223 protein-coding genes, 1 pseudogene and 1 riboswitch (2 of these 225 running past the window's edge) are annotated in these 230,686 nt (G+C 57.7%); of the genes and pseudogenes, 105 read left to right on the top strand and 119 right to left on the bottom strand.

Translation table 11 applies throughout. The features are described 5' to 3' along the window. On the top strand, positions 1–162 hold the 3' end of the coding sequence (locus C8N45_RS03140; protein WP_108385134.1) for an RraA family protein. The gene continues 537 nt to the left of window position 1, outside the view; 162 of the gene's 699 nt are visible here — the last part of the coding sequence; its start codon lies off the left edge, out of view; it ends in the stop codon at positions 160–162. Positions 163–394: 232 nt separating this feature from the next. Further along, the gene (locus C8N45_RS03135; RefSeq protein WP_168769385.1) at positions 395–874 is read left to right on the top strand and encodes a GIY-YIG nuclease family protein; all 480 of its coding nucleotides are present in this window, start codon (positions 395–397) and stop codon (positions 872–874) included. A 25-nt stretch (positions 875–899) separates the two neighbouring features. Here C8N45_RS03135 and C8N45_RS03130 read toward each other — a convergent pair whose 3' ends face one another. Further along, positions 900–1,376: a D-galactarate dehydratase gene (locus C8N45_RS03130; RefSeq protein ID WP_168769384.1), complete on the bottom strand. Its 477-nt coding sequence runs from the start codon at positions 1,374–1,376 to the stop codon at positions 900–902. 86 nt (positions 1,377–1,462) lie between these two features. On the opposite strand from C8N45_RS03130, the gene moaA reads away from it, so the two are divergent. Then, the gene (gene moaA / locus C8N45_RS03125) at positions 1,463–2,467 is read left to right on the top strand and encodes a GTP 3',8-cyclase MoaA (protein ID WP_108384726.1); all 1,005 of its coding nucleotides are present in this window, start codon (positions 1,463–1,465) and stop codon (positions 2,465–2,467) included. A 98-nt stretch (positions 2,468–2,565) separates the two neighbouring features. Here moaA and C8N45_RS03120 read toward each other — a convergent pair whose 3' ends face one another. The 4 genes from C8N45_RS03120 to argE all read right to left on the bottom strand — a co-directional run bounded on the left by C8N45_RS03120 (position 2,566) and on the right by argE (position 6,897). Beyond that, positions 2,566–3,159 carry an SAM-dependent methyltransferase gene (locus C8N45_RS03120; protein WP_108384725.1) on the bottom strand — a complete coding sequence of 198 codons (594 nt, stop codon included), beginning with the start codon at positions 3,157–3,159 and terminating at the stop codon, positions 2,566–2,568. Next, entirely contained in the window at positions 3,159–4,322 is a 1,164-nt protein-coding gene (locus C8N45_RS03115) for a M20 aminoacylase family protein (protein ID WP_108384724.1), read from the bottom strand. Before C8N45_RS03115 ends, C8N45_RS03120 begins: the two co-directional genes overlap by 1 nt. Before the next feature lie 77 nt (positions 4,323–4,399). Continuing rightward, positions 4,400–5,737 (bottom strand): NAD(P)/FAD-dependent oxidoreductase, encoded by a 1,338-nt coding sequence (locus C8N45_RS03110; RefSeq protein WP_108384723.1) that lies wholly within the window; start codon positions 5,735–5,737, stop codon positions 4,400–4,402. Then, a complete protein-coding gene (gene argE, locus C8N45_RS03105; protein ID WP_375342457.1) occupies positions 5,737–6,897 on the bottom strand; it encodes an acetylornithine deacetylase in 1,161 nt (386 codons plus the stop codon). The genes C8N45_RS03110 and argE overlap by 1 nt, the downstream gene beginning before the upstream one ends. Before the next feature lie 170 nt (positions 6,898–7,067). On the opposite strand from argE, the gene C8N45_RS03100 reads away from it, so the two are divergent. From C8N45_RS03100 to C8N45_RS03080, 5 genes are all read left to right on the top strand, one after another. Next, complete coding sequence (locus tag C8N45_RS03100) at positions 7,068–8,072, top strand: ABC transporter ATP-binding protein (protein ID WP_108384721.1); 1,005 nt, start codon at positions 7,068–7,070, stop codon at positions 8,070–8,072. Continuing rightward, positions 8,065–9,060, top strand: a complete 996-nt coding sequence (locus C8N45_RS03095) for an ABC transporter ATP-binding protein (protein ID WP_108384720.1) — start codon at positions 8,065–8,067, stop codon at positions 9,058–9,060. The genes C8N45_RS03100 and C8N45_RS03095 overlap by 8 nt, the downstream gene beginning before the upstream one ends. A gap of 46 nt (positions 9,061–9,106) precedes the next feature. After that, positions 9,107–10,825 carry a peptide ABC transporter substrate-binding protein gene (locus C8N45_RS03090; protein ID WP_108384719.1) on the top strand — a complete coding sequence of 573 codons (1,719 nt, stop codon included), beginning with the start codon at positions 9,107–9,109 and terminating at the stop codon, positions 10,823–10,825. A 103-nt stretch (positions 10,826–10,928) separates the two neighbouring features. Beyond that, positions 10,929–11,936, top strand: a complete 1,008-nt coding sequence (locus C8N45_RS03085) for an ABC transporter permease (protein WP_108384718.1) — start codon at positions 10,929–10,931, stop codon at positions 11,934–11,936. After that, a complete protein-coding gene (locus tag C8N45_RS03080) occupies positions 11,929–12,882 on the top strand; it encodes an ABC transporter permease (RefSeq protein ID WP_108384717.1) in 954 nt (317 codons plus the stop codon). The genes C8N45_RS03085 and C8N45_RS03080 overlap by 8 nt, the downstream gene beginning before the upstream one ends. An 18-nt stretch (positions 12,883–12,900) precedes the next feature. Here C8N45_RS03080 and C8N45_RS03075 read toward each other — a convergent pair whose 3' ends face one another. Then, positions 12,901–14,181 (bottom strand): DUF3422 family protein, encoded by a 1,281-nt coding sequence (locus tag C8N45_RS03075; RefSeq protein WP_108384716.1) that lies wholly within the window; start codon positions 14,179–14,181, stop codon positions 12,901–12,903. A gap of 128 nt (positions 14,182–14,309) precedes the next feature. Continuing rightward, the gene (locus C8N45_RS03070) at positions 14,310–15,479 is read right to left on the bottom strand and encodes a type III PLP-dependent enzyme (RefSeq protein ID WP_108384715.1); all 1,170 of its coding nucleotides are present in this window, start codon (positions 15,477–15,479) and stop codon (positions 14,310–14,312) included. A gap of 245 nt (positions 15,480–15,724) precedes the next feature. Here C8N45_RS03070 and C8N45_RS03065 point away from each other — a divergent pair, with 245 nt between their 5' ends. Further along, positions 15,725–16,267: a pseudouridine synthase gene (locus tag C8N45_RS03065; RefSeq protein WP_108384714.1), complete on the top strand. Its 543-nt coding sequence runs from the start codon at positions 15,725–15,727 to the stop codon at positions 16,265–16,267. Between the two features lie 61 nt (positions 16,268–16,328). On the opposite strand, the gene C8N45_RS03060 is transcribed toward C8N45_RS03065, so the two are convergent. The 4 genes from C8N45_RS03060 to C8N45_RS03045 form a co-directional block, all read right to left on the bottom strand. Beyond that, a complete protein-coding gene (locus C8N45_RS03060; RefSeq protein WP_108384713.1) occupies positions 16,329–17,387 on the bottom strand; it encodes a phospholipase D-like domain-containing protein in 1,059 nt (352 codons plus the stop codon). 136 nt (positions 17,388–17,523) lie between these two features. After that, positions 17,524–18,957 (bottom strand): NAD(P)(+) transhydrogenase (Re/Si-specific) subunit beta, encoded by a 1,434-nt coding sequence (locus tag C8N45_RS03055; protein WP_108384712.1) that lies wholly within the window; start codon positions 18,955–18,957, stop codon positions 17,524–17,526. 12 nt (positions 18,958–18,969) lie between these two features. Continuing rightward, complete coding sequence (locus tag C8N45_RS03050) at positions 18,970–20,544, bottom strand: Re/Si-specific NAD(P)(+) transhydrogenase subunit alpha (protein WP_108384711.1); 1,575 nt, start codon at positions 20,542–20,544, stop codon at positions 18,970–18,972. Positions 20,545–20,648: 104 nt separating this feature from the next. After that, complete coding sequence (locus C8N45_RS03045) at positions 20,649–21,098, bottom strand: methyltransferase family protein (RefSeq protein ID WP_108384710.1); 450 nt, start codon at positions 21,096–21,098, stop codon at positions 20,649–20,651. Positions 21,099–21,190: 92 nt separating this feature from the next. Here C8N45_RS03045 and C8N45_RS03040 point away from each other — a divergent pair, with 92 nt between their 5' ends. Next, entirely contained in the window at positions 21,191–21,949 is a 759-nt protein-coding gene (locus C8N45_RS03040; protein ID WP_108384709.1) for an SDR family NAD(P)-dependent oxidoreductase, read from the top strand. 8 nt (positions 21,950–21,957) lie between these two features. On the opposite strand, the gene C8N45_RS03035 is transcribed toward C8N45_RS03040, so the two are convergent. Next, positions 21,958–22,851, bottom strand: a complete 894-nt coding sequence (locus C8N45_RS03035; RefSeq protein WP_245882528.1) for a YihY/virulence factor BrkB family protein — start codon at positions 22,849–22,851, stop codon at positions 21,958–21,960. 194 nt (positions 22,852–23,045) lie between these two features. Here C8N45_RS03035 and C8N45_RS03030 point away from each other — a divergent pair, with 194 nt between their 5' ends. Continuing rightward, entirely contained in the window at positions 23,046–23,699 is a 654-nt protein-coding gene (locus C8N45_RS03030; RefSeq protein ID WP_108384708.1) for a nucleoside/nucleotide kinase family protein, read from the top strand. Between the two features lie 76 nt (positions 23,700–23,775). Here C8N45_RS03030 and C8N45_RS03025 read toward each other — a convergent pair whose 3' ends face one another. Next, positions 23,776–25,086, bottom strand: a complete 1,311-nt coding sequence (locus C8N45_RS03025; protein WP_108385131.1) for a TRAP transporter large permease — start codon at positions 25,084–25,086, stop codon at positions 23,776–23,778. After that, positions 25,086–25,622 (bottom strand): TRAP transporter small permease, encoded by a 537-nt coding sequence (locus C8N45_RS03020; RefSeq protein ID WP_108384707.1) that lies wholly within the window; start codon positions 25,620–25,622, stop codon positions 25,086–25,088. The genes C8N45_RS03025 and C8N45_RS03020 overlap by 1 nt, the downstream gene beginning before the upstream one ends. 224 nt (positions 25,623–25,846) lie before the next feature. Between C8N45_RS03020 and C8N45_RS03015 the strand changes: the two genes are divergently transcribed. Genes C8N45_RS03015 through C8N45_RS02995 form a run of 5 tightly spaced genes read left to right on the top strand, consistent with a single transcriptional unit; the run spans position 25,847 to position 30,757 of the window. Next, on the top strand, positions 25,847–26,479 hold the full coding sequence (locus tag C8N45_RS03015) for a paraquat-inducible protein A (protein WP_108384706.1): 633 nt from the start codon (positions 25,847–25,849) through the stop codon (positions 26,477–26,479). Continuing rightward, on the top strand, positions 26,446–27,084 hold the full coding sequence (locus tag C8N45_RS03010) for a paraquat-inducible protein A (RefSeq protein WP_108384705.1): 639 nt from the start codon (positions 26,446–26,448) through the stop codon (positions 27,082–27,084). The genes C8N45_RS03015 and C8N45_RS03010 overlap by 34 nt, the downstream gene beginning before the upstream one ends. After that, entirely contained in the window at positions 27,074–29,167 is a 2,094-nt protein-coding gene (locus C8N45_RS03005) for a PqiB family protein (RefSeq protein ID WP_108384704.1), read from the top strand. The genes C8N45_RS03010 and C8N45_RS03005 overlap by 11 nt, the downstream gene beginning before the upstream one ends. Positions 29,168–29,170: 3 nt before the next feature. After that, positions 29,171–29,728 carry a PqiC family protein gene (locus C8N45_RS03000; RefSeq protein WP_108384703.1) on the top strand — a complete coding sequence of 186 codons (558 nt, stop codon included), beginning with the start codon at positions 29,171–29,173 and terminating at the stop codon, positions 29,726–29,728. 48 nt (positions 29,729–29,776) lie between these two features. Beyond that, complete coding sequence (locus C8N45_RS02995) at positions 29,777–30,757, top strand: membrane dipeptidase (RefSeq protein WP_108384702.1); 981 nt, start codon at positions 29,777–29,779, stop codon at positions 30,755–30,757. Here C8N45_RS02995 and C8N45_RS02990 read toward each other — a convergent pair. Then, the gene (locus tag C8N45_RS02990) at positions 30,746–31,135 is read right to left on the bottom strand and encodes a response regulator (protein ID WP_108384701.1); all 390 of its coding nucleotides are present in this window, start codon (positions 31,133–31,135) and stop codon (positions 30,746–30,748) included. The two genes, C8N45_RS02995 and C8N45_RS02990, sit on opposite strands and share 12 nt — an antisense overlap. Further along, positions 31,122–31,676 carry a heme oxygenase-like domain-containing protein gene (locus C8N45_RS02985; protein ID WP_133175926.1) on the bottom strand — a complete coding sequence of 185 codons (555 nt, stop codon included), beginning with the start codon at positions 31,674–31,676 and terminating at the stop codon, positions 31,122–31,124. Before C8N45_RS02985 ends, C8N45_RS02990 begins: the two co-directional genes overlap by 14 nt. Before the next feature lie 282 nt (positions 31,677–31,958). Between C8N45_RS02985 and C8N45_RS02980 the strand changes: the two genes are divergently transcribed. From C8N45_RS02980 to C8N45_RS02970, 3 genes are read left to right on the top strand one after another with little or no spacing between them, the layout of a single operon-like run. After that, positions 31,959–32,945, top strand: coding sequence for a Bug family tripartite tricarboxylate transporter substrate binding protein (locus C8N45_RS02980; RefSeq protein WP_108384699.1), 987 nt, complete (start codon positions 31,959–31,961; stop codon positions 32,943–32,945). Positions 32,946–33,002: 57 nt separating this feature from the next. Beyond that, positions 33,003–33,488, top strand: coding sequence for a tripartite tricarboxylate transporter TctB family protein (locus C8N45_RS02975; protein WP_108384698.1), 486 nt, complete (start codon positions 33,003–33,005; stop codon positions 33,486–33,488). A 3-nt stretch (positions 33,489–33,491) separates the two neighbouring features. After that, positions 33,492–35,009: a tripartite tricarboxylate transporter permease gene (locus tag C8N45_RS02970; protein WP_108384697.1), complete on the top strand. Its 1,518-nt coding sequence runs from the start codon at positions 33,492–33,494 to the stop codon at positions 35,007–35,009. A 48-nt stretch (positions 35,010–35,057) separates the two neighbouring features. On the opposite strand, the gene C8N45_RS02965 is transcribed toward C8N45_RS02970, so the two are convergent. Both C8N45_RS02965 and C8N45_RS02960 read right to left on the bottom strand, forming a co-directional pair. After that, positions 35,058–36,887, bottom strand: a complete 1,830-nt coding sequence (locus tag C8N45_RS02965; RefSeq protein ID WP_108384696.1) for an ABC transporter ATP-binding protein — start codon at positions 36,885–36,887, stop codon at positions 35,058–35,060. Positions 36,888–37,057: 170 nt separating this feature from the next. After that, positions 37,058–37,792, bottom strand: a complete 735-nt coding sequence (locus tag C8N45_RS02960) for a sensor histidine kinase (RefSeq protein ID WP_168769382.1) — start codon at positions 37,790–37,792, stop codon at positions 37,058–37,060. A gap of 232 nt (positions 37,793–38,024) precedes the next feature. On the opposite strand from C8N45_RS02960, the gene C8N45_RS02955 reads away from it, so the two are divergent. Beyond that, positions 38,025–38,711: a response regulator gene (locus C8N45_RS02955; protein WP_108384694.1), complete on the top strand. Its 687-nt coding sequence runs from the start codon at positions 38,025–38,027 to the stop codon at positions 38,709–38,711. Positions 38,712–38,814: 103 nt separating this feature from the next. Here the strand turns inward: C8N45_RS02955 and C8N45_RS02950 are convergent, their stop codons facing one another. The 6 genes from C8N45_RS02950 to C8N45_RS02925 form a co-directional block, all read right to left on the bottom strand. Continuing rightward, entirely contained in the window at positions 38,815–41,043 is a 2,229-nt protein-coding gene (locus C8N45_RS02950; RefSeq protein ID WP_108384693.1) for an NADP-dependent isocitrate dehydrogenase, read from the bottom strand. 100 nt (positions 41,044–41,143) lie between these two features. Further along, on the bottom strand, positions 41,144–41,944 hold the full coding sequence (gene hpaH, locus C8N45_RS02945; RefSeq protein WP_108384692.1) for a 2-oxo-hept-4-ene-1,7-dioate hydratase: 801 nt from the start codon (positions 41,942–41,944) through the stop codon (positions 41,144–41,146). Beyond that, positions 41,941–42,795 carry a fumarylacetoacetate hydrolase family protein gene (locus C8N45_RS02940; RefSeq protein ID WP_108385130.1) on the bottom strand — a complete coding sequence of 285 codons (855 nt, stop codon included), beginning with the start codon at positions 42,793–42,795 and terminating at the stop codon, positions 41,941–41,943. The genes hpaH and C8N45_RS02940 overlap by 4 nt, the downstream gene beginning before the upstream one ends. Positions 42,796–42,818: 23 nt before the next feature. Then, the gene (gene hpaD / locus C8N45_RS02935; RefSeq protein ID WP_108384691.1) at positions 42,819–43,802 is read right to left on the bottom strand and encodes a 3,4-dihydroxyphenylacetate 2,3-dioxygenase; all 984 of its coding nucleotides are present in this window, start codon (positions 43,800–43,802) and stop codon (positions 42,819–42,821) included. Further along, positions 43,802–45,313, bottom strand: coding sequence for a 5-carboxymethyl-2-hydroxymuconate semialdehyde dehydrogenase (gene hpaE / locus C8N45_RS02930; protein ID WP_108384690.1), 1,512 nt, complete (start codon positions 45,311–45,313; stop codon positions 43,802–43,804). Before hpaE ends, hpaD begins: the two co-directional genes overlap by 1 nt. Further along, positions 45,310–45,699: a 5-carboxymethyl-2-hydroxymuconate Delta-isomerase gene (locus C8N45_RS02925; RefSeq protein WP_108384689.1), complete on the bottom strand. Its 390-nt coding sequence runs from the start codon at positions 45,697–45,699 to the stop codon at positions 45,310–45,312. Before C8N45_RS02925 ends, hpaE begins: the two co-directional genes overlap by 4 nt. A gap of 110 nt (positions 45,700–45,809) precedes the next feature. Between C8N45_RS02925 and hpaR the strand changes: the two genes are divergently transcribed. The 4 genes from hpaR to C8N45_RS02905 all read left to right on the top strand — a co-directional run bounded on the left by hpaR (position 45,810) and on the right by C8N45_RS02905 (position 50,105). Then, a complete protein-coding gene (hpaR, locus tag C8N45_RS02920; protein ID WP_108384688.1) occupies positions 45,810–46,247 on the top strand; it encodes a homoprotocatechuate degradation operon regulator HpaR in 438 nt (145 codons plus the stop codon). Positions 46,248–46,396: 149 nt separating this feature from the next. After that, positions 46,397–46,825: a hypothetical protein gene (locus C8N45_RS02915; RefSeq protein WP_133175925.1), complete on the top strand. Its 429-nt coding sequence runs from the start codon at positions 46,397–46,399 to the stop codon at positions 46,823–46,825. Positions 46,826–47,039: 214 nt separating this feature from the next. Further along, positions 47,040–49,409 carry a calcium-binding protein gene (locus C8N45_RS02910; RefSeq protein ID WP_108384686.1) on the top strand — a complete coding sequence of 790 codons (2,370 nt, stop codon included), beginning with the start codon at positions 47,040–47,042 and terminating at the stop codon, positions 49,407–49,409. 81 nt (positions 49,410–49,490) lie between these two features. Beyond that, positions 49,491–50,105: a hypothetical protein gene (locus tag C8N45_RS02905; RefSeq protein WP_114427804.1), complete on the top strand. Its 615-nt coding sequence runs from the start codon at positions 49,491–49,493 to the stop codon at positions 50,103–50,105. 58 nt (positions 50,106–50,163) lie between these two features. Here C8N45_RS02905 and C8N45_RS02900 read toward each other — a convergent pair whose 3' ends face one another. Genes C8N45_RS02900 through C8N45_RS24070 form a run of 10 tightly spaced genes read right to left on the bottom strand, consistent with a single transcriptional unit; the run spans position 50,164 to position 59,715 of the window. Beyond that, a complete protein-coding gene (locus tag C8N45_RS02900; protein WP_108384684.1) occupies positions 50,164–51,375 on the bottom strand; it encodes an acyl-CoA dehydrogenase in 1,212 nt (403 codons plus the stop codon). 4 nt (positions 51,376–51,379) lie between these two features. Then, on the bottom strand, positions 51,380–52,900 hold the full coding sequence (locus C8N45_RS02895; protein ID WP_245882527.1) for a class I adenylate-forming enzyme family protein: 1,521 nt from the start codon (positions 52,898–52,900) through the stop codon (positions 51,380–51,382). Next, the gene (locus C8N45_RS23110) at positions 52,897–53,046 is read right to left on the bottom strand and encodes a hypothetical protein (RefSeq protein WP_168769381.1); all 150 of its coding nucleotides are present in this window, start codon (positions 53,044–53,046) and stop codon (positions 52,897–52,899) included. The genes C8N45_RS02895 and C8N45_RS23110 overlap by 4 nt, the downstream gene beginning before the upstream one ends. Further along, positions 53,043–53,366 (bottom strand): Clp protease/crotonase-like domain-containing protein, encoded by a 324-nt coding sequence (locus tag C8N45_RS02890; RefSeq protein WP_108384683.1) that lies wholly within the window; start codon positions 53,364–53,366, stop codon positions 53,043–53,045. The genes C8N45_RS23110 and C8N45_RS02890 overlap by 4 nt, the downstream gene beginning before the upstream one ends. Continuing rightward, positions 53,366–53,788, bottom strand: coding sequence for a PaaI family thioesterase (locus tag C8N45_RS02885; RefSeq protein WP_108384682.1), 423 nt, complete (start codon positions 53,786–53,788; stop codon positions 53,366–53,368). Before C8N45_RS02885 ends, C8N45_RS02890 begins: the two co-directional genes overlap by 1 nt. A 2-nt stretch (positions 53,789–53,790) precedes the next feature. After that, positions 53,791–54,924, bottom strand: a complete 1,134-nt coding sequence (locus C8N45_RS02880; RefSeq protein ID WP_108384681.1) for an acyl-CoA dehydrogenase family protein — start codon at positions 54,922–54,924, stop codon at positions 53,791–53,793. A 9-nt stretch (positions 54,925–54,933) separates the two neighbouring features. Continuing rightward, positions 54,934–56,130 carry an acyl-CoA dehydrogenase family protein gene (locus C8N45_RS02875; RefSeq protein WP_108384680.1) on the bottom strand — a complete coding sequence of 399 codons (1,197 nt, stop codon included), beginning with the start codon at positions 56,128–56,130 and terminating at the stop codon, positions 54,934–54,936. A 12-nt stretch (positions 56,131–56,142) separates the two neighbouring features. Further along, positions 56,143–57,318, bottom strand: coding sequence for an acetyl-CoA C-acyltransferase (locus C8N45_RS02870; RefSeq protein ID WP_108384679.1), 1,176 nt, complete (start codon positions 57,316–57,318; stop codon positions 56,143–56,145). 11 nt (positions 57,319–57,329) lie between these two features. Continuing rightward, positions 57,330–59,420, bottom strand: a complete 2,091-nt coding sequence (locus C8N45_RS02865) for a 3-hydroxyacyl-CoA dehydrogenase NAD-binding domain-containing protein (protein ID WP_108384678.1) — start codon at positions 59,418–59,420, stop codon at positions 57,330–57,332. Beyond that, positions 59,401–59,715, bottom strand: coding sequence for a TRAP transporter large permease subunit (locus tag C8N45_RS24070; RefSeq protein WP_108384677.1), 315 nt, complete (start codon positions 59,713–59,715; stop codon positions 59,401–59,403). Before C8N45_RS24070 ends, C8N45_RS02865 begins: the two co-directional genes overlap by 20 nt. Before the next feature lie 87 nt (positions 59,716–59,802). Between C8N45_RS24070 and C8N45_RS02855 the strand changes: the two genes are divergently transcribed. Both C8N45_RS02855 and C8N45_RS02850 read left to right on the top strand, forming a co-directional pair. Beyond that, positions 59,803–60,906 carry an efflux RND transporter periplasmic adaptor subunit gene (locus tag C8N45_RS02855; protein ID WP_108384676.1) on the top strand — a complete coding sequence of 368 codons (1,104 nt, stop codon included), beginning with the start codon at positions 59,803–59,805 and terminating at the stop codon, positions 60,904–60,906. Continuing rightward, complete coding sequence (locus C8N45_RS02850) at positions 60,906–64,067, top strand: efflux RND transporter permease subunit (protein WP_108384675.1); 3,162 nt, start codon at positions 60,906–60,908, stop codon at positions 64,065–64,067. Before C8N45_RS02855 ends, C8N45_RS02850 begins: the two co-directional genes overlap by 1 nt. Before the next feature lie 5 nt (positions 64,068–64,072). Here C8N45_RS02850 and C8N45_RS02845 read toward each other — a convergent pair whose 3' ends face one another. After that, positions 64,073–64,537: a DUF3237 domain-containing protein gene (locus C8N45_RS02845; RefSeq protein ID WP_108384674.1), complete on the bottom strand. Its 465-nt coding sequence runs from the start codon at positions 64,535–64,537 to the stop codon at positions 64,073–64,075. Positions 64,538–64,618: 81 nt separating this feature from the next. On the opposite strand from C8N45_RS02845, the gene C8N45_RS02840 reads away from it, so the two are divergent. Both C8N45_RS02840 and C8N45_RS02835 read left to right on the top strand, forming a co-directional pair. Continuing rightward, entirely contained in the window at positions 64,619–65,098 is a 480-nt protein-coding gene (locus tag C8N45_RS02840; RefSeq protein ID WP_108384673.1) for a MarR family winged helix-turn-helix transcriptional regulator, read from the top strand. Positions 65,099–65,100: 2 nt separating this feature from the next. Further along, positions 65,101–66,882 (top strand): feruloyl-CoA synthase, encoded by a 1,782-nt coding sequence (locus C8N45_RS02835; protein ID WP_168769380.1) that lies wholly within the window; start codon positions 65,101–65,103, stop codon positions 66,880–66,882. Between the two features lie 5 nt (positions 66,883–66,887). Here C8N45_RS02835 and C8N45_RS02830 read toward each other — a convergent pair whose 3' ends face one another. From C8N45_RS02830 to C8N45_RS02815, 4 genes are all read right to left on the bottom strand, one after another. After that, positions 66,888–68,219, bottom strand: coding sequence for a TRAP transporter large permease (locus tag C8N45_RS02830; protein ID WP_108384671.1), 1,332 nt, complete (start codon positions 68,217–68,219; stop codon positions 66,888–66,890). Continuing rightward, a complete protein-coding gene (locus C8N45_RS02825; RefSeq protein WP_245882526.1) occupies positions 68,216–68,746 on the bottom strand; it encodes a TRAP transporter small permease in 531 nt (176 codons plus the stop codon). Before C8N45_RS02825 ends, C8N45_RS02830 begins: the two co-directional genes overlap by 4 nt. 71 nt (positions 68,747–68,817) lie before the next feature. Continuing rightward, the gene (locus tag C8N45_RS02820) at positions 68,818–69,867 is read right to left on the bottom strand and encodes a TRAP transporter substrate-binding protein (protein ID WP_108384670.1); all 1,050 of its coding nucleotides are present in this window, start codon (positions 69,865–69,867) and stop codon (positions 68,818–68,820) included. A gap of 74 nt (positions 69,868–69,941) precedes the next feature. Continuing rightward, a complete protein-coding gene (locus tag C8N45_RS02815; RefSeq protein WP_245882525.1) occupies positions 69,942–70,724 on the bottom strand; it encodes a crotonase/enoyl-CoA hydratase family protein in 783 nt (260 codons plus the stop codon). A gap of 97 nt (positions 70,725–70,821) precedes the next feature. On the opposite strand from C8N45_RS02815, the gene C8N45_RS02810 reads away from it, so the two are divergent. The 10 genes from C8N45_RS02810 (at position 70,822) to C8N45_RS02765 (ending at position 87,500) form a co-directional block, all read left to right on the top strand. After that, positions 70,822–71,718: an amidohydrolase family protein gene (locus C8N45_RS02810; RefSeq protein WP_108385126.1), complete on the top strand. Its 897-nt coding sequence runs from the start codon at positions 70,822–70,824 to the stop codon at positions 71,716–71,718. A 91-nt stretch (positions 71,719–71,809) separates the two neighbouring features. Further along, a complete protein-coding gene (locus C8N45_RS02805) occupies positions 71,810–72,988 on the top strand; it encodes a cytochrome P450 (protein WP_108384669.1) in 1,179 nt (392 codons plus the stop codon). 6 nt (positions 72,989–72,994) lie between these two features. Continuing rightward, entirely contained in the window at positions 72,995–74,539 is a 1,545-nt protein-coding gene (locus C8N45_RS02800; RefSeq protein WP_108384668.1) for an acyl-CoA dehydrogenase family protein, read from the top strand. Continuing rightward, on the top strand, positions 74,536–75,813 hold the full coding sequence (locus tag C8N45_RS02795; protein ID WP_108384667.1) for a flavin-dependent oxidoreductase: 1,278 nt from the start codon (positions 74,536–74,538) through the stop codon (positions 75,811–75,813). Before C8N45_RS02800 ends, C8N45_RS02795 begins: the two co-directional genes overlap by 4 nt. 553 nt (positions 75,814–76,366) lie before the next feature. Further along, entirely contained in the window at positions 76,367–78,760 is a 2,394-nt protein-coding gene (locus C8N45_RS02790) for a glycogen/starch/alpha-glucan phosphorylase (protein ID WP_108384666.1), read from the top strand. A gap of 31 nt (positions 78,761–78,791) precedes the next feature. Continuing rightward, positions 78,792–80,990: a 1,4-alpha-glucan branching protein GlgB gene (glgB, locus tag C8N45_RS02785; protein WP_108384665.1), complete on the top strand. Its 2,199-nt coding sequence runs from the start codon at positions 78,792–78,794 to the stop codon at positions 80,988–80,990. A gap of 34 nt (positions 80,991–81,024) precedes the next feature. Further along, positions 81,025–82,284: a glucose-1-phosphate adenylyltransferase gene (gene glgC / locus C8N45_RS02780; RefSeq protein ID WP_108384664.1), complete on the top strand. Its 1,260-nt coding sequence runs from the start codon at positions 81,025–81,027 to the stop codon at positions 82,282–82,284. A gap of 1 nt (position 82,285) precedes the next feature. Continuing rightward, a complete protein-coding gene (gene glgA, locus C8N45_RS02775) occupies positions 82,286–83,722 on the top strand; it encodes a glycogen synthase GlgA (RefSeq protein ID WP_108384663.1) in 1,437 nt (478 codons plus the stop codon). 8 nt (positions 83,723–83,730) lie between these two features. Next, on the top strand, positions 83,731–85,833 hold the full coding sequence (glgX, locus tag C8N45_RS02770) for a glycogen debranching protein GlgX (RefSeq protein WP_108384662.1): 2,103 nt from the start codon (positions 83,731–83,733) through the stop codon (positions 85,831–85,833). 35 nt (positions 85,834–85,868) lie between these two features. Then, positions 85,869–87,500, top strand: a complete 1,632-nt coding sequence (locus tag C8N45_RS02765; protein WP_108384661.1) for an alpha-D-glucose phosphate-specific phosphoglucomutase — start codon at positions 85,869–85,871, stop codon at positions 87,498–87,500. On the opposite strand, the gene C8N45_RS02760 is transcribed toward C8N45_RS02765, so the two are convergent. Continuing rightward, the gene (locus tag C8N45_RS02760; RefSeq protein ID WP_108384660.1) at positions 87,493–88,173 is read right to left on the bottom strand and encodes a GntR family transcriptional regulator; all 681 of its coding nucleotides are present in this window, start codon (positions 88,171–88,173) and stop codon (positions 87,493–87,495) included. The genes C8N45_RS02765 and C8N45_RS02760 overlap by 8 nt on opposite strands. Before the next feature lie 159 nt (positions 88,174–88,332). On the opposite strand from C8N45_RS02760, the gene C8N45_RS02755 reads away from it, so the two are divergent. The 7 genes from C8N45_RS02755 to C8N45_RS24000 all read left to right on the top strand — a co-directional run bounded on the left by C8N45_RS02755 (position 88,333) and on the right by C8N45_RS24000 (position 93,672). Then, positions 88,333–88,626 carry a ribbon-helix-helix domain-containing protein gene (locus tag C8N45_RS02755; protein ID WP_108384659.1) on the top strand — a complete coding sequence of 98 codons (294 nt, stop codon included), beginning with the start codon at positions 88,333–88,335 and terminating at the stop codon, positions 88,624–88,626. 110 nt (positions 88,627–88,736) lie between these two features. Next, positions 88,737–89,132, top strand: coding sequence for a VOC family protein (locus C8N45_RS02750; RefSeq protein WP_108384658.1), 396 nt, complete (start codon positions 88,737–88,739; stop codon positions 89,130–89,132). A gap of 20 nt (positions 89,133–89,152) precedes the next feature. Further along, positions 89,153–89,677, top strand: a complete 525-nt coding sequence (locus C8N45_RS02745; RefSeq protein WP_108385125.1) for a twin-arginine translocation signal domain-containing protein — start codon at positions 89,153–89,155, stop codon at positions 89,675–89,677. Positions 89,678–89,692: 15 nt separating this feature from the next. Continuing rightward, complete coding sequence (locus tag C8N45_RS02740; protein ID WP_108384657.1) at positions 89,693–91,264, top strand: GMC family oxidoreductase; 1,572 nt, start codon at positions 89,693–89,695, stop codon at positions 91,262–91,264. 57 nt (positions 91,265–91,321) lie between these two features. Further along, complete coding sequence (locus tag C8N45_RS02735) at positions 91,322–92,578, top strand: PQQ-dependent sugar dehydrogenase (protein ID WP_108384656.1); 1,257 nt, start codon at positions 91,322–91,324, stop codon at positions 92,576–92,578. Continuing rightward, the gene (locus tag C8N45_RS02730; RefSeq protein ID WP_108384655.1) at positions 92,575–93,156 is read left to right on the top strand and encodes a c-type cytochrome; all 582 of its coding nucleotides are present in this window, start codon (positions 92,575–92,577) and stop codon (positions 93,154–93,156) included. The genes C8N45_RS02735 and C8N45_RS02730 overlap by 4 nt, the downstream gene beginning before the upstream one ends. Positions 93,157–93,483: 327 nt before the next feature. Next, positions 93,484–93,672, top strand: a complete 189-nt coding sequence (locus C8N45_RS24000) for a VOC family protein (RefSeq protein ID WP_309498443.1) — start codon at positions 93,484–93,486, stop codon at positions 93,670–93,672. A gap of 81 nt (positions 93,673–93,753) precedes the next feature. Here C8N45_RS24000 and C8N45_RS02720 read toward each other — a convergent pair whose 3' ends face one another. Then, the gene (locus C8N45_RS02720; RefSeq protein WP_258792996.1) at positions 93,754–94,716 is read right to left on the bottom strand and encodes an NAD(P)-dependent oxidoreductase; all 963 of its coding nucleotides are present in this window, start codon (positions 94,714–94,716) and stop codon (positions 93,754–93,756) included. 186 nt (positions 94,717–94,902) lie between these two features. Between C8N45_RS02720 and C8N45_RS02715 the strand changes: the two genes are divergently transcribed. Further along, positions 94,903–95,502, top strand: coding sequence for a LysE family translocator (locus tag C8N45_RS02715; protein WP_108385123.1), 600 nt, complete (start codon positions 94,903–94,905; stop codon positions 95,500–95,502). Between the two features lie 34 nt (positions 95,503–95,536). Continuing rightward, positions 95,537–96,502 carry a D-erythronate dehydrogenase gene (gene denD, locus C8N45_RS02710; protein WP_108384654.1) on the top strand — a complete coding sequence of 322 codons (966 nt, stop codon included), beginning with the start codon at positions 95,537–95,539 and terminating at the stop codon, positions 96,500–96,502. On the opposite strand, the gene C8N45_RS02705 is transcribed toward denD, so the two are convergent. The 7 genes from C8N45_RS02705 to C8N45_RS02675 form a co-directional block, all read right to left on the bottom strand. Next, the gene (locus tag C8N45_RS02705; RefSeq protein ID WP_108384653.1) at positions 96,499–97,758 is read right to left on the bottom strand and encodes a ribulose-bisphosphate carboxylase large subunit family protein; all 1,260 of its coding nucleotides are present in this window, start codon (positions 97,756–97,758) and stop codon (positions 96,499–96,501) included. The two genes, denD and C8N45_RS02705, sit on opposite strands and share 4 nt — an antisense overlap. After that, the gene (locus C8N45_RS02700) at positions 97,755–99,101 is read right to left on the bottom strand and encodes a four-carbon acid sugar kinase family protein (protein ID WP_108384652.1); all 1,347 of its coding nucleotides are present in this window, start codon (positions 99,099–99,101) and stop codon (positions 97,755–97,757) included. Before C8N45_RS02700 ends, C8N45_RS02705 begins: the two co-directional genes overlap by 4 nt. Beyond that, on the bottom strand, positions 99,098–100,018 hold the full coding sequence (locus C8N45_RS02695) for a DMT family transporter (protein WP_108384651.1): 921 nt from the start codon (positions 100,016–100,018) through the stop codon (positions 99,098–99,100). Before C8N45_RS02695 ends, C8N45_RS02700 begins: the two co-directional genes overlap by 4 nt. After that, a complete protein-coding gene (locus tag C8N45_RS02690) occupies positions 100,015–101,055 on the bottom strand; it encodes a Gfo/Idh/MocA family protein (protein WP_108384650.1) in 1,041 nt (346 codons plus the stop codon). The genes C8N45_RS02695 and C8N45_RS02690 overlap by 4 nt, the downstream gene beginning before the upstream one ends. Positions 101,056–101,062: 7 nt before the next feature. Continuing rightward, positions 101,063–102,658: a TRAP transporter large permease gene (locus C8N45_RS02685; protein WP_108384649.1), complete on the bottom strand. Its 1,596-nt coding sequence runs from the start codon at positions 102,656–102,658 to the stop codon at positions 101,063–101,065. Beyond that, complete coding sequence (locus tag C8N45_RS02680) at positions 102,658–103,470, bottom strand: TRAP transporter small permease subunit (RefSeq protein ID WP_108384648.1); 813 nt, start codon at positions 103,468–103,470, stop codon at positions 102,658–102,660. Before C8N45_RS02680 ends, C8N45_RS02685 begins: the two co-directional genes overlap by 1 nt. A 109-nt stretch (positions 103,471–103,579) precedes the next feature. Continuing rightward, on the bottom strand, positions 103,580–104,590 hold the full coding sequence (locus tag C8N45_RS02675; RefSeq protein ID WP_108385122.1) for a TRAP transporter substrate-binding protein: 1,011 nt from the start codon (positions 104,588–104,590) through the stop codon (positions 103,580–103,582). A 221-nt stretch (positions 104,591–104,811) separates the two neighbouring features. Here C8N45_RS02675 and C8N45_RS02670 point away from each other — a divergent pair, with 221 nt between their 5' ends. Continuing rightward, the gene (locus C8N45_RS02670) at positions 104,812–105,495 is read left to right on the top strand and encodes a GntR family transcriptional regulator (RefSeq protein ID WP_108384647.1); all 684 of its coding nucleotides are present in this window, start codon (positions 104,812–104,814) and stop codon (positions 105,493–105,495) included. A 4-nt stretch (positions 105,496–105,499) separates the two neighbouring features. Continuing rightward, on the top strand, positions 105,500–106,465 hold the full coding sequence (locus C8N45_RS02665) for a LysR family transcriptional regulator (RefSeq protein ID WP_108384646.1): 966 nt from the start codon (positions 105,500–105,502) through the stop codon (positions 106,463–106,465). Here C8N45_RS02665 and C8N45_RS02660 read toward each other — a convergent pair. The 3 genes from C8N45_RS02660 to C8N45_RS02650 are packed head-to-tail and all read right to left on the bottom strand — an operon-like array spanning position 106,459 to position 109,087. After that, positions 106,459–107,214 (bottom strand): SDR family NAD(P)-dependent oxidoreductase, encoded by a 756-nt coding sequence (locus C8N45_RS02660; protein ID WP_108385121.1) that lies wholly within the window; start codon positions 107,212–107,214, stop codon positions 106,459–106,461. The two genes, C8N45_RS02665 and C8N45_RS02660, sit on opposite strands and share 7 nt — an antisense overlap. Next, positions 107,214–108,251 (bottom strand): transketolase family protein, encoded by a 1,038-nt coding sequence (locus C8N45_RS02655; protein WP_108384645.1) that lies wholly within the window; start codon positions 108,249–108,251, stop codon positions 107,214–107,216. The genes C8N45_RS02660 and C8N45_RS02655 overlap by 1 nt, the downstream gene beginning before the upstream one ends. Next, on the bottom strand, positions 108,248–109,087 hold the full coding sequence (locus C8N45_RS02650) for a transketolase (RefSeq protein ID WP_108384644.1): 840 nt from the start codon (positions 109,085–109,087) through the stop codon (positions 108,248–108,250). The genes C8N45_RS02655 and C8N45_RS02650 overlap by 4 nt, the downstream gene beginning before the upstream one ends. 137 nt (positions 109,088–109,224) lie before the next feature. On the opposite strand from C8N45_RS02650, the gene C8N45_RS02645 reads away from it, so the two are divergent. Continuing rightward, complete coding sequence (locus tag C8N45_RS02645) at positions 109,225–110,556, top strand: NAD(P)H-dependent oxidoreductase (RefSeq protein ID WP_108384643.1); 1,332 nt, start codon at positions 109,225–109,227, stop codon at positions 110,554–110,556. A 1-nt stretch (position 110,557) separates the two neighbouring features. On the opposite strand, the gene ltnD is transcribed toward C8N45_RS02645, so the two are convergent. Then, positions 110,558–111,457 (bottom strand): L-threonate dehydrogenase, encoded by a 900-nt coding sequence (gene ltnD / locus C8N45_RS02640; protein WP_108384642.1) that lies wholly within the window; start codon positions 111,455–111,457, stop codon positions 110,558–110,560. Positions 111,458–111,650: 193 nt separating this feature from the next. On the opposite strand from ltnD, the gene C8N45_RS02635 reads away from it, so the two are divergent. Further along, complete coding sequence (locus C8N45_RS02635; RefSeq protein ID WP_108384641.1) at positions 111,651–112,595, top strand: phytanoyl-CoA dioxygenase family protein; 945 nt, start codon at positions 111,651–111,653, stop codon at positions 112,593–112,595. On the opposite strand, the gene C8N45_RS02630 is transcribed toward C8N45_RS02635, so the two are convergent. The 11 genes from C8N45_RS02630 to C8N45_RS02580 are packed head-to-tail and all read right to left on the bottom strand — an operon-like array spanning position 112,592 to position 122,229. After that, the gene (locus C8N45_RS02630) at positions 112,592–113,194 is read right to left on the bottom strand and encodes a 2-hydroxychromene-2-carboxylate isomerase (RefSeq protein ID WP_114427803.1); all 603 of its coding nucleotides are present in this window, start codon (positions 113,192–113,194) and stop codon (positions 112,592–112,594) included. The two genes, C8N45_RS02635 and C8N45_RS02630, sit on opposite strands and share 4 nt — an antisense overlap. Beyond that, positions 113,181–114,038 (bottom strand): sulfurtransferase, encoded by an 858-nt coding sequence (locus C8N45_RS02625; protein ID WP_108384639.1) that lies wholly within the window; start codon positions 114,036–114,038, stop codon positions 113,181–113,183. The genes C8N45_RS02630 and C8N45_RS02625 overlap by 14 nt, the downstream gene beginning before the upstream one ends. Positions 114,039–114,055: 17 nt before the next feature. Beyond that, the gene (locus C8N45_RS02620) at positions 114,056–115,156 is read right to left on the bottom strand and encodes an acyl-CoA dehydrogenase family protein (protein ID WP_211095443.1); all 1,101 of its coding nucleotides are present in this window, start codon (positions 115,154–115,156) and stop codon (positions 114,056–114,058) included. A gap of 18 nt (positions 115,157–115,174) precedes the next feature. Further along, a complete protein-coding gene (locus C8N45_RS02615; protein WP_108384637.1) occupies positions 115,175–115,711 on the bottom strand; it encodes an OsmC family protein in 537 nt (178 codons plus the stop codon). Between the two features lie 18 nt (positions 115,712–115,729). Then, positions 115,730–116,545: an ABC transporter permease gene (locus C8N45_RS02610; RefSeq protein ID WP_108384636.1), complete on the bottom strand. Its 816-nt coding sequence runs from the start codon at positions 116,543–116,545 to the stop codon at positions 115,730–115,732. Next, a complete protein-coding gene (locus tag C8N45_RS02605; protein WP_108384635.1) occupies positions 116,542–117,804 on the bottom strand; it encodes an ABC transporter substrate-binding protein in 1,263 nt (420 codons plus the stop codon). The genes C8N45_RS02610 and C8N45_RS02605 overlap by 4 nt, the downstream gene beginning before the upstream one ends. A gap of 39 nt (positions 117,805–117,843) precedes the next feature. Next, the gene (locus C8N45_RS02600; RefSeq protein ID WP_108384634.1) at positions 117,844–118,647 is read right to left on the bottom strand and encodes an ABC transporter ATP-binding protein; all 804 of its coding nucleotides are present in this window, start codon (positions 118,645–118,647) and stop codon (positions 117,844–117,846) included. A 6-nt stretch (positions 118,648–118,653) separates the two neighbouring features. After that, positions 118,654–119,097, bottom strand: a complete 444-nt coding sequence (cynS, locus tag C8N45_RS02595) for a cyanase (RefSeq protein WP_108384633.1) — start codon at positions 119,095–119,097, stop codon at positions 118,654–118,656. 21 nt (positions 119,098–119,118) lie between these two features. Then, positions 119,119–120,015, bottom strand: coding sequence for an ABC transporter ATP-binding protein (locus C8N45_RS02590; RefSeq protein WP_108384632.1), 897 nt, complete (start codon positions 120,013–120,015; stop codon positions 119,119–119,121). A 4-nt stretch (positions 120,016–120,019) separates the two neighbouring features. Then, positions 120,020–120,853 carry a nitrate ABC transporter permease gene (gene ntrB / locus C8N45_RS02585; protein WP_108384631.1) on the bottom strand — a complete coding sequence of 278 codons (834 nt, stop codon included), beginning with the start codon at positions 120,851–120,853 and terminating at the stop codon, positions 120,020–120,022. Further along, complete coding sequence (locus C8N45_RS02580) at positions 120,853–122,229, bottom strand: CmpA/NrtA family ABC transporter substrate-binding protein (protein ID WP_108385120.1); 1,377 nt, start codon at positions 122,227–122,229, stop codon at positions 120,853–120,855. Before C8N45_RS02580 ends, ntrB begins: the two co-directional genes overlap by 1 nt. Positions 122,230–122,422: 193 nt before the next feature. Here C8N45_RS02580 and C8N45_RS02575 point away from each other — a divergent pair, with 193 nt between their 5' ends. The 3 genes from C8N45_RS02575 (at position 122,423) to C8N45_RS02565 (ending at position 126,202) form a co-directional block, all read left to right on the top strand. Next, complete coding sequence (locus C8N45_RS02575) at positions 122,423–124,282, top strand: sigma 54-interacting transcriptional regulator (protein WP_108384630.1); 1,860 nt, start codon at positions 122,423–122,425, stop codon at positions 124,280–124,282. 67 nt (positions 124,283–124,349) lie between these two features. Beyond that, positions 124,350–125,261 (top strand): MBL fold metallo-hydrolase, encoded by a 912-nt coding sequence (locus C8N45_RS02570; protein WP_108384629.1) that lies wholly within the window; start codon positions 124,350–124,352, stop codon positions 125,259–125,261. Further along, positions 125,258–126,202: an MBL fold metallo-hydrolase gene (locus tag C8N45_RS02565; protein ID WP_108384628.1), complete on the top strand. Its 945-nt coding sequence runs from the start codon at positions 125,258–125,260 to the stop codon at positions 126,200–126,202. Before C8N45_RS02570 ends, C8N45_RS02565 begins: the two co-directional genes overlap by 4 nt. Before the next feature lie 2 nt (positions 126,203–126,204). Here the strand turns inward: C8N45_RS02565 and C8N45_RS02560 are convergent, their stop codons facing one another. The 14 genes from C8N45_RS02560 to C8N45_RS02495 all read right to left on the bottom strand — a co-directional run bounded on the left by C8N45_RS02560 (position 126,205) and on the right by C8N45_RS02495 (position 137,992). After that, positions 126,205–127,266 (bottom strand): YeeE/YedE family protein, encoded by a 1,062-nt coding sequence (locus C8N45_RS02560; protein WP_108384627.1) that lies wholly within the window; start codon positions 127,264–127,266, stop codon positions 126,205–126,207. A 42-nt stretch (positions 127,267–127,308) separates the two neighbouring features. Beyond that, positions 127,309–127,737, bottom strand: a complete 429-nt coding sequence (locus tag C8N45_RS02555; protein WP_108384626.1) for a DUF302 domain-containing protein — start codon at positions 127,735–127,737, stop codon at positions 127,309–127,311. A 79-nt stretch (positions 127,738–127,816) separates the two neighbouring features. Next, complete coding sequence (locus C8N45_RS02550; RefSeq protein WP_108385119.1) at positions 127,817–129,076, bottom strand: NAD(P)/FAD-dependent oxidoreductase; 1,260 nt, start codon at positions 129,074–129,076, stop codon at positions 127,817–127,819. A gap of 17 nt (positions 129,077–129,093) precedes the next feature. Next, complete coding sequence (locus C8N45_RS02545) at positions 129,094–129,792, bottom strand: c-type cytochrome (protein WP_108384625.1); 699 nt, start codon at positions 129,790–129,792, stop codon at positions 129,094–129,096. Beyond that, positions 129,789–130,835 (bottom strand): c-type cytochrome, encoded by a 1,047-nt coding sequence (locus C8N45_RS02540; protein ID WP_108384624.1) that lies wholly within the window; start codon positions 130,833–130,835, stop codon positions 129,789–129,791. The genes C8N45_RS02545 and C8N45_RS02540 overlap by 4 nt, the downstream gene beginning before the upstream one ends. Beyond that, positions 130,819–132,090 carry a sulfite dehydrogenase gene (gene soxC, locus C8N45_RS02535; RefSeq protein ID WP_108384623.1) on the bottom strand — a complete coding sequence of 424 codons (1,272 nt, stop codon included), beginning with the start codon at positions 132,088–132,090 and terminating at the stop codon, positions 130,819–130,821. The genes C8N45_RS02540 and soxC overlap by 17 nt, the downstream gene beginning before the upstream one ends. Before the next feature lie 45 nt (positions 132,091–132,135). Next, a complete protein-coding gene (locus tag C8N45_RS02530; RefSeq protein WP_108384622.1) occupies positions 132,136–132,570 on the bottom strand; it encodes a DsrE family protein in 435 nt (144 codons plus the stop codon). Positions 132,571–132,589: 19 nt separating this feature from the next. After that, positions 132,590–134,293: a thiosulfohydrolase SoxB gene (soxB, locus tag C8N45_RS02525; protein ID WP_108384621.1), complete on the bottom strand. Its 1,704-nt coding sequence runs from the start codon at positions 134,291–134,293 to the stop codon at positions 132,590–132,592. A 101-nt stretch (positions 134,294–134,394) separates the two neighbouring features. Further along, positions 134,395–135,240 carry a sulfur oxidation c-type cytochrome SoxA gene (gene soxA, locus C8N45_RS02520; RefSeq protein ID WP_108384620.1) on the bottom strand — a complete coding sequence of 282 codons (846 nt, stop codon included), beginning with the start codon at positions 135,238–135,240 and terminating at the stop codon, positions 134,395–134,397. A gap of 32 nt (positions 135,241–135,272) precedes the next feature. Continuing rightward, positions 135,273–135,602 carry a thiosulfate oxidation carrier complex protein SoxZ gene (gene soxZ / locus C8N45_RS02515; protein ID WP_108384619.1) on the bottom strand — a complete coding sequence of 110 codons (330 nt, stop codon included), beginning with the start codon at positions 135,600–135,602 and terminating at the stop codon, positions 135,273–135,275. An 18-nt stretch (positions 135,603–135,620) separates the two neighbouring features. Next, positions 135,621–136,037: a thiosulfate oxidation carrier protein SoxY gene (soxY, locus tag C8N45_RS02510; RefSeq protein ID WP_108384618.1), complete on the bottom strand. Its 417-nt coding sequence runs from the start codon at positions 136,035–136,037 to the stop codon at positions 135,621–135,623. Positions 136,038–136,065: 28 nt separating this feature from the next. After that, positions 136,066–136,539, bottom strand: coding sequence for a sulfur oxidation c-type cytochrome SoxX (gene soxX, locus C8N45_RS02505; RefSeq protein WP_108384617.1), 474 nt, complete (start codon positions 136,537–136,539; stop codon positions 136,066–136,068). A 140-nt stretch (positions 136,540–136,679) separates the two neighbouring features. Beyond that, complete coding sequence (locus tag C8N45_RS02500; RefSeq protein WP_108384616.1) at positions 136,680–137,243, bottom strand: SoxW family protein; 564 nt, start codon at positions 137,241–137,243, stop codon at positions 136,680–136,682. 11 nt (positions 137,244–137,254) lie between these two features. Beyond that, positions 137,255–137,992 carry a cytochrome c biogenesis CcdA family protein gene (locus tag C8N45_RS02495; protein ID WP_108384615.1) on the bottom strand — a complete coding sequence of 246 codons (738 nt, stop codon included), beginning with the start codon at positions 137,990–137,992 and terminating at the stop codon, positions 137,255–137,257. 45 nt (positions 137,993–138,037) lie between these two features. Here C8N45_RS02495 and C8N45_RS02490 point away from each other — a divergent pair, with 45 nt between their 5' ends. The 3 genes from C8N45_RS02490 (at position 138,038) to C8N45_RS02480 (ending at position 139,990) form a co-directional block, all read left to right on the top strand. Further along, on the top strand, positions 138,038–138,412 hold the full coding sequence (locus tag C8N45_RS02490) for a thioredoxin fold domain-containing protein (RefSeq protein ID WP_108384614.1): 375 nt from the start codon (positions 138,038–138,040) through the stop codon (positions 138,410–138,412). A gap of 131 nt (positions 138,413–138,543) precedes the next feature. Next, positions 138,544–138,879, top strand: a complete 336-nt coding sequence (locus C8N45_RS02485) for an ArsR/SmtB family transcription factor (RefSeq protein WP_108384613.1) — start codon at positions 138,544–138,546, stop codon at positions 138,877–138,879. Positions 138,880–138,934: 55 nt separating this feature from the next. Beyond that, a complete protein-coding gene (locus tag C8N45_RS02480) occupies positions 138,935–139,990 on the top strand; it encodes a YeeE/YedE family protein (protein ID WP_108384612.1) in 1,056 nt (351 codons plus the stop codon). Between the two features lie 516 nt (positions 139,991–140,506). On the opposite strand, the gene C8N45_RS02470 is transcribed toward C8N45_RS02480, so the two are convergent. Both C8N45_RS02470 and C8N45_RS02465 read right to left on the bottom strand, forming a co-directional pair. Continuing rightward, on the bottom strand, positions 140,507–141,598 hold the full coding sequence (locus C8N45_RS02470) for a Gfo/Idh/MocA family protein (RefSeq protein ID WP_108384610.1): 1,092 nt from the start codon (positions 141,596–141,598) through the stop codon (positions 140,507–140,509). A 6-nt stretch (positions 141,599–141,604) separates the two neighbouring features. After that, positions 141,605–142,312 carry a GntR family transcriptional regulator gene (locus C8N45_RS02465; protein ID WP_108384609.1) on the bottom strand — a complete coding sequence of 236 codons (708 nt, stop codon included), beginning with the start codon at positions 142,310–142,312 and terminating at the stop codon, positions 141,605–141,607. A 102-nt stretch (positions 142,313–142,414) separates the two neighbouring features. Here C8N45_RS02465 and C8N45_RS02460 point away from each other — a divergent pair, with 102 nt between their 5' ends. From C8N45_RS02460 to C8N45_RS02450, 3 genes are read left to right on the top strand one after another with little or no spacing between them, the layout of a single operon-like run. After that, the gene (locus tag C8N45_RS02460; RefSeq protein ID WP_108384608.1) at positions 142,415–143,572 is read left to right on the top strand and encodes an LLM class flavin-dependent oxidoreductase; all 1,158 of its coding nucleotides are present in this window, start codon (positions 142,415–142,417) and stop codon (positions 143,570–143,572) included. Then, positions 143,569–144,462: an aldo/keto reductase gene (locus C8N45_RS02455; protein WP_108384607.1), complete on the top strand. Its 894-nt coding sequence runs from the start codon at positions 143,569–143,571 to the stop codon at positions 144,460–144,462. The genes C8N45_RS02460 and C8N45_RS02455 overlap by 4 nt, the downstream gene beginning before the upstream one ends. Further along, on the top strand, positions 144,462–144,965 hold the full coding sequence (locus C8N45_RS02450; protein WP_108384606.1) for a flavin reductase family protein: 504 nt from the start codon (positions 144,462–144,464) through the stop codon (positions 144,963–144,965). The genes C8N45_RS02455 and C8N45_RS02450 overlap by 1 nt, the downstream gene beginning before the upstream one ends. Here the strand turns inward: C8N45_RS02450 and C8N45_RS02445 are convergent. Both C8N45_RS02445 and C8N45_RS02440 read right to left on the bottom strand, forming a co-directional pair. Next, positions 144,962–146,161 carry a glycerate kinase type-2 family protein gene (locus tag C8N45_RS02445; RefSeq protein WP_108384605.1) on the bottom strand — a complete coding sequence of 400 codons (1,200 nt, stop codon included), beginning with the start codon at positions 146,159–146,161 and terminating at the stop codon, positions 144,962–144,964. The two genes, C8N45_RS02450 and C8N45_RS02445, sit on opposite strands and share 4 nt — an antisense overlap. Before the next feature lie 74 nt (positions 146,162–146,235). Continuing rightward, on the bottom strand, positions 146,236–150,000 hold the full coding sequence (locus C8N45_RS02440) for an SdrD B-like domain-containing protein (RefSeq protein ID WP_168769379.1): 3,765 nt from the start codon (positions 149,998–150,000) through the stop codon (positions 146,236–146,238). 727 nt (positions 150,001–150,727) lie between these two features. On the opposite strand from C8N45_RS02440, the gene C8N45_RS22955 reads away from it, so the two are divergent. Both C8N45_RS22955 and C8N45_RS02430 read left to right on the top strand, forming a co-directional pair. Beyond that, positions 150,728–150,979, top strand: a complete 252-nt coding sequence (locus tag C8N45_RS22955) for a hypothetical protein (protein WP_133175924.1) — start codon at positions 150,728–150,730, stop codon at positions 150,977–150,979. Between the two features lie 7 nt (positions 150,980–150,986). Next, positions 150,987–151,334 carry a hypothetical protein gene (locus C8N45_RS02430; RefSeq protein ID WP_133175923.1) on the top strand — a complete coding sequence of 116 codons (348 nt, stop codon included), beginning with the start codon at positions 150,987–150,989 and terminating at the stop codon, positions 151,332–151,334. Positions 151,335–151,358: 24 nt separating this feature from the next. On the opposite strand, the gene C8N45_RS02425 is transcribed toward C8N45_RS02430, so the two are convergent. Beyond that, positions 151,359–153,014, bottom strand: coding sequence for an ABC transporter permease (locus C8N45_RS02425; protein ID WP_108384601.1), 1,656 nt, complete (start codon positions 153,012–153,014; stop codon positions 151,359–151,361). Between the two features lie 87 nt (positions 153,015–153,101). Here C8N45_RS02425 and C8N45_RS02420 point away from each other — a divergent pair, with 87 nt between their 5' ends. Next, positions 153,102–153,983: a hypothetical protein gene (locus tag C8N45_RS02420; protein ID WP_108384600.1), complete on the top strand. Its 882-nt coding sequence runs from the start codon at positions 153,102–153,104 to the stop codon at positions 153,981–153,983. Between the two features lies 1 nt (position 153,984). Here C8N45_RS02420 and C8N45_RS02415 read toward each other — a convergent pair whose 3' ends face one another. Then, positions 153,985–154,242 carry a DUF2312 domain-containing protein gene (locus C8N45_RS02415; RefSeq protein WP_108384599.1) on the bottom strand — a complete coding sequence of 86 codons (258 nt, stop codon included), beginning with the start codon at positions 154,240–154,242 and terminating at the stop codon, positions 153,985–153,987. 99 nt (positions 154,243–154,341) lie between these two features. Between C8N45_RS02415 and C8N45_RS02410 the strand changes: the two genes are divergently transcribed. After that, positions 154,342–154,557 (top strand): hypothetical protein, encoded by a 216-nt coding sequence (locus tag C8N45_RS02410; protein WP_108384598.1) that lies wholly within the window; start codon positions 154,342–154,344, stop codon positions 154,555–154,557. 73 nt (positions 154,558–154,630) lie between these two features. After that, positions 154,631–155,866: an acyl-CoA dehydrogenase family protein gene (locus C8N45_RS02405; protein WP_108384597.1), complete on the top strand. Its 1,236-nt coding sequence runs from the start codon at positions 154,631–154,633 to the stop codon at positions 155,864–155,866. On the opposite strand, the gene C8N45_RS02400 is transcribed toward C8N45_RS02405, so the two are convergent. Next, entirely contained in the window at positions 155,863–156,180 is a 318-nt protein-coding gene (locus C8N45_RS02400) for an ArsR/SmtB family transcription factor (protein ID WP_108385118.1), read from the bottom strand. The genes C8N45_RS02405 and C8N45_RS02400 overlap by 4 nt on opposite strands. An 83-nt stretch (positions 156,181–156,263) precedes the next feature. On the opposite strand from C8N45_RS02400, the gene C8N45_RS02395 reads away from it, so the two are divergent. Genes C8N45_RS02395 through C8N45_RS02380 form a run of 4 tightly spaced genes read left to right on the top strand, consistent with a single transcriptional unit; the run spans position 156,264 to position 158,436 of the window. Then, the gene (locus C8N45_RS02395; RefSeq protein ID WP_108384596.1) at positions 156,264–157,127 is read left to right on the top strand and encodes an MBL fold metallo-hydrolase; all 864 of its coding nucleotides are present in this window, start codon (positions 156,264–156,266) and stop codon (positions 157,125–157,127) included. A 14-nt stretch (positions 157,128–157,141) separates the two neighbouring features. Next, positions 157,142–157,567, top strand: coding sequence for a YeeE/YedE family protein (locus C8N45_RS02390; protein WP_108384595.1), 426 nt, complete (start codon positions 157,142–157,144; stop codon positions 157,565–157,567). Continuing rightward, on the top strand, positions 157,567–157,998 hold the full coding sequence (locus tag C8N45_RS02385) for a DUF6691 family protein (protein WP_108384594.1): 432 nt from the start codon (positions 157,567–157,569) through the stop codon (positions 157,996–157,998). Before C8N45_RS02390 ends, C8N45_RS02385 begins: the two co-directional genes overlap by 1 nt. Before the next feature lie 9 nt (positions 157,999–158,007). Next, on the top strand, positions 158,008–158,436 hold the full coding sequence (locus tag C8N45_RS02380) for a protein tyrosine phosphatase family protein (RefSeq protein WP_108384593.1): 429 nt from the start codon (positions 158,008–158,010) through the stop codon (positions 158,434–158,436). 152 nt (positions 158,437–158,588) lie between these two features. On the opposite strand, the gene C8N45_RS02375 is transcribed toward C8N45_RS02380, so the two are convergent. The 5 genes from C8N45_RS02375 to C8N45_RS02355 all read right to left on the bottom strand — a co-directional run bounded on the left by C8N45_RS02375 (position 158,589) and on the right by C8N45_RS02355 (position 164,519). Then, the gene (locus tag C8N45_RS02375) at positions 158,589–159,740 is read right to left on the bottom strand and encodes a FliM/FliN family flagellar motor switch protein (RefSeq protein WP_245882524.1); all 1,152 of its coding nucleotides are present in this window, start codon (positions 159,738–159,740) and stop codon (positions 158,589–158,591) included. 75 nt (positions 159,741–159,815) lie between these two features. Next, on the bottom strand, positions 159,816–162,485 hold the full coding sequence (locus tag C8N45_RS02370; protein ID WP_108384592.1) for a sensor histidine kinase: 2,670 nt from the start codon (positions 162,483–162,485) through the stop codon (positions 159,816–159,818). Further along, positions 162,485–162,754 (bottom strand): hypothetical protein, encoded by a 270-nt coding sequence (locus C8N45_RS02365; RefSeq protein WP_108384591.1) that lies wholly within the window; start codon positions 162,752–162,754, stop codon positions 162,485–162,487. The genes C8N45_RS02370 and C8N45_RS02365 overlap by 1 nt, the downstream gene beginning before the upstream one ends. After that, a complete protein-coding gene (locus tag C8N45_RS02360) occupies positions 162,751–163,119 on the bottom strand; it encodes a response regulator transcription factor (RefSeq protein ID WP_108385116.1) in 369 nt (122 codons plus the stop codon). Before C8N45_RS02360 ends, C8N45_RS02365 begins: the two co-directional genes overlap by 4 nt. A 77-nt stretch (positions 163,120–163,196) precedes the next feature. Next, on the bottom strand, positions 163,197–164,519 hold the full coding sequence (locus tag C8N45_RS02355) for a helix-turn-helix transcriptional regulator (protein WP_245882523.1): 1,323 nt from the start codon (positions 164,517–164,519) through the stop codon (positions 163,197–163,199). A gap of 199 nt (positions 164,520–164,718) precedes the next feature. On the opposite strand from C8N45_RS02355, the gene C8N45_RS02350 reads away from it, so the two are divergent. The 10 genes and pseudogenes from C8N45_RS02350 (at position 164,719) to aat (ending at position 173,313) form a co-directional block, all read left to right on the top strand. Then, on the top strand, positions 164,719–166,065 hold the full coding sequence (locus C8N45_RS02350) for a substrate-binding protein (RefSeq protein ID WP_108384590.1): 1,347 nt from the start codon (positions 164,719–164,721) through the stop codon (positions 166,063–166,065). A 123-nt stretch (positions 166,066–166,188) separates the two neighbouring features. Next, the gene (locus C8N45_RS02345; protein WP_108384589.1) at positions 166,189–167,220 is read left to right on the top strand and encodes a branched-chain amino acid ABC transporter permease; all 1,032 of its coding nucleotides are present in this window, start codon (positions 166,189–166,191) and stop codon (positions 167,218–167,220) included. 3 nt (positions 167,221–167,223) lie between these two features. Beyond that, complete coding sequence (locus tag C8N45_RS02340) at positions 167,224–168,420, top strand: branched-chain amino acid ABC transporter permease (RefSeq protein ID WP_108384588.1); 1,197 nt, start codon at positions 167,224–167,226, stop codon at positions 168,418–168,420. Positions 168,421–168,534: 114 nt separating this feature from the next. Next, positions 168,535–168,903 (top strand): annotated as a pseudogene (locus tag C8N45_RS24065) (ATP-binding cassette domain-containing protein); the annotation flags it as partial. A gap of 3 nt (positions 168,904–168,906) precedes the next feature. Continuing rightward, positions 168,907–169,191: an ABC transporter ATP-binding protein C-terminal domain-containing protein gene (locus tag C8N45_RS24060; protein WP_375342460.1), complete on the top strand. Its 285-nt coding sequence runs from the start codon at positions 168,907–168,909 to the stop codon at positions 169,189–169,191. A 74-nt stretch (positions 169,192–169,265) separates the two neighbouring features. Then, on the top strand, positions 169,266–170,015 hold the full coding sequence (locus C8N45_RS02330; RefSeq protein WP_108384586.1) for an ABC transporter ATP-binding protein: 750 nt from the start codon (positions 169,266–169,268) through the stop codon (positions 170,013–170,015). A gap of 181 nt (positions 170,016–170,196) precedes the next feature. Then, positions 170,197–170,703 (top strand): hypothetical protein, encoded by a 507-nt coding sequence (locus C8N45_RS02325; RefSeq protein WP_108384585.1) that lies wholly within the window; start codon positions 170,197–170,199, stop codon positions 170,701–170,703. A 108-nt stretch (positions 170,704–170,811) separates the two neighbouring features. Next, the gene (accB, locus tag C8N45_RS02320; protein ID WP_108385114.1) at positions 170,812–171,306 is read left to right on the top strand and encodes an acetyl-CoA carboxylase biotin carboxyl carrier protein; all 495 of its coding nucleotides are present in this window, start codon (positions 170,812–170,814) and stop codon (positions 171,304–171,306) included. Between the two features lie 9 nt (positions 171,307–171,315). Next, the gene (gene accC, locus C8N45_RS02315; RefSeq protein ID WP_108384584.1) at positions 171,316–172,662 is read left to right on the top strand and encodes an acetyl-CoA carboxylase biotin carboxylase subunit; all 1,347 of its coding nucleotides are present in this window, start codon (positions 171,316–171,318) and stop codon (positions 172,660–172,662) included. Positions 172,663–172,665: 3 nt separating this feature from the next. Then, the gene (aat, locus tag C8N45_RS02310) at positions 172,666–173,313 is read left to right on the top strand and encodes a leucyl/phenylalanyl-tRNA--protein transferase (protein WP_108384583.1); all 648 of its coding nucleotides are present in this window, start codon (positions 172,666–172,668) and stop codon (positions 173,311–173,313) included. Here the strand turns inward: aat and C8N45_RS02305 are convergent. The 5 genes from C8N45_RS02305 to C8N45_RS02285 form a co-directional block, all read right to left on the bottom strand. Further along, positions 173,277–173,639: a DUF2155 domain-containing protein gene (locus tag C8N45_RS02305; protein WP_108384582.1), complete on the bottom strand. Its 363-nt coding sequence runs from the start codon at positions 173,637–173,639 to the stop codon at positions 173,277–173,279. The genes aat and C8N45_RS02305 overlap by 37 nt on opposite strands. A gap of 9 nt (positions 173,640–173,648) precedes the next feature. Then, positions 173,649–174,032 carry an NADH:ubiquinone oxidoreductase subunit NDUFA12 gene (locus C8N45_RS02300; protein WP_108384581.1) on the bottom strand — a complete coding sequence of 128 codons (384 nt, stop codon included), beginning with the start codon at positions 174,030–174,032 and terminating at the stop codon, positions 173,649–173,651. Between the two features lie 120 nt (positions 174,033–174,152). After that, positions 174,153–174,530 carry a RidA family protein gene (locus C8N45_RS02295; RefSeq protein WP_220270417.1) on the bottom strand — a complete coding sequence of 126 codons (378 nt, stop codon included), beginning with the start codon at positions 174,528–174,530 and terminating at the stop codon, positions 174,153–174,155. Between the two features lie 9 nt (positions 174,531–174,539). Then, positions 174,540–175,811 carry an ATP-dependent Clp protease ATP-binding subunit ClpX gene (gene clpX, locus C8N45_RS02290; RefSeq protein WP_108384579.1) on the bottom strand — a complete coding sequence of 424 codons (1,272 nt, stop codon included), beginning with the start codon at positions 175,809–175,811 and terminating at the stop codon, positions 174,540–174,542. 125 nt (positions 175,812–175,936) lie between these two features. Next, a complete protein-coding gene (locus C8N45_RS02285; protein WP_108385113.1) occupies positions 175,937–176,557 on the bottom strand; it encodes an ATP-dependent Clp protease proteolytic subunit in 621 nt (206 codons plus the stop codon). A gap of 133 nt (positions 176,558–176,690) precedes the next feature. Between C8N45_RS02285 and C8N45_RS02280 the strand changes: the two genes are divergently transcribed. The 5 genes from C8N45_RS02280 (at position 176,691) to C8N45_RS02260 (ending at position 181,456) form a co-directional block, all read left to right on the top strand. Then, a complete protein-coding gene (locus C8N45_RS02280; RefSeq protein WP_108384578.1) occupies positions 176,691–177,011 on the top strand; it encodes an ArsR/SmtB family transcription factor in 321 nt (106 codons plus the stop codon). Then, positions 177,004–177,453, top strand: a complete 450-nt coding sequence (locus C8N45_RS02275; RefSeq protein ID WP_114427802.1) for an SRPBCC family protein — start codon at positions 177,004–177,006, stop codon at positions 177,451–177,453. Before C8N45_RS02280 ends, C8N45_RS02275 begins: the two co-directional genes overlap by 8 nt. A gap of 73 nt (positions 177,454–177,526) precedes the next feature. Beyond that, a complete protein-coding gene (locus tag C8N45_RS02270) occupies positions 177,527–178,690 on the top strand; it encodes an FAD-binding domain-containing protein (protein WP_108384576.1) in 1,164 nt (387 codons plus the stop codon). Between the two features lie 63 nt (positions 178,691–178,753). Continuing rightward, positions 178,754–179,218, top strand: coding sequence for a (2Fe-2S)-binding protein (locus C8N45_RS02265; RefSeq protein ID WP_108384575.1), 465 nt, complete (start codon positions 178,754–178,756; stop codon positions 179,216–179,218). A 3-nt stretch (positions 179,219–179,221) separates the two neighbouring features. After that, on the top strand, positions 179,222–181,456 hold the full coding sequence (locus C8N45_RS02260) for a xanthine dehydrogenase family protein molybdopterin-binding subunit (protein WP_108384574.1): 2,235 nt from the start codon (positions 179,222–179,224) through the stop codon (positions 181,454–181,456). A gap of 7 nt (positions 181,457–181,463) precedes the next feature. Here C8N45_RS02260 and C8N45_RS02255 read toward each other — a convergent pair whose 3' ends face one another. The 5 genes from C8N45_RS02255 to C8N45_RS02235 all read right to left on the bottom strand — a co-directional run bounded on the left by C8N45_RS02255 (position 181,464) and on the right by C8N45_RS02235 (position 186,220). Continuing rightward, positions 181,464–182,150 (bottom strand): D-lyxose/D-mannose family sugar isomerase, encoded by a 687-nt coding sequence (locus C8N45_RS02255; protein WP_108384573.1) that lies wholly within the window; start codon positions 182,148–182,150, stop codon positions 181,464–181,466. Between the two features lie 148 nt (positions 182,151–182,298). Continuing rightward, complete coding sequence (locus C8N45_RS02250; RefSeq protein ID WP_108384572.1) at positions 182,299–183,066, bottom strand: gamma-glutamyl-gamma-aminobutyrate hydrolase family protein; 768 nt, start codon at positions 183,064–183,066, stop codon at positions 182,299–182,301. A 230-nt stretch (positions 183,067–183,296) separates the two neighbouring features. Then, positions 183,297–183,725: a GlcG/HbpS family heme-binding protein gene (locus C8N45_RS02245; RefSeq protein ID WP_108384571.1), complete on the bottom strand. Its 429-nt coding sequence runs from the start codon at positions 183,723–183,725 to the stop codon at positions 183,297–183,299. Positions 183,726–183,811: 86 nt separating this feature from the next. Further along, positions 183,812–185,959 carry a malate synthase G gene (locus C8N45_RS02240; RefSeq protein WP_108385112.1) on the bottom strand — a complete coding sequence of 716 codons (2,148 nt, stop codon included), beginning with the start codon at positions 185,957–185,959 and terminating at the stop codon, positions 183,812–183,814. Positions 185,960–186,064: 105 nt separating this feature from the next. Next, positions 186,065–186,220 carry a DUF2256 domain-containing protein gene (locus C8N45_RS02235; RefSeq protein ID WP_108384570.1) on the bottom strand — a complete coding sequence of 52 codons (156 nt, stop codon included), beginning with the start codon at positions 186,218–186,220 and terminating at the stop codon, positions 186,065–186,067. 113 nt (positions 186,221–186,333) lie between these two features. Here C8N45_RS02235 and pepN point away from each other — a divergent pair, with 113 nt between their 5' ends. Beyond that, entirely contained in the window at positions 186,334–188,883 is a 2,550-nt protein-coding gene (pepN, locus tag C8N45_RS02230; protein ID WP_108384569.1) for an aminopeptidase N, read from the top strand. Between the two features lie 67 nt (positions 188,884–188,950). Continuing rightward, complete coding sequence (locus C8N45_RS02225) at positions 188,951–189,844, top strand: 1-acyl-sn-glycerol-3-phosphate acyltransferase (RefSeq protein WP_245882522.1); 894 nt, start codon at positions 188,951–188,953, stop codon at positions 189,842–189,844. Here C8N45_RS02225 and C8N45_RS02220 read toward each other — a convergent pair. Continuing rightward, the gene (locus C8N45_RS02220) at positions 189,804–190,610 is read right to left on the bottom strand and encodes a transglycosylase SLT domain-containing protein (protein ID WP_108384567.1); all 807 of its coding nucleotides are present in this window, start codon (positions 190,608–190,610) and stop codon (positions 189,804–189,806) included. The two genes, C8N45_RS02225 and C8N45_RS02220, sit on opposite strands and share 41 nt — an antisense overlap. Positions 190,611–190,724: 114 nt before the next feature. On the opposite strand from C8N45_RS02220, the gene gatB reads away from it, so the two are divergent. Together gatB and C8N45_RS23515 are read left to right on the top strand one after the other, a co-directional pair. After that, positions 190,725–192,236, top strand: a complete 1,512-nt coding sequence (gatB, locus tag C8N45_RS02215; protein WP_108384566.1) for an Asp-tRNA(Asn)/Glu-tRNA(Gln) amidotransferase subunit GatB — start codon at positions 190,725–190,727, stop codon at positions 192,234–192,236. A 78-nt stretch (positions 192,237–192,314) separates the two neighbouring features. After that, entirely contained in the window at positions 192,315–192,761 is a 447-nt protein-coding gene (locus tag C8N45_RS23515; RefSeq protein WP_245882521.1) for a DUF4177 domain-containing protein, read from the top strand. Between the two features lie 3 nt (positions 192,762–192,764). Here the strand turns inward: C8N45_RS23515 and C8N45_RS02205 are convergent, their stop codons facing one another. Beyond that, positions 192,765–193,016 carry a BolA family protein gene (locus C8N45_RS02205; protein WP_108384565.1) on the bottom strand — a complete coding sequence of 84 codons (252 nt, stop codon included), beginning with the start codon at positions 193,014–193,016 and terminating at the stop codon, positions 192,765–192,767. Between the two features lie 78 nt (positions 193,017–193,094). Between C8N45_RS02205 and C8N45_RS02200 the strand changes: the two genes are divergently transcribed. After that, positions 193,095–193,730, top strand: coding sequence for a J domain-containing protein (locus C8N45_RS02200; protein WP_108384564.1), 636 nt, complete (start codon positions 193,095–193,097; stop codon positions 193,728–193,730). A gap of 222 nt (positions 193,731–193,952) precedes the next feature. On the opposite strand, the gene C8N45_RS02195 is transcribed toward C8N45_RS02200, so the two are convergent. Next, the gene (locus C8N45_RS02195) at positions 193,953–194,825 is read right to left on the bottom strand and encodes a MurR/RpiR family transcriptional regulator (RefSeq protein WP_108384563.1); all 873 of its coding nucleotides are present in this window, start codon (positions 194,823–194,825) and stop codon (positions 193,953–193,955) included. A gap of 119 nt (positions 194,826–194,944) precedes the next feature. On the opposite strand from C8N45_RS02195, the gene C8N45_RS02190 reads away from it, so the two are divergent. The 10 genes from C8N45_RS02190 to gcvP all read left to right on the top strand — a co-directional run bounded on the left by C8N45_RS02190 (position 194,945) and on the right by gcvP (position 207,247). Then, a complete protein-coding gene (locus tag C8N45_RS02190) occupies positions 194,945–195,697 on the top strand; it encodes an N-formylglutamate amidohydrolase (protein ID WP_108384562.1) in 753 nt (250 codons plus the stop codon). Further along, entirely contained in the window at positions 195,694–196,263 is a 570-nt protein-coding gene (locus C8N45_RS02185) for a TRAP transporter small permease subunit (protein ID WP_108384561.1), read from the top strand. The genes C8N45_RS02190 and C8N45_RS02185 overlap by 4 nt, the downstream gene beginning before the upstream one ends. Then, positions 196,263–197,588: a TRAP transporter large permease gene (locus C8N45_RS02180; RefSeq protein ID WP_108384560.1), complete on the top strand. Its 1,326-nt coding sequence runs from the start codon at positions 196,263–196,265 to the stop codon at positions 197,586–197,588. The genes C8N45_RS02185 and C8N45_RS02180 overlap by 1 nt, the downstream gene beginning before the upstream one ends. Before the next feature lie 48 nt (positions 197,589–197,636). After that, positions 197,637–198,668 (top strand): TRAP transporter substrate-binding protein, encoded by a 1,032-nt coding sequence (locus tag C8N45_RS02175; RefSeq protein ID WP_108384559.1) that lies wholly within the window; start codon positions 197,637–197,639, stop codon positions 198,666–198,668. A gap of 63 nt (positions 198,669–198,731) precedes the next feature. Next, complete coding sequence (locus C8N45_RS02170) at positions 198,732–200,096, top strand: glutamine synthetase family protein (protein ID WP_108384558.1); 1,365 nt, start codon at positions 198,732–198,734, stop codon at positions 200,094–200,096. Between the two features lie 4 nt (positions 200,097–200,100). Then, complete coding sequence (locus C8N45_RS02165; protein WP_108385111.1) at positions 200,101–201,474, top strand: aldehyde dehydrogenase family protein; 1,374 nt, start codon at positions 200,101–200,103, stop codon at positions 201,472–201,474. A 3-nt stretch (positions 201,475–201,477) separates the two neighbouring features. Then, the gene (locus tag C8N45_RS02160) at positions 201,478–202,623 is read left to right on the top strand and encodes an iron-containing alcohol dehydrogenase (RefSeq protein WP_108384557.1); all 1,146 of its coding nucleotides are present in this window, start codon (positions 201,478–201,480) and stop codon (positions 202,621–202,623) included. 19 nt (positions 202,624–202,642) lie between these two features. Then, positions 202,643–202,728: riboswitch (glycine riboswitch) on the top strand. 161 nt (positions 202,729–202,889) lie between these two features. Beyond that, positions 202,890–204,011: a glycine cleavage system aminomethyltransferase GcvT gene (gene gcvT, locus C8N45_RS02155; RefSeq protein WP_108384556.1), complete on the top strand. Its 1,122-nt coding sequence runs from the start codon at positions 202,890–202,892 to the stop codon at positions 204,009–204,011. Positions 204,012–204,027: 16 nt separating this feature from the next. Continuing rightward, positions 204,028–204,387: a glycine cleavage system protein GcvH gene (gene gcvH / locus C8N45_RS02150; RefSeq protein ID WP_108384555.1), complete on the top strand. Its 360-nt coding sequence runs from the start codon at positions 204,028–204,030 to the stop codon at positions 204,385–204,387. Positions 204,388–204,403: 16 nt separating this feature from the next. After that, positions 204,404–207,247: an aminomethyl-transferring glycine dehydrogenase gene (gene gcvP / locus C8N45_RS02145; RefSeq protein ID WP_108384554.1), complete on the top strand. Its 2,844-nt coding sequence runs from the start codon at positions 204,404–204,406 to the stop codon at positions 207,245–207,247. 253 nt (positions 207,248–207,500) lie between these two features. Here gcvP and C8N45_RS02140 read toward each other — a convergent pair whose 3' ends face one another. Then, entirely contained in the window at positions 207,501–208,052 is a 552-nt protein-coding gene (locus tag C8N45_RS02140; protein ID WP_133175922.1) for a hypothetical protein, read from the bottom strand. A gap of 17 nt (positions 208,053–208,069) precedes the next feature. Then, positions 208,070–208,270: a hypothetical protein gene (locus C8N45_RS02135; protein ID WP_133175921.1), complete on the bottom strand. Its 201-nt coding sequence runs from the start codon at positions 208,268–208,270 to the stop codon at positions 208,070–208,072. A 214-nt stretch (positions 208,271–208,484) separates the two neighbouring features. On the opposite strand from C8N45_RS02135, the gene cobS reads away from it, so the two are divergent. The 6 genes from cobS to C8N45_RS02105 all read left to right on the top strand — a co-directional run bounded on the left by cobS (position 208,485) and on the right by C8N45_RS02105 (position 214,681). Next, positions 208,485–209,471 carry a cobaltochelatase subunit CobS gene (gene cobS, locus C8N45_RS02130; protein WP_108385110.1) on the top strand — a complete coding sequence of 329 codons (987 nt, stop codon included), beginning with the start codon at positions 208,485–208,487 and terminating at the stop codon, positions 209,469–209,471. A 154-nt stretch (positions 209,472–209,625) separates the two neighbouring features. Beyond that, complete coding sequence (locus C8N45_RS02125; protein ID WP_133175920.1) at positions 209,626–210,003, top strand: hypothetical protein; 378 nt, start codon at positions 209,626–209,628, stop codon at positions 210,001–210,003. Between the two features lie 112 nt (positions 210,004–210,115). Then, a complete protein-coding gene (locus tag C8N45_RS02120) occupies positions 210,116–210,481 on the top strand; it encodes a hypothetical protein (RefSeq protein WP_133175919.1) in 366 nt (121 codons plus the stop codon). A gap of 76 nt (positions 210,482–210,557) precedes the next feature. Continuing rightward, entirely contained in the window at positions 210,558–212,438 is a 1,881-nt protein-coding gene (gene cobT / locus C8N45_RS02115; protein WP_108384549.1) for a cobaltochelatase subunit CobT, read from the top strand. 48 nt (positions 212,439–212,486) lie between these two features. Continuing rightward, positions 212,487–214,271: an aminopeptidase P family protein gene (locus C8N45_RS02110; protein ID WP_108384548.1), complete on the top strand. Its 1,785-nt coding sequence runs from the start codon at positions 212,487–212,489 to the stop codon at positions 214,269–214,271. Between the two features lie 68 nt (positions 214,272–214,339). Further along, positions 214,340–214,681 (top strand): DUF427 domain-containing protein, encoded by a 342-nt coding sequence (locus C8N45_RS02105; RefSeq protein ID WP_108384547.1) that lies wholly within the window; start codon positions 214,340–214,342, stop codon positions 214,679–214,681. Between the two features lie 10 nt (positions 214,682–214,691). On the opposite strand, the gene C8N45_RS02100 is transcribed toward C8N45_RS02105, so the two are convergent. From C8N45_RS02100 to ftsW, 15 genes are all read right to left on the bottom strand, one after another. Next, a complete protein-coding gene (locus C8N45_RS02100; RefSeq protein ID WP_108385109.1) occupies positions 214,692–216,380 on the bottom strand; it encodes a chloride channel protein in 1,689 nt (562 codons plus the stop codon). Between the two features lie 873 nt (positions 216,381–217,253). Continuing rightward, positions 217,254–218,903 carry a DNA repair protein RecN gene (recN, locus tag C8N45_RS02095; RefSeq protein WP_108384546.1) on the bottom strand — a complete coding sequence of 550 codons (1,650 nt, stop codon included), beginning with the start codon at positions 218,901–218,903 and terminating at the stop codon, positions 217,254–217,256. Between the two features lie 38 nt (positions 218,904–218,941). Then, a complete protein-coding gene (locus C8N45_RS02090) occupies positions 218,942–219,787 on the bottom strand; it encodes an outer membrane protein assembly factor BamD (RefSeq protein ID WP_108384545.1) in 846 nt (281 codons plus the stop codon). Between the two features lie 131 nt (positions 219,788–219,918). Further along, the gene (gene lpxC, locus C8N45_RS02085; protein WP_108384544.1) at positions 219,919–220,836 is read right to left on the bottom strand and encodes a UDP-3-O-acyl-N-acetylglucosamine deacetylase; all 918 of its coding nucleotides are present in this window, start codon (positions 220,834–220,836) and stop codon (positions 219,919–219,921) included. Positions 220,837–221,037: 201 nt separating this feature from the next. Beyond that, entirely contained in the window at positions 221,038–222,618 is a 1,581-nt protein-coding gene (gene ftsZ, locus C8N45_RS02080; protein ID WP_108384543.1) for a cell division protein FtsZ, read from the bottom strand. A gap of 171 nt (positions 222,619–222,789) precedes the next feature. Next, positions 222,790–224,124, bottom strand: coding sequence for a cell division protein FtsA (ftsA, locus tag C8N45_RS02075; protein ID WP_108384542.1), 1,335 nt, complete (start codon positions 224,122–224,124; stop codon positions 222,790–222,792). After that, positions 224,124–225,020: a cell division protein FtsQ/DivIB gene (locus C8N45_RS02070; protein WP_108384541.1), complete on the bottom strand. Its 897-nt coding sequence runs from the start codon at positions 225,018–225,020 to the stop codon at positions 224,124–224,126. Before C8N45_RS02070 ends, ftsA begins: the two co-directional genes overlap by 1 nt. Beyond that, a complete protein-coding gene (locus tag C8N45_RS02065) occupies positions 225,008–225,928 on the bottom strand; it encodes a D-alanine--D-alanine ligase (RefSeq protein WP_108385108.1) in 921 nt (306 codons plus the stop codon). Before C8N45_RS02065 ends, C8N45_RS02070 begins: the two co-directional genes overlap by 13 nt. A gap of 87 nt (positions 225,929–226,015) precedes the next feature. Further along, on the bottom strand, positions 226,016–226,942 hold the full coding sequence (gene murB / locus C8N45_RS02060; RefSeq protein ID WP_108384540.1) for a UDP-N-acetylmuramate dehydrogenase: 927 nt from the start codon (positions 226,940–226,942) through the stop codon (positions 226,016–226,018). 233 nt (positions 226,943–227,175) lie between these two features. Further along, positions 227,176–227,466 (bottom strand): UDP-N-acetylmuramate--alanine ligase, encoded by a 291-nt coding sequence (locus tag C8N45_RS02055; protein WP_108384539.1) that lies wholly within the window; start codon positions 227,464–227,466, stop codon positions 227,176–227,178. A gap of 1 nt (position 227,467) precedes the next feature. After that, positions 227,468–227,716, bottom strand: coding sequence for a DUF2484 family protein (locus tag C8N45_RS02050; RefSeq protein WP_108384538.1), 249 nt, complete (start codon positions 227,714–227,716; stop codon positions 227,468–227,470). Then, positions 227,713–227,967 carry a DUF2484 family protein gene (locus tag C8N45_RS02045; RefSeq protein ID WP_108384537.1) on the bottom strand — a complete coding sequence of 85 codons (255 nt, stop codon included), beginning with the start codon at positions 227,965–227,967 and terminating at the stop codon, positions 227,713–227,715. The genes C8N45_RS02050 and C8N45_RS02045 overlap by 4 nt, the downstream gene beginning before the upstream one ends. Further along, positions 227,964–229,361, bottom strand: a complete 1,398-nt coding sequence (gene murC, locus C8N45_RS02040) for a UDP-N-acetylmuramate--L-alanine ligase (protein WP_181868899.1) — start codon at positions 229,359–229,361, stop codon at positions 227,964–227,966. Before murC ends, C8N45_RS02045 begins: the two co-directional genes overlap by 4 nt. Before the next feature lie 17 nt (positions 229,362–229,378). Continuing rightward, the gene (locus C8N45_RS02035) at positions 229,379–230,476 is read right to left on the bottom strand and encodes a UDP-N-acetylglucosamine--N-acetylmuramyl-(pentapeptide) pyrophosphoryl-undecaprenol N-acetylglucosamine transferase (RefSeq protein WP_108384535.1); all 1,098 of its coding nucleotides are present in this window, start codon (positions 230,474–230,476) and stop codon (positions 229,379–229,381) included. Next, positions 230,473–230,686, bottom strand: partial view of a putative lipid II flippase FtsW gene (gene ftsW / locus C8N45_RS02030; RefSeq protein WP_108384534.1) — the 3' end only. 956 nt of this gene lie beyond the right edge of the window; 214 of the gene's 1,170 nt are visible here — the last part of the coding sequence; the start codon falls outside the window, past its right edge — the gene reads right to left on this strand; the stop codon is at positions 230,473–230,475. Before ftsW ends, C8N45_RS02035 begins: the two co-directional genes overlap by 4 nt.

Below are 230,686 nucleotides of genomic sequence, written 5' to 3'. Positions count from 1 at the left end.
GTTGTGGTGGTGCCTTTCGCCCAAATCGACGCGGTCATCGCGCAACTCGCCCGCATCAAAGAGGTCGAGGACGCACTGGAAGCGAAGGTAAGGGCGGGTGCTGCGGACACGTCAGCCATCGCGAAGATGCTGGAAGATGGCAGCGCGGTCATTGTGGATTAGCGAGCAGCCGAAAGTGCGCACTTGCATTTGATGGAATTCAACATGCGTGCTAGCCTGAAAAAGATTGAAACGACAGAGATGAAGCGATGACGGGGAAACGACCAAAACCCGCAACGGGCCTTTGTTGATGAGGGTCCATGCGCAACCCCAAAAGGTTTCTGACCAACAGACGCGCGCGCCGTCACAGTTCACCCAGTCAAGCTTGCAGTTGGCAGCTGACCAAAGTGCTGTTGTGCGCAAACTGACCACGCTGTCAAATCTGGCGAATGCCGGCGGCGTAGCACAGCGATATCCCAATTTGGATGGCACGGATCGGAAAGATGCATTGATCTATTCAATCAACGAGCGGGCATCCGGCGAAGTGATCTATGTGGGTCAAACCACCGCAGACAGGGATTGGGAAAGGTGGCGGGAACATATCACGCTGGATACTTGGGCGCCGTGGTATGTGGACTACAACCACTACGACACGCTTCCCAGAGATCAATGGGCATATGATCGCTTTGTTCTGGAAGAACTCAAGGACGTCACAAAATTTGAAACAACTGTGGCGGAACAATATTGGATGGAGCAACACCACGGCAACTTGTGGAATGATTCCACACCATGTTCGGCCGAAAACTTTGCAAAGAGATCGGTCAACCCCGCGCTCTATGACCCAGCCCGGATTGGCCTGACATCTAGCTGGAAACCCTCGTTAAAGGCAAAATAGCCCGCCAATCAGCACTGAAAGACTGCTATTTCGCAAAAACCGCTAATTCCGGCAGACTGGTCAGGGGCGCACCAATCAGGCGCATGGCGGCTAGGCTGATCTGACTGCCTGATCCTGCTGCCCCACCCGAAGGGCGTAGTTCGAGGTTGATGGATTGGCCCTGATATTCCACCCGGCCCTGTTTCAACTCGGTGACCAAGGGGGTTTTCAGCCAGATCCCCGGTTCGGTCGGTGGTCCAAGCGATGCGATTGTCGTGCCGAGGTTCTGTTCCGACGCAGACACCTGCACGACCAGCGCCTCTTGACGGTCTTCGGCCGTTGTCGTGTCGAACTGATCGACGGTGCGCGCGCTGGGTGGTGGTGGTGGTGGCGGTGTCGGGTCAAGGGTGGGTGCGGGAGCGGCCTCTGCCGGTGCGTTGGGCGTGTCAAAAATGCCTTGCATCGACGGCGAGGTGCAGGCGGCAAGGGCCACAAAGGGGAGGATCAGAAAAAGCTTTCTCATGGATGTGATCGTATGTCGCGAAATCTGCGCATGCAAGTTGCCGTTGGGTGGTTGCGCCCGCACCCGCCCGGCCATAGATTAACCGCATGAATGTACCCTTGATTGATCCCTTTGCCCGCGCCATTGAATATCTGCGTGTGTCCGTAACGGACCGCTGCGATTTTCGCTGTGTCTATTGCATGTCGGAAAATATGACTTTCCTGCCCAAAAAAGAGCTTCTGACGCTTGAGGAATTAGACAGGCTTTGTTCTGCCTTTATCCGGCTAGGGGTCAAGAAACTGCGCATCACCGGCGGCGAACCGTTGGTTCGGCGCGATATAATGACCTTTTTCCGGAGCATGTCGCGGCATCTGGACAGCGGGGCACTGCGCGAACTGACGCTGACAACCAATGGCAGCCAGCTTGCCCGGTTCGCCGATGACCTTTATGCCGCCGGTATCAGACGGGTCAACGTGTCGCTGGACACGTTGGACGATGAAAAATTCGCAAAGATTACCCGTTGGGGGCGACTCAACCAAGTGCTCAATGGCATTGATGCGGCGCAGAAAGCGGGCTTGCGGATCAAGATCAACACCGTCGCGTTGAAAGGCTTCAACGAAGATGAGCTTTTCACCCTGACCGACTGGTGTGCCGCCCGTGATATCGATCTCACCTTCATCGAAGTCATGCCCATGGGCGATCTGGGCAACGAAGACCGGCTTGGCCAGTATTGGGCGCTGGATGATTTGCGTGGTCGTTTGGCCGAACGATTTGCCCTGACGGATCTGCCCGACAACACCGGCGGCCCTGCGCGCTATGTCCGCCTTGAAGAGACGGGCCAGAAGATCGGCTTTATCACGCCACTGACCCACAATTTCTGCGAAAGCTGCAACCGCGTCCGGATCACATGCACCGGTGAAATCTACACTTGTCTGGGGCAGGAAGGCCATTCCGACCTGCGCGGCCCATTGCGCGCGTCCGAGGCCGACGCTGATCTTGAACAGGCGATCCACGCCGCGATCGCGCTAAAGCCCAAGGGCCATGATTTCGACTATTCACGCCAGCAGATCGACGGGCAAGTCAGCCGCCACATGAGCCACACTGGCGGCTAGCAGGTCAACGCACTCTCTAGGATCAGAGCTGAAGTTTCGCCCTGCCCTTGCTCTTTGTCGCATGATCGTTGGCGCTGACTGCCCGAAGCTGACCTATTTCACGGCTTGCGCGCGACGAAATCAATCAAGGCGGCCTGGCCCACATGGGCTGTGCCGGACTGTTGGTCGCGCTCATATATGGCACAACGCTCGACCGTCCAGTTGGGAAAACTTTCACGCAATTCCGCTTCGGTATACATATTTTCGGCGTATGGCGGACCACCGGTACCACGCCCGATTTGTTCGGGCCGATAGCCATGCAGCAAAAGGCGCCCACCGGGACGTAGCGCCGTGCTTATGTTGGCGAATTGTCGCAGCCGAAACGCCGGGTCTGCAAACTGGATGAAGATCGCGACAACCATATCGAATTGTCGCGACCAGTCCCAACTATCCCAGTCTGAAACGTGGGTTTCAACGCTGACACCAGCGGTCGTGGCTAGCGCATTTGCCCGCCCGACCGCTGTGGTTGATGTATCAAAACTGGTGACAGACATCCCTTGCTGCGCCAGATGAACGCTGTTGCGCCCTTCGCCGTCTGCCACACAAAGCGCGGTTGCACCGGGGATCGCCAGCCAAGGGTTTTCAGCCAGAACCGCAGCAGGCGCGGTTCCGAACAGGTAGCCATCTTTGCCGCGGTAGCGTTCTTCCCACATCAATGGACAGGCATCCGCTTTTCAACGATTTCCGCCCACCAGCTGCATCCGGCGGGGATCGCATCATCGTTGAAGTTATATTCAGGGTGGTGGACCGACGCCGTGTCGCCGTTACCAACCAGAATATAGGCACCGGGGCGTTCTTCGAGCATATACGCGAAATCTTCGCCACCCATGACCAACGGCGCATCTTCGCAAGCGCCAGCCACCGATCCTGCGACCTCTGCGGCAAACTCGGTCTGTTCTTCATGGTTCACCATGCAGGGATAGCCACGATAGTAGGTCACCTCTGCCTTGGCACCAAAGGCCGAAGCGGTGCCTTCGCAGATTGCCTTCATACGGGTTTCGGCCAGATCGCGCATTTCCGTGGACATGGTCCGCACGGTCCCCTTGAGTTCGACCCGCTGCGCAATCACATTGAACGCCTTGGACGAAGATTCGATCGAGGTCACGGAAACGACGACCTGATCAACGGGGTCCGCATTGCGGCTGGCGATAGATTGCAGGGCGGTGACGACATGTGCCGCAACAAGCGTGGAATCAACCGTTTCCTGTGGCTTGGCCGCATGACCACCTTTGCCTTCGATTGTGATGTCAAACTGATCGGTTGCGGCAAAAAATGCGCCGGGACGAATGGCAAAGCTGCCCACAGGGAGGCCTGGCCAATTGTGCATGCCGTACACTTCCTGAATGCCGAACCGCTTCATCATGCCATCTTCGCACATCTCGCGACCCCCGCCGCCGCCCTCTTCGGCGGGTTGAAAGATGACCACGACCGTTCCATCGAAATTGCGGGTTTCAGACAGGTATTTCGCAGCCCCCAACAGCATGGCCGTGTGCCCGTCGTGCCCGCAGGCATGCATCGCACCGTCGGTCTTGGACGCATACTCCAGCCCGGTCGCCTCATGGATCGGCAGCGCATCCATATCAGCGCGCAGTCCGACGACCTTGCCGGATGTGTCGGTCTTGCCTTTGATCACGCCGACAACGCCGGTGCGGCCGATCCCTGTTACGATCTCGTCGCAACCAAAGGCCTTGAGCTTTTCGGCCACAACAGCAGAGGTGCGGTGCGTTTCGAACAGGATTTCAGGATGCTCATGCAGATCACGTCGCCATTCAGTGATTTCAGGCAGGAGTTCGGCAAATCGGTTCTTGACGGGCATTTTGTTTCCTTGGTTGCTGTCATGTGGTTGCTATCAACATAACCCTCTGCTCGCAAAGTGCCAGAGGCTAGGGGTTGCTATAGGCTTGGACCCGGCACCAGCCTGCTGCCATCGGAAAAACGCGACAGCCGAAACCGCGACAGATCGTGCCCACTGTCCCGCCCCGACGCCAGCCGCGCCGCAATCCGCCCGATGGCAGGACCAATCCCGAACCCGTGACCGCTCAGCCCGGTGGCAATCGTTAGGCCCGGCAACGCATCGCAACGGTCCACAACCGGCACCACGTCGGGCAACACATCAATCATGCCCGCCCACGCCATTTTGATGGGGGTTGGCCCAACGCCCGGAAAAGTCGCGCTGAAATCGCGGGCCAGTTTGGCGACTTTCCTCGCATTTGGCGTGGGGTTCAAAACGCGCATGCGTTCAAAAGGGCTGATCCTGTCTGCATCCCACTGGCGCGGTGTTGACCACGCATCAGGATATCCCTTGGGGGCAGCAGGCAGGAAACGGGTGCCCCCGAAATCCTGGATGAGTTGCGGGGCAAACGGGCGCAGCGCCCGAAATGCATCAGGTCCGATGAACAGCTCGTGAAAGTCGCCTTGCGCAAGCGTATAGCCGCCATCTGCCCGTCTGCGCCAGGCAAGTCGGCTGTCAACGGCACCGCCATCATAGAGGTTGGGCAGAGCATCAGTCCGGGCGACGGTGGCCCTGACGGAAAGCTGCGGTAAGCTGATCCCATGCCGCCGCAAGAACAGCGACGACCATGCACCACCGGACAGCACAACGCTGTCTGTCTTGATCAACCCCTGTTCTGTCATCACCCCGGTGACACGCCCCGCCCCCCGATCAAGCGTGCGCACAGCGCAATCTTCGATGATGGTCGCACCGGCACGCACGGCGGCGCGGGCAAATGCGGGCACGGCCTGCCAAGGCTCTGCGCGCATGTCGGTTGGCGTGTAAAGCGCCCCTGCCCAACGGCGCGCCGCGTCCGGCATCATTTGCGCCACCTGTCCAGACGTCAGAATATGGCTGCTGACCTGAAATGCGGCGGCCTGATCGAGCCATCCCTGATATTTGTCCAGATCGGCCGCGCTGTCGGCAAGATAAAGCGTGCCGGTCTGTTGCAAACCAACGCTGCCCGCCTCTGCCTCGAGCTTTGGCCACATGGTCTGCGCTTCCAGCATAATGGGCAATTCTGCAAAATCGCGCCCCTGCGCGCGCACCCACCCCCAATTGCGCGATGATTGTTCACCTGCGATACGGCCCTTTTCCAAAAGCACCGCATTGATCCCCGCGCGGGCAAGTTCCCAGACGGTCATGACCCCGACGACCCCGCCCCCGATAACCACAACATCGGCTATGGTTGGCAAGGCCGCAGTAAACTGCGCCGGTTGCGCCGCATGAATGGGAAACATCAGTCGGCCAGCGATGTGACCAGCCTGTCGATAAAGGCTTCGCCCTGTTGGAACTGATCCACAGTGATAAATTCATTCGGCTGGTGGGCCTGTGCGATGTCACCGGGCCCGCAGATGATCGCGGAATAGCCGCGTTCCTGAAACTGTCCGGCCTCTGTGCCGTAGCTGACGACATTGGTTGAATTATCGCCGGTCAGACGGCGCACCAGTGCTTCGGCCGTCCCGTTTTCCTCTGGCTTGAGGCCCGGTACTGCGAAATATTGCTCCGCGACGATTCCGGCGTCAGGGTGGATCGCTTTCATTTCCGCCTCTATTTCATGCACTCTTGCCATAAATTTTTGCTGCCATGCATTTATGTCTTCGCCCGGCACAATCCGAAACTCAAATGCGAGGTGGCAGTCTTTTGCTGTAATGTTCTGCGCTGTGCCGCCGCTGATCTTGCCCACGTGCAAGGTGGTGTAGGGCGGATAGAAGTCTGCGGCCACCGGACCGGGGGTCGCCGCAGCATTGATCGCATTCTGTTCGTTTGCCCACATAATCAGTTTGGCGGCCTCCATGATGGCGCTGACACCCTCGGGAAGAAGTGAAGAATGCACCTCGAAGCCTTTGAAATGTATGCGATATCCGATGCCGCCCTTATGCCCGTTGACCAGCTTCATCATTGACGGTTCACCCACAATGACCGTGTCCGCACGTGGCATCCCCATGCTGACCATATGGTCGATCATCGGGGGTGCGCCGACGCAGCCGATCTCCTCGTCATAACTGAGTGCGATTTGCAGCGGTCGCTTGATTCCGCGCTCCAGCGCCAGAGGCACCGCAGACAGGGCAAGCGCGTCAAAGCCCTTCATGTCGCATGTGCCGCGACCGTAAAGCTTTTTGCCTTTCCGGGTCACGACAAATGGGTCGGTATCCCACGCCTGACCGGCCACAGGGACGACATCCGTATGACCGGACAAGACAACCCCGCCTTCAACCTGAGGGCCCACATGGGCATAGAGCGATGCCTTGTTACCATCACTATTATAAACGCGATTCGCCGCAACTCCATGCGCATCAAGATATTCCTCAACGAAATCAATCAACTCCAGATTGCTTTCACTGCTCACCGTGGGGAAGGCCACCAACCGGTCCATGAGTGCGCGCGCGTCCATCCGCATATTTGTTTTCCTACCATTTGCTCCCGATGCCATTACTGTCACCTCTTACTTTGCAAAGCGCAAACGGGAATTGACTTGCGGCTTGCGGATTTGATGCTACCGTTTCCGAAACAGACGCAGATATAGCGGCTGATACAAAAACGACGATTGATCCAGTGGGAGGGTCGCATATGCCCGATGGGGCTTTGCCTGTTCTTGACGTACGGGACCTGAAGACTGTGTTTAAAACGCGGGGTGGTGAAGTCCACGCCGTCAATGATGTCAGCTTTGAACTGCGACCCGGTGAATTGTTGGGGGTCGTTGGCGAAAGCGGGTCTGGAAAATCCGTGACAATGATGTCCTTGCTGGGACTGTTGCCGTCGCCACCCGCCAACGTGCGCGGTGGCCAGGTTACTTTCGACGGGCGCGATCTGCTGAAAGTCAATCCCGACGAACTCCGTTCAGTCCGTGGTGCAAAGATCGGGTTCATCTTTCAAGACCCGATGACCTCTCTCAACCCGGTGTTCACCGTTGGCAACCAGATCATGGAGCCCCTGCGCAAGCATATGGGGCTGAACAAGCGCGAGGCCGCCGTGCGCGCGCAGGAATTGCTGGAGCTTGTGGGCATCCCCGATGCGGCGCGCCGGTTGCTGGACTACCCGCACCAGTTTTCAGGCGGCATGCGCCAGCGTGTCATGATTGCCATTGCGCTGGCCTGTGATCCGCAGGTCCTGATTGCCGATGAACCCACAACCGCACTGGATGTTACGATTCAGGCGCAAATCCTTGAATTGATGAAAGAGCTGCGCAGCAAACTGGGCATGGCCGTGATCTGGATCACCCATGATTTGGGTGTCATCGCAGGTATCGCTGATCGGGTTATGGTGATGTACGCCGGCCAAGTGGTTGAACATGCGCCGGTGGAGGAGTTGTTCCAAAATCCGCAACATCCCTATACCCGCGCCCTGCTCAAGACTATCCCGACCATTTCGGGCGAACGTGCGGCCCGGTTGACGATCATCGAAGGTCAGCCGCCGATCATGATGGCGCCGCCAAATGCCTGCGCCTTCCGTGACCGTTGTGACGTGGCCTTTGAAAGATGTGCCCAAGAAAACCCGCCGCGCTATGATGTGGGCCACGGCCATGACGCCGCCTGTTTCTTTGATGCGCGCACCGGAGTGCCACGCGATGTTTGATGGCCCAAAACCACTGGTCAGTGTCAAAGACCTGAAAATGCATTTCCCGATTTACGCGGGTTTTTTTCGCCGCCGCGTAGGCGAGGTGAAAGCCGTTGATGGTGTCAGCTTTGACATTGTCGAGGGTGAGACGCTGGGTCTTGTGGGCGAATCCGGCTGCGGCAAGTCCACCTGTGGCCGCGCGGTGCTGCGCCTCTATGACATCACGTCAGGGTCGATCAGCATTGATGATCGCGAAATTGGCGCAACCCCGCAATCCGACCTGCGCACCATGCGCCCCACGATGCAAATGGTGTTTCAGGACCCGCAAGCGTCGCTCAACCCGCGCATGACGGTCGAGGCGATCATCAAAGAGCCGCTGGACGAACATACTGCCCTGACCGAGGCCGAAAAGCGCGAAAAAGTCGGTGAGTTGATGGATGCGGTCGGCCTGAACCGCAAGTTTGCCAAGCGCTATCCACATGCCTTTTCCGGCGGCCAGCGGCAACGGATCGGCATTGCCCGCGCGCTGGCCCTGAACCCCAAGTTCATTGTTTGCGACGAACCGATTGCAGCGCTTGACGTATCTATTCAAGCGCAGGTGGTGAACCTGCTGGAAGACCTGCAGGAAAAATTTGGCCTGACCTATCTGTTCATCAGCCACGATCTGTCGATGGTCCGCCATATCGCCACTCGCGTGGCGGTGATGTATCTGGGCAAAGTGGTCGAGCTTGCCCCGCGTGAGGCGCTTTATCGCGATCCGCTGCACCCCTATACCAAGGCGCTTTTGTCGGCCGTACCAGAGCCGGACCCCAGCCTTGCCACCGCCAAGGAGCGGATCATCCTTCAGGGCGACGTGCCCTCCCCGTCCAATCCGCCAAACGGCTGTAATTTCTGCACCCGCTGCCCGTCGGTCATGGATATCTGCACCAAAGTGGAGCCCGACTACCGCGAGGTACAGCCAGGCCGGTACACGGCCTGTCACCTATACAACGACACTGCGGGCTAACCGCAGGTCCCGAGGCAATAGAGCATCCAACAAGGAGAGAAAGAAAATGAAACTCAAAACAGCATTGCTGGGGGCTGCCGCATCGCTTGCACTTGCCCCGATGGCATTGGCAGACGCCCATGAGGGCGAGCGCGGTCGCGACGGCGAAGTCAAGATTATCTATTGGCAGGCGCCGTCGATCCTGAACCCCTATCTGTCCGGTGGCACAAAGGAACTGGAAGCTGCCAGTCTGATCATCGAGCCGCTGGCCCGCTATGACACCGACGGCAACCTTGTTGCATGGTTGGCAGAAGAAGTGCCGACTGTTGCCAACGGCGGCGTGTCAGAGGACCTCAAGACCATCACATGGAAGCTCAAGCCCGGTCTGGTTTGGTCGGACGGGACGCCTTTGACATCCGAGGATGTGAAATTCTCATGGGAATATTGTACCGCTGAAGGCGGTGGTTGTGCGCAGGGTGAAAAATATCTGGATGTTGTCAGCGTTGACACGCCTGACGAACTGACGGCCGTTGTCAATTTCAGCGTCGCCAAGCCGTTTCCATATGGCCCATTCGTCGGTGCGCAAGCCCCGATCATTCAAAAGGCGCAGTTCGCCGATTGCATGGGCCCAAAGGCACCTGAATGCACTGATGAAAACTTCGGTCCGATCGGCACTGGCCCATTTGTTGTGACGGATTTCCGCACCAACGACGTATTCACGGCGGTTGCCAATGAAAACTACCGCGAAGCTGGCAAGCCTGCCTTTGCATCTGTGACCTTCAAAGGTGGCGGTGATGCAGCAGCGGCTGGTCGTGCGGTGCATGAAACCGGCGAGTATGACTACGCCTGGAACCTGCAACTTGCCCCCGATGTTCTGGCCGGTATGGCCGAAGCGGGATTGGGTCAGAACGTTGCAGCCTTTGGTACATCGGTCGAGCGTATCCTGCTGAACCAGACCAACGTTGACCCGGCACTGGGCGACCAGCGCGGCGTGATCGGCAACCCGCATCCGTTCCTGACAGACAAATCCGTGCGTCAGGCCATGTCGATGGCCATCGACCGTGCCCTGCTGACCGAAATCGGCTATGGCGAGTTCGGCCGCCTGACCTGCAACGTGCTGCCAGCACCGGCGATCTTCGCTTCTGACGCCAACGACAGCTGCCTTGTGCAGGACATCGAAGGTGCAAAGGGTGTTTTGGAGGCCGCAGGCTGGACCGACACCGATGGTGACGGATTCCGCGACAAGGATGGTATCAAGCTGTCCGTGCTGTATCAGACATCGACCAACGCCGTGCGTCAGGACTATCAGGCCCTGATCAAGCAGTGGTGGGAAGAAATTGGTGTTGAAACCGAGTTGCGCAATATCGATGCGTCAGTCTTCTTTGGCTCTGATCCCGGCTCGCCCGATACGTTCCAGAAGTTCTTTGCGGATGTGGAAATGTTCACAAACAACTTCGACGGCACTGACCCTGAGGCCTACATGGCCGGCTGGACCTGTGATCAGGCACCGCAGCCATCCAACCAGTGGCAGGGCAACAACATGCCGCGCTTCTGTTCGGAAGAGTATGACGCGCTGCGCGCTGAGATGGCTGTCACCGGCGATATCAACGAACGCGCCCGGCTTGCCAAGGCGATGAATGACATCCTGATGCAGGAATATATCATTCTGCCGCTGACACACCGTGGCCGGAACTCTGCCCATGCAGTGTCACTGGGCGGCGTGGCCCTGAACGTTTGGGACAGTGAGCTTTGGAACATCGCTGACTGGTACCGTATCCCCGGCTAAAGGGGTGATGGGTCAAGACCCATCTTACGACCACATCTGCGCGGGGCCGGATGCCCCTGCCCCGCGCAACATTTCTGTCAAAGTCCTGACCTGAGGCGTTGCAATGCTGACCTACACACTTCGCAGATTGCTGTTGTCGATCCCGACGCTTTTGTTCATTGCTTTTGTGATCTTCATGTTGCTGGAACTGGCCCCCGGTGATCCGATGGCCAGCATGCCCCTGACAATCCCCCCCGAGGTCAAGGAAAAGATGCGCGAGGCCCTGGGCCTTGGCCGTCCATGGTACGTGCGCTTCCCGCTTTGGCTGAACCAGTTCTTCATCGTCGAGCCGCAGTATTGGTTTGACCAGACCTTTGGCACCAACTTCGCCAACGGTGCACAACGCATCATCTCGTTCCAGTCGCGCAGCCCTGTCTTTGACACGATCGCAGAGCGGATGCCCCAAACGCTTTGGGTTGTTGGCATGTCCTATGTCGTCGGCGTTCTGATTGCCCTGCCGATCGGGATCATCAGCGCCTACAAGCAATATTCGGTCTTTGATCAGGCTGGCACATTTGTGTCGATGATCGGCTTTTCGGTCCCGCCGTTCTTTTCGGGCGTGCTGCTGATCGTGGTCTTTTCGGTGCAGTTGAAATGGCTGCCCTCCATCTATGATACAACCCATGTGGTCACGGGCTGGGACAGCTTTGTCTTTCAACTGCGCCAGATGGTGATGCCGGTCATGGTGCTGGCCCTGCAAACGACCGCGCAGGTCAGCCGGTACATGCGCGCCTCGATGCTGGATAATCTGGGGCAGGACTATGTGCGTACCGCCCGCGCCAAAGGCATGTCCGAGAGCGTTGTGGTGATGAAGCATGTGTTGCGCAACTCGATGTTGCCGGTCATCACCGTCATCGCCCTTGGTATTCCCGCAATCTTTGGTGGCGCCATCATCACCGAACAGATCTTCAAGGTAAACGGGTTGGGCCAGTTGCTGATTACCGCCCTGCAGGGCAGTGACATCCCGATGGTCATGACCATTACATTCCTGCTGGCGGTCCTGATCGTCATGATGAACCTGATTGCCGACGTACTTTACGGCATTCTAGATCCGAGGATCCGCTATGACTGATCTGACCAATGTCGAAATGGAAGTCGTTGAAAAGCCACGCAGCCAGTGGCGCGATGTGTGGGACCAGTTCAAGACCCACAAGGGGGCTGTCGCGGGCCTGTCTTTCCTGATTTTCATTACCCTGTTTGCCGCTGTCGGTCCGTTTCTGTGGGATGTGGACCCCGGCAGACTGGACATTCGCAACAAGGACGTGCGCCCCATCTACATGGGGCTCTTTGACAGTTCAGCAAAGGTCAGTTGGGCCAACCCGATGGGCACCGACAATCTGGGCCGAGATATCATGGCCAATATCATGCAGGGCGGTCGCATTTCGCTGGCGGTGGGTTGGACCGCGATGGTTCTGGCCGTCGTACTGGGGACAACCATCGGCGTGCTGGCTGGCTACTTCAAGCGGCTGGACGGTCTGCTGATGCGCTTTACCGATCTGGTGCTGGCACTGCCGCTACTGCCGCTGCTGCTGGTAATGATGCTGTTGTTTCGTGACCCGCTGCGTGCGGCCTTCGGGCCCGAGACAGGGATATTCCTGCTGATTGTTGCGGGTATCGGCATCACGTCATGGATGCAGACGGCACGCATCGTGCGTGGTGATGTCATGGCCCTGAAAGAGCGCGAGTTTGTGCTGGCCGCCCGGTCCATCGGGACCCCGGCGCGACGCATGATTACCCGTCATCTGCTGCCCAATGTGCTGTCTCCTATCATGGTGTCCGCCACATTGGGGCTGGCCACGGCGATCATCACCGAAAGTGCGCTATCCTTCCTTGGGCTGGGGTTCCCGTCCGATTTCCCCACATGGGGCAAAATCCTGTTTGACAGCGTGGACCGTATGACATCATTCCCAGAACGGGTGATCTGGCCGGGGCTTGCAATTTCACTGACGGTTCTGGCCGTGAACTATATCGGCGACGGGTTGCGTGACGCACTCGATCCCCGGATCAGAGGACATTAGCGGGGGGGGGGGGGAACCCTACTCCATATGTTTTCTGATCCGCTGCACCAGCAGCCAGACCGCAACCAGCACAACAGGCGTGGCCCCGGCGGCCATAACCGATTTGGAGATACCATAGGTTTTCTCAAGCGGGCCAAGGATATAGAGGACCAGATTGACAGCGTAATAACTGATCGCAACGACTGACAGACCCTCGACAGTCTTTTGCAGGCGCAGTTGCAGATCGGCGCGTTTGTCCATGCTGGTCAACAAATCCTGATTCTGGGCAGAGCGTTCCACATCCACCCGTGTGCGCAACAGATCACCTGCGCGCAGCGCGCGGGCGGACATTTCATGCAATCTGGTTTCGGTTGATTTCACGGTGCGCATGGCCGGATCAAACCGGCGCATCATGAATTCTGCAAACGTCTGGCGTCCGTTGAACCGCTCTTCACGCAGTACCGCAATCCGCTGATTGACGAGCGTGCCGTATGCCCCTGTCGCCCCAAATCGAAAGTCTGTCTGCGAGATCGTGTTTTCCAATTCTGCCGACACTTCGAGCAGTTCCTGCAACACCAAGGCCGCATCCACGCCGGGCTGGCACATATCACCCAGTAGCTTGCGCAGCTTCTTGTCCACCTGCCCCATCGCGGGCCCCAACTGACGGGCGCGGGACAGGCCCAGCATGGACATCGCTTTGTAGGTTTCAATCTCGCACAGGCGTTGAATCACCCGACCCACCCTGCGCGCTCCGACGTGCGGGCGGGCAAAGACGGCAAAGCGCATGTGACCGGATGTATCAATCCGGAAATCACCGGCGATCACAAGGTCATCTTCAATCACGCGGCTGATGGCAACGCTTTCAGGCACCAGCCAGTCGCGCACGTCTTCGTCGATGCCCTCGTCGCCTTCCCTGACCTCAATGCGGATCAGAGCGGACGTCACGCGGACGCCAGGCGCAGTTTCAAGCCAATCCTCGGGGAAAACGCCGAATGTAGCGGCATCGAACGGGCGGTCCGCTACCCCTTCGCCAAAGATCGTATAGGTCACAAATTCAGTATGGCTTTCCCACTTCAGTTTGTGTCTGCCGATTGTGCCAAAATAATGCGTGGCCCCCGGTGCGGGGTGCTTTGCACCGAACCGATCAAGCAAGGCGATCAGATGCGCCCAATCGGCGTCACGGTCACGACCTGCGGCATTCTTGGCAGGTTTCAACGCCAGATAGGCCGCCCTGCTGGGCGCTGCGACCGCTGGAAACGGGCGCGCGTGCAATTCATTTGCCAATGCATAGCGCAGGGGATGGTCAGTAATCGGGGACATGCGGCAGGCGCCTTTTCGTCAGGTTACAAACTGCAACCTAGCGAGGTTTCCTGCGCTGTAAACAAAAAATCGTTTAATTAATAAACCCTTAGCGGCGCACGATTGTATACCGCGCGCCGCCTTTGACCTTAGATTACAACGACATCCAGCGGAGGAAAGCCGTTAAAGCAAACCGAAGAATAGGTCGATGTATAGGCACCAGTGTTACGGATCAGCACCCGGTCGCCCGCCTTCAGGCTAAGAGGCAGTGACACAGGGCGCTTTTCATAAAGCACATCGGCGCTGTCACAGCTTGGCCCGGCAAGGATACAAGGCCCCATCGGGTCCGCATCGCGGGCGGTTTCAAACTGATAGCGGATCGCTTCGCCCTCGGTTTCGGCCAGCCCCGAAAAGCGCCCGATATCGAGAAAGACCCAACGGTGCATGTCACGGTCGGACTTGCGCGATGTCAGCATCACTTCGGCAACGATCACGCCAGCCTCGGCAACCATACCGCGGCCCGGCTCGGCCATGATGTTGGCGACGTTTGGGAAACGGGCCTCGACCATCTGCATGACCTGTGCGGCATAGGCTGTAGGCGCGTCGATTTCCTCGCCGTAGAATGCAGGGAAACCGCCACCGATGTTCAGCAGGTCCAACATGTGACCTGCGTCCAATGCAGCCTGCCAGATGTGCGCCATCGCATCCAGCGTGGGTGCCCACATCGCCGCCTGACGGGTCTGTGAACCAACATGGAAGGACATGCCCACAGGGCGCAGCCCCAACGCCTTGGCATAGTCCAGCAGACGCAGCGCCATGTCCTTGTCACAGCCGAATTTGCGGGTCAGTGGCCAGTCTGCGTGGGATACTTCAACGATCAGGCGAATGTACACCGAGGCACCCGGCGCATTGGCTGCGATCTTTTCAAGCTCTTCCTCTGCATCGGCGGCAAACAGCGTGATCCCCTGGTCCCAGGCCCATGCAATGTCTGACGCCCGCTTGATGGTGTTGCCAAATGAAACGTCCGCAGGCGAGGCCCCTTCCGCAAGGCACTGCGCGATTTCAGCCTTTGACGCGGCATCGAAATGCGAGCCCAGATCAACAAGACGCGCGATGATCTGACGCGCAGGATTGGCCTTTACTGCATAGTGGATGTCTGCGCGGCCCAAACCTGCCTTGAGCGCCCGGTATTGCGCGCTGACACGATCAAGGTCCATCACTAGTGTTGGCTGGTCAAAGCTACGTGATGCGACATAGGCATCAAGACGAGAAGGGGCGACGGCAAAGGAAGACGCGTCTTGCGCGAAGTGTAAAGTCATGGGTCATCTCCTGTAGACCCGGCCATAACGGATTTTCACCGCCGCAGACCGCTCAGTTCCAAAAGAGACGTTACCGTCGCTACGTAAACACGTGTGCGTTGACTTCACCGGCCAGAGGCGCGTGCGTTGGCGTCTATGGAACGCCATGTGAGGCAAGTCGGGATTCGGATCAAGGGGTAAAATGCCCTCAATTGAATTTTTATAACAGCATGGACCTACAGGGATTTCTGAGGCAATTGTGAGCAATGGCCAACATCGTGCTTTTCAACAAACCATACGGCGTTCTGTCGCAATTTACCGATGCGCGCAGCCCCAGCCCGCGCCCGACCTTGTCCGCCTTTATTGATGTGCCCGGGGTCTATCCTGCGGGGCGGCTGGACCGCGACAGCGAAGGGCTGCTTGTGCTGACTGATGATGGCAAGCTCCAGGCCAAGATCGCAGACCCAAGGCACAAGCTGACCAAAACCTATCTGGTACAGGTGGAAGGCGCCCCCACCGACAGCGATTTGCAGCCGCTGCGCGACGGCGTGACCCTCAAGGATGGGCCAACGCGCCCCGCCAAGGTGGCATTGATCGCCCCGCCTGATCTGTGGGACCGTGATCCACCAGTGCGTTTCCGTAAATCGGTGCCCGACAGTTGGCTGGAGATTACCATCAGCGAAGGACGCAACCGACAGGTCCGCCGCATGACGGCCCATATCGGTTTTCCAACGCTGCGGCTGGTGCGTTGGCGGGTCGGGTCATGGTCGCTGGACGGCATCGCCTCTGGCAGCATGGTGCGGCTTTAGCTGGTTATCCTGCACGGATGATGGATTGAAATCCATCTTACGGTCTGGCGTCGGTCGCGCCTCAGGTCGGGATCGGCTCTGACTGGGTTGTGATGATCCTGTCGATCTCTGCGCGCGCATAGGCCGCAAGCTTGGCCTGATCATCGCGCACCTGTCCGGGTGGCAGGTCAAGATCACCCAGCACAATGATATTTTCATCGTTCACCAGATTGGCAGGCCCCGTGTAGTTGAAGCTGCCGATGATCGTGAGCGCGTCATCAATGACCATCAGCTTGTGATGGATTTTGCGCACGCCGGTTCCTGTCCGGTTCCGGTGCAGGGTCACACCGGCGGCGGTCAGCGTATGTTTTGCCGCCCATTTCTGGTTGGCTTGCCTGCGATCCAGCACACCATTCAGCCTCAGTCCCTTTTCGTGCGCATTCACCAGCGCATCGTCAATACCGGAGGATTGCGCAAAGGTGAAAACGGCGAAATCAATCCGGGACTTTGCCTTGATCATCTGCTTGATGAATTCCATTTCTGGGGCGTGATCGGGGGCAAACAACGGCTTGGTCCGCACGCCGCTGACAAAATGCCCTTCAAGCGGTTTGCGCGGCACTTCAAGGCTGCGTTTACCAAAGATCCCCTTGCGCATCTGCCGGAATTCGCGGGCATACTCGCGCGCCACTTCGATGTCTTCAATGACCGCAATATGGTTGAGGTTCTTTGTGACCCCGGTTGTGGTGAAATTGGTTGATCCGGTCATCAGGGCCGCCCGATCCCGCACAATGAATTTCTGGTGAAAGATGCTGGGGTTGTAATCCGCCTTGGCATCCACACCCACGCGCAGCACTCGGGTCAACAATTCACGATTGATCTCGTGAACGCCCAGCCCGTCAGAAGGGGGCAGGCCCTGTTCGCGCAAATAGTCCTGTTCAAGGATCATCTGGACGCGGACACCGCGTCTGCGAGCCGTAATCAGGGCCTCGGCAATGGGCCGGTGATCCAACTCCTGCACCGACACCAGCAACTCAGACTGTGCCGCACCAATGAAGTCGATGATCGGCGCTTCAAGGCTGTCGGGTCCACCAACGGTATCGGGACCCATATGCAGGATAATTGCGCCAACAGTGACAGGCATAAAAGTCTCCAATACATCAAAATAATGGGAACAGGCTGACAGCGAAAACAGATCAGATCAAGCCAAACGAAAAACGGCCCCACCATCAAGGCGAGGCCGTCCAAGGTCGTAAGATGGATTTTAATCCATCCCCGCTCTAGTCAATTTTGGGCAACAGCGCATCCAGTGATGCCTTCGCATCGCCATAGAACATGCGCGTGTTCTCTTTAAAGAACAGCGGATTCTCAATACCTGAATAGCCCGTGCCCTGCCCGCGTTTCGACACGAACACCTGCTTGGCTTTCCAGCACTCCAGCACCGGCATACCCGCGATCGGCGAGTTCGGATCATCCTGTGCGGCAGGGTTCACGATGTCATTTGACCCGATCACAATGGCGACGTCCGTATCCGGGAAATCATCGTTGATCTCGTCCATCTCCAGCACGATGTCATAAGGCACCTTGGCTTCGGCGAGCAGCACGTTCATGTGGCCGGGCAAACGGCCTGCAACCGGGTGGATCGCGAACCGCACGTTCTTGCCCTTGGCGCGCAGTTTGCGCACCAGTTCAGACACGGCCTGCTGCGCTTGCGCCACGGCCATCCCGTAACCGGGGATGATGATCACGCTGTCGGCTTCGTTCAGGGCCGTCGCAACGCCATCGGCGTCAATTGCGACTTGTTCGCCTTCAACGGCCATCTGTTCGCCCGCAGGGCCACCAAAGCCGCCCAGAATGACGCTGATGAACGACCGGTTCATCGCCTTACACATGATGTAGGACAAGATCGCACCGGACGAGCCGACAAGAGCGCCCACAACGATCAGCAGATCATTGCCAAGGCTGAAACCAATCGCCGCCGCAGCCCAGCCGGAATAGCTGTTCAGCATAGACACAACGACGGGCATATCCGCCCCGCCGATCCCCATGATCAGGTGATACCCGATAAAGAGCGCCAGAATGGTCATCAACAGCAGTGGCAAAATGCCGCCGGTGTTGAAGTACCAGATCAGGCACAAGAGCGAACCAATGGCCGCACTAGCGTTCAGCATGTGGCCACCGGGCAGTTTCTTAGCGGATGTATCAACCTTGCCCGCCAGTTTGCCGTAGGCAATGACCGACCCGGTAAACGTCACCGCACCGATGAACACGCCAAGGAACAGTTCGACCCGCAGGATCGAAATCTCGACCCCGTCTTTCTTGGCCAGCAATGCCGCGAAACCTTCAAGCGCTTTGCGGCCCGAATCGTCCATCGCCAGAACGCGCCCCAATTCGATATGCGCGATCACGCCAACAAACACAGCGGCCAGACCGACCAGCGAGTGCATGGCAGCAACCAATTCAGGCATTTGCGTCATTTGCACGCGGGTCGCCAGCTGATAGCCGATCACGCCGCCAAGACAGACCAGCACGATCGACAGCAGCCAAAGACCGGCACCGGGGCCGATCAGGGTTGCCGCGACGGCCAGCGCCATCCCGGCAATGCCGTACCAGACCGCCCGTTTCGCGCTTTCCTGCCCTGAAAGTCCGCCAAGGCTGAGGATAAAGAGAACAGCTGCGACCACATAAGCCGCTGTTGTAAAACCAAATTCCATGTTCTCTACTCCTTAAGACTTCTGGAACATGGCGAGCATGCGCCGTGTCACGAGGAAGCCACCGAAAATATTGATGCCAGTCATAAAGACTGCCATTGCCGCCAGTATGATGACCAGAAACGATCCAGACCCGATTTGGGTCAACGCCCCCAGAATAATGATCGACGAAATCGCGTTCGTGACCGCCATAAGCGGGGTATGCAACGAATGGGCCACGCCCCAGATCACCTGGAAACCAACAAACACAGCCAGCACGAAGACGATAAAGTGCTGCATAAAGCTGGCCGGTGCCACAAGGCCCACCAATAGCAGCAACGCGCCACCGATTGTCAGCAACGTGACCTGATTGCGGGTCTGTTGCTTGAATGCGGCCACTTCCTGCGCGCGCTTTTCTTCAGCAGTCAGTTCCTTGATCGGCTCTTTCTTGGGGGCCGCTGCAATGGCTGCGACCTTGGGCGGCGGTGGCGGGAAGGTAATCTCGCCTTTATGTGTCGCCGTCGCCCCGCGAATGACGTCATCTTCCATGTTGTGGACCGGCGTGCCGTCTTTTTCGGGCGTCAGGTCTGTCATCATATGGCGGATGTTGGTTGCATAAAGCGTCGATGACTGCTGCGCCATCCGGCTTGGGAAATCGGTGTAGCCGATGATTGTCACACCGTTGTCCGTGACGATTTTCTCGTCCTTGACGGTCAACTTGCAGTTCCCGCCACGCTCGGCCGCAAGGTCAACGATGACCGATCCGGGCTTCATGCTCTCGACCATATCCTTGGTCCAAAGCTCGGGCGCGTCGCGTCCGGGGATCAGGGCCGTTGTAATTACGATGTCGATGTCAGGCGCGATCTCGCGGAATTTGGCCAGCTGAGCTGCGGCAAATTCAGGGCTGGATACGGCGGCGTAGCCACCTGTGGCTGAGCCGTCCTGCTGTTCTTCTTCGAAATCGAGGAACACAAACTCGGCACCCATCGATTCGACCTGTTCGGCGACTTCGGGGCGCACATCAAACGCATAGGTGATCGCGCCCAGCGATGTGGCGGTCCCGATGGCCGCCAGACCGGCAACCCCTGCCCCGACAACCAACACCTTGGCAGGCGGAACTTTACCAGCGGCGGTCACTTGGCCCGTAAAGAAGCGGCCAAAGTTGTTACCTGCTTCAATAACCGCACGATAGCCTGCAATGTTGGCCATGGATGACAGCGCATCCATTTTCTGTGCGCGGCTGATCCGGGGGACCATGTCCATCGCAATGACAGTTGATCCCTGGCTGTTGGCCGCTTCCATCAATTCCTTGTTCTGTGCGGGATAGAAGAACGAAATCAGCGTCTGCCCTTCACGCATCTGCTTGATCTCGGACTCTTCGGGCGGGCGCACTTTCGCGACCACATCAGCCGTTTTCCAGACATCCGCAGCGCTTGGCACAACCTCGACACCTGCCTCCTCGTAGGCGGCGTCTGTGAAACCTGCAGAGAGCCCTGCTCCTGCTTCGATCAGGCAAGAGTAGCCCAGTTTTTGTAAATCTTTGGCCGACGCGGGTGTCATTGCCACCCGATCTTCGCCAGCGAATATCTCGTTCGGTGTACCGATTTTCACGGACTGTCCCCCATTTCTTGCATGTTCTTAACGCTCAATTATAGCGCGCAAGAAAATTTCACAAGCCAATGGCAGTCATGTATTCATATGTTGGGCGCTAACAGTCACAACCAGCGGCGGGTTTTTTGGCAATATCGGGCGAAGTCCGCCCGGAATTTGCGGCGCAGCCGGTTTTCTTCGGGGATAATGAAGCGCTGGGTGATTGTGCCGATGAAAAGCGGCACCAAAACCAGTGCGACAGTCGCATCCCAACGCAGCGCCAGCCCCGCCAATACCAGCACGTCGCCCAGATAGATCGGGTTGCGCGAGCGCCGGAAAATCCCCGTTGTGACCAGATGATCGGCCTCCATATGAGGGATCACGGTTGTGCGCTGCTTGCGCATTTCGACAAATGCCAGCAGCATCAGCACCAGACCACCGCCCACAAGCAGCCCCCCCGCCAGATCAAGGGCCGGATGCCCAAACGCAAGCCACATTGGCTGCAATTGGGCAATCCACCACGTCATAACAAGTGCAAGCGCCAGCCAGACTGGCGGAAGGTCAATCCATTTCATATCCGGCAATCTGACGCCACAGCGCCGGGTTGTCACCCCCACTTGTACGTCGGCGCGATGCCGGTAGCATGACCCCAACAGGAGGACGACATATGGAACACGCAGGCAAACACGCGCTTGTCACCGGCGGCGGGCAAGGGATTGGCAAGGGCATCGCCCTGGCCCTCGCACAGGCAGGAGCACAGGTCACGATCACAGGGCGTACAGGGTCGACACTGGAACAAACGGCTGCCCTTGATCCACGCTTGCACCCGCTTGTCATGGATGTCTCTGACGAGGCATCTGTGCGCGACGGGATCAGCGCGGCCGCCGCCGAACGCGGAAAAATCCAGATTTGTGTGGCCAATGCAGGCATCGCAGAATCAGTGAAATTTGCAGATTGCACCATGGCGGACTGGCGGCGGATGATGGCCACCAATCTTGATGGCGTGTTTGTGACCCTTCAGGCGGCCCTTGCCACGTTAGAAAAGGAAGACTGGGGCCGTATGATCGTCGTCAGCTCCATCGCCGGTGTCAAAGGGTTGCGCAATGCAATCCCCTACACTGTCAGCAAGCACGGGGTCATCGGACTGATCCATGGTTTGTCAGAGGAATACCGCCCGCGCCCGATTACCTTCAATGCGCTCTGCCCCGGTTATGTGGACACAGAAATCGTTGCCAGCCAAATTCCCGGGCTCATGCAACGGTTCGACGTGGATGAGGCGGGCGCGCGCGCCGTCATCGCCAAAGGCAACCGCAGCAAGACGCTGCTTGATGTGGATGAAATCACGGCAGCGGCCATGTATGTCTGTTCGGACGGGGCGCGCAACTTCAACGGCCAGACCGTCGAAATCAGCGGCGGCCAAGTCTGAGGCAGAATCTAGCCTTCGTCCAGAAAAGATGTGTCGCCCAGATCGGGCGGCACATTCTGGCCGTGTACCTCAACATTCAGGGCCGCACCCAGCAAGATCAAATAGGCGCTGATATAAAGCCACAATAGAAGGCCGATCACGGCACCGATCGACCCGTAAACTTCGTTGTAATTGCCAAAGTTTGTCAGATAATAAGACAGGCCAGCGGACGCCGCGACCCACAGAATGACGACCACGAATGCGCCGATGGTCAGCCAGCGCCCCCGGCCCCCGATGCGGGCCGGTCCAAAGCGGTAAAGCAGACTTAGCGCCAGCATGAGCACCCCAAGCGCAATCAGCCACCGCGCCCCTTCCAGCAGCCACGCGGTTGACCCTTGGACCAGCCAATCAGCTGAGGTGAAGTTTGCCACGATGGCCAGCACAATCGGCAAGACAATCACCACCAGAACAGCAACCACGGCCAGCGTAACAAGCGCAATCGTCAAAAGGAATGCGACGAACAACTGCACAAGCCCGTTGCGTTGGCGTTGTCCTGCGATTGCATTCAGTCCCCCCACCAATGCCGCAACACCCGCCCGGCATGACCACAAGGCCAGCGTGATCGAGACAACCGAGGCCCAGCCCAAGGCTTGGCTTGGGGCGTTAACCAATCCGTTGATTTGGCCTGACAAAAGATCGTACGCGCTTGGCGGTATGATCCCTTCCATCAGTGTCATCTGCTCTGCGATAACAACGGGGTCGGCAACAAGGCCGAATATCGCGATCACTGCGGCAATGCCGGGAAAGATGCCGAACATTCCAAAGAATGCGACACCAGCGGCAATCAGACCGATGTGCTTGTCGCTAGCGGTCTTCCAAACGGCGAGCAATGTGCGCCAGAGGGTCAATAAATTTGCGATCAACGGTCTTGCCTTCATGATTGCGTGTTGAAGATAACTTAGGCGCACACCCCGGCCAAAGCCACTTTTCTTCGCAAAATGCCACAGACCTTCGCACAAATGCGGCTGTTGACAAAAAAATTGTCGCGACGGCATGACAATCGCGATAGATTGATTATCAAAGAGGGGTAAAAGCCCCAAACTAGGCAGGCAAAACTTTGAATTCGTTCGTAGATCACGTCAACACATTGGCGGAATCGTTGCAATCGCGCACATCCGCTCGCACACTCGTCGCTATCACCGGAGCACCCGCAAGTGGTAAATCCACCTTTGCGGCCGAATTGGTGCGGCTGCTTAATCTGCGCAAGCGCAAAGCTGTTGTGGTTCCGATGGACGGCTTTCACCTTGATAATCGCATCTTGGAAGAACGCAGCCTGCAACAGCGCAAAGGCGCGCCTGAAACCTTTGATGCACCCGGTTTTGTGCGGCTTGTCGAAGCGTTAAAGACCGGGGATGAAGTGTTTGCCCCGGTTTTTGACCGGACCCGCGACATTTCAATCGGTGGTGCGGTTGCCGTGCCTTCGGATGCGGAATTCGTCGTGGTCGAGGGCAACTATCTGATGTTTGACGAAGCGCCATGGACCGCATTGGCCGATCTGTGGGACGTGACCGCGCGCCTTGACGTGCCCATGCCCGAATTGCGCGCGCGCCTGATCCAAAGATGGCTAAGCCTGAATTATTCCAGAACCGTGGCGACCCGCCGTGCCGAAAGCAACGATATTCCAAACGCACAGCGTGTGACTGACAAGGCGTTGGAATGCCAGTTTACTTTTGACGGCCAACCGCATCCCCGGCCCAGCCTGTCTGTCTGAAGTGTTTCGCGAAAAGCCTGCCCCCAAGCTTTTCGGGACACGCAGTGCATCGGTCATATGCCATGGGTATTTCGCCTTATACAAATAGCAGCGCGATTGCCGGGAACAGCAGCAGGATAAACACCCGAATGATGTCGGACCCGACAAAGAACAGAACCGCCTTGTAGGTCGCTGTCATCGGCGTTTCCTTGTCCATGCTATTGATAATGAACAGGTTCATGCCCACTGGCGGCGTGATCAGGCCGACTTCGACCACGATCAGCACAAGGATGCCAAACCAGATCGCCACCTCTTCGGTGGTCATCCCGAAATCAAGCGTCTGGATCACCGGCCAGAAAATCGGGATCGTCAACAGGATCATCGACAAGCTGTCCATCAGGCAACCAAGGATCAGATAGAACAGCAGGATCATGGCCATCACCATCCACGGGCTGAACCCTTGCGTTGTGACCCAGCCAGATAGTTCCTGTGGCACTTGGGTCAGGGCCAGAAACCCGTTGTAGAACCCCGCCCCCAGCACGATGAAAAAGATCAGACCGGTGCCCGTGGCGGTCTGATAGATGCTGTCGCGAAACACGCTCCAATTCAGTGACCGCGCAAACAGAGCGATCAATCCGGTGCCAAGCGCCCCGACGGCGGCCCCTTCGGTGGGGGTAAACCAACCATTGTAGATACCACCTACAACCAGCGCGAAAACCAACAGCACGGGCCAGACCGCCAGCAGCGCCCTGAAACGGTCGCCAAAGCCGATGCGTGCTTTGGTACCCGCCTGGTCGGGATAAAGCCGCACATAAATCGCAATCGTCACCATATAGCCAAGAGCCGCCAGAACGCCGGGGATAAAGGCTGCGGCAAAAAGCTTGGCAATGTTCTGTTCGGTCAGGATCGCATAGATCACAAGGATCACCGAGGGCGGGATCAGGATGCCCAATGTCCCGCCTGCCGCCAGAGTGGCGGTCGAAAAACCCCCCGAATAGCCGTATTTGCGCAGTTCCGGCAGGGCGACCTTGCTCATGGTGGCGGCGGTGGCAAGTGATGACCCGCAGATCGCCCCAAATCCGGCACAGGCACCCACGGCGGCCATCGCCATGCCGCCTTTGCGGTGGCCCAGCCATGCCTCGGCAGCTTTGAAGAGGGCGCGTGACATGCCCGACAGGGTTGCAAACTGCCCCATCAGCAGAAAAATCGGGATGATCGACAGGTTGTAGCTGGAAAAGGTCGTGTAAACCTCTGACTTCAGCTTGGCCATGAAGACAACGGTCGTGTCGGTCGCCAACCAGATCCCACCAATCCCGCAAATCAGCATCGCCAGACCAATTGGCGCGCGCAGAAAGATCAGCAAAAGCAGGACCGGAAACGACAGATAACCAAGGGCCAGATCACTGATCATGGGCTTTTCCCCGCGATCCGCATCACCGCGCAATAGATGCTGACGATGCAGGCTGTGACGGCGGCACAAAAACTGGCTGCATAGGCCCACCAGATCGGAAACTGGATCAGATAGGTCGTCTCGCCATAACGCATCTTGTCGTGCATTCCCGCAAACAGGCGCCATGTGATCAGGATCATGACCACAGCCATGACCACGGCCCAAAAGCTTTCCAGCACATGCAAGACACTTGGGCCCAACCGGTTTGTAAAGATATCGACGGTCGCATGTGACCCTGTCAGTTGGGTCAACGGCAGAAAGGCAAAAATGGCAAAGGCGATGCCTGCCTCGACCAGTTCGAAATCCCCGTTGATGGGACCAAGCCCCACGCTCAGCAGCCAAGCGCCGAACCCACCGAGTGCCCCACTGTGCGCAACACTGTTGATTTCGCGGCCCGCAATGCTGATGCAAACGATCAGGACCAAGGCACACAACACCAGCCCTCCAAGCGCAGCCATGACGCGTGCCAGCCTGTCGATCACCTTATGCAGCACATCAAACTCCTGACGGTTTCTGGTCCGCGCGCGCTTTGGTCGCGGGTTTAGTAGGCACGGGGATGCTTGGCAATCAGTGATGAACCTATGGACAAGAAGGGATATTTGTCGCCGACAGCGACGTGTCGGCTCTGCTCACTCAATGTTGCGTTGCCCAAAGGCCTTGCGTAGCATAACGAGGTCGGGTGAATCCGGCCACGTCCTGCTGCAACCATAGGAATTGCGTGAACCCTGCACCCCAAAACCTCGACGATCTCGTTGCTTGTCCGCAATGCGATACGCTGCATCAGGCCCATGCGTTGCCGGAAGGCACGCGCGCATACTGCCAGCGATGCGGCTATGTCCTGATGACGTCACAACCAGCAGCGATGGCGCAAGTGCTGAGCCTTGCGCTGACGGCTTTTGTCATGCTGCTTGCAGCGGTCAGCTTTCCGTTCCTCTCGCTGGATGCGGGGGGGCTGCAAAATGCGACCTCAGTCATTGATGCGGTGCTGGCGTTCAACGACGGACTTGCTATTCCATTGGCCGTTGCCGTTGCATTCTTTATCCTTGTTATCCCTCTGATGCGACTGGCCGCGCTGATTTATGCCATTGGGCCATTGGTACGGGATGAGCCGCCGCGCAACGGGGCACGCAAGGCCTTTGCCCTTGCCGAACGTTTGCGCCCATGGAGCATGGCCGAAATTTTCATTGTGGGCGTCACTGTGGCGCTCGTAAAGGTGGCCGGACTGGCGGCTGTGACCATTGGCCCGGCCTTCTGGGCCTTTAGTGGGGTCGTGCTGATCACGGTCCTGAAAGACCAACTCATTTGCAGGTATTCGATTTGGGAAGCGCTGGAACAGCCAACGGAACGATAACGGCACGCGAAGCCGGCCTTGTCGCTTGCCGCCGTTGCGGTCAGGTGCACCAAAGTGATGCGCAATTCTGCAAGCGTTGCGATGGTCGTCTGGAAAGCCGCGACACCCAGAGCCTGCAAAAGGTCTGGGCGTGGCTGATTGCGGGCATCATCGCCTTTATTCCGGCCAATGTTTACCCCATGCTTCGGACCGCAACACTTGTCGAACAAAGCGAAAGCACAATCGTTGGCGGGGTTGTCGACCTGCTTCACTATGGGTCCTACGGCATTGCGATCATTGTTTTCGTGGCTTCGATCATGATTCCGGTAGGGAAATTCATGGCGATTGCCTATCTGGCAATCTCTGTGCAGACGAAATCTGCCACCCACCAGCACGAACGCCACATCGCCTATGAGGCGGTGGAGTTCATCGGGCGCTGGTCGATGATTGACGTCTTTGTCGTTGCAATCCTGTCTGCGCTGGTGCAACTCAATACTATTGCCACCATCAATCCGGGTATTGCAGCAGTCAGCTTTGCCCTTTCAGTCATTTTTACCATGCTTTCCGCACAAAGTTTTGACGCGCGATTGATCTGGGATGCGGACAGGACGACCAATGCAAGATAACGCAACCAAAGGCCCTGCACCGCTTGATGTGCGCCCAGTCAAGCGCCCGCTTTGGCGGCGGCTGTCGCTGGTGTGGCTGGTGCCCATTCTGGCTTTGAGCGTGTCACTTTATGCCGCTTGGCAGAATTATCTGGATCAGGGAACACTCATCACCATCAGTTTTGAAAACGGGTCCGGCATCAAGGCAGGCGAGACCAAAATCAAATACCGCGATGTCACGGTTGGCGATGTTGAAAAGGTCGAATTTGCCGAAGGACTGAGCGTGGTTCTGGTTCACGCACGTGTTGACAAGAGCGTCGCCCCTTATCTGGATGATGACGCAGAATTCTGGGTCGTGCGGCCTGATGTGTCTGTTCGGGGGATCAGCGGGCTCGATACCGTTTTGTCGGGCGTCTATATCGAAGGCAACTGGGACACACAGGCAGATGTGGCCCAGTATGAATTCACAGGGCTTGAAGCACCCTCATTAACCCGCGCCGGGCAACGCGGCACATCCATAATCCTGCGGGCCAGCGACGGGAATGCTGTGTCAGCGGGCGCACCGATATTGCATAAGGGCATCCAGGTCGGCTTTCTGGAAAAACCCGAACTCTCGGCCGATGGCACCGAAGTGCTGGTCAATGCCTTCGTCGAAAGCCCCTACGACCGCCGCATCACCACCAGCACACGGTTTTGGGATACCTCAGGCTTCAGCGTGTCCTTTGGCGCCAGTGGCGTGTCACTCAATGTGAATTCGCTGGCATCAATTATCGAAGGGGGCGTTGCGTTTGATACAATCGTGTCCGGTGGCCGTCCGATCCAGTCAGGGCATCGGTTTGATCTCTTTGATGGGCCGCAAGCCGCACGCGACAGCCTGTTTACGGACCCGAACGCAGAAGCGCTTGAGGTGGCAGTCTTGTTCGAAGAAGCGGTCACAGGACTAAGTCCCGGCGCAGAGGTCCGTTTTCAGGGGATTCAGGTCGGCGAAGTCACCGATATCAACGCAATTGTCGTGGGTGAAGGTGAAACCGCCGAGGTACGTCTGCAAGCTGTGCTGTCGATTGAACCGTCGCGCTTGGGGATGAGCAGTGACGCCACCCCGGCAGCGGCATTGGCGCTCTTGTCAGACTTTGTGAACCGCGGTCTGCGCGCACGCATGATTACGGGCAACATCCTTTCGGGATCAGTGTTGGTTGAACTGGTCCAGATCGACGATGCGCTGCCGGCGATTGTGACGCTGACCACAGGGGAATATCCGGTCATCCCCACCACAGAGTCGGAAATTTCGGATGTTGCGGCCTCTGCCGAAGGGGTACTTGCGCGCATCAATGCCCTGCCGGTCGAGGAATTGATGGATGGTGCCATTGAACTGATGGGCAGTATCGAACGGCTGGCCAATGATGAATATACGCGCGCCGTGCCCGCATCCGTCGTTGCCCTGATGGATGAAGCACGCACGCTGGTCGCGTCAGAGGATTTGCAGGCTATTCCCAACGATATCCGCCAAGCCGTCAGCAATCTGGATGCGATCCTGCTTGACGTCGACGAGACGCAGGTCGTGCCCAACCTGAATGCCGCGATTGCAAACACCAATGTGGCTGTCACAAACATCGCCAGTGCCACGGAACGTCTGCCAGATTTGATCGGCCAGATTGAAACCTTGACAGCCAAGGCAAATGCACTGGAACTGGATGCGCTGGTGGCCTCGGCCACGTCCACGCTGTCGACAATCGACAGTTTTGTCGAAAATGAAGACACCGCCGCATTACCCGCTTCGCTCAACGGTGCCTTGGACGAGATGCGCGGCTTCTTAACCGAAGTCCGCGAAGGGGGCGCGATCGAAAACGTCAATCAAGCGCTCGCTTCTGCCAATCAGGCCGCGCAGGCGATTGAGGAGTCCGTCAGCACTCTGCCTGCCTTGTCAGCCCGCGCCAGCCAGTTGGTCGCCGAAACCCAAACGGTGATCAACAGCTACGGAGAGCGGTCTCGTTTCACTGCCGAGACCCTTTCGACGTTGCGCGATATCCAAGAGGCTGCCGATGCCGTATCGTCGCTGGCACGCACCATCCAACGCAATCCCAATTCACTGCTGACAGGACGCTAAAACATGATCAAGCGCATTTCCCTACTGGCGGCTCTCGCATTTGCCGCATGTACGCCCGAACCCGACCGGCTTGCGCTGGCGCAACTGGATTCTGCGCTTGAACTACGTCCTTTGGTATCAAGTGCAATGGTCCGCACAGTGTCACTGCCAACTTATGCAGCCGCTGAAGAAATTGCCGTCGAAACCGGGGCCGGACTGATCGCCAGCAATACAGAGGTGCTTTGGGCCGATGACCCGCAACGCGCCATGACAATCGCTGTTGCGCGCAATCTGGGCGATATTCTGGGTATTGACGCAGGGCCGGAACCCTGGCCCTTCTTGGGGCTGCCGGACGTCAGCATTGATGTGCGCGTCGAACGCGTGCTGGCCTATGCAGACGGCACCTTCCGGCTAAGCGGTCAGTTCTATGTAGGTGGTGACGGCAGTGATTTCCGCAACCAAAGCCGCGCTTTTGCGATCAGCAAACCCATGCCGGACCTGAGTTTGCCCAGCATTGCGACGGCGCAGGCCGAAGCAGTGCTGACCTTGTCGGAAGAAATAGCAAAGACCATCGGCCGCTAGCCCGCATCACGTTTGACGGCGCTTGGGAATTCTGCGCATCGTGCCACTATGCGTATCGATAACCTGCAATATGCCAACTGGTCACAAAAGATATTTCGCCAAATGCGCGAAGGGCGCGTCGATGCTGTTCATGTGACCATCGCGTACCATGAAACCTTTCGTGAAACGGTTCTGAACATCGAAAAATGGAACCGGTATTTCACAGAGTTCCCTGACCTGATCATGCACGCCAAGACCGCTGCGGATGTGGACCGCGCCAAGGCGACGGGCCGCACGGCAATCATTTTCGGGGCCCAGAACCCCAGCCCGATGGAAGACGACATTGGACTTGTGGAAATCCTGCACAGCCTTGGGCTGCGGTTCATGCAGTTGAGCTACAACAACCAGTCCCTGCTTGCGACGGGCTGCTACGAAGAAAACGATCCCGGCATCACCCGCATGGGCCGTCAGGTCATCGCCGAGATGAACCGCGTCGGTATGGTCATCGACATGAGCCACAGCGCGGACCGCTCGACCATCGAGGCGGCCGAGCTTTCGACCCGGCCGATTGCCATTACCCATGCAAACCCCAAGGTGTGGCACCCGGCCCTGCGCAACAAATCCGATGAAGTGATCAAGGCCGTCACCGACAAGGGCGGGATGCTGGGTTTTTCGCTTTATCCGCACCACCTGAAGGGTGGAACAGACTGCACGCTGACCAGCTTTTGCGAAATGATCGCGCGCGCAGCCGAAAAATTCGGGGCCGCGTCGCTTGGGCTTGGGTCGGATCTTTGTCAGGATCAGCCCGATAGTGTGGTGACATGGATGCGCGTCGGGCGCTGGACAAAACAAACGGATTATGGCGAAGGGTCGGCACAGAGCCCCGGTTTTCCGCCTATGCCAACATGGTTTCAGGACAACCGCGACATTGACAATATCGCCGAAGGACTGAACAGAGTCGGCCTGTCCACAGAAGAAGTCGCGGGCATTATGGGTGGAAACTGGCGGCTCTTTTATCAGAACAGCTTTGCCGGTCAGTCAGACCAGTAGGTCGTGCATCGCTTCTGCAAGGTCTTCAATTACAAATGGCTTGGCCACAATCGGGACATCGGCAAACAGGGGTTCCACCCGCAGCATTTCCCCGTATCCGGTCAAAAAGCCAAACGGCTTTTTTGCTGCCAAAAGCTGGTGGGCCACGACAATCCCGCTGTCGGGGCCAAGCCGCACGTCTAGCCAGACAAAGTCATAATCCACGTCCTGAAGTTGGTCCAACGCGGCGTCAACGCCCGGCACAATCGTTGTCTCGCTAACGCCCAGTCGACGCAACAGCTTTTCAACCTCAACCGCAATGATGAAGTTATCTTCGACAATCAAAACCTTCTCTGGCGTGTTTTTTGCATCGCGTGGTTTTGTTTTAAGCTGCGGCATGTGCGGTTTCCCGATGTTTGACGGTCAACAGACTGTCGTAAAAGATTGAAAAAGTGCGGTCGGCATCTGCCGCTAGAACCGGTAGGTCCCTGGCGGGGTCAGGCAATTCATCCAGATCGCTCAGGAAGCTTTTCCAGCCAAGCGCGAGAACGTCGCTGTCCAGATAGGAACAAGCACCCAATACGGCGGTGTCGGCTGACTTCAGCCATCTGCTGCGCAACACCCGTTTGCCAAAATGTGACCCGCAAATGACATAGGCAACGCCCAGCGGATGCATCGGGGGCACAGCGCCAATCATCGGGCGTGCTGTTCCCGAGACATCAAGCACCCCAAGATCGGCTGTCAGCAACGCCTTCATTTCATCGATCACACCACTGACCCAATGATCGTTCGGCACCAAGAGATGCAGCGCGCGATAGGCAAGATGTTGTGTGCGCAGAAATGTGATGAATGAACTGCGCTGCGCGAGTGACAGTTCGCTTAGTGCGTCATCCAGTCGCGCGTGCGTGCAGGAAGTCCGTGCTTTCAAGGCAAAACGCATAGAAATTTCCCTCAGCTGATTCGGCTGGTTGATGAGGCTGCACAAGGACCCTCGAACAAGACCACATTTGAAACCACCATTCAATCTGTGATTGACCATAGAAACGACCCACAATCCCAGATGGATAAAGAAGGTTAACATTTCGTTTGGCGTCATATAAAAATCGACAGTCTGTGCGCACTTCATTGCAGAGGAAATACCGATCAAGGTTGCGTAATGACTGACGATCGGAAACACTCCCCAACACGCGGCAGAAAATGACGCGACAAACGGGAGGACACCATGAAACATATGAAAATGACCCGCCGGGTCATAATGGCGGCCGCAGCTGCGACGCTTTCATTTGGCGCGATCGCCAAGGCTGACGGACATCAAGTCGTAGATAGCATCCACTTTTTGATCCCCGGCGGTGCCGGCGGCGGCTGGGATGGCACGGCCCGCGGCACGGGCGAGGCGCTGACCAAATCCGGTCTGGTCGGACAGGCATCCTATGAAAACATGTCTGGTGGCGGCGGTGGCAAAGCCATTGGCTATCTGATCGAAAACGCGCAAAGCAACCATGGCACCTTGATGGTCAACTCGACCCCGATCGTGATCCGTTCGCTGACAGGGGTGTTCCCGCAGAACTTCCGCGATCTGACACTTGTCGCAGGCACCATCGGTGATTACGCCGCTGTGGTTGTGGGCAAGGACAGCCCGATCAATTCCATGGGCGACTTCATCGCGGCCTACCAAAGCAACCCCAATGACACCGCCGTTGGTGGCGGATCCGTGCCAGGCGGGCTGGACCATCTGGTGGCTGCCATGGTGATGAAGGCCGCAGGCGAAGACCCCATCGGTGTCAAATACATCCCCTATGACGCAGGCGGCGAAGCAATGGCGGCCCTGTTGTCGGGTGAAATCACGGCACTTAGCACCGGCTTTTCCGAGGCGATCGATCTGGCCAACGCAGGCGAGGTCAAGATCATCGGCATCACAGCACCGGAGCGCGTGGACAGCTACCCCGACGCCCCCACGATGATCGAACAGGGCATTGATACCGAGTTTGTGAACTGGCGTGGCTTCTTTGCCGCCCCTGATCTGCCCGCCGATACGCTGGCCATGTATCAGGACGCAATTGCCAAGATGTACGACACCCCGGAATGGGAAGAGGTCCGCAGCCGCAACGGCTGGGTCAATATCTACAACAACGGCGATGATTTCCTGACATTCCTTGAAGGACAGGAAAAGGAAATTGGCGACCTGATGAAAGAACTCGGGTTCCTGTAAGAACTGTCACTTGTCCGGCGGGGAAACCCCGCCGGATATCGTTCGGGGGGACACATCTTGGCACTGGATCGATGGATCGCGCTGATCCTGCTTTTAATATGCACAGCATATGCTTACACGGCATTCTTTACTATGGATGCCAACCTTGCACCCTTCATGCGGCGCACGCCGATATGGCCATCGACATTCCCCAAGGTGCTGTCTGTCATGGCGATAATCGCCTGCCTGTCCGTGCTGCTTGGGTTCGAAAAAAGCGGCGGCCCCAAGGATGGTGAAATCGATTACACCCGCTTGACGGACTACAAACTGGGACAGGCGCTGTTTCTACTGGGCCTGATGGTGGCTTATGCGCTGTTGTTGCGCCCCTTGGGTTTTTTGTTGGCCACTGGCAGCTTTCTGATTTTTGGCGCGTTGCTGCTGGGCGAGCGGCGTTATGTTACCCTGATCGCCGTTGCGGTCGTGGCGGCAGGCAGTGTCTGGTATCTGGTGCAAGAGGTCTTGGGCATTTTTCTAAGCCCATGGCCTATGATGATGGGGGGCTAGGCGATGCTGGAAGGGCTGATGATCGGGCTGGAAACCGCCTTCTCCATCAAGAACATTCTGATAGTCGTGGGCGGCTGTCTGATCGGAACATTCATCGGGATGTTGCCAGGTCTGGGCCCGATGTCGATCATCGCGATCATGATTCCTGTGGCGATCTCGATCGGCGATGCCTCGACCGCTCTGATCCTGCTGGCGGGCGTCTATTACGGGGCCATCTTTGGCGGCTCGACCTCTTCGATCCTGATCAATGCACCCGGAGTCGCCTCAACGGTGGCGACCAGTTTTGACGGCTATCCCCTGACCCGACAGGGCAAGGCAGGCAAGGCGCTGACCGTCGCTGCGGTTTCTTCATTCGCAGGGGGCACAATCGGCGCGATCCTGTTGCTGTTCTTTGCCCCTGCCCTTGCTTCGGTGGCATTGCTGTTCAACTCGCCGGAATACTTCGGGCTGATGGTTGTGGGGCTGTCGGCCATCGCGGCATTTGCAGGCACTGGCCAAATCAGCAAAGCACTGTTGATGACAGTCATTGGCCTTATGCTGGCCACCATCGGCGAAGGCGCGTTGTTCAACGCGCCACGCTTTACAATGGGGCTGATGGACCTGCAATCAGGCCTTGGGTTCATCACACTGGCGATGGCCATGTTCGCCCTGCCAGAGGCAATTTATCTGGTACTTGACCCCGGTCGATCCAAGACCGAAGGCGGCAGCAACGAGATCAAGGATTTGCGGATAACCCGCACCGAAGCCCGCCAGATTGCCCCCGTCATCGGGCGGCAATCGATCCAAGGGTTCCTGATTGGTGTACTTCCCGGTGCTGGCGCAACAATTGCGTCGTTCCTGGGCTATGCGGTTGAACGCAACATCGCACCAAAGGAAGAACAAGACCAATTCGGCAAAGGCAGCCTCAAAGGGCTCGCAGCACCCGAAAGCGCCAACAACGCAGCCTGCACCGGGTCATTCGTACCGCTGCTGACCCTGGGCATTCCCGGCTCTGGCACCACGGCCATCCTTTTGGGCGCGTTGATCGCCCTGAACGTGTCGCCCGGACCGCGCCTGATGATTGATGAACCCCAGATTTTCTGGGCAGTTATCATTTCAATGTATCTTGGCAATCTCATCCTTTTGATCCTGAACCTGCCCCTGATCCCATACATCGCCAAGGTGCTGGCGGTGCCGCGGACCTTTCTTATTCCCTTCATCCTGTTCTTTACTCTGATGGGGGCCTACATCGGGCAGAACAACGCGACCGAACTCTTGCTGCTCGTCGGTCTTGGCGTCTGTGCAACGATCCTGCGATTTGCCGACTATCCGTTGGCACCCTTGCTGATTGGCTTCATCCTCGGGCCGATGCTTGAAAACAACTTTTCGCGGTCGATGCAGCTTTATGACGGGTTCAGCTTTATTTACGAACGGCCGATGACATTGGGGCTGCTGATCTTTGCACTGTTCCTGATTGTGCTGCCCAGCTATCGCGCCCGGCGCGCACGCCTGCGCGCGGAAGGTGTGGCAGACGGCGATTGATAAAAGCGACGTCCCGCCCAGTTTGGCAAGACGGGACCCGCTCACACACTATTCAGTCGCCAGAAAACCACCCGACTGGCGCGACCACAGTTGGGCATAAAGCCCGTTTTGCGCCAACAGATCATCGTGGCTGCCATCCTCAACGACGCGCCCTTGGTCCAGCACGATAATCCTGTCCATCCGGGCTATCGTGGACAGGCGATGTGCAATGGCAATAACGGTTTTGCCTTCCATCACACCATATAGAGTCTTTTGAATTGCAGCCTCAACTTCGCTATCCAACGCTGATGTGGCTTCGTCCAAAATCAGGATCGGGGCATTTTTCAGGATAACGCGGGCGATCGCGATCCTTTGGCGCTGCCCGCCGGACAATTTCACACCACGCTCACCCACTTGAGCGTTGTAGCCCGTGCGCCCTTCAGGATCGGCAAGGTCCTGAATGAAGTCATGCGCCTCTGCCCGTTTGGCCGCCGTTATCATTTCGGCATCGCTGGCGGATGGATTGCCATAAAGAATGTTGGCCCGCACCGACCGGTGCAACAGGCTGCTGTCTTGCGTGACCATGCCGATCTGCTGGCGTAGGCTGTCCTGCGTGACGTCATATATTGACTGGCCGTCTATCAGAATATGGCCCTGTTCGGCATCACGAAAGCGCAGCAACAGGTTGACCAAACTGGACTTGCCAGCACCCGACCGACCAATCAGGCCAACACGCTGCCCCGCAGGGATCGTGAGGCTGACATTATCAAGACCACCGTGGCCCTTGCCATAGTGATGGCTCAGTCCTTCGATCCTGATTTCAGCGTCACGCACGACCAGCGGTGCCGCATCGGGGGCATCGACCACATCCTGCGGCTTCGCAATGGACCGCAGCCCCTCACGCATGACACCTGCATGTTCGAACAGGCGGATCGTAACCCACATGATCCAGCCACTCATCCCGTTCAGGCGGATCGTCAGGGCAGAGGCCGCCGCCACTTCGCCCAAACTCACACTGCCCTGCGCCCAAAGCCACATCGCCGCGCCGACCACACCCACCATCAAGGCACCATTAAGCGCATTCAGGCCAAAGGACAGCTCGGTCATCAGGCGCAGAAACCGCTGGAACCGCAACCGCAGCCGCCGCATCGCCGACAGCGCATAGGCTTCCTCGCGACTGCCATGCGAGAACAGCTTGACCGTTTCGATATTGGCATAAGCGTCAACAACCCGCCCGGTGACAAGTGACCGGGCATCGGACCATTTTTCCGAGGCTGACGCCACGCGCACCGCAATGCGCCGGACATAAAAGACATAGATCACCAGCCAGATCGCCAGCGGCAGCCCCAGCCTCAGGTCAATCTGGCTCAGGATCAGGATCGCACCGATCACATAGGTCATCGAAAACCAGATGCCCTCAAACGCCATATAGGTGCTGTCCTCAACGGCGGGGCCCATCTGCATGACCCGGTTGCTTAAACGGCCTGCAAAGTCATTCTGGAAGAAACCCGTCGACTGGCCCAGCAGATGCTTGTGCGCCCGCCATCTGGCCTGTTCTTGCATGTTTGACGCCAATGTCTGTTCAAGGAACAGATGGTTGAACGTGATCAGCAAGGGGCGCAGAAACAGAATGAAGAGCGCGGCCAATATCACTTCGGTACTGTGGGCTTGCCAAAACGAAGTGGGGCCAGCCGCCCCCATCAGATCAATCAAGCGGCCCGAATAAAAGATCAGGCCGCTTTCCATCAGCGCCACGACAAAGCCCGCAAGTGCCATCCATGGCAGCCACCGGCGGAAAGGTTGCAGTTGTGTTTTGATGTAGGAACACAGGCCACCGGGCGGGGTATCCTCGGCGAGCACAGGAAATGGATTCACAAGGTCTTCAAATTTTCGGAACATGATGCCCTCCAACGGGGCCGGGAATGTATGTAAATGGATGAAAGCGGCACAGCCGCCACGTCAGGACCGGCCGTTAGGCGCGTCGGTTCGGGGTCCTGGATATCATCATCAACATCGCTCCTTCATGAATTCCCATCTGGGTAGCAAAGCTGCGGCGTCTTGTCACCACGTCAAATAGATGGCGTCGCTGAGATGGGCAGAATGACCGTAATTTGGCAACCCTTTCCGCCCAATCCTTCATCAATCGACAGGCAACCCCCGTTCTGGAGGCAGATTTTTTCCACAATCGCCAAGCCCATGCCGCTGCCCTCAACCATATCGCGCGCTTTAAGTGTTGTGAAAAGCTGGCAGACCTTGTCCTTGTCGCCGGGCGGGATACCCGGCCCGTCGTCAGTGACCGTCATCTGCCAATGTAGGCCATTCACCTGTGTCGCCACGGTGATTGTGCCGCGGTCACGGTCGTGATGCTTCACCGCGTTCGACAGCAAGGCAATGACAAGATGTTGGATATCGGCGCTGCCAACGACAGGATGCCCCGCCAGTTGCAGGTCACAGGTGAAATTGCACAATTCCGGCAGATGATCTGCGGTATGGCGCTGGATAGGGTCCCAATGACCGTTGAAAAACGTCTGCTTGCGCCCAATCCGCGAATAGATCAGCAAATCGGCGATCATTGCCTGCAACCGCACCCCTTGAACCTTTAGCAGATCAAAGCTTTCCTGCACGTCGGTTGGCAGCGTGACCTCATGGCGCTTGAGGTCCTCATCAATCCAGTCGGGAATCGTGGCAATCGCCCGCGCGGGGGCCATCAAGTCATGCGAGATCAGATATATCGTCTGCTCCAGCGCGTCTTGCTCCGTGGCATTGGCAATTGCCTGTGCCTGAGTGGCTGGATTCATCGCCATGCTCTTTCCTTGCCCCCGTTTCAAAATGTAAGACACACACCCGCACGCATGTCTCATCATGAACAAGAATGCTTCACAGGGCGTTAAATTGTGTGATTTTATTAAGATTTATTTATGGGTTGCAGGAAAGTTCCCGGAAATTTTCGTGCGCTTTTCAGGATCGGTTAGGGATGTTGTAAGACATCCATCTTAATTCAGTGCAAAGTTGACGATCAGCATCAAGAGGCTCGGAATGGCACACGCAATCGAAAAATTTGAAAGACCGTCGCTTGGCCGGGCCATTGGCAAGGATCTATCTGCGATCTCGGTCATCGTTTTGGATGACAACGAATTCGATCAACGACAGTTGGGTCGTGCTCTCAAATCAGCGGGCATCAGTGGTGAAGTCCAATGTGTAGCTGACCTGGACAGTTTCGCGCGGTTGATCAAGGGCCAGCAATTCGACTTTGCGTTTATCGATTTCAACCTCGCAGACGGCACCGGACTGGACGCGATACAAATCCTGCGCGAACAACCCGCCGACCTGCGCGTTTTGCCGATCATGGTCGCTGGCGAGGCGCGAATGGAATTGGCTGTGCAGGCCATGAAAGACGGTTGCAAGGACTTCCTTTCCAAGCAAGACCTGTCGGCAGAGCGGTTGCGCGGTGCAATCTTTGGGGCCATGCGGCAGAAATCACGGGGAGCCGATTTTGACCTGCGCCCCGGTTCAGTAGACAATGCCATGGACAATACCGCGATCGCCGGGCTGCGCCCGCGGATCGCGCGGATGCAGCGTATTGTCAAGCAGGTCGTGAAAACAACCGAAGACGAAGATCGCCAGATTCTGCTTCAAATGCTGGACGACAATTGCAGCGAATTCACTGATTATTGCAACGAAATCGCAAAGCCCGCAGTCCCAGCGAATACCAAACTCAATTGAACCCAGCGCCATCGCCTCGCGCTTGTCCGATTTGTCAGGGACAAGGCGCGACGCGATATCTGTTTGGTGCACGGGCGACGGCACCTTGAAATGAGGCCGCAGTCTACGCCGTCCCAAGAATCTGGTTGAGTGTCGCTGACGGGGCCATCACCGCTGCCGTTTTGATCGGGTCGGAATGATAATAGCCTCCGATGTCGACAGCCGTACCACGACCAGCGGCAAGCTCGTCCGTGATTTTCGCCTCATTCGCGGCAAGTGCTTCTGCAATCGGCGCGAAATGGGCGGCCAAGGCAGCATCCTCGGTTTGTTCAGCAAGGGCCTGCGCCCAGTAAAGCGCGAAAAAGAAATGGCTGTCACGGTTGTCGGGCTGCCCGACTTTGCGGCCGGGTGACTTGTTATTGTCCAGAATGCCTTGCGTCGCGGCATCGACGGCCACCCCGAGAAGCCTGGCTTTGGCGCTGTCATTCACGCTGCCAAAATACTTCAGGCTTTCACCCAATGCACAGAATTCGCCAAGCGAATCCCAGCGCAAATGGTTTTGCTCGACCAACTGCTGCACGTGCTTGGGGGCCGATCCGCCTGCCCCGGTCTCGAAAAGACCACCGCCGTTCATCAGTTTGACGATGGACAGCATTTTGGCAGAGGTTCCCAGTTCCAGAATAGGGAACAGATCGGTCAGATAGTCGCGCAGGACGTTGCCGGTCACTGCAATCGTATTCTTGCCCGCACGAATGGTCTCAAAGGACACACTTGTCGCCGCACGTGGCGCCATGATCCGGAACTTGTCGCTGACGCCAGCCGCCGCCAGCAAAGGCACAACCAGCTTAATCAGTTGCGCATCGTGAGCGCGAGTCTCGTCCAGCCAGAAAATCGCGTCACAGCCTTCGGCCGCCTGCCTCTCGATCGCCAACTCAACCCAGTTTTCAATTGGTGCCCTGCGCGTATTAGCAGACCGCCAGATATCGCCCGCCTCAACGGTATGTTCATGAAGGATATCGCCATTGGCCGCGATCATGCGCACAATACCATCAGCAGGCACTTCAAACGTCGTCGGGTGCGAGCCGTATTCTTCGGCCTTCTGGGCCATCAGCCCCACATTCTGCACCGTCCCTGCGGTCGTCGGGTCCAGCGCGCCGTTTTCTTTGCAGTCCGCAATCGCCGCGTCATAGACAGGCGCATACGAGCTGTCGGGGATCACGCAATTGGCGTCGGCTTCCGCGCCGTCCGGCCCCCAGCCCTTGCCGCCCGCACGGATCAAGGCAGGCATTGATGCGTCAATGATCACATCGGAAGGCACATGCAGGTTGGTAATCCCCTTGTCAGAGTTGACCATGTAAAGCGGCGGACGTTCCGCCATCAGCGCGTCGATCTCAGCCCGGATCGCAGCACCCTCGGGCATCGTCTCAAGTGCTGCAAACATCGTGCCAAGCCCTGAATTCGGATCAACACCCGCAGCATCCAGCACCGCCGCATGTTTTTCGAATACCGGCTTGAGGTAGGCGGTGACCGCATGGCCAAACAGGATCGGGTCAGAGACCTTCATCATGGTCGCCTTAAGATGTAGCGAGAACAGGATGCCGTCCTGCTTTGTCGCTGCGATCTGTTCGGCCAGGAAGTCATCCAGCGCTTTGGCCGACATGAATGTGGCATCAACCACAGTCCCCGCAGGGAACACGACGCCATCTTTCAAAACAGTCACGGTGCCGTCGGCCTTTACATGTTCGATCCGGGCCGCACCGGCCTGCGCGTCAGTCAGCGTCACGGAGGTTTCATTCGCGCGGAAATCGCCGCCGGACATGGTAGACACATGCGTTTTGCTGTCAGCCGACCAAGCCCCCATGGAATGCGGATTTGCCATCGCGTATTTCTTGACGGCGGCAGCTGCGCGGCGGTCAGAGTTGCCTTCGCGCAGGACCGGATTCACGGCAGAGCCTTTGATGGCGTCATAGCGGGCACGAACGGACTTTTCGGCCTCTGTGGTGGGGTCTTCGGGATAGTCAGGCAGATCATAGCCCTGTGATTGCAATTCAGCGATAGCCGCCAGAAGCTGCGGTCCCGATGCAGAGATATTCGGCAGCTTGATGACGTTTGCATCTGGCTGCTTGACCAGCTCGCCCAATTCGGCAAGGTCGTCGGGTTGGCGCTGCGCGTCGGTCAGGTTTTCGGGAAAGGCCGCAATGATCCGGCCAGCCAGCGAAATATCTTTTGTGCCAACCGAGATACCAGCGGCGGCGGCAAAAGTCCGGATGATCGGCAACAGCGATGCAGAGGCAAGTTGCGGCGCCTCATCGACCTTGGTGTAGATGATATCGGGGGAGTTATTGCCAGCCATTTGAATGTACCTTTCCGTGTTTGCCAGACCCGTAACCAATCACGTTGTCAGAGTCCACTTTGCAATCACAAATTCAGAGGCACCTCTTCAAACGGTTCTGCTATGCGAATGTGATTTCAACGCGTCCGAAGTCAGCGAAATCAGCGACGATCTCTGTCCGGGATGAACACTCGACAGGCCGAATGAAGCTGCCCGACAGGATGATATGCCCAGGTGCAATGCTTTGGCCATATTGCGCCATGCGCCGCGCAAGCCAAACCACGCTTTCCACCGGGTCGTTAAGTACACCCGCCCCAAGGCCGGTTTCTTCAACCTCATCATTGCGTGAGGTGATTGCCCCGACCCAGCGGAGATCAAACGCATCAACGGCGTGTTTTTGTGGTCCAAGAACGATACCTGCGTTTGCGGCGTTATCGCTAATGGTATCAAAGACCGTCCGCGGCGCCTTGGTCCCGGGATCAACGCGCAGGATGCGCGTATCAAGGATTTCAAGCGATGGGGCCACATAGTCAGTTGCGACCAGCACATCGTCGCGCGTCACATCCGCACCACCCAGTGGTGCCTTCATCACAAAGGCGATTTCCGCTTCGACCCTTGGCTGGATAAAGCGCCCTGCAGGCACCGTCGCGCCACTCTCGAACAGCATATCGTCAAACAGGATACCGCTGTCGGGCACGTCGATATTCAGGGCATATTGCATCGCCTTTGACGTCAGCCCGATTTTCCAGCCGATAACATGGCGGCCCGCCTCCAGCTTGGTACGGTAAATCGCATTCTGGATGGCATAGGCATCATCCATCCCCATGTCGGGATACCGCAGACTGAGAAGCCCGATTTGATCGCCGTTCTGTTCGGCATACAGAAGGTCGGCAGCGGCTTTTTCATGATCGTCAGGGGTCATGCCGTTTCGTCCGCGACGGGGTTGCGCAGGGTGCCGATGCCGTTCACCTCGACCTCGACCACGTCACCGGGTTTGAGATATTGCGGCGGATCGAGGCGCGCACCTGCCCCTGTCGGTGTGCCTGTTACAATGATGTCGCCCGGTTGCAGCGTCATGAAAGTCGAAATATATTCGATTTCCCGCCGGATCGGATGCATCATCCGCGACAGCACATCATCTTGCCTGACTTCACCGTTCACGCGGGTAATGATGCGCGCATCATCAAGCTGTGCAGCATCGGTAAAGGGCACCAGCCAAGGACCCATCGCAGCAGAGTTATCCCAGTTCTTTCCTTGAGTTACATTGAATTTCGCATGACGGACCCAGTCGCGGATGGTGCCTTCGTTGCAGATCGTCAGGGCTGCGATGTGATCATAGGCATTCGCCTGTGCAATGCGCCTGCCCCTTTTGCCAATCACGATCGCCACTTCGCCTTCATAATCTAGCGTATGGTTTTCCGGCGGGCGGATCAGTGGCCGGTTGTGTCCGGTAAAACCGCTGGCAAAGCGCGGAAACAGCGACATATATTTCGGTGCCTCGCTACCATCCTTGTACTCGGCATTCCGGTCGGGGAAATTGACGCCGACACACAGGATGCGCTGCGCATTCGGCAGGACCATATCGAATTCAAAATCAGTGTGGGTAACGGGTTGGCCCTCTGCCTTTTGTGCCAAAACCCCAAGCCCATTTTCCTGCACGGCATCAAACAAGGTCGGCCACTGCGGGCAGGACGCATTCAGGGCGATCATGCCGCTGTCGGTCACGGCCCCGTAAAACGGCTGCCCTTGGGCTGTGTAGCTTGCGAAACGCATTTTTCCTGCTCCTTGGTCGGGGTTCATGGGGCGATGATCGGACTTGCACCCAGCCCGGAGTTCTTTGTCTCAACCCCGACGAATTTTGTGCCGTGCTCGAACCAGCTTTTCGGCGCAGGCGCCCCCCAAAGCGTTTGGCGCTGCGGGTCCTTGAGATCCCATTTGATCGGTTCAAGATCAGGGTCCACGGTTTGATAGTCTGAGCAGTAAATTTCGATCCGATGGCCATCAGGATCAAGGATATAGAGGAAGAACGCGTTCGATATCCCGTGCCGCCCCGGCCCGCGTTCGATGTTGCTGACATGGCCAGTCGTCGCCATCAGATCAAGCAGGTCGATGATGTTGAGCGGCGTTGGCACCCAGAATGCTACATGGTGCATGCGCGGGCCGATGCCGTTGGTAAAGGCCATGTCATGCACACCGCCCTTGCGATGCATCCACGCCGCCCAGAGCTTTTTGCTGTCTTCATCTTCGGTATATTCGGTGACCCTGAACCCAAAGTCGGAATAGAATGCAACCGACGCATCCACGTCATGGCTAAAGCAGTTGAAATGATCAATCCGCAGCGGTTTGACGCCACGGTAAAGCGCATATTGCTGGTGGATCGGCGGCAGACGGTCCATCTGGTGATAGAATTCGAGCGGAATGCCCATGTTGTCCGACGTCAGCAAGGTCCGGCCCTGATAGGCGCGTTGCACCCATGCGGTCGGGCGGCCCTTTTGCTGGAAATAAGCCTCTGCCCGGTCAAGATCGTCATCATCAAAGGTTTTGAATCCCATCACCTCGACCGTGCCGGGCTTGTCCGACTGCTGCAAGATCACGCAATGATGGCCGCGTTCCTCCATTGCGCGCAGATAGATGCAGCTGTCATCTTCGTCCGTGATTTGCAGGCCGAGGATCTCGGTATAGAAGGCTTTGCTTGCGGCAAGGTCTTTGACGTTCAGGCACACGTGGGACAGGCGGATCGTATTGAAATCGGGGTAAAGGTTCGGTGCGGGGACAGGCATCAGAGGGCTCCCAGTTTTGCGATCTTGTGCTGACCTGTGGCAAATCCAATGTGTTTTTGTTCCATGTAGAACTCAAACGACCAGTCCCCGCCGTCACGACCGATACCGCTGGCTTTGACGCCACCAAACGGGGTCGGCAGGTGGCGGACGTTCTCGGAATTCACCCATATCATCCCGGCCTCCAGCTTGTCGGTGAACCGCAGCGCGCGGGTCAGATCATTGGTCCAGACGTAGCCGGTCAAGCCGTAGGGGATGTCATTGGCAATCTGCAACGCCTCTTCTTCCGTTGAAAACGGGATAGAGGTCAGAACCGGGCCAAAGATTTCCTCCTGCGCGATGCGCATCCGGTTATTGGCACCGGTGAACAGCGTCGGTCGCACGAAATAACCTGCGTCGCCCACTGTCACGCCGCCTGCTGCGACGGTCGCGCCGTCTTCTTTAGCGATGTCGAAATAGCTGGTGACCTTATTGAAGTGTTCTTCGGTCACAAGCGGGCCGATTTCGGTCTTGGGATCGAGCGGGTGGCCAACTTTGATGTTGTTGACCCGTTCAACCAGCTTGGCCTCGAATTCCTCGCGTATCGTATCCTGCACCAGCAGCCGCGAGGACGAGGTGCAGCGTTCACCGTTGATCGAATAGATCATGAAGATCACCGCATCGAGCGCGCGCTCAAGGTCCGCATCATCAAAAACAATGACAGGGTTCTTGCCGCCAAGTTCAAGATGATTGCGTTTGAGCGTATCGGCCCCCTGTTTAATGATCAGGCTGCCGGTACGGGATTCGCCGACGAAGGCGACCGCCTTGATCTTGGGGTGTGCGCACAGCGCCTTACCGGCCTCTTCGCCAAAGCCGTTTACAGTGTTCAACACCCCGGGCGGCAGCCCTGCCTCTTCGGCGATCTCGACAAGCAATCGCGCGGTCAGGGGCGATGCCTCGGCAGGCTTATGGACGACAGTACAACCGGCAGCCAGAGCCGGGGCGATTTTCCAGGTCGACAGCATGAATGGTGTGTTCCACGGCGTGATGACCCCCACTGGGCCAATCGGAACCCGTGTGGTGACATTCATCAATGTCGGCGATTTCAGATGTTGGCCATCACGGGCCTGCACGACCTGATCAGCAAAATAGCGGAAATTTTCGGCCCCGCGCAGGGCGGCCTTGGACATGAACCTGTTGGCCTGGCCGGTGTCCCAACATTCACACAGCGCGATTTCCTCGGCGCGCGCCTCGATCCCTTCGGCAATGCGGATCAGGATGTTGCGGCGCTGCGTGGCTGGCAAATCGCGCCACGCGGCAAATGCATCTGATGCAGCGCCTGCCGCGGCATCAATGTCAGCAGCGCCACCCTGTGCCACCTGAGAGATCAGGCTCTTGTCAACGGGGGACCGCGTTTCAAACAGCCCGGCTTCGCCTGCCTTATCCTGTCCGGCAATCCGGTTCAAAATTCCCCTTTCGCGAAAGCGCGCCAGATAGCTGTCAAGTTTTTGGATGTTTTCGGCCAAAACCGTCATTCTGTATTCTCCAGATGGGCGCGGATCGTACCGCATTTGGGCGAAAGTGCCGCGTTGATGTCGCGCATTTCAGCCGAGAGCGCGATAGAATGGGTTGCCATCGCCGGTGCGAGGAAACGCTTCGCCCTGTCAAAGACACGCTGTATCGCATCCTTTTTCACGTCGTCCGGCCGCCCCTCTCGCAGACGCACGGACACATCCAGAAACCCATGCTTGGGGTTTCCATCCGCAATGGCGTAATGGTCGACACGTACTGCGCGCACCCGGATACCGGGCATCGGGAAGGTCGCGATTGAAGCCGCCTCTGCGCGGATGGCTTCGCATAGCGCACCAATATCAACGACCTCTTCGAGGTTGCCCGAATACTGGATTTCGAAGTGCGGCATGTATTTACCTAACAAATTAATTATTGCGATGTTAATTATTCGCCACTTCTATTGTCAACACCGTCTTGGCAGCACAGACTATAGCGGACAGAACCAAGTCAGGCCATCGCATGACCAAGCAGCTTCCATCTACCAAGCGATCACTGCCGATAGCGCTGTTGCGGGCGCGCGAAGGTGTCATGGCGCCGATCCGCGAAATGCTGGGCGAGACCGGCATCACTGAACAGCAGTGGCGCGTATTGCGTGTTTTGGCCGAGCACGGATCAATGGATTCAACGACGCTGGCGGATCGCGCCAGTCTGCTGTTTCCCAGCCTGACCCGGATCGCGACTGCGATGCGTGACAAGGGGCTGATCACCCAAACCCGGGACAATGTTGACAGGCGCCGCCAGATGATCGCAATCACGCAGGCGGGTCAGAACATCATTGATGATCATACCGAGCACGCCGCGGGGATTGTCGCGGGCTTCCAAAGCCGCCTCGGTCATGAAAACTACGAACAGTTGCTTGATCTGCTGGCCATGCTGGACCCTGACGCACAGGACTAGCTCCTGTATCGGCAGTTGTCCTGAACAGTTTCCATCTTTCGGATTTTGACAAATATCAAGCTAAGCCCATCCCACCCATGCATTTTCAAGGTGCAACCGCAGGCCCAATGCCCGTGATCGCAAGTTTGGAATGAATGGAGGGGATGAAAATGAAAAGGACACGATTGAGCATTGTTCTCGGTATTGTCGCACTCACGATAGCAAGCGGTTGCGCACCAGAACCGGTACCGCGCCCGATTTATGCAGAGCCGGTGTTCGATAAATATGGCAACCCGGATTGTCGGCCGATCGATACCCCCATTGGCGGTGCCTATACGGTCGACCTGCCCATTTGTCCGCAAATTGGCACCGAGCCACAAACTGGCAATGTGCTACAAAGCGCCATTTTTGGACCGATCGACTATGATAATGGGCCGGACAGCGTCTCGGAAAGTGGCTCGGACACAGATGACGAACCCGATACCCCTGATGACGGGGGCGATGACGACGTCACCCCGCCAGATGATGAGGAACCCGGAAACCAGAACCGGAACCGCAATCAGAACCAAAACCAGAACCGGCAGTCTTCGGGTTCTTGAGTTTGTCTTTGACGCAGCAAAAGGGGTTGGCGGTTTGATCATGGTTACATGACGAGATCGTCGCGAAAACATCTTTGTATTTCTGGCGATGGTCCCGCCCACAATTGACCAAAATCAATCGCTCCCCCCCCCGCGTCACATTATGATTTCGGAATGTAAGCCACATCCGGCGGCTGCATCGCCAAAAAACGAGTGATCGGAAGGAGAAAACAATATGGCAACGCCAATCAACCCGGGGAACGTTCAGGACTTTGACCAACCGTTGAATACGTCGCCCGACTATACTGCGATACATGTCTTTAGCACCGCGGACATCACGGCAACATTTGATGGTCAGACGCAGGGTGATGATGGTGCAAACTTCATTGACTTCAGTGGCGCAAACGGCACCAAAGTTACCAAGGACGGGGTGACACTTTATCCGATCGATAGCGAGTTCGGCTTCAACGTGACCGATTTTTCGGGGGCGGAACAGAAGACAATTGACCTCTCCTACACCGAAGGCTGGGCCGGTGATCTTATCATCGGTGATGTGCAGACCGGCCTTGTCATTTCCGATGCACCGACAGATGTTTTCAAAACCCCTGCCGTTCTGGGCACGTGGTTGACCGGTCTTGGTGACAACACGGTCAAAGCCTCGACCGAACATTATTCGGTCATGCAGAATGTCCTTTCTGACCAGAAATATCCCGGTGATCCCGATGCGGTCTATCCGCTGGACGACAACCTGATCCTGCTCAGCCAGAACCCTGATTATGACGGGCAATATGTGGCCGATCTGTTGTCGGGCGCTGTCGAAGGGGTGACGGTTGATGATGTCAATCTTGATGGCGTGGTGGATATCAAGGACCTGCTCAATCCCAATGAATCCACGATTGAATACGACATCGCCTATAGCACCGATTATTCCGTCACAATGAAAGACGACGGCAAACTGCTGTATCGCTGGGGTAACGCGGTCAAGCGTCCCAATGATGTAAGGATCGAAGCACAGCTGCCTCTGCCTGAAGAATGGAAAGAGACTGACCCCCTCAGCGAGTTGAAATCGCTGTTCCGGGTCACGGCAGCCGAACTTGTCGTTCACCACACCATCACCAACAACCCCAACGATCAGATCCGCCCCGAAGATTTCGAAAATGAATCCGCAATCGGGACCCTGCCCACCTACGAGGTGATCACCGATTATGACGGCGACATTGGCCGCACAGTCTGGGCCACAACCGACGATTACTATGCTGGTGATGGCACGCTTTATCCTGCGGGCACGATCCTGCGCGACACAATGCTGGCCGATGCCGTTACAGGCACGTTGCTGGACCAGATTGGCGCAATGTCGTCGGACCTTGAACTGGGCTTTACCAACGCATGGTACACCACCATGGACCGCGAGCCGTTCGAGCCGGAGCTTGACGGTGACACTTATGTAACTGGCCCCCGCTGGCGCCTAAAACCGGACAAATATGGGCAGGATCTGCCCGGTGTTGTTATTCCGATTGACCCCAGTGATCCTTTGCCCATCACAAGTGCCGAAGTGAAATACGAGGTCGGGGCCGAAACGCAGACTGTTATTAATTTGCTGGACTGGGCCACCCCCATTTCCCCACTCGAAATCAGCGCAGGGTGGCAAAACAATGCGGGCACAGTGTCCGCGAACGGTCTGAACCTGACCGACGATTTCGACATCGCCTTTTATATCAAGGGTGATGTCAAACCGGCCACGATTTACAGCACCGAACTTGTGATGGACTACGAAGAAGTCACCCTGCACGAGGTTGGCGCAGAAATCACCGGCACCGAAGGATCGGACTTTCTGGTTGGCATCGGATCAAACAGCTTTACCGGCGGCGCCGGAGAAGATCTGTTTGTCCTGTCCTACGGCACTTCGGTCACGGATGTCATCACCGCCAGCGTGGTTGCCGATTTTGAAGTCGGCGTGGATAAGCTGGGCCTGATCGGCTTCGACGCGCTTGCAGGGTTCAATATCGATAGCGTCGAGGACCGCGCGCTGATTTCGCAGGGCGTGTCCGGCGATGACCTGACAGTGTCCGTTGACGGTGAACTGGTGGCAACGCTGACGGGCGTGGCTGCAGCGCTTGGCGTCGGTGCAGAGGTTGATCCCGGCGAGGGGCTGAGCATTTCGGACAGTTTCCTGATCACGAACCCCGGACCAGGTGAACCAGGCGATGATGACACCATCGTCGGAACTGCAGGGCCGGATGTGCTGACCGGGACAGACGACAGCGATGTCATTCTGGGTCTTGCAGGCAATGACTATCTATATGGTCTGGCCGGCGAAGACGTACTGGATGGTGGCTCTGGTCTGGACCGGCTGACCGGCGGGGCCGACGCGGATGTGTTCGTCTTTGCCGAAGGCACCGGTTTGGATATCGTCTATGACTACACCGATGGCGAGGACATGATCCAGCTTGACGGGATCGACTTTAGCGAAATCACGATTTCCGACTACCGGACCACAGGTGCGATTTTGCAGGCGGGCAGTGATCGCATGATCCTGCGCAACGTGGATTTCACCGACATCACCATTGAAGACTTCATCCCTGACGACGGCATGCTGTTCGCGTGATGCTGACACTCCGGCGTTTCGCGACATGCTGCAAAGGCTGATGCGAAACGCCGCAACCCTATGACGAGAAAGGACAAGACCATGAAAATCAGCACACGTATCCTTGCCACTACCAGCATTGCAGTCTTGCTGGCCGGGTGCGACAATAATTCTAGCTCGACGACGACGCCGGTCGTGCCCACGCCGCCCGCAGGCTATACCTCATTTGCGGACATCATCGTGGATGGTGACGCGTTGCAGGATAAATACACCGACGCAAACGGCCTGTTGCTGCCCGGCATTATGCCCGCAGACGAGGCCGATATTCCCGACGTTGGCAGTGCGACCTACGATGGGTTCATCTCGGGCGACGTGGGCGGAAGCACGTTGATTGGTCAGTTGACGGTTGAAGCGGCCTTTGACACCAACACCATCGACAGCACAGCGACCAACTTCTTTCATGAAACCGACGGGGCCTATACGGGCGACCTGACCGGGGCGGGCCTGCTGGACCAAGATCCGCTACCGGGGGTCTCGCAGGTTTCGACAAACCTTGATGGAACGCTTTCAAACGGCGGCACCGACTATGCGACATCCATCGCGCTTGAAGGCGATATCATCGCGAATGGCACCGATCCCATTGGCGGTGTAGCCGGGTTTGCAGACGGGCTTGTCGGAGCTGAATTCTTTACCGGCGTGTTTGCTGCCGAGCGCTAGACGCCAAACAGACGCGCAGGGAAAAAGGCTTTTGACCCTGCGCGCATTGTCATAGGCGCTAAAAGAATGCCTGAAGCCCCGTGATCGCACGCCCAAGAATCAGCGCATGTACATCATGGGTGCCTTCATAGGTATTCACTGTTTCAAGGTTCACCATATGGCGCATGATGTGGAATTCATCGGCAATCCCGTTACCGCCGTGCATGTCGCGGGAATGGCGGGCAATGTCCAACGCCTTGCCACAGTTGTTGCGTTTGATCAGCGAAATCATCTCGGGCGCGGCGTGGCCTGCGTCCATCAACTGTCCTACGCGCAAGGCTGATTGCAGGCCCAGCGCTATTTCCGTTTCCATATCGGCAAGCTTTTTCTGGAATAGCTGCGTTTGGGCCAGCGGTTTGTTGAATTGCTTGCGGTCGAGCCCGTATTGGCGCGCGGCGTGGAAACAGAATTCAGCCGCCCCCATCACACCCCACGCGATGCCGTAACGCGCGCGGTTCAAGCAGCCAAACGGCCCCTTCAATCCTTCCACACCAGGCAGCAGTGCATCTTCGCCCACCGCCACGTCCTTCATCACGATTTCGCCCGTGGTCGAGGCCCGCAATGACAGTTTGCCTTCGATCTTGGGCGCGGACAGGCCATCCATTCCTTTTTCAAGGACAAAGCCGCGGATCTTGCCGCCATGCGACTCTGACTTGGCCCAGACCACAAAGACATCCGCAAAAGGTGCATTGGAAATCCACATTTTCGACCCGTTCAGCACATAGCCGTCTGCGGTCTTTTTCGCCGTTGTCTTCATGCCCGCCGGGTCAGAGCCTGCGTCCGGTTCGGTCAGGCCAAAACAGCCAATGAATTCACCTGTCACCAGTTTGGGCAGGTATTTCCGGCGCTGTTCTTCTGAACCGTAAGCATGGATCGGATACATCACCAGCGATGATTGCACGCTCATCATCGACCGGTAACCGCTATCGACCCGCTCAACCTCGCGGGCGATCAGCCCGTAGGTGACATAGGATGCGCCCAGACCGCCGTATTCTTCCGGGATGGTCACACCCAGCAGGCCCGCATCGCCCATTTCGCGAAAAATCTCGGGCGCACTTGTTTCGTTGCGATAGGCCTCAAGCACGCGCGGCTGCAATTGCTGCTGCGCAAATGTCTGGGCCGCGTCGCGCAGCATCCGCTCGTCTTCGGTCAGTTGATCGTTTAGCCGCAGCGCGTCAGCCCAGTCAAATGGGCCAAGGTCGGGGCCATGTCCAGCGAGGTCTTTTGCCATTTTATCAGTCCTTTGGATGTGTTTCGGCCAACAGGGTGGCGAATGTGGAAAGCAGTTTATGCTTGAGTATCTTCCCGGTCGCCGCAGCCGGCAGCGCGGTGACAGGAATAATACGAGACGGGCGTTTGTAACTGGCCAGCCGGGAAGCCGCCAGTGCCTCTAACCTGACCAGATCAATCGCCGCCGGATCAGCGCATTGGACAAAGGCAAGGATTTCCTCGTTGCTGCCCTCAACCGCGCGCCCGATGACCGCCGATTGAATCACATCGGGGTCATCATTCAGGGCTGCTTCGACCTCTGGCGGGTAGACGTTGAACCCGCTTCTGATGATGAGTTCCTTGCAGCGCCCGACCACATGCAGTTGACCTTGCGCGTCGATTGCCCCCAGATCGCCGGTGCGCAGCCAGCCATCTTCATCAATAACCTTGGCGGTCTCGACCATATTTCTGAAATAGCCTTTCATCACATGCGGTCCATGGGTCAGAATTTCGCCAGTCATATCATCGCCTTGTGCACCAACGTTCAGGTCAAGCTTGATCTTGATGCCGGGCAAAGCCGGGCCGACACTGGTATCGGCAAGACCCTTTGGATTACGGGTCCCACAAATGCCTGCGGTGCTTTCGGTCATACCATAACCGTTCTGCAATGCGATGCCATAAAAGGCCTCGGCCTTGCGCTTCCATGCCGGATCCAGCGGTGCAGCACCCGAAGATACATAATGCAGCTTGCTGTTCTCAAGCCGTTCCAACCCTTGTTCATGGGTATATTGCATCAGAAGCGCGTGCATTTGCGGCACACCGGGAAAGATGGTTACACCATCGCTCAGCGCCGCGAAAACCCGCGCGGGCTGAAAACGTGTGGCAAGCTGGACAGACGCCCCACAGTAGCTTGCTGCCATCAGCATCGACGCCAGTCCGAACACATGGTTCAGGGGCAACACGCCGTAAAGCCTGTCCTCAGGCGTCATTTGTCGCAAATTGGCAGAGGTCTTGCCCGCAAAGATCAGGTTGGCGTGGGTCAGCATGACCCCCTTTGGCGTGCCTGTGGTGCCAGTGGTATAAAGGATAACGGCTGTTTCATCATCATCGACCGGGTTGCTGGCGCTATGCGTGATCAGCGCAAATTCACCAAAGTCTGTCATGCGCGTTGCAGCAACTGCCCTCTTTGCATGGGTCGCAGCCTCTGACGAGGCTTGCGTCGTATAGACCACCAGTCGGGGCGTCGCATGGTCAAGAACCCGGTCCAGTTCGGCCTGAGTCATGCGTGCATTGACAGGGACGCAAATGGCACCCGTCTGGCTGGCAGCAAAGATAAAGGCCGTGACCACAATGCAGTTTTCCGCGACCAGCAACACCCTGTCACCCTGCTGCACCCCGTGGTCACGCAAGATAACACCCGCTTGTTCAATGGCGGCCTGATGCACAGCGTAGGAATAGGTACGCCCATCAAAATCAATGATCGACAGGGCAGCCGGGGATTGCACTGCCTGGCGCGCCACGAGGTCATGAATATGCGTGATTTTCACGATGAATTCCCCATTGCCCGTGCGGGCCAGAGCCGCGCAAGCGCGACGCGGGCCTCTTGCTCCAATTGCACGACAATCGGCAAGCGGCAGCCGAAGGCCCGCGTGAGGCCTGCGTCAAAGACCGGATAAACCTCTTGGGCGTTCATGATCTGGTCCTTGGTTTGCCAAAATCAGGTGCGCGCTTGGACAGAAACGCATCTATTCCCTCGGCAGCTTCGGGACTGGCAAGTGCCGCAGCCATTGCATCACGTTCCACGTCCATCTGATGCGCCAAGGACCTGCCCTGCGCAAAGCCGCCCTTCCCGCACAAGATCACCGATGTAGTCCGGGCCTCTCGACCAGCTAGCGCAAGCGCACCTTGCAGACCCCCGTAATACTCCGGCATCAATGCGTTGCGCTGCGCTGTATTCGCATTGACCACGACCAGACGGTCGTCCTTGTCCTCGAGACAGGCCAGCGCGGGCATCAGTTGCCCAGCCGTTCCGGCGGAACCCGCTTGAACACGCCTACGGCCGTTGCAATCAGCGTGCCATCGGCAGCCCTGAGGTCGGCCTCGGCGAAAAGGGTTGATTTTCCGCCGCCCGTAATCCGGCCCGTTGCCGTCAGTTCCGTGCCTGCCGGTGCGGGCGCGATGAATTGCGTGGTCAGAGAGATGGTGAGAAACGGTGCACGCCCGGTCGGGTCAACCGTCAGGCTGGCGGTGGCACCGAGTGCGTTGTCAAGCACCGCAACCGCGATGCCGCCATGCATGACCCCATGGCGGTTCATGTGCGCATCGGTCAGCGTCAGATGACAGCGGGCGCGCTTGTCAGCCTGCCCGACGTCCAGTTCGTAGCCGATCAGGCGCTGCGCGCCTGTCTCGCCCCGGATGATCCCGTCTTGTGTCATTGTCAGGCCACCGCCAGCGCGATGAAACGCTCAAGATGATACATGGTGTCGCCAAAGCGGTGATCGACCATTGTCAGGCGCTTGACGAAATGACCCAATTCGTACTCAGCCGTCAGCCCGATGCCGCCATGCATCTGGATGCTTTCCTCGACAACCTGCCTTGCAACCGTACCGATCAGGTTCTTTGTCGCGCTCACATGAACGTCGCGCACCTGCGGTACGGCATCAACATGGCCAGCAAGGTTAATGACCGCCGAGCGCGCCTGCTCAATCTCGAGCGCGACATCGGCCATGCGGTGCTGCAGGACTTGAAACTTGCCAATCGGCACGCCGAATTGCTTGCGCGTCTTGAGGTAATCAATCGTCAGGTCCCTGATCGCTTCCATCAGGCCCAGCGCTTCCGCACAAATCGCCAGCGTGGCCCGCGCGTGCGCCGTGGCAAGCGCATCAAAGGCCGCGCCTTCAGGGCCCAGCAGTGCGCCTGTATCCACCTGACCCTGATCAAGCGTGACCTCGGCAGCCAGTCCGCCACCAACCACCGGATAGCTGCGCAAAGTAATCCCTTTGGTGGCAGTCGGCACAAGGAACAGACTGATCCCGTCCCTGTCCGCCACATCGCCCGCGGTCCGGGCACTGACAATCAGATGATCGGCATTGGGCGCATTCACAACAACCGCTTTGCGCCCGTCCAGAACGTAGCCGTCATTGTTGCGCGTGGCGGAGGTCTGCACATGCGACAGATCAAAACGGCTGGTCGGTTCACCATGCGCAAGGGCCAAATGTGCGGTTCCTGCGATCACTTCTTCGACCAACGCTTTCTGCGCATCATTGCCGCAGGCCGCAATCAGCCCCCCGCCCAGAACGGCGGTGTCAATCAATGGGTCAACCGCCCCGACGCGGCCCATTTCCTCATGTACCAAGGCGAGGTCAAAGCCCGCACCTGCAAAACCGCCTTGCTTTTCGGTGAAAAGCGCACCGATCAGCCCCATCTCGGCCAAGCTGTCCCATATCTTGGGTGAATAGCCCGTGTCGGACTCTGCAATTATCTTTTGCGCGTCGGCGGTATAGCTATCGCGCAAAAGCCGCCGCAGCCCGTCTTGCAGCATCTGGCGTTCGTCGGTCAGGTCAAAATTCATGGTCAGGCCTCAGAGTTCCAGAATGGCTTTGCTGATGATTGCGCGCTGAATCTCGTTCGATCCGCCGTAAATCGACAGCTTGCGGTTATTCAGATATTGGCCTGTTACCGGAGCCGCGTAATCGGGCCCCACTGGTTCCAGATTGCTGCCTTCTTCCAGCCCCTCGCTGGCGAAAGGCATCGCGTAGGGGCCAACAGCCGTGCGCGCCATGGCGTTTATTTCCTGGCGGATCACTGTTCCCTTGATCTTGAGCATGGAGCTTTCCGGCCCCGGCGCCTGCCCGGCTGCCGCTTGCGAGATCACACGCAAGTTGGTGGTGGACATGGCCATCAGATCAATTTCGACACGTGCAATACGCGCGGCGAAATGCGGGTTTTCGATCAGCGGACGACCACCGGATTGTTCGGCCTGCGCAATCCGCTTGAGGTTCGCAAGCCCTGCGTTGGCAAAGCCGACGCCAGCGATATTGGTCCGCTCGTGGGTGAGCAGATACTTGGCATAGGTCCAGCCCTTGTTTTCTTCGCCAACACGGTTGGCCAAGGGCACTTTGACATTGTCAAAGAACACTTCGTTCACTTCCGCGCCGCCGTCGATCAGAACAATCGGGCGCACCTCGATTCCCGGTGTGGTCATGTCGATCAGCAAAAAGGAAATCCCCTCTTGCGGCTTGCCTTCTTTGGAGGTGCGCACAAGGCAGAACATCATGTTCGCATGCTGGCCCAGCGTCGTCCATGTCTTTTGTCCGTTGACGATGTAGTGATCGCCATCGCGCACCGCAGAGGTGCGCAAAGACGCAAGGTCAGACCCCGCGCCCGGTTCGGAATAGCCCTGACACCACCAGTCATCACCGTTCAGAATACGTGGCAGATAATAGTCCTGCTGTTCCCTCGACCCGAACTTCTGCAAAACCGGCCCTAGCATGGCCAGACCGAACGGCACGATCCGGGGGGCATACGCGCGTGTCAGCTCGTCCTCGAATATGTGGCGCTGTACCGCGTCCCAGCCGGTGCCGCCAAATTCCACAGGCCAGTTCGATGCAAGCCAACCGCGCTGATTCACGATCGCGTGCCATTCTTCGTGATCCTGCTTGGTCAGGGATTTGCCCTGCCGCACCTTGTCAGAAAGACGTGTAGGCAGTTCCGCCTTGAGGAAACCGTTCACTTCGTCGCGAAAGGCCCGCTGTTCCGGCGTATAATTCAGATCCATGTCACGTTCCTCTTAATAGATTTCAAACAATCCGGCGGCCCCTTGGCCACCCGCGATACACATCGTCGCCACGCCCAGTTTGGCGCCGCGTCGCTGACCCTCGGCCATCAAATGCCCGCTCATCCGTGCGCCCGTCATCCCAAAGGGATGGCCCATCGCGATAGAGCCACCATTGACGTTGCAGATCGCATCATCAATCCCCAGCCTGTCACGGCAATAGATCGCCTGACTTGCAAAAGCTTCGTTTACTTCCCACAGGTCGATATCGTCCACCGCAAGCCCCGCGCGTTCCAGCAAACGGGGCACCGCAAAGACGGGACCAATGCCCATCTCATCCGGTTCGCACCCGGCAACGGCAAAGCGACGGAACGCGCCCAACGGTGCAAGCCCAAGCCGTTCGGCTTCTTTCGCGTCCATCATCACCAACGCCGCCGCGCCATCGCTAAGCTGCGATGCATTGCCAGCAGTGATATATTGATCGGGGCCGCGCACGGGGGCCAGTTTTTGCAGACCCCCCAAGGTGGTTGAGGGGCGGTTGCATTCGTCCTTGGCAAAGTGATGTTCAACTTCGCTGATCTCTCCTGTTTCGCGATCCTTGACGGCCATCTTGACGTTCATCGGCGCAATCTCGCGGTCAAAATGCCCCGCCTCTTGTGCTGCGGCCATCCGCTGTTGGCTTTGCAGGCCCAGCGCGTCTTGGGCGTCGCGGCTGATGTTGTAACGTGCGGCGACGATGTCAGCGGTTTCGATCATCGGCATGTAGAGTTCGGGTTTATTCTCCAAAATCCACGCCTCGCGGGCGGACCGTGCGGGCGGCTGCACCATCGAAATGCTCTCGATGCCGCCGACAAGCACGGCCTTGGCCCCTTCTTGATTGATCATATGCGCGCCCATAGCGACCGCCTGCAATCCGCTTGCGCAAAATCGGCTGACAGTTGATCCTGCCACGCTGATCGGCAGACCGGCCCGAATGACGATCTGGCGGGCAATATTTCCCCCGGTGACATATTCGGGATAGCCGCAGCCCCAGATGCTTTCTTCGATCAAGCTAGGATCAATGCCCGCGCGTTCGACGGCTGCTGCGGCCACATGCGCGCCCATCACAGCCCCGTGGGTGATATTCAGCGCACCGCGCCCGGCTTTGCTGACCGGCGTGCGTGCGATTGATACGATAACAGCGTCGGACATGGGTTTTCCCTTCAGGCCTTGTTCAGACTGTCGAAATTGCGGCCCTCAGCGACCAGCTGCGTCAGGAGCGGTGCAGGGGTCCAGAAATGGTTGTCGTCTTTGGCAAAGCCTTGGATATCGGCCAGGATCACATCAAGCCCCTGCATATCGGCATATTTCATCGGGCCGCCCCGCCAGCGCGGGAAACCGTAGCCATAAAGAAACACCACATCCACATCGCTGGGGCGTTGGGCGATCCCTTCGGTCACGACACGTGCCCCTTCGTTGACCATCGCGGCCATATAGCGGTGCACGATCTCATCATCGCTGAATCTACGCGGAGTGATCCCTGCATCGCTGCGGGCTTGGGTTACGATGGCCTCTAATTCTGGATCGGAACGGCCCTTGGGGCTGTCTGAGTCATAGATGTAATAGCCCCGCCCGGTTTTCTGCCCAAGACGGCCCGCGTGAAACAGCGCATCAGCGAATGTCGGTGCGCGGTCGCGCGGATGCGCCGTCGCCAACTTGCGTTGCCGCGTGGCATAGCCGATATCCAGCCCTGCAAGGTCGGACACCTGATAGGGGCCCATGGCAAACCCGAAATCAGTCAGGGCCTTGTCAATCTGGTAGGGGCTGGCGCCGTCCAAAACCATATGGTCCGCCGCCGCCCGATAGTGCGAAAGAATGCGATTGCCGATGAAACCGTCGCAAACCCCGGCCCGCACTGCCGCTTTTCCAAGGGTTTTGGCCAGCGCGAAGGCAGTCGCTGTCACGTCAGGCGCAGTCTTGTCGGCGACGACGACCTCAAGCAGTTTCATGATATGGGCGGGCGAAAAGAAATGTAGCCCGATCACATCAGCGGGCCGCGATGTGGCCCCCGCAATTTCGTTCACGTCAAGGTATGACGTGTTTGTTGCAAGGATCGCCCCCTGCGGCAGCACCCGGTCCAATTCCGCAAAGACCTCTTTCTTGACGGCCATATCTTCAAAAACGGCTTCGATCACCAGATCGGCATCGGACAGGGCCCCATAGCCGACAACGGTGCGCAAATTGTCGTTCAGGATCCGGTCATATCCAGCCTGATCCAACTTTCCCCGCTTCATGGCAGACCCAAGGTTGCGGGTGATCGTGGCATGCGCCCTGTCTGCGGCGTCCTTATCCCGCTCGACCAGTGTGACGCGCATGTTGTTCAGCACCGCCGATGTCGCAATCCCTGCGCCCATGGTGCCCCCGCCGATCACACCGATACGGGCAAAGCCGCGCGGCGCAACACCTTTGATTTCGGGCAGCTTTGCCACGGCGCGTTCGGCAAAGAACGCATGGATCATGCCCGCGCGCTGCGGCGTGTCGATCAGGTACAGGAAGAGGCGGCGTTCTTCGGCCAGCCCTTCGGCAAAGGGCAATTTTGTCGCGGCATCCACGGCATCCAGCGCCACAAGTGCTGCCACCTCACCCCTTGCTGTTTTGGCCAGCTTCGCGCGACGGTCCGCCAACAATTCGTCCGCTTGTTGGACCCCCAAGCCACTGACAGGGCGGACAGGTGCGCCTGTCTGCAACAACTCTTGCGCATAAGCCTGTGCCGCGGCGCATATGTCGTTGCCGGTATCAACCCTGTCAATCAGCCCGATGTCGCGGGCCCTGTCCGCCAAGACCGGTGCCCCACTGGTAATCATGTCAATCGCAGGGTCCAGCCCGACCAGCCGCGGCAAACGCTGGGTGCCGCCTGCACCCGGCAACAGGCCCAGCTTGACCTCTGGCAATCCCAGCTTGGTGCCCGCCCGTGCAATGCGGTAGTGCGCGCCCAGCGCGACCTCCAGCCCGCCGCCCAGAGCGGCCCCATGGATGCCTGCCACAACTGGTTTGCTGCAAGCTTCGATCTGGTTGATGACATCAGGCAAAATCGGGGGTTGTGAGGGTTTGCCAAACTCAGAGATATCGGCACCGCCCAAAAACAGCCGCCCCGCCCCAACAACCACCGCAACGCGCGCGTCCGGGTCATTTTCAAACCGCGCAAAGGCATCGGACAGCCCTTGGCGCACTGCGTGAGACAAGGCGTTTACCGGCGCATTGTCCACTGTGATAGTGGCGACATTCTGCACGATTTCATAAGTGACAGACGCCATCAAAATCAGCCTTTCGAGTTGCGCGAAGCATGACGAAAAGGCCGTACGTTTTCAATATACTAAATTGAATTCCAACATGCGGAATTTCTACTGTCCCGAACCCCTGTTCGTTGTCGATGATCCATGCAAAGATCATCCCGACTGGCACCTGTTTGCCGACGGCATTGGCAATCACAAAGACATTCAGCCCGACAGGCGGCGTGATCAGCCCGATCTCGAGCGGTCTGATAACAACGACACCAAACCAGAGCAGATCAAAACCGTAGGTCTCAATCAGCGGGAGGATCGGCACCATAAACGGCAACAGCAGCAGATCATTTCACCCCAAACCTTGCCTCTGCCTGTGACGACCTAAGTCCACCTTTAACAATGGAGCTTCCCGATGCAGATCCTAAGATATGTTTTGGTCGTCCTGGTGGCGATATCCCCATACAGCAGTCTGGCCCAGGGGAGAGCCGCCGCTGTTGGCGTCCAGACGGTCGAGCAACAGATGCTTTCCGAAACTGTTCCGGTGTTTGCAACCGTCACAACCGCCCGCGACGGTGCGGTTGCGGGTCGCATCGCAGGCAATGTGGATAGCGTGAATGTACTTGTGGGGGACCGTGTCGCTCAGGGGGATTTGCTCGTGGAACTGAACCCGGAGCTGCTCACAATCAGGGTTAACCAATCGCGTGCCCAGATCGCCGAGGCGCAAGCAGCGACCGCAACAGCGCGCGCCCGACTTGACCGGACCCAGATCTCATTTGACCGGATTGAAGCCCTCCGCAACACCGCAACCTTCAGTCAGGGCCGGTTTGATGATGTGCAGGCGGACCTGCTTGAGGCCCGATCTCAATTGGAAGAAGCGCGCGCGAGAGAGAAATCCGCCGAGGCGCGGCTGGCTGAAACCCAGTACCAATTGGAGCGAACCCAGATCGTCGCCCCGTTCTCGGGCGTGATATTGGAGGTCACGACAATTCCGGGAGCGTTCATTCAAGCCGGCACATCGGTCGTCCGCATGTTGGACGATGATGCGTTCGAGGTGCAAGCCAACGTGCCCGCCCGCTACGTCGAGGCGCTGGAGCCGGGCGCGCAGGTGATTGCCAAGACAGAAACAGGTACAGAACTGGCGCTGCAACTCCGCGCGGTGCTGCCAGTTGAAGACCCATCGACCCGGACACGTGCTGTCCGGTTTACAACAACGGCTCCGCAGACTGACGCGCTTGTCGCTGTTGGCCAATCACTGACCGTGAACATCCCGATCAGTACTGCGCGCAATGTCCTGTCCGTTCCAAAAGACGCGCTTGTGCAATCCGCTGGCGGCTGGACCGTCTTTGTCGCGGCAGAAGACAAAGCCCAGCCACGCGCTGTCACGTTGGGCGTCGCTTTGGGCGACCGCTACGAAGTGCTGAGCGGGTTGCAGGTTGGTGATCAGGTTGTTGTCCGTGGCAATGAAAGGCTGCGTCCCGGTCAGGATATCGCCGCGTCAATCGTAGGAACAAACTGATGAACCTGATCCGCTATGCGATTGATCGGCCTGTTGCCGTCATTGCCGCCGTATTGATTGCCGTGCTCTTTGGAACATTGGCCCTGTCACGCATCCCTGTTCAACTGGCCCCTGATGTGCGCAAGCCGATCGTTGTTGTCGAAACCAGTTGGCCCGGTGCGGCGCCGTCGGAAATCGAGCGCGAGATCGTGAATCCGCAAGAGGAAACGCTGCGCGGCCTTGACGGGCTGGAAATCATGACTTCGCGGTCACGCACCGGTCAGGCTTCAGTGACGCTGGAATTTGCCGTCGGCACCGACATGAGCCAATCCTTGCTACTGGTGTCCAATCGGCTGGATCGTGTCAGCGGATACCCAGACGAGGCAAGCGAGCCATCGCTCAATACGTCGGGGTCTGACGACAGCCCGATTGCCTGGGTTCTGCTCACCGCGCAGGAGGGGAACAGCCGCCCGATGCCCACCTATGGCGATTTCCTCGAAGACGTTATCAAGGACCGGATCGAGCGGATCGAAGGCGTTTCGGCCGTCAATGTTTTTGGCGGCACCGAACGTGAATTGCAGGTGGTCATCGACCCGCAGCGGCTGTCAAGATACGGCCTGACGGTCTCAGAGGTTGTGCGCAAATTGCGCAGCGAGAATATCTCGATCTCGGCCGGTGACGTTGACGAAGGCAAACGTCGCTATGTGGTGCGCACCGAAAGTAGCCTGAACACCGAAGATGCGATCCGCAGTGTGGTCTTGCGCTCTGACGTGGCAACCGGCGGTGCCGGGCGGGTCCGGGTGGCGGATGTGGCAGAGGTCTCTTTTGCCTATAAGGACGCGACCAGTCGGCTGCGGTTCAAGGGGCAGCCGGGGCTGGCCTTTAACGTCGTGCGCGAATCCGGGGCCAATGTCATCAGCGTCATGGAAGAGTTGCGCGTTGTGCTGGAAGAACTCAGGGCGGGCCCGTTGAATGATGCCGGTCTGAATGCCCAACAGGTCTATGACGAAACCATCTATATTGAAGGTGCCATTGATCTGGTGGTGCAGAACATCTGGATCGGCGGTGCCCTTGCCGCCTTTATCCTTTTGCTGTTTCTGCGCAGCCCGCGTGCGACATTGGTCGTTTCGCTGTCGATCCCTGTGTCGATTGTGGCGACTTTCGTGGTCATGGCGCTGACAGGACGGACCTTGAATGTGATCTCGCTGGCCGGGATCGCCTTTGCGATCGGCATGATCGTTGATGCGGCCATCGTGGTACTCGAAAATATCTTTCGCCTGCGTGAGGCGGGCCATAGCCGCCGCGAGGCCGCCTATCTTGGGGCCAAACAGGTCTGGGGCGCAATTCTGGTTTCGGCACTGACCACCGTTTTGGTGTTCATCCCGATCCTGATCATGCAGCTTGAGGCAGGCCAGCTTTTCCGTGATATCGCCGTGGCCATTTCCGTGTCGGTGCTTTTGTCACTGCTCGTGGCGGTAACAGTCATCCCTGCCCTCGCCAGCCGGCTGCTGCGCGCGGATGACCGACGCCCGATGCGGATTTGGGGCCTTGATCATCTGGCTGCCGGCTTTCGCATGGCTGTGATGGCCTATGTCCGCATCACCGTGCGTTTTCGCGCCATCGGGATTATCATGGTAACCCTGATTGCGGGCGGAGCTGCGATTGCAAGTTGGGCATTCCTTCCGCGACTTGAATACCTGCCCGAAGGCAATCGCAATCTGGTATTTGGCCTGATCATTCCGCCCCCCGGCTATAACCTTGAAACCACCGAAACCATTGCCCAGCGCATCGAAGCGGTTGCACAACCGCTGTGGGAAGCAGCTCCTGCCACCCAGACAGAGGACGGGACCCCCACAATCGACGGCTTCTTCTTTGTTGCGACACCCGGCAACTCGTTTGTCGGCGCGGCCGCAGTGGACGGGCAACGCGCAAGCGAGTTGATCCCTGTGCTGAGCCGCCCGATCTTTGCCGAACCCGGCACTTTTGGTTTCATGACCCAGCCGTCGCTGTTCGGGCGCGGTGTTGGCGGCGGACGGACCATCGAACTGAACGTGTCAGGTCAGGACCTTGATGCAATTCTGGGTGTTGCTGGGCGTGCCGCCGGAATCGTGTCGCAGCTCCTGCCGCGGTCGGAAGGGCACCAGTTCCGGCCGATCCCCGGTCTGGAACTTGGTGCGCCCGAGGTCCGCCTGATCCCCGACAGGCTACGGCTGGCGGATGCAGGGCTGGATAGTACCGCGCTGGCCGCCACCGTTGACGCTTTCAACGACGGATTGCGTGTGGCACAGGTCACGATCGGGTCGGAACGTGTTGATCTGGTGTTGAAAGGTGATCCTTCCGTAACTGCGGCTGCGCGCACGCAAGATGTGGGGAATTATCCTGTTGTCACCCCCGGCGGACAGATTGTGCCGGTATCGGCACTTGCCGACGTCATGCTCACCGCGGGACCCACGGAAATCAGGCACCGCGAACGGTTGCGGACCGTCACGCTTGAAGTCCGTCCCTCGAATGATCTGCCGCTGGAGCAGGCGGTCGAACTGCTTGAAACCCAAGTCGTCGCAACCTTGCAGGAACAGGGCTTGCCCAGTGACATCAGGCTCAGTGTGTCAGGCACCGCCGACCAACTGAGCCAGACATGGTCCGCGATCCAGATCAATCTGATCGTGGCACTGATTATAGTGTTTCTGGTGATGGCGATCCTGTTTGAAAGCTTTGTACTGCCGCTCGTGATCCTGATTGCGGTCCCTGTGGCAGCCGCCGGGGGCGTGGGCGGGCTGGCCGCGCTGAACCTGTATCAGACCCAGTCGCTGGATATGCTCACCCTGTTGGGATTTATCATTCTCGTCGGGATCGTCGTGAACAATGCGATCTTGATCGTGCATCAAACGCTGTATCACTTGCGCGAAGACGGCATGGACCCGATTGATGCCATCGAAGAAGCGACAAGCAACCGGATCAGACCAATATTCATGTCGACCCTGACCAGTGTGATGGGCATGCTGCCACTGATCATCTTTCCCGGCGAAGGGTCAGAACTTTACCGCGGCCTCGGTGCGGTTGTGGTTGGGGGCTTGTCGATGTCGGCCTTTTTGACATTGCTGACAGTGCCGCCCCTGTTGCGGCTGTGCGTGCGCAAACCGGTGGAGGAACCGCAGGCGCAACCTGACATGCAAACCGCATAGGCCCGTCACATGATGGCATAAAGCCGCATCAGAACGGACTGTTCCTTGCGGGCACCGACCCCGGCAAACAACGTGCGATTAACCCAATCGTACCGGGCATCGCCTGTCTCAAGCCGCGCATGGGTGCGCATGTAATAGCTGTCCGCAGGCACGTCTTCACCGCGACCGATGGCTGCAATGACATCAGGCGGGCCATGACGGAACCCGTAGTTCACAATCTCGATTGTGGCCCCGTCATGGGTTTCAAGGGCATAACGTGTGTCCAATTCGGTCAGCCCGTCTGTAAAGATCGTTTGCCAGTCAGCCCCCACATTGAGGACTTTGCCCTGCAATTTCGGGCCATTCATCGTGCCCCCGACAATCGGAATGATCCGGCGCACACCTGCCCGCCCCTGCCCCAACGCGCGGATCGGATCAAGGTCAACGACCAGATCGGTCACATGCTCCAGCTTGGGCGTCGGAAGTTCCATCGCATCAACCCTTTCATCGCAAAACTGTTTACCTACTTAACAATATGCGGTAGTGATGTCGACAAGTGAAAGGGCAATTTCATGGCCAAACCCACAAGAGCACGCCTTCCGACCTCAGAGCCGCTAAAGATGGCCCCCGAACTGGAGGAGCTGATCGGCTACAATCTAAAGCGCGCCTACGTTGTCGTTCAAAAGGACTACCGCGCCGCCTTGGGCGACGGGGGCCTGTCGCCACGAACCTTTGCGGCACTGTCGCTGGCGGTCGCCTACCCCAATCTGACGCAAAGCAATCTGGCGCGCATGCTGGGTATCGAACGGTCGGGCCTTGTTGCTATTATCGATGAACTGGAACGCGACGGCTTACTGAAGCGGACCACAGTCCCGGGCGACCGCCGGGTGCAGGCCTTGGTTCCGCTGGAAGCTGGCATTGCGGCCCACCGTGCGACACTGGCAAAAGTAAAAGCCCATGAAGACAAGCTGTTAGAGGACCTCTCTGACGTGGAAAAAGAGACATTGATTTTTCTGCTTAGAAAAATCCGCCGGCACGAGACGGAAAGCTGACGATGTCAAACCCATCCCAAAATGCCGATTTCTGGTCCTCCGAATTTGATTACGCGCATCGCGAAGACGGCACAATCTTGATGAAACAGCGCGGCACGCCGGACGCATATTCCCCTATTCTTGCCGATTATCTGGACCATTGGGCCGACACCACGCCCGACACGACATGGATTGCCCGTCGCGATCATGGCGGGGACTGGCGCCGCATCAGCTATGGTCAGGGGCGTGCGCAGATCAGGTCGATAGGTGCCGCGCTGCTGGCGATGGGCCTCGGACCGGACCGCCCTTTGCTGATCCTGTCCGAAAACAGTCTGGAACATGCTCTGCTGGGGATGGCCTGCGCCTATGTGGGCGTGCCGTATGCGCCGCTTTCTCCGGCCTATTCGCTCATGTCCAAAGACTTTGGCAAGGTCCGCGATATTGCCGCCTTGCTGTCTCCCGGCGCGATATTCGCCGATGACGGGGCGGCATTTGGTGACGCGATTGCAGCCATCAAGGACAGCGACACAAAGGTTATCAACCTGTCGCATCCAACCGCAGGTGCGGTGACATTCGACAGCCTGCTGCAAGCCGATCCGGCCGGATCGGCGAACGCCCGCGCCGCCTTGTCGCCCGAAAGGACCGTCAAATACCTCTTTACCTCGGGGTCCACCGGCTCCCCGAAAGCTGTGATCAACACCAATCAGATGATCTGTGCGATGGAGGCCCTCGTGCGCGATTGCTACCGCTTCCTGACCAAGAATCCGCCCGTTGTGTTGGACTGGGCACCATGGAACCACACGGCAGGTGGCAACAAGGTCTTTTACATGGTGATGACCAACGGCGGCAGCTATTACATCGACGACGGCCGCCCCGTCCCCGGCAAGTTTGACGAAACCCTGCGCAACCTGCGCGAACTTTCCTGCACATGGTATTTCAACGTGCCCGTCGGCTACGACATGCTGATCGAGGCGCTCGAAGCGGACCCTGCGCTGGCCAAGCAGTTCTTTGGCAACCTGGGCATGATGTTTTACGCAGGCGCAGGGATGGCCCAGCGTACATGGGACAGGTTGCGCGCCGCAGGCCGCGCCGCAACCGGACACGAGGTGCTGCTGGCAACGGGGCTGGGTGCGACAGAAACCGCACCCTTTGCACTGGCCTGCACAGAACCGCAGGAAAAGTCCGGCAACGTTGGCGTGCCGGCACGGGAGCTCACGCTCAAGCTGGTGCCAAGTGGTGACAAGCTGGAGGCGCGCCTGAAGGGGCCGACCATCACGCCCGGCTACTATGGCGACCCTGCGAAAACGGCCGACGCCTTTGACGAGGAAGGGTTTTACCGCATGGGCGACGCCCTGCGACCCGCCGACCCGGATGATTTTTCCAAAGGGTTCTTTTTTGACGGGCGCATTGCCGAGAACTTCAAACTGAACACCGGGACATGGGTGTCTGTGGGTGCGGTGCGCGCCAAACTTGTCGATGCGATGGACGGGCTGATCAAGGACGCCGTCATCACCGGCGAAGACCAGTCGCAACTGGGTGCTATGCTGATCCTGTCGGACACTGCCGCACGGATGAACGTTTCTGAGCGGCACCGTTTGCTGACCGAAAAACTGGGCCTTGCCGCAAAGGCGGCCACGGGCTCTGCCAGTCGGGTCCGGCGGGCAATCATATTGCAGGATTTACCCAGCTTCGACCGCGGCGAGGTGACCGAAAAAGGGTCGTTGAACCAGCGGGCCTTGCGCAACAACCGCACTGATACGCTCGCCCGCCTTTATAGCGACGACCCGGACGTTATCCGGGTCTGACGCTTTTATCCCAGACTGTCGATCAACCAGACCAGCCACAGCGTAATCGCCGGGAATGCCGTCAGGATCACAACGCGCACCAAGTCGGTGATGACGAAAGGCAACGCGCCTTTGTAGGTTTCCCTGATCGGCGTGTCTTTGGCCATCCCGTTGATAATGAACAGGTTCAGCCCGACAGGTGGCGTAATCAGCCCCACCTCAACCACGATCAGTACCAGAATCCCGAACCACAGGCCGAAATCTTGCGCCGACATACCGAAATCAAGCACGATCATGATCGGATAGATGATCGGCACCGTCAAAAGCACCATCGACAGGCTGTCCATGACGCAGCCGAACAGCAGATACATCAGCAGCACGATACTCAGCACGACCCATGGCGACAGGCCGGAATTGCCAACCCACGCAGCCGCCGTTTGCGGCAATTGGCTGAGTGCCAGAAAGCTGTTGTAAAAACCTGCACCCAGAATGATCAGATAGATCATTGCCGACGCGCTTGCCGTTGCAAGAATAGCCTGTCGCAGCCGCGCCCATGTCATTTGGCCTGACGCAATGCTGATGATTCCGGTTCCTGCCGCCCCGACAGCTGCCGCTTCGGTCGGGGTGAAAACGCCGATATAAATGCCGCCTACGACGACCACAAAGATGGTCAGAACCGGCCAGACCTTGCCAAGGGCCACCAGACGTTCGGACCATGGCACGCGGTCCTTTACCATCGCCGCATTGGGTGAAACCCGCATCCAGACCGAAATCGCGATAATATAGCCCAAGGCCGCCAGAATCCCCGGCACAAGCGCCGCGACAAACAGTTTTTCGATGTTTTGCTCGGCCAGAATGGCATAGATCACAAGGATGACAGAAGGCGGGATCAAAATGCCCAAGGTACCGCCAGCCGCCAGTGCACCCGTTGCAAGCGAGCCGGGGTAGCCGTAGCGGCGCAATTCCGGCAAGGCTACCTGCCCCATCGTGGCCGCTGTCGCCAGTGAACTGCCGCAAATCGCGCCAAAGCCCGCGCATGCCCCGATGGCGGACATCGCCACACCGCCGCGCCTGTGCCCCAAAAAGCTTTCGGCGGCACGAAACAGGGATGCCGACATACCTGACAGGGTTGCAAACTGCCCCATCAACAGGAACAGCGGGATGATCGAAAAGGAATAATTCGAAAAAGTCCCGTAGGTCAGGTTCTTAAGCGAATTCAGCACCGGCAATGCCGTGCCATAAATCATGTAGGACCCGCCAAAACCGACGGCCGCCATGGCCAGCGCAATTGGCATCCGCAGGAAAACAAGCAGCAGCAGGACGGGGAATGACCAGATGGCCAGCTGTAGTTCAGTCACGACTGGCCCTCCGAGGCGGGTCTGTTGAAGGCCAGTTGCCGCACCGACCTGAGCACACAAAACGCTGCTACAACGACAAAGCCAACGGCCCCTACAAGGCAGGCCGCATAGCCAATCCAGACCGGCACCTGCGCGATCAAAGTGGTCTCACCGTAGCGCAACTTGTCCAGCATCCCCAGGCGCAGGCGGTCTGCGATCAGGTAGGCCATGACCAGCAGCCCCGTATTCATCACAACATCAAGTGCCCGGTTCACGACGTCCGGCATGGCCGATTTGAACAGGTCGACAGTTGCATGGGCGGACTTGACCTGACACCACGGCAGAAACGCGAAAATCGCTGCCCCGACGCCAATCTCGGTATAGTCATAGATGCCCCGGATCGGGCCGCAACATATCCCGGCTGAGAATAGCGCACGCCCGGCGATTGACACACAGGTCAAAGCGATAATCACCAGAAGCAGCAGCCCCCCTGCAATCGCCATCCAACGTGCAATGATTTCAGCCAGTCGTGATAGGATCACATACATCGCCAACCCCGAAAATATTGTAAGGTAGAAAGAAAAGGGGCACCCCTTTCTCGGGTGCCCCTTGGCAGGCCTTAGCCTGCAAGCATCTTGGTCTTTTCATCAATCAGCGCCTTTGCGCGATCAATCAGGGCTTGCCCGTCGATACCTTTGCCTTCCATGTCGGCAATCCAACGATCAATGACCGGTTGCGCAGCCGCTTTCCAGCGTGCCACTTCGGCCTCGTCGAGCGTGATCAGGTTGTTGCCCGCAGCCACTGCGATCTCACGTCCCGGCACATCGTAATCGAGCATCACCTGTGAAAAGGCCTGCGCCATGGCCGCACCACTTTCCGCATCCAGAATCTCGCGCAGATCATCGGGCAATGCATCATAGGCCTGACGGTTCATGACCATGATGATCGTCGCGGTATAGAGAGCTTCTTCACCGGCGAACTCCGTGTGATTCGAGATCAACTCGGTCAGGCGGATCGACGGTGTCACTTCCCATGGGATCACAGTGCCATTGATAACACCCTTTGACAGGGCTTCCGGGATCGCTGGCAGCGGCATGCCAACAGGCTCTGCACCCAGTTCAGACAGCAGGTCGTTAATGATACGGGTCGGACCGCGCAGGGTCTTGCCAGCCATATCTTCCAGCTTTTCGACCGGCTCTTCCGTGTGAATCAGGCCGGGACCATGGACCCAGCCACCCAGCACTTTGAAGTCGCTGTATTCGCTGTCCTGGAAGTCGTCCTCGATCATCTGCTGGAACGCCAGCGATGTTGCGATGGGATTTTTCATCATGAAGGGCAGTTCGAACACTTCGGTACGCGGGAAGCGACCGGGGGTGTAGCCGACAACCGACATCGCAATGTCAACAACGCCGTCGCGGGCTTGGTCAAGCAACTCTGGCGGGCGACCGCCAAGGGCCATCGCGTCAAAGTGCTGCACGTTCAAACGGCCTCCGGACGCCGCCGCAAGACGCTCGCCCCAAGGCTTGAACGCATGTGCAGGCAGCGGGGCCACGGGCGGCAGGAACTGGTGGAACCGCAAATTGGCATCCTGCGCGAATGCTGCATTTGTTCCAACACCTGCGGCAAGTGCGCCTGCGGCTGTGGTTTTCAGAAAGTCTCTTCTTTTCATGGTTTCTCCTCCCAAAGATGAGTGATTGAAGTTAATCGATGCTATTCCGTCCCGAACGTCAAACCTATTTAAAGTTACCTGAATTTGGGCTCCCGTTTTTCAAGAAACGCGCGCAGGCCTTCCTTCGCGCCATCCGATGATTGCGACATCGCTGCGGCAAGGCTTTCTGTGAACAGCCCGTCGCTGCGCGACATGTCCCCGATGCGCGAAATCGCGTTGATCATCAGGTAGTTAGAGAATGGCGCATTATCCGCGATCCGGCGGGCAAGCTTTTGCGCCAACGGCAAACCTTCGCCTTCGCCAACAGAATAATGTGCCAAACCAAAGGCCAAACCGTCCTCGGCTCCGTAGTTACGCCCGGTCAGCATCATTTCACGCATCCGGTCAGCCCCCAGAATCCGGCCGACACGCACGGTGGCGCCGCCGCCCACGAAAATACCCCTGCGCCCTTCGGGCAACTGGAACCTCACGGACGGCTCGGCAATGCGCACATGGGTCGACGTCGCAATTTCAAGTCCGCCGCCAATCACGGCGCCAGTCAGCACGGAAATGACAGGCAGGCCGCCGAATTCAATCATCTCGGAAACCCGGTGCCAGTTGCGCGAGTGGTAGACCCCTTCGATCGGCTGCCGGCTTTCATGTTCCGCCAGATCAAGACCGGAACAAAAATGCCCACCCTCGCCGCGCAGAATCACGGCATTCACCCCCTGGGGCGGGTCCGAGAAAAAGGCATCAAGCGCATCTACCAGAGCATCATTCATCGCGTTCCGCTTGTCGGGGCGGTTAAAGATGATCGTTGCGATATCGCCGTCGATTTCCACACGTGTGACCGAGGTATCCATTTCCGGCTTTTGCATTGATCTCTCCAAATATGCAAATCTTGATAACTGTTGTATAGATTAACAGTTTTGCTGTATAGCATTTTCGTAGCACTCTTGAATGCCGGAGGACAGCATGGTCGATTTCGCAAAGGTCAAGGCCATCGATTTTCACACCCACGCCGAAGAGCCGTGCTGCGATCATCGCGATGATGGCTACAATGAATTTCAGGCTGGCATGGCTGCTTACTTCAAGAATCCAGCCGGGGCGTCTGGCATGCTGCCCACGGTGCAGGACACCGCCGCCTACTACCGCGAACGCAACATTGCCGCTGTCATTTTTCCGGTGGACGCAGAACGAGAGACAGGCTTTCGCCGCTACTCCAACGAAGAAGTTGCCGGTATCTGCGCCGAAAATGACGACATCCTGATTCCCTTTGCGTCTGTGGACCCACACAAAGGCAAGGCAGGCGCGCGCGAGGTCCGCCGTTTGGTCCGCGACTTTGGCGTACGCGGGTTCAAGTTCCACCCAACGATGCAAGGATTTTACCCCAATGATCGTGAAGCTTGTTATACAGTGCTGGAAGCCTGCGCCGAAGAAGGCGTAATTACCTTGTTTCATACCGGGCAAACAGGTGTCGGGTCGGGGATGCGCGGCGGTATGGGGATGCGGCTGAAATATTCCAACCCGATGTATCTGGATGACGTGGCCGTCGATTTTCCAGATATGTCGATCGTGCTGGCCCACCCGTCGTTTCCCTGGACCGAAGAGGGTCTGGCCGTTGCCCAGCACAAACCGAATGTGTATTATGATATGTCTGGCTGGTCCCCCAAATATTTCCCCGACATATTCATCCGGTATGCCAACTCGATCCTGAAGAAAAAGATGCTTTTCGGCTCTGACTGGCCCGCTATCACACCTGACCGCTGGCTGGCCGATTTCGAAAAAGCCCCCTTCAAGGATGAAGTGCGCCCGTTGATCCTGAAGGAAAATGCGATGCGTATTCTCGGTGTGGCGCAAGACGGGGCATAATCTGCCACCGGAGCAAACGACAGGTGGGGTCCGAACGCAGCACAATAGACAATTTAACTGCGGTCGCCCCCGATCAGAAGGAAGTAACAAAATGGCAAATCCAGCCCCTCTCGACGACAGCATCACGCTTGATCAGCTCGATCGTGATCCCTTCCCGATTTACAAACGCCTGCGCGCCGAAAGCCCGGTCTTGCGCGTCAAGGCCGCTGGGCGCACATTCCTGACCAAGGCGGCGGACACAAAGTTCGTCAAAGACAACCCTGCGATCTTCAGCTCCGACGACCCCAATACGCCAATGCAACGCGCCTTTCGCGCACATACGCTGATGCGCAAAGACGGCGAGGCCCACCGCCGTGAGCGGATGGCCATGGCACCCGCTTTCGGGGCCAAGGTGATCCAGAACGACTGGATGCCGCGCTATGAAAAGATCGCCCACGATTATGTCTCGCGCCTGCCGCGTGGCGAAGTTGTGGACCTGTTTTCGATCTTGTCAGGGGCCTACGCCGCCCGTGGTCTTGCGGTTTTGCTTGGCATGGAGGAAGCCAGCGACGAGGACATGCTGGAATGGTCGCAGGCCCTGATCGAAGGGGCGGGCAATTTCGGCTGGCGCGATGCGCCTTTCGCGTGGTCTGATCGTGCAAATGACGCCATCGACGCGCTCCTTGACAGCATACAGGACCGTCACCGCGCTGCGCCGAATAATTCGGCCTTTTCCGTCATGTTGAATGCCGATGATCCGATTGAGATGTCGCAAATCTATGCAAACATCAAAATCGCGATCGGTGGCGGGATCAATGAACCGCGAGATGCGCTGAACACCATCCTTTATGGCTTGCTGACCAACAAAAACCAACTCGATGAGGTCAAACGCAACGGTGACTGGGACAAGGCGTTTGAGGAAGGAGTGCGCTGGGTGGCCCCGATTTCCGCCTCATCGCGACTGGTGACAGAAGATACCGAAATTCGCGGCTGCCTGATCCCCAAGGGTGACACTGTCATGACCATCCAAGCCAGCGCCAACCGCGACGAAGAACTGTTCGAGAATGGTGAAAACTTTCAGGTCTACCGCGATAGCAACCCGCATCAATCATTCGGCAATGGCCCGCACTTCTGTCAGGGCACCCATGTGGCGCGCCGCGCCGTGGGTCGGGTGATGCTGCCGATTTTGTTTGACCGCTTCCCCGACATGGAGATCCCTGACACCGACGCCGTGATCTGGCGCGGCTTCGGCTTTCGTGGGGCCGTGCAGATACCCGTCTTGCTGAAGTAATCCGCAATGACTGCCTTTGCCGCCCCGACCGACGATATCCTGTTTTCGCTGCGCCATGTGGCAGGCGCTGACCAGCTTGCGGACTGGGATGACGCGCTGGCCAGCGACATTCTGGCGCATTTCGCCCATTTCGCAGAACAGGTCCTTGCGCCCCTCAACGCCGTTGGCGACAGCCAGCACGCCCGGCTTGAAAATGGCCGGGTCAGGATGCCCGATGGGTTTACTGCTGCTTATACGCAACTGGCCGAAGGTGGTTGGCAGGGACTGACCGCCCCCGAAGAGGCCGGCGGCATGGGGGCGTCTGCCCTGATCGGCGCTGGCGTGTCAGAGGTGTTTTCGGGTGCCAATCATGCAATGCAAATGGTCTGCAATCTGGTGCCGGGCGCGATCAAAACCCTTTTGAAATTTGGATCAAAGGCACAGCAGGACCAGTGGATTCCCAAACTGGTCGCGGGTGATGCCCTATCAACGATGTGCCTGACCGAACCACAGGCCGGATCTGATCTGTCGGCGATCCGCTGCAAGGCCGAACCAAGTGGCGACGGCTGGCAGATAACCGGTGAGAAAATCTTTATCTCCGGCGGTGATCAGGACATGTCTTCAGACATCCTGCATCTGGTACTGGCGCGCAGCGGTGGTGCGGGACTTGGCGGGCTATCGCTATTTCTGTGCCCTGCCCAAAGCGGCGTTGTCGTCACCCGCCTTGAGGAAAAGATGGGGCTGCATGCCTCGCCAACCTGCCAGATGCGATTTGACCAGGCACGGGGCGAACTGATCGGTATCGAAGGTGAAGGGCTGAACGCGATGTTCACCCTGATGAACCACGCGCGCCTTGATGTGGCCTTACAGGGTGTGGCCCATGCCGCGCGCGCCAGCCAGATCGCCCGCGCCTATGCAGCCGAGCGCATTCAGGGCCGCAAGCCCGACAAATCCCCCGCATACCTCCATGATCATGCCGATGTGCAGCGGATGCTGGACGCACAACAGCGGCTTGTGATCGGTGCCCGCGCGATGTGCCATATCGCGCTGATGGCGCTTGAACGCGGCGATGACCCTGCCGTGTGTGACTTCCTCACGCCGCTGTGCAAGATATTCGGGTCTAAGGCGGGTATCGAGGCTGCCGATCTTGGCATCCAGATACTTGGTGGCTACGGCTATCTGGATGAATACGGGTTAAGCCAGACATGGCGCGACGCCCGCATATGCGCGATCTACGAAGGGGCAAATGGCATCCACGCACGCACAATTGCGACCCGTGGATTGCGGGCGGGTGGTGGTGCCGATGGCTTTGCTGCGTTGATCGCTGAATTGGGCGCAGGCTCACCGCGGATCGCTGACCTTCTGTCAGACTGGCAACAGATGCGGGAGACGATGACCCGGATCGCCGACCCGTTGCCACACGCCCATGCATTTGCTCAACAAACAGCAGACCTGTTCTTTGCCGCTTCATGGGTGCGGATCGCGGCGGTTGCAGCCCATCACGGGTCGCCGGATATGCTATACCGGCTGGCGCAGCCCATCATTTCACCCCAGGACATTGCAGCATCATGACAAACACTGACGTTATCATCGCAGGCGGCGGCATCGGCGGCCTTGTCATGGCGCTCACCTTGCATCAGATCGGCGTGCCGTGCCGGGTGGTCGAAACCTCTGCCGAAATGAAGCCGCTGGGCGTGGGGATCAACATACAGCCCAACGCCGTGCGCGAATTGTTTGATCTGGGCATCACCGCATCCGACCTTGATGCGGTGGGCGTTCCTGCGAAAGAATGGGTGCTCGTGGGCCTGAACGGCAAAGAAGTTTATGCAGAGCCGCGCGGCACTGACGCGGGCTACAAGTGGCCGCAATATGCTGCTCATCGCGGCGCGTTCCACATGATGCTTTATGACAAGGTGGTTGCGCGGCTGGGTGAGGACGCGGTTTTATTGAACACGAAGGCGACCGGATACCAACGCACGACCACAGGCGTCACCGCAACGCTGGTGCATGGCGATGGCGGTACAAGCAGCCTGTCAGGCAAGCTGTTGATTGGGGCCGACGGGATTCATTCCGCCATCCGGGCTCAAATGCATCCAGATCAGCCCCCAATCCATTGGGGCGGCGCGGTCATGTGGCGCGGCACGGTGCGTGCCAAACCGATGCGCACCGGGTCTTCGTTTATCGGACTGGGCACACATCGGCACCGAATGGTGATCTATCCAATCTCCAAACCTGATGCCGACGGTACCGCCCTGATCAACTGGATCGCCGAGGTGACGCGCGACAACACGGGTGGCTGGCAAGAGCAGGGGTGGTTCCGCCCGACCGATGTTGACAGTTTTGTCCATCACTTCGACGATTTCCGCTATGACTGGCTGGATGTGCCGCAAATGCTGGCGGCGACCCAGAACGCCTACGAAAACCCGATGATTGATCGCGATCCAATTCCCACTTGGGTTGATGGGCCAGTTGCCCTGATGGGTGACGCCGCACATGCGATGTACCCAACCGGGTCAAACGGTGCCAGTCAGGCGATCATCGACGCCCGCGTCTTGGGCGCGCAAATCATTGAACACCGTCTCACTCCTGCTGCGCTGGCAGCCTATGATAAACAGCTTTGCGGGCCGGTTTCCGAATTGGTCCTGCGCAACCGGGGCGCCGGGCCATTCGGGCTGCTCAATTTGCTTGATGAGCGATGCGGCGGTGTCTTTGACGATATTGAAACTGTCATTCCCGCAGCGGAAAGGGCCGCCTTCATGGCGAAATACAAAGCAGCGGCTGGATTTGCGATTGAAACGCTCAATCGCGCGCCACCAACCCTGCCACATGGGCTTGCCCTGGCCTAGGTTCAGGACCCCGCCTCTTGCGTGCTGTAAGGTGCTGGGTTTGCCTGAAAGAGATAGACCAGCAGTTCTCCGCCACGCAAAGCGGCGCGGCCGACGCACGCCTCTTCGGTTCAAAATACACGCAAAAATCAAATTGTCCCTATCGAAAGCGTTTCGCCTTTAACCTGAGGCATCAGATAAAGGCGAAACGCTGTAAAAGGATGTTCGCAAGGTCGGACCGATGTCCGATTTGCCGAGCCCTGAGCCACTTCATGTCTGAAGATTAACAGCGATTATGTGAAACGATACAAGCACCTACACGCCAACAGATGCCGACCATAGCCTGCTGGCGTTACACTCCGCGTGCCTTCGATTGTCGCAGGCGCTTCTACGCTCGGGTTTCAAATTCATACCCGGTGAACCGCCCGCACCTAAGACAGCCCTGTAAACCACCACAGCCATTCTGTAAGAGACAACTACCATGCCCGCGTTGTTTGGAATCAAAGTCTGCAAGACCGCATGATCGCCATAACTCCGACAGGCCCCAAATTGGACATTACTACGAGTGAAAATCATGCGAGCGCAAAACAACCCTGCCACATCGGCACAGGACCTTCAGGCCGATATTCTGAAACACCTCAACACATCTCTGGGCAAGGATGCGCGCCACGCCACGCTTTATGACTGGCGCATGTCCCTTTCGCTTGCATTGCGCGACCGCGTGGTCGGGCCTTGGTTCGACTCAACGCGCAAGACATACGAAGGCAAGCACAAGCGCGTCTATTACCTGTCGATGGAATTCCTGATCGGCCGCCTGATCGAAGATGTCACCATCAACCTCAACCTCGAAGAACCCGCCCGAGAGGCGATTGCCGCACTTGGTCAGGACTATGATCAGGTCGTCAAGGATGAGCCTGATGCGGCACTGGGTAATGGTGGTCTGGGCCGGTTAGCCGCCTGCTTTATGGATAGCCTGTCAACGCTGGCGATCCCGGCCTATGGCTATGGTATTCGCTATGAGCATGGGCTTTTCGAACAGCATTTCGAAAACGGCCAGCAAATTGAGACCCCGGAAGGCTGGCTCACCCAGCGCCACGCCTGGGAATTTGAGCGGCCGGAGGTATCCTATCACATTCACTTTGGCGGACATGTGTCTGAAACAGATGGCAAAACGGTCTGGCATCCAGCGGAAACGATTGTGGCCTCTGCATATGATACGCCCACCGTCGGCTGGCAAGGGAAATGGGCCAATACGCTGCGGCTTTGGGCGGCAAAACCGATCAAACTGTTTGATCTGGAGGCCTTTAACCGTGGCGACTACGTCGGTGCAAATGCGCCAGAACGGCTGGCGCGCACTATCTCGCGGGTGCTGTACCCGGATGACACCACCGAGGTCGGCAAAGAACTGCGGCTCAAGCAGGAGTATTTCTTTACCGCCGCGTCGATCAAGGATGTGCTGCGGCGGTTCTTGTCGGAGGGTCACGACCTGAAGCAACTGCACGACCATGTGGCGATCCAGTTGAACGACACGCACCCGGCCATCGCAGGCCCCGAACTTGTGCGCATTCTGGCGGATGAACATGGGCTTGATCTGGACGAGGCAATCGAGATTGCCCGCAATTGTCTGGGCTATACCAACCACACCTTGCTACCCGAAGCTTTGGAACGGTGGCCAGAGGGGCTGTTTGCCCGTGTCCTGCCCCGCCATTTCCACATCATCGCGCATATTCAAGACCGCCATCTTGCGGCGACCGGCAGTGACGTGCGTATCATCGACCATGGGAATGTGAATATGGGCGAACTGGCCTTTGTCATGGCCCACCGTGTCAATGGCGTGTCGGCGCTACATTCCGACCTTGTCAAAACCACCGTTTTTGCGGACCTGAACAAAGCCTACCCCAACCGGATCATCAACCAGACCAATGGTGTGACCCCCCGGCGGTGGCTTTATAGCTGCAACCCGGCACTGCGGGGTTTGATCAACGACACCATCGGCACCGGCTGGCAAACCGACCTTGGCAAGCTGAGTGACCTGAATGCGCACTTAGGCGATGCTGCATTCCTAGAGGCATACCGCCACGCAAAATCAGACAACAAGGACCGGTTGGCGCAGTGGCTGAAGGCAAAGCATGATGTGACCATCAACACGCAGGCAATGTTCGACATTCAGATAAAACGTATCCACGAGTACAAGCGCCAGCATATGAATATTCTGGAGACCATCGCGCTGTGGAACGACATCCGCGATAATCCAAACGGCAACTGGACACCACGGGTCAAGATATTCGGCGGCAAGGCAGCCCCCGGCTACATGCTGGCCAAATCCATCATCCGGCTGATCAACGATGTGGCTACAACGATCAACAATGATCCGGTGACGCGCGACCTTCTGCAAGTGGTCTATCCTGAAAACTACAACGTCACGATGGCTGAAATCCTGATTCCGGCCTCTGACCTGTCGGAACAAATCTCGACCGCGGGCAAGGAAGCATCCGGCACCGGCAACATGAAACTGTCGCTCAATGGCAGTCCGACCATTGGCACACTGGACGGGGCGAACGTGGAAATCCGCGAGCACGTGGGGGCTGAAAACTTCTTTTTGTTCGGGCTGACCGCAGATCAGGCCGAGGCAACACGGAACCACCACGGCTATGCCCGGCGGGCCATTGAAGCCAGCCCGCGCTTATCACGCGTGCTGGGGCAAATTGCCGAAGGGGTCTTTTCAGGGGGCGACAGGCACCGCTATTCCGACATTCTGCACAATCTTTATGAACACGACTACTTCCTCGTGACCTGCGATTTTGACGAATATTACGACGCCCAAAGGCAGGTAGACGCAGCATATGCCGACCCAACCGGATGGGCCCGCATGGCGGCCGCGAACACCGCTGGAATGGGTTGGTTTTCATCAGATCGCACAATTCGCGGATATGCGGATGACATTTGGTCCATAAAGTCAGTATGGTAGCGCAAACGGCGACAGAGCAAGGGGCGACAGGTTGATCCATCCGAAAGACGCAACAAAGATTTCGACAGGTACGCATTCTGACCCGTTCTCCGTTCTTGGCATCCATCAAATCGATAACAAGATCACCCTGCGTGTTTTCCACCCCGAAGCAGAAGCCGTTGATGTTCTGGACGCCAAGACCGGGCGCAAGGTGCTTGCGCTTGACCCTGTCCCTGATGCGCTTGGGGTCTTTGCGGGGATCGCCGCCCGGCGCAAAAAACCCTTTGCCTACAGGCTGCGCTTTTCCAAAGGGCCACATGTGTGGGAATCGGATGACCCCTACCGCTTTGGCCCTGTTCTGGGCGCGCTGGACGAGCATCTGATTTCTGAAGGCGCGCATCTGGACCTGTGGAAAGTGCTGGGCGCGCATGTGATGACCCATGAAGGGGTTGCAGGCACGCATTTTGCCGTCTGGGCACCCAATGCGCGGCGCGTGTCGGTCATTGGCGATTTCAACGGCTGGGACGGGCGGCGCAATCCGATGCGCCAGCGCGGCCATACCGGCGTCTGGGAAATCTTTATGCCCGGTCTGGGCGACGGCGAGGCCTATAAATACGAACTGCTTGATGGCAATGGCAACCTGCTGCCGCAAAAGGCCGACCCTTTCGGCTTTGGGGCAGAGCATCCGCCCAAGACCGCGTCAGTTGTGCGCAAACTGGACGGGCACGACTGGACCGATGCAGGCTGGATCGCAAAGCGCGACGCGCTGCAACGCATTGACCAGCCGATTTCAATTTACGAGGTCCATCTGGGCTCGTGGCGACGTGTGCCAGAGGACGGCAACCGCCCGCTGTCCTATCAAGAGCACGCAACCGAACTGGTGAACTACGCCAAGGATATGGGCTTTACCCATATCGAACTGATGCCGATCTCGGAATATCCCTTTGACGGATCGTGGGGCTACCAGCCCATCGGGCTTTATGCGCCCACCATCCGGCACGGCACGCTGGAAGAATTCCGCGCCTTTGTGCAGGCCTGCCATGCTGCTGATCTGGGGCTGATCCTTGATTGGGTGCCAGGCCACTTCCCCGAAGACATTCACGGGCTTGGCAATTTCGATGGCACTGCCCTGTTTGAATATGCAGACCGCAAGGAAGGCTTCCACCCCGACTGGAACACGTTGATTTATAACTATGGGCGGCGCGAGGTGTCGAATTTCCTTGTGGCCAACGCGCTTTATTGGCTGCGCGAACATCATGTAGACGCGCTGCGGGTCGATGCGGTCGCCTCGATGCTTTACCGCGACTATTCGCGCAAGGATGGCGAATGGATTCCCAACGTGCATGGCGGTCGCGAAAATCTGGAAGCGATCGCATTTTTACAACGCACCAACACGATTGCCTATGGGCAAGTGCCCGGCATCATGACCATCGCCGAGGAATCCACAGCCTTTCCCGGTGTCAGCGCCCCCGTTGATCAAAGCGGGCTTGGCTTTGGGTTCAAATGGAACATGGGCTGGATGAACGACACGCTGTCCTATATGCAAGAGGACCCGATCAACCGGAAATATCACCATCACAAGATGACCTTTGGCCTGCATTACGCCTTTACCGAAAATTTCGTGCTGCCGATCAGCCACGATGAGGTTGTGCATGGCAAGGGCTCCATGATCGACAAGATGCCCGGCGCGGGCGATGACAAGTTCGCCAATTTGCGCGCCTACTACGGGTATATGTGGGGGCATCCGGGCAAGAAACTGTTGTTCATGGGATGCGAATTCGCGCAAGGGGTCGAATGGAACCACAACAGCAGTCTCGACTGGCACCTGCTGGATCATCCGCAGCACCGTGGGGTCCAAAGCCTGATCCGTGATTTGAACGCACTGCTACGGAGCACGCCCGCATTGCACCAGCTTGATAGCAAGCCAGACGGATTTGAGTGGATCGAAGAAGGCGCGGCAGAGGAATCCATCTATGCATGGGTGCGCAAGGGCGAGGATGGGACCAAGCCCGTGCTTGTCGTCAGCAATTTCACCCCGATCGAACGTAGCGCGCGCCGGATCGGCGTCCCTTATTCCGGTCGCTGGGTGGAAAAGCTGAACACCGATGCGGCGGCCTACGCGGGAGGCAATCGCGGCAACATGGGTTTTGCTGACAGTGAACAAATTGCGGCATCCGGCAGGCCGGATTCGATCCTGCTGACGATTCCCCCCCTTTCAACGCTCTTCTTTGAATTGGATGAGCCGCACTAATTAAATAAAACAGGGACTTCTGGGAGGACGACATATGGACAATGAATCACAAAGGCTTGCACAACAGACGATGGCTTTCGTTCTGGCAGGTGGACGCGGCAGCCGGCTTTATGAACTGACCGACATACGCGCCAAGCCGGCGATGTATTTCGGCGGCAAAAGCAGGATCATCGACTTTGCACTGTCGAATGCCGTGAATTCCGGCATTCGCCGCATTGGGGTCGCCACACAGTACAAGGCCCATTCCCTTATCCGGCACCTGCAGCGCGGCTGGAGTTTCTTTCGGGCCGAACGCAATGAGTCGCTGGATATTCTGCCCGCCTCGCAACAGTTGAACAATGAAAACTGGTACAAAGGCACCGCTGACGCCGTCACGCAGAATATCGACATCATTCGCGGTTATGATCCCAAATATATCATCATTTTGGCAGGGGATCATATTTACAAGCAGGACTATTCGCTGATGGTCAAACATCACGTGGACAGCGGTGCGGATGTGACCGTCGGCTGCATTGAAGTGCCCCGTATGGAAGCGACCGGATTCGGCGTCATGAAGGTGGACGAAAACGACAAGATTCTTGATTTTGTCGAAAAGCCAGCCGACCCGCCCCCGATGCCCGGTCATCCTGATATGGCACTGGCGAGCATGGGGATTTATGTTTTTGAAACAGAATATCTGTGCAAGCTCTTGCGTGAGGATGCAGAAAACCCGAATTCGGCTCATGATTTTGGCGGGGATATCATTCCCGCGATCGTCAAAACGGGCAAAGCTGTTGCCCATCCCTTCAGCCGCTCTTGCGTGCGGTCAGGTCTGGAAGAAAAACCCTACTGGCGCGATGTGGGTACGGTCGATGCATTCTGGCAGGCAAATGTGGACCTGACCGATTTCAAACCGGAATTGGATCTTTATGACAACACCTGGCCGATCTGGACCTATTCAGAACTGACACCGCCCGCAAAATTCATTCACAACGAAGAGGGGCGCAAAGGCCATGCGGTGTCGTCGATGGTGTCGGGGGGCTGTATCATCTCCGGCTCGACATTGGATCGCTGCCTGATGTTTACCGGCGTGCGCACACATTCCTTTTCCGAACTCGAAGGGGTGGTCGCGATGCCTTACGTCGAGATCAACCGCAACGCAAAGATCAAGAATGCGGTCATCGACCGAGGCGTGCAAATCCCACAAGGACTGGTGGTTGGCGAAGACCCTGAACTGGATGCCAAACGCTTCCGTCGCACCGCCAACGGCATTTGCCTGATCACCCAACCCATGATCGACAAGCTGGATATGTGATATGAACGTTCTGTTCGTTGCCTCGGAATGTGCGCCATTCGTAAAGACCGGCGGGTTGGCCGATGTGATTGGCGCTATTCCCAAGGCGCTGGCTGCAACGGATGTCAGTGTCAAGGTGCTGATCCCGGCTTATCCGGCCTTGGCCCCCTTGGTTGCAAAGGGTCAGGCGGTCATGGACTTCGCCGACCTTTTCGGCGGCCCTGCCCGTATTGTCGCCGTGCAGGCAGAGGGGCTTGACCTGTTGCTGCTTGAAGCCGCGCATCTGTATGACAGGCCCGGCAGCATCTATCTGGGACCGGACGGCAATGACTGGCCCGACAATGATTTGCGCTTTGCCGCGCTGTCCTTTGCAGGGGCCCGGATCGGGCTGGATGGCCTCGGAGAATGGCGTCCTGACGTGATCAACGCCCATGACTGGCAAGCAGGCCTTGTGCCTGTCTACCTGCGCCAAAGCGGTGCAGCAAAGCCACCCCCTGTTGTCATGACCATCCACAATATCGCTTTTCAGGGCCTGTTCGAAGGGCATCGGCTGGCTGCCTTGGGCCTGACAGCAGATATGTTCCACCCGGACGGGGTCGAGTATTTCGGCAAGATCGGGTTTCTCAAAGGCGGACTGGCACTGTGTGACAAGATCACCACCGTCAGCCCGACCTATGCCGCAGAACTGATGATGCCGGAATTCGGCATGGGTCTGGAGGGGTTGCTGGCCAGTCGCAGCAGCGACATGGTGGGAATTCTGAACGGGATTGATCTGGATGTCTGGTCGCCCGAAACCGACCCCGACCTTGTTGCCCCCTACTCTGCCCGCAGCTTCAAAGGCAAAGCCGCAAACCGCGCCGAAGTCGAAAAGCGCTTTGGGCTTACCCCCTCCGAAGGACCGCTTTTTTGTGTGGTCAGCCGCCTGACATCGCAAAAAGGGCTTGATTTGCTGCTCGACTGTCTGCCCGGCCTTGTTGATCAAGGCGGCAGACTGGCCCTGCTTGGCTCGGGCGAGCCGGGTCTGGAAAAGGCCTTCATCGATGCCTCCAACCGCTACAATGGGGCGGTTGGCACGATCATCGGCTATGACGAGGCGCTGTCGCATCTGATGCAGGGTGGCAGCGATGCGATCCTGATCCCGTCGCGCTTTGAACCATGCGGGCTGACGCAGCTTTATGGGTTGCGTTATGGCACCTTGCCGGTCGTCGCGCGCACAGGCGGGCTGGCGGACACGGTGATTGATGCCAATGACGCGGCCCTGCAAGCGGGCTGCGCGACAGGTGTGCAGTTTGCCCCGATCAACGCAGCCATGCTTAGCTATGCCATTGCCAGGACCTGCGCGCTTTATCGGCAGCCAAAGCACTGGACGGCGATGATGCGCCGTGCCATGCGGCACCCTGTGGGGTGGGATGTGTCAGCCGCTGCCTACCGCGCTATATTCGAAGCAGCCCAAGACTGACAGGACGCATGCGCAAATATCAAATCACCAGCGGCACATCTCACCAGATCGGTGCCCACCATGATGGCGAAGGTGTCAATTTTGCCGTGTTTTCCGAACATGCGACCAAGATTGACCTTTGCCTGTTTTCACCTGATGGCAAGCGCGAAATGACGCGGCTGCCCCTGCCCGAACGTAACGGCCCCATCTGGTACGGCTATGTCCCCGGCCTGCCCGTCGGCACGCTTTATGGCTACCGCGCCCATGGGCAATATGCACCCGAACAAGGGCACCGGTTCAATCCGCACAAGCTGCTGTTGGACCCTTACACCCGCGAAATCCACGGCGCATGGTCCAACGATCCGGCCACGCTTGGCTATGACGATGCATCCTCGTCCATGGACCTGTCTTTCGATCAGCGCGATTCAGCACCCTATGTGCCGAAATCTGTTGTGTCCGACCCTGCCCTTTTCGAAGGCATGAAAAACGGACGCCACCGGCACTGCGACCGTGACATCATCCTTGAGGCCCATCCAAAGGGGGCGACACAGGCCAACCCCGCCGTCCCATCCGAACTGCGTGGCACTTATGAAGGTTTGGCTAGTGATGCAATGGTTGCGCATCTCCAAAAGCTGGGCGTCCATTCAATTGAATTGCTGCCAGTCCATAACTTTGTCGACGATGGGTTTTTGACAAAACGCGGGCTGACAAACTACTGGGGCTACAATTCCATCGGCTTTTTCGCGCTTGAGCCGCGTTATTTTGGCCCCAACGGCTTGCAGGGTTTCCGCGATATGGTTGACCGGCTGCATAAGGCCGGAATCGAAGTCATTCTGGATGTGGTCTATAACCACACTGCCGAAGGTGACCAGCGCGGGCCGACCCTGTGTTTTCGCGGGCTGGACAATGCATCCTACTATCGCCTGACGGCAGGCCAGCCACGCTATTACGTGAACGACACAGGCTGCGGCAATACGCTGAACATCTCGCACCCTTATGTGCTGCGGATGGTACTGGATAGTCTGCGGTTCTGGGTGGAATGTATGGGGGTCGATGGCTTTCGCTTTGATCTGGCCACAACACTGGGGCGCGAAGACCACGGGTTTGACCCGCGCGGCGGCTTCTTTGATGCGCTGCGCCAAGACCCCGTGCTGTCCCAGGTGCGCATGATCGCAGAACCGTGGGATATCGGCCCCGGCGGATACCGACTGGGTGAATTCCCGCATGAATTTTCCGAATGGAACGACAGCTACCGCGACACCGTGCGCCGCTATTGGCGCAACGATGCGCACAGCACACAGGAACTGGCGGCGCGCCTTTTGGGGTCGGCCGATACGTTTGACCGTGCCGGGCGGCGGAACTGGTCGTCGATCAATTTTCTGGCATCTCATGATGGCTTCACGCTTGCCGATGTGACCCGCTATACCCAGCGCCACAATGAGGCCAACACCGAAAACAATCGCGACGGCCACCATACCAACTACAGCGACAATTGCGGTGTCGAAGGCGAAACCGACGACCCCGAAATCCGCGCCCGTCGCACGCGGCGGCAACGCAACATGTTGGCGACGCTGTTTCTGTCACAGGGCACGCCGATGCTGCTGGCAGGGGATGAATTCGCCAACTCGCAAAAGGGCAACAACAATGCCTATTGTCAGGACAATGACATCGGCTGGCTGAACTGGGATAAAGCCGACCATGATTTGCAGACCTTTGTGGAGCAGCTTTCCCGCTTTCGGCAAGATCACCTTGCCGTGCGGCAAAGCCGCTTTTTGCATGGCGCGCCGCGCGCGCTTGACAGTCACCCGGATGTGGAATGGACGGACTTTACCGGTGCACCGCTGGAGTGGCGCGATCCGCATCTTGCCAACTTCTGCCTGACGCTGCGCTGTTCCGCCGAAGCCCCCTATTTCGAGCCGGACGTGGATGTTGTCTTCATCGTTTTCAACCGCAGCGACGAAGATGGTGCCATCGTCTTGCCGGATACACCTGATGGTCAATCATGGGTTCGCGCGATTGATACAGCACAGAACATTCAGGCCCCGTTCTGCGAACTTGAACACGCAAACACCGTCGTAGCCCCCGAAACGGTCGTGGCCTTTGTCCTGAAGGATGACGAAGCAACCGCCTGACGCAAGACCGGAATAAACGCAAAGAGGAACGCAAGATGACAGTTCAGACCACCCCGACGACCCCGATATCAGGGCAGATGCCCGGCACCTCTGGCTTGCGCAAGAAAACCCGCGTGTTCATGGAGCCGCACTATCTTGAGAATTTCATTCAAGCCACCTTTGATGCCATCGGCGGCGGCGAAGGGCGCCGTTTCGTGGTGGGCGGTGACGGGCGTTATTTCAACAGTCAGGCTATTCAGGTCATCATACGGATGGCCGCCGCAAACGGTGCGGCTGAGGTTATCGTCGGGCGCGACGGTATCCTGTCCACGCCAGCTGCATCAAATCTGATCCGCATGAACAAGACTGATGGGGGTTTTATACTGTCGGCCAGCCACAATCCCGGTGGCATCGACGAAGATTTCGGCGTCAAATTCAACGGTGAAAATGGCGGCCCTGCCCCCGAAAAGCTGACCGCAAAAATCTTTGAGGCCACCAAATCCATCGCCGCATACAAGATTGCTGTCACTCACGACATTGACCTTGGCACCACGGGCGACACCAAGCTGGACGATATGTTGGTGCGCGTCGTCGATCCCGTGGCCGACTATCAGGCGTTGATGGAAACGCTTTTTGACTTCGACGCGATCCGCACCCTGTTTGCGAATGGCTTCACCATGCGTTTTGATGCGATGCATGCGGTCACAGGCCCTTATGCCCGTGCGATCCTAGAAGATACGCTTGGTGCTGCATCCGGCACAGTTGTGAACGGCACCCCGCTTGAGGACTTTGGCAAAGGCCATCCCGACCCCAACCCGATCTGGGCAAAGGATTTGATGAACCTGATGATGTCCGACGCGGCTCCTGACTTGGGTGCCGCCTCTGATGGCGACGGCGATCGCAACATGATTGTCGGGCGCGGGGCCTATGTCACCCCGTCCGACAGCCTTGCCATTCTGGCAGCAAACGCGCATCTGGCCCCCGCCTACAAGGACGGGCTCGCAGGCATTGCACGCTCGATGCCCACCAGTGCAGCCAGTGATCGCGTGGCGGAAAAGCTTGGGATCGAAGCGTTCGAGACCCCGACGGGCTGGAAATTCTTCGGCAACCTGCTGGACGCCGGTCGCGTCACGATCTGTGGCGAGGAAAGCGCTGGCACCGGGTCAAACCATGTGCGCGAAAAAGACGGGCTGTGGGCCGTTCTGCTATGGCTCAATATTCTCGCGGTGCGCAAACAATCAGTGGCCGAGATTGTGACAGACCACTGGCAGACCTACGGGCGCGACTATTATTCACGCTATGATTTTGAGAATGTGCCAACCGAACAGGCCAACCAGCTTATGACGGCCCTGCGCGCAAAACTTGCCGGTCTTGCCGGACAGACATTCGCGGACCTGCAAGTCACCGCAGCAGATGAGTTCTCTTATCACGACCCCGTTGACGGATCAGTCAGCGAAAATCAGGGCGTGCGGATTTACTTTGCCGGTGGGGGCCGCGCGGTATTCCGGCTGTCGGGCACGGGCACACAAGGGGCGACCTTGCGGCTGTATCTTGAGCAATATTCGGGTCTGGACGGCGATATCAACCGCGACACACAAGACGCGCTGAAAGATGTCCGCGCGGCGGCTTATGCGGTCAGTGACCTTACCCAAGTGATCGACCGGGAAGAACCGGATGTGATTACCTGACCCCCAGATCCTGATCAAGATGCATGTCCATGGCCTGCGTGACCGAAGCGTAGGCGTGGTCAATATGCTGCTCCATGATTTGCGCGGCTTTTTCATTCTCTTTCTGAAACAGCGCATCAATGATTTCGGAATGTTGGTCCCAGACTGACTGTACCGCGTCAGGTTCGCGCAGCACCTCTGCCATAGACCGGCGGATGTGATGCCAGTTGGTCTTCATCGAGGTTTCGATCACCTGATTGCCACACCAGCCATAGATCATCTCGTGAAACTGCATGTCGGCACAGACCAACAAGCGCAAATCCCCGCGTTGGATGGCTTTCTGCCCCGCCGCGATGATCTTGTCCGCCTGCGCGCGCTGCCTGTCAGACAATACCGGCCCCGCAAGGCGCACGGCAAAAGGTTCAATCACCCGACGGTATTCATAGATTGCGCGGAACAGACCGGGGTCAAACAGTTTGACAACGACGCTGCGGCGGCCGGTATCCTCGACCAGCCCGCTGATCTTGAGGATGGAAATCGCACTGTTCACAGGCTGCCGTGACACATTGAGCTTGGCGGCGATCTCGTCCTGGTTCAGCCGCACGCCGGGCGACAATTCACCATTGCAGATGGCATCGACCAACCTGTCATATGTCTCTTCGACCAGCGTTCGTTTTGGTTTGATCGTATCCAACTTGTTTCTCGTTCCTTTGCCCTAGCGCCGGTATATCAACTCCCTTCTTGCGTGTGGACTCGTGACTAGGTCTCGTATACGAAATACGATAGTCAAACTGAGAATCGCTGAAAACCTGTGCGCTATTGACCACAAATGCGCCAATAGGAGGATGTAGTGATGTGCCAAGTTTTTGCCGGAAAAGACCCTGAACGATATGCCAGCACAACGCGGCGTTTGCGCCTGAATGGGCAAAGTACGAGTATCAGACTGGAAAATGCCTTCTGGGAAGTTATTGATAAGATTTCAGAAAATGACGGGGTGACCACGCCTACCTTCATCTCGAAACTTCATGCAGAGGTTTTGGAACAACGTGGGGAACCGGACAATTTCACATCGCTGTTGCGCTGCGCATGCCTGAAATTTGTTGAAATCCGTGCCGCAGGTGGCCCCGCAGTGATCGCCGCAGAATAGGACAACATTATAAGGCCCAAAAATCATTGCGGGTAGTAAGCTGATACTACCAGCCCCGCCCTAAACAACCTCTAGGCTAAAAGTCAACGCTGGGTAAGTTGGAGGGGGCCTTGGCCAAAGCGATACATATGATGATCCGTGTGCTGGAAGAACAGCGCGCGATCGACTTTTATCAGACAGCATTTGATTTACAGGTCGTGGATCGGCTGGATTTCACCGATTTCACGCTTGTGTACATGTCGAACGCCGAAATCGCGTTCGAGCTGGAATTGACCATCAACAAAGACCGGACAGAACCCTACGATCTGGGTGATGGCTACGGGCATCTGGCCGTTTCCGTCGATGACCTTCAGGCGTCCCATGACAGGCTGACATCAGGAGGGATGAACCCGCGCAAAATCGTGGAGTTCGCCCCCGATGGTCAGCTTGTGGCGCGGTTCTTCTTTGTGGCGGACCCGGACGGCTACCAGATCGAAGTGCTTGAACGCAGCGGGCGCTTCAAATGACATCAAGGGGAGGAGACATGATGCAGGACACCACTGGTCCAAAGGGACTGACCCGGCGCGAATTGTTGTCGCGGAGCACCGCCGCAGGCGCGACATTCGTTGTCGGCGCGGGCTTTCTTGCCGCGCCCAACGCGGCGTGGGCCGTCGAAACAACGACCCTGAAGCCTGAAACCTTTGCGACGCTGGTCCAGATGGCGCGCGATATCTACCCACATGACAAGGTGGGCGACGAATTCTATGTCGTGGCCGTGAAAGGCTATGACGCGGACACGACCGCAGACATGGTCGAAGCCGGGGTCGCCGGATTGAATGCCGCCGCTCGGGGCAAGGGGCACGCAAGCTATCTTGCAATGGGCTGGGAACGTGACCGCGTCGACATTCTGCGCGGCATGGAAGACAGCGCGTTCTTTCAGCAAATCCGCGGTGGTCTGGTCACCGGGCTTTATAACCAAAAGGCAGTCTGGCCGATCTTTGGCTACGAGGGCGCGTCTTTTGATCAAGGCGGCTACATCGACCGCGGCTTCAACGACATCAACTGGCTTTAAGGGAGGGAATGCATCATGACGGCACCCTTTGAACTTACCGACGACAACGTTGTCGTCGTCATCGGCACCGGCGCTGGCGGTGGCGTACTGGCCAACGAACTGGCCCAAAAGGGCATCAGCGTTGTCGCGTTGGAAGCAGGCGGGCGTTACCTGCCACAGGATTACGTAAATGATGAATGGGAAAGCTTCGGGCAATTGGCATGGCTTGACCCGCGCACAACGTCCGGCGACTGGCGGGTGGCAAAGGATTTCTCGGGCCTGCCCGCGTGGATCGTCAAGGCGGTGGGCGGCACCACGACCCACTGGGCGGGCGCGAGCTTGCGGATTCAGGACCATGAATTCAAAGCCAAAACGACTTATGGCAATGTGCAAGGCGCAAGCCTGCTGGATTGGCCGATAGATCCGCGCGAGTTGGACGACTACTACACCAAGGCCGAAAACAAGCTGGGCGTGACCCGTACCGGCGACCGCCCGGGACTGCCCGGCAACAACAACTACAAGGTGTTCGAGGCAGGCGCAAAGGCGCTGGGTTACAAAGACGTCCACACCGGCCGCATGGCGATCAATGCGGACGAAAACCGCGACCGGGCCATGTGCCAGCAAACCGGCTTTTGCTTTCAGGGCTGCAAATGGGGGGCGAAATGGTCCGCCGCCTACACAGACATCCCCCAAGGCGAAGCAACAGGCAATCTGGAAGTGCGCGAAAAAGCGCATGTGGCGCGCATCTTGCATAATGAGGCGGGCAAAGTCACAGGCGTCGAATATTTCGACAGCGACGGCAATTTGCACATGCAGGCGGCACGTGTGGTCTGCGTGGCAGGGAATTCCTTTGAAAGCCCGCGCATGCTTCTCAATTCGGCCACATCCATGTTTCCCGATGGGCTGGCCAATTCGTCAGGGCAAGTCGGGCGCAACTATATGCGGCACATGACCGGGTCGGTCTATGCGACCTTCGACAAGCCGGTGAAAATGTGGCGCGGGACAACGATGGCAGGCATCATACAGGATGAGGCGCGGCACGACCCATCGCGGGGCTTTGTCGGCGGATATGAACTGGAGACGCTCGCCCTTGGTCTGCCCTTCATGGCGGCCTTCCTTGATCCGGGCGGCTGGGGACGCGAATTTACCTCTGCGCTGGATTCATACGAAAACATGGCGGGCATGTGGATCGTGGGCGAGGATATGCCACAGGAAACCAACCGCGTGACACTCAACCACGATGTGACCGACCAATGGGGCCTGCCTGTCGCCAACGTACATTTCAGCGACCATCCCAACGATGTGGCGATGCGTGACCACGCCTATCAACAGGGGGCGGCCGTCTATGAGGCCGTGGGTGCGACTCGTGTGTTCCCGACACCACCCTACCCCTCTACGCATAACCTTGGCACCAACCGGATGTCTGAAAATCCGCGTGACGGTGTCGTCAACAAATGGGGACAAACCCATGATATCGCGAACCTTTATGTCTCTGACGGGTCGCAATTCACAACGGGTGCTGCTGAAAACCCGACACTGACAATCGTCGCACTGGCGATCCGGCAGGCCGACCATTTGGCCAGCGAAATGTCGCAAGGCAACATCTGATAAAACACCTGCCCCCTCACTTCCGAGGGTGCAGCTTTTCGCTTGGGGAGAAAAACCATGAAACGATTATTAAGTTCCGTTGCCGTTGCATGTCTTTGTGCAACAGGCGCGAATGCGCAAAACGCCGAGGAGGCACCCGATACCCTTGCAACACTTGGCGCGATGAAGACTGTCGGCACAACCGACTTTACCTATATCGACCAAACCGGTGATTATGCCGATGGGATCAAGGCGACGCTGGAACGCATCACCCTGCCCGAAGGCTTCAAGATCGAGCTTTACGCGATTGTCCCGGACGCGCGCCACATCGCTGTCGGCCCACAAGGGATTGTGACGTTCGTTGGCACCCGCAAGACAGAAGTCTGGGCCGTGACCGACCGCAACAAGGATCGTATCGCAGACGAGGTCAAGAACTTTGCCCCGTCGCTGCCCAAGGCGATCCCGAACGGGCCCTGCTTTACCGCCGATGGATTTCTGATCATCGCAGAGCAGAACCGCATCCTGAAATACCCCGCCGCAGAGTTCTTTTACGAAAGCCCCGATGTGGTGGCCGAACCCATCATCGCCGGTGGTGAGCTGATTCCGCCGGATGAAGAAAGCTACAACCACACCGCGCGGGTCTGCGACATTGGTCCGGATGGCAAACTCTATGTATCGCTTGGGCAGCCGTTCAATGTGGCCCCACCCGAAAAGCTGGACCTGTATAACGAAGTCGGTATTGGTGGCATCATCCGGATGAATTTGGACGGGACCGACCGCGAGGTGTATACATACGGTGTGCGCAACTCGGTCGGACATGACCACCATCCAGTCACTGGCGACCTGTGGTTCACGGACAATCAGGTAGACGGTATGGGCGATGATATTCCGCCAGGCGAAATCAACCACCAGACCGCCATGGGCCAGCATTTTGGACACCCTTGGTATGGCGGTGGCGATGTACGCACCAACGAATACGCCGGTCAGGAAGTGCCGGTTGACGTCGTGATGCCTGCGTCCGAAACGATTGCCCACGCCGCCGATCTGGGCATGCGTTTCTACACGGGCAACATGTTCCCGGACAAATACAAAAACGCCATCTTCTCGGCGCAGCACGGGTCATGGAACCGGACAACGCCAGTTGGCGCACGGGTAATGGTCACCTTCATTGACGAAGAAGGCAACGCCAGCACAGAGCCGTTTGCCGAAGGCTGGATCGACGAAAACGGCGAATATCTTGGCCGCCCCGTCGATGTAGAGCAATTGCGCGACGGCTCGCTGCTTGTCTCTGATGATTTGGCCGGTGCGCTTTATCGCATCAGCTACAGCGAATGATCAGGCCCATTCTCTTGGCTCTCGGCGGGGTTATCCTCGCCGGGGCCGGCCTTGCGCAAGAAAAGTTGGCGGGTGATCCCGAAGAGGGTCGCAAGCTCGTCCGGCAGTGTCAAACCTGCCACGGGCGTGATGGTGTTGCACGAATTCCGATTGCGCCACATATCGGCGGTGAGCCCATGCCCTATCTGACGGCGCAGTTGACCGCATTTCGGGAGGGCACGCGCGAACATGAAATGATGACCGTCGTTGCCAGGGGGCTGACGGATCAGGCGATTGCGAATCTGGCGGCATGGTATGCGCAACAGCAGGTGCAGGTGGTCTTGTCCGCGCCAGCGGAGGACGCACCCGAGGCCTGCGTCAGCTGTCATGGCGCCGACGGGCTTTCGGGCGCACCTGATGTGCCCAACCTCGCTGGCGAGTCGACGATCTATCTGGAAACGCAGCTCAAGGCGTTTCGCAATGGCAAACGCACCCATGACATCATGTCCGACATTGCCGCAGAGTTGAGCGATCAGGACATCCGCGCGCTTGCCTCTTGGTATGCCGCGATCGAGTTCAGTGTCTTGACGCAGGATTAACCCCCGGCGTCCGCGATTGGGCGCGCAGGGCAGCGTTATTCCGCAATCACCACAATGCAGGGGCTAAAGTCGCGCACCTTCGCCTATTGCGGTGCGCGGTGCCCGCAAGCAGTGTGCAAAAGCGAGGGGTAAAAATTGATAGATCACATTACTTCTGGAGTAAGCGATTTCGGGCGGCCTACGGCTTTTCATGATCGGACTTTTACCCCTTTGGAGATCAAACGCCTGTTTGATGTACCCAAAGAGCAGTCCGGTAGCGTGAAGGTGACGGGCTACGGTGATGATCACCCATGGTTCTGACTGGCCGAGGAAAATGCGACAACCGGGTTGCTGCATATTGCCTTTCAGGCGACATGTCGCGCTGACGTGGATGCCTTTCATGCTGCTGCGATAGGTGCTGGCGGAACAGATAATGGCCCGCCGGGTCTTCGCCACCACTATCACGCGGATTATTATGCTGCCTTCGTTCTGGACCCTGACGGACACAACATCGAGGCGGTTTGCCACCTACCATAGAGAGGTTTGAAAAAACACTTCAGACCATTGCAGCGGAAAAAGCTGCTGTTGGCAGCACGCCCGCCAAAGGGACGGTTCACATCAACTGCGCCCTTTGGCCGCTTCCTTTTCCATATCCAATCCGTTCAGCAGGGCAACATGGTCGGTGATTTTGGGCACAAAGTCACCGCCATTGCCAGATGCCTCGACATGGGCGAAATACTGTTTGGCCGCCGACGCCATGACCGTCATCAAACCGGCATCATCGGCCATGGCATTGAGATACCGCAGGTCTTTCGCCGCGTTCGAGATGGTGAATTTATGCACCTCTTCGCGGTCCACGGCATAGGTCATGAATGTGTCAAAGAAACCGTTCGACAAACGGCTGGACCCGATGACTTCGCGCACCTTTGAGGGCGTGATGCCGACGGCAGCGCCCAGCACTGTCGCCTCGGCATAAAGGGCGGCATAACTCATCGAGATGAAGTTCATCAACAGCTTCATCTTGTGGCCGCTCCCGGTGGGGCCGACATGGGTGATGTTGCCTGCCCAGCAGTCAAGGATCGGCTTGACCTTGGCAAATGTCGCGTCGTCGCAGCCCACCATCGCGTCCAGAGTTCCGGCTTCGGCTTCCTTCGGTGTCCGGCCCAGAGGCGCGTCAACGATGGTGCCACCCTTGGCTTCAAGTTCTGCGGCGAGTGCGGCAGTCGAGGTTGGATCAGCGGTGGTGGTATCAATCACGATCAACCCCGGCCGTGCGCCCGCCAGAATGCCGTCAGGCCCGCGAAACACGGATTCGACCTGCGGCGAATTTGACAAGCACAGATGAATTACATCACAGGTTGCGGCCATTTCTTTGGCTGTCGTGACTTCTGTCGCCCCTTTGGCGACCAGGTTATCGACGGGTTCTCGGTTGCGGTTGGCCTTGACCCACAGTGGATAGCCCTTTTCAACAAGGTTCTTCGCCATGCCGTGGCCCATGTAGCCCACGCCGATAAAGCCGATTTTCATGTCGCTCATGTCTCTTCCCTTTTTGATCGCGGGCAGGTGATGGGCCGCTGTCAAATTTCACCCACACGGTTATACCCGTGCCCGGCAGGCATTATGAATTGACCGTTTCCGCATTGACAAACCTTGTGCCAACGGCCTTGATGAAATGGTATACCATTCATCAAGTGATGCAAGGACCGCTGTGCAGTTTCCGACCAGATCAGAGTGTTTTGATCCCGTGATGCCGTGGGGGTCCTGCCCGTGATTACCTTTGCCCTTGCGGTCTTTTTCCTGATTGCAACACCCGGACCGGGTGTGTTGTCAACGGCTGGCGTCGGTGCGGGATATGGTTTTGGCAAAGGGCTTCGCTATGTGGCGGGGCTGTTCTTGGGGACCAACATCGTCGCACTTGGGGTTATCACCGGATTGGCCGCGATTGTCCTGTCCGTTCCGGTGATCCGCTGGGTGCTGATGGCGGCGTCGTTGCTTTATCTGCTGTATCTGGCCGCACGCATCGCCTTTGCGGGCTCAAAAATCGCCTTCATTGCCGCAACCGTCGCGCCCGGAATCGGGGCTGGTGTCCTTTTGCAGGCCATCAACCCCAAAGCCTATGCGGTGAACACCAGCCTGTTCACAGGCTTTCCCTACGCCCCAGAGAACCTGACCTATGAAACGATTACCAAGCTGCTGATTGTCAACGCAATCTGGATACCGATCCATCTGGCGTGGCTCTGGGCCGGGGCCAGCCTGCATCGGCTGAACCTGTCAGACAGCGCGCAACGCAAGATCAACTATGCCATGGCCGCGTCAATGCTGGCCGTTGTGGCGCTGGCCCTGATTTCGGGGCTGCGGGCAGCATGACCCCACCCTGCGAGCAATACTGAAAGGACACGAGATGAACATTCTGATTATCGGCGGCGGTGGCGTTGTGGGGCAAAAACTGGCCCACGCGCTGGCTGCAAAAGGGACGCTGCGCGGCGATGCAATCACCCGGCTGACGCTTGCCGACGTGAAAGACCCAACCGGTCTGGACGCCCCCTTTGATGTGGAAACCGTAACCTGTGACATTGCCGATGCGGCCTCTGTCAATCAGCTGATCAAGGCCGATACCGACGTGATCTACCTGTTGGCTGCCATCGTGTCGGCCCATGCCGAAGAGGATTTTGAGGCGGGCATGAATATCAACCTGTTTGGCACTTACAATGTGCTGGAACGGTGCCGCGCCCTGGGCACAGCACCTGTTGTCGTGTTCACATCTTCCATTGCGGTCTATGGCGGCGATATTCCCAACCCGTTGGGCGATCACAGCTACCCCAATCCGCAGACATCCTATGGCGGTCAAAAGGCCATCGGAGAAATCCTGATCAACGACTATTCCCGCAAGGGTTACGTTGATGGGCGCGCCTTCCGGTTGCCCACAATCTCGGTCCGTCCGGGCAAACCGAACCGGGCGGCGTCCGGCTTTATGTCGTCGATCTTGCGCGAGCCCCTGAATGGCCAAGAGGCGATCTGCCCGGTCGCTCCCGACTTTCTGCATTACTACCTCAGCCCGCGCAAATGCGTGGAAAACCTGATCAAAGGGGCGGAATTGCAGGCCATGGACCTTGGCACAAACCGCGTGATGCAGATGCCGGGGCGGGTCTGGTCGATTGCGCAACTGATTGAGGCGATGACCGCTGTCGCAGGCGACGCCCCCGCCCAACTTATCCGCTGGGACGCACAGCCAGAGGTCAAGCGCATCGTGTCAGGCTGGAAATGGGACATCCATGCCGACCGGGCAGAGGCGCTGGGGCTGTCCGCAGACGACAGTTTCGAAGATAATATCCGCTATTATCTGGAAGACGATAAACCCGCGGCCTAGCCTCGGTTGACCGCGCCTTTGAAACTGTCCAGTGCCGCGGCCAGTTCGGGGTGGTCGCGGGCATAGTCATGTGGGGTCAGCCCCAGCTTTTGTGCCTCTGCCGCCTGCCGCAGGCTGGCGATCCCCGCCGCCGGGCCGCCCGGATGGCTCATGATGCCGCCGCCTGCGCAAAACAGAAAATCGTCATTGCCCAGCAATGCCATTGACGGGCCAACCTGCCACGCGGTCTGGCCAGATGAAAAGACAGGCAACGCGGTTTGGGCGTGCCCTGCGCTGACCGGGGCCTGCACTGACACTGCGGCTTCGGCGACCACGCTGTCAGGTTCGGTGAATTTGCTGGCAAGCCCGTTCACATGCAGGTGGTCCGCCCCCGCCATGCGCCACAGCTTTTGCATGACCGGATAGGCCACCCCGATGTGCGGGGACCGTGACATCAGCCCCCAGCCGTTTCGGTGGGCGTGAACAGGCAGCGGGCTTTGGTCGCGCACGGCGCGCAGGCCAGCCAGTCCGATAGAGTTGAGCGACACCATCGCGCAGGTGGCCCCCAGTTTTTCAAGCATCTCAAGATGGCGCCACATGTCGGTGATTTCGTCGGTAATGTTGAAGGCATACATCACCTTGCGTCCGGTTTTCTGGGCTGCGGCATCAAGTGCGCCCATCACGGCCATGGCCCGGTCCTTCAGCGGACAGGCGGGGCCATTGCCCTGCAACTCATCGTCCTTGATGAAATCAATGCCCGCCAGCGCCAGATTTTTGGCCAGTTCTGCGGTCTCATCTGCGCTTAGCCCCACGCTGGGTTTGATGATCGTTCCAATCATCGGGCCGGTATCGACCCCCATCAGGCGGCGGCTGCCGGTGATACCAAACTGCGGGCCGGGCAGTGCTGCGGCAATGCTATCGGGCACGTCCAGCGATACCAGCCGAATGGCGGACACTTCGGCCAACTCGAACAGATTGCCCGCAATGGTCGCCAGTATGTTGGGGAGTGACGCACCGAATGTATCGACCGGCCAGCTGATCGTGACTGTGCCCTGTTCATAGCAGTCAGCCGAAAGGCGGCACGGTAGTGCGGGGTGATCCGATTTGCCCGTGATTGTGACCGCTTCGACCCGTGCCGCGGCCCGGTCGCGCAGGCTGTCGGTCTCGGCGGCTAGCCTGATGAAGGTGCCGGTTGATTGTTCGCCCGCCAGCACGGCAGCGGCTTGCGCCACGCCTACCGGGCTTTCGATGTCATATGTGGCTTGCAAACGTGTCATCTGGTACCTCCTCCGGCCTGAACCCAGCCGAAATAGTCGTGGCTGCCCATTTGCCCACCCTTGAGTGCCACCGTCAGCCCATTGATTGGGCCTGTTCCATGCGCCCTGCAGATCGCAGCCCCCGGAATGGTCGGCGCAACCGCCGAGAGCGCGTCAATTCCCAAGGCCTGGCAAACATGGCCCGATGTGTCGCCGCCAGACACGACCACTCGGTCGAGTTGCCCCTGCTGTACTATGGCGGACATGATCCGCCCAAGTGCCTGACCAATCCTGTCGTTCACCGCTGACAAAGCATCGCCCGCTGCCGCGCGCAGCCGTGCGACCGCAGGGTCGTCAGGCCCCGACGCAGTATAGATCAACGGCACCTGCCCTTGTTCTATCGCGCACAATCCGGTCTTGATGGCCATCGCCTGCGCGTCGGCAGCATCCGGGCCGTCGCCACACAATGACACAGCATCAAACGGAATGCAGGCAAACCCGTTGCCACGCGCCCAGTCGATCTGATTTTGTGTGGTGGACGAGACTGACCCTGACACGACCGCCATACGATTGGCCCCCGCGATGCCCGCCACCGGGATTTCAGCGGGCAAAATTCCCAAGTGACGCAAATGCGCGACCAGTGCATAGGCGATGCCCTGCGATCCCACGACAAACCGGTGCGTCTCCCTGTGGTCCCACAACAACCGCCCGGCGGCAGCGACATCAGCCGGTGTCATCTGATCAATCGTGACGCCATGCCCCGCAACAAGGGACACATCGGCACGGACCGGATCGGCCAGCGCCTCAATATCCAGACAAGTAACGGGCATATCCGTTTGCGCTTGCAGGTGGCGCGCAACATCCGCTTCGGTCATGGGGGTGACGGGATGGCGTGCCATGACCGGGTGGCGGTCCAGCCGGAACACGCCAGCATCAGTGCCTGCGAAGAGCTGGCCAAAAGCCTGATAGCGGCGCATTTTAGGGGCGGCCACGAGAATGGGAATGGCGGCAGGTCCAAAGCGTGCCGCGCCGATATCCATGGCGCGTCCGACAGACCCGATATGCGGGGCTGAATCCAGCGTTGAACAGATCTTGTACTGCACGAATTCCGCCCCCGTATCCGCCAGCAAAGCGAATATGTCGGGCAGGTTTTCATCCATCCACGCAGGCGACCGCGTGCGGGCCATGGATGCAACCCCGATGCCGCGCATGCCCGGAAAGGCCGCCAACCGGTCAGGCGATGGTGGCTTGAGGAACAAGACCGCAGGCAAACCCGCAAAGGCAAGCACCTCCATCACAGCCGCCGCACCGGTGAAGTCATCACCGAGCCAGGCCAACAGCGGGTCTGGCACCGGCTTTGTCATTTTGGCGTGATCTTTGCGATAGTCGCGGTGGAGACTTTGTTATGACGTTCGCGATGCCAGATATAGATTCCAGCCGCGATAATGATCAGCCCACCTCCGAGCGTCCAAATAGTGGGCCATGTGCCAAAAAAGACGATCCCCGCCAAGGACGCGAGGAAAATCTGGATATAGACAACTGGTGCCAGAATGGATGCATCAGCCATACGGTGTGCCGCCGTCGCCAGAATATGTCCACTGCCGCCAAATATCCCGATGAGAAGGAAAAATGCCCAGTCAGCGGCGGTTCCCGGCCAACCCCATTGTGTCAGCGCGAAAGGCAGCAAGCAAATGGCCGCAAGCCCCGATGCCCAGATTTGGCTGGTCGCGTTGCTTTCGACCCCCGCCAGAAGTCGCGTCATCACAAAATAGAGCGCGGCCAGACAGAGCGCGCCGATGTTGAGGAACATGGCCGGATGAAACCCCACACCCCATGGCTGCATGACAAGCACAACACCCACAAAGCCGACGCAAACCGCCATAATCCGGTGCCATCCGACCCGTTCGCCCAAAATGGGGATGGCCAGCAGCGTCACCACGATGGGACCCGCAAACATGATTGTCGTGGTCACTGTTATCGGCAGGTATTTCAGGGCCGTGAAATTAAGCGCCGTACTGCAAAACAAAAAAAGCGAACGCAGGGCCTGCCGCTTGGGCGCGTTTGAGCGCAAGGCCGCAAACCCGTCGCGCGGCAGAAAAACAGCCAGAGACATCAACAGATGGACAAGGTAGCGCACGAAAACCACCTGAATGGCTGGCAGTCCGGCCATCACCAGCCATTTGGCCGAAGTATCGATCAGCGTAAAGAAAAACACAGCGCCCGCCATCGCGAAAAGCCCCACGGCTGTGCGTTCCTCGCGCGGGGCGACAAGCTGCTTCATGGGCTGATCGCTTGCGATTGTCCGGTGTGCGCGGCCTTGTGGATCGCATCAAGCACCTGCATTGTCCGCCGTCCGTCGTCACCGGTTGCGATCAGATCATCCTCTGCGCCGCCAACCACAGCGGCAAAGCGGTCAAGCTGCTCGGCGATTGCGTCAACGCGGGGCAGTTCGGGTGCTGCGATCTTGTTCAAGGGATGCTGCCAGTCGGGGGCCGCCTGCCCGTCACCTTTCCACATCTGCAGTGTCGGAAAGGACAGCGCGCCTGCCGTGCCGATAAACCGCAACGGGTCTTCACCCCGCACGGCAATGGCGGGGTTTTCGCCGGTTGCGGCCTCGAACGCCCATGGCGATACCCCCGCATCCGACAGAATGAAAGTCCCCAGCGCGCCGCTGGCGAACCGCAGGGAAATGGCTGACGTGTCCTCAACCGCAAAGCCGCGGGTCGCATTGCTGTTCATCGCCGTGACTTCGGTGATGGGCCCCGCCAGACAGTGCAGCAAATCAATTTCGTGGCTCAGGTTGGTCAGGATCGGCCCCGCCCCCGGCGCGCGGCGCCATGCAACATCATAGTAGCTGTCGTGCTTGCGCAGCGCCCAGATCCCCTGCACCGCGACCATATCGCCAATGTCCTGCAACCGGGTCCGGGCGTGCGCGACAAACGGGTGGCAGCGGCGATGATGACCCGCCACAAGCGGCAGGCCCAAAGCTGCGGCCCGTGCGCAAAGCAAATCCGCATCCGCCAATGTTTCGGTCAGCGGCTTTTCAACCAGAACGCCCCAACCCTTTGCAAGACAATCCAGCCCAACCTGCGCATGGTTGGGCGTTGGGGTTGCGATCACCGCGGCTTTGGTGTCTGCCGGGACCGCATCAATGTCTGCTACAACAGGCAGGCCCATGGCAGCCAGCGCATCGCGACGGGCCGCGTCGGCCTCGACCACCGCCGAAAGGCGCACAAGGTCCGAGGCCTGCGCGCAGCCGATATGGCGCATCCCTATCGAACCGCCCCCCACAACGCATATCGCAAGCGGTGCCCCCATCAGCCGCTCAGAGGAAGAGCGTAATGATCGGCGGCCAGATCAGAAGCACCGACAATGCACACAGTTGCAGCGCAATGAATGGCAGGAACCCACGGAAGATATCCGTCAGCGAAATCTCGGGCGGGGCCACGGACTTGAGGTAGAAGGCCGCCGGACCAAAGGGCGGCGAAAGGAAGCTGACCTGCATGTTCATACAGAACACAACCCCGAACCAGATCGGAATGTAACGCGCATCGACGCTGCCCAGAAAGCCGATTTCTTCGGCAGGCAGGCGCACGACGATGGGCAGGAAAACCGGCATGATCAGCAGCACGATACCAACCCAGTCCATGAACATGCCCATGATCAGGAACACCAGCATCATCACCAGAATGATTCCCATTGTTGGCATGTCCGCACCCACGATCAGGTTCGCCACAAAAGTCGGCCCGCCGACCAGCGTATAAGCAGCGGCAAGGGCTGCGGCGCCAATTGTCACCCAGATGATCGTGCCGGTGGATTTCAGCGTGCGGATCAGACTGTCCCAGACGATTTCAAAGGTCATTTCGCGGCGGATCATGCCAATGGTAAAGACCGCGATCACCCCCATACCTGCGGCTTCGGTGATGCCGGTGATACCGCCATAGATCGAGCCCAGAACAACGCCGATCACAACAATGGGCGCAATCAGCCCCTTGCCCATTTCCCAGCCACGCGCGGTGCGCTCTCGTCCGACGATCGCAAAGACGATCACGGTAAAGATAACAAATGCGCCGATGATCCACGGAATGTCAGCCACCATGCCAAGTGGAATGGGATCTTGCCCTTCGCGGATGGCATTGTCGCCGGTCGCCGTGAAAAACAGGGCCCGCAAAAGCAACACGCCCGTTACCCACATGAAAAAGCGCGACAGGAATCCAAGAAACATCAGGCTTTTCTCGCGGCCTTCGGCCTCTCCCGGAACAGGCTCTGGTAAAGGGGCAAGCGAATGGTTCATCCGGGTACGGATGACAATATAGAGAATAAAGAAGGTTGCCAGCATGAAACCCGGCAGGAAGGACGCTGTAAACAGCGCCTTGATCGAGGTTTCCGTGACCAACCCGTAAAAGATCAGAACGATCGATGGCGGGATCATGGTGCCCAGTGACCCTGATGCGCAGATAGTCCCGATGGCAAGGTTGCGGTCATAGCCAAGGCGCAGCATTTGCGGCAGCGCGATCAGTCCCAGCAAGACGACCTCTCCACCAATGATGCCGGACATCGCGGCCATGATCACCGCCATGATGGATGTCACAATCGCAATCCCGCCGCGCGTTCTGCTCATCCAGACGTTCAGCGACGAATACATGTCGCGCGCAATGCCCGACCGTTCCAGCAGGGCCGCCATAAAGATGAAAAGCGGCACCGAAATCAGCACATAATTGGTCAATTGCCGGTAGACCGCCTGCCCCAGCACAGACAGCGGACCGCGCCCGAAATCACCCCACAGCAGATCGGGGGGGAACTTCAGGGAAAGCGTGACGACCGCCAGAAAGGCAGATGCAAAGCCAAGGGGCATCCCGATGGCGAGCAAGGCAAACATGGACAAAAGAATGATAAGTGAAAGTGTACCAATATCGACCATCAGTTCTTGTCCTCAAGCGTGCGACGGATATTTTCGATCTCGACCTCGTCGATTTCGTCCGCGGGCGTGTGCGATTCAGGCACTTTGTTCCAGTCGGCAATCAGGTTCGATACCGCCTGAATGCAGACCAGCACAATGATGATCAAAAGTGCGGGTTTGACGATCCCCGGAATTGGTGGATCCCATGCGGTGCCGAATGTCTCCATCCGCATAAAGCGGTTTTCGGCATCGGTGTAGCCGCCCCAGACCAGCGCAAAGGTGAATCCGACGATCAGCAGGACTGAGATCATATCAGAGGCCTTTTGCGCCCACCACGGCATCATGTCGTAGATGATGTAAATCCGGATATGACTGCGCTGCTGCATGGCGTAAAGCCCGGCCAGCAGGAAGACAAAGCAAGCGATCCAAAGCGACAATTCATTCGCCCACAGGGTCGGTCGCGAAAAGACGTAACGAGAGACAACTTCATAAAACATAACCAGCACAATAAACGCGGTCATGATCATGGCGAGCCGGCCAAGTATCACCGACACAAGGTCAAAAAAGCCGTCGGGCGGCGTCTCGATGGCGCCTTTGGTGTCAGACAGGAACAGGGACGCAAAGATCAGCGCCGCCGAAAGTGATGCAAGCATAACCTGCACCAAAGGCCGCCCCGCAGGCCGGATCATTTCGAACATGCCATAGGACTCTTCCGAAAGGATCCGCTGGCCGACCAGATAGGCGTACAACACCAGCGTCAGACCGATGAACAAGATCATCGCGCTCTTGATTGGTCCGCGCAGTCGCCCCAGAAAAAGCGAATTACCCTGCATCACATGCCTCCCCTCATGCCACTCCCGGACGGTACGCCCGGTTAGGAAAGGCGGGCCCAAATCAGGCCCGCCTAGCTGTCATTCTATCAGAGAACCTCTGCTGGGAAGCTCAAAGTAAACCAAGCTGTTTCAAGAAGGCGCGATGACTTTCAACCAAAGCTTTCGTTTCATCGTTCTTTTCCGCCCAGCCATCCCAAGCTTCTTGCGCAATGCGACGAAATTCTGCCCGGTCTTCAGCAGACCAATCGTACAAAGTCACGCCTTGTGCCTGCAATGCTGCTGCGGCCTCAGTATTCGCTTTTTCATTCAAGAGAGCGATTTGAAACCCGAGTTTTTGGACAGCAGTGTCGATAATACGGCGCTGAGCTTCAGTAAGGCCCTCCCAAACGTCCTTATTACAGGCAAGGTGGTCAGAGGGCATCGAGTGGAACCCAGGATAAGTAGCGTGCTTGACAATATCGTAAATGCCAAGTCCGACGTTGTTGGCCAAGCCTGACGCATCTGCACCGTCGATGATGCCAGTCTCGAGCGCAGTAAATATTTCTGTGAAATCCATCACGATAGGCGAAGCGCCCAGCCCTTCGAATATTTCAGTTTCGAGACCAGGAGGGGACCGGAATTTCCATCCCTCTAAGTCTGCAAAACCAGCCAAAGGCTTGGAAGAGCTTAACGATTCCTGCCCGTAAAGCATCCAACCTATCAGTTGCATATTTTGCTCATTATAGAGAGCCTGAGCTGCGTCATATCCATCGCCGTGGTAAAACCAAGTGTATTGCTGCCATGCGGTGTTATAGCCGCCCATTGGGTCGCTCACGAACTGAAAGGCTGGGTTTTTTCCAGTTTGGTAAGACCCACCTGTCATGTCACAATCGAGAATGCCGTTTATTGCAGCATCAAATGTTTCGACAGTTGCCACAACGGAGGACGAATAAAACATCTCGATTGTAATACTGCCATCAGACATCGTTTGAACGTCATCGATCCATTGAGCAATAGCTTTGCCGGTTGGGTGCTCAGTGGCATAGTGTGTCTGGATCCGCAGCGTAACATCTTCCGCGAATGTCGGTGCTGCGAGAATGCCCACAGCGGCTGCCGTTGTCAGTAATGATTTTAGTGACATATTTTTATTTCCTCCCTGTGCGATTTTTTGATCGCCGTTTTTGGTAACACGCCCCTCCACTGGCGTGACGTAAGATGGTATACCATCGAGGCAGAGCGTAGCGAGTGCAATCTCGACAATCAACGATTTTCGGTATACCAAATCGTAAGAAACGGTCTTTCGCTTGCGAGATTTGAAAAATCGGCGCCACGCGCGACACCTTCCAGAGCGGATGCTGCTGAATGACACAGAAAATCCTTGCTGCCCAAATCGCCAATCAGCTTCGACGTGATATTCTGCAAGGTAAATTACCACCCGGTTCCGCCATCAAGGAACGTGACAATGCGGCTGAACTGGGCGTAAGTCGCACCCCCTTGCGCGAAGCGATCCGCATCCTTGCCACCGAAGGGCTGGTCGAATTGCGCCCGGCGCGCAGCCCGATTGTGTCAATTCCCACCATCAAACAGATATCGGATGACGTCGAGGTACTGCTTTCGGTCGAGAAGCTGTCAGGCGAGTTGGCCTGCGCGCGCGCGACAGAGGAAGAGATCGCAAGCATTGCCGACATCGTTGATGACATGGCCGCGCGGTTCGATACCGCCGATCCGCTGGATATGTTCGAAACCGACATGAGCTTTCACAGCGCGCTGGCAAATGCCGCCCATAATGTGCCACTGTCCGAAATCCATCACAAGTTTCTGGCACGTCTTTGGCGCGCCCGCTACCTTGCTGCTGTACAGCGGCGCAACCGCGAACGGGTGATCGACCATCACAGCAGCATTGTTGACGCCTTGCGCGCCCGCGACCCGCAAGCAATCCGCGCCACCATCGGCAAGCATCTTGCCAACCTGCGCGAGGACATCATCACCTGCGTAAAAGAAGATCTTGCCTCCGCATCTGATGATCCGGCCACAGACAACGGCTAGGCCCATGACACGCCCGCCGAACCTGAACGCACTCCCCTATTTCGAAGCGGTCGCGCGCCGGGGCAGTATCACCCGCGCCGCCGAGGAATTATCGATTTCGCCTTCCGGTGTCAGCCAGCAAATCAAACTGCTCGAACAACAGCTTGGCGTGAAACTGTTCCGTCGGGCGGGCCGCAACCTGTCCCTGACGCTTGAAGGCGAATTGCTGGCCCAGACCACCGGCACCGCGCTCAGGATGCTGTCGGATGTGCAGGCGAACCTGCGCGGCACCCGCAACGCCGCCCGACTGAACCTGCGCGTATCCCCCAGTTTTGGCGTGCGCTGGCTTGGCCCGCGTCTTTCCGATTTCATCCGGCAATATCCTGATTTTGACCTGCGCGTGGATGCCGCCCCTGACCCCACCGATTTTGACCGCGAGATCATGGATATCGAGGTGCGCTATGGCACCGGAAACTGGGCGGGTTTGCACAGCACACCGTTGGTTGCCGATCATGTCCTGCCATTGGTCAGCCCTGCCTACCTGGCGCGCCTGCCACCTGATGACCCCCTGTCAAAGGCCCGTCTGATCGACAGTGCGCGGGCTTTGTGCCAATGGGATTTCTGGTTGTGGCACCATGGCCAAACCCGTGCGACCAATGTCAAATCGGTACTGATGGACCGGTCTTCCATGGCGCTGCAACTGGCTTGTGACGGCGCGGGCGTGGTGCTGGAATCACTTGCCCTGGCTGAGGCTGAACTGACCGATGGTCGCCTTGTTCCGCTGACCCCGGCGCTGCCGGTCCTGTCGTTTCCAGCCTATTGGATGCTGTCCCCTGCGCGCTTTCTCAAACGCCGCCCGGTCAGGCTGTTCATGGATTGGGCACAGGGGCAGGCCGCCGCGCACCAGCACAGAATTGAACGGCTGCTGGCCGACAACGGGCTGACGGTCACGCAGGTGGATGCCTCTGCCCAATTGCGCCCCGATCAGTGAATGAGCGAGCCGCCATTCACGTCAACCTCTGACCCCGTGACATAGGCCGACAGGTCAGACGCCAGAAACAGACAGCAGCCCGCCACATCCTGCGCGGTGCCCGCGCGGCCTAGGGGAATGCCCGCCAGAACCTGCGCGCGCATGTCATTTGTCAGTTTGCCGGCGGTGATATCGGTATCAATGAAACCGGGACAGATCGCATTGGCCCGCACCCCGTCGGGTGCCAGTTCGCGCGCCATCGCCTTGGTCAGGCCCAGAATTCCAGCCTTGGCCGCTGAATAATGCGGCCCGCCAAAGATGCCACCGCCCCTTTGCGCCGACACCGAAGACATGTTGACGATGCTCCCGTTCTGACGCGCCCTGAAATGCGGGATCAACGCCTGCGACATATAAAGCGTGCCACGCAGATTCACATCCAGTACCGCATCATAGTTATCGGGCTGAATATCCATCAACTTCAAAGGCTGGGTAATCCCCGCGTTGTTGACGACAATATCGACGTGGCCGAACTGTGCGATGACCTCTTCTGCGACAACCATACAGGCAGCCCTGTCAGTGACATCGCACACGAATCCCTGATGCCCCTGCCCCGGCAAATCGGCCGCAGCCTCGCTGGCCTCATCCATATCCAGATCAAGGATTGCAACGCGCGCACCGTGCTGCGCGAACAGCAAAGCGGTCGCCTTGCCCAAGCCGCGCGGGCTTGCTGCACCTGTGATAATCGCAGTCTTTCCGTCCAGTAATTTCATCACATCCATCCCTTGACCGAGGTCGTCACCGCATCGACCGAAATGCCATACTGATCGTGCAGGGTCGGCAATGCGCCCGAATCGAGGAAGGCATCAGGCAGGCCAATCTGGCGGAAGGGCACATGCACTCCGGCCCGCATCAGGGTGGCCGCGACCGCCTCTCCCAAGCCACCGGTGACGGAATGGTTTTCAGCCGTGACCACCAACCGCCCGCCCTTGCCGGCCTCTGCGATGATCGTCGCGGTATCCAGTGGTTTGATCGTGGGCACATGCAGCACGCCGCAATCAATCCCATCGGCCCGCAATTTACCGGCCGCATCCAGCACCCGCATGGTCATGAAGCCGGACGACACAAACAGCACATCCTTGCCGTCGCGCAACATCTGCGCCTTACCCAACTTGAACTGATAGCCGTATTCGCCCAGCACATCGGGCACCTGCCCGCGCAGCAGACGCATATAAACCGGTCCCGGATGATCCGCGATGGCGCGTGTTGCCTGATCAATCTCTGTCGCGTCGCAAGGGTCGATGATCGTCAGGTTCGGCATCCCGCGCATGATCGCCAGATCCTCGGTTGCCTGATGGCTGGGGCCATAGCCCGTCGTTAGTCCGGGCAGCGCGCAGACGATCTTGACCGGCAGGTTTTCCTCTGCGATCGCCATGATGATAAAGTCATAGGCGCGACGCGACGCGAAAACCGCATAGGTCGTGGCAAAGGGTGTAAAGCCTTCGCGGGCAAGTCCGGCAGCGGCACTTATCATCACCGCTTCGGCCATGCCCATCTGGTAAAAACGGTCGGGATAAGCTTTGGCAAAGACATGCAGGTCGGTGTATTTTGACAGATCAGCGGTCAGGCCCACGATGTCATCGCGGGTTTGGGCAATATCGACCAGCGCGTGCCCGAAGGGGGCCGCAACCGTGTCGCGCCCCTCGCTGTCAAGCGACGCGATCATCGCCGAGGTCGCCAACCGTTCGCCTTTGGGCGCTTTGCGTGCCGTATACTTCGACTGCCTGCGCGAAAGTTCCTGCGCGTTCATTGCGGTTTCTCCTCATCCAGTATGGCAAGCGCCTTGGCCCATTCATCAGGTTCGACGCGCACGAAATGGGTGATTTCGCGATCCTCCAGAAACGGCACACCCTTGCACATCTTGGTGTTGCAGATAATGACGCGCGGCTGCGCGCCCTCATGCGCGCGCGCGGCATCAAAGGCCGCAACCACCGCGTCCATGTCGTTGCCATCGACGGTTTGGGCGAACCAGCCGAACGCTTCCCATTTTGCTGCCTCTGGCACCTGGGCCAGCGCATGCGTCGTGGCGCCATCCGCCTGCTGGTTGTTGAAATCGACAATGGCAATCAGATTATCCAGCTTCCACTGCACGGCGGACATCACCGCCTCCCATGTTGAACCCTCGCCCAATTCGCCATCGGACAGCATGTTATAGACAAAGGCCGGGTTCTTCTTGCGCTTGAGGCCCAATGCGGCGCCAACCGCAATTCCCAGACCATGACCCAGCGACCCGCCGGTAATTTCCATCCCCGGAGTATAGGCCGCCATGCCCGACATCGGCATCCGGCTGTCATCCATGCCATAGGTGCCGATCTCATCTTCGGGAAGGATCCCTGCCTCGATCATTGCAGCGTAAAGTGCGATGGCATAGTGCCCGATCGACAGATAAAAACGGTCGCGGCCCTCCCATTCGGGATCGTCCGCGCGGTAGGACAAAGCGTGGAAGTAGGACACAGCCAGCACGTCAGCCACGCCCAGCGCCTGCCCGATATAGCCTTGGCCCTGCACCTCTCCCATCAACAGCGCATTGCGTCTGATCGCCCAAGCCCGTTGCGCCAGACTGACGTTTGATCCGCTCACATTCATCGGATGCCCCCCTTGTGGCGGACAGCAGGCCATGACGGCTATGGCAAATCAATATAATTTTCTTAATCATTAATGAAGCACAGCTTCACATACCTGAATGCCTCAGCGTGCTATAAAGCCGGAACAGGAGGGTCACGATGAATTTGTCTTCACTTCTTGCCGCGCGTGAAACGCCGGTGCGCATTGGTCTGATCGGAGCTGGCAAGTTCGGATCAATGATCCTTGCGCAGGCGAAACACATCCAGAATTACCACATCGTAGGCATTGCCGATCTGGATATGGAAAAGGCCAAAGCATCGCTGGCCCGCACCGGATGGGATGCGGACCAATATGCCGCCAAGTCGATGCAGGATGCCGTCAAGGGCGGCACCACCTGCCTGACAGAGGATGCCGCTGACCTGTTCGCCACGGCTGAGATAGACTGCATAATAGAGGCAACCGGCCACCCGCTTGCAGGCACGCGCCATGCCCTTGCCGCGATTGCGGCGGGCAAGCATGTGGTGATGGTGAATGTCGAGGCTGACGTGCTGTGCGGTGCCGTGCTGGCAGACCGCGCACGGCAGGCTGGTGTGGTCTATTCCATGGCCTATGGTGACCAGCCCGCGGCGATTTGCGAATTGGTCGATTGGGTCCACGCCTGCGGGTTTGAACTGGTCGCGGCGGGCAAGGGCATGAACTTTGCGCCCCCCTACCGCTATTCAACCCCTGACACGGTATGGGACTATTTCGGCTGGACAGAGGAAGAGGTCGCCGCCGGGGATTTTAACCCCAAAATGTACAATTCCTTCACCGACGGCACCAAGGCAGCGATTGAGATGGCGGCTGTGGCCAACGCGACAGGGCTGGACTGCCCTGATGACGGGCTCGCCTTTCATCCAGCGGGCCTGCAAGACCTTGCGACCGTGTTCAAACCGCAACGCGATGGCGGCCAATTGGCACGCCCCGGCCTTGTCGATATCGCCTCCAGCCGCGAACCGGATGGGCGTGTTGTGTTGAACAATATCCAGTACGGGATGTTCGTGACATTCCGTGCGCCCAATGCGTATACGCGCGCCTGCTTCCAGCAATATGGCCTGCTGACAGATGCATCGGGCTGGTACGGATCGATGTGGCGGCCGTTCCATTTGATCGGGCTGGAAACGTCCGTTTCGGTGCTGTCAGCCTGTTTGCGGGGCGAGGCCACGGGCCGTTCGTCCCGCTGGCGGGGGGATGCAGTCGCAACCGCCAAAGGAGACTTCGCCGCCGGTGACTATCTGGATGGCGAGGGCGGCTACAAGGTCTGGGCCAAGGCGATCCCTGCGGCCGTGTCGCGTGCGCGCAATGCCCTACCGATTGGTCTGGCGCATCACATCAAGCTCAAGAGACCCATCAAAAAAGATCAGATTGTCAGTCTCGACGACGTCGTGATCATTGACGACCAAGATATCTTCAAATTGCGGGACGAACAGAAAACGTTCCTCGACGGATAGCCTATTCACCGCCCGGCAGCGTCAATCCGGCATTGCGCGCATAGACTTTGGCCACTGCCGCGTCGTCCTCTTTGCCAAGGCCAGAACCTGACGCTGCCAGATATTGCTGCAAAGCGGCGGCTGTCAGAGGCGCGCCAAACTTGGCCCCTTTGGCAATGTCGAGCACGATCCCAAGATCCTTGAGCCAGATATCAACAGCACTCAATGGCGTGTAATCGCCCGCGATCACGTGCGGCGCGCGGCTTTCCAGCGCCCAGCTTGTGCCAGCGCATTGGCTGATGATCTCGAGGAATTTGTCAGGCGCGACCCCTTGGGTCATGCCAAAGGTCAGCGCCTCGCCCATCGCCGCAATCTGGATACCAACCAGCATCTGGTTGACCGCCTTCATCGACGACCCAGCACCGACTTCATCACCCAGATCAAACAACTGTGACGCCATCGCATCCAGCGCAGGTTGCGCCTTGGCAAATGCCGCACGGCTGCCAGAGGCCAGAATGGACAGTGTGCCATCGGCGGCCCGGATTGTGCCACCTGACACGGGCGCATCCAGATAAAGCAGCCCCAGATCAGCGCAGCGGGCGGCCAGATCGCGCGCCACATCAGGCGCAACCGTCGCGCAGGCTACGACCACAGTGCCCGCAGACAGCTTGGCCGCAATCCCGTTGTCGCCGAACAACACGGCCTCTGTCTGGGCCGCGTTCACGACGACCACAACAACAGCATCAAGGGTTTCGGCCACCTCTTCTACTGAACCGGTAGCACCGCCCGCCGCCTGAAACCGCGCAACCGCATCGGCATTGATATCATAGCCATGTGTCGTCAGACCCGCCCGCAGCAACGCACCGGCCATGCCTGCCCCCATTGCACCCAACCCAAATATTGCCACCGCGCCGCTTGCCATTGCCTGTCTCCCTTGTCATTCTTAAAATGGTATACCAAGCAGGACGGCAAGCCAAGCGCCTGTAACAAGGGCAAAGTCTTATGAAAATCACCCGCGTGACCAGCCATGTTCTGCAGAATGATCTGCCCGAAGAAGTGGGATTGGGTCACGCCCGACGAGGACTTGGCAAACCACTATAAGCGGAGCGTATGACATGCTGACACAGGCACAAAAGCAGGACTTCGAACAGAATGGGTATCTGGTGCTGCCCGATATCATCCCACAGGACGTCATTGCCGCGGTCAGGCAAGAGTATGCGACGCTGATGGATGACCTTTTTGCCGGATGGGTCCGCGAAGGGCGCGTCACCGACAGCCCGGGCCTGAGCTTTTGGGACAAGCTCAGCCTGTCATATGCTGCCGGATGTGACTGGTTTCAGCCGATGGATATCAGCCTGCCCGGCGACGTGATTACCACCGGCACGCCAATGCATTTTGGACCTGCGATCTTTGATCTGGTCATGCATGACCGTCTGTTGGGCATCATTGAGGCTTTGATTGGCCCTGAAATCACGCTCAATCCCATTCAGCATGTGCGGATCAAGCCGCCTGCCCCGCAACTGAGCGATGATGAAATCCGCGCGCATGTCACCAGCACCGAATGGCATCAGGATCGCGGCGTGGGCCATGAACAGGCGGATAGCACGGAAATGATCACTGCTTGGGTCGCGATCACCGACGCAACCGTTGAAAACGGATGTTTGCAGGCGGTGCCGGGCATTGACGCAGGCCTGCTGCCCCATTGCCCGCAAAAACAAACCGCGATCGCGCCGGGCGCGCTGGACAAGAGCAAGGCCGTTCCCCTGCCCGTCCCGTCGGGCGGTGTTGTGTTGTTTCATCCGCTGGTGGCTCATGCGTCGCTGCCCAATCTATCGGACGGTTTCCGCTGGTCGTTTGACCTGCGATTTAACGTGACCGGGCAACATACCGGGCGCGAGCATTTCCCCAAATTCATTGCGCGAAGTGCAGCCGCACCCGAAACTGTGCTGACGGACTGGCGCAAATGGAAACTAGGCTGGGAAGACGCCCGCGCAACGCTTGCCAGCGAACCGCATATCCCGATTCACCGCTGGTCCGCCGATGCGCCGGTCTGTGCCTAGCGCGCCAGCAGGTCCCCGAGGAAATCCAGCCGGTCTTGCCCAAAGAACCAGTCATCGCCCAGCATATATGTGGGCGAGCCGAAAATGCCCTTGTCTATCGCCGCTTTGGTTTCAGCCTCTGCCGATGCAACCACATTCCGATCAGACGCCGCTGCCAGAACGGGTTCAGCATCCAGACCGTGCAGGTCCAATGCCTTGGCCATGTCATCAACCTCTGCGATATTCAGATCGTGAACCCAGACTGCGGACAGCACAGCATTGACCACGGCCCCCTGATCCGCGCCGATTGTTCCGGCCCCGACAATCACGCGACAGGCCAAAGCCATCGGCACAGGCCAAAATGCGGGTGACGTGTTGATCGGCAGGCCCAGCTTTGCCGCCCAGCGGGCCATGTCCGCCTTGCGGTGCTTCTGGCGCACGTCGGGGTATTTCGCGGGCGGGAAAGACCCCGCAGCCGCAAAAACCTGTGCCATATCAAGCGGATGATAACGCACCTTGGCCCCCGCCCCGGTCGCAATTTCCGCAAAGCGGGCATGCCCCAGATAGGCATAACCCGACATCGGCGCAAAGTAATAGTCAACGACCTTAGTGGCTGGCAAACGGCAACCCTTCTTCAATGGGCAGGCTCGTGTCGCGCGACCATTCGTTCCACGACCCGAAATAGATGCGCACGTCCTTCACGCCTGCTTCTTTCAACGCAAGGAATGTGTTGGATGCACGCGCGCCCTTGAAGCAGTAAATGTAGACTGGCGTATCGGTTTCGATCCCGACACTGGCGCATTCCGCCAGAACTTCCTCTGACGATTTCATCATCGGCCCATCGGCGGTCGGCTTCATCATGCGGTACCATTCGATCCATTTTGCACCGGGGATGCGGCCTTTGCGCGGGCAGAAATCCTTGCCATAGGGGGACGAGCTGGTCGCGACCCATTCGTCCACATCGCGTACATCCAGCAATGTGACCTCTGGCATATCAAGGGCCGCTTTGACGTCATCGACAGTCAGCATCAGGTCTGCTGCCGCCGGATCAATCGAGAATTCCGCTGGTTGCGGCGACTGCGCTTCGGTGGTGGTTGGCATGTCTGCGGCCTCCCATGCAGCAAAGCCACCATGCAGAACGTTGATCTTGGGGTAGCCCAGATAGCTGAGCAAGAAATAACCCCGACAGGACTGGCCAAATCCGCTGTCCATGGATTGTTCATAAATCACGGCCATTTTCGTCCCATCCAGCCCGGCAGCGCCAAATGCATCAGCGAACTTCTGGGTCAGTTCGGCCATGCCTTCGGAATCGGAGGTAGCCAAATAGGTAAAAATGTCATGCAGGTTGACCGCACCTGGAATGTGGCCTGCGGCAAAACTTTCCGGTGCGCGGGTGTCGATAATCACGATCTCTTCGGATGGCATTGCGGCAAGTTCAGCAGGTGAAATAAGTACCGACGTCATGTTATTTCCTTTCTGGATCAGGCAGCAGGCAATTCGGCCAGCATTTTACGAAGTTGTTTTGTGGCAGGCGTCACCACGGCGATGAAGTAGCTTTCGCGCAGGCGGCGCTGTGCGGCCCCCTGACTGACGAAGCCGCGCGCGCCACAATGCAGCATGGCGAAATGCGCAGCCTTGGTTGAATATTCGCCGCCCTTGAGCCGCGCAGTAATCACGCGGCGAAAATAAGCGATGGAGGTATCATAGGGCGTTTGAGCAAGGTCCATGATTTCCGCTTCTAGTTCGTCAAGCGCTTTCTGGAAATCCTCGGGCTGCATTTCGAGGTATCTGTTCACATGACCCAACTGCCCGCGCACCTGCTCCATCAACTTTATAGAGCTGCGGATCATGCCCAGCGCCATGCCGGTTTGCATCAGTACAAATCCGGGGCGTATTTTTTGCAGGTAGCCGTCAATCGGATCAGCCAACACGAACATATCTTCGATCTGTGCATCGCGGAACTGGACGGTGCGAGTCGCCGTCCCGGCCATCGACATGAAGTCATGATCAAGAGCCGTTTTGACACCGGGTTGATCGGCACGCGCCACGGCCATGACATGTTTGACACTATCGCCCTCGTCCACCGAAAAGACGATCCCGAAATAGCCATCCTCGCCCACGTTCGACACCCACGGCAGCGAGCCTCTGACGGTGTAGCCGTTCGCGGTCCGGGTCCCTTTCAGGCGCATCTTTTCGATGCCAAAGAAAGTCTTCATCGGATTTGACAGGCCCGTGCCGCCAAGCGCTTGGCCTGCTGCCACTTTGGGCAACAAAGTCGCTTTCAGCGCAGCATTGTCAGAAGACGCGATATACCAGGCCAGCGCATTCTGGCACCACATGCAAAAGGCCGTGGAAATACATTCCTCGCCGCCACGTGCGATAGCCTGAATAGTCTGGCCCATATCCAGATCAGACGTCACATGTGTGCCATAGGCACCCGCCTCACCAAAGGCGCGCATGATGTTTTCGGGGTAAAGCCCCGCATCAATGTCGCGCACAATCGGCATAAGCTGGGATGAGGCGACCGCATCAACGCGGGTCAGCATGGCTGTTGGTTCAGGTATTCTTTCCTGAAGTGTCATTGCGGTCTCCATCTTGGGTCAGAGGCTTACGGCAACCATGTTCACCGGGCGCGAGAATGTGTTGAAGACCGGCGACCATTGGATGACATGGGCAATCAGTTCATCAATGGTTTCCTGTGGGCAGTCCGCTTTCATCGCGACGTTGATACGCACGTCCGTGAAACCAACGGGCTTTTCACCCAGATCACCTGTGCCCCAGACACCCGTGATATTCAGGTCACCTTCCATTTCAACTTCGAGGCTTTCGATGGTAATGCCACGGTGGATCGCATTGGCGTGCAGACCCACGGCAACGCAAGACCCCAGCGCGGCAAGCGATGCCTCTGACGGGTTGGGCGCGGTGTCATCGCCCAGTAGACCGGGGGGTTCGTCGACGATGTACGGTTCCAGGTCGCGGATGTAGTTGGCATGGCGAAAGCGTCCTTCGGCGACGGTTTTGCATTTCAGCGTCTTGATCGCCTGCGGGTTGGCCTTGCCGTTGGCAATCAGGGTGTTCAACCCATCCTTGTCAATCGGGGCAAGACAGCCGGTAAGCGCGGTTGCGGGTTCAGACATTGATCTCTCCTCTTTGGTTTATTCAGATGTGCGGTTCCAGTTCAGACGGCCGATGGCCTTCTGACACAGTGTATCGAGTGCAAAGCCGATGACGCCGATCACCACGACGGTGGCGGACAGTCGGTCATATTCCAGCGTGTCGCGGGCGTCGTTGATGGCGTAGCCAAGCCCGGACGTGACGCCCAGATATTCGGCAGGCACCAGGACGACCCATGCGACCCCAAGCGCCAGCCTGATCCCTGTCAGAATGTCGGTGGCCACGGCAGGCAGGATCACGGTGGTCAGCATGTGCCACGGATTAGCACCCAGATTGCGCGCGACCTTGATCCATGCGGCATCAATCCGGCGCACGCCCGCGGCAGTGGCAAACAGAATGGGCCAGATCGCAGCGACGGCGATCAGAAAGATGATCGCCCCGTCCCATGTATCAAACGCCATTACGGCAATTGGCATCCAGCTAAGCGGCGAAATCATTCGTAGGAACTGGAAAGGAATGTTCGTGATCTCGCGCAGCTGTGCCACCCGCCCGATCAGGATACCCATCGGCACCCCAATCACGGCGGCAATCAGCATCCCCAGTCCCACGCGGTACAGCGACGGCAGGGTCATGTCCCAGACCTCGCCACTGGTAATCATCACCCACAGGCGCGAAAGGGTTGGGCCCGGCGCAAAGCTGGCAAAGGCAAACATATCAGGATTGTTGGCAACCGCCCGGCCACCCAGCCACCACAGAAACACCAGCAGGGACATGCCAATCACGGCATTCATCAGCCCCCGGTAGCGGCCCAATGCGGGCAGCACACGTGCCCCGGATAAGTCGGCGGACGCTGTCATAGCTTCAGGATTTCTTCGCGCGTGTAAGGATCACCGGGATCAACCGACGGATCGTTCAGCCATTCAGGGTTCGCCTCAAGTGCTGTTTTGACAAAGTCGTAGTTGACCAGATCCTGTGTCACAAAATCAGAGTCCAGATCGGACAGGAACGTCGTGTCGCCACTGACCACCGTCTCTGACATCGCCTCGACGATCAGCTTGGTGGCCGATGGATAGGGCCATGGCTGGAAATCAATCCGCCCGTTCTGAAATTCTGTCTGATTCTTGATCGCACCACTGTCGATATAGTCGGCGTTGTCCTGATAAAGCGTCATCGCGCGGGTCACGACGGGGGCTGGTGCTGGCAGATACCCGGCACCGTCCTTTGAAAGAAGTTCGGCCACTTCCGCCTTGTTCTGGCTCGCATAAATCGCTCCGCGGACCACGGCGTTCATCACCTTCTGCGTCCACTCCGGCTTTGCGTTCGTGACCTCTTCGTTCATGCAGACGACGCAACAGGGGTGGTTTTTCCAGATATCCCCGGTAAAGCGCAGCATGCGTGCGCCTGCCCGCAATTCACCCAACGCATTGAACGGCTCGGCCACGATATAGGCATCGATCTTGCGGGCGGCCAAAGCGGGCGGCATGTCGGGCGGCGGCAGCACTTGCAGGTTACATTCATCAGGTGCCAGCGGTTCGCCCTGTGCTTTGATGACAGCCTTGATACCTGCCGCGCGCAGGGCATATTGCAGCACGATGTTGTGCATCGAATACCAGAACGGCACCGCAACCTGTTTCCCGCCAAGGCCCGCAAAGTCGGTCACGTCGGTATGACCGCCAACCACAAGGGCAGAGCCATTGGTGTGCGCCCAGGCCATGATCTTGACCGGGAAATTGTTGTTGTAGCGCATCCAGACCGGGATCGGCTTGAGGAAATGCACAAGGTTGAACTTGTTCGACGTAAAACCTTCGATCAGCGGTGCCCAGCCGCGGATGAGCGTCGGCCGCTCCGCCTCAAGCCCTTCGTCGGCAAAGAACCCTTTGGCATGGGCCACAAGCAAGGGCGTGGCGTCGGTGATGGGCAGATAGCCAATGCGCACGACATCATCGTCCTGCGCCTGCGCTATCGACGGCAGACTGCCCGCAAGACCCGCCAACATGGCGGACAACCCACCAGAGGCCAGCATATCCAAGGTCTTGCGCTTATCTTCGTCAACACCGTCGTGCCCGCAGCAGGCGGCATGCAGATCAAGGTGATTGTGGTCTTTGGAATGTGCCATCGGGTCTCTCTCGTTCAGTTTTGGGACAGGCTGTTTCGGTCAGGCAGTTTGCAGCCCCGTGTAAATCTCATTGAGCCGCGCCAGTTCGGCATCGAACGTCGGGTCGTCAGCATTGCGGGCGCGGTCGTCGAGGTTGATATCTGTATCACCCGCGATGACCCCTGCCCCTGATTTCAGGAAAACCGCGCGGTCGGCCATCAGCACAGCCTCTGACACATCATGCGTCACAAGGATCATGGTGAGGCCAAGCCGTTTGGCGATGGCCCGCACATCTGTTTGCATTGATTGGCGGGTAAACATATCGAGCGCGGAAAAAGGTTCGTCCAACAGCAGCACATCAGGGCTTGGGGCCAATGATCGCGCGAGCGCCACGCGCTGTTGCTGGCCACCTGACAGATCCTGCACGTTGCGGTCGGCAAAACTGGCCAGATCCACCAGATCAAGTACGTCAGCAACACGTTCCGCCGCCCCGTCCTTTTGCCCGGCATAGCGCAGTCCAAGACCCGCGTTCTGTGCCACGCTCATCCAGGGGAAAAGCGATGGCGCCTGAAACATCATCACCCATCGCGGCGATGGCCCCTGCACGGCCTGCCCCCCAATACGCACTGCCCCGTCTGTCGGACGGATCAGCCCCGCGATGATGTGCAGCAAAGTGGATTTACCAGAGCCAGAGCGCCCGATCAGGGCGACGACCGACCCTGGTGCAATCGTCAGATCAATCCCCGACAGCACCGGACCGTCAACGACGGCATAAGTATGTGCGACTCCGGCGATGCGGACATCTGCATCACCGGATTTTGCGACTGGCTGCGCGCGTTCGGCAGAGGGATGATCATGCTGCATCACGGTCTACCAGCTATTGTAGCCAAGGTATTTGCCGGACATCTCGACCTTGACCCGGTCGCCCTTGGGGTTTTCGACCCGCGTCACCGACATGTCAAAATCAATCGCTGACATAATGCCATCGCCGAATTTTTCCTGAATCAACGCTTTCAAGGTTGGCCCGTAAACCCCTACAATTTCATAGAAACGATAGATGCAGGGGTCGGTCGGCACGGCCTGTTCCCAGATCTTGGTCGGGCTTTCGGCCAACACGCTTTCGGCTTCCTGCGGCAGCCCCATGGTCGTGACCATCAGGGCAGCCTTTTCGGGCGGAAATGCGTTCATCCCCATGGCTGCGGAATGGGTCCAGACGGGTGACATGCCGATCTTGTCTGCGATATCTTCCCACGTCATGCCGGCCTGTTTCTTGGCCGACAGGATCATTGCGGTGACGTCTTCTTTGGTCATCATGGGCTGGTCTCACTTCCTTGGTTATTGCACGGCACGCAGATGGTCGGCCGATGGGTCAGTCGTGGTTGTGGTTGTGTCGATGCGCACTGTCTTCGGGCTGTGGGTCGTGCCGTCCGCAGGCTGCCCGGCCATATCTGCCGACCGCTGGCCAAGAAAATGGACCAGATGGTTGCGGATGGCGTAATAGTTGGGGTGTTCGACAATATCCGTCCGGCTACGCGGGCGCGGAATTGTGATTTCAACACTTTCCGCGACGCGGGCAAGCGGTCCGTTGGTCATCAGCAGAATGCGGTCGGCCAGCAGAATCGCCTCGTCAATGTCGTGAGTGATCATGAACACGGTCTGGTCGGTCCCGCTCCAGACCTTGATCAACTCATCCTGAATGGTGCCCCGTGTTAGTGCGTCCAATGCACCAAACGGCTCATCCAGCAACAACAGCTTGGGTTCATTGGCAAAGGCGCGCGCAATTGAAACGCGCTGGCGCATACCGCCCGATAGCTGGCTTGGCTTGCGGTGAATCGCATCGCCGGTCAGTCCGACCTTTTCAAGGAACTTGATTGCGTGGTCTGTAACCTGTTTCTTGGTCCAGTCCGGAAAGCGCGCGGCAACGCCGAAGGTCACGTTCTTCAGCGCGGTCAACCACGGCAGCAGCGAATAGTTTTGAAACACAACGCCGCGGTCCAGACTGGGGCCGGACACGGCCACCCCGTCCATCTTGACCACCCCGCGGGTCGGTTCAGCCAGACCTGCGAGGATATTCATGATGGTGGATTTTCCGCAGCCCGAATGACCAAGGATGCAGACGAATTCACCCTTCTCAATCCCGAAGCTGGCGTTCTCGAACACGGTGAAGTTATCACCCTTCCCGTCCGGATACTCTTGCGTCAGTTTTTCAATGCTCAGGAATGATGCAGACATGATCTTACTCCACATACGCCACGGCGCGTTGCAGCAGGCCGAACATCGCGTCGAGCAGCATGCCGACAATGCCGATCATCAGGATCGAAAAGATAACCGAGGTCAGGTCGAGATTGTTCCACTCGTTCCAGACGTAGTAGCCAATGCCTGTTCCCCCGACGAGCATCTCTGCCGCGACGATTACCAACCATGCGATCCCAATTGAAATGCGCATACCCGTCACGATTGTTGGGGCCGCCGCTGGCAGGATCACAGTAAAGGCAGTCTTGAAGGCACCCAACTCATGGGTCCGGGCGACATTCACCCAATCTTCGCGCACACCAGCCACACCAAAGGCGGTGTTGATCAGCATTGGCCAGATCGAACAGATGAATATCACGAAAATGGCCGAGGCTTCGCTATCTTGGATGATGAACAGGGCCAACGGCATCCATGCCAAAGGCGAGATGGGGCGCAGCACCTGAATAAAAGGGTTCAGGGCTTTGTAGGCAACCGACGACATGCCAATCAGGAACCCAAGCGGGATCGCGATCAATGCCGCCAGAAAATAGCCCGTCAGGACGCGATAGATCGAGTATCCGATCTGGATGCCGATGCCCTTATCATTGGGGCCTGCATCATAAAACGGATTCGATAGCTGCTCCCACGCTTTGCCCAGCACCTGACTGGGGGGTGGCACGCCCGCTTTGGGCTGCCCCCCGCCTGTCAGCAGTTCATATTCCGTCAATTCCCCCACCGCTTTCTGGGCCGGGATTGACAGTTCCCAGATCACGCAGCCCACAAGTAGCAAAAGGATCGACAGAAGCGCCGCCTTCTTGTTTTCAGAAAGGGTGCCCATCAGTCAGCTTTGATCGCAAAACTATCGACGTAGGCTTCGGGCGTTTCGGGGTCAAAACTCTTGCCCATGATCATGTGCGATTTGTAGGTGATATCCGGCGCGTCATAGCCAAGGTCTGTCATGACCTTTTTGGCGTCCGCTGCCAGATAGACCTGCTCGGCCACCGCCTTGTAGTCCACATCGCCTTCGATATAGCCCCAACGCTTCATCTGGGTCAGAATCCAGACACCCATTGAGTGCCACGGGAATGGATCGAAATCGATCCGGTCGGGCACACGCTGCACCTCGCCCAGACCATCCGCGTAGGTTCCTGTCAGAACTTGCTGAATGACTGTCACAGGTTGGTTCAGGTAGTTGGTCGGCGCGATCGCCTCGGAAATTTCGACCCGATTGTCGGGGTTTGATGCATATTGGGTCGCATCAATGATCGACTTGAGCAACGCGCCGTAAGTATTTGGCAATTCGATCGCGAAAGACAATGGCGCAGCAAATGCACAGCATGGGTGACCCTCCCAGATTTCTTTTGTCAGAATGTGGATAAAGCCAATGCCTTCATAGACAGCGCGTTGATTGAAAGGATCAGGCGACAGATAACCGTCAAGGTTCCCGGCGCGCAGGTTGGCGACCATCTCTGGCGGTGGCACCACGCGGATTTGGATATCCACATCCGGATCAAGACCGAATTCAGCAACGTAATAACGCAGCAGGAAGTTGTGCATCGAATATTCGAACGGCACCCCGAAGGTAAAACCCTTCCACTGCTTGGGGTCGCGCTTGTCGAGATGTTCGTTGGACAGCACGATCGCCTGCCCGTTGATGTTTTCCACGGCGGGCATGATGTATGGTTCAGCGACGGAACCTGCACCCAGAGTCATTGCCAGCGGCATCGGGGTCAACATATGGCTCGCGTCATATTCGCCCGAAAGCGACTTGTCGCGGGCCACGGCCCAGCCGGCTGTCTTGATGACCTGCGCGTTCAGACCGTAGCGTTCATAAAAGCCCAGCGGCTGCGCCATGATGATTGGCGTGGCACATGTGATCGGCACAAAGCCGATGTTCAAGTCGGTCTTCTCCGGCGGCCCCAGGTTATCAAGAATGGCAGCCTTTGCCTGATCCAGCGGAAATACGGACGCGAGCGCTGCGGCAGCGGTTGTGCCGCCCACCATCCCCATGAAGGACCGACGGCTCACGTCGCTATGGCCGAAGACGGACCGCACAATCGCGCTTTCCACCGCTTGTTCCAGCATATCATCGCTGGACATGTGGGTTGGCGCCGCTTCGGCCTTTGCCCCCTTGCAGGTGTCACACGAACAGCTTTGGCCGTGCCGCAGGTCGCTATCTTTCGAGTATGGATTGCCCAGACTTTTCGTTGTCATCTTGATCCCCATTTGCGTTGTCGCGATAAGATTGGCATCCTGTTTGTAGGGCCAACAGGGGTCTTGGCATTTGCCTAAGAATTCACAAGTCGCTGAAAAAAATGATAAAATATTTGGCAGTTGCGACGAGATTTCGTAATTTACGAAATTTCGCCATTGTCGCTACGTCGCTTTGCATGATCTCAATCCATGCATGAACTGCGATTCCGACATATTGGCAGCGCTTGCTTTCAGTCCCCTGCCCACGATCCTGCTGGACACGCAAGCCGACAGGATTGCAGACCATAACGCCGAGGCGGCAATGCTGTTCAATACCCGCCTACGCAACAAGAACCTGAGCCCGTTCCTAACGAGCGCCGCAACTGAAATGGCGGTCTTTCTGGACGCTGTTATACATTTCGGGCGCTACATTGACGGCACCCTTGGCTTTGCCCGCGATGATGGCAGCCCGCTGCGGCTCCAGACCTATGGCACGCACATCAAATCATCTGACAAAATACTCGTGATGCTCGGTTTTCTGGATCTTGACGCGCAGGACAGGCGCAATGCCCAAGCCGAACAGGAGGCACACCAGCGCGCAGGGCTGATGCAATGGCAGAACATCTATGGCTTCTTTCGCGAAGTCGAAATGCAAAACCAGCTGATCCTGAACGCTGCAGGTGAAGGGATTTACGGGATCAACGCCGAAGGCAAAGCCACTTTCGTCAACCGCGCTGCGCAGGAAATGCTGGGTTGGGATGCCGCTGACCTGATTGGCCGCGAGTTGCATTCGATCATTCACCACCACCATCTGAATGGCGAACTTTTTCCGTCACACACCTGCCCGATCTATAAATCATTCCGCCGTGACGAAACCGTCCGCGTAGAAGATGACGCTTTCTGGCGCAAGGACGGCAAGCCGATCTTGGTCGAATATGTCTCGACGCCGATCTATGACCACGGTGTCCTTGCCGGGGCGGTGGTGATCTTTCGCGATGTGACCGAGCGCAAGGACAATGAAAAGAAACTGCGCGATGCGCTGGCAGAGGTTGAAAACCTGCGTGTCCAGCTTGAACAGGAAAATGATTATCTGCTCACCGAAATCCGCAGCGTGAGGTCGCACACGGGCATTGTCGGGCGCTCACCGTCGGTGCGCAACCTTGCCGCCCAGATTGATCTGGTCGCGGACACCAACACAAACGTTCTTGTCACGGGTGCTACTGGCACCGGCAAAAGCCTGACGGTTTCGGCCATTCACGAAGCCAGCGCGAGGCGCAAGCGCCCGCTGGTCAAGGTCAACTGTTCTGACGTGTCCCTTGACCAGCTGGAACAAGAGCTGTTCGGCTATCGCAAGGCCGCGTTTCGGGGGGCCACCCGCGACACGGTCGGCAAACTGACCCTCGCGCAGAATGGCACCTTGCATCTGGATGAAGTGTCGGACCTGCCCAAGGCGTTTCAGGCCAAACTGGCCAATGTCCTGCAAGAGCAGAAATACAGGCGTCTTGGCGATGTAACGGATATACCCGTCAAGATGACAATCATTTCCACCACCAACCGTGATCTGGCCGCCGAGGTGCAGGCGGGTCGGTTCAGGCAGGACCTGTTCTTTGAACTCAGCGTCTTTCCGATGCGCTGCGAGCGCCTTCAGGACCGCCCCGAAGACATCCCCTATCTGGCCAAACATTTTCTGGATGCCACATCACGCAGGCTGCGCCTGCCGCCCACCCGCCTGAGCAAAGCAAACATAGAGGCCCTGTTGGCCTACCCTTGGCCCGGCAATGTGCGCGAGCTGGAAAATGTGATCGAGCGTGCCGCAATTCTTGCACAGGGCGGTAAGTTGAAGTTCGAATTTCACACCCGCGCACACGACGATACCGACACCGGCGATGCGGTGCTGTCAGATGCTGATTTGCGCGCCCGCGAACGCGACAACCTGATCCGGTGCCTGCAACGGTCAAATGGCAAAGTGTCCGGGTCGGGCGGTGCCGCGCAACTGTTGGGGCTAGCGCCCACAACGGTTTATTCGCGGATCAAGTCCTTTGCGATCACGCAAGCCGAATGGGATACGGTCTAGCCACCTTGCGGCTTGCCTTCGCGTCGCCTGGCGTGCTAACATTCACAAACATGAATATGAGGCCGACATGCAATTCACACGCCGTTTTCTGCTGCAAGGCGCTGCCTTGTCCACGATCGCCCCGCAACTTGTCTGGGCGCAATCCTCGCTGACTGCCGATGGTGCCAGACTGGACACCCTGAGCGACGGAAACCTTGTCTTGCCCAAGTCCTTTTCGCTGGGCGACGTGGCAGGCCCGGAAGCTGACGAAATTCTCGCCCGCTATGGTCTGACCGGTGATAGCTTTGAACCGGACTGCAATGTCACGCTATTGCGGTCAGGTGATCGCACGATCCTGTTTGACGTCGGCGCCGGCCCAGATTTCATGCCCACCGCTGGCAAGCTGATGGACGCATTTGATATGCTGGGCGTCGACCCGTTTGATGTGACCGACGTTGTGTTCACCCATGCGCACCCCGATCATATCTGGGGGTTGCTCGATGACTTCGGCGATCTGAATTTTCCCGATGCGAACTACCATATCGGCCAGAAAGAATACGACTACTGGACCGACCCGAACACCGTGTCGACCATTGGTGAGGCCAGACAGACCTTTGCCGTCGGGGCGGCAAACCGGCTTGGCATTCTGGCGGACCGGATCAATCTGTTTGGCGATGGCGCCGAAATCGCCCCCGGCGTTGCCGCGCGTGCAACCCATGGCCATACGCCGGGCCACATGGCTTTTGAGGTACGTCTTGGCAGTGAAAGTGCCATGATTGTGGGGGATAGCATCCTCAATAATCATCTGGCATTCGAGCGTCCGACATGGCGTGCCGGGTCCGATCAGGATCAGGACATGGCAGTTGCCACACGCGTGTCACTGCTGGACCAGTTGGCCACGGAACAGATGCGCATGATCGGCTACCATTTGCCCGGCGGCGGCATGGGCCGAGTTGAACGACGCGCCGACAGCTATGTATTTGTGGGAGAAGACGCATGATTCGGCTGGCTACCATCGCGACATTTCTTGCCACCACCGCGCTGGCTAATGAAGACATCGCCGATCAGTACCCCGGCTCTCTGCTATACAGCCCACCTGTCGAATTCATCCCTGGCGTTTTTTCGGCAATCGGGGCAACCGCCCCGCCAACCTATGAAAATGCGGGCCATAACAATAACCTGAGCTTTATCGTCACCGGTGAAGGCGTTGTTGTCATCAATGGCGGTGGATCATACGGGCTGGCGGCGGCGTTGCATGATGAAATCAGGGCGCGCACTGACGAACCTGTGGTGCTGGTCGTGGATGAAAATGGCCAAGGTCACGCGATGCTGGGCAATTCATACTGGGCCGAAAAGGGCGTGCCGATCATCGCACATGTGGACGCAGCAGCCGAATTCGAAGATCGTGGCGCGCAAATCCTGCAAGCCGCCGAACGGGTCAACAAGGACCGTCACGCAGGCACCACGCTGGTCGGCCCGACCGAGACCTTTGACGGTGAATATGTGACAGAGCTTGGCGACTACCGGATCGAAGTGCGCTATCTTGGGCCATCGCACAGCGCCGGTGACGTGGTCGTCTGGCTACCGAACCAAAGCCTTGTGATTGCCGGTGATATGGCGTTTCACGAACGGATGCTGCCGATCTTTGAAGATACCTATACCCTTGATTGGCTGGACACGTGGGACACTGAATTCGAGGCATTGAAAGCCACTTACGTCATCCCCGGTCACGGCCATCCGACCAACATGGATCAGGTGCGCAAATATACCAAAGGCTATCTGGAATATCTGCGCGGCAAGATCGGTGAACATCTGGACAGCGGCGGCGGGCTGGCAGAGGCGTATTACGTCGACCAATCCCCCTATGCCCATCTGGACACGTTCGAGGAACTGGCCACCAAGAACGCCGGCCGCGTCTATGAACAGATGGAATTTGAGTAAATTCAGGCTTTTTGCAGCTGAACCTCCTGCCGCATGATTGTATGGGTAATCATCGCCCCAATCCACATGGCCCCGACAGCAACCCATGCAGTCAGCGCAAAGATCGCCCCACCTGACATGCCCGCGCCAACCGCGCAGCCACCGGCCAGCATACTGCCAAAGCCCATCAGTGCGGCCCCGATCAGGTAATATTCCATTGGAGTATCGGCTTCAAAGCGCTGGATTTTCGCCTCTTTCGTGGCAAGCGCCATGCCACCCGCGCCAAAGAATACGCCGGGCACCAGACCAACCCCAAAGACCAACGGCAGTTGCGTGCTATTGACCAAACCCATCAGCGTATCGGTCGAAGGGCCGGTAAAAGTGATCGAGGAAATCGCGATCACTTCAAAGGAATTCATCGCGACGGCATAAGTCGCGATCCAGCCAAGCGCCACGGCCAGCCCGACCCCTGCCGCTGCGGCAATATGCGTAAACTTCGAATGGCTGTGATAGGCAAATGCCAATGCCCCGCAAAGCACACCCACGCTGATCAGCGCAGCGGCACCCGATGACAGTCCCAGCTGTGCCAACAAGTCACGCGCGGCCCCGCCTTGCACCGACCACAGGCTGGCCAGCGTTTCTCTGGCAGGTGAAAGAGCGCCGCGCAGGGCCGATTGCGCCACAAGGGTGAGCACAAGTCCCGTCACAATCGCACGCAGGTTTCCAGTTGCGGACAACACCAGCAACCGGCTGGCGCAGCCACGTGCCAGGATCATGCCAACGCCGAACATCAGCCCGCCGATGATCGCCCCGGACATGCTGCCCAGACTGGCCAACTGGCGGCTTTCGCTGACATCCAACCAGCCTGCCCAGATCGCGGACTGCACACAAACAACCGCAGCAGAAAAAGCCACTAGCCAAACGGCCATACGGTTGCCCAACTGACCGTCTGCAAGTTCTATTGTGGCGGCACGCAGGCAAAAGCGCGAATGCTGCGCCATCGCGCCGAATAACGCTCCGACGAGGCCACCAAATGCAACCAGCACAGGCCCTTCGCCATAGGTTTCGATCAGTTGTTCAAGCATGGTTGGGGCAACCGGGAATGATACTGGGTTCGGCGTGCGCCGCTATTGAATAGCCTCTTGGACAATCTCATCCAGCAGCGCCTGCACCTTTTGCATCGCACCATCCGGGTAGTTGCGATAACCGACCATGACAGCACCATCACGGTCTGCAACAAAGATGCCATAGGGACAGTAGGCGATGTTCATGTGATCTGCTTCCATCACCTCACGCGATAGCTGCGCCGAACAAAACAGAAAAATATCGGCCGCCGCAAAAATCTCGACATCGCTGCCTACATCAGCACCGGTCCGATTCAGCATCTCTCCGGTGTGGCTGACATAATCAATCACGAGGCCCTTGCCGATGATCGCATTTTCAACAGCGAATGTTGCATCATCGAAGGAACCATCAAAGGGATATGTTGTGGCGTCCTGCGCGACTGCGGCATTCGCTAGAAACCCCAGTGCGAGAATTGAAAAAAGCTGTCTCATTTGAACTCCTCTTTTGAAATCACAATATCGCACGCAGGTCGTACCGGGCCCTGATCTGGATCAAGGCCCGGTGCATATTCTAGCCAAACATGTCGGCTGTGATGCCGTCATACCAACCTTCGGACTCGCGATAGGTGGCGGCACGCACATCGGCGCTTTCGCCGGTGGCACTGATGAAACCATCGACCTTGGCGATCTTTTCGTCCGTTGCCTCGTAGGTGGCCCCAACCTTGACACCGTCATTGGTATCAATGAGCGACCAGCAGGTATTGGCAAAGCGGGCCGGGAATACGGTTGACCCTGTCAGCGCACCGCGCACCGCATTGGCGCAGACCTTGGCCTGACTGTTGGCCGAAAAGCCCGATTTCGGCATATCGCCCTGCGCGGATGCATCACCCAGCACATAGATGTTCGGGTCGATCTTCGACGACATATCAGCCGCATTTACCGGGGCCCAGTTGCCGTCAGTCACACCGGCGATATCGGCAATGCGTCCGGCTTTCATCGCCGGGATGACGTTGCAAACATCAACCTTGGTAACTTCGCCATCGATATCAACCGTCATTGCGGCTGGATCAACAGACGTGTTCGCGCCGCCAAAGTCAGGGCCGACCCGTTCAATCATACCGTCGTAATGGTTAGCCCAGCCTTCTTCGAACAATCCCTGTTTCGAGAATTTTTCCTTGGGATCGGCGATCAGGATCTTTGCTGTCGGATTCACCGACTTGAGCAGATGCGCCACCATCGACACCCGCTCGTACGGTCCGGGGGGGCAGCGGTAAGGGTTTGGCGGGGCGACCATCGCAAAGACGCCGCCTTCTGGCATCGCCATCAGCTGCGCTTTCAACAGTTCGGTCTGTGATCCGGCCTTGTAGGCGTGCGGCATCGCGTTTTGCGCAGACAGGTCCCAACCGGGCACCGATCCATCAACAAAATCGATCCCCGGCGACAGGATCAACCGATCATAGGGGAGACTGGCACCGCCAGCGAGGGTCACGGTCTTGGCGTCCCGATCGACGCCAACGGCCCAGTCATGCACAACATTCACACCACCGGCAGCAAGCCCGCCGTAGCTGTGGCCAAGCGCGTTCATTTCGCGAAAACCGCCGATGTAGAGGTTTGAGAAAAAGCAGGTGTAATAGGCGCGTGTCGGTTCGACCAATGTGACATCAATCGCGCCGTCACTGTCTTTGGCGATATAGCGCGCAACTGTCGCCCCGCCCGCGCCGCCGCCAATAACAACGACGCGTGGTTTGCCTTGCGCCAGCACCATCGGCGCCGCCAGCGTGCCCGCTGTTGCAGCCGCAACACCCAGAAATGTTCTTCTTTGTAAAGCCATGGTTTCCTCCCTGAAATTCATTCTTCGACTTGCTCGAAATATGCAGCGAGGGCTGCAATTTCTTCGTCTGACAAGCGGCCTGCCATCATCTGCATGACCGGATGCGCCCGCACGCCAACCTTATAGGCATGCATCGCCGTGACAAAGTCGTCTGCGGGCCAGCGCGTAATTGACGGAATACCTTCACCTGCACCGCTGGTTTGGTGGCAAGACGTGCATTCGCCAGACAGATATTCACCATAGGCCGGATCGCCCACAATGGCGAGGATTTCCGGCGCAACAGTGTGATCGACCGCAGCCGCAGTCGGCGCGGACTCAGGGATGTTCTGAGGATCGTCAGAGAATTTGCGCAAATACGCCAGCAGATCGTCACGATCTTGCTGGTCGTCTATGCCCCGAAAGCTCATCCTTGTGCGCGATGCGATAGCGCGCGGATTTTCCAGGAATGCATCTAGCGTTTCATAGTTCCAGACCAGACCGCCATCGGCGGCACGCTTGAGGCTGGCGGAGTACCGATAACCGTCTGCTGTGGCAGCGGCGCGGTCAAAAATGAAGTTTAGGTGCGGACCGATCCTATCGACCGCACCCTGCCCGACCTGATGACAGCCGGAGCATTGATTGAACAACTCTTCGCCCCGCGCCGCGTCTCCACCTTGTTCTGCCTGCGCAGTCGTACCAGCAAGCAGAACAAGAGCAAGAAGCAGCCGCACTATCATTCAGCAAACGACTGAAGGTAAGCGATCAAGGCGGCGATGTCCTCTTCCTTACGGACGCCACGGAAGGACATCTTGGTGCCTTCCATCGCGCCGCGGGGATCAGCAAGGAATGCCGCCATATTGTCGACATCCCAAACCTCGCCCGCCTCTGCGGCTTCGGCAAAAGTGCGCGAGTAGCGGAAACCGTCGACTACGCCAATGGTGCGGCCCATGATCCCGTTCAGCTGCGGACCGGTGCGGTTTTTCGCGCCCTCCCCCACTTGGTGGCAGGATTTGCACTGACGAAACGCACCTTCGCCAGCAGCAACCAACTCAGGGTCGGGTGCGACAACGGCGGGTTCGGCTTCAGCCGTGACCGCAGGCTCTGCTTCAGCAGCAGCCTCTTCGACGACTACCTCTGCTTCTGTGTCTGTTTCCGGCGTCACATCCAGCACTGCCGCACGCATGATGATTTCAACGCTGTCCTTGCAGTTTTCCATGCAGACATCAGCAGACGCAAACAAAGGCAGTTCTGTTTCCGCACGGTCATCCATGTAGAAATTATCCGCGTTCGGCATCTCGACGTCGAGGAAGTTATCGTTGCTGAGCGTGAAATCATCCTCGACCAGATCGTTGACGTAAAGCAGATAGGCGGTGATCGCGTAAATCTCGTCTGGTTCAAGCGATTGCGCTTCGCCAAACGGCATCGCGCGGTTCACATAGTCATAAACGGTGGACAGATAGGGCCAGTAAGAGCCGATGGTCTTGACCGGATCTTCGTCGCTAAGGGTGCCTTGACCACCGGCCAGAACCGGCCAGCGTCCGACGGCTTCACCAAAGTCACCATGACAGGCGGCGCATTTCTCGACATAGACTTCCTCGCCCGTCCAGACATCACCGCTACCAGCAGGCAGGCCAAGCCCATCGGGGCGCACGTCGATGTCCCACGCCGCAATCTCCTCGGGCAGGGCCGCGCGACCCAGACCGTAGTTGTCCTGCGCCATGGCTGGCACTGCCAGCATCAACGCACCGACGGGGGCCGCAAATTTAAGAAATTTCGACATTTTCAGCCACCCCTTGCTCGTTCACGGCCCAAGTCTGGATGCCATTGTTATGATAGATTGAGTTGTCGCCGCGCACAGTGCGCAACTGTTCCTTGGTCGGCTGCACATAGCCAGTGCTGTCATGGGCACGGCTTTGCAGCAGCAGCGGCTTTCCGTCCCATTCAAAGTCGTAGTAGAACCGGTGCATGGACTTGTCCAAAGACGGGCCGGACATGCGGGCCTGATGCCAGTTCATGCCGCCATCGGTGGTCACATCGACCCGCGGGATCGTCCCGCGACCGGACCATGCGACACCTGTGACGACCACCCGACCGGGGCCGTGTTTGATTGGCATTTGCGGACTTGGGCTGGTGATGACGGATTTTGCGTCCATCTCCCAGGTGAAGCGCCGCGCCTGACCGTTGGCCAGAAGATCGGTATATTTGCTGGTTTCCTCGCGATGGTGCCAAGGCTTATCACCGACTTCAATCCGGCGCAGCCATTTGACCCACATGTTGCCTTCCCAACCGGGCACAACCAGCCTGACAGGATAGCCCTGCTCGGCGCGCAGTGCTTCGCCGTTCATCTTGAAGGCCACAAGGCAATCATCCATCGCCTTTTCGATCGGGATCGAACGGGTCATACCAGAGGCATCGGCCCCTTCGGGCAGCAACCATTTGCCCGACGTCTTGACGCCAGCTTCCTCAAGTAGCAACCGAAGCGGTACACCTGTATACATGACATTGTGGATCATGCCGTGGGTGAACTGACAGCCGTTCAACTGTGAACCGGCCCATTCCATGCCGGTGTTGGCCGCACATTCAAGGAAATACACGTGGTTTTCGCGCGGGAAGCGCATCAGGTCTTCCATGGTGAAAACCAGCGGCTTGTCGACCAGACCGTTGATCATCAGACGGTGCTGGCTTGGGTCCACCTCAGCGACACCTGCATGGTGGCGTTCAAAGCACAGCCCGTTGGGCGTGATAATGCCATCCAATTCATGCAACGGCGTGAAATTGATCGAACTGACCGGATCAGCGGTCAGCCACGGCACGTTCTGACGGCGCACATGCGCTTCAAATTTGGACGGCATACCATAAGGCGCTTCGTCCACGCCCGGCCCCAGAAACTGATTCCATGGCTGCTTTTCAACAATCGCCGGGTCGGGTGTTTCCTGGGCTGCAACCCGGCCTGCGACAGCAGCCACCGGTGCAGCGGCAGCGGCGGTCAGAAATTGCCGACGGCTTGGCTTCTTACCCTTCGGTTTCAACAACATCTCTGTTACTCCTTTTCCGGTCTTCCCGGACGCTGACAATCCACCCTAAGGGCGGACGTAGGCAAAGCCTTCTTCTTGCAATTCAATCAGCCGCACCACGCCTGATGGCACGACGGCTGCTTCTTCCAACAGTGGCACATCAGTGCCTGCGCGTTCGATCATGGCGCGGTGAGTGTTGCCGCAGGCTGCAAAGCTGAGCCCTTCGATTTCCAGCGCCATCGCCGAAATCCTGTCGGCAACCGGGCTTTTGTCCGCGACAAACATATTGAGCCCGGGGCCATAAGCCACCAACTCAACGATCACCTCATCGCCCTGAGATGCATAGTAATTGCTGACGTTCTGCACGTTGTTGAGCGCCATATTCATGACCTGCGGGTCATTCTGGTTAACGTGGATGGCCACGCGGTGTGTTTCGCCCTCTGCCCAGACCGGGACGGCAAGCGTTGCAGTAAGGGCAGCGACGGAGAGTATCTTGAACATGTTCGTTCCTCCTTGGGGGTTAGCCGCCGACCACTTCGACGGACGTGTTTTCGGTTGCGGCGACAGTGCCCAGATTACGGATATGGTTTTCGACGACATCCCAAATGGGCGGGCCTTCTGTGCCTTCGTTGACCGACGCCCATCCCGCAACGACATAGGATTTAGCCGGATCAATCGCATCGCCTGATTTCAACAGGGTCATGTTGGTGATCCGCTCACCAATGGGCTTGGTGATATCGATCCGGTAGCCAAGACCACCCACACGGACCATATCGCCGCCTTGCTGATAGTAAGGGTCGGGGTTGAACAGGTTGTCGGCGACGTCCTCAAGGATGGTATGGATGAATTCGCCTGTCATTTCCGTGCGATAGGCATTCGGATAAGTCATCGAGGTCACGTTCCAGATGTCTTCGCGGGTAATCTCTTGGCCCGGCATCATCGATGGCCCCCAGCGCACGCCTGGCGACATCGAAATATCAGCGTCGCGTTCCTGAATAAGCGCCTCGCATATCACGTCATCCCATGACCCGTTGAAGTTCCCGCGTCTGAACAGCACCGTATCATCGGCGGTCTTGCCGATGACCTCTGACATTGCGTCGGCAAACGGGGCGCGTTCTGCGTCAATGGCGGCTGCAACCTCAGGGTCGGGTGCGATCACATCAGAGAAGATCGGGATCAGCTTGTGCCGGAACCCCATCATCCGCCCCTCGCGCACGTCAAGATCAACGCGGCTGACGAATTTGCCGTTGGAGCCAGAGGCCACGATAATCGTCTCGCCCACCAGCGCTGGCTCTGGCAGCGCATCATGGGTGTGGCCCGACAGGATCACGTCGATCCCTGTAACCCGCGATGCCATCTTTTTATCAACGTCAAAGCCGTTGTGCGACAGGCAGACGACCAACTCAGCGCCCTGCCCGCGGACTTCGTCCACCATTTCCTGCATCCGTTGGTCACGGATACCAAACGAATATTCGGGGAACATCCAACCGGGGTTGGCAATGGGCATGTAGGGGAACGCCTGTCCGATAACGGCGATCTTGACGCCGCCGCGTTCAAAGAACTTGTAGGGGGCGAAATCTTCGGCAGGTTCGTCCCACTCTGCGTCAAAAATGTTCTGGCCCAGTGCCGCGAAAGGCAGGTCAGCGACAATGTCGCGCACCCGGTCAGAGCCCAGCGTAAATTCCCAGTGGAACGTCATCGCATCAGGCTTGAGCAGGTTCATGACATTGACCACATCCTGCCCTTCCGTCTGATAACAGGTGTAAGAGCCGTGCCATGTGTCACCGCCATCCAAAAGCAGCGCGTCAGGCCGCTCGGCCCGGATACTGTTGATGACCGTCGCACAGCGATCCATGCCGCCCATCTTGCCATAGGTTTTCCCAAGGGCCGCGAAATCATCGTAGGTCAACGCGTAGTGTGACGGGCTGCCGTCGGCGATGCCGTATGCTTTGCGGAAATCAGCGCCGGTGATGTGCGGGACCTGCCCCTTGTTTGCGCCTACCCCCAGATTGATTTCAGGCTCGCGGAACCAGATCGGTTTTAGCTGCGCGTGAATGTCGGTGATATGGATCAGGGAGACATTGCCGAACGTGTCGAACTGCAACAGCTGCTCCTGACTCAACGCCTGTTGGGCCGCCAGACGGCCCCAGTTGCCAAAACCCGACCCACCGACAATAGCCGATGCTGCCATGCTCGCTTGTAGAAAATCCCGCCGAGAAATCATGCGTTTCACCCTCTGGATCATTCATCATATGCAAAAAGATGAATGTTTTAAGAAAAAGAAAGCCCGCACCCAAGACATTGGGAGCGGGCCATCAAATCAGTTTAGTTCCGGACAGCTGGCCCTTCGACCGACAGACCGTTGCCACGTGAAGCGACATAAAGCTCAAGCGCGATGAACTCTTCCGAACCAACAGCGTAGGTTTCGGCACGTGTATCACGCACACACCCCTTAAAGCGGGAGTGGACGCCATTCAGCTTCGCGTTCTTCAAACGGTAAACCGGAAAGCCGTTGGTCTGGCCCTGGCTCAGGTGGTCCGCGCGAATGTAATTGCCATAGTTGTCTTCGTGGCAATTCGCACAAGACAAATCAAGTTGACCAGTGCGGGTGTAGTACAGCTCCTTGCCCTGCTCCCACATTGACTGCGCCGGGCCATCAATGGCGACATTCATCACCTGACCGCGCGCAACAGAAGACAACAGTGCTTCCATGTTCAGCATCGAGGTGCTGTCGTATTTCCACGGCTCTGCGCCCATCTGTTCGGTGCGGCACCCGTTGATCTGCATCGCGATTGTGCGCACTTCCTCGGTTTCGTCGTTCCACTTTGGATAGGTCGGACGCACGTTCGCGAGTGATTCAGGTTCATTGTGGCAATCAGCGCATGATTTGCCTTCGGACCCTTCGGCAAGCACCCAGCTGTCGCGGCCCTGATCCACAAAGATCATGCCGGGATTGTCGAAATCATCCATTTGCAAGGCCTGCGTTTCGTCAGACCGGAAAACCCAGCCGGAATAGATCGTGCTGACGTTGTCCAGATGCTCCGGCGCGTCAGCCCGTACAGTGATTTCGGTTTCTCCATTGATAATGAGGTTTGCATCCTCATCAGCACCGACTTGTGATGCAGCTATTATAGCAAGCGCCGCAGCCCCGCCTTTAACAAATGATTTCATAGATTTTGACCCTCCCTTGCGATCAGCCTGGCTTAGCTGACCGTAATGTCTTTGGTTTCGGTGTAGACGTCACCATCATCGTCGTACCACGTAAACTCGAACGTGCCAGACTCAGGAACGACCGCATCGAACTCAAAGAATGGGTTGGTCGAGATCGCGGGCTCCATCATGACATCCAGCACCGTTTCACCGTTAAAGGTGCAGGTAAACCGGTTGATGATCGACCGTGGAATCGGATTGCCGTCGCTGTCTTTGCGCTGACCTGACTCCATATTGTGGCTGATCAAGGTCTTGATCGTGATTGTGTCACCGGCCGCGGCTTCGCGGGGAACGCGGACCCGGGGTTTTACATTTTCTGCCATGTCTTACTTTCCTCTCACTCAGCCGCCGCAGCCGCCGATGGTGACTTTAACTTCCTGGCTTGCCTGCACAAATGACCCGTCGGGCATCCGCGCGATGGCCACGACATCCTGCGTTCCGGCAAGACGGATACGCGTGGACCCGGACTGCGCGGCAGCCAGAGGACCAAAGTTGAATGTTGCAACGCCGGGTGTGGGATTGCCCATCGCCAAGATCATAATCGCCTCTGCGCCGGGCGCATCTACGGCGATCGGAACAGTGTTCCCGTTTTCTGCAATCTCGGGCGCTGTCAGCGTGATCCCTCCGGATCCGACCTCAGCACCACCTGTAAAGGCTGCGATTGCTTCTTCAGCAGCGGCTGACGCCCGCATGGGCAGCATAGCAGCCACAGCAGAACCAGCGGCAAGCATCAACGTATGTCTACGCGTCAGTTTCATAGCTTCTCCTATTTCGTTTTTGGCCGGATCAATCAGTCAGTGTCTGAAGATAGGCCACTACATCTTCAATTTCCTGGGCTGTCAGCAAAGGGGACAGCGGTCCCTCGGCTGCCTTGCCGGTGAATGCATCCCCCGGGCGTGTAAAGCCGCTGACACGGTAGAAGGCAGGCATGATCGTGCCTTCATAGGTCATCTTGGGGTTTGCAAGGATTCCGCGCAATTCTTCGGCTGTCCGGTATTCACCGACACCATCCAAAGAGGGGCCTACTTCGCCATGGAACGGGTATTCTTCCAGCGCCGTGACCTGATGGCAGGCAATACAGTTACCCTTGCCACGCGCCACCATAATTTCTTTACCGGCGGCAGGATCACCTGCAACACCACTAAGCGATGCAGTCACATCACCATATTCACCGTAAACGACATCGTCAGGGGCAACATCACCCGCTGTAACCACTGTCGCAAGAGCACTGAATGTACCCGCAAGCATTAAACGCTTCATGGTCCCTCCCTAGAGCACGAAAACTTGAGTGTACCGTAGCGCACCGAACCAGATTCTCGCAACAACAAAATCGATTTTTTGAATGTTTCGTGCCAAACGCAGCGAATTACTGTGCAAAAAATCACTCCAGTTCCCTGATATTATTCAACAATACCTTCTTCTTGTAATTTGCGCGCATGGTACTTCTGGAACGGCTCGTCACTGTCGTAGCCCTCTTCCACGACCCAGTTAAGCAAGTTGAGGGTCGTCCATTTGCCGAACGCACCCGGCATGGTTGCGACCGCTGCCTGCTGCAGGCTCAGCCCCTCTTCCACCTCGGTTGGAAGGAAAACCATATTGGGTGTGAACAACATGCCCCAGCGGCGAACCATGTCCTTTTCCGGCAGCACAGTCCCATCAAAATCGGTCACTTCAAGGTCGCCGAACATGTTGAGCTGTACCACAAAGAAATTCTCATGCAGGGCGGCGTCGATTTCAGGCATCGGGAATACCTCTTCGTGCATCTTTTTGCAGTAGATGCAGCCACGCTGTTCAATAATCAGCATCAGGCGTTTGCCTTCTGCATTGGCTTCGGCCAGATCCTCGCGCAGATCAAGAAACGTATCGCGCATCCATGCCGCCTTGTGCAGCCCATCATCGCCAAGCTCGGCAGCGAAAACAGGTTGCGAAACAAAGGCGACGACCATCAAGAGCATACGAAACATAGAAGGTTCTCCTATCCCAGGTTACTAAAAGCGGGCACCCATTCGATCATCAATTGGGCAATGAAGTTAACGGAATTGGTGACGATCAGCAGTGCAAAGATAATCAGCATGGCACCCATGACTTTTTCCACATGGGCCAGATAGCGGCGATTGCGCTGCAACCACGCCAAAAAGGGGCGCGCGAAAAAGGCCGCAATGATGAACGGGGCCGTCATTGCAAAGCCGTAAACCAGCAGCAGCAACCCGCCCCGCCAAATATCCCCCATCCCGCTGGCGACCATCAAGATGGCGGCCAAGGCAGGGCCAACACAAGGCGTCCAGCCAAATCCAAAGGCCAGCCCCATCAGATATGCGCCAATAATCGTTGTTGGCGCAGCAGAGCTTTCCACCCGCGCCTCGCGGTACAGCAAGGGCACTCTGACAACACCCAGAAAATGCAGACCGAACAGAAACAGAATTCCGGCCGCGACATAACTTAGTGTATCGCGCCACGCGCCAAAAGCCTGCCCGATGGCCGTCGCCCCCATACCCAGCAGAACGAAAATCGTTGTAACGCCCAAGGCAAAGAAGATGGCAGACAGGACCAACCGGCGCTGCGCTCCAGCGGGTATGCCATCCCCTTCCCGCAATTCGTTCATGGACAGGCCTGCCATGTAGCATAGGTAGAATGGGACCATGGGTAGCACGCAAGGCGTAAAAAACGACAACAGGCCCGCAACGGCTGCACCGAGGTATGAAACGTCAAGCATCACGGTTCCCTTGCTTCCGAAGCCGATTCACATTATGATTATTGAATGTGTAAACGTTTGGCTATTCTTTTCGTACTTCTGGTGCTGCCGCTTTTTGCAAGCGCGAAGCCTGTTCTTGTGATGGCAGAAGAGCCGGGATGCATCTGGTGCGCGCGCTGGAACGAGGAAATCGGGCCGATCTATCCCAAGACCGGCGAAGGGATCGCAGCCCCTTTGCGGCGCTACGACATCACCACCCCGGTACCGGACGATATTGAACTTGCGCGTCGGGTCAACTTTACCCCAACCTTCATTCTGCTGATCAACGGCGTCGAGCAGCACAGGATCGAAGGGTACCCCGGCGAAGACTTCTTTTGGGGACTTCTCGGACAAATGCTCGAAAAGGAAGACATCGCATTCTCAAGCGAGATTGCCAAATAAATGCGGACTTATGTTGCAGAATATCCTTGTTCGCGGAAAGATCCGGCCTATTTGCTGCCCAAAATCTTGATCGAGCAAGGAAATCGGTTATGCAAGTACAAGCATTCGCAGATACCCGAGACACAGCGCCTATGAGTTTTCCTGTTTTTGATACCAATCTGGCGGACGACCAGATGGACCAAATGATGGACAACGCAACGACGGCGACCAACTATCTGAAAGCGATCAGCCACGAAGGACGCCTGATGATCCTGTGTCATCTTGTCTCCGGTGAAAAGTCGGTAACCGAGTTGGAAGAATTACTCTCTGCACGACAGGCTGCTGTGTCACAACAGTTGGGGCGCTTGCGGCTCGAGGGGCTGGTGAGCCCGCGCAGAGAAGGCAAGACGATCTATTATCGCTTGACGGACGACCGTTCACGCAAAATCATCGGTTTGGTTTACGAACTTTTCTGCAAGTCAAACTAGCAGGTCGTTACCTGCGAAAGGAGCCTGTGGTCGTTCTAAATATCATTGGTGTACCATGCTAGAAACCATCGGAGAAACGAACGCTGCCGCATTGGTCGGGCTGTTCGGCGGTGTTCTGCTGGGGCTGGCTGCACGTTTTGGCCGCTTTTGCACACTGGGGGCCATTGAAGATATTCTGTATGGCGGGAATGATTTGCGCATCCGCATGTGGGTGCTGGCGATCGGGACCGCCGTCTTCGGAAGCTTCGCGCTCATGGCGCTTGGTCTGTTCAACCCTGCGGACTCCATCTATTTGTCAGCGGCTTGGTCACCATTGGCCAGCATCGCCGGTGGATTGCTGTTCGGATACGGAATGGCGATGGCAGGCAATTGTGGCTACGGTGCATTGGCGCGGCTTGGCGGCGGCGACTTGCGGGCGTTCGTAATTGTGGCTGTCATCGGTGTGGCCGCCTATGCCACGATGTCAGGGCCCTTGGCACCGATCAGATTGGCGATCTTCGCCCCCAATGATGTGGTCATCGCTACACCAGGGTTCGCGCATCTCTTTGGCGGCATGACGGGTCTTTCAATCCCCTTGACCGGTATGGTCATCGGGGCACTGATCGTGGTTCTGGCCCTTGCCAATGCACGGTTCCTTGCAGAAAAACGTGCAATTTTCTGGGCATTAATGGTGGCTTGCGCGGTTATGACGGGCTGGGCGGGGATGCAATATATCCACGACACGGGGTTTGCGGACCTGGCTGTCGTCGGTCACACCTTCTCTGCCCCGGTTGGGGAGACCACGCTCTACGCCATGACATCCTCTGCCCGGTCATTGTCATTTGGGATCGGATCGGTTGCGGGCGTCTGGATCGGCGCGTTCATCGGAAGTCTGATCAAGGGTCATTTCCGTTGGGAGGCCTGCGAAGACCCCCGCGAACTGCGCCGCCAGATACTGGGTGCAGGGCTCATGGGGGTCGGTGCGGTTGTCGCTCTGGGGTGCAGTATCGGTCAGGGGCTTTCTGCTTTTTCGGTGCTGGCCTTTAGCGGACCCGTCACTTTTGCAGCCATTTTCGCAGGCGCCGCAATCGGGCTGCGCCAACTGATCGTGGGCTTTGTCCCCGCCGAATAGCGCAGGGCAGCTATTGCCCTTTCCTCGAATGCCACGGCGCGTACGCTTGACACATGCGAAATGCGTGTACCCTACGACCATGGTCAGGAATTTGTTCCCGACATTCCGGCGCGCGATGAATTATGGCAAGAATCCGCCGAAATTTCGTTGACAATTTGCCCTGTGGCAACGTAAATATAACCGTAGTTATTTTGTTAGTTAGGCGGTAAATTGTTATGAAGAACCTATTTAAATGCGCATTTTGCGCGACAATTATCGGTGTCTCACTGACACCAAGCGTTTCATCTGCAAGCGAAGTCGTATCAATACTGAAAGATGAAATCGTGCTGACACTGAAAGATAGAGACGTGTCTATCACGGGTGAATTCGCGGGCTTCCAGCAAAACGCCTATCTGATAGCGACAAAGTGCGAATTGCTCAACGTGCCTGCCAAATTCGTGGATTGCGAAGGCGATTCTTGCGTGATCACACTATCGTCGAACGGCCAAGACTGAGGTCCCGTCAGGCGGCGCAGGGCTAAAGCAATGCGACCGCCTGCCCTGTTGCCGCACTCTGTTGTGCCGCAAGGCCCATCCTGACCGCCATCAGCCCATCAGCAACCGTCACGTCTATCGGACCTTCCCCTCGCACAGCCTGAATGAACCGCTGGTGTTGATAGAAGGTTGATCCGTTGTGATCACCCGCAGCAAGCAATTCTGGATCGACCGGAATTTCACTTGTATAAGGCCCCTTGGGCGAACGCGGACTGACCACAACCTGTGGCACCGGTGCAGGCCCTAATTTTTTGGGCCAGAAACGGCCGGGTCCGGGAACAAAGGCTTCGATTTTCCCCTGCGGGCCAACTGCGCTGATTTCTTCCTGATAACGTGCCCCTTCGGCGAACATGCAAAGTTCGAGCATCGCGCGGGTCCCGTTATCGAAATCGACGATCACGTAACCGTTGTCCCAAATGTCAGGCGTTTGGCCGTCATAGCGTTCGTCAAGATGATTCACGGACTGCCCCGCGCTGGCCATAACCCGCACCGGCTCTGCCCGCAGAATCAGGCGCATCAGGTCAAAGAAATGGCAGCATTTTTCAACCAATGTGCCGCCGGACTTGCTGTTGAACCGGTTCCAGTCGCCAACCTTTGGCAGGAACGGAAAGCGATGTTCACGGATCGTCAACATCCTGATCCCACCAGTCGCTTGCTCGGCCTGTGCAATCAGGGCCGCAACAGGGGGCATATAGCGGTACTCCATCGCCACCCAAACCGGATGCGGATAGTCCTTGAACAGCTTTGCCAGATTTTCGGCATCCGCAGGATCGGTATAAAGCGGCTTTTCACACAGGATCGGCAATGGCCGCGTTTGCACAATCTGCGCCAGTTGTGCCGCATGCAGATAATTGGGGCTGACGATCACAATCGCGTCCAGCGTCGGAAAGGCGAGAAAATCTTCAATGGTAGTCGCCACATGCGCGCCACCAGCCAAATCCGCGCACGCATGCGCCAGTTCCCTGACCGGATCATAAACAACTGACACAGCAGCATTGTCCAAAAGCGCGATATTCTGGATATGCTCGCGCGCCATCATGCCGCATCCAATGATGCCGTAGTGTATCGTTTTCAACTTGGTCTAACCTTTACCCATCCGAGAAACATAGCGCGCCCTGTCAGGTGCGAACCACGTGCGTGAATATTCGACCGGTTCCTGCATCGCATCCCAACCGGTGCGTTCGATAAATCCGACGGTCCGGCCCGCAGTCAGCCCAAAGGCATCAGGTGTCCAGTCGGGCAAATCAGCCACGCCAATCCGATCTTCGACAGATGAAATCACCAGCCCCAATTTGTGGCGATAGAAATGATACAGCGATTCAGACAGGTCCTTTGTCGAAACGCTCTCGGCCCGCGCGCCATCCAGCCAGATTTCCTCAACAGCGATGCTTGTATCATCCAGAAATCGCAGCCGCCTGATTCGGTGGCCTTGCAGCGCGTCACCAAAGAACGGAGCATCATCTGGCTTGGGCAGGCAGTCAACAGACAGCAGTCGCGCCGTCGGCAATCCGCCACCGCGCAAAAGCTCCAGCCGGAAGAACGCATAGACGGAGTCGATGACCGGCTTGTGCCGGATGTAATTGCCTGACCCCTGCACCCTTTCCAGCAGTCCTTTGCTTTCGATCTCGGCCAACGCCTTGCGCAAGGTCCCTACGGCAACGTCCAGTTCGTCAGCCATTTCCCGTTCGGGCGGCAGGCGCGCACCGTCAGCCAGATGACCGGCCGCAATCTCGCGGATCAGCATTTCGCTGACCTGGACGTATTTTGGCAGGGCCGAGGTCTTGGCCATCGCGCACCCTCCCCGGTTGCCGCTTAAAATTGATACAGTATTGTTGCACATATTCTCGCATGTTAGGCAAGGGCTAACAATACGCAGGTAGGAGCAGAATCAATGACCGTCGTTCCAGTCACCAGCGCCGATTTGGATGCGGCGGAAGTCTCTTGGTTTTCTGCGCTTTGCTCTGATGATTATCAGTTTCTGGGCGTGCCTGACGGCGCGCTGCGATCATCATGGAACCATTGCCGCGATATCGCACTGACGGCGGAAAAGCAGGGGTTTCGGAATATCCTTGCCCCCTCCTCCTATCAGGTCGGGCAGGATACATTGTCGTTCGTGGCTGGTATGGCCCCTTTGACGACCCGCATGAATTTTCTTGCCGCCATCCGATGTGGTGAAATGCAGCCCATCATGTTGGCCCGCACGATCGCCACCCTTGACCATATGTTGCAGGGGCGGCTGACGCTGAATGTGATTTCAAGCGATTTTCCAGGTGAAGTTGCCCCGTCCCCCTATCGCTACAAGCGCAGCCATGAAGTGGTGCAGATTCTGCGTCAGGCGTGGACGCGCGACGAAATCAACCACACGGGCGAGATTTACCAATTCGAGAATGTGCCAACCGGACCTGCAAAACCCTACCAGCAGAACGGCGGCCCGTTGCTGTATTTCGGCGGCTATTCCCCCGACGCGCTGGAACTGTGCGGCGCACAATGCGACGTCTATCTGATGTGGCCAGAGCCAATGGAGCAACTCAAGCAACGGATGATTGACGTGAATGCGCGGGCCGCCGCGCATGGCCGCACACTCGACTACGGATTGCGGGTGCATATGATTGTGCGCGACACCGAAACCGAGGCGAAGGAATACGCCGATTATATTGCCAGCAAACTGGACGACGAATATGGCAAGCTGATCCGCGACCGTGCCCACGACAGTATTTCACTGGGCGTCGCCCATCAGGCCAAAGCCCGCGAACTGGCCGACAAATTCGGCTATGTTGAACCGGGGTTGTGGACGGGCGTTGGCCGTGCCCGGTCGGGCTGCGGGGCGGCCCTTGTCGGGTCAACTGACCAGATTATGTCCAAGATTGAAGATTATCAAAAAATGGGCATCCGCGCATTCATCTTCTCGGGTTATCCACATATCGACGAGGCAATCCACTTTGGCGAAAAAGTCATGCCACAACTCAAGACCTGTTCCCTGCCCCACAGCTATGGGCGGGTACCATCACAGACACCACCAACGCCACTTGGCACAGGACCCCGCACGTGAACCGTATCCAGATTACTGACGACCTTTCCTTTAGCCGCATCATTTATGGGATGTGGCGGCTGGCCGATGACAGAGACACAAGCCCGGCACATGTGCAGGCCAAGATCGAAGCCTGCCTTGAACAGGGCATCACGACGATGGATCAGGCTGACATTTACGGCGGTTACGCCGCCGAGGAAGTGATGGGCGCCGCGCTCAAAGCCGCCCCTGCGCTGAAAGACCAGATCGAGGTCGTAACGAAGTGCGATATCCTGATCCCGGCGGGCCGCTATGCGCAAACGGCGCGTGGCAAATATTACGATACCAGCCGGACGCATATTCTGGCCTCTGTTGATCAATCCTTGCAGCTGATGGGGTTGGACAAGATCGACACGCTACTGATCCACCGCCCTGACCCGTTGATGGACCACCATGAAACAGGAGCCGCATTGGACGAGGTCGTCGCATCGGGCAAGGTCCGGTCTGTGGGTGTGTCAAACTTCAAACTGCACGACTGGACCCTGCTGCAATCCGCGATGAAGACGCCGCTGATTACCAACCAGATCGAGTTGTCACTCAGCGCGCACGACGGCTTTACCAATGGCGATGTCGCCTATCTGCAAGAGCGCGGCGTACCAATCATGGCGTGGTCACCCCTTGGGGGCGGCAACCTGATGACAGGCAGTGGCGCTGTACAGGACGCACTGGCAGCGGTTGCGACCAAAAATGACGTTGACGCCGCTGCGGTTGCCGTCGCATGGTTGATCGCACACCCCGCACAGGTCATGCCTGTGATGGGAACCAATAATATTAACAGAATCAAAGCATTGTCAGATGCTTTGAAAGTCAACATGGATCGGCAGACGTGGTTTGAGCTCTACACTGCCGCTCTGGGAAATGAGGTCCCTTGATGGACGCAGGTACAATCTCGACATTCGACCCAAGCAGCGACGCTGACAGCTTCCGCGGGGCGCTTGGCACATTTGTGACCGGCGTCACGATTGTGACGACCGACAGTCCCGAAGGGCCGGTTGCCATTGTGGCCAACAGTTTTGCCAGCGTGTCGCTTGATCCGCCTCTTGTGTTGTGGTCACCAGCCAAAGCATCGAAGAGGTTCGAACATTTTGCAGGCTCACGCCGGTTTGCGGTGCATGTACTGGCTGCCGATCAACGCGACGTTTGCGCGGCAATCCTTGGGTCCAAGACAGCGATCAAGGATGTACCGATGCACCTTTCGCACTGCGGGATGCCAATCATCGAGGGCGCATTGGCCAGTTTCGAGTGTAATCTGGAGGCGACCCATGATGCAGGAGACCATGTGATTGTTGTGGGGCTTGTCAAAAAGGCACATCACCGGGGCGGTCCGCCGCTGGTCTTTCATGGTGGCAAATACGGCGCATTCAGCGAAGCCTAGCGTCGCACAAGAATGCCCAGATCGGCGACATTGGTGCCCGTCGCATCGGTAATCAACAGATCATCGGCAAGCGCCAGCGCGGCATAGCTGTCGTTATTTGCCAGCAAGGCATCAATATCGCCACCCTTGGCAGCGATCCGTTCCAATGTTCCCTGATCCACCAGCCCGCCTGCCGCATCCGTCGGGCCGTCGCGCCCATCGGTGCCCCCCTGCAAACAAGTCCAGCTTGTCCAGCCCCGCGCCTGCGCCTCAAGTGCGATGCGCAAAGCCAGTTCCTGATTACGCCCACCGCGCCCCTGCCCTTGCAGATTTACTGTCGTCTCGCCGCCCCAAAGGGTCACACCGGGCCCGGATTGGTCACAGATCAACTTTGCCGCCTCTTTGACGTCACCCTCGACGGGCGCAAGAACGTGGTATGGTTCACTCAGTGCTTTCTCCATCGCCGCCACACTTTGCGCATTCGACCCGACCAGAATGTTCTGCGCGTCTGGCAAATCGGCCGGCGGCTGTGCCGCATCCAGATGGTCGCGCACAGCTTGCGGGACGCGATCCCACAAGCCACGCGTCTTCAACAGGGCAGCCGCATCGGCTGCGGTGCCGATGGGCGCAACCGTGGGCCCACTGGCAATCGTCGACAGATCATCGCCAACCACATCCGACAGGATCAGCGCCGTGACATGTTGCGGTGCCGCGTGGCGCAGGAAGCCGCCGCCTTTCAGGTCGGAAAGCTGTTGCCGGATCAGGTTCATCCCGTGGATATCGAGCCCCGCCCCCAGCAAAAGGCTGTTCACCGCCGCTTTGTCTGCCAGCGTAATGTTGTCCGCAGGGGCGGGCAAAAGTGCAGACCCACCGCCGGAAATCAGGGCCAGAACCGGCCCGCTTGCCGCATCAAGGGCGGCTATGACAGCCTGTGCCGCCCGCGCGCCATTTTCGTCCGGCACCGGGTGGCCGGCTGCAAAAACAGTGGCACCGGCAACCGGTGTGGCATTTTCATAGTTTGTCACGACAAGGCAGCGCGTATCAGGGAAATGCGCAAGGGCCGCACCCGCCATGCGCCCTGCGGCCTTGCCGATAGCAACAATCAGCACAGGCATTTCAACTTTGCCCAACAGCCGACCGACAGCCGCAGCCGGGTCAGCCGCCTGTACCCCGGCCGCAAACACCCGCTGCACCATTTCCCGATCATTTGTCGCCATGTGTCATCCCCCGCAATCACCCCGCCGGGGCAAAGATGAAACAGGGGACGTATTCCCCAATTCCCCGCGCGGGCCTACATTACGACTAGACCATCATCACAATCGCATTCAAGTACAATGGCGTCATAGGGCAAAGCCATGATAAAGGCCTGATCGTAGTCGTTATCTTCCGGGCGATTGGCCAATGGTGCATCGGCCTGCACGTCGGTCGGATCAAGGATCAGTGTCACCAGATCGCCCTTCCCCGGCACGAACCCACTACCATGCGCAAGTGCCATCGCCAGCAGTTCATCGGCGTTTTCCTGCGTCCCGTTGAACACGGTCCCGACCGTCTCGGGCTGCCGGAATTGTGAATCTCCATCGGACAGCCCCCAAATGGCGTGCTGTATTTCGGTCTGAGTATAGTTTTGTCCCGCACCCGGGCCGTTGGTGTCGCCGTTGCTTTGCGATGAGAAGTTCTGATTGAGCAGCCAGTTGATCTTGTTAAGGTTTTCCATGACGTCATTGCTGAACAGGGCCGGATCAAGCACGCCTGCATCGCCGGGCCGTACATCCATCGTCACTTCGATTTTGGATTTGAACGTTTCCGTGCGCTCAATGCAGTAGGTATCTTCAAAACGGATACCATCAAAGCGCTCATCGCCCGTCGCGCTCAACCGCGATGAATAGCTCAGCGCAATCGTCTGCGCGCCCTGAATAGCGATCGCCGTATCAGGCAGGGAATCAAGCAGCGCCTGATAGGTATTCAGCGCACCCTTCACTTCGACAGTCACCTGCGCATCATCAAACCCGCCCTGTCCGTCAGCAAGCCTGTAGCTGAACAGATCGTTGACATTGGTGCCAACAGGCAAATCGGCAGCAGCCATCCCATCCGGACTGACAAAGTTCGCACTGTCATAGCTGAGCGTGCCGTTACCGTTGACTGTTACAACCGCGCCGCTCGCCAACGTAAACTGATCACCGGCATTCACCGCCTGACCATCAATCTGTGCGATGAGCAACGTATCTCCAATATCCGGATCATTGTCATTTTCGAGGACATCAAACAGCTTTGATTCAGTCGCACAGACGCAGGCTTCATCATCCATAGCGATTGGCGGTGCATTGGATTGGATCAGGCCAGCATCAACTGTTTTGTTCTGCTCACCGATGGCAAGCGTGATCTCTGCACTGCGCCCGGTCGCCTGATCCGCGTCACTGTCCGTGGTATCGTCACCCACATTTGCCGCGGTGAATTCGAAACCATCAACTTGCGTGAACTGAACGATATAATCACCTGCTTCCAGTCCGTCGAACAGATAGTTGCCCTGTCCGTCGGTCGTGGTGGTCCGCAGAACCGCACCTGCATCATCCAGCAACTCAACCGTGACGTCGCTGACCACCCCATCGCCCGCGTCAAATACGCCGTTGCCGTTGCCATCAAAGAAGACTGTATCACCCAGCGATGCCGTGTGGGGGTCGTTGATCACATCCTCGATCCCTGCATCAACATTGCGCCTGTCCTCGCCGGGTATCAGCGAAATCAGGTCTGTGGTGCCACTGCCATTTGCATCAACGGCAACCACATCACTGTCGATTGTGTCGTCGGTGCCCGCATCGGCACTCACAAAGACCTTGCCTTCGCCGGTATCGATGAACCGGACGGCGTAGCCATCGCCCGGGCTGAGCGTTTCAAAGAGATAGTTGCCGCTCGCGTCTGTTGTCTGGGTGGCGATGACCACGCCATTCTGGAGAAGTGCGACAGTTGTTTTTGCAACCGCTGTGTCATCACCATCCTGCAGGTCATTATTGTTGACGTCAGTGAAATAGGAGCCACCCAGTGAGGCCGGGAACACAGGTTTGACATAGCAAATATCATCAATGGCACCGGACCCGCCGAGTTTGACCTCCATGCGGCTGACGCCATCGGCATCCAGCAAGACCTGCGCCACCTCGCCGTCGGCAAGATGGGGCAACACGACCCGCTTGATCAGCTGGCCATCCGCGTCATATAGCGCGACGTAGCCGCCTTCTTCGGTGTCGATTACCGTCAGGTCAAAGACGTCCATCGGGGTTGCGAAGTCAAACACAAGCGCGCCGCCAAAGGCGTTGTCGTCAGGGTCGCTGCGATCACCGTCTTCGGACACAATCAGCACCTTGCCCTGCCCATTATAGGCCAGATCATCGTCACCACCGCTGGGGTTTTCAGTGTCAAAGATCATCGCATCCGCATCACGCCAGCGCCCGTCGTGGGTGAATTTATACGCGCCAATGGTCACGTGTGGATTAAGCGTGGTGAGAACATCACCGCGTTCCAGATTATCAAAGGTCAGTTTGATCGCGTCGGGATTATCGCAGCCCTTGCTTTGAACACCCGCATCATTGTCGATGGACTGTTCACCCGTATTAAGGGAGATCCCCAGGATGACCGAGGTGGTATCGCTTGCAAAAGTGGCATCACTGTCGATGCTGTCGTCATCGCCCACATGCGGCGTGACAAGTGCTTGCCCCGATTGCGCGTCGATAAAGCGCACGCCGTAGGTGCCTGCGGTCAGCCCTGTGAAACTGTAATCACCATTTGCCCCGGTGCGGTCAGAGGCAATGACTTTGCCGTCACTATCGAGCAACTTGACACGGATGTTCTGCAAGCCGTTGTTGGCCCCGCCATTATCCAGCCCATCCCGGTTTTCGTCGCGGAAATAGCGCCCCGAAATGCTGGCATTGGTCGGGTCAATGAGATCACCAACACCTGCATCGATGTTGCGGGTTTCCTTTTTTGCGACCACGGCAAAGAGCGCGGTCGTGCCGGTTGCCGCGTCGACAACATCAGAGTCGACGGAGTCGTCCCCCAAATCGGGATCAACGAAAGGCTGCATCGATGGTTCGAACCTGACCTGATAGTCGCCCACCGGCACATCATTGAAACGGTAATCACCGCTGGAATCGGTGCGGGTCGACCCCACCTCGTTGCCATTGCCATCTATCAGCAAGACGGCCTTGTCGGCCACGTCACTGTCGCCTGCGTCATCAATACCGTTTTGATTTTCATCAACAAAATAGGTACCCGAAACGGCACCGGGCAGCGGTGGGTTATCAGCGACCTGCCGTAGCTTCAGCTTGTCGATACGCACAAATTCACTGCAATTGCCTTCCGTCGCGATCTTTACGGTATCGCCTGGCTGCAATTCTATACCTGCGATGACAAATTCGGAGAATTGACCATTGTTACTGCCGCCACCGTCACTATCGCGGTCTAGTACGATTATGCCCACGACCTCAGCATTGACGATCACATTGAGCTTCGATTGACCGTCAATTTCATCCTGCACAAAGACCGACAGATCATAGGTGCCCGCCGGACCGTCAAACCCCGTGAAGAGGTCGCCGGTCTTGTAGCCCAGCTTGGCCAACTTGCCGCCAGAGGCGTTGCCACCCTGCACGGTGTGAAATCCCTGCGCGTGCATGTCTTCAGCCTCGATAATAATGCGAGGCCGTTCCGTCGGGGCATGTGTCAAGGGACCCGAACCAAGCTTATGATAGCCAATTTTCGATGCACCCCAACAACTGCCAAGGGTTAGCGTCATGCCCGCGGACGGCACACCAAAATCGGCATTGAAGGTATAGATTTCCATGCCTGTGTGCTCTTGCTGAACGGTGATCAGTTCATATTCACGACCGTCAGGCCCACGCACGGTATATACCTTGTCCGCGTACCACTGTTCGCTGCCCCCGACAGCCAGCCCATCCACCAGCACCTCGCCGGTTTGCCCCGTGGGATCGCGCGACTGGTTTCGATGATCGTCGGACAGGCCAAAATCATTATCATACAGCGCCGCATGCGTATCCGTTGAGCCTGGCATCACAAATGAAAGACCAGAATGCGCACTCCCACCCAAATCAGCATTTGAAAGGGCGGAAAATTCAAACATCTGATAGGTCAATAGAAGGCCTCCATTACAGACACAGACCATGTCTTAACCTGATAGGACCGGCTGTTTTTATTGTTGATTGAGGATATTTTGCGCATGTTTCGGTCATGCAATCTGGCCGAAAGTTTCGCCAAGGCGGCAATGTGCATAAATTCTGCCATCATGCAAGGCATGATCTAACACATTGAAGTTTATAAGAAATAAACTGTTTATATCGTTCACAGCCAGACCCTTGAAAACGAAATACGAGAACACACCGACGCCCCCCAAAACTACTTGACCAAACAAGCAGTAAATAATCCTCAGCAATGCGGTCGCGGGGCAATGCCAATAATGAAAAGCTTTCCTTCATAATCTGCCGCGTACTGCCCATTAAATCGCATCAATTATGCAACTCACCCCACCTGTCCCCAGAATAGAAACAATCAGATGGGTTTTCGCCTTTCGTCACTCTTCTGCGCGTCGGCATGAATTACATCCCTTGGCTTTCTGTTGGCACTCGTCACTTGACGCAAATGCGCAATGTCTGCGCCACAATTTCAATAATAAGAATTTCTTACATCATGGTTAACGCGGGCAAGTTCCCCGCAATCCATACAATTTCAGCTGATCCAACCGTTCATATTGGCAAGGCGCGCCGGCAGAAAGGATTTGTCGGATGTGGCGAACGCCCGTCGTGCAACATATTGAAGTAAAAAGAATTTCTGTATTTCTGAATGACGGCAGTCGGGCGCCAGCACAATATATGCGTCTGACCCCAAGCATCGCCAGCAGTCCGGTGAAAGATCGCCGATCATTCGCTCTTCACTTTAACGGCCAGTGGTCAGGCAAGCGGCTCATTGTCTTTTGGTTGACAGAACGTAAAGAACTCGGCCATCAGGGTTATAGGGTGAGTTTAGTCAAAAAGTGAGAGTAAAATGACCAGTATATCAACAAGATCCCTCTTCTTCGCTGCCGCTTCCGCCACAATGATCGTATCATCCGCGCAGGCGGGTGGCCTCGCCGATGCCATCACAGAGCGCGAGCCGGAAGTCATCGAACAGGCCCCGCCAGCTGAAATGCCCAGTTGGGTGGTCCCAGCAGTTGCCTTGTTGCTGATCGGTGTTGCCGTCGCCGCAAGTAAAGGTGGTGGCAGCGATGACCCTGCGCCCGAGGCACGCGAAACACCAGATGAGCCAGATGAGCCAGATGAGCCAGATGCCCCGGTTGAAGAACCCGACGACACGGATCCGGTAAAAGTCATCGACGATATCCCACAAAAATAGGCCCGATTGTAGGGGGTCAGGACCCTAGCGACTTGTCCGTGCCAAAAGGGTAACGGCACACAGACCGACCAGAACAATCGCGAGGGCCGCAGGCGCGGCCTCTGCTATGTTTTCCAGTGATGCTTTGGCATGGACCCGCGTCGCCAACGTGTCGTAGTTGAATGGCCGCAACAGCAATGTTGCGGGCAGTTCTTTGACACAATCGACAAACACCAGCAGCAGGGCCGACCCGACCGAGGCCCGCATCAGCGGCATGTGAACCGCCCGCAAGGTCCCTCCTGCCGTCCGCCCCAATGACCGCGCAGCCATCGGCAGACTAGGAGAAACGCGGCCCAACGCAGCATCCGCAGCCCCTTGGGCGATTGCAAAAAAGCGCACGACATAGGCCAGCGTCAGAGCGACCGCACTCCCGGTCAACAGCAGGCCAGGGTCAGAGAAGCCCGCCCAAACGATCGTGTCCGCAACAAAATTGTCAAAGGCGGCCAAAGGCACCAGAATACCCAAGCCCAGCACAGCGCCGGGGGCCGCATAGCCGATTGCCGTGACGGGCATCAGCAGACGCGGTAAACGCCGTCCGGACAACCGGACGCCGTAAACCATGAAGACACCACCCAGAACGGTCAGAATGGCAGCAACGCCAGCCACAACAACAGTATGCGCCAAGGCACGCCGCAACCCCGGCGCCACCCATTGCGCGGCGTCAAATGCGTGACTGATCAAAACCAGAACCGGCATGACAAACCCCAACAAGAGCGGCAGGGCACAAGCCAGTGTGGCAAGATAGGCCCTTGCTCCTGCCAGCCGGACCGGCTGCACCGGGCGCTGCCCGCGTGCGCTGCCTGAAACCCTGATCTTGCGGCGGCTAATTTTTTCAAGCGTGACAAGGACCACGATCAACCCCAGCACACATGTCGCCAGTTGCGCGGCCCCCCCCAGATTACCGCCCTGCAACCAGACCGAAAAAATGCCCGTGGTCAGCGTTTGCACGGCAAAATAATCGACGGTCCCGAAATCATTCACGGTTTCCATCATCACAACCGCAACGCCCGCAGCAATGGCCGGGCGGGCCAAAGGCAAACCAACCCGCCAAAATCGGGCAAACGGTCCTGCCCCCAAAGCGCGCGCGACTTCGTAGGCAGCACCTGATTGTTCACGAAAGGCCGCGCGGGACAGAATATAGACATAAGGATAAAGCGAGGCACTGATCACCAGAATCGCTGCTTCACGGGTGCGGATCGCCGGAAACCAATAGTCGCGCGACGTCTCCCAGCCAAAGGTGCCGCGCAAAGCCGTCTGGAACGGGCCTGCATATTCCAGAAAATCCACCAGCGCATAGGCCCCAACGTAGGCGGGGACGGCAAGGGGCATCAACAAAGCCCACTGCAACAGATCACGCCCCGGAAAGCGGTACATCACCACCAACCATGCCGCCCCCGTCCCTATCATCGCGGTTAGCGCGCCAACACTCAGCATCAGCACCACTGTATTGCCCAGATAGCGGGGGAAAGTTGTGCGCATCAGATGCGGCCAGATGTTTTCGGTGGGCGTCAGGGCGAACCAGACAACCGCCAGAATCGGAACCAGCACAGCGACAGCAATGGCCAAAGCACCAACAGACCAAGGGTCAATGCGGCGGCGGCCAATACGGGGCGAGGTTATCTGACTAGTTTGCTCGGACATCTTGCGCTTCGGTTAAAGGAAACCGGTTTAACTGTCCAGAAATCCAACTATGCTCTAACGACGCAGATAACAAAGGCCCGCTCAATCATGCAGATCGCAATTCACATCGGCGCAAACTGCACGGACGAAGACAGGCTGATCAAATCGCTTTTGAAGAATGCTGATGCACTCGCCAGGCATCGGATTGCCGTGCCGCAGCCAAGTCTGTATCGGCCGGTGCTACGCGATTTGCTGCAAATTACAGGCGACACCACGATACCGGACACGGCCCGCGACGATTTGCTTGATGCCGTGCTTGCGCAGGGCGACGCGGACCGCCTTGTGCTCAGCAACGGCAATTTTATCTGCATTCCCAAGCGTATCTTTGACAATGGTACCTTCTACGGGCAGGCAGAGCTCAAGATGCGGGCCTTCCGGCGGCTCTTTGCGCAGGATCAGATCAGCCTGTATCTGGGCATCCGCAATCCCGCAACATTTCTGCATGAAACTTTCACGCGGTCGGACGCGGGGTCCATTGGCGCATTTTTGGGCCTGATGCGCCCCGAAGAAATCAAATGGTCCGATGTTGTGCGCCGGATCAGGCAGGCAGTACCCGATGTGCCACTGACCGTCTGGTGCAACGAGGATACCCCGATGCTATGGGATCAGATCATGCAAACCATGGCAGGCGCGCCAGATGCAGTGCAAATGGTCGGCGGGATGGATATGCTTGGGTCACTCATCACCAAGAAGGGCCAGCAGGCGCTGCAAACGCAATACGCCAAGGCCGCCGCCCTGTCGAACGCTGAACGTCACGACATAATGGCCGAAATATGGGAAACCCATGCGCTGGAAGGCACCGCCGAACATGTCGTCGATCTGCCTGAACTGTCAGCAGACCAGATCGCGCAGATGACCGAAGACTATGACAAAGACGTCAATCTGATCCGACAGATGCCGGGTGTCGAGATGATGCTGCCGTTCCGGTAGATCACATGCCAAGTGCGGCCATATACATTTCTAGAACGGCTTCTTCTTCGGCCAGATCATTGGCATCGCGCTTGCGGATCGCCACCAGCTTGCGCAGAACCTTGGTGTCATAACCACGGCCTTTCGCCTCGGCCATGACTTCTTTCTGCGCGTCGGCAATATCTTTCTTTTCCGCCTCAAGCCGTTCATAACGCTCGACAAACTGGCGGATTTCATCACCGGCTGCGGCGTTGACGGAATCGGTGACTGTATCGCTCATTCTGGCTCTCCTCGGTAGTGTGCCCTTCACTAGCCCCCGCGCAACCCTTGCGCAAGACGAGCCCGCGCGATATCGGGTCAAAAATACCGGAGGCTGGATATGGAAATTGTCGTTTGGGGTGGTGCCGCGCTGACAGCTTTGGGCTTTGCCGGTATCGTCTACACAATCCTTGCTGTCCGCAAAGCCAAAAAGGCAAACCTGAGCGACGAGGAACTGCGCGCTCAAGTGACCCGCATACTGCCCATCAACCTCGGGGCGCTCTTTGTGTCGATGATCGGTCTGATGGCGGTGATCATTGGTGTCATCCTGAGCTAGACACCACTTGCGATTGACACCGCGCGCTGTCCTGCCACCATGCACAACAAAACGCGCGGAGGAGAGCGGGACAATGGATCTAGGACAAACTGAACGGCTCATGCCGGTATTGGCTGCGGTCAAGGATATGATCGCGCATGAAATCGCACCATTGGACAGCGAATTTCTGGCCGAGGTGCCTATTGGCGACCGCTGGACCTTCACGCCGCGCCAGACCGAAATTCTGGAAGGGCTCAAGCAAAAGGCGAAGGACCGCAAACTATGGAATTTCTGGGACACCTTCCGTGAAGGGCCTGCCCTCAATACCGTAGAATATGCCTATCTGGCCGAAGAAATGGGCAAATCCCATTTGGCGGCAGAGGTTTTCAACTGCAACGCGCCCGACACCGGCAATATGGAAGTGTTTTCCCGTTACGGCACCCAAGCCATGAAAGATCAGTGGTTGGCGCCCTTGATGGCGGGTGACATCCGCTCGGCCTATCTGATGACCGAACCACAGGTCGCCAGCTCCGATGCGACCAACATCTCGATGTCCTGCGTGCGCGACGGCGATCATTATGTGCTGAACGGCGAAAAATGGTGGGCCACCGGTGCGGGTGATCCGCGCTGCGCTGTCTATATCATCATGGTGCGCACCAACGCGGATGCACCAAGACACGAGCAGCATTCGATGATTGTTGTGCCCGCCGACACCGCCGGGATCGAAAAGCTGCGCCCGATGCAGGTCTACGGCCATGATGACGCGCCCCACGGGCATTTCCATTTCCGGTTCAAAGATGTGCGCGTGCCTGTCGAAAATCTGCTGGTGGGCGAAGGCAAGGGCTTCGAGATCGCGCAAGGGCGGCTTGGGCCGGGCCGGATTCATCACTGCATGCGCGCGATCGGGTCGGCAGAATATGCGCTGCAACTGATGTGCGAACGGTCGGTCAGCCGGACCGCCTTCGGCAAGCCGCTGTCGCAGTTGGGTGAGAATTTCGACATCATCGCGGAAAGCCGCATGAAGATCGAACAGGCGCGTCTGCTGTGCCTCAAGGCAGCGTGGATGATGGATCAGGGCGACAAGAAAGCGGCGGCCCCCTGGATCAGCCAGATCAAGGTGGTTGCCCCGCAAATCGCTCTCGAGATCATCGATCAGGCCGTGCAGATGCATGGTGCGGCAGGCGTTTCACAAGACACCCCGCTCGCCCATATGTGGACTAACACACGCACATTGCGTTTGGCTGACGGCCCCGATGCCGTTCACCGCAGACAGGTGGCACGGGCGGAACTCAAGCCATATACGCAAGGTCAGAACGCGCCTGTGGGCTAAGTGTCAGGACAGAATACCTCGTAGATACGTTCAAGGATCGGGCGCACGCGCGGGTCAGCCAGCGAATATAGTTGGCTGCGCCCCTCGCGTTCACATGTGACAAGTCCCTCGTTGCGCAGCCGCAAAAGCTGACCAGAGACATAGGACTGGCTGGCATCCAGTGTTTTTTCCAGTTCACCGACCGACACCTGCCCCGGCACCAGCGCACAAAGAATCCGCAAGCGACCCGGATTCGATAGCGCCTTCATCAAGGCAGCGGCGTCCTGTGCGGCTGCGTCCATTGGGTCTGCAAGTATTTTGGTTTTTACTGACATGTCGGTCGCCAAACTAATTTTATACATTCCATTCTTGAAATGTATCACACAACGTCTATTATGTCCAGCAAAGGAGAATCGATATGACACCCCACGTAAAAGCTTTTTTCGATGCGGCGACCAATACAGTATCCTATGTTGTGCAGGACCCCTCCGGTCGGTCATGTGCGATCGTTGACAGCGTTCTGGATTATGACCCTGCGTCCGGACGGACAGATACATCGTCCGCCGATGCGATAATCGACTGGATCACTGAAAAAGACCTGCAGGTTGCATGGATATTAGAAAGCCATGTGCATGCTGACCATCTGTCTGCCGCGCCCTACTTGCAGGAACGGTTGGGCGGCAAGATCGGGATTGGCGCAAATATCACCATCGTGCAGGACACATTCGGCAAAGTCTTCAACGAAGGGACCGAATTCCAGCGCGACGGATCGCAGTTCGACGCTCTGTTTGACGATGGCGACAGTATTCATATCGGACAGCTGCGTTGTGACGTGATGCACACGCCCGGCCATACGCCTGCCTGTTTGACTTATGTCATTGGCGACGCCGCATTTGTCGGCGATACTTTGTTTATGCCCGATTTCGGGACAGCACGCTGCGATTTCCCCGGTGGATCAGCCGAAGACCTCTTTCATTCGATCCAGAAGATCCTTTCGCTGCCAGATGATACCCGAATTTTTGTCGGTCATGACTACAAGGCCCCCGGTCGCGATGAATTCGCTTGGGAAACAACGGTCGGCGAACAAAAGGCACTGAATGTCCATGTTGGAGCAGGCAAACCTATCGAGGAATTCGTCACAATGCGTACAGAACGCGACGCGAAATTGGGAATGCCAAAGCTTATCCTGCCGTCGATCCAAACGAACATGCGGGCAGGCAATCTGCCCGAACCCGAAGACAACGGGACAAGCTACTTCAAAATCCCCGTCAACACGCTCTGAGTAAAGGAAAAATCATGCAATCGGATTGGATTTGGGGCCTCTTCGGAGGCGGGATTATTGGGACCGCGGCAGCGATATTCCTGCTGGTTAACGGTCGTATCATGGGTGCGTCCGGGATCATCGGCGGACTTGTGGATGGATCAGGAAGAAGCGACTGGGCCGAACGCGCGGCCCTGCTTGCCGGGTTGTTTATCGTGCCGGCAATCGTAGCCATTGCCATGGGCGGCTCTGAAACGCACCTGACGGATAACTGGGTGGTCGTGGCGATTGCGGGCCTGCTGGTCGGTGTCGGCACACGGCTTGCCAACGGATGTACATCCGGCCACGGCGTTTGCGGGATTTCACGCCTGTCACTGCGCGGCATCGTTGCCACGGTTTTCTACATTGGTGCGGGCGGCCTGACCATTGTGATCTTCAAACATCTGCTGGGAGTCATCTAATGCGCGTTATTGTTTCATTCATCGTTGGTGGACTGTTCGGGCTGGGACTCTTGCTGTCCGGTATGACAGACACGACAAAGGTTCAGGGCTGGCTTGATATTTTCGGCGCTTGGGACCCGACACTGGCCTTTGTCATGGGAGGTGCAATCATCCCGATGGCCATCGCCTGGCAATTGACGCGCGGACGGACCCCGGTGCTGGGCACCGCATTTCCTGCCCCGCCAGAGCCGCGACTTGGCCGCAACCTGATTCTTGGGTCTGTGCTGTTTGGTGCTGGCTGGGGGCTGGCCGGACTTTGCCCCGGACCTGCGATCGCATCGGCAAGCTTTGGCGGCCCGACGGGTCTGGTCTTTGTGGTGGCGATGGTCGTCGGGATGATGGGGGCACCGACGGTGCGAACACGTCTGGACCGCACGATGGCGGCAGTCTAAGAAAACATCATGGATATCAAAACACTCAGCCCGTCCTACGCTGTATCGCCGCAGATTGCGGTTGAAGACATCCCCGCCATCGTTGCGGCCGGGTTCAAGACTATTATCTGCAATCGACCTGATGCAGAGGTTCCGCCAAGTCATCAGGCGGCTGCGATCAGATCTGCGGCAGAGACGCATGGGCTTGCCTTTGTCGACATTCCGGTCACGCATATGGGCTTGAATGAAGAGATGGTCGCAGCGCAAAAAGCCGCGATCGGCACCCCTGAGGCGCCGACTCTGGCCTACTGCGCGTCCGGCAATCGCAGTTCGATTGTCTGGGGATTGGCCATGGCAGATAGCATGTCCGCTGATGAAATCATCGCGGCAACGGATGCTGCGGGCTACAATCTTGGCGGGCTGCGACCGCAGCTGGAGGCGATGGGCCAAACAAACTGACCACTGTCGATGCAGCGGTGTTGTTCTTCTTGTCATCCTGCCCCAGAACCCGTGCATAAGATCATGAAAAAGCGCAAGACCCGTTTCAGGTATTGCGCTTTTACGTATTCAGGCGGCTAACGGAATCATTCTAAGGATTTTGTCGCAGGTGCCTAATCCTCTAGCGACAAAGCATCCATATCCATTGCGGCTATTCCGAATCCTTCGTCGGAGCCCGGTTCTGCGCCTGCTTCCATATCGGGTGTGTCCAGAGCAGTCTCTGGTTCAGCAAAAGTCGGGGCAGCATCCATTGCGAAATCAATCTCCCCGGCCCCCTCAAGCGCCAACCCTGCGCCTTCATCACCACCAAACCCCATCTTATCATCCGCCATTCCGCCCATCAGATCAGGCAAGGCAGCCTCTGCACCGCCGCCAAGTTCGCGCATCTGTGGCTGTGGCGGGGCTTCAACGCGGACTGCGCGGTTGCCACCCAATTGGCCGAGTTTCGCAAGCGCCACTTCCCGTCCTTTCGCGGTTACGAGGCGCACGGAATTGACGGAACAGCCCCTGAGCGGCACGACCTGCCCCACTTGCAGATTGCGCGCCTGCGCGAGCGGCATGTCAAAACGATGCAATAAAGCATCAAGCTCACTTTGTGCCTCTGCCACGCGGGCCTGAAAGAGTGTCGCCCAATCAAGCTGTTCAGTTGGTTCTGCTGGCGCCCCAAATGTTTCGACGGCAAGCGGCAGGACGACAATCAACTGTCCCGTCCGGTCTGCCACCCCCAAATCAATATCAAGGCGCATGATGCGATATTCGCAATCATCCAGAACAAGGCCAGCTGCGCGGCAGCTTTCAACCTTGGAACCAAGTTCGACCTGATCGGTCCAACCGTCATATTCGGTGCCCAATGTCGCGACAGGCATCGCATCAAGAAAGCGGATCAAGAGGTTTTCAGCCATCGTCTTATCCGTTCCGGTCGGTGCCCTGTCCTCGGCCATGCCGGCGATCAACTTGCCCATGGCCTGCATTTCAAGGATGGCCGCACGCAACTGCATGTCCAAGGCCATCAAACCAACAAGTTCACCGCCGCGCTCCAGCCCGACCAGCATCAGATTATCATCAAGTACCTCGAGCATTGGATCAAGCGTATGCACGTCCTCGCCCATCGCGGTCACTGTCACAATCAGTCCGATCGTATCATTCGCTGACTTGGTGAAAGCCAGCCGCACAGCACGCGACAGGGTCAGCGGTGTTTCTGCAACATCGCCGGTTTCGCGGCCTGTCATGCGCCGCAGAATCATTTTATGGTCGCTGTCAGACATCAGCCCGCCACTGGTGGATTTCGCCCAAAGTTAACGAATGAGTGGTTACGGTTCTGCTAACAACGCCAAACCATCTCAGGTTTTTGGCACAACCACGCGGAAAGCGGTGCCATATTGCCCTGGCAGATAGCTCACGTCACCGCCAAGCCGGTGCATGATCTCGCGACAAATGGCGAGCCCAAGGCCGGCGCCCCCGGCTTTACCCTGATCTGTGATTCTTGAAAACTTTTCAAAAATCACCTGCTGGTTCTGTGGTGAAATGCCACTCCCGTTGTCGACGAAATCAATATGATACGCAAAATCCCTTTCCGAAACGACAATACGCAGCTTTGGCTCAGGCCGGTCACAATATTTGCGCGCATTCGCAATCAGATTGATGAACACCTGCACCAACCTGTCGAGGTCGGTCGTTATAGGGACTTCCTCTGCCAGCGGTTCACGCAGCACCGCCAAGTCTCCGGACTGCGCACCTGACGCCTGAACCGCCCGGTCAATCAGATCACGCATGATACCACTTTGCTTATTTAGCGTAACCTGACCGTTCTCCAGCACGGCAAGGTCAAGCAGATCATCCAACAAGCGGGTCAAACGCACGGCTTCGTCCTGAATGATCTGGGCGTAACGCTCGCGGGCATCGGCGGCGACATCCGTGTCACCCAGAATTTCCGAAAATGACCGGATCGAGGTCATCGGGGTGCGGAGCTCATGGCTGATCTGACTGAGAAACGCATCCTTCTGAATGGAAAGCGCTTTCAATTTCTCGTTGGCCTGACGAAGTGCGCGGGCAGTCCGCTCCTGCTCTGCCGATTTTGCCTCTAGCCGATTTGAATACTCCAGAATCTGGGCAGCCTCGTCGGCTACGGCGATCAGGTCTTCGACCCGCACGCCACTGCCACCAGTCATCTGACCAATCATCGCGTGCGCGGTCGCAGCACCTACAGAACCGGACAGTCGCTTTTCCAGCTGTTCGATAAATTGTGTCGTTACCTCCGGCAAATAACCGGTCTTGCCTTGCCGCTCTGCTTCCTTTTGGAAAATGGCTTGCGCTTCGTCACTGCCCAGGATGCGTTGTACCATGACAAGCAGGTCTTCGGCACCGGCATCGGCAACGGTCCACGGGCTTGCCGAAGTGCCCCGATCAAGGACATTCACGAACTGCGCGCCCTGCAACCGTTCAAGCGGCAAAGGAAAACTGAGCAACGAACCGGAAACAAAGAAAAGACTATTCAACAGCATTGACCACATCACACAGTGTATCAGCGGGTCGATCCCTTCGATCCCGAACAACGCTTGCGGGCGCAACCATCCCAGACCAAACGGCCCATTTTCCAAAACGGCTGTCGGGATAATAGCGCCAGCCCCGAAACTGGGCAGGAACAGCGTCCAAAGCCAGACCGTCAAACCAATGGACAGACCAAGCCCTGCCCCGATGCGTGTGGCACCCCGCCAGAACAGCCCGCCCAGCATGACCGGCAGGATTTGCACCACACCCGCAAAGGACACCAGACCAATCGCTGCAAGCGATGTGCCGCCACCGGATACGCGGTAATAGATGAAGCCCAGCGCCAGCACACAGGCAATCGAAATCCGACGCGACAGCAGGATGACCTCGCGCACGTCGCCGGAAAAGACCGCGCTGGGTTGCTTGAAACGGTGCAGCCAGATCGGCACGATAATGTTGTTGGACACCATTGTTGCCATCGCGATTGTGGCCACGATCACCATTGATGTCGCAGACGAGAACCCGCCAAGGAACGACAACATGGCCAACCCTTCACGCCCCTGGCTCAGGGGCAGTGTCAGGACAAACAGGTCGGGGTTGCTGCCCGCTGGCAGCAAATCCAGTCCGACCACCGCGATGGGCACCACAAACAGGCTCATCAACAACAGGTAAAGCGGGAATGCCCAGCTTGCGACGCGCAGATGCCGTTCGTCCGCGTTTTCGACAACCAGCACCTGAAACATGCGAGGCAGGCAGATGAATGCCGCCGCAGAAAGAAAAATCAGGGTCGCCCAGCGCCCGCCTGATTGGTCCCATAGCTCGATAGGCGAGGCTTCGATGCTTTGCATTATCGTCGAGGGCCCGCCGCCTATCCCCCAGACGACAAAAACGCCAACGGCCACCAAAGCCACAAGCTTGACGACTGCTTCGACGGCGATGGCCATAACAATCCCGTGGTGGCGTTCATTCGCATCCAGATTGCGGGTGCCGAACAAGACAGTGAAAACCGCCAGCCCGAACGCAACCCACCCCGCCGCCGCGTTCAAATCACCGGCCTGCCACACGGTCCCCGCGTCCTGCGCAAAGATCGCAAAGGACAGGGTGACGGATTGCAGTTGCAGCGCCACATAAGGCGTCCCTGCCACCAGACAAATCAAGGTAACGATCACCCCCAGTTGGGTCGATTTGCCGAACCGCGACGAAATCAGATCGGCAATCGACGTGATCCGCTGTTCGCGCCCGACGCGGACCAGACGGCGCAGCATCGCCCACCAGCCGATCATCACCAAGGTGGGGCCAAGGTAGATCGTCACGAACTCAAGCCCTGACCGGGCCGCATAGCCAACCGCGCCATAAAAGGTCCAGGCGGTGCAATAGATACTGAGAGACAGCGTGTAGATCAGCGGCGACTTCAGCCACCGCGCATGGCCGGATGCGGCTTGCCGTTCTGCCAGAAACGCCACCACAAAAAGCCCGGCCACATACACCAGCGCAACAGCGACCAGAAGATTGAAGGTCAGCATCAGTCGGTTTTCTCGCCGAGGGTGCTTTCGTCGTCATCCTCGCGCAGAAAATGCGACAGGGTGGCGGCAATAACGACCAGACCGACCCACACGCCAAACACATAAATTAGCGTTTGCGATTCCGGCACAGTCTCGTCGCCGGACCAGAGCAAAGGCAGCGCCAGAAGAACCATCCCCAAGATCGGGGTCAGCTTTGCCGCGTCGCGCACGCGGCGCTGTCTATAGCGGACCCGCTCCAGAAAGAGCGGCGCTTTGGCGGGAGGGGTCATGCCTCTATCAGGTTGCGAACCAAATCACGCACTTCCGCGTTCGAGAACGGCTTGGTCATGAAATGGGTCGCCCCCAGACGTGCGGCCATGTCACGGTCTTTGTCCTGCCCGCGGGCCGTCAGCATCATGACGGGGATATTCTTGGTGGTTTCTGATGACCGCAGATCGCGCAGGATGTCAAAACCACTTCGTCCCGGCAGCATCACGTCAAGAATGACCAGATCAGGGGGCAAACTGCGTAGCTTGTCCATCGCCGTTAGGCCGTCTTCGTGCGTGTGCACCGTCCACCCGTCACGGGACAAAATAAAGCTGATGGCCTCAATGATGTTCGGCTCATCCTCGATCAAAAGGACTCGTTTGCCCATCATGCCTCCCCCTCATATTCATGTCGTGCATCGCTCCACCCAGCACAAATCGAATATCGCCTTGAAATCCCTGCGTGTCAAAGACTGGTATCAAGTGTCACGCCATCCATCGCGGGTTCTCTGCGGCTATTACACCGCGCGCGCGGGCAGATCCGGCAGGATACACCGACGGGAATCACGTTGCGGCTGTCGGCAGGCAGATCAGGCAAGACGAGCATTGTGCTGCGCAAGGCAGGCGGGCGGTCGAAGCCCGGCCTTTCGATGGCATCGGCAACGGCATAGCAGCGCAATCCGGTCTGATCGGTCCCCGGCATCACGATATCCGCCATGATCGGTTGGGTAGGACGGGAAAAAGCGGAAAAGATCGGCCAAAGCGGGCAAGCGCCACCAAAGCGCGGCAACCGGAATCCGGGCATTGTCTTGAGAAAGGTAACCGACCCGGATGCATCGACCACGGCCAATCCCGTCTGTGGATGACCTTCGCTGGGTGACAATGTCGCGAAGCGGCGCAGAACGGCAGCGAAATCGACGGCAAACGCCTGCGATAGAGCCGCCGGGTCATAGGCGCAGTCTTGTGCGGCCTGCGCAAATTGCCTGCGCGGCATCGCCACAGCATCCGACTGGTAAATCCGTGCAATCATCCGCAATAGGGCCGACGCAGGCGGCGACAGGTTCACACCGGCGACAAACGCGTCGACATCGCCTCGCGCTTTTTCAAGCTGCGGATAATGAAATGACGAAGTGGCCAGAAACGTCTCGATCTCTTCTTGCGGTGATTGCACCACGGCCACATCCGCATCCGGTGCATCCAGATAGCTGATCAACGCCTCGCTGCCCGCCCCTAGACGCAGACTGTCGGCATGGATGTTTTCGTGAAAGCGCCGCTGCCAGTCTGCGTCCAGATCCTCTTGCCCGACAAGAATGGAGGCAGACGACCGGATTGAGGTGGCCGCAGATACAACTTCATTCAAGGACATGGCCAGTTGCGGATCATAGGACATCCGGTCGGTCAGTGCCTGAACACGTTCTTCAAGCATCGCCAGCCTGTTGGCCTGCGCCGCGATCAGCTTGCTCCATCCGGGAAAACGGGCAGATAATTCCTCGGCGCGATCAACTTCGGACTTTGTGCCAAACGCGCCCGCCGCCGCGCGAATTTGATCAAGCAAGTCCCCGTCGGCATCTGCCGTCAACTGGCTGGTCTCAACCCCCAGTTTTCGGGCAATATCCGCCAACAACTTGCCTCCGATTCTGCGGCGGTTGTGCTCGATCAGGTTAAGGTAAGAGGCCGAAATTCCGACAGCTTCCGCTACGGCGGCTTGCCGCAATCCCAGATCCAAACGCTTTTCTCTGATCCTCGAACCGGTAAGCCGCTCTATCGACACAAGAAATTCCTTCAACAATTTCAAACGCTTTCTGCGCACGCGAGAAAAATCGTTTACAATCTATTCGCACGAGCTGTTGAAAAATTGACAGAAAGAACAGGCATCGGCAATGGCTTGTTGGAGATAACGACACATTTCCGTCACATTAATCCTACGCTGGAAGGCGAATATCGTGGGCCAGACTTGGCTCATGCATAAAACACTAGGGAGGATACTAATGTCCAAATCGAATTTCTCGCGTCGTGGCGTCCTGAAGACGGGTGCGATCGCGGGTGCAGGTCTCGCGCTGCCACAGTATTTGCGCGCCGACGCCCACGCTGGTTTTACAAACGCACCGGGCGACAGCGAAGTCGTTCTGGGCTTCAACGTTCCACAGACTGGCCCATACGCCGACGAAGGTTTGGACGAACTGCGCGCCTATGAACTTGCTGTCGAGCATCTCAATGGCGGCGGCGACGGCGGCATGATGTCGACTTTCTCTTCCAAGGCTCTGGACGGGACCGGTATTCTCGGCCGCGAAGTCAAATATGTGACCGGTGATACGCAGACAAAGTCTGACGCCGCGCGCGCATCGGCCCGTTCGATGATCGAAAAAGACGGCGCAATCATGATCACCGGTGGCTCCTCTTCCGGTGTGGCTGTTGCCGTGCAGGCGCTGTGCCAAGAGGCTGGCGTGATTTTCATGGCGGGTCTGACACACTCAAACGATACAACAGGTAAAGACAAGCGGGCCAATGGCTTCCGCCACTTCTTCAACTCCTACATGTCCGGTGCCGCACTGGCGCCTGTGCTTGCCGCCAACTACGGCACCGACCGCAAGGCCTATCACCTGACAGCCGACTACAACTGGGGTTATACCACAGAAGAAGCCGTCCGTTCTTCGACAGAAGCACTGGGCTGGGAAACTGTGAACGCTGTGAAAACACCGCTGACACAGACTGACTTCTCGTCCTACATCGCACCTGTTCTGAACTCTGGCGCTGACGTGCTGGTTCTGAACCACTACGGCGGAAACATGGTGAACTCGCTGACTAACGCAGTTCAGTTCGGGCTGCGCGAAGCACAAGCCAACGGCAAGAACTTCGAAATCATCGTGCCGCTCTACTCTCGCCTGATGGCGAAAGGTGCGGGTGCCAACGTTAAGGGCATCTTTGGTTCAACCAACTGGCACTGGTCGCTGCAAGACGAAGGTTCAAAGGCATTCGTTCAGTCCTTCGGCACAAAGTACGGTTTCCCACCATCGCAGGCCGCGCACACCACTTACGTGCAGACGCTGCTTTATGCAGATGCGGTCACACGGGCTGGTTCGTTCAACCCATGCGCAGTTGTTGAAGCATTGGAAGACTTCGAATTCGACGGTCTGGGCAATGGTAAGACGCTGTACCGCGGCGCTGATCACCAGTGCTTCAAGGACGTGCTTGTCGTGAAGGGTAAAGAGAACCCCGAAAACGAGTTTGACCTTCTTGAAATCGTTGAGGTTACACCTGTCGAACAGGTCACATACGACCCAGATCACCCGCAGTTCCAGGGTGGTGAATTGGGCACATGTAACCCCGGCGCATAAACACATATTGTGTCACCGCCGAAACGGCGGTGACACATCCTTTTCTCCAGACATTGTGCACATCACGCGCACCTGCTCGCGCGGGGCGATGTGGTCGTTTTGTCAAATAACAGAGGTCACCAGATGGATCAGATCATTCTGCAAATCCTAAACGGGCTCGACAAAGGTTCCGCTTATGCGTTGATTGCCTTGGGTCTGACACTCATCTTCGGTACGTTGGGCGTGGTTAACTTTGCGCACGGCGCCCTGTTCATGATGGGCTCTTTCGTTGCCGTCACTGTCAGCAAACTGCTGACGCTCAGCCACAAGGTCGTGGATGAGACCCGCACCGATTTCCTTGGCAATCCCTTGCAGGTCGACGTTCCCTATATCTACGACTGGTTTGGCGAGGCGGCAGGTAACGTCATGATTGACTGGGCGGTGCCAATATCGATTTTGTTTGCCATCCCGATCATGATCGGGATCGGTTTCGCGATGGAGCGCGGATTAATCAAGCACTTCTACAAACGCCCGCACGCGGACCAGATTCTTGTGACCTTTGGTCTGGCGATCGTCTTGCAGGAAGTGATCAAATATTTCTACGGGGCGAACCCTATCCCCACACCGGCCCCCGAAGCCTTCACAGGTAGTTTTGATTTCGGCGTGGCTTTCGGATTTGATCCCAATGCGATCATCTACCCTTACTGGCGTCTGGTCTACTTCTTCTTCTCGGTTGTTGTGATCGGTGCGGTCTTTGCATTCCTGCAATTCACTACCTTCGGCATGGTCGTCCGCGCCGGGATGGCAGACCGCGAAACCGTCGGCCTGCTGGGTATCGACATCGACAAACGCTTTACGATCATGTTCGGCATCGCGGCAGCTGTCGCCGGGCTGGCAGGGGTCATGTACACACCCATCCTGTCGCCCAACTATCACATGGGGATGGACTTCCTTGTGCTCAGCTTTGTGGTTGTGGTCGTCGGCGGCATGGGCTCCCTGCCCGGTGCCGTTCTGGCCGGCTTCCTGCTGGGTGTTCTGGAAAGCTTTGCATCAATGCCTTGGGTGATCGACATCGCTCCTGGTATCAACCAGATCATCATCTACCTCGTTGCTATTATCATTCTATTGACGCGTCCGCGTGGCCTGATGGGCCGCAAGGGCGTGATGGAGGACTAAGCCATGCTTGGACTTGAGAAAAAAGACTTCCGTCTCATGCTGATTGTTGTCGTGCTGACGCTGCTGGCTCCTTTCATCCTGAACCCCTTCCCCGAAGGCTCAGAGCTGGCCCAGTTCAACGCAGGCTATCCTGATTTGATGCAACGCTTCGTGATCTTCGGAATTCTGGCGATTGGATTTAACATCCTGTTCGGGCTGACCGGCTACCTGTCCTTCGGGCACGCCGCATTTTTGGGTGTGGGTTCTTATGCCGCGGTATGGATGTTCAAGCTGCTCAGCATGAATATCGTCCCTGCGATCTTGCTGAGCGTCGTCATCGCCGGTCTGTTTTCGCTGGTCATCGGATTTGTGTCGCTGCGGCGATCAGGGATTTATTTCTCGATCCTGACGCTTGCTTTTGCGCAGATGTCATACGCGCTTGCCTACTCGGTTCTTACACCGCTGACAGGCGGCGAAACGGGACTGCAACCAAAGGCCAGCGATGTGCGCCTGTTTGATGGTGCGCTTGAAGCGGGGGAAAACGCCACTCCATCGCTGTTTGGTCTTGCCATGCGCGACACCTACGAGATGTCAGTTGGAAGCTGGGTTTTCACATTCAACTTTGGCTACTACGTCGCAGCGGTCATGATGATCCTCGCCTTCTACATTTCGATCCGGATCTTCCGGTCGCCATTCGGGATGATGCTGCGGGCGATCAAATCCAACCAGACCCGGATGAGCTATACCGGCCTGAATTCCAAGCCCTATACGCTCGCGGCCTTTGTCATCTCAGGGATGTATGCCGGCCTTGCCGGTGGCTTGCTGGTGGCCATGGACCCGCAAGCCGGTGCCGAGCGGATGTTCTGGACAGCATCGGGTGAGATTGTGCTGATGACAATCCTCGGTGGTGCAGGCACATTGATCGGGCCGGTCCTCGGGGCAGGTTTCATAAAATATTTTGAAAACATCGTCTCCAAGATCAACAAGGCAACGCTAGAGCAGTGGTTCTATTGGATGCCCGATGGCATAGAAGATGTCATGATCGCGATTGTCTATCCGTTCGTCGGCAAAGGCTGGCACCTGACACTTGGCTTGTTGTTCATGCTTGTCGTGATCTTCCTGCCCGGAGGATTGGTTCAGGGCGGGCAAAAAATTGCCGCTATATTCCGCCGCAAGAAATCCAGCGACGCCAAAGACGGCGCCACAACGCCTGCTGAATAAGGAGAGACTGACATGGGAATCCTTGAAGTCAAAGGTATCAACAAGCGCTTTGGCGGTCTGCAAGCTTTGGGTGACGTGAACCTCAGCGTGGCCGAAAATACGGTGCATGCCATCATCGGCCCCAACGGGGCAGGCAAATCGACATTGCTGAACGTGCTGGTGGGGAAACTGATCCCCGACAGCGGGTCGGTCATGTTCGACGGGCAATCCGTCCTGGGACGCAAACCGCACGAGATCAACCAGATGGGGATCAGCAGGGTGTTTCAGACACCCGAGATATTCAGTGACCTCTCGGTCTTTGAGAATGTCCTTATTCCCTGCTTTGCCAAACGAGATGGTTCATTCCGGATGCACGCGATCGAAAGCGTCTTTTCCGAGAAGGCGATCCATCAGCAGGCAGAAGAAATCCTTGCAGATGTGAATATGCTCGAAAAACGGCATATGATAGCATCAAGCCTGTCGCGTGGCGACAAGCGGCGGCTCGAAATGGCAATGTGTTTGGTGCAGGATCCCCGTCTCTTGCTGTTGGACGAACCCACTGCAGGCATGGCGCGGGCCGACACAGAAAACACGATCAACCTGCTCAAGGAAATCCGCACAAAACGCGGGATCACGATGGCGATCATCGAGCATGACATGAATGTTGTATTCTCTCTCGCCGAGCGGATTACGGTTCTGGCGCAGGGCACACCGCTGGTGGAAGATACGCCTGACAATATCAAAGGCCATCCGAAAGTTCGCGAAGCGTATCTGGGAGAGGCGCAGGTCTGAGGACCCAAATTTTTCTAGAAAAATTTGCCCGCCATTTTCTTCAAGAAGAAAATGCAACGGCAGGAGAAACAAAAATGAACGCACCATTCAATAAACACGCCAACAACGCCGCAACTCATCCGGCCTTTCTCAGCGTCTGGGAGATCGAAGCCTATTATGGCGAAAGCTATATCGTCCAGAACATCAGCTTCAATGTGCATGAGGGAGAGATCCTGGCCCTGCTGGGCCGGAACGGTGCCGGCAAGACATCGACGCTGCGCACAATAGCCCGGCTTGACGACCCCGAGCTCAAGCATGGTGAAATCTGGCTTGACCATCAACCTTTGCATGAAATGAAAAGCCATCAGGCTGCAGGCGCGGGGATCGCGCTGGTGCCCGAAGACCGCCGCATCATTCCGGGTCTCACCGTCGAGGAAAATCTGCAACTGGCACAGATTGCGCCGCCGAAAGGCTGGTCCCTGCAACGCATCTACGACCTGTTCCCCCGGCTGGGAGAACGCCGCAAACAGGAAGGCGTCACCCTGTCAGGCGGTGAGCAGCAGATGCTGTCGATCGCGCGTGCGCTGGCGCGCGATATCAAAATTCTCTTGCTGGACGAACCCTACGAAGGTCTGGCCCCCGTCATCGTACAGGAAATTGCAAAGACACTTGGCATTATCCGCGATCAGGGAATCACAACCATAATCGTCGAGCAAAACGCCGTTGCAGCGCTGAAACTGGCCGATCGCGCTGTTATCCTTGATACGGGCACGGTCGTCTTTGACGGCTCCGCTGCGGAAGTGCTCGAAAACGAACAGTTGCGGGCACAATATCTCGCAATCTGATCACATCTGCTTAGCCAACATGACAAGAGTCCTGACGAACCGGATCGGTTTTTCAGGACTTTTTCGTGACCTTCCGCGTTAATCTTAAAGTCTAATCAACCTTTGATGCCAAATTAAGACTTCGGTGACGCGCAAAAGCGAAACTGACAGTGTCTAAAACCCGCATCTGGAGGTGCTTATTATGGATACAACGCTCGCATTGCCCCCATCCGCGGCCGCCAGCGCAATCCCTTATGCGCTGGAACAACGGCAGGCCTACGCAGATGATAGGGTTCCGCCCCCCAAGGCGCTGGACGGTATTTCCGTGATTCCGTCAGACAAGGCATTTGTGGCGCAAGTCGTGAACGCCCGTCTGTCCGGGACCGCGTTTCCCGAAAACCCCGGCGAAATAGCACCGCCTGAGCGGACCCTGAAACCCTACAACGTGCCGATGCTGCCATTCGAGAAGGAAGAACCCGCTCTTGAAGCGACCGAAGAGGACGACAGCACGGTGACCGATGTCGCAAACAAAGGCAAAGAAGACCAAGAGGCTGCCCCTGTAACCCCGATTTCCGCGACACCAGAATTAGCAGCGCCAACCGCTGATTTGCCCGGCAAGCCGAAGCGGGAACCTGTTGAACTCAAGCAACCTGCTCCCGCTCCGGAGCCCGCACAGAAAAGCGCTATCAAACAGCCTGACGAACAGTAGCCATCTTTTTCAATCGCGTCCCGCTTTCCACCATCATCGGCTTCCCCTATAAGCGTTTCGACGGTGCTTGCAGAGTACCGCCCACAAGGGCAACTGGCCGAGGAAAAGATGAGCAACAAAACATCTCACGACAGCGATGTCAGCTTTATTCAGGCGCTGGCAGAATTGCTGCGCGAAAACGACCTGACAGAGCTTCAAGTGAAACGGGACTACGCTGAAAACGACAGTTTGAATGTGCGCGTCAGTCGCCACACCCAGACAGTAGCGGTGCAGGCACCAGCGCCACGGCCCGACGTGCCCCCTGTGGCAACGGCATCGCCTGCTGCGGCGGCCGCAGCGGCAAGCGCCGAAGCGGACCCAGCCAGCCACCCGGGCGCGGTGACATCCCCCATGGTCGGCACCGTCTATATGGCACCAGAGCCAGGTGCTGCCTCTTTCATCAGCGTTGGTTCCGCCGTCAAGGAAGGCGACACATTGCTGATCATCGAAGCTATGAAAACAATGAATCACATCCCGGCCAGCCGCGCCGGCACGGTCAAACGCATCCTTGTCGAAGATGGCGGCGCCGTTGAATTTGGCGCGCCTCTCGTCATCATCGAATAGGGCGCACCAATGTTCGACAAAATACTTATCGCGAACCGGGGCGAAATCGCCCTGCGTGTCGTCAGGGCCTGCCGCGAGATGGGCGTCAAATCGGTCGCTGTACATTCAACTGCGGATTCGGATGCGATGCATGTGCGCATGGCCGATGAGGCCGTCTGCATCGGCCCCCCCTCTTCCGCTGACAGCTACTTGTCATTCCCCGCGATCATTTCCGCATGCGAAATCACCGGTGCCCAAGCAATCCATCCGGGCTACGGCTTCCTTTCCGAAAATGCCGCCTTTGTACAAGTCGTCGAAGATCACGACCTGACCTTCATCGGCCCAACGGCCGAGCATATTCGCGTCATGGGCGACAAGATCACCGCCAAGGACACGATGAAACAACTCGGCGTGCCTTGCGTGCCCGGATCTGACGGCGGCGTGCCAACCTTGGCCGATGCAAAACGGATCGGCGAGGAAATCGGTTATCCGGTCATCATCAAAGCAACCGCAGGCGGTGGCGGGCGCGGCATGAAAGTTGCCAAGACAGCGACCGAAATGGAGCAGGCATTCATGTCTGCGCGTGCCGAAGGCAAAGCCGCATTCGGCAACGATGAAGTCTATATTGAAAAGTACCTGACCACACCGCGCCATATCGAAATTCAGGTTTTTGGCGATGGCAAAGGCAATGCGGTGCATCTGGGCGAACGGGATTGTTCGCTGCAGCGGCGGCATCAAAAGGTTTTTGAAGAAGCGCCCGGTCCCTGCATCACGCCTGAGTTGCGCGCGCGAATCGGCAAGGTCTGTGCCGATGCGGTCGCTCGCATCAACTACATTGGTGCCGGGACGATCGAGTTTCTGTTCGAAAATGATGAGTTCTATTTCATCGAGATGAACACCCGCCTACAGGTGGAACACCCCGTCACGGAATCCATCTTTGGGGTTGATCTGGTGCGCGAACAATTGCGCGTGGCGTCGGGGCTACCTATGTCATTTGCGCAGGACGATTTGCAGATCAACGGACACGCAATCGAAGTGCGGATCAATGCGGAAAAACTCCCTAGTTTTTCCCCCTGCCCCGGTACGATCACCCAGTACCACGCGCCGGGTGGATTGGGCGTGCGCATGGATTCCGCCCTTTACGATGGCTATCGCATCCCACCCTATTACGACAGTTTGATTGGCAAACTCATCGTGCACGGACGCGATCGGCCAGAGGCGCTGGCGCGTCTGGCACGGGCATTGGGTGAGCTGATCGTGGACGGAGTCGATACAACCGTACCGCTGTTCCACGCACTGCTGGCCGAAGAAGCCGTTCAGACTGGTGACTATAACATCCACTGGCTTGAACATTGGCTCGATCAAAATCTGGCTTGAGCGATGCGCGATGAACCGACCCTGACGCCCGCACTTTTGTTGCAGGCCTACAGGGTCGGCGTGTTCCCCATGTCAGAAGGGCGCGACGACCCGGAAGTGTTCTGGGTTGATCCCAAGATGCGCGGCGTTATCCCATTGGATGGTTTTCGGATATCCCGCAGCCTAGCCCGGACGATGCGGCGCGGGCAGTTTTCCGTGACCGTTGATGCGGCCTTCGAAGATGTCGTAGCTGGCTGTGCTGACCGCCCTGAGACATGGATCAGCGACACCATCTTCGACCTTTATGCCGCACTTTTCCGTCAGGGGCACGCACACTCTATCGAAGTCTGGCGGGACAAGGCGCTGGTTGGTGGCGTCTACGGGGTGACTGTGGGCGCAGCCTTCTTTGGCGAAAGCATGTTCAGCCGCGCAACGGATGCGTCAAAGGTCGCCTTGGCCTATCTGGTGGATCTGCTGTGTTTGGGCGGCTTCACCCTTTTTGACACGCAGTTTATCACCCCTCATCTGGCCAGTCTGGGCGCGATCGAGATCCCGAGGGCAGAATACCGCAAACAGTTGGCGGCCGCTGTGGAGAAATCGGCCTCTTTCGATGCACCGGGGCCTGTTCCGCCCGCTCAGGACGTGTTGCAGCGTAATGCCCAGACGTCGTAGCGCGGATGGTCCAATGCATTCAAAGCAGGGGACGACGCCAGCATCCACCCGGAAAAAATCGGGGCACTGCCATTCTGATAGTAAATGTCGACCTGTGCATATGCGTCACCTGACGGGTTGTCGGTTGGATAACGGCAAGCCACCAGAGTCACTTCAAGATAGCCGATAACGCCTGTTTCACCGGTGCGCAGGGTCATGTCGACAACAGCGCCCGTCAGCTTATCAAGAACGCGCAATTCACCGCCAGTTGCCTGCGTTACTGTAGCGTCTTGCGCGAACGTCAATGTTGCGGAACACAGGCAAATCGCTGATAGCATGGCACGCATGACGGCTTCCTATTCAGGCGTCCAGGCCTCATAGTCAGATCGCTCTGCCGGTGCGGACCGGCGAATCGAGCCCGCAGGCGCATAGGCCGCCGCAGTACCTGTCAGGTTTTCCTGATGCGGTTTTTCCCAGTCCTTGTGTTTGACAGCAACTTCCGTCGGCGGCTGGTCCCACGTGCGGTGCAACCAACCATGCCACTCTGGCGAAACCCGCGACGCTTCGTTTGCACCGTTATAAATGACCCAACGGCGGCTGTCGTCGGCGTTGCGATAATAGATGTTGCCTTCCGCGTCCTCACCAACTTTTTCGCCATTGCGGCTGGTCCACAGTTGGGTCCCGTAGGACTGCCCGTCCCACCAGGTAAAGATGCGTTTGATATTATGACCAAGGCCCATGTCGCGTCTCCGATTTCTGCTGTTGTCTTGCACGAACTGCGCGCCAACGTCCAGCCTTACATGTGTTGCAGTCACTGGCCTGCGCTGAACTGCATGCGATTTTTGGCAGCATGAATGACCCTAATCGGCGATCCGTGCTGTCACCTCTATTTCGATTTTCATTTCCGGGTTCTGCAATTGCGCCGATATCATCGTCGCTGCCGGGCGCGCCTTGGCGAAGGTGGCAGAGGTTACGGGCCAGCAAGCGGGCCAGTCACCCGCATCGGGCACAATATAGGTAACGCGCACCACATGATCGATGCCGCTGCCCGCATCGCTAAGCGCTTTGCCAATCGTTTCCAACGCGTTGCGGCATTGGTCAACAATGCTATCCGGCATTGTCATTGTGCTGTAATCATAACCGGTGGTACCTGCCACAAAGACCCATCCATCCGCGACAACTGCCCGGCTATAGCCGATCTGCGCCTCGAACGGGGACCCGGTAGAGATATGGCGCACGTCCACGACCTAGCTGGCCGTGGCGGCTTCTTTTTCTTTCTTGCCACCATCGTCATGGATCATCAGAGGGGCAACATCGGAAGTGACCGCCTCCTCGTTCACGACGACCTCGGTCACCGTTTCCATGCCGGGCAGGTCAAACATCGTATCCAACAGGATATCTTCCATGATTGACCGCAATCCACGTGCGCCTGTCTTGCGCTCAATCGCGCGCTTGGCGATCGCCGACAGGGCATCATCGGTGAACGTCAGCTTTGTGTCTTCCAACTCAAACAGCCGCTGGTACTGTTTGACCAACGCGTTCTTGGGCTGGGTCAGAATCGTGATCAGCGCATCTTCGTCCAGATCGGTCAGCGTTGCGATCACGGGTAGACGGCCCACAAATTCGGGGATCAGCCCGTATTTCAGCAGATCCTCGGGCTCCAGGTCCTGAAATACCTCACCGACGCCGCGATCATCGTTTTCCTTCACGTCGGCACCAAAGCCCATGCCGGACCCTTTGCCGCGCTGACCGATGATCTTGTCCAGACCAGCGAAGGCGCCACCGCAGATAAACAGGATGTTGGTGGTGTCAACTTGCAGGAACTCTTGCTGCGGGTGCTTGCGCCCCCCTTGCGGCGGTACGGAAGCAACGGTGCCTTCCATGATCTTCAACAGGGCCTGCTGCACACCTTCGCCAGAGACGTCGCGCGTGATCGATGGATTGTCAGACTTGCGGGTAATCTTATCAACCTCGTCAATATAGACGATCCCGCGCTGTGCGCGTTCGACGTTATATTCAGACGCTTGCAGCAGTTTGAGAATGATGTTTTCGACGTCTTCACCGACATAGCCAGCTTCCGTCAGGGTAGTCGCATCCGCCATCGTGAAGGGCACGTCAAGAATGCGGGCCAGGGTCTGGGCCAGCAGGGTTTTCCCGCAGCCGGTGGGGCCGATCAGCATGATGTTGGATTTTGCCAGTTCAATGTCGGATTTGTCGGCGTGGTTCAGACGTTTGTAGTGGTTGTGAACCGCAACAGACAGCACCCGCTTGGCGTGCAGTTGGCCAATGACGTAATCATCAAGTACCTGACAGATTTCCGTCGGTGTGGGCACACCATCGCCTGCCTTCAGGCCCGCTGTTTTCGTTTCCTCGCGAATAATATCCATGCAAAGTTCGACGCATTCATCACAGATAAACACGGTCGGACCAGCGATGAGCTTTCGTACCTCATGCTGACTTTTGCCACAAAAACTACAGTACAGCGTATTCTTGCTGTCACTACTGGATGTATTCGCCATCTCACACCTCTTGACCCATTGGTCGTTCTAACTGACTTCAGGCTGCCCTTGCCCTAACAGTAGGACAGCCTGCCTGGGTCCACAATGTCAAAATGACAATGCGCACGGCGTAGTTAACAGACAGTTTATTCGTCCGACTTGTCGCGATTCTCGACGATTTCGTCGATCAGACCCCAATCTTTTGCCTCTTCAGGCGACATAAAGTTGTCACGCTCCAATCCTGCTTCGACTTTCTTCAGGGTCTGGCCAGTATGTCTCACATAAATTTCATTCAGACGGGTTTTCAGCTTTTGCGTTTCGGCCGCGTGAATCATGATGTCGGTCGCCTGCCCCTGATAGCCACCGGACGGCTGGTGCACCATCACCCGGCTATTTGGCAAAGAGAATCGCATGCCCGCGTGCCCGGCTGTCAGCAAAAGCGAGCCCATGGAGGCCGCCTGCCCGATGACCAGCGTACTGACCTTGGGTTTGATGTATTGCATCGTGTCGTAGATCGACAAACCGGATGTCACCACACCGCCGGGGCTGTTGATATACATGCTGATTTCTTTTTTGGGGTTTTCAGCCTCAAGATGCAAAAGTTGCGCCACGACAAGCTGGCTCATCCCGTCATGGACGGGGCCATTCACAAAGATGATCCGCTCTTTGAGCAGACGCGAGAAGATGTCATAAGCACGCTCCCCCCGGGCGGTCTGTTCAACGACCATTGGGACAAGGTTCATATAGGTGTCGACGGGGTCTTGCATGGTGGTATGCCTCACTGTTGGACGGGACCGTCCTACTTCATAAATCCTGACAGAGTCTTAGTGGTGCCGGTCAGGGGCTTCAAGGGTCGCAGAATAGCTTTGACAAATCGTAAGCTAAGGCTTACGGTAAGTCATGAGTTACGTAGATGCAATAGAGGCGCTTGCCGATCCGACCCGCAGGCAGATCATCGACAGGTTGCGCGGCGGCGGACTGCCGGTCGGTGCGATTGCCGAAGGGATGGCAGTCAGCCGCCCTGCGGTCAGTCAACATCTTCGTGTGTTGTCGGACGCGGGGCTGCTGACAGTGACGCCGCTGGGGAACAAGCGCCTTTATGCAATTGCGCCCGATGGCGTGGATGATCTGCGCGCCTATCTGGATGGATTGTGGGATGATGCGCTCGCCGCATTCGCCCGCGCCGCCGACGCCCAGGCAAAAGGAAAGACGCATGATTGACCCAATTCAGAAATCCGTGACCGTCCCGCTGACCCCGACAGAGGCGTTTGCGCTTTTTACCAGCAAGATGGATCTTTGGTGGCCCAAGGCCGGATATTCTGTGGGAGGTGCGGCCAGCAAATTGCATTTCCCCTCACACAAGAATGGTGAGATCACCGAAACCGACGCGGGCGGCACAACCCATGTCTGGGGCAGAGTTATCGCCTGTGAACCGGGCGCATATGTCGCGTTTTCGTGGCATCCAGACCGCCCCGAAAGCGAGGCAACCGTGGTTGAAATGCGCTCTATCGCGACCGACACAGGCACCAGTTGCGATCTGACCCATGGCGGATTCGATATATTGGGCCCAACCGCTGATGCGATCAGCACCAGTTATCTACATGGTTGGGACATCGTGCTTGGGTGCTATCGCGGTGCGGTCAAACGACGCGTGTTTGCCTGATATCGAAAGTTGGGATGGATCAAGACCCATCTTACGACGTTGAAATGGCTGACGCCCGCTTTACCTACAGCGGATGTTTGAAACCGGATACACTGCCGCCTTGCAGAGATTGCATGATTTCGTCCCGAAGGCGGGCCGGGATTATGCAAGCAAACGCAACTATGACGACACCGCGCATGTGTCGGCCCTGTCACCCTATATTCGCCACCGAATCATCACCGAAGAGGATGTGATCCGCGCCACCCTTGGTCGCCATTCACTGCAAGCGGCCGAAAAATTCATTCAGGAAGTTTATTGGCGCACCTACTGGAAGGGCTGGCTGGAAATGCGACCCGCTGTCTGGGACCACTACAAAGCCGATTTGCGCGCAGCCCTGCATCGCACCCACAGCGAAGCGGGTTTACGTCAGGCGTGGGAGGCGGCCTGCAAAGGCGACACTGGCATTGCCTGTTTTGACCATTGGGCGCATCAGCTGGCACAGACCGGATATCTGCACAATCACGCCCGCATGTGGTTTGCGTCAATTTGGGTTTTCACATTGCGGCTGCCATGGGTGTTGGGCGCTGATTTCTTTATGCGTCATCTGATTGACGGCGACCCGGCCAGCAATACCCTGTCATGGCGTTGGGTCTCGGGCCTGCAAACGGTGGGAAAGACCTATCTGGCCCGTCCCGACAACATTGCAAAATATACCGAAGGCCGATTCCGCCCGACAGGGCTTGCCGCTGTCGCCCCCCCGCTGGAGGGCCTACCCCACCCCACACGCACCCCCTTGCCAGTCAGCGACACAATCACCCCCGGGAAACGCACCGGTCTGCTGATCACCGAAGAGGATAAGTCAATCGGTTGGTTGCTGGACCAGTTCACACCGGATGCGACGGCCATCATCCAGACCACACAGGCCCGCAGCCCGCTGATGACCGCGCAAGGGGTGCAGGATTTCGTGGCTGGCGGGTTGGCTGACTGCGCGGGCAGGTATCAGGCCCGATTAGGACATCTCAAGCGGATCTCGACCGATGCCCTGTCTGACTGGATCGCGACGCACGAGCTGGAACAGGTTGTGACCTCCTACCTGCCTGTCGGGCCGACCCGTGATGCATTGTCCGGGCATGACCTGCGCCAGATAATACGGCCCTACGATAGCAGTGCATGGCCCCATGCAACCCACGGTTTTTTTAGGTTCAAGGAAAAAATCCCCAAACTGATCGGCGACCTTCGTGGCCTTGCGACGGTCTGACATCTTGTGCGACGGCACGGACCGACCTAAACTAAACCAAACAGTTCAGCCGCGGAGGAACCCATGCCCACCACACTGACCATCAATGGCAAGACCCAAGATATCGATCTGCCCGGTGAGGTGCCCCTGCTTTGGGTGTTGCGCGATGAAGTTGGGTTGACCGGCACCAAATTCGGTTGCGGCGTTGCCGCCTGTGGTGCCTGCACCGTCCATATCGATGGCGAAGCGGTACGGTCGTGTCAGGTCGCGCTTGCCGATGTCTGGGGCGATGTGACAACGATCGAAGGGCTGGGCACCCCCGACAACATGGCCACGATCCAGCAGGCCTGGGTCGATCATCAGGTTGCGCAATGCGGCTACTGCCAGTCCGGGCAGATCATGAATGCCGCCGCCCTGCTGGACCAGACACCTAACCCGACAGATCAGGACATTGATGACGCGATGCAGGGCAACCTGTGCCGTTGCGGCACTTATCCACGCATCCGCGCCGCCATCAAAGACGCCGCCCAGCGCATTCAGGAGGCTTGAGCCATGGCCAATTTCCGCAAGATTGCCCGCCGGACTTTCCTGATCGGAACCGTCGCAATTGCCGGTGGCGTTGCGTTCGGCGTCTATCAGGTCCGCAAGGATGCGCCCAACCCGCTGACCCCGGGCGAAGGCGAAGCGACGCTCAACCCCTATATCCTGATCAACAGCGACGGGATCACGATCATCGCACCGCGCGCGGAAATGGGCCAAGGGGTGCACACGACACTGGCGGCCCTTGTGGCCGAGGAAATGGACGTGGCATGGGAGGATATCACCGTGCTGCACGGCCCTCCCGCACAGGCCTATTACAATCAGGCGTTGCTTGGGCTTGCCCTGCCATTCCGGCATTACGCCGATACAGCGTTCAAACACACGCTGCGCCAAGGCGTTGGAATGGTTGGAAAATTACTGAACCTGCAAGTCACAGGCGGGTCAACATCGACCAAGGACGCATATGAGAGGATGCGCCATGCGGGGGCCTCTGCGCGCGAGGCACTGAAGCTTGCGGCGGCGGCACAATTGGGCACCGATGCGGGCAGCTTGCGCACTGAGAACAGTCAAGTCATCGCCCCCGACGGCAGGACCATCGCCTATACGGCACTGGCAGAGGCGCTGCGGGACATCACCCCGCCCGATGTGGAACTGCGCGACAAATCGACGTGGAAATACCTTGGGAAATCCATGCCACGCACCGACATGGTCGCCAAATCAACGGGCACCGCGCAATACGCAACCGACACAAAGCTGGACGATTTGAAGTTCGCAACCGTACGGATGAACCCGCGCCGCAGCGGCATGGTGTCCTTTGACGATAGTGCTGCAAAGACCATGGCTGGCGTTGAGCAAATCATTGATCTGGAGGACGGCATTGCCGTTGTCGCCAACAATACATGGTTGGCACTCCAGGCCGCAAATGCGGTGGAAATCACTTGGGAGGACGCAAGTTATCCTGCTGATACGGCAGCTTTGCTGGCCGCAGTCGAAGCATCGTTCAAAGAGGAACCTAACAGCGTGATCCGTGATGACGGGGATGTGACAGCACCTGTCGATGGAACCGAAATCACCGCCACATATCAGGTGCCCTACCTTGCACATTCCACAATGGAGCCGATGTGTGCGACAGCACTATATACCGATGACGGACTTGAAATCTGGGCGGGCAATCAGGCCCCTGTGATTGTACGCGACAAATGCGCCGAGGCCGTGGGGCTGACGCCCGAACAGGTCATGGTGCATACAACCCTGATGGGTGGCGGCTTTGGGCGGCGCAGCGAATATGATTTCTCGGTTCAGGCTGCAAAGATCGCCAAGGCAATGCCCGGTACCCCCATCAGGATGACATGGCCGCGCGAAGAGGACATGACCCACGATTTCTATCGCCCCGCTGCGATGGCACAGTTCAGGGGTTTCGTTGCTGATGGTGAAGCCCAGCTTGTTGATGGCAAGATTGCAGCGCAGTCAGTGACCCATAATTCCAGCAGGCGGCTGGCAGGTCAGATACCACCGGGACCAGACCGGGGCCATGTGGAAGGCGCGGCAGACCAACCCTATGCCATTCCCAACTTCCGCGTGTCAGGGCATTTGACCGACCTGACAGTGCCGCTTGGTTTTTGGCGATCCGTGGGTAATTCGCACAATGGGTTCTTTTTTGACACGTTCATTGACGAAATGGCCCATGCCGCAAAGGTCGATCCGCTGCAATTCCGCCTGAAAATGGCGCGCGCAGAACATGCACCCTCTGCGGGGGTGATTCAGGCCGTCTATGAGATGTCCGGCTGGACCGGGAATACGCCTGACAATATCGGGCGCGGGGTCGCATTCACCTACTCATTTGGCACGCCCGTTGCAGAAGTGGTTGAAGTCGAGGACACCGGAAACGGCATCAGAATCAACAAATGCTGGATCGCTTGCGACGTAGGCACAGCACTTGACCCGCGCATCATCGAATCGCAGATGGTGTCAGGGGCGATCTACGGTTTCTCGGCTGCGATGCAGGGCGAAATTACTTTTGCCGATGGTGCTGCAGAGCAGCGCAATTTCTATGACTATGACGCCATGCGCATGCACAACACGCCCGCATTCGAGGTCAGAATCCTGGAAACAGCTCCTTTTATGGGCGGCGTCGGCGAACCCGGAACACCCCCGTCAATGCCTGCACTGGGGAACGCCTTGTTTGACCTGACAGGCACACGGGCGCGTACGCTGCCGCTGAACAAGACATTTGACCTGATCCTGTAAGACCGGGTCAGGCAAGCCATGTCCTGTAGTCGCTGACCAGCAAGTGGGTGGGGTCTGTGTCCTCTTCCACCTGCGCAAAGCGGCCAATGGGTTCGCGAAAAAGATTGTCCGTCTCGTCATCGTTCACGGTCGAGACTTCACCAATCAGCACATCGCCGCCCTCGCCCCAGAAGGCGTGCCAATCGCCGGGCATCAAGGTCACACTTTCACCGGGGGCAAGATACAACTTTTCGCCAGCATCGAAATCGCGTTTGATTCCATCGCACAGAACGGTGCCACCGGCCGTTTCATCAAAATTGCCACCGGCGTCTGATCCGAAAAGCTCCACCACCAAAGTGGCCCCCCCACGATTGATGATATCTTCCGCCTTAATCACATGGGTATGCATAGGCGACAGCTGGTCCTGCTTTGAGATCAAAAGCTTCTCAGCGTAGCACATGCCGCCGCCGCGTTGCAGGTCAGCGAGGCGACCGTTGCGCAGCGTGAAGAGAAACAGGCCCATTTCATCGTAACGCCCTGCCCCGTAATCGGTGATATCCCAGCCGCAGCGGGCCTCGATCACAGCACGGGCATCACTTGCACGGGCCTTGAAGGTTTCCGGTGTCCAATAGGCCCAGGGCGGAAGCGTAAATCCGAAGGAGCGGATCATTGCGTCGGCCTCTGCCATGATGTCGTTGATGGTAGAGCGTTTCATCGTCTTCTCCCTCGGGCACAAGTATTTTGCATTCCGTGTACTAGGGCAACGTTGAACGCGCAAGAAACGGGGATGGGTTAAAACCCATCTTACGGTTTGGTGTCGGTCAGCTTTCGGTGCCCAACGGCGCAGAGCGATCGCGCCCCGGCTAGGCCGTTTTGCGCAGGGCTCCTGCACACCATGTCCGGCAGGCATCGCCGAAAGCCTGAAAAAGCGGTCGAGAGACCGGGTCAGCATCGGCATTCCATTCAGGGTGCCATTGAACAGACAGGGTAAATCCGGGTGCATCGGCGATATAGGCCGCCTCGGGCGTGCCGTCGGGTGCATGGCCGTCAATAACAATCCGTGGACCGGCTTGCTTGATCCCCTGCCCATGCAAAGTGTTCGTCATCACTTCAGTGGCCCCCAAAAGTTGATGGAATGGCCCGCCTTGGGAAAACGTCACCTTGTGGCGCAGTTCGAACTTCTCTTCTAGCGTGCCATCAGGTGGCATCCGGTGGTTTTCGCGTCCCGGCAGATCACGGATTTCGGGATAGAGCGAGCCACCCATAGCGACATTCACCTCCTGAAAACCACGACAAATTCCGAAGATCGGCTGGCCGCGACTGACGCAGGCTCTGATCAATGGCAGGGCGAGCCTGTCCCTGTCGCGATCAAATTCACCATGGGCGACGGTTGCAATCTCGCCATATTCTTCCGGGTGCACATTGGGACGACCGCCCGTAAACAAAAATCCGTCACAGGCGTCCAGCAGATCATTGAGCGGCGCGGCCTCAGGGTTGGCGGGAATGATCAGCGGCAGACAATCGGACACTTTCGCAACCGCATCCGCGTTCATCTGCCCGGCCGCATGTGCCGGATACTGATCATTGATCAGATAGCTGTTTCCAATGATACCAATGACAGGCCGTGCCATGATTTTTCCTTATGACTTCACATCGGTGTAGCGCCAATTTGCAGCCTGCGAAAGCCGTGTCCACGCACAGAAGCAGTGACAGGACCACACATGCGGCAGAACTCACCATAAGGCCTATCATTTAAGCAGCCCTGAATTTTTTGCAAATCAGACGTGAAGATCGGCAAGGCCGACAGCCCGACCCGCCAACGGGCGGCGCATCGGTCTGCACGACCGGTTTGGCGGCGGTTTCAGCCTTCGCCGACCAAACCAGCAGCTTCGATCCCGGCGAGCGCAGCCGTCAGATCATTGTCCGAGGTATCACCAGTGACACCAACGGCACCAATCACGGCACCACGCTTGTCCCGGATCAGCACACCGCCCGGCACAGGGATAACATTGCCACCAAACACGCCATTTGCGGCCGCCATGAAATAGGCCTGCTGCTCGGCACGGGCCATTTGGGCGGTGCCCGCAATGCCCAGCATGATAGACCCGTAGGCCTTGCCATGGGCAATAGCAAAGCGCCCGGGAGAGGCTCCGTCAGCACGTTCAAACGCCTTCACATGGCCGCCCGCGTCCAGAACGACGACGGACAGCGGCTTGAATTCCATTTCCTCACCTTTGGCCATGGCCTTGCGGATGATAGTGCGGGCTTTGTTCGCCGATATTTCAGCCATCGTTCTTCTCCTTGGGACTAAACCCACATTTACAAATTCTGTCTGACAGATACCAAACCGTAAGATGGGTTTGAACCCATCTGCCTTTAATGGTTACGTTGCGCCTTCAGTTCCAGACGGCGCTGGTGCAGCACAGGCTCGGTGTAGCCTGATGGCTGGATGCGGCCTTTGAATACCAGATCACAGGCGGCCTGAAACGCGATACCGTCGAAATTCGGAGCCATCGGGCGATAGGCAGGATCATCCGCGTTCTGCCCGTCCACCACAGCGGCCATCTTTTGCATCGCCTCCATCACCTGTTCCTGCGAGACAACTTCATGGTGCAGCCAATTGGCCAGCGCCTGGCTGGAAATCCGGCAGGTTGCACGGTCTTCCATCAGGCCGACATTGTTGATGTCAGGCACCTTTGAACAACCGACACCCTGATCAATCCAGCGCACGACATAACCCAGAATACCCTGGGCGTTATTCTCGATCTCGCGCACCTTCTGGTCATCGGTCCAGCGCTGGTATTGCGCCAGCGGAATATCAAGGATCGAGGACACATAGGCGCGGCGCCCGCCTTTGCGCAGCCGCGCCTGAACAGCCATCACATCAACCTTGTGGTAATGCAACGCGTGCAGGGTCGCCGCAGTCGGGCTTGGCACCCATGCACAATTCGCACCCGATTGCGGATGGCCAATCTTCTGTTCCAGCATCGCCGCCATCAAATCAGGCATCGCCCACATGCCCTTGCCGATCTGGGCCTTGCCCGAAAATCCGCATTCCAGCCCGATATCAACATTCTGATCCTCATAAGCGCCAATCCACTGCTTGCGCTTGATGAAATCCTTGCGGCTGAAGGGGCCTGCTTCCATTGAGGTGTGGATTTCATCGCCGGTGCGATCCAGAAATCCGGTATTGATGAACGCCACGCGCGACTTAGCCGCACGGATACATTCCTTGAGATTGACGGTCGTCCGGCGTTCTTCGTCCATGATACCGATCTTGACCGTATGACGGGGCAAGCCCAGCGCGTCTTCGACACTGGCAAAGATATCGTTGGTAAAAGCGACCTCTTCGGGTCCGTGCATTTTGGGCTTCACAACATAGATCGACCCGTAGATCGAGTTCCCCCCGTCACGCTGCAAATCATGCATCGCAATCACGGTGGTAAACATCGCGTCCATCAGCCCCTCAAAGACCTCGTCACCTTCGGCATCAAGGATCGCGGGATTGGTCATCAGGTGGCCCACATTACGGACCCACAGCAGCGCGCGGCCCTTCAGGGTCAGCGGGCTGCCGTCGGCTGCGGTATATGACACATCTGCCGCCAACCGGCGGGTCCGGGTCTGGCCACCTTTGTTGAACGCGGCTTCCAGATCCCCCTTCATCAAGCCAAGCCAGTTGGTGTAGGCCAGCGTCTTATCCTCGGCATCGACACAGGCCACGCTGTCTTCGCAATCCATAATCGCGGAAACGGCGCTTTCCAGACGCACATCGGCCAACAGCGCCTGATCGCGACTGCCAATCGGGTGGGCCCGGTCAAAGACCAGTTCGACGTGCAGACCGTTGTTGACCAGCAAGATCGCGTCTGGCGCCTTGGGGTTGCCGCGATAGCCCACGAATTTGGCCGGGTCCTGAAGCGGATTGTCATCAACCAGCAAGGCGCCATCATGCACGTAATAGCGGCGCACGTCCGCGTGGCTTGCGCCAACCAGCGGAAAGGCCTCGTCCAGAAACACACGGCTGCGGGCCACGACGCGGGCACCATGACCACGGTCATAACCGCCTTTTGGCGGCAGCGTGCCCATTGCGTCAGTGCCATAGAACGCATCATAAAGACTGCCCCAGCGGGCGTTGGCCGCATTCAGGGCGAAACGGGCGTTGGTAATCGGCACAACCAACTGCGGACCCGGCACCTTGGCAATCTCGGGGTCCACATTTGCCGTGTCGATTTCAAAGGCCGGGCCTTCGGGCACCAGATAGCCAATTTCTGCCAAGAAAGCTTCGTAGGCCGTGCGGTCATGCGGGCTGCCTCGGTGCGCGATATGCCACGCGTCAATCTGTGACTGGATGTCTTCACGTTTGGCCAGAAGGGCGCGGTTGCGCGGCGTCATCTCGCCCACGAGGCCCGCAAAACCTTTCCAGAACTGGTCAGCGGTCAACCCGGTGCCGGGCAATGCCTGTTCTTCGACAAATGCCGCCAATTGCGTATCAACCTGCAAACCATGTTTTTCGACCCGATCCGTCATCATTCTTCCCTGATTTAGCTTGCGACAACCTATCGCATTTTCAGGAGGGGCCTAAAACAAAAGTTTCCGATAGGCAACAAGCCTGGTCATTCCATCTGACCAATTCTACGCACCGGACCGGTTGCGCTGCATCCGGCATTTGTCAGAACAATAGCGCACGGCGTTCCAGTCCCTGGCCCACTTTTTGCGCCAGACAAATGGGCGGCCGCAGGTCGCGCATGTCTTTTGCGGCAGGTCGGTCTTTTTGCGCATCTTTGCCATAGGACGCAACATGGCGTGCTGCGCCAAATTTTCCACCCAAGGCCCCCAATGACAGTGGCAATCCAGATCGCGCGACCCTACGCTGCTCCAAACAGCGAAAACGGACCGGACCCATGAAAGACGCCGCCCCCCAGACGATATATCTGCGCGACTATGCCCCGCCGGCCTTTCTGATCGACGACGTGCAACTGACCTTCAAGCTGGCCCCATCGGCGACGCGGGTGCTGTCGCGAATCCATTTCCGCCCCAACCCCGATGCCAAAGACAGCGTGTTTTTCTTGCATGGCGAAAACCTGACCCTGATCCGCACGGCCATCAACGGCAACACTATCACACCAGAAGTCACTGACGAAGGGCTGACCTGCACAGTCCCCGACGGCCCCTTCGTTTTCGAAGCCGAAGTCGAGATCGACCCCGCCGCCAACACCAGTCTGGACGGGCTTTATATGTCGAACGGCATGTATTGCACCCAGTGCGAGGCAGAGGGCTTTCGCAAGATCACCTACTACCCCGATCGCCCCGATGTGATGGCAACCTTCAAGGTCAGAATCGAATCTGAACTGCCTGTTTTGTTGTCCAACGGCAATCCGGTGGCACAGGACGACGGCTGGGCCGAATGGTCGGACCCGTGGCCCAAGCCCGCCTACCTTTTCGCCTTGGTCGCCGGTGATCTGGTCAATCATCCCGATAGTTTCACCACAATGTCCGGCCGCGATGTCGCCCTGAACATCTGGGTCCGCCCCGGCGACGAGGGCAAATGCGCCTTCGGGATGGAGGCGCTTAAGAAATCCATGAAGTGGGACGAAGAAGTCTATGGGCGTGAATATGATCTGGACCTGTTCAACATCGTCGCAGTGGATGATTTCAACATGGGGGCGATGGAAAACAAGGGGCTGAACATCTTCAACGCTGCCGCCGTGCTCGCCAGCCCCGAAACCGCCACCGATGCCAATTTCGAACGGATCGAGGCGATCATCGCCCATGAATATTTCCACAACTGGACGGGCAACCGGATCACCTGCCGCGACTGGTTCCAACTGTGCCTCAAGGAAGGGCTCACCGTGTTTCGCGATCAGCAGTTCACCGGCGATATGCGCGGCCATGCGGTCAAGCGGATCGACGATGCGATTGCCTTACGCGCACACCAGTTCCGCGAGGATGCAGGCCCCCTCGCCCACCCGGTCCGGCCCGAAAGCTTTGTCGAGATCAATAACTTCTACACCATGACAGTCTATGAAAAGGGCGCCGAGATTATCGGCATGTTGCGCCGCCTCGTGGGCGCAGGCGATTACAAAAAGGCGCTGGATCTTTATTTTGCTCGCCACGACGGCGACGCAGCCACGATCGAGGACTGGCTGGCCGTCTTTACCGATGCAACAGGCCGTGACCTGACCCAATTCGCCAGATGGTACAGTCAGGCGGGCACCCCAAAGGTCACGGTCCGCGACGAATACAGCAACGGCACCTACCGGCTGCATCTGTCGCAAAGCACGCCACCAACGCCGGGTCAGCCGCACAAAGAGCCGCTTGTCATTCCCATCGCCGTGGGCCTGCTTGATGAAGGCGGCACCGAAGTTGTGAAAACGACCCTGCTTGAACTGACAGAGGCCGCAGAGACCTTCACCTTTGACGACCTGTCCGGCAAACCCATTGCGTCGATCCAGCGCGATTTTTCGGCGCCGGTGATCCTCGACTATCCCCAGTCGAACAAGGACCTTGCGTTCCTGCTGGCGCACGACACGGACCCGTTCAACAAATGGGACGCGGGGCGCAGGCTGGCACAAGACGTGCTGCTGCGGATGGTGCGCGATGATGCGGCGCCTGACGCGGCCTATCTTGACGGTCTTGCGACGGTGCTGCGCGACGACAGCTATGATCCGGCCTTTCGCGCCTGTGTGCTGTTGCTCCCGTCAGAGGAAGACACCGCAACCGCCCTCGTCGATGCCGGACAAACGCCGGACCCCATGGCGATCTACCATGCGCATGAGGCGCTGAAACTTCTTTTGGCGCAACAGCTGCAAGACAGCCTGCCCCGGCTTTATGCAGATATGACGGTGACAGGGGCATATAGCCCCGATGCGGTTGCCACGGGCAAACGCAGTCTTGGCAACGCCATCCTGTCACTGATGTCGAAACTGGACGGGGGCAAGCAGGCCAGCGCGCAATATACCGACGCCGACAACATGACACAGCAACTTGCAGCGCTGGCCGCACTGTTGAAAATCGGGAAAGGCCAGCCAGAGTTGGCAGCCTTTGAAACGCAATGGCAAAACGACCGTCTGGTGATGGATAAATGGTTCGGCCTTCAGGTCAGCTGTGCCGCCCCCCGTTTGGCAGCAACGACGGCCGCCAATCTGACGGCGCATCCGGCTTTCGATCTGAAAAACCCAAACCGGTTCCGCGCCGTCTTTGGCGCGCTCAAGTCCAATACGGCGGGTTTTCACGACCCGTCCGGTGCGGGTTATGACCTGCTGGCCGACTGGCTGATCAAGCTTGATCCGATCAATCCACAGACCACCGCACGGGTCAGCACGTCGTTTGATACATGGAAACGTTATGACCCGGACCGGCAGGCAAAAATGCGCGGCGCGTTGCAGCGCATCGCCGCCACCCCGCATCTGTCACGCGACACAACCGAGATGGTGACACGGATTTTGGGCTAATTTCTGCCAGTAGCAAACGACAATATCCGCAAATCACCGCTGGTCAGCCAACCGCAACACACCCGTCATGGAACCGTTACGCCGCGCGCTGCTATATAAGGTCATGGAACACCGCATTGACCCGCTGATCGCCGAACGTGCGCCTTGGCTTTACCGCGACGGGCGCGGGTCCGGTCTGGCCCGCGCTATGCTGCACCGCTTACTGGCTTATGACAAAACCGTCAGGATCGCGCAGTCTTTCGAACATAGCTCCGCCGACGAGATCATGTGCGACATGGGCAACCGGCTGGCCCGAACGGTCACCGCCAAGGGGCTTGGACATATCCCCGCACATGGACCTGCGCTGATTGTGGCGAACCATCCGACCGGCATTGCCGACGGAATCATCCTGCACCACCTTATCGCGCGGCAACGGGCTGACGCATATTTCTTTGCCAACCGGGATATCCTGCGCGTGCTGCCGCAGATGGGCAGCATGATTGCGCCTGTCGAGTGGCGGACCGACAAGCGCAGCCATGCCAAGACCCGCGAAACCATGGCATATGTGCGCAGGGCAACCCACGCAGGGCGGTTGGGCGTGATTTTTCCCTCCGGGCGGCTGGCCAAGCGTCGTGGGCTGCGGCTGCATGAACGGCCTTGGATGGGGTCTGCGGCGATGCTGGCGCGTAAATTCGACCTGCCTGTTGTGCCCGTCAACATACAGGCGCGCAATTCGGCGCTGTTTTATCTGTTTGATCGCATTCACCCGACATTGCGGGACATCACCCTGTTTCACGAGACACTGAACAAGGCAAAGCAGCCGTTCCGGATAACAGTGGGCGACCCAATCTCGGCTGCGGCTATTCCGCACAATCCGGCCGATGGAATAGCACTCCTGCGCAGGGCGACCCTGGCGTTAGGCGGCAAGGATGCACCGACGGTCAGTCTTGTATCGGCGTCGCGCTTCGCGATGAAAGGCTGACACCCGTTTGTGTGCGCGCCACCGGGCGCATGTTCATGAGCGGCTGGCAATAGCTTTGCGCGCTTGTCCATGCGGCCATTTCGGCAATCTTGCCGCGTTTCGTCATCGGGCCCCAATCGGCAGCGACACCCCGCCAACGGCGGTCAAAAAAGGCAACCGCATTGTCGCGCGGGACGGTCACGGCCATGATCCGGGCTGCACAGCTCAGGTTTTCGGTCGGGTTCTTGAGCGCCGCACCACTTGTCGCGCGGCAGCCATAGCCGCGGGCGGTCGCAGGATAGATTTGCAGCAAGCCATACCACAGGTCCGGGCCACCGACAGCCGCAGGGCGGTAGGTGCTTTCATGCTTTGCCAGCGCCGACATCATGCCAACCCAAAAAGCGCGGCGTTTGTCGGTTCCGTGATCGGCATAGGCCGGGCACCAGCGGTCGATGTCACGGGGCACCACGCTTGTCAGCACAGCGGCATGGCCCGCGACGGCCGACATGGCCGCGCGCGTCCACAGCTGGCCGCCCGGTTTGAAATCCCAGCGGGCGCGCGGCAGGAACATATCGCGCTTGACCGGTCTGACATCGGGGACGCGGGTTTCAATGACTGCCGGATAGCGCACAATATGGGCGGGGCGCACATATGGGCGCAGGGCCCCGAGGGCCACAGCCTGTGCATCCTGACGGGAAACGGGGCGCAAATCCGGTACATCAGCGAGGCATGTGCCCGCGAAAACAATCGCCGCAACCGCCCCCACGATGGCTTTGGTCAATTTCATTGCATTAATCTGCCCCAAACCCGCACTTTCGGGCAAGCGTTGAATCCGCAATCTCTTGAAGCTGCGCGAGGCTTTGCTTAGACAGCCCCTCAAGACACCAAAAAGGTATGCCCGATGCTTGATCTGACCTACGACACACCCGCCCCCAAAACCATTGCCGGCGCGCAAAATGACTGGGAACTCGTGATCGGGTTGGAAGTCCACGCGCAGGTAGCGACAAACGCCAAGCTGTTCTCGGGGGCCTCCACACGTTTTGGGGCCGAACCTAACAGCAACGTGGCCTTTGTGGATGCGGGCATGCCCGGCATGCTGCCCGTCATCAACGAAGGTTGCGTGGAACAGGCGGTGCGCACCGGCCTTGGCCTGAACGCGCAGATCAACCTTGTGTCGGCCTTTGACCGCAAGAACTATTTTTACCCCGACTTGCCGCAAGGTTACCAGATTTCGCAGCTTTACCACCCGATTGTGGGTGAAGGCGAAGTGCTGGTGGAAATGGGCGACGGCACCGCACGCAAGGTGCGCATCGAACGGATTCACCTTGAACAGGATGCTGGCAAGTCGATCCATGACATGGACCCAACCATGTCATTCGTGGATTTGAACCGGACCGGCGTCGCCCTGATGGAAATCGTCAGCCGCCCCGACATTCGCGGGCCAGAGGAAGCCGCCGCCTATGTGCTGAAATTGCGCCAGATCCTGCGCTATCTGGGCACCTGCGATGGCAACATGCAAAACGGCAACCTGCGTGCCGATGTGAACGTGTCGATCTGCAAGCCCGGCGACTACGAAAAATATCAGGAAACACAGGATTTCTCGCATCTGGGCACCCGCTGCGAGATCAAGAACATGAACTCCATGCGCTTTATCCAGATGGCGATCGACGTCGAAGCTCGCCGCCAGATTGCCTTGATCGAGGACGGCAAAGAGGTCGTGCAGGAAACCCGGCTCTATGATCCCGACAAGAACGAAACGCGGTCCATGCGCTCCAAGGAAGAAGCACATGATTACCGCTATTTTCCCGACCCTGACCTGCTGCCGCTCGAAATTGAACAAACGTGGGTTGATAATATCAAAGCCGGGCTGCCTGAACTGCCAGACGCCAAGAAAGCCCGCTTTATGGGGGATTTCGGACTGTCCGACTACGACGCATCTGTTCTGACCGCCGAGGCGGAAAATGCGGCGTTCTTTGAAAAGGTGGCCGAAGGGCGCGACGGCAAGCTAGCCGCCAACTGGGTCATCAACGAATTGTTCGGGCGGCTCAAGAAGGACGACAAGGACATCGGCACCAGCCCGATTTCGGCTGAACGTCTGGGGCAGATCGTGGGGCTGATCAAATCCGGTGATATCTCGGGCAAGATCGCCAAGGATGTCTTTAATATCGCTTACACCCAAGACCGCGACCCGACCGAAATCGTGGAAACCGAAGGTATGAAGCAGGTCACCGATACCGGCACAATCGAAGCTGCGGTGGACGAGATTATTGCCGCCAACCCCGCACAGGTTGAAAAGGCCAAGCAAAACCCGAAACTGGCTGGATGGTTCGTGGGGCAGGTCATGAAAGCCACCGGCGGCAAGGCGAATCCGGCGACCGTCAACCAATTGGTCAGCAGCAAGCTGGGGCTGTGATCCTCATAATCCCCCGAATACTTGGAATCACAGGGGTTTCTTGCTATGTCGGTGCGGTTGAGATGGGAAGGCGACGCAATGACTTACGAATATAAAGTGGTGCCCGCACCGACCCGCGGCCTTAAAGCCAAGGGGGTCAAGACCGCCGAGGACCGTTTCGCCAACGCGCTGCAAACCGCGATGAATGATCTGGCCGCCGACGGCTGGGAATATCAGCGGACCGATACGCTGCCCTGCGAACAGCGCGAGGGGCTGATGAGCAAGACGACCGTCTATCAGAATATGCTGATCTTTCGCCGGCGGACGGCCCAGGCAGTAGCGGCCCCATCTGCCCGTGCAGAGCCCGCCAGCGAAAAGACCGCCGTCGCACCACCGCTGGCGCAAGAGCCTGCGCTTCCCCGGACAGGTGATGCCGCCACGCGCCCGCTTCATGGTGCAGAACGGCTGACGGCAGATGACAAGCAGCAATTGCTGAAGTCCGGGACCGGCGAAAAGCCCAAAAAATCCGACGTCGCGGCGGAATAGCCTTTACTTGATCTCGATCGCCAACGCGTGAATCCGGCCCATGATATCGGGGCCCAACGCGCTGTGGATCGCGCGGTGGCGGGCAATTCGTGACATGTCGTCAAATTGTGCGGCCTGAATTATCACCCGCCAGTGGCTTTCGCCTGATCCATCATCGCCTGCATGACCCTGATGCATCGCACTTTCATTCACAACCTCAAGCTGCGTTGGTGAAAGTTTTTGCAATGCCCCGGAAATTTCTGCGTCAAGTCCCATTATTTTGCTCTTACCCTCTTCAATCTTTTGCTGGGGAGTTTAAAGTATGTTGTCCGAACCGGAAAGGGATGACGCGAAATGAAGAAAGATGACCCCTTTGGTTTTGACATGTCGGTGTCAAGTTCAAAGAAAAAGAACCCGCGCGGACGGCGTGGGATGTCTGGTGCATCAGAAACATCGATGCGCGTCTGCGACCATGAGGGCTGTGAAGAGGCTGGCAAATACCGCGCGCCCAAGTCGCCTGACGTGCTGGATGACTATTTCTGGTTTTGCCAGACGCACGTGCGGGAATACAATCTGAAATGGAACTTCTTTGACACCACGTCAGAGGCCGAACTGGCTGCACAGATGGATCAGGACCGCGTTTGGGAACGTCCGACAAAACCAATGAAGCGCAGCGTGGAAGAACGCGCATGGGCGCGTTTAGGTGTGGATGATCCACATCAGGTGCTTGGCGTGAATGCCACCCGCAATCCCGGCAAAGGGGCCACTTCCGGGCGACGCCTGCCGCCGACCGAACGCCGCGCGATTGAAATTCTTGAGGCCAAGGACAATTGGTCAAAGCCGCAAATTCGCAAAGCCTACAAAGCCCTTATCAAAGTCCTGCACCCGGACATGAACGGGGGCGACCGCAGTCAGGAAGAACAGTTGTCCGAGGTCGTTTGGGCGTGGGACCAGGTTAAAGCCAGCCGCTTTTTCCGCGAAAAGGACTAACTCCGCCGATGGTCAGAGCCCACCCATCCTGCGCCGTCAGCGCCGATTTCACGAAATATCATTGGGTAAAGGGCGTCTTGGAAACGGTCCAGAGGATTATTTCAGCCCTGAACGCGCGGAGCCCCGGCTTGCGCTGCGACGGGCATAGTTGTTCTACGCACAAGCGGCGCACGCCGCTGAGATGATGTGAAATCCACGCCCTGCGGGTTTAACGGATTTTCCCTAAGTGAATTTGCGAAACAGCTTGGTCTGATCGAACATCTCTTCCAGCGACTGCATCCGGTCTTTTGTGTCGTCCCATGTCAGGTTCTGCATGGTCGAAATCATCGTCTCCAGCAGCAACAGCGGGGTGACGACCGAATCCCATGCCGACGGGACAACAATCCGGCTGCTGAAACTGTAGGTGGCCAGTTGGTGAACAGGCGATCGCCACTGGTCGGTAAAAAGAATGATCCTCGCGCCCCGCGCATGGGCCATTTCAGCCAGCTTCAGGGTGTTATTTTCATACCTGCGCATGTCGAAGATGATGAAAACGTCGTCTTCTTTCACATCCAGCAAATAATGTGGCCATGCATTCGACGTGGACTGGATATGGGTCAGCTTCGCGCGCATGACCTGCATGTGCAGGAAAAGATATTCAGCCAGCGTATGGGTCACGCGCCCGCCGACGACATAAAGATGATGCTCCGTATCCGCGGCAAGCGCGCAGGCGGCATCAAATTCGGCAGGGTCAATCTGCCCCAATGAATGACGGATATTGTCGATCACCGCATCGGTGAAGCGGTTCAAAAGATGCTCTGACGGGGCCCCTTCAGCCCATGTGTCATGCTTGGCAATCGGGTCCTTGGCCTTGGCTTTCAGTTCTTCGCGCAGTTCGGCCTGAAACTCGGGGTATCCGCTGAACCCCAGTTTTTGCACCATGCGGGCCACAGTCGGCACCGAAACCTTGGCATCCTTGGCCAATGAACTCAGCGGGCCAAGCCCTGACGCAGGATAGTTTTCAAGGATCGAATGCGCCAACTGGCGCTCGGCCCGCGTCAGATCATCCAACTGCTTCTGGATGCGGTCAGAGATTGTCAGTGGCACATGGTTCATACTCTTTGCCCCCTTTTGATCGATAATATACCAGAGTTATCTGAAGTGTTATATTTTTCTCAAAATTAAGTTGACAAAATCTCTGGCTGGCGGAAGGTTAACTGGTGATCGGAGGGTAAATGGCGAACCAAGGCACCATCATAGTGACGAATGCAGGGGGCGCGTCCCCTTTCGTTTTGGTGTGCGAACATGCTTCCCATTACATTCCTGCGCAATTTCAATGGCTTGGCCTGACGCCAGAGCACAGGGAAAGCCATGCCGCATGGGACCCGGGGGCTGCGGCAGTAGCGCAGGTCATGTCAGCACAGCTTGATGCGCCCTTGGTCGCCAGCGGCGTGTCCCGGCTGATCTATGACTGCAACCGCCCGCCTGATGCACCCGACGCCATGCCCGCCAAAAGCGAGATGATCGACGTTCCCGGCAATGCCAACCTAAGCGCGCAGGACCGTCAAACGCGGACCGACCAGTTCTATCGGCCATTTCAGGCGGCACTTGCCACTGTCATCAGCGAAATGGCGGAACCCATCATCGTCACCATCCACAGTTTTACCCCTGTCTTTCACGGCCAGAAACGGGATGTCGAAATCGGCATTCTACATGACAGCGACACACGGCTTGCGGATGCGCTGATTGACAGCGCTGCAGCCCACACCACGGCAGCGGTTGCCCGCAATCAACCCTATGGGCCGGAACATGGTGTGACCCATACGCTGAAAGAACATGCCATCAAGGCTGGCCATCCCAATGTGATGCTGGAAATCCGCAATGACCTGATCGCCACAGCAGATCAGCAACAGGCCTTCGGCTTGATGATCGCCAGATGGCTGACCCATGCCTGTGCGCGGCTTGAGTTGACGGGGTTCGCCCAATGATCGGCCTGATCCGTGGCTACATTCACGCGGTTGACGCAGTTAACTATCGGCTGGGCCGGGTCATCATGTATGGCATTTTCGTCCTGATGGGCATTCTGCTCTGGTCGTCGATCAGCAAGACGTTTTTTCTTCCGACACTCTGGACCCTGGAGATGGCCCAGTTCGTGATGGTCGCCTACTATATCCTTGGCGGCCCCTATTCGATCCAGCTGGGATCAAACGTGCGGATGGATTTGCTTTACGGTGAATGGTCCACGCGCAAAAAAGCGTGGTTTGACCTCTTCACTGTTCTGCTCCTGATCTTTTATCTGTGTGTGCTTCTTTATGGCGCCGTCAGTTCCACCGCCTATTCGCTTGGCTATTGGGGGACAGAGCCGTTTTCCTTCTTTGCTGGGTTGCTCACCGGGTCCGAAGAAATCGGCCGCATGGAACGTTCGTCTACCGCATGGCGTCCGTACCTTTGGCCGATCAAGGCGGTCATGATCGTTGGCATGTTCCTGATGCTGCTGCAATGCCTGTCGGAATTCTTCAAGGATCTGCTGCGGATCAGGGGTGAGGTGCTCTGATGTCGTACGAACTTATCGCCACCCTGATGTTTTCATCCATGATGCTGATGCTGCTGACAGGGCAACGGGTGTTCGGGGCTATTGGGTTTATTGCCGTCGTCGCCGCCCTGCTGCTGTGGGGCGACAGGGGCGGATTTGACATCGGTTTTTCGGCCGCCATGAAGCTGATGAAATGGTATCCGCTGCTGACCCTGCCGATGTTCATTTTTATGGGCTACGTGCTGTCGGAAAGCAAAATCGCTGATGATCTTTACCGCATGTTCCATGTCTGGATGGGCGGACTGCGCGGGGGGCTGGCGGTTGGGACAATTGGCCTGATGGTCCTGATCTCGGCCATGAACGGGCTAAGCGTGGCGGGCATGGCAATTGGATCGACGATCGCTTTGCCCGAACTGCTCAAGCGGGGTTATGACAAGCGCATGGTCACGGGGGTTATTCAGGCGGGTTCCAGTCTGGGGATTCTGGTGCCGCCGTCTGTTGTGCTGGTGCTTTATGCGATGATTGCGCGGCAACCGGTGGGTCAGCTTTGGCTGGCAGGCGTCATTCCGGGGCTGATGATGGCAGGGCTGTTCATTGCCTACATCGTAATCCGTTGCCGAATGAACCCTACCCTTGGCCCCATTCTGGACCAAAGCGAACGCGACATTCCGCGCGCGGAAAAGCTACGATTGTTACGCGCGGGCCTGCTGCCACTGATGATCTTTGCCGTGATGATGGTGCCCTTTGTCAAAGGCTGGACCTCGCTTGTCGAAAGCTCTGCCATCGGCGCAATTGCCGCGTTTCTGGCTGCGGTCCTCAAGGGGCGGATGACCCGCGAGGTGTTTGAAAATTCGGTGCGCAACACGCTGGGCATCACCTGCATGTTCATGTGGATCATCCTTGCCGCACTCGCCTTCGGGGCCGTTTTCGACGGGCTGGGCGCAGTGAAGGCGATCGAGAGCGTCTTTACAGAGCGGCTTAACCTATCGCCATGGATGATCCTGATACTGATGCAGCTCAGCTTTATCCTGATGGGCACATTTCTGGATGACACCGCCATGCTGGTGATCGTCGCCCCGCTTTATGTGCCATTGGTCGGCGCGCTTGGGTTCGATCTGATTTGGTACGGCATCCTTTACACGATCACGACCCAAATTGCCTATATGACCCCGCCCTTTGGCTATAACCTGTTCCTGATGCGGGCGATGGCCCCGCCCGAGATCAGCCTGCGTGACATCTATGGCTCCATCACGCCGTTTGTGCTGATTATGGTGCTGGCGCTGACCCTCGTGATGGTCTTTCCCGGCATCGCCACTTGGCTACCCGACTACGTTTACAACAAATGACAATAACCGACCGGGCCAACCCGGCATAACCCAACAAGGAGAGTAAAAATGACGACCAGACGCAAGTTTATTCAAGGGGCCGCCGTGGCCGCCCCCGCTGCCTTTGCCACACCGGCCTTGGCGCAAAGCACAATCAAATGGCGCATGCAGACATACGCAGGTGCCGCCCTTGCTGCCGAAGTCATCGACCCGGCGATTGCCATGTTCAACAAGATCGCGGGCGACCGGATGCAGATTGAACTGTTCTATGCCGACCAGCTTGTGCCCACTGGCGAGTTGTTTCAGGCCATGCAGCGCGGCACAATCGACGCAGTGCAGTCCGATGACGATTCCATGGCCTCACCGACCGAAGTGACTGTCTTTGGCGGCTATTTCCCCTTTGCCTCGCGCTATTCACTTGATGTGCCTGTCCTGTTCAACAAGTACGGCCTGAATGAGATTTGGGACGAAGAATATTCCGCCGTCGGCGTCAAACACATCAGCGCCGGCGCATGGGATCCCTGCCATTTCGCCACCAAAGACCCGATCCGCAGTCTTGCCGATCTGGAAGGCAAGCGGGTCTTTACCTTCCCCACTGCGGGCCGGTTCCTGAGCCAGTTCGGGGTCGTGCCCGTCAACCTGCCGTGGGAAGATATCGAAGTCGCCATGCAAACGGGCGAATTGGATGGCATCGCATGGTCCGGCATTACCGAAGATTACACCGTCGGCTGGGCGGATGTGACCAACTACTTCCTCACCAACAATATCTCGGGCGCATGGGCCGGGTCATTCTTTGCCAACATGGACCGCTGGAACGAACTGCCCGAAGACCTGCAAACGCTGTTCCGGGTGTGCTGTGACCAGTCGCACTACTACCGCCAGTGGTGGTACTGGGGCGGCGAAGCCGACCTGCGCGTCAATGGCCCCAAGCTGGAACTGACATCCATTCCAGACGATGAATGGGCAACGGTCGAAGCGGCCGCCTATGAATTCTGGGAAGAGATCGCAGCCGAATCCGACACCAAGCGCCGCGTTGTCGATATCATCAAGAAATATAACGCGGATATGGTCAAAGCTGGCCGCCCGTACCGTTATACCTGATCCTCAAACAATTGAGCCGCCCCGGATCAACACCGGGGCGACTTTGCCCTGAAAGGACATGACATGCCCGGCAACCTGACATTCGATGATCTCAAATCCCGCGTCACGGACGGCGCGATTGATACGGTTCTGGCCTGTTTCGTGGATATGCAGGGCCGCCTTATGGGCAAACGGTTTCACGCCGTGAATTTCATTGAAACATCATTTGCCGAAACCCATTGCTGCAACTACCTGCTGGCAACCGACCTTGAGATGGCAACGCCCGACGGCTACGCATCGACAAGCTGGCAGTCAGGCTATGGCGATTATGTGATGCAGCCGGACCTTGCCACCTTGCGCCTAGTGCCGTGGCTGGAAGGCACCGCAATGGTGCTTTGTGATGTGCTGGATCACCACACGCATGCCCCTGTCCCACATTCGCCTCGTGCGATCCTCAAGGCGCAGATCGCCCGCCTTGAAGCGCTGGGGTTTGAGGCAAAGATGGCGACCGAACTGGAGTTTTTCCTGTTCGAGCAAAGCTATGACGACATCCGCAAAAGCGGATTTCGCGATTTGCAGCCGATCAGCGGCTACAATGAAGATTACCACATCTTCCAGACCACCAAGGAAGAGGGCATCATGCGCCCGATCCGCAACCATCTTTACGCTGCCGGTCTGCCGATCGAGAACAGCAAGGGCGAGGCCGAAACAGGTCAGGAAGAGCTGAATATCCGCTATTCGCCTGCGCTGGATTGTGCCGATTATCATTCCATAGCGAAACACGCGATCAAGGAAATTGCGTGGCAGCAAGGCCGCGCGGCAAGCTTCCTGCCGAAATGGCACCATGATCGCGTGGGATCGTCCAGCCATGTGCATCAGTCATTATGGAAAGACGGCGAGCCTGCGTTCTTTGACCCCGATGCCGACCATGGCATGTCCACCCTGATGGGCCACTACATGGCTGGTCTGATCAAATATGCACCTGATTACACGTTTTTTCTGGCACCTTACATCAATAGCTACAAACGTTTCGCCAAGGGCACCTTTGCGCCCACCAAAACAGTCTGGTCCGTCGACAACCGCACCGCAGGTTTCCGTCTGTGTGGCGAGGGCACCAAAGGCGTGCGCGTCGAATGTCGCATCGGCGGGTCCGACCTGAACCCCTATCTGGCGCAAGCGGCGATGCTGGCTGCAGGAATCAAGGGAATAGAAGATGGACTGTCACTGCCCCCCGCAACCACTGGCGATGTCTACGAGGACGCCAAGGCGCAGGACATTCCGCAGACCTTGCGCGCGGCAACGCAAACCTTGCGCAACTCCGCCTTTCTGCGCGAAGCGATGGGGGATGATGTGATTGACCATTACACCCGCTGCGCCGAATGGGAGCAGGAAGAATTCGACCGGGTCGTTACCGACTGGGAAATTGCACGTGGCTTTGAAAGGGCCTGAAGAAATGACGATCACCTGTATCTCGCCGATTGATGGCTCCACCTATGTCGAACGGCCCACGCTGTCGCGGGCGCAGTCTGAAGACGCCGTCGCGCGCGCCAGGACCGCGCAAAAAGAGTGGGCCGCCCGCTCCTTGGATGAGCGGATCAAGCTGGTGATGGACGGAGTCGCTGCCGTTGGCGCAATGAACGATGAGATCGTGCCGGAACTGGCGTGGCAAATGGGCCGCCCTGTCCGCTATGGCGGTGAATTCGGCGGCTTCAACGAACGCGCCACATACATGGCCGAGATCGCGCAAGAGGCATTGGCCGACATCATGGTTGAAGACAGCGCGGCCTTTCGCCGTGTCATCAAGCGCGTGCCGCATGGGGTCGTTCTTGTCGTGGCACCTTGGAACTATCCCTATATGACGGCGATCAACACGGTCGGCCCTGCCCTGATCGCAGGCAACGCGGTGATGCTGAAACATGCCAGCCAAACCCCATTGGTTGGTGAGCGGATGGCAGCGGCGTTCCACAGCGTTGGCATTCCGGCAGACGTCTTTCAGAACGTCTTTCTGGACCACCAGACAACATCTGATCTGATTGCAGCCAAGTCATTCGGCTTTGTAAATTTCACCGGCTCTGTCGGTGGCGGCAAGGCGATGGAACAGGCCGCCGCTGGTACATTTACCGGCATCGGGCTGGAGCTTGGCGGCAAAGACCCCGGCTATGTTATGGCGGACGCAAATCTTGACGCCGCTGTCGACACGCTGATTGACGGGGCCATGTTCAATTCCGGCCAATGCTGTTGCGGGATCGAACGCATCTACGTGCACGAAAGCCTGTTTGATGCATTCGTCGAAAAGGCCGTTGCCATCGTGAACGGCTACAAGCTGGGCAATCCGCTTGATCCTGAAACAACGCTCGGTCCGATGGCGCATGTGCGCTTTGCTGACGAAGTGCGCGCACAAACGTCCGAGGCGATTGCAGACGGCGCCAAGGCACATATTGATCCCGCACTTTTCCCGCTGGACGGCGGCGCCTATCTGATGCCGCAAATCCTGACCAACGTAACGCACGACATGCGCGTCATGCGCGAGGAAAGCTTTGGCCCCGTCGTTGGGATCATGCCCGTCAAGGACGACGACGAAGCAATCGGGTTGATGAATGACAGTGACTTCGGGCTGACTGCATCGCTCTGGACCCAAGACGCAACACGCGCTGAAGCCATCGCCGACCAGATCGATACCGGAACGGTATTCATGAACCGGGCCGACTATCTGGACCCCGGCCTGTGCTGGACCGGCTGCAAGGACACCGGGCGCGGTGGCGGTCTGTCAATCATTGGCTATCACAACCTGACCCGACCAAAATCTTACCACCTGAAAAAGGCATAAATCATGTCGCTGACTGCAAACTGGTCCTACCCGACCGCTATCCGTTTCGGCGCAGGCCGTATCGTTGAAATCGCTGATGCCTGTGCGGCGGCGGGCATCAAAAAGCCGCTGTTGGTCACGGACCGCGGGCTTGCCGATATGGATATCACAGCCCGCACGCTGGACCTGCTTGAGGCCGCTGGTCTGGGCCGCGCGATCTTTGCCGACGTTGACCCGAACCCCAATGAAAAGAATGCAGCCGCCGGCGTGCAGGCGTTCAAGGATGGCGGGCACGACGGGGTTGTGGCCTTTGGCGGCGGCTCCGGCCTTGATCTAGGCAAGCTGGTTGCGTTTCTGGCAGGGCAGACCCGGCCCTTGTGGGATTTCGAGGATATCGGTGACTGGTGGACCCGTGCCGATGCAGATGCGATCGCGCCGATTGTTGCCGTGCCCACAACGGCGGGCACAGGGTCGGAAGTCGGGCGCGCGTCCGTCATCACCAACTCGGAAACAGCCGAGAAAAAGATCATCTTTCACCCCAAATTCCTGCCCAGCGTGGTGATTTGCGACCCCGAACTGACAGTCGGCATGCCCAAATTCATCACCGCAGGCACCGGGCTGGATGCCTTTGCCCATTGTGTCGAAGCCTTCTGTTCGCCCCACTACCACCCGATGTCGCAGGGCATCGCGCTGGAAGGGATGCGGCTGGTCAAGGAAAACCTGCCCCGCGCCTATGCCGATGGCACCGATATTGAAGCGCGCGCCAACATGATGTCGGCGGCGGCCATGGGGGCCACGGCCTTTCAAAAGGGATTGGGGGCCATTCATGCGCTGTCGCATCCCATCGGCGCAATCTATCACACGCACCACGGCACAACGAACGCGGTCTGCATGCCCGCCGTTCTGCAATTCAACAAACCGGCTATCAGCGATGTGATCGCGCAGGCGGCCAACTACCTGGGCATTGACGGGGGCTTTGACGGCTTTTGCAATTATGTGGATGACCTGAACGCCAGCTTGGGCATCCCCAAAACGCTGACGGCCCTCGGTGTGACAGACCCCGACATCGACCGGATTGTCGCTGGCGCGCTGATCGACCCCAGCACGGGCGGCAATCCAATCGAAATGACAAAGGACAATACAACCAAACTCTTGCTTGCCTGCATCTGAAACTGGCAGCATAAAGTCTGCATCGTCGTTGGGAGAATCAGACCAACTGGTGCCGAAGGAGCAACCGCCCCGGAAACTCTCAGGCCAACGGACCAGCGTCGATAAGAATACTCTGGAGAGTGGCACGCATGCCGTGCCCGCCGAAGGGATAGCAATCTCAGGCGCAAGGACAGAGGGGGCATCACACGCGAGAGCCTTTGCTTTCGCGTAACCGTGGTGCCGGAGGATAGATCAATATCTGAACGGCTAGGAATGAAAGGGCCGTTATGTCTGACCTTCTACAGACCCCGTTGCATGATATGCACCTGACACTGGGGGCCAAAATGGTGCCCTTTGCAGGTTACAATATGCCGGTGCAATACCCTATGGGTGTGATGAAGGAACATGCGCATACCCGCGAAAAGGCTGGGCTGTTCGACGTCAGCCACATGGGGCAGGTCATCATCAGGGGCGCCGACTACGCTGCTGCCGCAACAGCCCTGGAAAGGTTGATCCCCGTCGATATTCTGGGGCTGGGCGAAAACCGGCAACGCTATGGCTTTTTCACCAATGACGCAGGCGGCATCATGGATGATTTGATGCTGGCCAACCGTGGCGATCATATCCTTGTGGTGGTGAACGCCGCCTGCAAGGCCGCCGATATTGCCCATATGACCGCGCATTTGCAGGGGGTCACTGTCACGCCCGTCACAGACCGGGCCTTGCTGGCGCTGCAAGGGCCCTTGGCCGAAACCGTGCTGGCGTCGCTCAACCTTGCCGCGGCAGACATGCGGTTCATGGATGTGGCCACTCTGCCCCTCAACGGCGTGTCATGCTGGGTGTCGCGGTCCGGCTACACAGGCGAGGACGGTTACGAGATCTCCGTGCCCGCCGCCGATGCCACCGAACTGGCAGAGCAGTTATTGTCGCACGCCGATGTCGCCCCTATCGGGCTAGGCGCGCGCGACAGCCTGCGGCTTGAAGCAGGGCTTTGCCTTTATGGGCACGACATTGACACAGGCACGACACCAACCGAGGCAGGATTGAACTGGGCTATCCAGAAGGCGCGGCGCACCGGCGGCACTCGTGCTGGCGGTTTTCCCGGCGCTGACATTATCCTGCCCGAGATTGCAGGCGGTGCGGCGCGCAAACGTGTCGGCCTGATCCCCCAAGGGCGTGCGCCCATGCGCGAGGGCGTGCTGCTCTTTGCCCAAGTTGATGATGACTCACCGATTGGTCAAATCACATCCGGCGGATTTGGCCCGACCGTAGGCGGGCCGATTGCGATGGGGTACCTGCCCACGGCGCAAGCCGCCACCGGCACGACAGTCTACGGCGAACTGCGGGGCAAGCGGCTGCCCCTGACGATCAGCCCCCTGCCCTTCACACCTGCCAACTTCAAACGCTAACCGACGGAGACCAAATATGAAATTCACCGAAGAACACGAGTGGCTGCGCCCCGAGGACGACCTGATCGTTGTGGGTATCACCGAACATGCGACCACGCAGTTGGGCGATATTGTCTTTGTAGAGTTGCCAGAGGTCGGGGCCACCGTGCTCAAGGACGACGAAACCGTGGTGATTGAAAGCGTCAAGGCAGCGTCCGACATTCTGGCGCCGCTGGACGGCGAAATCGTCGAAGTGAATGAGGCGCTCGCCGAAAATCCTGCGCTCGCCAATGATGACCCTGTCGGGGACGGCTGGTTTTTCAAGATCAAACCCTCGGACCCGTCACAGATGGACAGCTATCTGGACGAAGCCGCCTATCAGGCCCTTATCGGTTAACCATCGGAGAGCTGCCATGACATTCACCCCCACTGACTACCTGCCATATGATTTCGCCAACCGGCGTCACATCGGACCCTCCCCGGATGAGATGGCACAAATGCTGTCAGTGGTGGGTGCGGCCGATCTTGACGCGCTGATTGACGACACGCTGCCAGCAACGATCCGGCAAGCCAAACCGCTTGATTTCGGCAAACCCATGTCGGAACGCGAATTGCTGCATCACATGAAGGTCACCGCCTCTCAGAACAAGGTGCTCACCTCGCTGATCGGGCAAGGCTATCATGGCACCGTCACGCCACCTGCGATCCAGCGGAATATCTTTGAGAACCCGGCGTGGTACACCGCTTACACACCCTATCAGCCCGAGATTTCGCAAGGACGGCTTGAGGCGCTCTTGAACTTTCAAACGATGGTGTCTGACCTGACCGGGCTCGAGATCGCCAATGCATCGCTTCTGGACGAGGCGACGGCCTGCGCAGAGGGCATGACCATGGCGCAGAGGGTCGCAAAATCGAAAGCGACCGGCTTTTTCATCGACGAAAACTGCCACCCGCAGAACATCGCCGTGATGAAAACGCGCGCTGCCCCCTTGGGGATTGAACTGATCATCGGCAACCCCGATGATCTGGATCCCACGGCTGTATTCGGCGCGATCTTCCAGTTTCCCGGCACCCATGGGCATCTGCGGGACTTCACACCCGAAATGGTCAAGCTACACGATGCCAAGGCCATTGGAATCATCACCGCCGATCCGCTTTCGCTGACCTTGCTCAAGGAGCCGGGCGCAATGGACGCCGATATCGCTGTCGGCAGCACCCAACGGTTTGGCGTGCCTGTGGGCTATGGCGGGCCACACGCGGCCTACATGGCCACGCGGAGCAACTATGCGCGGTCCATGCCGGGCCGGATCGTCGGCGTATCCGTCGACAGCCACGGCAACCGCGCCTACCGGTTGTCCCTGCAAACCCGCGAACAGCACATCCGCCGCGAAAAGGCGACATCCAATGTCTGCACAGCGCAGGCGCTGCTGGCGGTGATGGCGGGTTTTTATGCGGTGTTCCATGGGCCAGAGGGGTTACGGGCGATTGCACAGCGTATTCATCGCAAGACCGCACGATTGGCCGAAGGGCTCAAACAGGCGGGCTTCGATGTGCGCCCGCGGACCTTTTTTGACACGATCACAGTTGAGGTTGGCCCACTGCAAGCAGCGGTCATGAAGTCAGCGGTCGATGAAGGCATCAACCTGCGCGCAGTCGGTACCACCCAAATCGGCATCACGCTGGACGAACGCACACGACCTGCGACAATCGAGGCCGTCTGGCGCGCCTTTGGCATCGACCGCGAAGACAAGGACTACACCCCGCATTACCATGTGCCAGAAAAGCTGATCCGCACGTCTGACTTCCTGACCCATCCGGTGTTTCACATGAACCGGGCCGAAACGGAAATGATGCGCTACATGCGTCGTCTGGCTGATCGTGACCTCGCCCTTGACCGCGCGATGATCCCGCTTGGGTCTTGTACGATGAAACTGAATTCAGCGGCGGAAATGATGCCGGTGTCATGGGATGAATTCGCGCATCTTCATCCTTACGTGCCGCGCGATCAGGCCGCAGGCTATACCCGGATGATTGATGATCTCTCAGCGAAACTATGCGACATCACCGGATATGATGCGATTTCGATGCAGCCGAATTCCGGCGCGCAAGGCGAATATGCGGGCCTTCTGGCCATTGCCGGCTATCACCGTGCCAATGGGCAGAGCCATCGCAACGTCTGCCTGATTCCAATGTCGGCACATGGTACCAACCCCGCTTCGGCCCATATGGTCGGCTGGAAGGTCGTGCCGGTCAAATCGGCGGACAACGGAGATATTGATCTTGAGGATTTTCGCGCCAAGGCCGCGGAAAATGCCGAAAACCTTGCCGGATGCATGATTACCTACCCCTCGACCCATGGGGTGTTCGAGCAGACGGTGACCGAAGTCTGCCAGATCATTCATGACCACGGCGGGCAGGTGTATATCGATGGGGCCAACATGAACGCCATGGTCGGGCTGTCACGCCCCGGCGATCTGGGCGGCGATGTGAGCCATTTGAACCTGCACAAGACATTCTGCATTCCGCACGGCGGCGGCGGCCCCGGCATGGGGCCGATTGGTGTCAAATCCCACCTGATCCCCCATCTGCCCGGTGACCCGACAAGTGGCGAGGGCGCAGTTGCCGCAGCGGCGTTTGGCTCGCCCTCACTGCTGCCGATCTCTTGGGCCTATTGTCTGATGATGGGCGGTGACGGGCTGACGCAGGCAACGCGCGTGGCGATCCTGAATGCCAACTACATTGCCAAACGGCTCGAAGGGGCGTTTGACGTACTTTACAAAGGCCCCACAGGGCGCGTTGCGCATGAATGTATCATCGACACCCGCCCCTTTGCGGACAGCGCGCATGTCACTGTGGATGATATCGCCAAACGGCTGATGGACTGCGGCTTTCACGCACCCACAATGAGCTGGCCGGTGGCAGGCACCCTGATGATCGAACCGACCGAGTCCGAGACAAAGGCCGAGCTTGACCGCTTTTGCGAGGCCATGCTGGCGATCCGCGCCGAGATTGCCGAGATCGAAAGCGGCAAGGTGGATCCGGAAAACAACCCTCTCAAGAATGCGCCGCACACGATGGAAGATCTGGTCAAGGATTGGGACCGCCCCTATTCGCGCGAGACAGGTTGCTTTCCGCCAGGTGCGTTCCGCGTCGACAAATATTGGCCACCGGTCAACCGCGTCGATAATGTTTGGGGCGATCGGAACCTTGTCTGTTCCTGCCCCCCGATGGAAAGCTACGCGGAAGCTGCCGAGTAACCCAATTTCCGACTATATGGCGTCGCCAAAAAAACCTGCGTGACAGCTGTTGACGAAACGCTGTGCGCCGTTCTTATGCCGTGGGCGTTTCGGCTTGCGATGCAAGCCGACAGGCCGGGGGCTTTGCCCCCGGACCCCCAGGATATTTCGGGCCAAAAGAAGCAGCACCAGTCCACAGGGCGTTTTGGCGTACTGTGCAACAAAAAAGGGGCCCGCCGAAGCGCGCCCCCGCCCAAATCAGGCTTTTGGAAATTCAACGACCGTATAAATTTGCTTGTGAAATGGCGCTGAGCTGCGTGACCGCACGCGCGGATGACCCAAATTCATTGTTATTCTTTACCTGTCGCCGGACGGCGATCAGCAAATGCGCACCGAAATGGACAACAGCCCACGCAATCGCCAGCAACGGATTTACAATGAATGCTGAAACGAGCATGAAAGGCCCGGCCAAAGTGCCATAGCCGGGCGCAATCAACGTCCCAGCAACAAGTCCTGTCGCCAAGGTCACGATCACCATGCCGACACTGGCACGGGCGAACCCGAGCACGCCTGCACCGCCAATCCAATGGCGGGCAAAGAAAAATGCGGCCCCTGCAGACGTTGCCCCGGCGATAACCGCCCAGACATCAAGCATCGACCACGGTGGCACGGTCGTCACATCTGCATTAATCAGAATCATCAGGGTAATTCCGGCCGATGCAGCCATCACCGCGCCATAGGCCGCAATCATGGAGCGCAGCCCCGGTATATCATGTACGTACTCAAACCAACGCGCGAACATTGCGCATACCTCCTCGTTACTCATGAAATGATGTCCTGACGTCACTTACCCAATGCGTCTGTGCGAAAAGCACCCAACAAATCATCCTCAATGCCCCGTTTTTGCCATATTCCGCCGAGCCGCTCAACTGAAAAACGGCGGACTTTCGCCGATATGGCGGAAGGTTTTGTTATTTCTTGATATTTTTGCAAAACCAAGAGTTCGGGCAGCTGGATCGCACCGTCTGGACGCGCGACAATCAATTGAATCTCCAAGCATTATTGACAAACGCTCGTCACATTGGAGTGGGAATGTGCCCAAATCCGTAAAACGGCACCCTTGACGCGCCAATGTTGCGCACGCGTCAAGCTTGCGTGCAGACAATTGCCCCGCATGACGGGGCTGCCCCTTGCAAGGTCGCGCTGAATGTTGCATTTCGGGCGTGGACGCGAAGACGCACAGGAAAAGGCAACCCACATGGCCGACGGCACAATCGATATGCAAGCAAAACCGACCGAAGAAATCTCTGTTCGCGAGGTGTTTGGCATCGACAGCGACATGAAGATCAAAGGTTTTGCGGAACGGTCTGACCGGGTGCCAGAGATCGACCCGACCTATAAATTCGACCCCGATACGACTTTGGCGATCCTTGCAGGCTTTGGCTACAACCGCCGCGTCATGATTCAGGGCTACCACGGCACGGGCAAATCGACCCATATCGAACAGGTGGCCGCGCGGCTGAACTGGCCCTGTGTGCGCGTGAACCTTGATAGCCACATCAGCCGGATCGACCTGATCGGCAAGGATGCGATCAAGTTGCGTGACGGTGTGCAGGTCACTGAATTCCACGAAGGCATTCTGCCATGGGCCCTGCGCAACCCGGTGGCCATCGTCTTTGACGAATATGATGCCGGTCGCGCCGACGTCATGTTTGTGATCCAGCGCGTGCTGGAATCCGACGGCAAACTGACATTGATGGACCAGAACGAAATCATCACGCCAAACCCATATTTCCGCCTGTTCGCCACCGCAAATACTGTTGGTCTTGGGGACACAACAGGTCTGTACCACGGCACCCAACAGATCAACCAGGCGCAAATGGACCGTTGGTCACTGGTCGCAACGCTCAACTACCTCAGCCACGATGCGGAGGCCGCTATCGTTCTGTCCAAGTCGCCACATTACAATACCGACAAGGGCCGCAAGATCGTATCCCAGATGGTCACCGTCGCCGACCTGACACGCACTGCATTCATGAACGGTGATCTGTCCACGGTCATGTCGCCGCGGACCGTCCTGTCATGGGCTGAAAACGCGCGTATTTTCCAGGACGTAGGCTATGCGTTCCGGCTGTCCTTTCTCAACAAATGTGATGAACTGGAGCGCCAGACCGTCGCGGAATTCTATCAGCGTTGTTTCGACGAAGAACTGCCGGAAAGTGCTGCCAGCCTGAGCCTTGGCTAAGGCCCGAACCGGATAAACGATTGCAAGGCGGGGTCTTCCCCGCCTTTTTTTTTGGCCGGTCCCCCAAGGTGTGCGAGCAATTCGATTCAAAAAGTTACCATTTTGCCTTATTTTTGTGCGAATTGCTTAAGACTGTATCTTCATGATCAGTGGTATGAGATGTTTTATCTGTGCATTGACCTTGTGGCTGGCAGTTGTGGCAGCCACGGCCCACGCCCAGACGGTTGACAGACTGCGCACCTTTGCCGATTGCGCGGGTCGGTTGTCGGCGGTGATGGAATATCAATGGATGTTTGACGGCGCGGCCTCTGAACAGACGAAGGCGCAAAGGGCCGCTGTGATTGAACTGATCGAGGCGATCATGCCCCAGGATGCAGGGCGGCAGGTCCTGCACTGGCGGATCACGGCAAAACAGGCGCAGTCGGCCTTGTTGACCCGCGCGACCTTCAACGACGACCCGGGCGATGCTGCATGGGCCATGCAAACGGCAGAACGGTTTCGCGCTGAATGTACATCGATGTTGCTGAGTTAATCGCAAAACCGCACAGGAATGGCCACGCGCATGTCGCAATCCGGTCAGGTTCCACCATCACACTTACCAGAGTCGAACAGTTTGGCCAGAATCGCAGAGTTTGGAGGTGATGATGAAAATGAAGATAGGAACCGCGCTGCCCGAGGGGTATCAGGTCAGCCACGAAGACTTATCGGAGTCGATGACAGCATTGATTGCACATTACCTGCTCCCCTTGTTTGCGGAAAACATGCCTGACGCCATGGCAAAGGCAAACGTCAAAGGCATTGTGACCGAACTGGCCTACCTGTTTGATGAAGGCGAAATCGAGATTGGCGGCAAGATTTATCGCCCACGGATCGCTTTTGTGGATAACACCGGCGCAACACTTCCGGGGTTTAATAAAGTGAAAAACTTTCATGAGATGGTAGACGATCCTTTCGACATCGCACCAGAGGCGAAGATTACATTCGAGGACGTCGAATTTGATGCGGATTAAGGCGGTTTCCCGGCTCTGCCCTCTGGTCATTGCACCCCACGGGTTCTAGTTTGCGAAGCAGCAAAGGACGCCGCCGATGAACAAACCTTCAGACAATCCCGCCGACCCGTTCAAAAAGGCGTTGGCCGAGGCCACGAAAGTCATGGCCGACGATCCGGAACTGTCCGTCACCTATTCGGTCGATCCCGCGGGGCAGACCGCCGAAACCATTCGCCTGCCGCAAGTCAGCCGCCGGATGACAAAGGACGAGGTGCTGCTTGCCCGCGGGACCGCTGACGCCTTTGCCCTGCGCCACAAATTCCATGACCCGAAAGTTGCTGCCCGCTACATGCCGCAGGGCCAGATGGCGCAAGATCTGTACGAGGCAATGGAAACCGCCCGGATTGAGGCGGTCGGCGCGAAATACATGCCCGGCACCGCAGGCAACATTGATGCCAAAATCGGCAATGAGGCGATGCGCAAGGGTTACGACCAGATCACGCAGGCCGCTGATGCGCCGCTATCTGTGGCCGCGGGCTACCTGATCCGTCATCTGGCAACGGGCCGGGATTTACCAAAGGGCGCCGACAATGTCATGGAGCTGTGGCGTGGCTTTATCGAAGAGCAATGCGGCGGCACTTTGGAAAGCCTGTCGGACACGCTTGAGGATCAACAGGCCTTTGCGAAATTTGCCCGCCAATTGATCAGCGACATGGGCTATGGCGATCAGCTGGGCGACGACCCCGACAGCCTTGATGATGATCAGGAAGACAATGCCGAAGAGGGTCAGGACGACCAGCAGGACGAACCCGACAGCACTGGCGATGATGACAATGACGGCGAAGATGCGGATGCATCGCCTGAACAAAGTCAGGACGATACGCAGGATGCATCGCAGGCTGAAGTCAACATGGACGATCAGGCCGATGCCGAAATGGGCGAAGAAACGGAAATGCCCGAGGGAGAGGCCCCGCTGGAGCCGCCTGCCCCGCAGCCTGTGTCTGACGCCGACCCTGACTACAAGGTTTTCTCGACCGAATTTGACGAAGAAATCAGTGCTGCCGATCTGGCCGAACCGGTGGAACTGGAACGGCTGCGCGCCTATCTCGACCAGCAACTGGAGCCCTTGAAAGGGGCGGTGTCGCGTCTGGCAAACAAATTGCAGCGCCGCTTGCAGGCCCAACAAAACCGGTCGTGGGAATTCGACCGCGAAGAAGGCATTCTCGACGCGGGCCGTCTGGCACGTGTCGTGGCGTCACCCACCACGCCCCTGTCATTCAAGGTCGAAAAAGACACCGAATTCCGCGACACGGTTGTCACGCTTTTGCTGGATAATTCCGGCTCGATGCGCGGTCGCCCGATTTCTATTGCGGCGATCTGTGCCGATGTGATGGCGCGGACATTGGAGCGCTGTGATGTGAAAGTTGAGATCCTTGGCTTTACCACCAAGGCGTGGAAAGGCGGCCAGTCCCGCGAAAAATGGCTGCAAGAAGGACGCCCCGCGACGCCCGGACGCCTGAATGATTTGCGCCACATCATCTATAAATCGGCCGACGCCCCATGGCGCCGGACCCGCCCAAATTTGGGCCTGATGATGAAAGAGGGCCTGCTGAAAGAAAATATCGACGGTGAGGCGCTGGAATGGGCGCACCGCCGCATGACTGCCCGGCACGAGCAGCGCAAGATCTTGATGGTGATTTCAGATGGCGCGCCGGTGGACGATTCCACGCTGTCAGTGAACCCCGCGAATTACCTGGAAAAGCACCTGCGCGATGTGATTGCGATGGTCGAAAAGCGCAAGGCGGTTGAACTGGTCGCCGTGGGTATCGGCCATGATGTGACCCGTTATTACGAGCGCGCCGTCACAATTACGGATGTCGAACAGCTGGCAGGTGCGATGACCGAACAGTTGGCGGCGCTGTTTGACAGCGATCCGCGCAAACGCGCACGTGTGCTCGGGATGCGGAAGGCGGGATAGCCTCCGGCGGAAGTTTGATTGGACGAAGAAAGTCAGGGGCCCTGTGTCATGTTCCAAACGTTTGATGTGCAATCTGTTCCGGATCAGGGGCCGCCACGCCTGAAAGCGTTGCGCGCCGCCATGGCCGCAAAAGGCGTTGATTGTTTTTTGGTGCCCCGCGCCGATGCCCATCAGGGCGAGTATGTCGCTCCGCGCGATGCCCGGCTTGCCTGGCTGACCGGGTTTTCCGGATCTGCCGGATTTTGCGCTGTCTTGCAGGACAAGGCCGGGATTTTTGTTGATGGCCGCTACCGTGTGCAGGTGCGCAGTCAGGTTGCCGATGATTTCACCCCGGTCCATTGGCCTGAAGTTCAGTTGGCGGATTGGCTCAACGAACAGATGCCAAGTGGCGGCGTTGTCGGATATGATCCTTGGCTTCATAGTGTAAATGATATCAATACGTTACGGACCAAACTGGAAAAAGCGGTTTTGCAGCCCCTCGACAATCTGGTTGACGTGATCTGGCAGGACCAACCGCCTCCCCCTGCTGCGCTATTCAGTGTTCACCCGCTTGATCAGGCAGGCGAAAGCCACGATGCCAAACGCGCGCGGCTGGCCAGGGAACTTGACGCCAAAGCCGCGATTATCACCTTGCCCGACAGCATTGCATGGCTGCTGAACATTCGTGGCACCGACGTAGAGCGTAACCCGGTCCCCCATGCCTTTGCGATTTTCGATGAAAGCGGTCTTGTTGATTTGTACTGCGGGGAAGGCAAGGCTGCCGATGTGTCCGCGCATCTGGGTGCCGATGTCAGCATCTGTGACGTCGGCGGGTTTCTGGATGCTGTTGCGCAATTGGCCGGTCCGGTGCGGATTGACCCGGACAGCTGCCCTGACCTGATTGCGCAGGTTTTGCGCGACAATGATATCGCACTGAAAGAAGCCCGTGATCCTTGCATCCTGCCCAAGGCCCGCAAGAATCCCACCGAAATCGCAGGCGCCAAAGCCGCACACGCCCGTGACGGGGTTGCGATGGTCCGCTTTCTGGCCTGGCTTGATGCCACCGCACCCGGCGGCACCTTGACCGAGATTGACGTTGTCAAAGCACTGGAAGGCTTCCGGACGCAGACCAATGCGCTGCGTGATATCAGCTTTGATACCATCTGCGGGTCAGGCGCGAACGGGGCGATTGTTCACTACAGGGTGAGCGAGCAGACCAACCGCCCTGTTGCGCAGGATAACCTGCTGCTGGTGGATAGTGGCGGCCAGTATGTGGACGGCACCACCGATATTACCCGCACCATCGCAATTGGCACCCCCTCCGATTTACACAGGTCCTGCTACACCCGCGTCTTGCAGGGGATGATCGCGCTGAGCCGGATTCAGTTTCCCAAAGGCGTTGCGGGCAGACATCTGGATGCGCTGGCGCGTGCCCCGCTATGGCTAGCCGGACTGGATTACGATCATGGTACCGGCCACGGGGTCGGCAGCTACCTGAGCGTACACGAGGGCCCACAGGGCTTTTCGCGCCGGTCAGATGTGCCGCTGGAAACGGGCATGATCCTGTCCAACGAACCGGGCTACTATAAGGAAGGCCATTTCGGCATCCGGATCGAAAATCTGGTTGTGGTACAAGAGGCCGCGGCACAGCCCGGCGATGATGGTCGCGACATGCTGGCGTTTGACACATTGACATTTGTGCCCTTTGATCGTCGTCTTATCGACGTCGGTATGCTGACCCGTGAAGAACGGGACTGGATTGATCGGTATCATGCCGATACAGTCGCACTTCTCGGAGAAAGGCTTGACCAAGAGGCGCGCAATTGGCTGACGCAGGCCTGCGCCCCTTTGTGATCCCGTGCCGATGTGAATGCGCACGATATCAAAGGCGCACGACGTATGTTGAATGAAAGGGCAATGCCATGGCTGACCATATCAAAATCCGGCCTGCCGGTGGAAACTGGACAATTCGCGCAGGCGGCGCGGTGCTGGGCGAAAGCACCAATGCATTGGAACTGATTGAAGGCGATTACCCCCCCGTTATCTATTTCCCGCGCGCCGACATTGCGATGGCGTTTCTTGAACCCAGCGACACGAAATCAACCTGCCCCTACAAGGGCGATGCATCCTACTTTTCCATAGTGGCCAAGAGCGGCCCCATCAAAGATGCGGTTTGGTCCTATGAGGACCCCGCAGAGGCTGTATCGCAGATAAAGGACCATCTTGCCTTTTACACAAGCAAGGTGGCCGTCGAAAAGGTCTGAACCGCAGTCCTCAGGAGTGTTCTTCCGCCGCCGCACTGGCGAGTGCGCGGTTGATCACCCGCAGGGCATCCACATGAAATAACGCGCCCAATAGCTTTGGCGGGCTTCCCTCGCCTGTGATCGAAATGACAGGCACATAATCCCTGTCGGATTGTTCGAAAAGCGGCATTGCCTGTTCAAGGGTGGCGTTCGCATCGACATAGACCCCCTCGGTCACAAGATCCCAGCAGATCTGTTCCGGCGCGCACCGCGGGGCATTCACCGTGCGCAGCAGGTCAGTCACCGCAAAGGTCGTCAGCAGGTAAGTCTGCGGACCTGCGGCGAGCCGCACATTACGCCGCTGTAACTGGGTCAGGAAAAACGACCGGTCCACAAGTTTTGCTGAAATCGCCGTCGAGAGCGACACAGACACCATGACGGCCAGCCCTGTCTGCCAGTCGCCTGTCAGCTCAAATACGATCAGCGTGGTCGAGATCGGCGCGCCAAGGACTGCTGCCGCCAAAGCACCCATGCCCGCGAGCGCGTAAATCGTGCCTTCACCTGACACATTGGGAAAGATCGAAGTTGCCACAATCCCAAACGCCAATCCCGTGAGCGCCCCTACCATCAAAGAGGGCGAGAACACACCGCCCCCCATGCGCCCGCCCATCGTAATTGAAACCGCCACAAGCTTGAGAAGGACAAAAACGACAGCCTCGTGAAAAAGCAACTCTCCGGTCAGTGCTGCCGTTGTTGTCGCATATCCGACCCCCACGATATGCGGCCACCAGATAGCCAGCAGCCCCAATAACGCGCCGGCAACAGCGGGCCGCAGGAACCGTGGCATGCCGGTCCTTTGCTGAACGTAGGTGCCGATATCCTCGGTCCAGAAGATCAGCTTCATCATGATCCCGGCCAGGATACCACACAGCATCCCAAGCAACAGGAAGGCGGGCAATTCAACATAAAACGCCAAGGCGTTCTGGACCGGCAGGACAAACTCGGTGACGTCGCCAAAGGCCAGCCGGTTGATGACGGTGCCTGCCGCTGATGCAATCACAATCGGGGCGAACGCATGCAAGGCGAAATGGCGCAGAACAACCTCCAGTGCGAACAGCGCCCCTGCTAGCGGGGCGTTGAAGCTTGCCGAAACGGCTGCTGCCACGGCGCACCCCAAAAGATCCCGCCCCGTGACCCCATCTGCACGGATCAGCCGGCAAATCGCGGTCGAGATCATCGCCGCCAAATGGACGACCGGCCCCTCGCGGCCTGATGAGCCGCCCGAAGAAAGCGTCACCAGTGATGCCGCCGCCGAAGCCAGACCGCGGCGCACTTCGACGCGCCCCTCGCGCAAGGCCGCGCCCTCGATGACATCGGCCACCGACCGGACCCGACCGTCCGGCGTGAACCGGTCCAGTATGATACCGACAATCAAGCCACCCGATACAGGAACCAACAGCACCCAGTACCAAGGCAGCGCCGCCACTGCCGATGGAATTGTCGCGACATCGTCTGATTGATAGAGAAGAGTTTCGAGTGCTTCGATACCAAGGCGAAACAGCACGGCGGCACAGCCTGCGGCTATGCCGATCACCAGCGCAATAAACCAGAACTGAATTTGGCTCGGGCCCCTTGCCTTCAAAACGACAAGCGCGTCGTGCCAAGAGAGCTTTGCAGCCGCGATCCCCGATCTGAGTTGGGTTTTGATGAAATGCTTCACTTGGTCCTGCAATTTATCAAGAAGGCCCACGCACAATCACGCACGCGCTTTATCTGATCGGAGTCTTAACAGGACAGCCAAGGGACACAACTTTGATCTCAGCAGTGTCTGAGAGCGTCTTGGATGGTTTGAAAAATACAGGTGACTTTCGGGATCATTTCAACGCAAGGCACTCCGAGACGCCATTTTTGAGAAGTGCGACCGTCAATCATTTACAATTCGTAGTCGCGCCATCGCCACATAAAACACCATAAGCGGTAATTTGCCGATGCAAAATTCATCACAACGTTTGAATGTCTGTATTTGACCTTCCGGAATTTGTCTGTTCCGTCCTTGGAAACAAACAACCCTCGCGTTACCTTTATCGTTAATCTGCCGTTAATTATCCACTATGACTGCACCGCGACAGCGCAGAAAACACCCTTAAATCTGCCCTCCAATACGTTGAAAATCATGCTGTTTTAGTTAAAATATGTGCTTTAAAGTCATTGTTTTGAAAGGCAATGCGACTTCCCTATTTTCTTAACGAAATCTCCCAAAAGTTGTTAGGTCAGTGACGGTGACATACTTTGGGACAGGTTGCTGCACGGACCAAATAACTGGTATTTGATTCACATGAGGTCAATTTGATCTCGTGTTGTTAACGAGTGATTGGGTTCGGTTTTGCATTTCGGCGAAAACCTGCTCAGGGTAAACAGAACGGACCGATTGCGGCCTTTCTGGAACGATTTAAGATCGTGCGTGGCGGAGGTGAGTGGCCAAAACGTGCATTGTTACGAGTGGGTTGGGTAACCCGTAAAGTTCTGGGGGCGGTACAGTCAGCAAGAAGCCAACGGCTTTGGACCTGGCAGTACCGCCCTCAATTCATTCAGTTCAGGCTTCAATCAATGCACGCGCGGCATGTCTTGCCGCATCCGTGATCTTGTCTCCTGACAGCATACGCGCGATTTCATCAACACGGGCAGACGCATCCAGCGGGACAACGGTCGAGGTCGTGCTTTGCGCATCCTGCCGCTTTTCAACACGCCAGTGGTGCCCGCCCAACGCCGCGACCTGGGGTGAATGGGTGACAACCAGAATCTGACCCTCTTGCGCCAGTTGCGCCAATCTGCGGCCCACGGCATCAGCGGTCGCCCCCCCGACTCCACGGTCAATTTCATCAAAGATCATCGTCAGACCGGCATCGGCTTGCGTCAAACACACCTTGAGAGCTAGCAGAAAGCGACTCAACTCCCCACCAGAGGCGATCTTGTTGAGTGGTCCCGCCGGGGCACCTGGGTTTGTAGCAACAGTAAATGCAACATCATCTGCGCCTTCGGGGCCGGGCGTACCCTCTGTAATTCTGGTCGCAAATATCGCCCGCTCCATCTTGAGCGGCGCAAGCTCGGCACTCATCGCCGCATCAAGTGCCGCCGCCGCACTGACGCGTTTCCTGTGCAAGGCGTCCGACTTTGTGCCAAAATCAGCGGCCGACTCGTCAACGCTGGCCTGTAACGCCGCCAGATCAGCCGCGCTGTCATCTAGCACCGCCAGACGCGCCCGCAGCCCATCGGCAAAATCGGACAGATCATCGGCAAGCACGCCATGTTTGCGCGCCAGACCTCGAATGGCAAAGAGCCGTTCTTCGACCTCTTCCAATTCGTGCGGATTAAACGACAAGGCATCCAGACAGGCCGAAACCCCTTGCTGCGCCTCATCAAGACTGGCCATGACCTGCTCTAAAGCCGCCAGCGTGGGATCAAGCTGCCCTTCCGCCTTGTCAGCGACGCCAACCAACCATCGCGATGCATCGCTGACCATGCCCTCTGCGCCGTTCAACCCCAGCGCTTCACCAGCCTTGGCAATGTCCTGAATGATCCGTTCGGCCGCCTGCATCAACCTGCGCTGTGTGTCTAACGTGGCCTCTTCGCCCGGCTCCGGCGCAATCTTGTCCAGCTCGGCCACAGCATGCCGCAGGAAGTCTTCCTCCGCCTTGGCCTCTGCCACCAGAGCCTCTGCTTCGGATAGTCGTTTGCGCGCCCTAGAAAGGCTACGCCAAGCGCTGCGGACCTCTGCGATATCATCATCAAGCTGCGCGTAGGTATCCAGCATCTGACGGTGCCCGCGAGCGTTCAGCAACCCGCGATCATCATGCTGCCCATGCAGTTCAACCAGCGTTTCCGACAAAGCGCGCAGAACCTCGCCACTCACACGCCTGTCGTTGATCCATGCCGTCTTGCGGCCATCCTTTGTGTTCACCCGTCTGAGAATCAATTCATCCTCTGCGCTGATCCCCGCGTCAGCCAGAACCGCGAACGCCGCATGACCGGCAGGCAGGTCGAACCACGCCGTCACCTCACCTTGCTCTGCGCCCTGACGCACCAATTCTGCCCGGCCTCGCCAGCCAAGTACGAAACCGAGGCAATCCAGCAAAATCGACTTTCCAGCACCGGTTTCGCCTGTCAGCACATTCAGACCCGGCTGAAACGTAAGCTCCAGCCGGTCAATGATCAGCATGTCACGAATATCGAGCCCGCGTAGCATGTCAGCGGCCCTTGATGGCGGGGGCTAACCCGCGTGGGTCAAAGCCATTCACCACGCACCACCTGCCGGTAGATCGAAGCCAGCCAATTGTCACCAGAGGCCGTCGGACGCAAGCCGCTACCCTTCAACAGGGCAAAGCTTGATTCGTACCATGGGCTGGATCTGTAATTGAACCCAAGGATGGCCCCTGCTGACTGGGCCTCATCGATCAGTCCCAGTGCCAGATAGGCCTCAACCAGCCGGTGCAGCGCCTCTGCGGTGTGAGTGGTCGTCTGGAAATCCTCAACCACGGTTCGGAACCGGTTGACGCTTGCCGCAAAATACCCCCGCTTGAGATAATAGCGCCCGATCTCCATCTCTTTGGCGGCAAGATGATCGAAAGCCAGATCGAATTTCAAAACAGACGTGCGGGCATATTCACTGTCGGGATACTGCTCAATCACCCTTCGTAATGATTGCAGGGCCTGAAAGGTCAACCCCTGATCCCGACCGACCTCATCTATTTGATCATAGTAAGACAACGCCAGCAGATAGGCCGCATAGGGGGCGTCCTCCTCTGCGGGGTAGAAGTCAATGAAACGCTGGGCAGAGGCGCGGCTGTTGGGGTAATCCTCGTCCTTGTGATAGGCGAATGCCTGCATGATCAGTGCACGCTGGGCATATTCCGAATAGGGATATAGCCGCTCAATTTCTCCAAAGGAAAAGGCCGCATCATCGGCATTGCCACTTTCAAGCTGGCGTTCGCCACGCTCAAATATCTGCTGGGCGGTCAAGCTCTCAAGTTGGACATCAGACCCGCCGCTACAAGCCACCAGCAGCGCGAAAGCCGCAACTGCGCCAAACCGAACGAACCTGAGGCTCTTGAAATGACGACTGCCTGCCATGTCTGAATTGTCTACCCTGTGGTCGATCTGAATTTGGGCGCGTCAGCCCTTATCAGCTTCGTCTAGCAGAAAAATTTCCGGTACAAAATGACTTTTACATGCTGTCCGCATCAAGAAAAGGTCAGTTGCCCTCAGGCCACCGCGCGCAGGTCATCCATGCTGACACCGGCACCGGGCAATTGAGCGGCCATCTCGACGTCACAAGTCACCCAGCGCCACGCTGTATCGTCCGCAAACAAGGCGCGCAGCAACGCATTGGTCAGTGCGTGACCAGCCCGGTACCCCCGATAGCAGCCCAACACCGGCGCACCCGCAGTGTAAAGATCACCCAACGCATCCAGCATCTTGTGGCGGACCGCTTCGTCACGATGGCGCAGGCCCCCGGGGCTCAGCACCTTGTCGCCATCCACCACAACTGCATTTTCCATGGTGCCGCCAAGTGCAAGCCCGTTGGCGCGCATCGCCTCAACATCAGATGAGCGGCAGAAGGTGCGGCTGTTGCACAGCTCGCGGACAAATGCACCGTTGGCCAGATTCAGCGTCTTTTGCTGCTGCCCGATGGCCGCGTCTTCGAAATCAATCGCGAACTCAATCTGCAACGTCTTGGCTGGCGACAGCGTCGCGACCGCCTGCCCGTCTGCGACAGACACCTGCTTCATCACTTCGATGGCCCGCAAAGGTGCCGCCAAACCCACAACGCCGGCATTCATGATGTCGCGTACAAAAATCGCAGCACTGCCGTCCAGAATTGGCACCTCTGGTCCGTCGATATCAATCACGGCATTGTGCACACCACACCCGGCAAGCGCAGCCATCAGATGTTCAATCGTCGAAACCGTCACCCCATCGCCATTCACCAGCCGTGTATTCAGCGGCGATACAACGACATTGTTCCACGTCGCAGCAAGGATAGGAAAGCCAACCACATCAACGCGCCGGAATACAATACCGACAGAGGCCGCCGCCGGACGCAAAACCATACGCACCGGCATGCCGGTGTGAAGGCCGACACCAGAAAACGTGACTTTTGATTTCAGCGTTGTTTGCACGATCGGAAAGACCCTTGCGACAGGATGTGAGTGTTGAAAAAGCAGTAATGGGTAAGTGTCCCTGCCTCAACTCACTCTTTGCGACGGACTGAAACAAAAGGACGCACCCGCATAACGTATTGTAATATATAGAAAAAGGGCCGCCAATGGCGACCCTTTGTCATTCTTCAACACAAAAAACTGTTACAGCTTTGACATTTATCAGTTTGCCTGACGGCGCAAGAAGGCAGGAATTTCGATTCGCTCTTGCTCTTCAACCACTTCGGGTTCCTGATGGATCGCTGTCACCTGCGGCTGCTGGCGTGCAGTTTGCTGCGCGCCACCTTCGGCCTGCGCGCCTGTCATACGGTTGATCAGAGAATTGATCCCAAACCGCGGTTTTTCGGCTTCGGTCGCCTGTGGCTGAGGTTGCTGGGCCGGCTTTGGTGCCGAACTTTGGGCCTGACCCGGTGCCCGTGCAACAGCAGCTTGCAGACGCGCCATGGCCTCTGGCGTTGGTGTACCCGGTGCAGGTGCGCGCGGTGCCACAAATGTATCGGCTTCGCTCAGATGCACGTCAGGGCGTGGGGTATAGGCAGGTGGCGGCAAATCGTCTGCGGCAGCGGCAGGTTGCTGGCGCACAGGCTCGGGGTCCGCCACGCGCTGCTGCGGCTCGGGGTCGGCTATGCGCGGCACTTCAAGCTCGGCAAAGACCGGCTGTTCTTCAACGGGAGCCGGTGCTGGCTGCTTTTCAGCAACTGGCGCAGGTGCAGCGGCCGCAGGGACCAGTGGCGCTGCCATCGAACGGCGGGGCAAAGGCGTATCTGCATTGCTCACGGCCGCATCAATGCCGGTTGCGACGACAGAAACGCGCATCTTGCCTTCCATGCCTGTGTCCAATGTGGAACCGACAATGATGTTCGCCTCTGAATCCACTTTTTCGCGGATTTTGTTGGCCGCCTCATCAAGTTCAAACAACGTCAGGTCGTAGCCGCCCGTGATGTTGATCAGAACACCCTTGGCTCCTTCAAGCGAGATTTCATCAAGCAGCGGATTCGCGATGGCTTTTTCAGCCGCCTGAACCGCACGGTTTTCACCGTCTGCTTCGCCAGTGCCCATCATCGCCTTGCCCATCTCGTCCATCACGGCGCGAACATCAGCAAAATCAAGGTTGATCAGGCCCGGACGGACCATAAGGTCAGTCACGCCTTTGACGCCTTGGTAAAGCACATCGTCAGCAAGCGCGAAGGCTTCGGTAAAGGTCGTGTTTTCATTAGCCAGACGGAAAAGGTTCTGGTTGGGAATGATGATCAGAGTGTCAACGACCTTTTGCAGCGCCTCGATACCCTCATCGGCCTGCTTCATCCGCTTGCCGCCCTCGAACTGGAACGGCTTGGTGACAACACCCACGGTCAAAACACCCAATTCGCGGGCAGCCTGCGCGATGATCGGCGCGGCACCTGTTCCGGTGCCCCCACCCATACCCGCAGTGATAAAGCACATGTGCGCACCCGCCAGATGATCAACAATCTGTTCGATGCTTTCCTCGGCAGCCGCAGCACCGACGGTCGCGCGGGCACCAGCCCCCAACCCTTCGGTCACTTTCAGGCCCATCTGGATACGCTGCTCGGCGCGCGCCTGCTGCAGCGCCTGCGCGTCTGTGTTGGCCACGACAAATTCAACACCGTCGAGTTCTTTCTCGATCATGTTGTTCACGGCGTTGCCGCCTGCACCGCCAACACCAAAGACAGTAATACGTGGCTTCAGCTCTTCATGCCCGGGGAGGGATAAATTCAATGTCATACTCGATCCGCCTGTTTTATTGCCCGTGCCCACGAGCGCCTGCTGATTATTAGCGCTACCTTACCCGAGTGGTGCCGAAAGGTCACGCTAAAAACACGAAAAAGCCACCAAATATGGATATTTTTCTGGACTTTCCCGCTCGATATCGGCGCATCGGCAAGATGTTGCGTATTACCAGTTGTCCTTGAACCATTTCACGGCCCGTTTCAGTGATCTGGCCGGGTAGCGATCTGCCGGAATTTCAAAATCCCACCATTCATCCTGTGGATTCGCCGCAAACAAGGTTAGACCGACAGCACTGGAAAAGGCCGGACCAATCGCCGCCTGCGGTAGCCCCTGCACGCGCAACGGACGGCCAAGCCGGACCTGCTGGCCCAGTATCTTGCTCGCGACACCATCCAATCCGGGGATTTGCGATCCGCCACCGGTCAGCACAATCTGCTGGCTTGGCAGATGCTCGAACCCGGCGGCATCCAGCCTGCTACGGACTTCTTCAAGGATTTCCTCGACACGTGGGCGCATAATGCCAATCAGTTCGGCGCGCGACACGGTGCGGCGGTCATGTTCCCAATCTCCGGTATCGCCGCCGATTTCGATCATCTCGCGGTCATCCATCCCGGTGGCCACGACGCCGCCATAGAATGTCTTGATCCGTTCCGCCGTCGCAGTGGGGATTTGCAGGCCCATTGAAATGTCAGAGGTCACATGCTCTCCGCCCATGCGCACGGCATCGGCATAGATCATCTGTTTCTTCATAAAGATCGAGATCCCCGTGGAGCCGCCACCAAGATCAATGCAAGCCGCGCCCAACTCCTGCTCGTCCTCAACCAGCGACGACATGCCCGACACATAGGCCGAAGATGCCAGCCCCGCGAGCTCCAGATCACAGCGTTTGATACAGTAAAACAGGTTCTGAATAGCCGTCGTATCCACGGTCAGCATATGCATGTCAGTGGTCAGCGTGTTGCCAATCTGGCCGCGCGGGTCAGCCAGACCAGAGCGGTGATCCAGCGCGAAGTTGACCGGCTGGGCATGCAGCACTTCGCGGTCCATGCCGTAGTCGGGCACGTCACAGTTGGCCATGACCTGGCTGATGTCCTGTTCTGTCACCATGCCGCCGGACACATCCAGGGTTCCATCAAGGCCATATGACCGGGGCCGCGCGCCTGACAGACAGGCAATCACATGGTCCACGCGCACATCGGCCATCTTTTGCGCCGCCTGAATAGCGGTACGGATGGCGCGTTCGGTTTCCTGCATCGCATCCACCTCGCCAAAACGGACACCACGCGACCGGGTTGTTGCGGCGCCGATGACACGGAACTGGGACTGTCCCGCCATCGAACCAACGCCATCGGCATCGCGAAAGCGTTCCGGCCCGTCAAAGCGCAGGACAAGGCAGGCAATCTTGGAAGAGCCTACATCCAGAACCGCAACAACACCGCGCTGCATCGCCGCTTTGCGCATCTGGCGCATGGCCCTTTGGCTGTCGTAAAGATCACCCATTACTCATCTGCCCCATTGTTAATCTGGATTTCAACGCCGCGCCGCATGGCCAGCGATGCTTCTTCGCTCATGCGCAAGGTCGGCCTTTGCGCGTTGCGCATATCAACGATAACCACATCGCGTTTCAGCATGTCCTGCGCACTATTGAGCGCAATAATCCGGTTGAGCGCGGCAACCGGGCCCTCGGCGGGCAGCAGAATGCGCTGGTCGCGGTCCAGCACGATGTCCCAGCGCCGCTCACCCATGCGCACAACGCCGCGCACCCGGTCACGCAAGGGGCCTGTGCCATTGAAAAGTGCGAGGGCCTGCGCGATGTGCTGCTCGGCCCCGTCGCCGGCAATCAAGGGCAGATCGAGCCTTTCAGAGCGAGTCTGCACCCTGCCCGACACAACGCCATCGGCATCAATCAGGCGCAAGACATTGGCGTCGCGCCACAGCGCCACAGGCACCCGCGGGCTGACATGCACTTCAAGTGCGCCGTCCTGCCCAACGCGAACGCGGGCCGATTTAACGGCCTCCAACGCTTCGGCAGCTTTGCGCATGCCTTCCAGATCAAGTTCGAACGATGACACCGGAAATGTCAGCGGCAGGACGTCCGCCACATCTGACGCCAGCGCACCTGCAACACCGGTGATCTGTAATTCCTGCACCATGAATTGCGGGCGTTCCTGAAAACCGCGCTTGGCGGCCTCGATCCGCGCGGTCAGGGCGGCCCGGTTTTCGGAGTGCGCGAAATAGGATGCGCTTATCGCCGCAATCAGCAGGACCGGCACACCAATGCGCATCGTCGTGCGAATGCCCGGTGTCAGCATCAGACGTTGATAGCGGTAGCCCAGCCTTGAAGGGGCAGGATCGTAGGGCACATCCTTTTTGCGGCGGCGGATCAGCGATCGCATGATGCATCCTCCACGAGCCAGCGACAGAATGCGGGGAAGCCATAGCCCGCATACGCGGCCTGCTCGGGGGCCAGCGACGTGGGCGTCATGCCGGGCTGGGTGTTGGTTTCCAAAAGTATCAGGCCAGCCAGCCCCTTGCTTTCGTCCCAGCGAAAATCAGTCCGGCTGAGCCCGCGACAACCCAGTGCGTGGTGGGCGCGCAGGGCATAATCCAGGCACGCCTCAAAAATTTCGTTTGGTATTTCAGCCGGAATGATATGGCGCGACCCGCCGGGTGCGTATTTCGCCTGATAGTCATACCAGCCATCGGTGATGATATCGGTCACGGTCAAGGCGCGGTCGCCCAACACGGTTGTCGTCAGTTCGCGACCGGGCACAAACTGTTCGACCATCACAACGTCAGGCATATCATCCGCGAGCTGCGGCGGGCCGTTGGCCTCTGCACCTACAATATAGATGCCGACGCTTGACCCTTCATTGTAGGGTTTCACGACATAGGGCGGCGGCATCACATGGGCGGCGCGCACATCGGCGGCCTGCGCAAGCATGCTTTCGGCAACAGGCAGCCCCGCAGCGCGGTAGACCTGCTTTGTGCGTTCCTTATCAAGGGTCAGCGCTGAGGCGAGAATGCCCGAATGTGTGTAGGGAATGCGCAGCCACTCAAGAATGCCCTGCACGGCACCATCTTCACCCCAGCGCCCGTGCAGCGCGTTGAAGACCACGTCAGGTGCAATATCGCGCAAATGCGAGGCCACATCGGGGCCCGCATCGACCTCGATCACTTCGCATCCACTGTCCCGCAAAGCTGCCGCACATTCACGGCCCGACGACAGCGAGACTTCGCGCTCCGCTGAGGGGCCGCCCATGAGGACTGCAACTTTCGGGTTTGCCCTGCTCGACATACCCATCCGCCTTGATCGCAGGTCTTTGTGACCTGTCCGTTTTTGGTGATCCTTGCCTCGGACCATGGCCGTTTTCGGCCTGTTTTCAGCGGCTTACTCAGACAAGAACTGACCAACCCGCTTGATTTCCCATTCTAGCGTGATCGCTTGCGTATCGTAAACCTTTTTCCGCACAAGTTCGCCTAATTCTTCAAGGTCGGCAGCTGTCGCCCCGCCGGCGTTGGTCAGGAAATTCGAATGTTTTTCGTTCATGAGCGCGCCACCGATCCGGGCGCCGCGCATGCCTGCCTCATCAATCACCTTCCAGGCCTTCAACTCATGTGTGTCGTCCGCCTGCCCGGTTGAGGAAAAGCCAGCGGGATTGCGAAAAGTCGAACCGGCCGTTCGGTCCTTTGTGGGCTGGGTTTCGTCGCGTTTGGCCAATTGATCGGCCATGCGCTGGTGCAAAAGATCAGGGTCCGCTTGCGGGGCTTCAAACCGGGCCGCGATGATCACCGCCTGATCCGGCACCACGCTTTGGCGATAGGCCAGTTGCAGGTCATCGCAGCCGACCTGTTTGATTGTACCGTCGCGCAAGACCAGGGTTGCCGACGTTAAAACGTCGGCCACGTATGACCCGTAACAGCCCGCATTCATGCACACTGCACCACCGATGCACCCCGGAATGGTGCGCAGAAATGTCAGGTCCAACCCGGCGTCTGCGGCCCGGCGCGCCACATGCGCGTCAAGCGCTGCCGCCCCTGTCCCGACCGATGTGCCATCAACAGCAATCTGGTTGAAACCGCGCCCAAGCTTCACGACCACGCCCGCCATGCCCCCGTCGCGTACAATCAGGTTGCTGCCAACACCCATTGGAAAGACGGGAACGGCCGGATCAAGGGCCGCAAGGAAAGCGCGCAGATCGTCAACATCGGCGGGCTGAAACAGCACCTCTGCCGGGCCACCGACCCGCATCCATGTCAGTTCCGATAGGGGGCGTTGCGCCGTCAAAATGCCGCGTACGGGCGGAAGTTCAAACATGTGCATCCTTTTTGCCTTTGAGCACGCCAGCAAGACCGCAAGGGAAGGCACACCCCGCTTGGCGCTGATGCACAAGCAGATAACCCGGATCGTCCCGGCCTTTGGCTGCCTCCATCCCAAAATACATCATGACTGTAAACCCGCCCCAAAGCGTGATCCACAATACAAGCCCAGAGCGACACTTCAGCGCCCATGATTCTTTCCCATGAACTGAACGGCGTTCAGGTTACCTCTCAGGACTCTTTTCGATCATCCCGCTTGCGCATCAGATAGCCCAGAAAGCCGCCTGCCCCCGCCCCCAGCATGGCAGGCAAAAAGATCAATAATGCCAATGTCATCGCAAAGACGGGGTCGATCCCAAACGGGCGCCCTGCGGCGTAAAGAAGAACGGCCAGCCCGCCACCAATCACGCAGCTGATTGACAGCGCGAGGCCCGATTTGCCGCCCCGCACAAGTTGCGTCACCCAGATAAATGGAATCAGCGCACAGCCGATCATCACACCCAGAAGCGCCAAGCCCTGCATCCTAAAGCCCTATTTGCCGCCGCATCCAGCGCAACAGAAACAGCAATGGCCACCGCAGCACCATTGCCCCGACGACAAGACCCAGAGCCCCCATCAAAGGCCCGCTGTACCATGTGACCCAAATCAGCAGCGGAACCCCCACCCCGATCAGCACATAGGCCCGCCGCCAATGTTGATCATTCGATGGGATCGATTGCATGATAAAGGCCGCCACAACCCACAGACAAATCGCCAGCAAGGAAAAGATCATTTCGGGACCTCCGGCCGTTCCCCCCGGGCCCGGCGATAGAAATAGATCAAAGGGTTGCGGAACATCGACACGAATGCAAACAGGCCGAGCACCGCAAAGACCCAACCGTAATCATAACCGATCCTTACAATCAGGAAAGGGGCAAGCAGAAGAAGCGTCACGCCGGGCACATATTGCAGGCGCATCGGCAACAAGGCCACCCCCGTAGCCGCCAGGACCCAGACGCACCCTATGAGAAGCGAATAATTCACTCAGCAAGTTTGAGGGGTAAGTCATTGGCCCATGCGCTGATGGTCCCTGCACCCAGACAAATCACCATATCCCCCGGCTTGGCCTGTTCGCGCACGATCCGCGTCAGGTCATCCTGACTGTCGACGATGCGGGCATGCCGGTGTCCGTGGCGGATCAGCCCGGCGACCAGATCGGCATGTGTGGCCCCTGCAATCGGCTCTTCGCCAGCGGCAAAAACCTCGGCAATGCCAACCACATCGGCATCGTTGAAGCAGGCGCAGAATTCGTCGAAATGGTGGTGCAGGCGGGTAAACCTGTGCGGCTGGTGGACCGCGATCACGCGGCCTTTGGTCGATTGACGGGCCGCTTTGAGCGCTGCGGCGATTTCAACCGGATGGTGGCCGTAGTCGTCAATGATCGTGACCCCATCCACCTCCGCAATCCGGGTAAAGCGCCGGTTGACCCCGCGAAACCCCTTGAGCGCCGCGCGGATTTCATCCTTTTTCATCCCCAGATGGCGTGCGACGGCCACGGCGGCCAATGCGTTGGACACGTTATGATCGCCGGGCATTGGCAAAGTGCAGCCTTCGATCATTGCATCCTCGCCCTGCAAGGCGATGTCAAAGTGGGCAGAGCCCGCCTCATACGTCAAATTCACCGCACGCACGTCTGCCTGCGCGTTGAACCCGTAGGTCATGACACGGCGGTCGGTGATCTTGCCCACAAGCGACTGCACGTCAGGATCATCGGTGCAACAGACGGCCAGACCGTAAAAGGGAATGTTCGACACAAAGTCATAAAAACCCTGATGGAGCGCCTCTTCGGTGCCCCAATGTTCCATATGTTCAGGGTCGATATTGGTGACAACCGCAATTGTGGCAGGCAGGCGGTTGAAGGTGCCGTCGCTCTCGTCAGCCTCGACCACCATCCATTCGCCCTGCCCCATGCGGGCATTGGAGCCGTATGCATGGATAATGCCGCCATTGATGACGGTCGGATCAATCCCGCCTTCATCCAGCAGGGCCGCAACCATCGTGGTGGTGGTCGTCTTGCCATGCGTGCCCGCGACGGCCACGTTGGATTTCAGGCGCATTAATTCGGCCAGCATCTCGGCCCGGCGGACAACAGGCAGACCGGCAGCGCGGGCGGCATCCAGTTCAGGATTGCCCGGCTTGATCGCGGACGAGATCACGATCACCTCGGCGCCTTCCAGATTTTCGGCCCGCTGCCCCTCGAAAATGATGGCACCCAGCGATTTCAACCGCGCGGTGATCTTGGAAGCCTTCAGATCAGACCCCTGCACCTGATAGCCATGGTTGATCAGCACCTCGGCAATGCCGGACATGCCGATGCCGCCAATCCCTACGAAATGAATCGGGCCCACATCAAGGGGCAGTTTCGTTGCTGCATTCATAATCGGGTTCCCGTCCATCATTTTGCCTGTCCCTCTGCCAGATTTTCGACCAATTGCACAAGGCGTTCCGTTGCATCCGGAACCCCACAGGCCGCCGCCGCGCGTGACATGCGCATGGCCCCCTCTTCATTTTCCATCACCAGAGCGATCTGCTCGCGCAGCGTATCCACCTCGAACATCGTTTCGGGCATCATGATGGCGGCGCCTGCCTCGACCAATTGCCGCGCGTTGGCCGTCTGCTCATCGCGCACAGCCGCCGCATAGGGCACCCAGATCGCCGGGCGGCCCACAATACTGACATCCGCGACCGTCGACGCACCGGACCGTGCAATCACCAACTGCGCATCGGCCATGCGGCGCGGCACATCATCAAAGAACGGCTGCACATCGGCCGTGATCAACTCGCCTGCGTAATAATCCGTGACCCGCTTGAGATCCTCGGCGCGGGCCTGCTGGTTTACCCGGATATTGCGGCGCAGATGTTCCGGCAGGCTGGCAATGGCGGGAGGGACCACATCAGACAGGATGCGCGCGCCCTGACTGCCGCCCATCACAAGGATCGACATCGGGTAGTCGCCTGGCGGAATATAAGGGGCATTCTGGCGCTCAAGAATGGCAGCGCGGACCGGGTTGCCGGTGTGCACACCGTCAACGCCGCGCGGCAAATCGGTTGGCCATGTGCCGCAGGCGACCCGATTGACCCGTTTTGCAAACACCTGATTGACGCGGCCCAGAACGCCGTTTTGTTCGTGAATCATACGCGGAATACGCAAGACCCAGGCCGCCGACATTGCAGGGATTGCCGGATAGCCGCCAAAGCCCACCACTACCGCAGGCCGGTCACGGAACATGCACCATGTCGCAGCGGCTACACCGGCGACAATACGCAAAGGCACCATGAGCTTGTGCAAGAGACCGCCACGCGCAAAGGTGGCGCTGCCAACCACTGAAATCTCGACGTCGTCCGGGAAATTCCCGGTATAGCGGGCACCACGCGCATCCGTGGACAGGCGCACGCGCCAGCCTTTGGCCAACATCGCCTCTGCCAATGCCTGCGCGGGGAACATATGCCCGCCGGTGCCGCCCGCGGCAATAATCAAGAGCGGCGCGCTCATCTGTTCGCCCTGCGCAGCAAGATATCCTCCATCTCGCCTTGCGGGCGGGTGCGGGTAAAGGCCAGCAACATGCCCACGGCAATGCCGCCCGCAATCAGGGACGACCCACCGTAGCTGACAAAGGGCAATGTCATGCCCTTGGCAGGCAAAAGGCGCACCGCGACGCCCATATTGATCATCGCCTGCACGCCAAAGGCACAGGCAAGCCCG

The sequence above is a fragment of the Yoonia sediminilitoris genome, assembly GCF_003058085.1.
Classification (GTDB): Bacteria; Pseudomonadota; Alphaproteobacteria; order Rhodobacterales; family Rhodobacteraceae; genus Yoonia; species Yoonia sediminilitoris.
This window is presented reverse-complemented; position numbering and strand designations above follow the sequence as displayed.

Coding starts and splice junctions, on each gene's coding strand:
- argE (WP_375342457.1), bottom strand. CDS start 6,897: ATGCGGATGGACGCGCGCGCACTCATGGACCGGTTGGTGGCCTTCCCC.
- C8N45_RS02730 (WP_108384655.1), top strand. CDS start 92,575: ATGATCAGGCCCATTCTCTTGGCTCTCGGCGGGGTTATCCTCGCCGGG.
- C8N45_RS02405 (WP_108384597.1), top strand. CDS start 154,631: ATGGATCTAGGACAAACTGAACGGCTCATGCCGGTATTGGCTGCGGTC.
- C8N45_RS03090 (WP_108384719.1), top strand. CDS start 9,107: ATGAAACTCAAAACAGCATTGCTGGGGGCTGCCGCATCGCTTGCACTT.
- denD (WP_108384654.1), top strand. CDS start 95,537: ATGAACATTCTGATTATCGGCGGCGGTGGCGTTGTGGGGCAAAAACTG.
- aat (WP_108384583.1), top strand. CDS start 172,666: ATGCGCGATGAACCGACCCTGACGCCCGCACTTTTGTTGCAGGCCTAC.
- C8N45_RS03130 (WP_168769384.1), bottom strand. CDS start 1,376: ATGAGAAAGCTTTTTCTGATCCTCCCCTTTGTGGCCCTTGCCGCCTGC.
- C8N45_RS02430 (WP_133175923.1), top strand. CDS start 150,987: ATGACCAGTATATCAACAAGATCCCTCTTCTTCGCTGCCGCTTCCGCC.
- C8N45_RS02980 (WP_108384699.1), top strand. CDS start 31,959: ATGAAACATATGAAAATGACCCGCCGGGTCATAATGGCGGCCGCAGCT.
- C8N45_RS02110 (WP_108384548.1), top strand. CDS start 212,487: ATGTTCCAAACGTTTGATGTGCAATCTGTTCCGGATCAGGGGCCGCCA.
- C8N45_RS02370 (WP_108384592.1), bottom strand. CDS start 162,485: ATGCTGACCTTCAATCTTCTGGTCGCTGTTGCGCTGGTGTATGTGGCC.
- C8N45_RS02420 (WP_108384600.1), top strand. CDS start 153,102: ATGCAGATCGCAATTCACATCGGCGCAAACTGCACGGACGAAGACAGG.
- soxX (WP_108384617.1), bottom strand. CDS start 136,539: ATGAAGCGTTTAATGCTTGCGGGTACATTCAGTGCTCTTGCGACAGTG.
- C8N45_RS02815 (WP_245882525.1), bottom strand. CDS start 70,724: ATGCAAAAGCCGGAAATGGATACCTCGGTCACACGTGTGGAAATCGAC.
- C8N45_RS02255 (WP_108384573.1), bottom strand. CDS start 182,150: ATGAAACGCTCTACCATCAACGACATCATGGCAGAGGCCGACGCAATG.
- C8N45_RS02685 (WP_108384649.1), bottom strand. CDS start 102,658: ATGGTCGATATTGGTACACTTTCACTTATCATTCTTTTGTCCATGTTT.
- ntrB (WP_108384631.1), bottom strand. CDS start 120,853: ATGGGCACCCTTTCTGAAAACAAGAAGGCGGCGCTTCTGTCGATCCTT.
- C8N45_RS02680 (WP_108384648.1), bottom strand. CDS start 103,470: ATGCAGGGTAATTCGCTTTTTCTGGGGCGACTGCGCGGACCAATCAAG.
- C8N45_RS03075 (WP_108384716.1), bottom strand. CDS start 14,181: ATGTCCCCGATTACTGACCATCCCCTGCGCTATGCATTGGCAAATGAA.
- soxC (WP_108384623.1), bottom strand. CDS start 132,090: ATGTTGTTGAAACCGAAGGGTAAGAAGCCAAGCCGTCGGCAATTTCTG.
- pepN (WP_108384569.1), top strand. CDS start 186,334: ATGAAAGACGCCGCCCCCCAGACGATATATCTGCGCGACTATGCCCCG.
- C8N45_RS02735 (WP_108384656.1), top strand. CDS start 91,322: ATGAAACGATTATTAAGTTCCGTTGCCGTTGCATGTCTTTGTGCAACA.
- C8N45_RS02900 (WP_108384684.1), bottom strand. CDS start 51,375: ATGGCAAAAGACCTCGCTGGACATGGCCCCGACCTTGGCCCATTTGAC.
- hpaH (WP_108384692.1), bottom strand. CDS start 41,944: ATGACCCCTGACGATCATGAAAAAGCCGCTGCCGACCTTCTGTATGCC.
- C8N45_RS02250 (WP_108384572.1), bottom strand. CDS start 183,066: ATGGCACGGCCTGTCATTGGTATCATTGGAAACAGCTATCTGATCAAT.
- C8N45_RS02425 (WP_108384601.1), bottom strand. CDS start 153,014: ATGTCCGAGCAAACTAGTCAGATAACCTCGCCCCGTATTGGCCGCCGC.
- murC (WP_181868899.1), bottom strand. CDS start 229,361: ATGAATGCAGCAACGAAACTGCCCCTTGATGTGGGCCCGATTCATTTC.
- C8N45_RS02580 (WP_108385120.1), bottom strand. CDS start 122,229: ATGACAACGAAAAGTCTGGGCAATCCATACTCGAAAGATAGCGACCTG.
- soxZ (WP_108384619.1), bottom strand. CDS start 135,602: ATGGCAGAAAATGTAAAACCCCGGGTCCGCGTTCCCCGCGAAGCCGCG.
- clpX (WP_108384579.1), bottom strand. CDS start 175,811: ATGGCGAATACATCCAGTAGTGACAGCAAGAATACGCTGTACTGTAGT.
- C8N45_RS02465 (WP_108384609.1), bottom strand. CDS start 142,312: ATGGCCAAGACCTCGGCCCTGCCAAAATACGTCCAGGTCAGCGAAATG.
- C8N45_RS02615 (WP_108384637.1), bottom strand. CDS start 115,711: ATGTCTGAACCCGCAACCGCGCTTACCGGCTGTCTTGCCCCGATTGAC.
- C8N45_RS02205 (WP_108384565.1), bottom strand. CDS start 193,016: ATGGGACTTGACGCAGAAATTTCCGGGGCATTGCAAAAACTTTCACCA.
- C8N45_RS03000 (WP_108384703.1), top strand. CDS start 29,171: ATGATCAAGCGCATTTCCCTACTGGCGGCTCTCGCATTTGCCGCATGT.
- glgC (WP_108384664.1), top strand. CDS start 81,025: ATGGACAATGAATCACAAAGGCTTGCACAACAGACGATGGCTTTCGTT.
- C8N45_RS02385 (WP_108384594.1), top strand. CDS start 157,567: ATGCGCGTTATTGTTTCATTCATCGTTGGTGGACTGTTCGGGCTGGGA.
- C8N45_RS03110 (WP_108384723.1), bottom strand. CDS start 5,737: ATGTTTCCCATTCATGCGGCGCAACCGGCGCAGTTTACTGCGGCCTTG.
- C8N45_RS02610 (WP_108384636.1), bottom strand. CDS start 116,545: ATGACAGCGTCCGCCGACTTATCCGGGGCACGTGTGCTGCCCGCATTG.
- C8N45_RS02275 (WP_114427802.1), top strand. CDS start 177,004: ATGATTGACCCAATTCAGAAATCCGTGACCGTCCCGCTGACCCCGACA.
- C8N45_RS03115 (WP_108384724.1), bottom strand. CDS start 4,322: ATGCCCGTCAAGAACCGATTTGCCGAACTCCTGCCTGAAATCACTGAA.
- cobS (WP_108385110.1), top strand. CDS start 208,485: ATGGCCGACGGCACAATCGATATGCAAGCAAAACCGACCGAAGAAATC.
- glgA (WP_108384663.1), top strand. CDS start 82,286: ATGAACGTTCTGTTCGTTGCCTCGGAATGTGCGCCATTCGTAAAGACC.
- C8N45_RS02410 (WP_108384598.1), top strand. CDS start 154,342: ATGGAAATTGTCGTTTGGGGTGGTGCCGCGCTGACAGCTTTGGGCTTT.
- C8N45_RS02925 (WP_108384689.1), bottom strand. CDS start 45,699: ATGCCGCACTTCGAAATCCAGTATTCGGGCAACCTCGAAGAGGTCGTT.
- C8N45_RS02225 (WP_245882522.1), top strand. CDS start 188,951: ATGGAACCGTTACGCCGCGCGCTGCTATATAAGGTCATGGAACACCGC.
- C8N45_RS02450 (WP_108384606.1), top strand. CDS start 144,462: ATGGACGCAGGTACAATCTCGACATTCGACCCAAGCAGCGACGCTGAC.
- C8N45_RS02050 (WP_108384538.1), bottom strand. CDS start 227,716: ATGATCTTTTCCTTGCTGGCGATTTGTCTGTGGGTTGTGGCGGCCTTT.
- C8N45_RS02565 (WP_108384628.1), top strand. CDS start 125,258: ATGATTCGGCTGGCTACCATCGCGACATTTCTTGCCACCACCGCGCTG.
- C8N45_RS02625 (WP_108384639.1), bottom strand. CDS start 114,038: ATGACGTCGGTACTTATTTCACCTGCTGAACTTGCCGCAATGCCATCC.
- C8N45_RS02800 (WP_108384668.1), top strand. CDS start 72,995: ATGACTGCCTTTGCCGCCCCGACCGACGATATCCTGTTTTCGCTGCGC.
- C8N45_RS02270 (WP_108384576.1), top strand. CDS start 177,527: ATGTTTGAAACCGGATACACTGCCGCCTTGCAGAGATTGCATGATTTC.
- C8N45_RS02600 (WP_108384634.1), bottom strand. CDS start 118,647: ATGCAGCATGATCATCCCTCTGCCGAACGCGCGCAGCCAGTCGCAAAA.
- C8N45_RS02940 (WP_108385130.1), bottom strand. CDS start 42,795: ATGCGTTTCGCAAGCTACACAGCCCAAGGGCAGCCGTTTTACGGGGCC.
- C8N45_RS02665 (WP_108384646.1), top strand. CDS start 105,500: ATGACACGCCCGCCGAACCTGAACGCACTCCCCTATTTCGAAGCGGTC.
- C8N45_RS02120 (WP_133175919.1), top strand. CDS start 210,116: ATGAAAATGAAGATAGGAACCGCGCTGCCCGAGGGGTATCAGGTCAGC.
- C8N45_RS02950 (WP_108384693.1), bottom strand. CDS start 41,043: ATGGCTGGCAATAACTCCCCCGATATCATCTACACCAAGGTCGATGAG.
- C8N45_RS02905 (WP_114427804.1), top strand. CDS start 49,491: ATGAAAATCAGCACACGTATCCTTGCCACTACCAGCATTGCAGTCTTG.
- C8N45_RS02995 (WP_108384702.1), top strand. CDS start 29,777: ATGCGTATCGATAACCTGCAATATGCCAACTGGTCACAAAAGATATTT.
- C8N45_RS02280 (WP_108384578.1), top strand. CDS start 176,691: ATGAGTTACGTAGATGCAATAGAGGCGCTTGCCGATCCGACCCGCAGG.
- C8N45_RS02235 (WP_108384570.1), bottom strand. CDS start 186,220: ATGGCAAAGATGCGCAAAAAGACCGACCTGCCGCAAAAGACATGCGCG.
- moaA (WP_108384726.1), top strand. CDS start 1,463: ATGAATGTACCCTTGATTGATCCCTTTGCCCGCGCCATTGAATATCTG.
- C8N45_RS24070 (WP_108384677.1), bottom strand. CDS start 59,715: ATGGTGCCGATCCTCCCGCTGATTGAGACCTACGGTTTTGATCTGCTC.
- C8N45_RS03040 (WP_108384709.1), top strand. CDS start 21,191: ATGGAACACGCAGGCAAACACGCGCTTGTCACCGGCGGCGGGCAAGGG.
- C8N45_RS02240 (WP_108385112.1), bottom strand. CDS start 185,959: ATGACGGATCGGGTCGAAAAACATGGTTTGCAGGTTGATACGCAATTG.
- C8N45_RS03070 (WP_108384715.1), bottom strand. CDS start 15,479: ATGACTTTACACTTCGCGCAAGACGCGTCTTCCTTTGCCGTCGCCCCT.
- C8N45_RS02845 (WP_108384674.1), bottom strand. CDS start 64,537: ATGGAACTTCCGACGCCCAAGCTGGAGCATGTGACCGATCTGGTCGTT.
- C8N45_RS02820 (WP_108384670.1), bottom strand. CDS start 69,867: ATGAAAAGAAGAGACTTTCTGAAAACCACAGCCGCAGGCGCACTTGCC.
- C8N45_RS02840 (WP_108384673.1), top strand. CDS start 64,619: ATGGCCAAACCCACAAGAGCACGCCTTCCGACCTCAGAGCCGCTAAAG.
- C8N45_RS03045 (WP_108384710.1), bottom strand. CDS start 21,098: ATGAAATGGATTGACCTTCCGCCAGTCTGGCTGGCGCTTGCACTTGTT.
- C8N45_RS02345 (WP_108384589.1), top strand. CDS start 166,189: ATGGATCAGATCATTCTGCAAATCCTAAACGGGCTCGACAAAGGTTCC.
- C8N45_RS02440 (WP_168769379.1), bottom strand. CDS start 150,000: ATGCCAGGCTCAACGGATACGCATGCGGCGCTGTATGATAATGATTTT.
- C8N45_RS02755 (WP_108384659.1), top strand. CDS start 88,333: ATGTGCCAAGTTTTTGCCGGAAAAGACCCTGAACGATATGCCAGCACA.
- C8N45_RS02325 (WP_108384585.1), top strand. CDS start 170,197: ATGGATACAACGCTCGCATTGCCCCCATCCGCGGCCGCCAGCGCAATC.
- C8N45_RS03080 (WP_108384717.1), top strand. CDS start 11,929: ATGACTGATCTGACCAATGTCGAAATGGAAGTCGTTGAAAAGCCACGC.
- soxY (WP_108384618.1), bottom strand. CDS start 136,037: ATGAAACTGACGCGTAGACATACGTTGATGCTTGCCGCTGGTTCTGCT.
- C8N45_RS02220 (WP_108384567.1), bottom strand. CDS start 190,610: ATGAAATTGACCAAAGCCATCGTGGGGGCGGTTGCGGCGATTGTTTTC.
- C8N45_RS03085 (WP_108384718.1), top strand. CDS start 10,929: ATGCTGACCTACACACTTCGCAGATTGCTGTTGTCGATCCCGACGCTT.
- C8N45_RS02415 (WP_108384599.1), bottom strand. CDS start 154,242: ATGAGCGATACAGTCACCGATTCCGTCAACGCCGCAGCCGGTGATGAA.
- C8N45_RS02960 (WP_168769382.1), bottom strand. CDS start 37,792: ATGGCGATGAATCCAGCCACTCAGGCACAGGCAATTGCCAATGCCACG.
- C8N45_RS02660 (WP_108385121.1), bottom strand. CDS start 107,214: ATGAAATTACTGGACGGAAAGACTGCGATTATCACAGGTGCAGCAAGC.
- gcvH (WP_108384555.1), top strand. CDS start 204,028: ATGAAATTCACCGAAGAACACGAGTGGCTGCGCCCCGAGGACGACCTG.
- C8N45_RS02285 (WP_108385113.1), bottom strand. CDS start 176,557: ATGCAAGACCCCGTCGACACCTATATGAACCTTGTCCCAATGGTCGTT.
- C8N45_RS02670 (WP_108384647.1), top strand. CDS start 104,812: ATGACACAGAAAATCCTTGCTGCCCAAATCGCCAATCAGCTTCGACGT.
- C8N45_RS02645 (WP_108384643.1), top strand. CDS start 109,225: ATGAATTTGTCTTCACTTCTTGCCGCGCGTGAAACGCCGGTGCGCATT.
- C8N45_RS02175 (WP_108384559.1), top strand. CDS start 197,637: ATGACGACCAGACGCAAGTTTATTCAAGGGGCCGCCGTGGCCGCCCCC.
- C8N45_RS02955 (WP_108384694.1), top strand. CDS start 38,025: ATGGCACACGCAATCGAAAAATTTGAAAGACCGTCGCTTGGCCGGGCC.
- ltnD (WP_108384642.1), bottom strand. CDS start 111,457: ATGGCAAGCGGCGCGGTGGCAATATTTGGGTTGGGTGCAATGGGGGCA.
- C8N45_RS02700 (WP_108384652.1), bottom strand. CDS start 99,101: ATGACAAAGCCGGTGCCAGACCCGCTGTTGGCCTGGCTCGGTGATGAC.
- C8N45_RS03120 (WP_108384725.1), bottom strand. CDS start 3,159: ATGTGGGAAGAACGCTACCGCGGCAAAGATGGCTACCTGTTCGGAACC.
- C8N45_RS02855 (WP_108384676.1), top strand. CDS start 59,803: ATGCAGATCCTAAGATATGTTTTGGTCGTCCTGGTGGCGATATCCCCA.
- C8N45_RS02185 (WP_108384561.1), top strand. CDS start 195,694: ATGATCGGCCTGATCCGTGGCTACATTCACGCGGTTGACGCAGTTAAC.
- cynS (WP_108384633.1), bottom strand. CDS start 119,097: ATGATGACCAAAGAAGACGTCACCGCAATGATCCTGTCGGCCAAGAAA.
- C8N45_RS02035 (WP_108384535.1), bottom strand. CDS start 230,476: ATGAGCGCGCCGCTCTTGATTATTGCCGCGGGCGGCACCGGCGGGCAT.
- C8N45_RS02850 (WP_108384675.1), top strand. CDS start 60,906: ATGAACCTGATCCGCTATGCGATTGATCGGCCTGTTGCCGTCATTGCC.
- hpaD (WP_108384691.1), bottom strand. CDS start 43,802: ATGCCTGTCCCCGCACCGAACCTTTACCCCGATTTCAATACGATCCGC.
- C8N45_RS02375 (WP_245882524.1), bottom strand. CDS start 159,740: ATGTCTGACAGCGACCATAAAATGATTCTGCGGCGCATGACAGGCCGC.
- C8N45_RS03065 (WP_108384714.1), top strand. CDS start 15,725: ATGGCCAACATCGTGCTTTTCAACAAACCATACGGCGTTCTGTCGCAA.
- C8N45_RS02745 (WP_108385125.1), top strand. CDS start 89,153: ATGCAGGACACCACTGGTCCAAAGGGACTGACCCGGCGCGAATTGTTG.
- C8N45_RS03095 (WP_108384720.1), top strand. CDS start 8,065: ATGTTTGATGGCCCAAAACCACTGGTCAGTGTCAAAGACCTGAAAATG.
- C8N45_RS02605 (WP_108384635.1), bottom strand. CDS start 117,804: ATGGCACATTCCAAAGACCACAATCACCTTGATCTGCATGCCGCCTGC.
- accB (WP_108385114.1), top strand. CDS start 170,812: ATGAGCAACAAAACATCTCACGACAGCGATGTCAGCTTTATTCAGGCG.
- hpaR (WP_108384688.1), top strand. CDS start 45,810: ATGACCAAGCAGCTTCCATCTACCAAGCGATCACTGCCGATAGCGCTG.
- C8N45_RS02690 (WP_108384650.1), bottom strand. CDS start 101,055: ATGGGGGCACCGCTTGCGATATGCGTTGTGGGGGGCGGTTCGATAGGG.
- C8N45_RS02910 (WP_108384686.1), top strand. CDS start 47,040: ATGGCAACGCCAATCAACCCGGGGAACGTTCAGGACTTTGACCAACCG.
- C8N45_RS02890 (WP_108384683.1), bottom strand. CDS start 53,366: ATGCCCGCGCTGGCCTGTCTCGAGGACAAGGACGACCGTCTGGTCGTG.
- C8N45_RS02865 (WP_108384678.1), bottom strand. CDS start 59,420: ATGGCGTCTGTCACTTATGAAATCGTGCAGAATGTCGCCACTATCACA.
- C8N45_RS02990 (WP_108384701.1), bottom strand. CDS start 31,135: ATGCCGCAGCTTAAAACAAAACCACGCGATGCAAAAAACACGCCAGAG.
- C8N45_RS02870 (WP_108384679.1), bottom strand. CDS start 57,318: ATGTCCGACGCTGTTATCGTATCAATCGCACGCACGCCGGTCAGCAAA.
- C8N45_RS02090 (WP_108384545.1), bottom strand. CDS start 219,787: ATGGCAGGCAGTCGTCATTTCAAGAGCCTCAGGTTCGTTCGGTTTGGC.
- C8N45_RS02740 (WP_108384657.1), top strand. CDS start 89,693: ATGACGGCACCCTTTGAACTTACCGACGACAACGTTGTCGTCGTCATC.
- C8N45_RS02165 (WP_108385111.1), top strand. CDS start 200,101: ATGACGATCACCTGTATCTCGCCGATTGATGGCTCCACCTATGTCGAA.
- C8N45_RS02305 (WP_108384582.1), bottom strand. CDS start 173,639: ATGCGTGCCATGCTATCAGCGATTTGCCTGTGTTCCGCAACATTGACG.
- C8N45_RS02915 (WP_133175925.1), top strand. CDS start 46,397: ATGAAAAGGACACGATTGAGCATTGTTCTCGGTATTGTCGCACTCACG.
- C8N45_RS02675 (WP_108385122.1), bottom strand. CDS start 104,590: ATGTCACTAAAATCATTACTGACAACGGCAGCCGCTGTGGGCATTCTC.
- ftsA (WP_108384542.1), bottom strand. CDS start 224,124: ATGGGTGATCTTTACGACAGCCAAAGGGCCATGCGCCAGATGCGCAAA.
- C8N45_RS02480 (WP_108384612.1), top strand. CDS start 138,935: ATGCTAGAAACCATCGGAGAAACGAACGCTGCCGCATTGGTCGGGCTG.
- C8N45_RS02360 (WP_108385116.1), bottom strand. CDS start 163,119: ATGGGCAAACGAGTCCTTTTGATCGAGGATGAGCCGAACATCATTGAG.
- murB (WP_108384540.1), bottom strand. CDS start 226,942: ATGTTTGAACTTCCGCCCGTACGCGGCATTTTGACGGCGCAACGCCCC.
- C8N45_RS02570 (WP_108384629.1), top strand. CDS start 124,350: ATGCAATTCACACGCCGTTTTCTGCTGCAAGGCGCTGCCTTGTCCACG.
- C8N45_RS02550 (WP_108385119.1), bottom strand. CDS start 129,076: ATGGCTTTACAAAGAAGAACATTTCTGGGTGTTGCGGCTGCAACAGCG.
- C8N45_RS02540 (WP_108384624.1), bottom strand. CDS start 130,835: ATGTCGAAATTTCTTAAATTTGCGGCCCCCGTCGGTGCGTTGATGCTG.
- C8N45_RS02495 (WP_108384615.1), bottom strand. CDS start 137,992: ATGCTTGACGTTTCATACCTCGGTGCAGCCGTTGCGGGCCTGTTGTCG.
- C8N45_RS02530 (WP_108384622.1), bottom strand. CDS start 132,570: ATGTTCAAGATACTCTCCGTCGCTGCCCTTACTGCAACGCTTGCCGTC.
- C8N45_RS02650 (WP_108384644.1), bottom strand. CDS start 109,087: ATGAATGTGAGCGGATCAAACGTCAGTCTGGCGCAACGGGCTTGGGCG.
- C8N45_RS02365 (WP_108384591.1), bottom strand. CDS start 162,754: ATGACCCCTCCCGCCAAAGCGCCGCTCTTTCTGGAGCGGGTCCGCTAT.
- hpaE (WP_108384690.1), bottom strand. CDS start 45,313: ATGACGGTTTTGGCCGAAAACATCCAAAAACTTGACAGCTATCTGGCG.
- C8N45_RS02805 (WP_108384669.1), top strand. CDS start 71,810: ATGGCAAATCCAGCCCCTCTCGACGACAGCATCACGCTTGATCAGCTC.
- C8N45_RS02880 (WP_108384681.1), bottom strand. CDS start 54,924: ATGAATTTTGACCTGACCGACGAACGCCAGATGCTGCAAGACGGGCTG.
- C8N45_RS02400 (WP_108385118.1), bottom strand. CDS start 156,180: ATGTCAGTAAAAACCAAAATACTTGCAGACCCAATGGACGCAGCCGCA.
- C8N45_RS02965 (WP_108384696.1), bottom strand. CDS start 36,887: ATGTTCCGAAAATTTGAAGACCTTGTGAATCCATTTCCTGTGCTCGCC.
- C8N45_RS02485 (WP_108384613.1), top strand. CDS start 138,544: ATGAGTTTTCCTGTTTTTGATACCAATCTGGCGGACGACCAGATGGAC.
- ftsZ (WP_108384543.1), bottom strand. CDS start 222,618: ATGACATTGAATTTATCCCTCCCCGGGCATGAAGAGCTGAAGCCACGT.
- C8N45_RS02055 (WP_108384539.1), bottom strand. CDS start 227,466: ATGCAGGGCTTGGCGCTTCTGGGTGTGATGATCGGCTGTGCGCTGATT.
- recN (WP_108384546.1), bottom strand. CDS start 218,903: ATGCTACGCGGGCTCGATATTCGTGACATGCTGATCATTGACCGGCTG.
- C8N45_RS02790 (WP_108384666.1), top strand. CDS start 76,367: ATGCGAGCGCAAAACAACCCTGCCACATCGGCACAGGACCTTCAGGCC.
- soxA (WP_108384620.1), bottom strand. CDS start 135,240: ATGAAATCATTTGTTAAAGGCGGGGCTGCGGCGCTTGCTATAATAGCT.
- C8N45_RS02065 (WP_108385108.1), bottom strand. CDS start 225,928: ATGGGTATGTCGAGCAGGGCAAACCCGAAAGTTGCAGTCCTCATGGGC.
- C8N45_RS02885 (WP_108384682.1), bottom strand. CDS start 53,788: ATGACACAAGACGGGATCATCCGGGGCGAGACAGGCGCGCAGCGCCTG.
- C8N45_RS02560 (WP_108384627.1), bottom strand. CDS start 127,266: ATGCTTGAACAACTGATCGAAACCTATGGCGAAGGGCCTGTGCTGGTT.
- C8N45_RS02380 (WP_108384593.1), top strand. CDS start 158,008: ATGGATATCAAAACACTCAGCCCGTCCTACGCTGTATCGCCGCAGATT.
- C8N45_RS02655 (WP_108384645.1), bottom strand. CDS start 108,251: ATGAACGCGCAGGAACTTTCGCGCAGGCAGTCGAAGTATACGGCACGC.
- C8N45_RS02985 (WP_133175926.1), bottom strand. CDS start 31,676: ATGCGTTTTGCCTTGAAAGCACGGACTTCCTGCACGCACGCGCGACTG.
- C8N45_RS03005 (WP_108384704.1), top strand. CDS start 27,074: ATGCAAGATAACGCAACCAAAGGCCCTGCACCGCTTGATGTGCGCCCA.
- C8N45_RS02695 (WP_108384651.1), bottom strand. CDS start 100,018: ATGAAGCAGCTTGTCGCCCCGCGCGAGGAACGCACAGCCGTGGGGCTT.
- glgX (WP_108384662.1), top strand. CDS start 83,731: ATGCGCAAATATCAAATCACCAGCGGCACATCTCACCAGATCGGTGCC.
- gcvP (WP_108384554.1), top strand. CDS start 204,404: ATGACATTCACCCCCACTGACTACCTGCCATATGATTTCGCCAACCGG.
- C8N45_RS02330 (WP_108384586.1), top strand. CDS start 169,266: ATGAACGCACCATTCAATAAACACGCCAACAACGCCGCAACTCATCCG.
- C8N45_RS02390 (WP_108384595.1), top strand. CDS start 157,142: ATGCAATCGGATTGGATTTGGGGCCTCTTCGGAGGCGGGATTATTGGG.
- C8N45_RS02195 (WP_108384563.1), bottom strand. CDS start 194,825: ATGAACCATGTGCCACTGACAATCTCTGACCGCATCCAGAAGCAGTTG.
- C8N45_RS02555 (WP_108384626.1), bottom strand. CDS start 127,737: ATGAGACAGCTTTTTTCAATTCTCGCACTGGGGTTTCTAGCGAATGCC.
- C8N45_RS02140 (WP_133175922.1), bottom strand. CDS start 208,052: ATGAGTAACGAGGAGGTATGCGCAATGTTCGCGCGTTGGTTTGAGTAC.
- C8N45_RS02200 (WP_108384564.1), top strand. CDS start 193,095: ATGAAGAAAGATGACCCCTTTGGTTTTGACATGTCGGTGTCAAGTTCA.
- C8N45_RS02705 (WP_108384653.1), bottom strand. CDS start 97,758: ATGACACGTTTGCAAGCCACATATGACATCGAAAGCCCGGTAGGCGTG.
- C8N45_RS02395 (WP_108384596.1), top strand. CDS start 156,264: ATGACACCCCACGTAAAAGCTTTTTTCGATGCGGCGACCAATACAGTA.
- C8N45_RS02575 (WP_108384630.1), top strand. CDS start 122,423: ATGAACTGCGATTCCGACATATTGGCAGCGCTTGCTTTCAGTCCCCTG.
- C8N45_RS03100 (WP_108384721.1), top strand. CDS start 7,068: ATGCCCGATGGGGCTTTGCCTGTTCTTGACGTACGGGACCTGAAGACT.
- C8N45_RS02460 (WP_108384608.1), top strand. CDS start 142,415: ATGACCGTCGTTCCAGTCACCAGCGCCGATTTGGATGCGGCGGAAGTC.
- C8N45_RS02125 (WP_133175920.1), top strand. CDS start 209,626: ATGAGATGTTTTATCTGTGCATTGACCTTGTGGCTGGCAGTTGTGGCA.
- C8N45_RS23110 (WP_168769381.1), bottom strand. CDS start 53,046: ATGAACGCCCAAGAGGTTTATCCGGTCTTTGACGCAGGCCTCACGCGG.
- gcvT (WP_108384556.1), top strand. CDS start 202,890: ATGTCTGACCTTCTACAGACCCCGTTGCATGATATGCACCTGACACTG.
- C8N45_RS02825 (WP_245882526.1), bottom strand. CDS start 68,746: ATGTATGTGATCCTATCACGACTGGCTGAAATCATTGCACGTTGGATG.
- C8N45_RS02500 (WP_108384616.1), bottom strand. CDS start 137,243: ATGTTTCGTATGCTCTTGATGGTCGTCGCCTTTGTTTCGCAACCTGTT.
- C8N45_RS23515 (WP_245882521.1), top strand. CDS start 192,315: ATGACTTACGAATATAAAGTGGTGCCCGCACCGACCCGCGGCCTTAAA.
- C8N45_RS02875 (WP_108384680.1), bottom strand. CDS start 56,130: ATGGATCTGAATTATACGCCGGAACAGCGGGCCTTTCGCGACGAAGTG.
- C8N45_RS02170 (WP_108384558.1), top strand. CDS start 198,732: ATGCCCGGCAACCTGACATTCGATGATCTCAAATCCCGCGTCACGGAC.
- C8N45_RS02765 (WP_108384661.1), top strand. CDS start 85,869: ATGACAGTTCAGACCACCCCGACGACCCCGATATCAGGGCAGATGCCC.
- C8N45_RS02300 (WP_108384581.1), bottom strand. CDS start 174,032: ATGGGCCTTGGTCATAATATCAAACGCATCTTTACCTGGTGGGACGGG.
- C8N45_RS02105 (WP_108384547.1), top strand. CDS start 214,340: ATGGCTGACCATATCAAAATCCGGCCTGCCGGTGGAAACTGGACAATT.
- C8N45_RS02190 (WP_108384562.1), top strand. CDS start 194,945: ATGGCGAACCAAGGCACCATCATAGTGACGAATGCAGGGGGCGCGTCC.
- soxB (WP_108384621.1), bottom strand. CDS start 134,293: ATGATTTCTCGGCGGGATTTTCTACAAGCGAGCATGGCAGCATCGGCT.
- cobT (WP_108384549.1), top strand. CDS start 210,558: ATGAACAAACCTTCAGACAATCCCGCCGACCCGTTCAAAAAGGCGTTG.
- C8N45_RS03060 (WP_108384713.1), bottom strand. CDS start 17,387: ATGCCTGTCACTGTTGGCGCAATTATCCTGCATATGGGTCCCGATACC.
- C8N45_RS02180 (WP_108384560.1), top strand. CDS start 196,263: ATGTCGTACGAACTTATCGCCACCCTGATGTTTTCATCCATGATGCTG.
- C8N45_RS02590 (WP_108384632.1), bottom strand. CDS start 120,015: ATGTCTGCATCATTCCTGAGCATTGAAAAACTGACGCAAGAGTATCCG.
- C8N45_RS22955 (WP_133175924.1), top strand. CDS start 150,728: ATGTGGCGAACGCCCGTCGTGCAACATATTGAAGTAAAAAGAATTTCT.
- accC (WP_108384584.1), top strand. CDS start 171,316: ATGTTCGACAAAATACTTATCGCGAACCGGGGCGAAATCGCCCTGCGT.
- C8N45_RS02835 (WP_168769380.1), top strand. CDS start 65,101: ATGTCAAACCCATCCCAAAATGCCGATTTCTGGTCCTCCGAATTTGAT.
- C8N45_RS02635 (WP_108384641.1), top strand. CDS start 111,651: ATGCTGACACAGGCACAAAAGCAGGACTTCGAACAGAATGGGTATCTG.
- C8N45_RS02795 (WP_108384667.1), top strand. CDS start 74,536: ATGACAAACACTGACGTTATCATCGCAGGCGGCGGCATCGGCGGCCTT.
- C8N45_RS02490 (WP_108384614.1), top strand. CDS start 138,038: ATGTGTAAACGTTTGGCTATTCTTTTCGTACTTCTGGTGCTGCCGCTT.
- C8N45_RS02265 (WP_108384575.1), top strand. CDS start 178,754: ATGCCCACCACACTGACCATCAATGGCAAGACCCAAGATATCGATCTG.
- C8N45_RS02245 (WP_108384571.1), bottom strand. CDS start 183,725: ATGGCTGAAATATCGGCGAACAAAGCCCGCACTATCATCCGCAAGGCC.
- C8N45_RS02070 (WP_108384541.1), bottom strand. CDS start 225,020: ATGCGATCGCTGATCCGCCGCCGCAAAAAGGATGTGCCCTACGATCCT.
- C8N45_RS24060 (WP_375342460.1), top strand. CDS start 168,907: ATGGCAATGTGTTTGGTGCAGGATCCCCGTCTCTTGCTGTTGGACGAA.
- C8N45_RS02970 (WP_108384697.1), top strand. CDS start 33,492: ATGCTGGAAGGGCTGATGATCGGGCTGGAAACCGCCTTCTCCATCAAG.
- gatB (WP_108384566.1), top strand. CDS start 190,725: ATGCTTGATCTGACCTACGACACACCCGCCCCCAAAACCATTGCCGGC.
- C8N45_RS02340 (WP_108384588.1), top strand. CDS start 167,224: ATGCTTGGACTTGAGAAAAAAGACTTCCGTCTCATGCTGATTGTTGTC.
- C8N45_RS03055 (WP_108384712.1), bottom strand. CDS start 18,957: ATGGAATTTGGTTTTACAACAGCGGCTTATGTGGTCGCAGCTGTTCTC.
- C8N45_RS02445 (WP_108384605.1), bottom strand. CDS start 146,161: ATGGCGACAAATGATCGGGAAATGGTGCAGCGGGTGTTTGCGGCCGGG.
- C8N45_RS02160 (WP_108384557.1), top strand. CDS start 201,478: ATGTCGCTGACTGCAAACTGGTCCTACCCGACCGCTATCCGTTTCGGC.
- C8N45_RS02620 (WP_211095443.1), bottom strand. CDS start 115,156: ATGACACTTCAGGAAAGAATACCTGAACCAACAGCCATGCTGACCCGC.
- C8N45_RS02810 (WP_108385126.1), top strand. CDS start 70,822: ATGGTCGATTTCGCAAAGGTCAAGGCCATCGATTTTCACACCCACGCC.
- C8N45_RS02350 (WP_108384590.1), top strand. CDS start 164,719: ATGTCCAAATCGAATTTCTCGCGTCGTGGCGTCCTGAAGACGGGTGCG.
- C8N45_RS02545 (WP_108384625.1), bottom strand. CDS start 129,792: ATGATAGTGCGGCTGCTTCTTGCTCTTGTTCTGCTTGCTGGTACGACT.
- C8N45_RS02260 (WP_108384574.1), top strand. CDS start 179,222: ATGGCCAATTTCCGCAAGATTGCCCGCCGGACTTTCCTGATCGGAACC.